Source organism: Hydrotalea sp. (assembly GCF_049968455.1).
GTDB lineage: Bacteria > Bacteroidota > Bacteroidia > Chitinophagales > Chitinophagaceae > Hydrotalea.
Window position 1 is genome coordinate 1 of the sequence record NZ_JBMFQT010000002.1, and the last position, 230,686, is coordinate 230,686.

Annotated in this window: 194 protein-coding genes, 6 tRNA genes, 1 other RNA gene, 3 pseudogenes and 2 riboswitches (1 of these 206 cut by a window edge); of the genes and pseudogenes, 92 read left to right on the top strand and 112 right to left on the bottom strand. The window is 34.1% G+C overall.

From position 1 onward, the window contains the following. On the bottom strand, positions 1 to 1,721 hold a 1,721-nt coding region (locus tag ACP5P5_RS01520; RefSeq protein ID WP_428284355.1), incomplete at its 3' end, for a TonB-dependent receptor plug domain-containing protein. 274 nt (positions 1,722 to 1,995) lie between these two features. Continuing rightward, positions 1,996 to 2,742 (bottom strand): DeoR/GlpR family DNA-binding transcription regulator, encoded by a 747-nt coding sequence (locus ACP5P5_RS01525; RefSeq protein ID WP_428284356.1) that lies wholly within the window; start codon positions 2,740 to 2,742, stop codon positions 1,996 to 1,998. An 84-nt stretch (positions 2,743 to 2,826) separates the two neighbouring features. Here ACP5P5_RS01525 and dnaG point away from each other — a divergent pair, with 84 nt between their 5' ends. Further along, a complete protein-coding gene (dnaG, locus tag ACP5P5_RS01530) occupies positions 2,827 to 4,746 on the top strand; it encodes a DNA primase (RefSeq protein ID WP_428284357.1) in 1,920 nt (639 codons plus the stop codon). A gap of 17 nt (positions 4,747 to 4,763) precedes the next feature. Here dnaG and ACP5P5_RS01535 read toward each other — a convergent pair whose 3' ends face one another. The 7 genes from ACP5P5_RS01535 to rpsO form a co-directional block, all read right to left on the bottom strand. Next, positions 4,764 to 5,285: a class IV adenylate cyclase gene (locus ACP5P5_RS01535; RefSeq protein ID WP_428284358.1), complete on the bottom strand. Its 522-nt coding sequence runs from the start codon at positions 5,283 to 5,285 to the stop codon at positions 4,764 to 4,766. A 5-nt stretch (positions 5,286 to 5,290) separates the two neighbouring features. Next, entirely contained in the window at positions 5,291 to 5,995 is a 705-nt protein-coding gene (locus ACP5P5_RS01540) for a YdeI/OmpD-associated family protein (protein ID WP_428284359.1), read from the bottom strand. A 135-nt stretch (positions 5,996 to 6,130) separates the two neighbouring features. Beyond that, the gene (locus ACP5P5_RS01545; RefSeq protein ID WP_428284360.1) at positions 6,131 to 6,943 is read right to left on the bottom strand and encodes a M48 family metallopeptidase; all 813 of its coding nucleotides are present in this window, start codon (positions 6,941 to 6,943) and stop codon (positions 6,131 to 6,133) included. A gap of 142 nt (positions 6,944 to 7,085) precedes the next feature. Then, the gene (plsY, locus tag ACP5P5_RS01550; RefSeq protein WP_428284361.1) at positions 7,086 to 7,733 is read right to left on the bottom strand and encodes a glycerol-3-phosphate 1-O-acyltransferase PlsY; all 648 of its coding nucleotides are present in this window, start codon (positions 7,731 to 7,733) and stop codon (positions 7,086 to 7,088) included. Between the two features lie 142 nt (positions 7,734 to 7,875). Next, the gene (gene prmA / locus ACP5P5_RS01555; protein WP_428284362.1) at positions 7,876 to 8,694 is read right to left on the bottom strand and encodes a 50S ribosomal protein L11 methyltransferase; all 819 of its coding nucleotides are present in this window, start codon (positions 8,692 to 8,694) and stop codon (positions 7,876 to 7,878) included. 84 nt (positions 8,695 to 8,778) lie between these two features. Beyond that, the gene (pnp, locus tag ACP5P5_RS01560) at positions 8,779 to 10,929 is read right to left on the bottom strand and encodes a polyribonucleotide nucleotidyltransferase (RefSeq protein WP_428284363.1); all 2,151 of its coding nucleotides are present in this window, start codon (positions 10,927 to 10,929) and stop codon (positions 8,779 to 8,781) included. A 167-nt stretch (positions 10,930 to 11,096) separates the two neighbouring features. Next, entirely contained in the window at positions 11,097 to 11,366 is a 270-nt protein-coding gene (gene rpsO, locus ACP5P5_RS01565) for a 30S ribosomal protein S15 (RefSeq protein ID WP_428284364.1), read from the bottom strand. Between the two features lie 244 nt (positions 11,367 to 11,610). Between rpsO and ACP5P5_RS01570 the strand changes: the two genes are divergently transcribed. Together ACP5P5_RS01570 and ACP5P5_RS01575 are read left to right on the top strand one after the other, a co-directional pair. Continuing rightward, on the top strand, positions 11,611 to 12,657 hold the full coding sequence (locus ACP5P5_RS01570; protein ID WP_428284365.1) for a glycosyltransferase: 1,047 nt from the start codon (positions 11,611 to 11,613) through the stop codon (positions 12,655 to 12,657). Then, positions 12,633 to 13,772: a mannosyltransferase gene (locus ACP5P5_RS01575; protein ID WP_428284366.1), complete on the top strand. Its 1,140-nt coding sequence runs from the start codon at positions 12,633 to 12,635 to the stop codon at positions 13,770 to 13,772. Before ACP5P5_RS01570 ends, ACP5P5_RS01575 begins: the two co-directional genes overlap by 25 nt. On the opposite strand, the gene ACP5P5_RS01580 is transcribed toward ACP5P5_RS01575, so the two are convergent. From ACP5P5_RS01580 to ACP5P5_RS01605, 6 genes are all read right to left on the bottom strand, one after another. Next, positions 13,769 to 14,506 carry a tyrosine-protein phosphatase gene (locus ACP5P5_RS01580; protein ID WP_428284367.1) on the bottom strand — a complete coding sequence of 246 codons (738 nt, stop codon included), beginning with the start codon at positions 14,504 to 14,506 and terminating at the stop codon, positions 13,769 to 13,771. The two genes, ACP5P5_RS01575 and ACP5P5_RS01580, sit on opposite strands and share 4 nt — an antisense overlap. A 36-nt stretch (positions 14,507 to 14,542) precedes the next feature. Beyond that, positions 14,543 to 15,007 carry an acyltransferase gene (locus tag ACP5P5_RS01585; RefSeq protein WP_428284368.1) on the bottom strand — a complete coding sequence of 155 codons (465 nt, stop codon included), beginning with the start codon at positions 15,005 to 15,007 and terminating at the stop codon, positions 14,543 to 14,545. Positions 15,008 to 15,105: 98 nt separating this feature from the next. Further along, positions 15,106 to 16,143: a Gfo/Idh/MocA family protein gene (locus tag ACP5P5_RS01590; protein WP_428284369.1), complete on the bottom strand. Its 1,038-nt coding sequence runs from the start codon at positions 16,141 to 16,143 to the stop codon at positions 15,106 to 15,108. Beyond that, positions 16,143 to 16,640, bottom strand: coding sequence for a KdsC family phosphatase (locus tag ACP5P5_RS01595; RefSeq protein ID WP_428284370.1), 498 nt, complete (start codon positions 16,638 to 16,640; stop codon positions 16,143 to 16,145). Before ACP5P5_RS01595 ends, ACP5P5_RS01590 begins: the two co-directional genes overlap by 1 nt. A gap of 21 nt (positions 16,641 to 16,661) precedes the next feature. Continuing rightward, positions 16,662 to 17,168, bottom strand: coding sequence for a UpxY family transcription antiterminator (locus ACP5P5_RS01600; protein ID WP_428284371.1), 507 nt, complete (start codon positions 17,166 to 17,168; stop codon positions 16,662 to 16,664). A 124-nt stretch (positions 17,169 to 17,292) separates the two neighbouring features. Further along, positions 17,293 to 19,437, bottom strand: coding sequence for a carboxy terminal-processing peptidase (locus tag ACP5P5_RS01605; RefSeq protein WP_428284372.1), 2,145 nt, complete (start codon positions 19,435 to 19,437; stop codon positions 17,293 to 17,295). A gap of 167 nt (positions 19,438 to 19,604) precedes the next feature. On the opposite strand from ACP5P5_RS01605, the gene ACP5P5_RS01610 reads away from it, so the two are divergent. From ACP5P5_RS01610 to ACP5P5_RS01640, 7 genes are all read left to right on the top strand, one after another. Beyond that, a tRNA-His gene (locus tag ACP5P5_RS01610) sits at positions 19,605 to 19,678 on the top strand. Between the two features lie 52 nt (positions 19,679 to 19,730). Beyond that, complete coding sequence (locus ACP5P5_RS01615) at positions 19,731 to 20,333, top strand: DUF445 domain-containing protein (RefSeq protein WP_428284373.1); 603 nt, start codon at positions 19,731 to 19,733, stop codon at positions 20,331 to 20,333. 134 nt (positions 20,334 to 20,467) lie between these two features. Continuing rightward, entirely contained in the window at positions 20,468 to 23,149 is a 2,682-nt protein-coding gene (locus ACP5P5_RS01620; RefSeq protein WP_428284374.1) for a TonB-dependent receptor domain-containing protein, read from the top strand. Positions 23,150 to 23,369: 220 nt separating this feature from the next. After that, complete coding sequence (locus tag ACP5P5_RS01625) at positions 23,370 to 23,750, top strand: hypothetical protein (RefSeq protein WP_428284375.1); 381 nt, start codon at positions 23,370 to 23,372, stop codon at positions 23,748 to 23,750. A gap of 69 nt (positions 23,751 to 23,819) precedes the next feature. Then, complete coding sequence (locus ACP5P5_RS01630; RefSeq protein WP_428284376.1) at positions 23,820 to 24,656, top strand: sulfite exporter TauE/SafE family protein; 837 nt, start codon at positions 23,820 to 23,822, stop codon at positions 24,654 to 24,656. A 3-nt stretch (positions 24,657 to 24,659) separates the two neighbouring features. Next, a complete protein-coding gene (locus ACP5P5_RS01635) occupies positions 24,660 to 25,046 on the top strand; it encodes a DUF1634 domain-containing protein (protein ID WP_428284377.1) in 387 nt (128 codons plus the stop codon). A gap of 64 nt (positions 25,047 to 25,110) precedes the next feature. Continuing rightward, entirely contained in the window at positions 25,111 to 25,269 is a 159-nt protein-coding gene (locus tag ACP5P5_RS01640) for a hypothetical protein (RefSeq protein ID WP_170120357.1), read from the top strand. A gap of 50 nt (positions 25,270 to 25,319) precedes the next feature. Here ACP5P5_RS01640 and ACP5P5_RS01645 read toward each other — a convergent pair whose 3' ends face one another. Next, positions 25,320 to 26,066 (bottom strand): NlpC/P60 family protein, encoded by a 747-nt coding sequence (locus ACP5P5_RS01645; protein WP_428284378.1) that lies wholly within the window; start codon positions 26,064 to 26,066, stop codon positions 25,320 to 25,322. A gap of 97 nt (positions 26,067 to 26,163) precedes the next feature. On the opposite strand from ACP5P5_RS01645, the gene ACP5P5_RS01650 reads away from it, so the two are divergent. Both ACP5P5_RS01650 and ACP5P5_RS01655 read left to right on the top strand, forming a co-directional pair. Continuing rightward, a complete protein-coding gene (locus ACP5P5_RS01650; RefSeq protein ID WP_428284379.1) occupies positions 26,164 to 26,718 on the top strand; it encodes an RNA polymerase sigma factor in 555 nt (184 codons plus the stop codon). A gap of 21 nt (positions 26,719 to 26,739) precedes the next feature. After that, a complete protein-coding gene (locus ACP5P5_RS01655) occupies positions 26,740 to 27,093 on the top strand; it encodes a hypothetical protein (protein WP_428284380.1) in 354 nt (117 codons plus the stop codon). A gap of 12 nt (positions 27,094 to 27,105) precedes the next feature. On the opposite strand, the gene ssrA is transcribed toward ACP5P5_RS01655, so the two are convergent. The 4 genes from ssrA to ACP5P5_RS01675 form a co-directional block, all read right to left on the bottom strand. Further along, positions 27,106 to 27,479, bottom strand: a transfer-messenger RNA (tmRNA) gene (ssrA, locus tag ACP5P5_RS01660). A gap of 63 nt (positions 27,480 to 27,542) precedes the next feature. Then, positions 27,543 to 28,904, bottom strand: coding sequence for an RIP metalloprotease RseP (rseP, locus tag ACP5P5_RS01665; RefSeq protein ID WP_428284381.1), 1,362 nt, complete (start codon positions 28,902 to 28,904; stop codon positions 27,543 to 27,545). Positions 28,905 to 28,975: 71 nt separating this feature from the next. Next, the gene (locus ACP5P5_RS01670; RefSeq protein WP_428284382.1) at positions 28,976 to 30,136 is read right to left on the bottom strand and encodes a 1-deoxy-D-xylulose-5-phosphate reductoisomerase; all 1,161 of its coding nucleotides are present in this window, start codon (positions 30,134 to 30,136) and stop codon (positions 28,976 to 28,978) included. Positions 30,137 to 30,251: 115 nt separating this feature from the next. Next, on the bottom strand, positions 30,252 to 31,745 hold the full coding sequence (locus tag ACP5P5_RS01675; protein ID WP_428284383.1) for a GH3 auxin-responsive promoter family protein: 1,494 nt from the start codon (positions 31,743 to 31,745) through the stop codon (positions 30,252 to 30,254). Between the two features lie 193 nt (positions 31,746 to 31,938). Between ACP5P5_RS01675 and rplU the strand changes: the two genes are divergently transcribed. The 4 genes from rplU to ACP5P5_RS01695 all read left to right on the top strand — a co-directional run bounded on the left by rplU (position 31,939) and on the right by ACP5P5_RS01695 (position 34,626). Continuing rightward, positions 31,939 to 32,244, top strand: a complete 306-nt coding sequence (gene rplU, locus ACP5P5_RS01680) for a 50S ribosomal protein L21 (protein WP_428284384.1) — start codon at positions 31,939 to 31,941, stop codon at positions 32,242 to 32,244. A 62-nt stretch (positions 32,245 to 32,306) separates the two neighbouring features. Beyond that, complete coding sequence (rpmA, locus tag ACP5P5_RS01685) at positions 32,307 to 32,573, top strand: 50S ribosomal protein L27 (RefSeq protein ID WP_111293464.1); 267 nt, start codon at positions 32,307 to 32,309, stop codon at positions 32,571 to 32,573. Between the two features lie 68 nt (positions 32,574 to 32,641). Next, positions 32,642 to 32,848, top strand: a complete 207-nt coding sequence (locus ACP5P5_RS01690; RefSeq protein ID WP_428284385.1) for a hypothetical protein — start codon at positions 32,642 to 32,644, stop codon at positions 32,846 to 32,848. A 95-nt stretch (positions 32,849 to 32,943) separates the two neighbouring features. Beyond that, on the top strand, positions 32,944 to 34,626 hold the full coding sequence (locus ACP5P5_RS01695; RefSeq protein ID WP_428284386.1) for a helix-hairpin-helix domain-containing protein: 1,683 nt from the start codon (positions 32,944 to 32,946) through the stop codon (positions 34,624 to 34,626). On the opposite strand, the gene ACP5P5_RS01700 is transcribed toward ACP5P5_RS01695, so the two are convergent. Together ACP5P5_RS01700 and mazG are read right to left on the bottom strand one after the other, a co-directional pair. Beyond that, positions 34,623 to 38,381, bottom strand: coding sequence for a sensor histidine kinase (locus ACP5P5_RS01700; protein ID WP_428284567.1), 3,759 nt, complete (start codon positions 38,379 to 38,381; stop codon positions 34,623 to 34,625). The genes ACP5P5_RS01695 and ACP5P5_RS01700 overlap by 4 nt on opposite strands. Further along, the gene (gene mazG / locus ACP5P5_RS01705; RefSeq protein ID WP_428284387.1) at positions 38,381 to 39,160 is read right to left on the bottom strand and encodes a nucleoside triphosphate pyrophosphohydrolase; all 780 of its coding nucleotides are present in this window, start codon (positions 39,158 to 39,160) and stop codon (positions 38,381 to 38,383) included. Before mazG ends, ACP5P5_RS01700 begins: the two co-directional genes overlap by 1 nt. A gap of 144 nt (positions 39,161 to 39,304) precedes the next feature. Between mazG and ACP5P5_RS01710 the strand changes: the two genes are divergently transcribed. Next, positions 39,305 to 40,135, top strand: a complete 831-nt coding sequence (locus ACP5P5_RS01710) for a hypothetical protein (RefSeq protein WP_428284388.1) — start codon at positions 39,305 to 39,307, stop codon at positions 40,133 to 40,135. Positions 40,136 to 40,190: 55 nt separating this feature from the next. Here the strand turns inward: ACP5P5_RS01710 and ACP5P5_RS01715 are convergent. The 5 genes from ACP5P5_RS01715 to ACP5P5_RS01735 all read right to left on the bottom strand — a co-directional run bounded on the left by ACP5P5_RS01715 (position 40,191) and on the right by ACP5P5_RS01735 (position 43,493). Beyond that, a tRNA-Leu gene (locus ACP5P5_RS01715) sits at positions 40,191 to 40,276 on the bottom strand. A gap of 45 nt (positions 40,277 to 40,321) precedes the next feature. Next, positions 40,322 to 40,394, bottom strand: a tRNA-Gly gene (locus tag ACP5P5_RS01720). Between the two features lie 82 nt (positions 40,395 to 40,476). Further along, entirely contained in the window at positions 40,477 to 40,680 is a 204-nt protein-coding gene (locus ACP5P5_RS01725) for a hypothetical protein (RefSeq protein WP_111293469.1), read from the bottom strand. Positions 40,681 to 40,722: 42 nt separating this feature from the next. Continuing rightward, entirely contained in the window at positions 40,723 to 41,760 is a 1,038-nt protein-coding gene (locus ACP5P5_RS01730; protein ID WP_428284389.1) for a glycosyltransferase family 2 protein, read from the bottom strand. A 104-nt stretch (positions 41,761 to 41,864) separates the two neighbouring features. Continuing rightward, positions 41,865 to 43,493: an ABC-F family ATP-binding cassette domain-containing protein gene (locus tag ACP5P5_RS01735; RefSeq protein ID WP_428284390.1), complete on the bottom strand. Its 1,629-nt coding sequence runs from the start codon at positions 43,491 to 43,493 to the stop codon at positions 41,865 to 41,867. Between the two features lie 131 nt (positions 43,494 to 43,624). Between ACP5P5_RS01735 and ACP5P5_RS01740 the strand changes: the two genes are divergently transcribed. Further along, on the top strand, positions 43,625 to 44,770 hold the full coding sequence (locus ACP5P5_RS01740) for a sensor histidine kinase (protein WP_428284391.1): 1,146 nt from the start codon (positions 43,625 to 43,627) through the stop codon (positions 44,768 to 44,770). 35 nt (positions 44,771 to 44,805) lie between these two features. Here ACP5P5_RS01740 and ACP5P5_RS01745 read toward each other — a convergent pair whose 3' ends face one another. The 3 genes from ACP5P5_RS01745 to glgB form a co-directional block, all read right to left on the bottom strand. Then, on the bottom strand, positions 44,806 to 45,387 hold the full coding sequence (locus ACP5P5_RS01745; RefSeq protein WP_428284392.1) for a phosphatase PAP2 family protein: 582 nt from the start codon (positions 45,385 to 45,387) through the stop codon (positions 44,806 to 44,808). A 6-nt stretch (positions 45,388 to 45,393) separates the two neighbouring features. Next, complete coding sequence (locus ACP5P5_RS01750) at positions 45,394 to 45,960, bottom strand: phosphatase PAP2 family protein (protein ID WP_428284393.1); 567 nt, start codon at positions 45,958 to 45,960, stop codon at positions 45,394 to 45,396. A gap of 98 nt (positions 45,961 to 46,058) precedes the next feature. Next, positions 46,059 to 48,083: a 1,4-alpha-glucan branching protein GlgB gene (gene glgB / locus ACP5P5_RS01755; protein ID WP_428284394.1), complete on the bottom strand. Its 2,025-nt coding sequence runs from the start codon at positions 48,081 to 48,083 to the stop codon at positions 46,059 to 46,061. A 109-nt stretch (positions 48,084 to 48,192) separates the two neighbouring features. Between glgB and ACP5P5_RS01760 the strand changes: the two genes are divergently transcribed. Both ACP5P5_RS01760 and ACP5P5_RS01765 read left to right on the top strand, forming a co-directional pair. Further along, positions 48,193 to 50,961, top strand: coding sequence for an outer membrane beta-barrel family protein (locus tag ACP5P5_RS01760; RefSeq protein ID WP_428284395.1), 2,769 nt, complete (start codon positions 48,193 to 48,195; stop codon positions 50,959 to 50,961). A 43-nt stretch (positions 50,962 to 51,004) separates the two neighbouring features. After that, on the top strand, positions 51,005 to 51,745 hold the full coding sequence (locus tag ACP5P5_RS01765; RefSeq protein WP_428284396.1) for a GLPGLI family protein: 741 nt from the start codon (positions 51,005 to 51,007) through the stop codon (positions 51,743 to 51,745). 55 nt (positions 51,746 to 51,800) lie between these two features. On the opposite strand, the gene ACP5P5_RS01770 is transcribed toward ACP5P5_RS01765, so the two are convergent. From ACP5P5_RS01770 to ACP5P5_RS01785, 4 genes are all read right to left on the bottom strand, one after another. Continuing rightward, positions 51,801 to 53,672, bottom strand: coding sequence for a glycoside hydrolase family 13 protein (locus tag ACP5P5_RS01770; RefSeq protein WP_428284397.1), 1,872 nt, complete (start codon positions 53,670 to 53,672; stop codon positions 51,801 to 51,803). A 3-nt stretch (positions 53,673 to 53,675) separates the two neighbouring features. Then, complete coding sequence (locus ACP5P5_RS01775; RefSeq protein WP_428284398.1) at positions 53,676 to 55,028, bottom strand: SLC45 family MFS transporter; 1,353 nt, start codon at positions 55,026 to 55,028, stop codon at positions 53,676 to 53,678. A 95-nt stretch (positions 55,029 to 55,123) separates the two neighbouring features. Beyond that, positions 55,124 to 56,407, bottom strand: a complete 1,284-nt coding sequence (locus ACP5P5_RS01780) for a glucose-1-phosphate adenylyltransferase (protein ID WP_428284399.1) — start codon at positions 56,405 to 56,407, stop codon at positions 55,124 to 55,126. A gap of 41 nt (positions 56,408 to 56,448) precedes the next feature. Beyond that, positions 56,449 to 57,864 (bottom strand): glycogen synthase, encoded by a 1,416-nt coding sequence (locus tag ACP5P5_RS01785; protein ID WP_428284400.1) that lies wholly within the window; start codon positions 57,862 to 57,864, stop codon positions 56,449 to 56,451. A 141-nt stretch (positions 57,865 to 58,005) separates the two neighbouring features. Here ACP5P5_RS01785 and ACP5P5_RS01790 point away from each other — a divergent pair, with 141 nt between their 5' ends. Together ACP5P5_RS01790 and ACP5P5_RS01795 are read left to right on the top strand one after the other, a co-directional pair. Continuing rightward, positions 58,006 to 59,640: an MFS transporter gene (locus ACP5P5_RS01790; protein ID WP_428284401.1), complete on the top strand. Its 1,635-nt coding sequence runs from the start codon at positions 58,006 to 58,008 to the stop codon at positions 59,638 to 59,640. A 30-nt stretch (positions 59,641 to 59,670) separates the two neighbouring features. After that, entirely contained in the window at positions 59,671 to 60,645 is a 975-nt protein-coding gene (locus ACP5P5_RS01795) for an ROK family protein (protein ID WP_428284402.1), read from the top strand. Between the two features lie 74 nt (positions 60,646 to 60,719). Here the strand turns inward: ACP5P5_RS01795 and ACP5P5_RS01800 are convergent, their stop codons facing one another. Genes ACP5P5_RS01800 through ACP5P5_RS01810 form a run of 3 tightly spaced genes read right to left on the bottom strand, consistent with a single transcriptional unit; the run spans position 60,720 to position 62,550 of the window. Continuing rightward, positions 60,720 to 61,334 (bottom strand): hypothetical protein, encoded by a 615-nt coding sequence (locus ACP5P5_RS01800; protein ID WP_428284403.1) that lies wholly within the window; start codon positions 61,332 to 61,334, stop codon positions 60,720 to 60,722. 21 nt (positions 61,335 to 61,355) lie between these two features. Next, positions 61,356 to 62,198, bottom strand: coding sequence for an arsenite methyltransferase (locus tag ACP5P5_RS01805; RefSeq protein WP_428284404.1), 843 nt, complete (start codon positions 62,196 to 62,198; stop codon positions 61,356 to 61,358). 19 nt (positions 62,199 to 62,217) lie between these two features. Then, positions 62,218 to 62,550 (bottom strand): ArsR/SmtB family transcription factor, encoded by a 333-nt coding sequence (locus ACP5P5_RS01810; protein WP_428284405.1) that lies wholly within the window; start codon positions 62,548 to 62,550, stop codon positions 62,218 to 62,220. Positions 62,551 to 62,689: 139 nt separating this feature from the next. After that, a riboswitch (Fluoride riboswitch) is annotated at positions 62,690 to 62,756 on the top strand. Positions 62,757 to 62,796: 40 nt separating this feature from the next. On the opposite strand from ACP5P5_RS01810, the gene ACP5P5_RS01815 reads away from it, so the two are divergent. The 14 genes and pseudogenes from ACP5P5_RS01815 (at position 62,797) to ACP5P5_RS01880 (ending at position 74,743) form a co-directional block, all read left to right on the top strand. Next, on the top strand, positions 62,797 to 64,182 hold the full coding sequence (locus tag ACP5P5_RS01815) for a voltage-gated chloride channel family protein (protein WP_428284406.1): 1,386 nt from the start codon (positions 62,797 to 62,799) through the stop codon (positions 64,180 to 64,182). 80 nt (positions 64,183 to 64,262) lie between these two features. After that, positions 64,263 to 64,511, top strand: coding sequence for a DUF190 domain-containing protein (locus ACP5P5_RS01820; RefSeq protein ID WP_428284407.1), 249 nt, complete (start codon positions 64,263 to 64,265; stop codon positions 64,509 to 64,511). Positions 64,512 to 64,531: 20 nt separating this feature from the next. Further along, positions 64,532 to 64,900: a fluoride efflux transporter CrcB gene (gene crcB / locus ACP5P5_RS01825; protein WP_428284408.1), complete on the top strand. Its 369-nt coding sequence runs from the start codon at positions 64,532 to 64,534 to the stop codon at positions 64,898 to 64,900. Between the two features lie 25 nt (positions 64,901 to 64,925). Continuing rightward, positions 64,926 to 65,366, top strand: a complete 441-nt coding sequence (locus ACP5P5_RS01830; RefSeq protein WP_428284409.1) for a universal stress protein — start codon at positions 64,926 to 64,928, stop codon at positions 65,364 to 65,366. Between the two features lie 22 nt (positions 65,367 to 65,388). Continuing rightward, positions 65,389 to 65,456: riboswitch (Fluoride riboswitch) on the top strand. An 82-nt stretch (positions 65,457 to 65,538) separates the two neighbouring features. Continuing rightward, the gene (locus ACP5P5_RS01835) at positions 65,539 to 66,720 is read left to right on the top strand and encodes an MFS transporter (RefSeq protein WP_428284410.1); all 1,182 of its coding nucleotides are present in this window, start codon (positions 65,539 to 65,541) and stop codon (positions 66,718 to 66,720) included. A 6-nt stretch (positions 66,721 to 66,726) separates the two neighbouring features. Continuing rightward, the gene (locus tag ACP5P5_RS01840) at positions 66,727 to 67,152 is read left to right on the top strand and encodes a hypothetical protein (RefSeq protein ID WP_428284411.1); all 426 of its coding nucleotides are present in this window, start codon (positions 66,727 to 66,729) and stop codon (positions 67,150 to 67,152) included. 27 nt (positions 67,153 to 67,179) lie between these two features. Then, positions 67,180 to 68,490 carry a phosphopyruvate hydratase gene (gene eno, locus ACP5P5_RS01845; RefSeq protein WP_428284412.1) on the top strand — a complete coding sequence of 437 codons (1,311 nt, stop codon included), beginning with the start codon at positions 67,180 to 67,182 and terminating at the stop codon, positions 68,488 to 68,490. A 14-nt stretch (positions 68,491 to 68,504) separates the two neighbouring features. Then, positions 68,505 to 69,065: an inorganic diphosphatase gene (locus ACP5P5_RS01850; protein ID WP_428284413.1), complete on the top strand. Its 561-nt coding sequence runs from the start codon at positions 68,505 to 68,507 to the stop codon at positions 69,063 to 69,065. Between the two features lie 96 nt (positions 69,066 to 69,161). After that, positions 69,162 to 69,935: a metallophosphoesterase family protein gene (locus tag ACP5P5_RS01855; RefSeq protein ID WP_428284414.1), complete on the top strand. Its 774-nt coding sequence runs from the start codon at positions 69,162 to 69,164 to the stop codon at positions 69,933 to 69,935. Positions 69,936 to 69,960: 25 nt separating this feature from the next. Then, complete coding sequence (locus ACP5P5_RS01860) at positions 69,961 to 70,731, top strand: metallophosphoesterase family protein (RefSeq protein ID WP_428284415.1); 771 nt, start codon at positions 69,961 to 69,963, stop codon at positions 70,729 to 70,731. Positions 70,732 to 70,733: 2 nt separating this feature from the next. Continuing rightward, a complete protein-coding gene (locus ACP5P5_RS01865) occupies positions 70,734 to 72,422 on the top strand; it encodes a dynamin family protein (RefSeq protein WP_428284416.1) in 1,689 nt (562 codons plus the stop codon). A gap of 13 nt (positions 72,423 to 72,435) precedes the next feature. Continuing rightward, the gene (locus ACP5P5_RS01870; RefSeq protein WP_428284417.1) at positions 72,436 to 73,740 is read left to right on the top strand and encodes a MutS-related protein; all 1,305 of its coding nucleotides are present in this window, start codon (positions 72,436 to 72,438) and stop codon (positions 73,738 to 73,740) included. Between the two features lie 138 nt (positions 73,741 to 73,878). Next, a pseudogene (locus ACP5P5_RS01875) lies at positions 73,879 to 74,238 on the top strand (NUDIX hydrolase); the annotation flags it as partial. 40 nt (positions 74,239 to 74,278) lie between these two features. After that, positions 74,279 to 74,743, top strand: coding sequence for an HIT family protein (locus tag ACP5P5_RS01880; protein ID WP_428284418.1), 465 nt, complete (start codon positions 74,279 to 74,281; stop codon positions 74,741 to 74,743). Positions 74,744 to 74,844: 101 nt separating this feature from the next. Here the strand turns inward: ACP5P5_RS01880 and ACP5P5_RS01885 are convergent, their stop codons facing one another. Beyond that, on the bottom strand, positions 74,845 to 77,034 hold the full coding sequence (locus ACP5P5_RS01885) for a PQQ-binding-like beta-propeller repeat protein (RefSeq protein WP_428284419.1): 2,190 nt from the start codon (positions 77,032 to 77,034) through the stop codon (positions 74,845 to 74,847). 229 nt (positions 77,035 to 77,263) lie between these two features. After that, a tRNA-Pro gene (locus ACP5P5_RS01890) sits at positions 77,264 to 77,337 on the bottom strand. Between the two features lie 91 nt (positions 77,338 to 77,428). Here ACP5P5_RS01890 and ACP5P5_RS01895 point away from each other — a divergent pair. From ACP5P5_RS01895 to ACP5P5_RS01935, 9 genes are all read left to right on the top strand, one after another. Beyond that, positions 77,429 to 78,697 (top strand): dihydroorotase, encoded by a 1,269-nt coding sequence (locus tag ACP5P5_RS01895; RefSeq protein WP_428284420.1) that lies wholly within the window; start codon positions 77,429 to 77,431, stop codon positions 78,695 to 78,697. Then, positions 78,687 to 79,211, top strand: coding sequence for a DUF4199 domain-containing protein (locus ACP5P5_RS01900; protein ID WP_428284421.1), 525 nt, complete (start codon positions 78,687 to 78,689; stop codon positions 79,209 to 79,211). Before ACP5P5_RS01895 ends, ACP5P5_RS01900 begins: the two co-directional genes overlap by 11 nt. Positions 79,212 to 79,217: 6 nt before the next feature. Beyond that, positions 79,218 to 80,159 (top strand): glycosyltransferase, encoded by a 942-nt coding sequence (locus ACP5P5_RS01905; RefSeq protein WP_428284422.1) that lies wholly within the window; start codon positions 79,218 to 79,220, stop codon positions 80,157 to 80,159. Continuing rightward, complete coding sequence (locus ACP5P5_RS01910) at positions 80,159 to 81,292, top strand: glycosyltransferase (RefSeq protein WP_428284423.1); 1,134 nt, start codon at positions 80,159 to 80,161, stop codon at positions 81,290 to 81,292. Before ACP5P5_RS01905 ends, ACP5P5_RS01910 begins: the two co-directional genes overlap by 1 nt. Positions 81,293 to 81,311: 19 nt before the next feature. After that, positions 81,312 to 82,337, top strand: a complete 1,026-nt coding sequence (locus ACP5P5_RS01915; protein WP_428284424.1) for a dehydrogenase — start codon at positions 81,312 to 81,314, stop codon at positions 82,335 to 82,337. A gap of 12 nt (positions 82,338 to 82,349) precedes the next feature. Beyond that, a complete protein-coding gene (gmhA, locus tag ACP5P5_RS01920) occupies positions 82,350 to 82,925 on the top strand; it encodes a D-sedoheptulose 7-phosphate isomerase (protein ID WP_428284425.1) in 576 nt (191 codons plus the stop codon). A gap of 39 nt (positions 82,926 to 82,964) precedes the next feature. Then, positions 82,965 to 83,654 carry a nucleotidyltransferase family protein gene (locus ACP5P5_RS01925; protein WP_428284426.1) on the top strand — a complete coding sequence of 230 codons (690 nt, stop codon included), beginning with the start codon at positions 82,965 to 82,967 and terminating at the stop codon, positions 83,652 to 83,654. Positions 83,655 to 83,671: 17 nt separating this feature from the next. Continuing rightward, entirely contained in the window at positions 83,672 to 84,229 is a 558-nt protein-coding gene (locus ACP5P5_RS01930; RefSeq protein WP_428284427.1) for a D-glycero-alpha-D-manno-heptose-1,7-bisphosphate 7-phosphatase, read from the top strand. 72 nt (positions 84,230 to 84,301) lie between these two features. After that, a complete protein-coding gene (locus tag ACP5P5_RS01935) occupies positions 84,302 to 85,291 on the top strand; it encodes a hypothetical protein (RefSeq protein WP_428284428.1) in 990 nt (329 codons plus the stop codon). Positions 85,292 to 85,559: 268 nt separating this feature from the next. On the opposite strand, the gene ACP5P5_RS01940 is transcribed toward ACP5P5_RS01935, so the two are convergent. Both ACP5P5_RS01940 and ACP5P5_RS01945 read right to left on the bottom strand, forming a co-directional pair. Next, on the bottom strand, positions 85,560 to 85,682 hold the full coding sequence (locus ACP5P5_RS01940; RefSeq protein ID WP_428284429.1) for a hypothetical protein: 123 nt from the start codon (positions 85,680 to 85,682) through the stop codon (positions 85,560 to 85,562). 184 nt (positions 85,683 to 85,866) lie between these two features. Next, positions 85,867 to 85,940: transfer RNA gene (locus tag ACP5P5_RS01945), tRNA-Asp, on the bottom strand. Between the two features lie 190 nt (positions 85,941 to 86,130). Between ACP5P5_RS01945 and ACP5P5_RS01950 the strand changes: the two genes are divergently transcribed. The 3 genes from ACP5P5_RS01950 to cmk all read left to right on the top strand — a co-directional run bounded on the left by ACP5P5_RS01950 (position 86,131) and on the right by cmk (position 88,807). Continuing rightward, positions 86,131 to 87,126 carry an acetyl-CoA carboxylase carboxyltransferase subunit alpha gene (locus ACP5P5_RS01950; protein ID WP_428284430.1) on the top strand — a complete coding sequence of 332 codons (996 nt, stop codon included), beginning with the start codon at positions 86,131 to 86,133 and terminating at the stop codon, positions 87,124 to 87,126. A gap of 78 nt (positions 87,127 to 87,204) precedes the next feature. Then, positions 87,205 to 88,098 (top strand): 4-hydroxy-tetrahydrodipicolinate synthase, encoded by an 894-nt coding sequence (gene dapA / locus ACP5P5_RS01955; RefSeq protein ID WP_428284431.1) that lies wholly within the window; start codon positions 87,205 to 87,207, stop codon positions 88,096 to 88,098. A gap of 22 nt (positions 88,099 to 88,120) precedes the next feature. Further along, positions 88,121 to 88,807 carry a (d)CMP kinase gene (gene cmk / locus ACP5P5_RS01960; protein WP_428284432.1) on the top strand — a complete coding sequence of 229 codons (687 nt, stop codon included), beginning with the start codon at positions 88,121 to 88,123 and terminating at the stop codon, positions 88,805 to 88,807. A 46-nt stretch (positions 88,808 to 88,853) separates the two neighbouring features. Here cmk and ACP5P5_RS01965 read toward each other — a convergent pair whose 3' ends face one another. The 3 genes from ACP5P5_RS01965 to ACP5P5_RS01975 are packed head-to-tail and all read right to left on the bottom strand — an operon-like array spanning position 88,854 to position 93,395. Further along, positions 88,854 to 90,527, bottom strand: coding sequence for a sodium/sugar symporter (locus tag ACP5P5_RS01965; protein WP_428284433.1), 1,674 nt, complete (start codon positions 90,525 to 90,527; stop codon positions 88,854 to 88,856). 26 nt (positions 90,528 to 90,553) lie between these two features. Beyond that, entirely contained in the window at positions 90,554 to 91,882 is a 1,329-nt protein-coding gene (gene xylA, locus ACP5P5_RS01970; RefSeq protein WP_428284434.1) for a xylose isomerase, read from the bottom strand. Between the two features lie 19 nt (positions 91,883 to 91,901). Further along, positions 91,902 to 93,395, bottom strand: a complete 1,494-nt coding sequence (locus tag ACP5P5_RS01975; protein ID WP_428284435.1) for a xylulokinase — start codon at positions 93,393 to 93,395, stop codon at positions 91,902 to 91,904. Between the two features lie 170 nt (positions 93,396 to 93,565). Between ACP5P5_RS01975 and ACP5P5_RS01980 the strand changes: the two genes are divergently transcribed. Next, the gene (locus ACP5P5_RS01980; RefSeq protein ID WP_428284436.1) at positions 93,566 to 94,417 is read left to right on the top strand and encodes an AraC family transcriptional regulator; all 852 of its coding nucleotides are present in this window, start codon (positions 93,566 to 93,568) and stop codon (positions 94,415 to 94,417) included. On the opposite strand, the gene ACP5P5_RS01985 is transcribed toward ACP5P5_RS01980, so the two are convergent. From ACP5P5_RS01985 to ACP5P5_RS02000, 4 genes are all read right to left on the bottom strand, one after another. Further along, entirely contained in the window at positions 94,414 to 95,274 is an 861-nt protein-coding gene (locus ACP5P5_RS01985) for a universal stress protein (RefSeq protein ID WP_428284437.1), read from the bottom strand. The genes ACP5P5_RS01980 and ACP5P5_RS01985 overlap by 4 nt on opposite strands. A gap of 147 nt (positions 95,275 to 95,421) precedes the next feature. Continuing rightward, on the bottom strand, positions 95,422 to 96,315 hold the full coding sequence (locus tag ACP5P5_RS01990) for an OmpA family protein (RefSeq protein WP_428284438.1): 894 nt from the start codon (positions 96,313 to 96,315) through the stop codon (positions 95,422 to 95,424). Positions 96,316 to 96,451: 136 nt separating this feature from the next. Continuing rightward, the gene (locus ACP5P5_RS01995) at positions 96,452 to 97,843 is read right to left on the bottom strand and encodes a sensor histidine kinase (RefSeq protein ID WP_428284439.1); all 1,392 of its coding nucleotides are present in this window, start codon (positions 97,841 to 97,843) and stop codon (positions 96,452 to 96,454) included. 46 nt (positions 97,844 to 97,889) lie between these two features. Then, positions 97,890 to 98,612 (bottom strand): response regulator transcription factor, encoded by a 723-nt coding sequence (locus ACP5P5_RS02000; protein WP_428284440.1) that lies wholly within the window; start codon positions 98,610 to 98,612, stop codon positions 97,890 to 97,892. Positions 98,613 to 98,792: 180 nt separating this feature from the next. On the opposite strand from ACP5P5_RS02000, the gene ACP5P5_RS02005 reads away from it, so the two are divergent. After that, positions 98,793 to 100,136 (top strand): chloride channel protein, encoded by a 1,344-nt coding sequence (locus ACP5P5_RS02005; protein WP_428284441.1) that lies wholly within the window; start codon positions 98,793 to 98,795, stop codon positions 100,134 to 100,136. 139 nt (positions 100,137 to 100,275) lie between these two features. Here ACP5P5_RS02005 and ACP5P5_RS02010 read toward each other — a convergent pair whose 3' ends face one another. The 12 genes from ACP5P5_RS02010 to ACP5P5_RS02065 all read right to left on the bottom strand — a co-directional run bounded on the left by ACP5P5_RS02010 (position 100,276) and on the right by ACP5P5_RS02065 (position 118,991). Next, entirely contained in the window at positions 100,276 to 101,691 is a 1,416-nt protein-coding gene (locus ACP5P5_RS02010) for a RagB/SusD family nutrient uptake outer membrane protein (protein ID WP_428284442.1), read from the bottom strand. A gap of 52 nt (positions 101,692 to 101,743) precedes the next feature. Next, entirely contained in the window at positions 101,744 to 104,779 is a 3,036-nt protein-coding gene (locus ACP5P5_RS02015) for a SusC/RagA family TonB-linked outer membrane protein (protein ID WP_428284443.1), read from the bottom strand. 292 nt (positions 104,780 to 105,071) lie between these two features. Further along, positions 105,072 to 105,932 (bottom strand): alpha/beta hydrolase, encoded by an 861-nt coding sequence (locus ACP5P5_RS02020; protein ID WP_428284444.1) that lies wholly within the window; start codon positions 105,930 to 105,932, stop codon positions 105,072 to 105,074. 11 nt (positions 105,933 to 105,943) lie between these two features. After that, on the bottom strand, positions 105,944 to 107,281 hold the full coding sequence (locus tag ACP5P5_RS02025) for an MFS transporter (protein WP_428284445.1): 1,338 nt from the start codon (positions 107,279 to 107,281) through the stop codon (positions 105,944 to 105,946). 5 nt (positions 107,282 to 107,286) lie between these two features. Next, a complete protein-coding gene (locus tag ACP5P5_RS02030) occupies positions 107,287 to 107,946 on the bottom strand; it encodes a bifunctional 4-hydroxy-2-oxoglutarate aldolase/2-dehydro-3-deoxy-phosphogluconate aldolase (RefSeq protein WP_428284446.1) in 660 nt (219 codons plus the stop codon). After that, a complete protein-coding gene (locus tag ACP5P5_RS02035) occupies positions 107,939 to 108,958 on the bottom strand; it encodes a sugar kinase (RefSeq protein WP_428284447.1) in 1,020 nt (339 codons plus the stop codon). Before ACP5P5_RS02035 ends, ACP5P5_RS02030 begins: the two co-directional genes overlap by 8 nt. A gap of 122 nt (positions 108,959 to 109,080) precedes the next feature. Continuing rightward, a complete protein-coding gene (uxaC, locus tag ACP5P5_RS02040) occupies positions 109,081 to 110,481 on the bottom strand; it encodes a glucuronate isomerase (RefSeq protein WP_428284448.1) in 1,401 nt (466 codons plus the stop codon). A gap of 33 nt (positions 110,482 to 110,514) precedes the next feature. Beyond that, complete coding sequence (locus ACP5P5_RS02045) at positions 110,515 to 112,155, bottom strand: UxaA family hydrolase (protein WP_428284449.1); 1,641 nt, start codon at positions 112,153 to 112,155, stop codon at positions 110,515 to 110,517. Positions 112,156 to 112,167: 12 nt separating this feature from the next. Beyond that, a complete protein-coding gene (locus ACP5P5_RS02050; protein ID WP_428284450.1) occupies positions 112,168 to 113,709 on the bottom strand; it encodes a tagaturonate reductase in 1,542 nt (513 codons plus the stop codon). 5 nt (positions 113,710 to 113,714) lie between these two features. Further along, complete coding sequence (locus tag ACP5P5_RS02055) at positions 113,715 to 114,752, bottom strand: pectinesterase family protein (protein ID WP_428284451.1); 1,038 nt, start codon at positions 114,750 to 114,752, stop codon at positions 113,715 to 113,717. After that, positions 114,739 to 116,574 (bottom strand): glycoside hydrolase family 88/105 protein, encoded by a 1,836-nt coding sequence (locus ACP5P5_RS02060; protein ID WP_428284452.1) that lies wholly within the window; start codon positions 116,572 to 116,574, stop codon positions 114,739 to 114,741. Before ACP5P5_RS02060 ends, ACP5P5_RS02055 begins: the two co-directional genes overlap by 14 nt. Positions 116,575 to 116,645: 71 nt before the next feature. Next, the gene (locus tag ACP5P5_RS02065; protein WP_428284453.1) at positions 116,646 to 118,991 is read right to left on the bottom strand and encodes a glycosyl hydrolase family 28 protein; all 2,346 of its coding nucleotides are present in this window, start codon (positions 118,989 to 118,991) and stop codon (positions 116,646 to 116,648) included. Between the two features lie 376 nt (positions 118,992 to 119,367). On the opposite strand from ACP5P5_RS02065, the gene ACP5P5_RS02070 reads away from it, so the two are divergent. Then, a complete protein-coding gene (locus ACP5P5_RS02070) occupies positions 119,368 to 120,423 on the top strand; it encodes a LacI family DNA-binding transcriptional regulator (RefSeq protein ID WP_428284454.1) in 1,056 nt (351 codons plus the stop codon). Between the two features lie 11 nt (positions 120,424 to 120,434). Here ACP5P5_RS02070 and ACP5P5_RS02075 read toward each other — a convergent pair whose 3' ends face one another. The 4 genes from ACP5P5_RS02075 to ACP5P5_RS02090 form a co-directional block, all read right to left on the bottom strand. Continuing rightward, entirely contained in the window at positions 120,435 to 121,397 is a 963-nt protein-coding gene (locus tag ACP5P5_RS02075; RefSeq protein ID WP_428284455.1) for a pectinesterase family protein, read from the bottom strand. An 83-nt stretch (positions 121,398 to 121,480) separates the two neighbouring features. Beyond that, positions 121,481 to 123,247: a RagB/SusD family nutrient uptake outer membrane protein gene (locus ACP5P5_RS02080; protein ID WP_428284456.1), complete on the bottom strand. Its 1,767-nt coding sequence runs from the start codon at positions 123,245 to 123,247 to the stop codon at positions 121,481 to 121,483. A 78-nt stretch (positions 123,248 to 123,325) separates the two neighbouring features. Beyond that, positions 123,326 to 125,437 carry a SusC/RagA family TonB-linked outer membrane protein gene (locus ACP5P5_RS02085; protein WP_428284457.1) on the bottom strand — a complete coding sequence of 704 codons (2,112 nt, stop codon included), beginning with the start codon at positions 125,435 to 125,437 and terminating at the stop codon, positions 123,326 to 123,328. Next, positions 125,413 to 126,534 (bottom strand): TonB-dependent receptor plug domain-containing protein, encoded by a 1,122-nt coding sequence (locus tag ACP5P5_RS02090; protein ID WP_428284458.1) that lies wholly within the window; start codon positions 126,532 to 126,534, stop codon positions 125,413 to 125,415. The genes ACP5P5_RS02085 and ACP5P5_RS02090 overlap by 25 nt, the downstream gene beginning before the upstream one ends. A 249-nt stretch (positions 126,535 to 126,783) precedes the next feature. On the opposite strand from ACP5P5_RS02090, the gene ACP5P5_RS02095 reads away from it, so the two are divergent. Further along, the gene (locus ACP5P5_RS02095; protein WP_428284459.1) at positions 126,784 to 127,218 is read left to right on the top strand and encodes an acyl-CoA thioesterase; all 435 of its coding nucleotides are present in this window, start codon (positions 126,784 to 126,786) and stop codon (positions 127,216 to 127,218) included. 2 nt (positions 127,219 to 127,220) lie between these two features. Here ACP5P5_RS02095 and uxuA read toward each other — a convergent pair whose 3' ends face one another. After that, the gene (gene uxuA / locus ACP5P5_RS02100; protein ID WP_428284460.1) at positions 127,221 to 128,393 is read right to left on the bottom strand and encodes a mannonate dehydratase; all 1,173 of its coding nucleotides are present in this window, start codon (positions 128,391 to 128,393) and stop codon (positions 127,221 to 127,223) included. Between the two features lie 275 nt (positions 128,394 to 128,668). Beyond that, positions 128,669 to 128,911 (bottom strand): annotated as a pseudogene (locus ACP5P5_RS02105) (fibronectin type III-like domain-contianing protein); the annotation flags it as partial. A gap of 51 nt (positions 128,912 to 128,962) precedes the next feature. Between ACP5P5_RS02105 and ACP5P5_RS02110 the strand changes: the two are divergent. From ACP5P5_RS02110 to ACP5P5_RS02135, 6 genes and pseudogenes are all read left to right on the top strand, one after another. Then, positions 128,963 to 129,559: pseudogene (locus ACP5P5_RS02110) on the top strand (glycoside hydrolase family 43 protein); the annotation flags it as partial. A 56-nt stretch (positions 129,560 to 129,615) separates the two neighbouring features. Then, positions 129,616 to 131,265, top strand: a complete 1,650-nt coding sequence (locus ACP5P5_RS02115; protein WP_428284461.1) for an acyl-CoA carboxylase subunit beta — start codon at positions 129,616 to 129,618, stop codon at positions 131,263 to 131,265. A gap of 19 nt (positions 131,266 to 131,284) precedes the next feature. Then, on the top strand, positions 131,285 to 132,076 hold the full coding sequence (locus ACP5P5_RS02120; protein ID WP_428284462.1) for a PhzF family phenazine biosynthesis protein: 792 nt from the start codon (positions 131,285 to 131,287) through the stop codon (positions 132,074 to 132,076). Positions 132,077 to 132,142: 66 nt separating this feature from the next. Continuing rightward, positions 132,143 to 132,628 (top strand): ribonuclease HI, encoded by a 486-nt coding sequence (gene rnhA, locus ACP5P5_RS02125; RefSeq protein WP_428284463.1) that lies wholly within the window; start codon positions 132,143 to 132,145, stop codon positions 132,626 to 132,628. 75 nt (positions 132,629 to 132,703) lie between these two features. Beyond that, positions 132,704 to 133,264, top strand: a complete 561-nt coding sequence (locus ACP5P5_RS02130; RefSeq protein ID WP_428284464.1) for a UbiX family flavin prenyltransferase — start codon at positions 132,704 to 132,706, stop codon at positions 133,262 to 133,264. A 14-nt stretch (positions 133,265 to 133,278) separates the two neighbouring features. Next, entirely contained in the window at positions 133,279 to 134,307 is a 1,029-nt protein-coding gene (locus ACP5P5_RS02135; RefSeq protein WP_428284465.1) for a glycoside hydrolase family 53 protein, read from the top strand. Between the two features lie 51 nt (positions 134,308 to 134,358). On the opposite strand, the gene ACP5P5_RS02140 is transcribed toward ACP5P5_RS02135, so the two are convergent. Continuing rightward, a complete protein-coding gene (locus tag ACP5P5_RS02140; RefSeq protein ID WP_428284466.1) occupies positions 134,359 to 136,896 on the bottom strand; it encodes an ATP-dependent Clp protease ATP-binding subunit in 2,538 nt (845 codons plus the stop codon). A gap of 86 nt (positions 136,897 to 136,982) precedes the next feature. Here ACP5P5_RS02140 and ACP5P5_RS02145 point away from each other — a divergent pair, with 86 nt between their 5' ends. Beyond that, positions 136,983 to 137,387 (top strand): STAS domain-containing protein, encoded by a 405-nt coding sequence (locus ACP5P5_RS02145; RefSeq protein WP_428284467.1) that lies wholly within the window; start codon positions 136,983 to 136,985, stop codon positions 137,385 to 137,387. Between the two features lie 79 nt (positions 137,388 to 137,466). Next, positions 137,467 to 138,372 (top strand): ribonuclease Z, encoded by a 906-nt coding sequence (locus ACP5P5_RS02150; RefSeq protein ID WP_428284468.1) that lies wholly within the window; start codon positions 137,467 to 137,469, stop codon positions 138,370 to 138,372. On the opposite strand, the gene ACP5P5_RS02155 is transcribed toward ACP5P5_RS02150, so the two are convergent. The 6 genes from ACP5P5_RS02155 to ACP5P5_RS02180 all read right to left on the bottom strand — a co-directional run bounded on the left by ACP5P5_RS02155 (position 138,369) and on the right by ACP5P5_RS02180 (position 145,376). Then, positions 138,369 to 139,520, bottom strand: coding sequence for an alpha/beta hydrolase (locus ACP5P5_RS02155; protein WP_428284469.1), 1,152 nt, complete (start codon positions 139,518 to 139,520; stop codon positions 138,369 to 138,371). The two genes, ACP5P5_RS02150 and ACP5P5_RS02155, sit on opposite strands and share 4 nt — an antisense overlap. 76 nt (positions 139,521 to 139,596) lie before the next feature. Further along, positions 139,597 to 140,226: a LolA family protein gene (locus tag ACP5P5_RS02160; protein ID WP_428284470.1), complete on the bottom strand. Its 630-nt coding sequence runs from the start codon at positions 140,224 to 140,226 to the stop codon at positions 139,597 to 139,599. Between the two features lie 165 nt (positions 140,227 to 140,391). Next, positions 140,392 to 143,085 carry a DNA translocase FtsK 4TM domain-containing protein gene (locus ACP5P5_RS02165; protein ID WP_428284471.1) on the bottom strand — a complete coding sequence of 898 codons (2,694 nt, stop codon included), beginning with the start codon at positions 143,083 to 143,085 and terminating at the stop codon, positions 140,392 to 140,394. A 110-nt stretch (positions 143,086 to 143,195) separates the two neighbouring features. Then, positions 143,196 to 143,588, bottom strand: coding sequence for a DUF423 domain-containing protein (locus ACP5P5_RS02170; protein ID WP_428284472.1), 393 nt, complete (start codon positions 143,586 to 143,588; stop codon positions 143,196 to 143,198). Positions 143,589 to 143,591: 3 nt separating this feature from the next. Continuing rightward, complete coding sequence (locus tag ACP5P5_RS02175; protein ID WP_428284473.1) at positions 143,592 to 144,173, bottom strand: shikimate kinase; 582 nt, start codon at positions 144,171 to 144,173, stop codon at positions 143,592 to 143,594. Between the two features lie 18 nt (positions 144,174 to 144,191). Continuing rightward, entirely contained in the window at positions 144,192 to 145,376 is a 1,185-nt protein-coding gene (locus ACP5P5_RS02180) for an acyl-CoA dehydrogenase family protein (protein ID WP_428284474.1), read from the bottom strand. 236 nt (positions 145,377 to 145,612) lie between these two features. On the opposite strand from ACP5P5_RS02180, the gene ACP5P5_RS02185 reads away from it, so the two are divergent. Next, positions 145,613 to 146,791, top strand: coding sequence for a cation:dicarboxylate symporter family transporter (locus ACP5P5_RS02185; RefSeq protein ID WP_428284475.1), 1,179 nt, complete (start codon positions 145,613 to 145,615; stop codon positions 146,789 to 146,791). Between the two features lies 1 nt (position 146,792). Here ACP5P5_RS02185 and ACP5P5_RS02190 read toward each other — a convergent pair whose 3' ends face one another. Then, positions 146,793 to 147,575 (bottom strand): S1/P1 nuclease, encoded by a 783-nt coding sequence (locus tag ACP5P5_RS02190; RefSeq protein WP_428284476.1) that lies wholly within the window; start codon positions 147,573 to 147,575, stop codon positions 146,793 to 146,795. A 219-nt stretch (positions 147,576 to 147,794) separates the two neighbouring features. On the opposite strand from ACP5P5_RS02190, the gene ACP5P5_RS02195 reads away from it, so the two are divergent. Next, positions 147,795 to 148,517, top strand: coding sequence for a response regulator (locus ACP5P5_RS02195; protein ID WP_428284477.1), 723 nt, complete (start codon positions 147,795 to 147,797; stop codon positions 148,515 to 148,517). A 141-nt stretch (positions 148,518 to 148,658) separates the two neighbouring features. Here the strand turns inward: ACP5P5_RS02195 and ACP5P5_RS02200 are convergent, their stop codons facing one another. Further along, positions 148,659 to 151,148 (bottom strand): DPP IV N-terminal domain-containing protein, encoded by a 2,490-nt coding sequence (locus ACP5P5_RS02200; protein WP_428284478.1) that lies wholly within the window; start codon positions 151,146 to 151,148, stop codon positions 148,659 to 148,661. A gap of 119 nt (positions 151,149 to 151,267) precedes the next feature. On the opposite strand from ACP5P5_RS02200, the gene kynU reads away from it, so the two are divergent. Both kynU and ACP5P5_RS02210 read left to right on the top strand, forming a co-directional pair. Then, positions 151,268 to 152,530 (top strand): kynureninase, encoded by a 1,263-nt coding sequence (gene kynU, locus ACP5P5_RS02205; RefSeq protein WP_428284479.1) that lies wholly within the window; start codon positions 151,268 to 151,270, stop codon positions 152,528 to 152,530. 3 nt (positions 152,531 to 152,533) lie between these two features. Further along, positions 152,534 to 153,145 carry an SGNH/GDSL hydrolase family protein gene (locus tag ACP5P5_RS02210; protein ID WP_428284480.1) on the top strand — a complete coding sequence of 204 codons (612 nt, stop codon included), beginning with the start codon at positions 152,534 to 152,536 and terminating at the stop codon, positions 153,143 to 153,145. On the opposite strand, the gene pyrF is transcribed toward ACP5P5_RS02210, so the two are convergent. Continuing rightward, positions 153,134 to 153,976, bottom strand: coding sequence for an orotidine-5'-phosphate decarboxylase (gene pyrF, locus ACP5P5_RS02215; RefSeq protein WP_428284481.1), 843 nt, complete (start codon positions 153,974 to 153,976; stop codon positions 153,134 to 153,136). The two genes, ACP5P5_RS02210 and pyrF, sit on opposite strands and share 12 nt — an antisense overlap. 28 nt (positions 153,977 to 154,004) lie before the next feature. After that, positions 154,005 to 155,369, bottom strand: coding sequence for an alpha-amylase family glycosyl hydrolase (locus ACP5P5_RS02220; RefSeq protein WP_428284482.1), 1,365 nt, complete (start codon positions 155,367 to 155,369; stop codon positions 154,005 to 154,007). 174 nt (positions 155,370 to 155,543) lie between these two features. Between ACP5P5_RS02220 and ACP5P5_RS02225 the strand changes: the two genes are divergently transcribed. Then, on the top strand, positions 155,544 to 156,632 hold the full coding sequence (locus ACP5P5_RS02225; RefSeq protein ID WP_428284483.1) for a tryptophan 2,3-dioxygenase family protein: 1,089 nt from the start codon (positions 155,544 to 155,546) through the stop codon (positions 156,630 to 156,632). Between the two features lie 7 nt (positions 156,633 to 156,639). On the opposite strand, the gene ACP5P5_RS02230 is transcribed toward ACP5P5_RS02225, so the two are convergent. Then, a complete protein-coding gene (locus ACP5P5_RS02230) occupies positions 156,640 to 159,216 on the bottom strand; it encodes a WD40/YVTN/BNR-like repeat-containing protein (protein WP_428284484.1) in 2,577 nt (858 codons plus the stop codon). Positions 159,217 to 159,403: 187 nt separating this feature from the next. Here ACP5P5_RS02230 and ACP5P5_RS02235 point away from each other — a divergent pair, with 187 nt between their 5' ends. After that, entirely contained in the window at positions 159,404 to 159,997 is a 594-nt protein-coding gene (locus ACP5P5_RS02235) for a hypothetical protein (protein ID WP_428284485.1), read from the top strand. Positions 159,998 to 160,081: 84 nt separating this feature from the next. Here the strand turns inward: ACP5P5_RS02235 and ACP5P5_RS02240 are convergent, their stop codons facing one another. From ACP5P5_RS02240 to ACP5P5_RS02275, 8 genes are all read right to left on the bottom strand, one after another. Next, the gene (locus ACP5P5_RS02240; RefSeq protein ID WP_428284486.1) at positions 160,082 to 162,151 is read right to left on the bottom strand and encodes an insulinase family protein; all 2,070 of its coding nucleotides are present in this window, start codon (positions 162,149 to 162,151) and stop codon (positions 160,082 to 160,084) included. Positions 162,152 to 162,198: 47 nt separating this feature from the next. Next, complete coding sequence (locus tag ACP5P5_RS02245) at positions 162,199 to 163,536, bottom strand: M16 family metallopeptidase (RefSeq protein ID WP_428284487.1); 1,338 nt, start codon at positions 163,534 to 163,536, stop codon at positions 162,199 to 162,201. A gap of 128 nt (positions 163,537 to 163,664) precedes the next feature. Continuing rightward, the gene (gene miaA / locus ACP5P5_RS02250) at positions 163,665 to 164,573 is read right to left on the bottom strand and encodes a tRNA (adenosine(37)-N6)-dimethylallyltransferase MiaA (RefSeq protein ID WP_428284488.1); all 909 of its coding nucleotides are present in this window, start codon (positions 164,571 to 164,573) and stop codon (positions 163,665 to 163,667) included. Positions 164,574 to 164,608: 35 nt separating this feature from the next. After that, the gene (locus ACP5P5_RS02255; protein WP_428284489.1) at positions 164,609 to 165,175 is read right to left on the bottom strand and encodes an IS1096 element passenger TnpR family protein; all 567 of its coding nucleotides are present in this window, start codon (positions 165,173 to 165,175) and stop codon (positions 164,609 to 164,611) included. Between the two features lie 99 nt (positions 165,176 to 165,274). Next, positions 165,275 to 166,705, bottom strand: coding sequence for a CCA tRNA nucleotidyltransferase (locus tag ACP5P5_RS02260; RefSeq protein ID WP_428284490.1), 1,431 nt, complete (start codon positions 166,703 to 166,705; stop codon positions 165,275 to 165,277). An 86-nt stretch (positions 166,706 to 166,791) separates the two neighbouring features. Beyond that, on the bottom strand, positions 166,792 to 167,796 hold the full coding sequence (locus tag ACP5P5_RS02265; RefSeq protein WP_428284491.1) for a glycosyltransferase family 9 protein: 1,005 nt from the start codon (positions 167,794 to 167,796) through the stop codon (positions 166,792 to 166,794). Between the two features lie 30 nt (positions 167,797 to 167,826). Next, positions 167,827 to 168,042: a hypothetical protein gene (locus tag ACP5P5_RS02270; protein WP_428284492.1), complete on the bottom strand. Its 216-nt coding sequence runs from the start codon at positions 168,040 to 168,042 to the stop codon at positions 167,827 to 167,829. Between the two features lie 152 nt (positions 168,043 to 168,194). Further along, positions 168,195 to 168,773 (bottom strand): Sua5/YciO/YrdC/YwlC family protein, encoded by a 579-nt coding sequence (locus ACP5P5_RS02275; protein ID WP_428284493.1) that lies wholly within the window; start codon positions 168,771 to 168,773, stop codon positions 168,195 to 168,197. A 107-nt stretch (positions 168,774 to 168,880) separates the two neighbouring features. On the opposite strand from ACP5P5_RS02275, the gene ACP5P5_RS02280 reads away from it, so the two are divergent. From ACP5P5_RS02280 to trxA, 5 genes are all read left to right on the top strand, one after another. Beyond that, on the top strand, positions 168,881 to 169,693 hold the full coding sequence (locus ACP5P5_RS02280; protein WP_428284494.1) for a 2,3,4,5-tetrahydropyridine-2,6-dicarboxylate N-succinyltransferase: 813 nt from the start codon (positions 168,881 to 168,883) through the stop codon (positions 169,691 to 169,693). A gap of 26 nt (positions 169,694 to 169,719) precedes the next feature. Then, on the top strand, positions 169,720 to 170,634 hold the full coding sequence (locus tag ACP5P5_RS02285) for a DMT family transporter (RefSeq protein ID WP_428284495.1): 915 nt from the start codon (positions 169,720 to 169,722) through the stop codon (positions 170,632 to 170,634). Positions 170,635 to 171,303: 669 nt separating this feature from the next. Then, entirely contained in the window at positions 171,304 to 171,747 is a 444-nt protein-coding gene (locus ACP5P5_RS02290) for an Hsp20/alpha crystallin family protein (RefSeq protein WP_428284496.1), read from the top strand. A gap of 173 nt (positions 171,748 to 171,920) precedes the next feature. After that, the gene (locus ACP5P5_RS02295; protein ID WP_428284497.1) at positions 171,921 to 172,862 is read left to right on the top strand and encodes a DnaJ C-terminal domain-containing protein; all 942 of its coding nucleotides are present in this window, start codon (positions 171,921 to 171,923) and stop codon (positions 172,860 to 172,862) included. 39 nt (positions 172,863 to 172,901) lie between these two features. Further along, on the top strand, positions 172,902 to 173,204 hold the full coding sequence (gene trxA / locus ACP5P5_RS02300) for a thioredoxin (protein WP_428284498.1): 303 nt from the start codon (positions 172,902 to 172,904) through the stop codon (positions 173,202 to 173,204). A 21-nt stretch (positions 173,205 to 173,225) separates the two neighbouring features. On the opposite strand, the gene ACP5P5_RS02305 is transcribed toward trxA, so the two are convergent. Then, positions 173,226 to 174,332 (bottom strand): fatty acid desaturase family protein, encoded by a 1,107-nt coding sequence (locus ACP5P5_RS02305; protein ID WP_428284499.1) that lies wholly within the window; start codon positions 174,330 to 174,332, stop codon positions 173,226 to 173,228. A gap of 169 nt (positions 174,333 to 174,501) precedes the next feature. Between ACP5P5_RS02305 and ACP5P5_RS02310 the strand changes: the two genes are divergently transcribed. Beyond that, on the top strand, positions 174,502 to 175,113 hold the full coding sequence (locus tag ACP5P5_RS02310) for a methyltransferase domain-containing protein (protein ID WP_428284500.1): 612 nt from the start codon (positions 174,502 to 174,504) through the stop codon (positions 175,111 to 175,113). Positions 175,114 to 175,243: 130 nt separating this feature from the next. Further along, positions 175,244 to 175,525 (top strand): hypothetical protein, encoded by a 282-nt coding sequence (locus tag ACP5P5_RS02315; protein ID WP_428284501.1) that lies wholly within the window; start codon positions 175,244 to 175,246, stop codon positions 175,523 to 175,525. A gap of 35 nt (positions 175,526 to 175,560) precedes the next feature. Here ACP5P5_RS02315 and ACP5P5_RS02320 read toward each other — a convergent pair whose 3' ends face one another. From ACP5P5_RS02320 to ACP5P5_RS02335, 4 genes are all read right to left on the bottom strand, one after another. Further along, positions 175,561 to 177,042, bottom strand: a complete 1,482-nt coding sequence (locus ACP5P5_RS02320; RefSeq protein WP_428284502.1) for a cryptochrome/photolyase family protein — start codon at positions 177,040 to 177,042, stop codon at positions 175,561 to 175,563. 3 nt (positions 177,043 to 177,045) lie between these two features. Beyond that, on the bottom strand, positions 177,046 to 177,201 hold the full coding sequence (locus ACP5P5_RS02325) for a DUF2256 domain-containing protein (RefSeq protein WP_428284503.1): 156 nt from the start codon (positions 177,199 to 177,201) through the stop codon (positions 177,046 to 177,048). 118 nt (positions 177,202 to 177,319) lie between these two features. Further along, positions 177,320 to 177,403, bottom strand: a tRNA-Leu gene (locus ACP5P5_RS02330). Between the two features lie 32 nt (positions 177,404 to 177,435). Then, positions 177,436 to 178,404 (bottom strand): acyl transferase, encoded by a 969-nt coding sequence (locus ACP5P5_RS02335; protein WP_428284504.1) that lies wholly within the window; start codon positions 178,402 to 178,404, stop codon positions 177,436 to 177,438. A gap of 20 nt (positions 178,405 to 178,424) precedes the next feature. Between ACP5P5_RS02335 and ACP5P5_RS02340 the strand changes: the two genes are divergently transcribed. The 6 genes from ACP5P5_RS02340 (at position 178,425) to ACP5P5_RS02365 (ending at position 183,977) form a co-directional block, all read left to right on the top strand. Further along, positions 178,425 to 178,913 (top strand): hypothetical protein, encoded by a 489-nt coding sequence (locus tag ACP5P5_RS02340; protein WP_428284505.1) that lies wholly within the window; start codon positions 178,425 to 178,427, stop codon positions 178,911 to 178,913. Continuing rightward, positions 178,913 to 179,833 (top strand): hypothetical protein, encoded by a 921-nt coding sequence (locus tag ACP5P5_RS02345; RefSeq protein WP_428284506.1) that lies wholly within the window; start codon positions 178,913 to 178,915, stop codon positions 179,831 to 179,833. The genes ACP5P5_RS02340 and ACP5P5_RS02345 overlap by 1 nt, the downstream gene beginning before the upstream one ends. Positions 179,834 to 179,845: 12 nt before the next feature. After that, the gene (locus ACP5P5_RS02350) at positions 179,846 to 180,967 is read left to right on the top strand and encodes a M42 family metallopeptidase (protein WP_428284507.1); all 1,122 of its coding nucleotides are present in this window, start codon (positions 179,846 to 179,848) and stop codon (positions 180,965 to 180,967) included. A gap of 60 nt (positions 180,968 to 181,027) precedes the next feature. Continuing rightward, on the top strand, positions 181,028 to 181,858 hold the full coding sequence (locus tag ACP5P5_RS02355; RefSeq protein ID WP_428284508.1) for a type 1 glutamine amidotransferase: 831 nt from the start codon (positions 181,028 to 181,030) through the stop codon (positions 181,856 to 181,858). A gap of 104 nt (positions 181,859 to 181,962) precedes the next feature. Continuing rightward, on the top strand, positions 181,963 to 183,162 hold the full coding sequence (locus tag ACP5P5_RS02360; RefSeq protein ID WP_428284509.1) for a hypothetical protein: 1,200 nt from the start codon (positions 181,963 to 181,965) through the stop codon (positions 183,160 to 183,162). A gap of 26 nt (positions 183,163 to 183,188) precedes the next feature. Continuing rightward, positions 183,189 to 183,977, top strand: a complete 789-nt coding sequence (locus ACP5P5_RS02365) for a hypothetical protein (RefSeq protein WP_428284510.1) — start codon at positions 183,189 to 183,191, stop codon at positions 183,975 to 183,977. 49 nt (positions 183,978 to 184,026) lie between these two features. On the opposite strand, the gene ACP5P5_RS02370 is transcribed toward ACP5P5_RS02365, so the two are convergent. The 12 genes from ACP5P5_RS02370 to ACP5P5_RS02425 form a co-directional block, all read right to left on the bottom strand. Further along, on the bottom strand, positions 184,027 to 185,166 hold the full coding sequence (locus ACP5P5_RS02370) for an efflux RND transporter periplasmic adaptor subunit (RefSeq protein WP_428284511.1): 1,140 nt from the start codon (positions 185,164 to 185,166) through the stop codon (positions 184,027 to 184,029). Between the two features lie 10 nt (positions 185,167 to 185,176). Next, positions 185,177 to 189,547, bottom strand: a complete 4,371-nt coding sequence (locus ACP5P5_RS02375) for a CusA/CzcA family heavy metal efflux RND transporter (RefSeq protein ID WP_428284512.1) — start codon at positions 189,545 to 189,547, stop codon at positions 185,177 to 185,179. 118 nt (positions 189,548 to 189,665) lie between these two features. Continuing rightward, complete coding sequence (locus ACP5P5_RS02380) at positions 189,666 to 190,055, bottom strand: hypothetical protein (RefSeq protein ID WP_428284513.1); 390 nt, start codon at positions 190,053 to 190,055, stop codon at positions 189,666 to 189,668. Between the two features lie 111 nt (positions 190,056 to 190,166). Continuing rightward, the gene (locus ACP5P5_RS02385; protein ID WP_428284514.1) at positions 190,167 to 190,805 is read right to left on the bottom strand and encodes an HXXEE domain-containing protein; all 639 of its coding nucleotides are present in this window, start codon (positions 190,803 to 190,805) and stop codon (positions 190,167 to 190,169) included. Between the two features lie 257 nt (positions 190,806 to 191,062). Continuing rightward, positions 191,063 to 193,117, bottom strand: a complete 2,055-nt coding sequence (locus tag ACP5P5_RS02390) for a putative porin (protein WP_428284515.1) — start codon at positions 193,115 to 193,117, stop codon at positions 191,063 to 191,065. A 68-nt stretch (positions 193,118 to 193,185) separates the two neighbouring features. After that, a complete protein-coding gene (locus ACP5P5_RS02395) occupies positions 193,186 to 194,013 on the bottom strand; it encodes a purine-nucleoside phosphorylase (RefSeq protein WP_428284516.1) in 828 nt (275 codons plus the stop codon). 17 nt (positions 194,014 to 194,030) lie between these two features. Further along, positions 194,031 to 194,501 carry a nucleoside deaminase gene (locus ACP5P5_RS02400; protein ID WP_428284517.1) on the bottom strand — a complete coding sequence of 157 codons (471 nt, stop codon included), beginning with the start codon at positions 194,499 to 194,501 and terminating at the stop codon, positions 194,031 to 194,033. Positions 194,502 to 194,630: 129 nt separating this feature from the next. Next, positions 194,631 to 197,813, bottom strand: coding sequence for an efflux RND transporter permease subunit (locus tag ACP5P5_RS02405; protein WP_428284518.1), 3,183 nt, complete (start codon positions 197,811 to 197,813; stop codon positions 194,631 to 194,633). A 21-nt stretch (positions 197,814 to 197,834) separates the two neighbouring features. Continuing rightward, positions 197,835 to 198,953, bottom strand: a complete 1,119-nt coding sequence (locus ACP5P5_RS02410) for an efflux RND transporter periplasmic adaptor subunit (RefSeq protein ID WP_428284519.1) — start codon at positions 198,951 to 198,953, stop codon at positions 197,835 to 197,837. An 18-nt stretch (positions 198,954 to 198,971) separates the two neighbouring features. After that, complete coding sequence (locus ACP5P5_RS02415; RefSeq protein ID WP_428284520.1) at positions 198,972 to 200,300, bottom strand: TolC family protein; 1,329 nt, start codon at positions 200,298 to 200,300, stop codon at positions 198,972 to 198,974. A gap of 220 nt (positions 200,301 to 200,520) precedes the next feature. Next, positions 200,521 to 200,724, bottom strand: coding sequence for a cold-shock protein (locus ACP5P5_RS02420; protein WP_111296003.1), 204 nt, complete (start codon positions 200,722 to 200,724; stop codon positions 200,521 to 200,523). A 168-nt stretch (positions 200,725 to 200,892) separates the two neighbouring features. Beyond that, positions 200,893 to 201,759 (bottom strand): DUF4382 domain-containing protein, encoded by an 867-nt coding sequence (locus tag ACP5P5_RS02425; protein ID WP_428284521.1) that lies wholly within the window; start codon positions 201,757 to 201,759, stop codon positions 200,893 to 200,895. Between the two features lie 288 nt (positions 201,760 to 202,047). Between ACP5P5_RS02425 and ACP5P5_RS02430 the strand changes: the two genes are divergently transcribed. Continuing rightward, positions 202,048 to 202,848 carry an NIPSNAP family protein gene (locus ACP5P5_RS02430; RefSeq protein WP_428284522.1) on the top strand — a complete coding sequence of 267 codons (801 nt, stop codon included), beginning with the start codon at positions 202,048 to 202,050 and terminating at the stop codon, positions 202,846 to 202,848. Positions 202,849 to 202,907: 59 nt separating this feature from the next. Here the strand turns inward: ACP5P5_RS02430 and ACP5P5_RS02435 are convergent, their stop codons facing one another. Further along, entirely contained in the window at positions 202,908 to 204,890 is a 1,983-nt protein-coding gene (locus tag ACP5P5_RS02435) for a S9 family peptidase (RefSeq protein WP_428284523.1), read from the bottom strand. Between the two features lie 189 nt (positions 204,891 to 205,079). Between ACP5P5_RS02435 and ACP5P5_RS02440 the strand changes: the two genes are divergently transcribed. Beyond that, on the top strand, positions 205,080 to 206,954 hold the full coding sequence (locus ACP5P5_RS02440) for a M1 family metallopeptidase (RefSeq protein WP_428284524.1): 1,875 nt from the start codon (positions 205,080 to 205,082) through the stop codon (positions 206,952 to 206,954). A gap of 66 nt (positions 206,955 to 207,020) precedes the next feature. On the opposite strand, the gene ACP5P5_RS02445 is transcribed toward ACP5P5_RS02440, so the two are convergent. Together ACP5P5_RS02445 and clpB are read right to left on the bottom strand one after the other, a co-directional pair. Continuing rightward, positions 207,021 to 207,608: a DsbA family protein gene (locus tag ACP5P5_RS02445; protein WP_428284525.1), complete on the bottom strand. Its 588-nt coding sequence runs from the start codon at positions 207,606 to 207,608 to the stop codon at positions 207,021 to 207,023. Positions 207,609 to 207,723: 115 nt separating this feature from the next. Next, a complete protein-coding gene (gene clpB, locus ACP5P5_RS02450) occupies positions 207,724 to 210,321 on the bottom strand; it encodes an ATP-dependent chaperone ClpB (RefSeq protein WP_428284526.1) in 2,598 nt (865 codons plus the stop codon). Positions 210,322 to 210,449: 128 nt separating this feature from the next. Here clpB and ACP5P5_RS02455 point away from each other — a divergent pair, with 128 nt between their 5' ends. Continuing rightward, complete coding sequence (locus ACP5P5_RS02455; RefSeq protein ID WP_428284527.1) at positions 210,450 to 211,505, top strand: serine hydrolase domain-containing protein; 1,056 nt, start codon at positions 210,450 to 210,452, stop codon at positions 211,503 to 211,505. A gap of 3 nt (positions 211,506 to 211,508) precedes the next feature. On the opposite strand, the gene ACP5P5_RS02460 is transcribed toward ACP5P5_RS02455, so the two are convergent. Both ACP5P5_RS02460 and ACP5P5_RS02465 read right to left on the bottom strand, forming a co-directional pair. Beyond that, entirely contained in the window at positions 211,509 to 213,425 is a 1,917-nt protein-coding gene (locus tag ACP5P5_RS02460) for a DUF3857 domain-containing protein (protein ID WP_428284528.1), read from the bottom strand. A gap of 27 nt (positions 213,426 to 213,452) precedes the next feature. After that, positions 213,453 to 215,492: a transglutaminase domain-containing protein gene (locus ACP5P5_RS02465; RefSeq protein ID WP_428284529.1), complete on the bottom strand. Its 2,040-nt coding sequence runs from the start codon at positions 215,490 to 215,492 to the stop codon at positions 213,453 to 213,455. 90 nt (positions 215,493 to 215,582) lie between these two features. Between ACP5P5_RS02465 and queG the strand changes: the two genes are divergently transcribed. The 3 genes from queG to ACP5P5_RS02480 are packed head-to-tail and all read left to right on the top strand — an operon-like array spanning position 215,583 to position 219,042. Continuing rightward, entirely contained in the window at positions 215,583 to 216,530 is a 948-nt protein-coding gene (queG, locus tag ACP5P5_RS02470) for a tRNA epoxyqueuosine(34) reductase QueG (protein ID WP_428284530.1), read from the top strand. 54 nt (positions 216,531 to 216,584) lie between these two features. Continuing rightward, positions 216,585 to 217,856 (top strand): adenosylmethionine--8-amino-7-oxononanoate transaminase, encoded by a 1,272-nt coding sequence (bioA, locus tag ACP5P5_RS02475; RefSeq protein ID WP_428284531.1) that lies wholly within the window; start codon positions 216,585 to 216,587, stop codon positions 217,854 to 217,856. Then, the gene (locus ACP5P5_RS02480; protein WP_428284532.1) at positions 217,849 to 219,042 is read left to right on the top strand and encodes an anhydro-N-acetylmuramic acid kinase; all 1,194 of its coding nucleotides are present in this window, start codon (positions 217,849 to 217,851) and stop codon (positions 219,040 to 219,042) included. The genes bioA and ACP5P5_RS02480 overlap by 8 nt, the downstream gene beginning before the upstream one ends. On the opposite strand, the gene ACP5P5_RS02485 is transcribed toward ACP5P5_RS02480, so the two are convergent. Continuing rightward, positions 219,039 to 219,533 (bottom strand): SRPBCC family protein, encoded by a 495-nt coding sequence (locus tag ACP5P5_RS02485; RefSeq protein ID WP_428284533.1) that lies wholly within the window; start codon positions 219,531 to 219,533, stop codon positions 219,039 to 219,041. The genes ACP5P5_RS02480 and ACP5P5_RS02485 overlap by 4 nt on opposite strands. Before the next feature lie 6 nt (positions 219,534 to 219,539). Continuing rightward, complete coding sequence (locus ACP5P5_RS02490; RefSeq protein WP_428284534.1) at positions 219,540 to 220,646, bottom strand: ABC transporter permease; 1,107 nt, start codon at positions 220,644 to 220,646, stop codon at positions 219,540 to 219,542. A gap of 176 nt (positions 220,647 to 220,822) precedes the next feature. Here ACP5P5_RS02490 and ACP5P5_RS02495 point away from each other — a divergent pair, with 176 nt between their 5' ends. The 5 genes from ACP5P5_RS02495 to ACP5P5_RS02515 all read left to right on the top strand — a co-directional run bounded on the left by ACP5P5_RS02495 (position 220,823) and on the right by ACP5P5_RS02515 (position 224,876). Then, the gene (locus ACP5P5_RS02495) at positions 220,823 to 221,299 is read left to right on the top strand and encodes a DUF937 domain-containing protein (RefSeq protein ID WP_428284535.1); all 477 of its coding nucleotides are present in this window, start codon (positions 220,823 to 220,825) and stop codon (positions 221,297 to 221,299) included. Positions 221,300 to 221,341: 42 nt separating this feature from the next. Further along, the gene (locus tag ACP5P5_RS02500; protein ID WP_428284536.1) at positions 221,342 to 222,223 is read left to right on the top strand and encodes a creatininase family protein; all 882 of its coding nucleotides are present in this window, start codon (positions 221,342 to 221,344) and stop codon (positions 222,221 to 222,223) included. 188 nt (positions 222,224 to 222,411) lie between these two features. Continuing rightward, positions 222,412 to 222,915 carry a 2-amino-4-hydroxy-6-hydroxymethyldihydropteridine diphosphokinase gene (gene folK, locus ACP5P5_RS02505; protein WP_428284537.1) on the top strand — a complete coding sequence of 168 codons (504 nt, stop codon included), beginning with the start codon at positions 222,412 to 222,414 and terminating at the stop codon, positions 222,913 to 222,915. 27 nt (positions 222,916 to 222,942) lie between these two features. Further along, positions 222,943 to 223,575 (top strand): deoxynucleoside kinase, encoded by a 633-nt coding sequence (locus ACP5P5_RS02510; RefSeq protein ID WP_428284538.1) that lies wholly within the window; start codon positions 222,943 to 222,945, stop codon positions 223,573 to 223,575. A 56-nt stretch (positions 223,576 to 223,631) separates the two neighbouring features. After that, positions 223,632 to 224,876: an MFS transporter gene (locus ACP5P5_RS02515; RefSeq protein ID WP_428284539.1), complete on the top strand. Its 1,245-nt coding sequence runs from the start codon at positions 223,632 to 223,634 to the stop codon at positions 224,874 to 224,876. Between the two features lie 28 nt (positions 224,877 to 224,904). On the opposite strand, the gene ACP5P5_RS02520 is transcribed toward ACP5P5_RS02515, so the two are convergent. After that, positions 224,905 to 225,381, bottom strand: a complete 477-nt coding sequence (locus ACP5P5_RS02520; RefSeq protein ID WP_428284540.1) for a YkgJ family cysteine cluster protein — start codon at positions 225,379 to 225,381, stop codon at positions 224,905 to 224,907. Between the two features lie 132 nt (positions 225,382 to 225,513). Between ACP5P5_RS02520 and ACP5P5_RS02525 the strand changes: the two genes are divergently transcribed. Next, a complete protein-coding gene (locus ACP5P5_RS02525) occupies positions 225,514 to 226,485 on the top strand; it encodes a sterol desaturase family protein (RefSeq protein WP_428284541.1) in 972 nt (323 codons plus the stop codon). Between the two features lie 172 nt (positions 226,486 to 226,657). Next, the gene (gene gcvP, locus ACP5P5_RS02530) at positions 226,658 to 229,534 is read left to right on the top strand and encodes an aminomethyl-transferring glycine dehydrogenase (RefSeq protein ID WP_428284542.1); all 2,877 of its coding nucleotides are present in this window, start codon (positions 226,658 to 226,660) and stop codon (positions 229,532 to 229,534) included. Positions 229,535 to 229,667: 133 nt separating this feature from the next. On the opposite strand, the gene ACP5P5_RS02535 is transcribed toward gcvP, so the two are convergent. Then, positions 229,668 to 230,686, bottom strand: partial view of a hypothetical protein gene (locus tag ACP5P5_RS02535; RefSeq protein ID WP_428284543.1) — the 3' portion only. Its footprint extends 1,243 nt past the window's final position; only the last 1,019 of its 2,262 coding nucleotides appear in the window; its start codon lies off the right edge, out of view — the gene reads right to left on this strand; the stop codon is at positions 229,668 to 229,670.

Below are 230,686 nucleotides of genomic sequence, written 5' to 3' on the forward strand. Positions count from 1 at the left end.
CGTAATAGCCTAATGCGAGTACCGGGAGATGTATTACTACTATCAGTACTTGTTGAATCAATTAACCTACTTCCGGTAATAGCAAATGCAGATGTTTCATAATCTTGCCACATCGTACCTACCATTCCTCGAAATGAAAAATCTTTAATTGTTTTATTGGCTGTAGCGGTAATAGTATGATTGTAACCTTTGTAAGTTAAATAATAATTATCCAATGAACCTCCGGTAGCTTGCGTTAACAAACTTGATTCAGGATGATAAAAGGTATATCCATTTGTTTTATAAGTATCATATCCAAATCGCCCTGCAATATTTAACCATGAAAAAGGATGAATATTAACTCCTAAAGTACTCACTAAGCGATCAGTTTTATCTTGACTATGATTCTTTGCTACACTAAAAAATGGATTGTCAACCAATTCAGAATTATAGGTATTAGCATATAATAAACGTTTATTCCCCGTTTTATCTAAATAGTTAGCCGCATTATCGGTTGTAGGCCAGGCATATAAATCCAGTAAAAAGCCTCCTGCTCCCCGAATAGGTTTATCGTTGATAGTATTGATGTAACTAATGGTCGGATTAAAATCAATATATTTATTAATTTTTGTATAATTAGAAAGGCGTAAATTAATACGTTTGAATGTATTGTTTGGAATAACACCATCTTGGTCGAAATAAGCACTGGAAAAACGAAAGCCTACATCTTTCTTACCAAAATCAACACTTAAATTATGTGCCTGCGCAAAACCTGTTTTAAAAAAATTATGAATATTATCATAGGTTTTGGTATCGGAAGGTAAAGACGGGCCAAAATAGGTGAAAGAATTGAATAGAGGCAACCCGTTTGCACCAGGACTATACTTGTTGTTTAAATTAGGAAAACGATTTACCCTTTGTATTCTAAAACTATTATCATATGCAACTGCAAAACGACCATTCATATTGGGACGTTTAGTAGTAATTACTATAGCTCCAGAACTAGCCTGACTTCCGTATAATGCTGTAGCTTCAGGTCCTTTCAATACTGTAACTGATTGAATATCGCTGGGGTTTAAATCTGCAATGCGATTTGTATAATCATTATTTCTGTTTGGCCTATCAGAAGCCAAACCTATTCCGGAACCTCCATTTGAGGTTTCATTGAAAGTTGAATTATCCACTATAACTCCATCAACAATAAATAAGGGTTGATTGCTTAAAGAAGCTGAATTAAAGCCCCTTAAAACAATGCTGGAAGATGCACCTGCCTGTCCGTTGGTAGGTGTTATAGTTAAACCTGCTACCCTACCCTGTAAGCTATTAACAAAATTTTCGCGTTGCGTTTCTGCAATTTCTTTTCCCGAAATAGTTTGCACTGAATATCCTAATTCCCTGGGTTTCCGTTTAATATCCATTGCTACCACCACTTCATCCAAATCGGCAGCAGCACTTTTCAAACTTAAATTGATGCGCTCTCCCGTAACCTTAATTGATTGCGGAGCAAAGCCAACATGGCTAATTTCCAATGTTTGCCCTTTAACAGCTTTAATTACAAACACGCCCTCCTCATTGGTTTGTGTAGCAATATTTGTTCCGGCCACTTTTACAGAAACACCCTGAATTGGGGTTTTCTTTTCGGCATCTAAAATTTTCCCGGAAATGGTTTGTGTTTGCGCATACAAATATTGTATACCCAATACAAACATAAGTAGCAGAATTAAGCCTTTGCATTTTCTCATAAGCAAATTTTTAAGCAATTTTATTGGTTTTGAAGCCTAAATTAAGTTGTGGATTATTAGTTATTTTTAAATAAAAATGCAAAATACTGCAATCTAAATTTTCATAACATAAGAAAGCCGCAACATAATTGCCAATTTAATCGGCAACACATAATTACAAACAAATTTTTAATAAAAAAATAAAAATCGGCAAAAAATGACATTTGCGATAAAAAACCGCAAAAAAAAGCAAATTGAACCGTTTTAATAGTAGATTAAATACACTAAGAAGTGCTTATAAGATTTGCAATCCGGCTTCTTTATACCGAAATAAACGAGGGTCCGACGGATCTAATTCAGTTATTAAAGTATCTATTGCATTCAAATGACAAACTTGAAGACGTTGTGTAGTATTTACTTTTTCTGATATGGCTAAGGAAACTGTTCGCAATGCATTATTAATCATAGCACGCTTAACTTCAATTACTTCCCATTCTAAGTCTGTAATTCCTTTTTCTACATCAATACTATTAGTTCCTAAAAAACAAATATCTGCGGTAATTTGACTTAATCTACTAACAACCTCTGCCCCAATGGCAATTTGTGCATTTTTGGATAACAAATTTCCTAAAAAAATTACTTGACTATTGGGATGATTCAGAAGTTCTAATGCAACAGGTAAGCTAACTGTAATAAATGTTACATTTAATTCTTTGGGTAAAATCTTTACCATCTCTACAATTGTTGTGCCGCCTGAAAGCAAAACAAACATGCCATCTCTTAAAAGTGATATAGCTTTCTGTGCTATAATTCTTTTTTCAGTTTGTTGATAAACAATGTTGTTTTGTAATGTAAAATGAAATGCTTTGGATAAAGCCCCACCATGTACTTTGGTTAACTTTCCCTCTTCATCCAGTTCCTGCAAATCTCTGCGAATTGTATCTTCGCTAACATTCATTTGCACACTAAGGTCAGAGGATAAAACTTTATTGTGTATGTTAATTTGCTGTAAAATATAAGCCTGGCGTTCCTTCTTCAACATATAATATTAGTTTTTTTAAAGCTACTAAACTACAAATAATTTTAAAACTATCTTAAATTACAGATATTCGTACATTCAAAACAAATGATTTCTCCACAAACCATAGAGCAAATTAAAAACAGAATTGATATTCTGGATGTTATTGGCGATTACGTAAAACTAAAAAAGCGGGGTGCCAATTATTTAGGTCTTTGTCCATTTCATAATGAAAAAACACCTTCATTTACCGTATCTCCGGTTAAAGAATTATACAAGTGCTTTGGTTGTGGTAAAAGTGGCAACACCATAACTTTTTTAATGGAACATAATAAACTAAGTTATGTTGAAGCATTAAAATGGTTGGCAGAAAGATATCAAATTCCAATTGAAGAAACAGCAATAAGTCCTGAACAAACCCAACAACAACAAACTGCGGATAGCCTTTATATTATTAATTCAAATGCACAAAAATTTTTTAGTAACGCATTAGTGAATTCCGATGAGGGAAAAAAAATTGCATTAACTTATTTATATGAGCGTGGTTTTTCTGATACCACAATACAACAATTTCAATTAGGATATAATCCTTCTGCTACAAACACATTATCATATCATTTATTACAACAACAATTCAATCCCGATTTACTAATAAAAACGGGTTTAGTAAAAAAGAATGGTGATGAATGGGTTGATAATTATAGAAACCGTATCATTTTCCCAATACATAATAATACCGGAAAAATTATTGGGTTTGGTGCAAGAATTATTGGTAAAAATGATAAAGCACCTAAGTATATTAATACCCCGGAAAATGAAATTTATGTAAAAAGTAAAGTGCTTTATGGTATTTATTTTGCCAAGCAGGCAATTGATAAAGCTGATGAATGTTTATTAGTTGAAGGTTATACAGATGTTATTAGTTTACACCAAGCAGGTATTGAGAACGTTGTTGCCAGTGGTGGAACTTCACTTACAGTAGAGCAATTAAGAAACATTAAAAAATACACAGATAATTTAACAATTATATACGATGGCGATACCGCAGGAATAAAAGCTGCTTTACGAGGTTTAGATATGGCTTTGGAAGAAGGCCTAAATGTAAAACTGGTTTTAATTCCCAATAACGAGGATCCTGATAGCTATGTACGTGCATTAGGCACTCATGCATTCAAAGCCTTTATTGCAGAAAACAAGAAAGATTTTATCATTTTTCAATTAGAGCTTCTTTTAAAAGAAGCAGGAAATGATGTTACAAAAAAGAATGTAGTTGTTAACCAAATTGCAGAAACGCTTAGTAAAATTAATAAGGCTGAAGATTTTTCAAAACAGCAACAATATGTAAAACAAAGTGCAGCTATATTAAATGTTGATGAGGCGGGATTGTATAATTTGATAAATACCTACAAAAGAAATGAATTAGCTAAAGCAGAAAAGAAAAATAATTCCGGCAATACAATTGCAACTGAAAAAAATAATATACCTACTGAAACAGACTTTAATAGTTTAGTACAGCAAGATGAACCTCATGAAAGAAATTTATTAAGAGCACTTCTAGAACATGGTTTAAAAAAATGGGAAGGTGATACCACTATGGCCGACTTTATTTTCCATGAAATTGAAAACTTTGAAATTGAAAACAATTTAATTCTTCAAATTTTCAATGAATACAAATCACTTTATACACAGGCTCAACATCCCACCGAAAAAACATTTTTGTATCATGAAAATAGCAGTATACGCCAATTAGTAATTGCTGCAACAGTATCTCCCCATGAACTTAGTCAAAAATGGGATGAGAAAATTGAAGGCTTAAATATAACTAATCGAGATGTAGCTCATCAAGACGTAATGTTAAGCGTAAATTATTTTAAACTAAGAAAGATTAAAAAAATGTTTCATCAAAATCAGAAAGATATGGAAAACGCTAGTTTAGCTGACCAATTGCGTTTAATTGAAGTACACAAACACCTTAAACAAATTGAAAAAGAGCTGACACAACAAATTGGTACTGTTATTTTAAAGTAACTGCTACAAGAAAAGGGTTAAACCCTCTCCAAAAGCATGTCACTATAGCTAACATGAATTAAATCATCCCTATTTATTTTCAAAGCATTCATGTAATAATTGCATTGTTCATTAAGTTCGGCTTCCGTTTTAGTGGGATGCATTAAATTACTAGCTTCAATTTCAACAAAGAACCCTAAACCTTCAACCTCATCAATGTGAAACTTAACATTATCAATAAAATATATTTTACGTTTCTTTTCCACCACAACTTTTTTGCCAACCGCTCTGCTTAACATATTTAATAAAACACCCGATTCATTAACCGGATACAATTGAAAATAAGAAGGTTTAGGTTCAGCATTATTGGACCGCTCATAGTAAATTAAATTATTTTCAATATTGCCCTGACGTAATTTTAAACGCCCATTTGCTACATTGAAATAAGTGTCCTTCTGATAATCAATACCTTTAAAATAAGCATTATTATTTAACAAAAATGCTTCCACTTCTTTTGGGTGAAAGCATTTTGCTTTTATTTCTACATTAATAAATGACATATATATTATTTCTCTTGTGGATTCATTTTACCTGCCATTAATTTTTCGATGACTACTTCCAGGCGGCGTTGTTTTGTATCTTGCCTTTTTGCACTTTCTATCCAATTCACATATTCTTTTTGATGCGTTGAAGGCAGGGCAGCAAAAATTTCTTTCGCTTTCTTATGCTTAGTGAAAATTTTTTCTAATTCAGCCGGTGGCACAACTAAATTTTTATCAAAATCAATTCTTTTTTTGGTTTCCTTTCTTCCCTCAGCAACAGAAGGTGCATTATTAATTACAGTAACAGTTTCCACTATCACATTTTCAGGTGTAACATTATTGTTGTTACGTTTGAAACGCATGGCGCACCAAACATGATCGATATCAATTTGATCGATAGTTTCGTAACCTTTTTCTGTTAAACAATTCCAACTGCAATCCCTATTTAAATCGCTCACAATTTTGCTTGTTTGCTTTGGAAAAGCAATCCATAATTTACTTTCGGCATGTAATGCACTCAAAACCTCTTTTAATATTGAGGTTAATTGACATACATTAATGGAGAAAATCAATGCAAAATCAACTTTTTTTGACTTTAGTAACGGAGTTACATTTTTGGCATAAGATAATTTCACAAATTGCTTTTCAATAGATGAGGGCAAACCTTGAATGAGAATTGTCCTTTCGTTGTTGATAGCTAATTTTTCAAATAAACTCAGATTAGACATGCCTAAAACAAATTTCAGGTGATGTAATTGGGAGATGAATAGATTTGCAAAGATAATGAAATTTATTGGTTTGAGTTTATTTTTTCAAACTTCAATCTAATTTCTTTCATTTAATACCTCTACCTCAACTATTTTTTAATTGCTGGCGGGTTTATAATAAGTTAATGCCTCAGGCATTAATGTTTCCAATTTTTTTATTCTATCTGCATCTGCTGGGTGATCACTCAAAAAAACAGGAGGTTTAGTACCGCCTAAAGCTTCCATGCGTTTCCAAAATGGAATTGCTTCTCTCGGATCATAGCCTGCCATGGCAGCAAAAATCAATCCATAGTGGTCGGCTTCATATTCCTGCTTTCTTGAATTGGGTAATAAAACCCCAACCTGTGCTGTTGGTGCATATACCTGATTAAACAAATTAACAGCCTGATCATTATTAGATAATGCTACATTGCCTGCTAATTCAATGCCTTGTGCTAATAATTGTTGGCTCATGCGCTCTCGACCATGACCGGCAACAGCATGTGTTATTTCATGCCCCAAAACAATAGCTAATGCAGTTTCATTTTGTGTTATAGGTAATATTCCTGTATATACAACTACTTTACCTCCAGGCATACACCAAGCATTTATTTCTTTGCTTTCAACCAAATTAAATTCCCAATGATAATCTTTTAATGCATTAGGTTCACCATGTTCAGTGTAATATTTTTGAATGGCATTAGCAATACGTTTACCAACCCTCTGAACCATTTCGGCATCCTTATTTGTTAAAGGAACAACCTTATTAGAAGTTAAAAATGATTTATACTGTGTAACAGCCATTGATTGAACTTCACTTTCAGGTACTAAACTTAACTGACTCCTTCCGGTAATTGTATTTCGACTACAACCCAAAACAAGTAATAAAGAAAAAAACACAAATAGTCCTTTACCCATTTTAGCAAACATATATTTAAATGGTTTTAAAATTTTTCAATGAATTCAAATATGCAACAACTAAAACAATGCCGAAAATTCAACACTTATTAAGCTTTAAATTAAACGTAAAGAATGAAAATAACGGAGAAAAAAATCAATTCATTAAGAAATATTATCCATTTCTTTTCTTGCGCTTATCGCGATGCTTTAAAATGGGCACTTTACTTTCCGTGCCTTTAATAATGCGTGTAATATTTTTTTGATGCGTCAGCACTATCATCAAGGCTACTATTACAGCAAAAATGCGATATAAAGTTTCTTTCTCATTAAAAATAAAAAGAATAAATACCATAAAAGCAATTCCTGCCAAAATAGAACTTAATGAAACAAAACGGGTTAAGTATAACACCAATAAAAATACACCAACACAACTAACCGCAACAATGGGTTGAATAGCTAGTGCCATACCAAACAAAGTGGCAACCCCTTTTCCTCCTTTAAAATTAGCCCAAATAGGGAATATATGCCCTACAACTGAAGCCAAACCCAACCCAATCATTAGGTTAGTACGATGTAATTCATTATTTAAATATTCCGGAAAAAAAATGTATAATGAGGTAGCCACTACCCCTTTCAGCATATCAATAATCATTACAAAAGTTCCCCATTTGCTACCCAACACACGATAAGTATTAGTGGCACCAGCATTACCACTGCCATAATCACGTATATCAATACCAAAAAAACGTTTGCTAACCCAAACAGAAGTAGGAATTGAACCAATTAAATAAGCTGCTATGATAAGAATAATCTCTTTCATGTAATCTCGTATTCAAGTTTTGTAAGTAAACCTCGTAATTGCATGTGTACAATAGTTTACAAACAATGAAATTGGGATATCAAATATAATTTACCTTTTTTAAATTTTACAATTATCTGAAAACGAAAAAAAATTGAAAAAATTATGCACACCATTGCATGGCTACCCATCCATCCTTTTCAATTAGTCTTTGTAATGTGTACTTTGTTGTTTGTTTCAAAACATTTTCAATTTCAGAAACATCTGTAACCAAAAGACCACTTAATAAAAGTAAGCCATTTGCAGAAATACTATTGACAAAATATTGCAAATTCTCCAAAATAATGTTTCTATTAACATTAGCAAGTATAATGTTAAACTGCTCATTTATATTAGCCGTTGAGGATTGCAGAAGGGTACAATTTTTAACATGATTGATTTCGAAATTTTCGGCTGAATTTGCTATGCTCCACTCATCACAATCAACTGCTAAAATTTTAGTTGCACCCAACTTTTCAGCCATAATAGCCAATATTCCTGTACCGGTACCAAAATCGAAGACGCTTTTTTGTTGAAAGTCAATAGATGCCATTAACTGCAACATAAGGTATGTAGTGGCATGATGTCCTGTACCAAAACTCATTTTTGGAGTAATTACAATTTCATATTGTGTAGTTGTGATAGGTGTGTGAAAATTAGCCCTAATAGCTACAAAATCATCAACTATAACGGGTGAAAAATTAGCTTCCCATTTTGCATTCCAATTTTGTTGGGAAACAGAGTGAACTTCATGAGGAACAGTAAGCTCATTAAGTAGAACGCCTACATATTCCGCATTATAATTTTCTTGTGATATATATGCCATTAAAAAGCCTCCACTTTCTTCGAAGCCATCAAAACCCATTGAAGCCAATTGAGCGATTAATAACTCAGTCAGTTCTTCATTTCCTGAAACTTTTATTTTTAGTTGTACATAGTTCATTACTCAATATTGGGTATTCGTTAAAAAAGCTGCTTACCAATGTATTAGTAAACAGCTTTATAATTTCATTTTAAAACCAAGTGTTTATTTGTTGGAATTATCATCCCCTTTTCCTGGTTCAGGTTTAGGCATTAATACTTTTCGACTTAATTTAAATTTACCGGTTTTATTATCAATACCAATTAACTTAACCTTTAATTTGTCTCCTTCTTTCAAAACACCATCTAAATTTTCCAATCGTTTCCAACTAATTTCACTAATGTGCAATAAGCCTTCTTTTTTGGGTAAGAACTCTACAAATGCACCAAATTCTTTCACCCCTTTTACAACAGCATCATATACCTCTCCTACTTCGGGCACCATTACAATACTTTTTATTTTAGCCACAGCTTTATCTAACCCTTCTTTATTTACAGAGAAGATACTTACCTCACCAGTATTTCCTACTTCTTCAATATTGATGGTGGTGTTGGTTTCTCGTTGTAATTCCTGAATTACTTTTCCACCTGGGCCAATAATGGCACCAATAAATTCCTTGTCAACAATTATTTTTTCCATTCGTGGTGTATGCGGTTTAACTTCCGGACGTGCTGCAGGAATAGTTGCATACATTACTTCCAAAATTTGTAAACGGGCAACTTTGGCCTGATGTAATGCTTCACGCATTACTTCCATACTTAACCCATCTATTTTAATATCCATTTGTACCCCACAAATACCATCGCGAGTACCGGTTACTTTAAAGTCCATATCACCTAAATGATCTTCATCACCCAAAATATCGGTTAAAATGGCATATTTTTTATCAGAATTCCTTGTTATTAAGCCCATTGCAATGCCACTAACATGTTTAGGTATTGGCACGCCTGCATCCATCAAAGCCAATGAGCCTGCACAAACAGTTGCCATGGAAGATGAACCGTTTGATTCTAAAATATCACTAACTACCCTAACAGTATAGGGATATTCATTACCGGGCATCATTTGTTTTAAAGAACGCATTGCTAAGTTTCCATGCCCCACTTCACGACGACCAGGCCCACGCATTGGTTTTACCTCACCAGTTGAAAAAGGTGGGAAATTATAATGTAAAATAAATTTTGAGTAATCTGATTTAGCCGCACTTTCTATGAGCAATTGATCTAAAGGAGTACCTAAAGTAACAGTTGTAAGTGATTGTGTTTCACCACGAGTAAACAATGAAGAACCATGCGGGGAAGGTAAAATGTCTACTTCCATTGACAAAGGCCTTATTTGTGGTAAAGTTCTGCCATCTAAACGCTTTCCCTCATCTAAAATCATGTTCCGAACTAATTCCCATTGTAAATCATCGAAATATTTTTTGGCCAATGATTTTGTTGTGTCGTCAACTTCTTCGCCAAAACTTTCTATTAATGCTTTTTTTAATTCAGCAAAAGCGTCCGTTCTTTGTTCTTTACTACTTGCACTGCGAGCTATTTCATTAATTCTATCGGTACAAAATGCAGCTACCTTTTGTTGAACATTTTCATCAGAAGGAGGCTTAGGATAATCTCTTTTGCCTGTAACGCCCTTTTTATCGCGTAAAATTTGTTGAGCATTAATTTGTACGCGAATAGCATTATGTGCTAACTCTAACACCTTCACTAAATCTTCTTCTTGGCACTCTTTAGCTTCCCCTTCAACCATCATCAAATTCTTTTCAGTGGCTGCAACAATAAAATCCATATCAGCCTGCTCACATTCTGTACGCGTAGGATTGATGATGTATTGTCCGTTCACCCTGCCTACTCTTACCTCAGAAATTATTTCTTTAATTGGAATATCGGAAACTGCTAATGCAGCAGATGCTGCTAAACATGCCAAAGCATCGGGCATGACTTCGGGGTCTGAAGAAATAAGAGTGATTAATACTTGTACATCGCAAAAATAATCTTCAGGGAATAATGGGCGTAAAGCACGGTCAACCAAACGAGAAATCAATACTTCATAATCACTCAATCGTCCCTCTCTTTTAAAGAATGAACCTGGAATACGGCCTGCAGAACCAAATTTTTCTTGATAATCAACACTTAATGGAAAAAATGATTGGCCTTCTTTTGGCTCTTTATTAGCTACTACTGTAGCTAATAAAATACAGTTACCTTGACGAACAGTAACAGCACCATCAGCCTGGCGAGCCAATTTTCCTGTTTCTATAACTACCTCAGCACCACTGGGTAAATTAAAACTTACTTGAATAGGTTGTGACAACATAATACATTGAATAATTTGTATTGAAATTTAGTCGGCCAGTTTAGTTAATGGCATGCAAATAAATGGCAATATATGAATGAAAATGCAGTGCGTGGCACTGCTTCTAAAAAAAGCTATTCCTAACCGAAAATAAACAGTCAGGAATAGCTTTCAATAACATGATTTTTTTATTTTCTAAGCCCTAATTTTTCAATTAATGCTCTATACCCAGTTAAATTAGTTTTTTGCAAATAAGCCAGTAAGCGTTTTCTTTTACCAACTAATTGCATTAAACCGCGCTGGGTAGAATAATCTTTTTTGTTTGCTTGCAAATGAGCGCTAATTTGAGCAATACGCTCGGTTAATAATGCTATTTGACCCTCAATTGAACCGGTATTTGTAGCTTTACCGCCGAACTGGGTTATAACAGCAGCTTTTTTTTCTTTTGTAAGTGGCATCTCAGTTTCTTTTTTACTTCTTTGTTGTTTTTATAATATGGCGGCGAAGGTAATAATAATTTTCTAATTTTTACGAAAGCTTTATCTAAATTATGTTTTTAAAGGTATTTTTTTAAATAAAAGCTACCCATTTTTCAGGTTCAGATAACTTTTCAAAATTATATTTGTCACTCACCAGACATATCCCATTAAATTGACAAAAATTTACTTTACTGTCACTAATTCACTTGTCTACGATCAACGTATGCATCGTATATGTAGCAGTTTGGCACAAAATGGATACTTAATTCATTTAGTTGGGAGAAAAATACCACACCACCCTTTACCCGAAAATACTCCTTACAAAACCCATTTAATCAAGTGCTATTTCAATAAAAAAGTATTTTTTTATGCAGAATACAACATTAGATTATTCCTTTTTTTGTTACCTATAAAAATGGATGCTATTTGTGCAATAGATGTAGATACCATCTTACCCTGTTTATGGTATTCAAAATTAAAGGGTGTGAAAAGGGTTTATGATGCACATGAGTATTTTTCTGAGCAAAAGGAAATTGTTACCAGAAAAAACATTCATAGAATTTGGCAAAGCATTGAGCGGTATTGCATACCCCAATACCAACATGGCTATACGGTTAATGAATTTATAGCAGCAGCGTTTTTTAAAAATTTTGGCGTAAATTATCAGGTTATTAAAAACCTGCCTATTCGGGCGGAATTCCTTCCGGTTAATACACTTAATGACACAAAAATAATTTTATACCAGGGTGCTGTAAATCATGGGCGATGTTTTGAAACCCTAATACCAGCCATGCAACAAGTAGAGGCCGAATTATGGATAGTTGGTACAGGCAATTTTTTACATGAAGTAAAATCATTGATAGAAATAAATAACCTGTCACACAAAATAAAGTTATTGGGGCCTACTTTGCCTGAACAACTGAAAAACATAACACCTACTGCCTATTTTGGCTTAACCTTGTTTGAAGCAACCGGCTTTAACCAAATAAATTCATTGGCCAACCGTTTTTTTGATTACATAATGGCCGGTATACCGCAAATTTGTGTCAATTTCCCAGCTTATGCTGCCGTTCAAGAAAAATACAAAGTGGCATATCTCATTAACAGCACTGATGAAAACTCATTAGCAAAAGCAATGAACAAATTGTTAAATGATACTGTTTTGTATAAGCAACTGCAGCAAAACTGTTATGCTGCCCGTGAAATATTAAACTGGCAAAATGAATCGTTTAAATTATTAAGTTTTTGGAGAAACATTTGCATATCATAGATTTTACCATTCCCTACCCTGTGCAATATGGCGGTTTAATTGACCTATTTTATAAATTACCTGCTTTGCAAAAAGAGGGTGTACAGATACATTTACATTGCTTTGTCTATAATAATCAGGAGCAACCTATACTTGAAAAATATTGTGCCTCAGTTCACTATTATCCACGTTTAACCGGCCATAAAGCATTTTGTTTCCATTTGCCTTATATAGTTAGCAGCCGAATGAATGAAGCACTTGCGCAGAACCTATTAAAAGATGATTTCCCCATTTTAATGGAAGGTATTCATACAACCTTTTTATTAAATGATGCGCGTTTTGCAAAGCGTAAAAAATATTTACGATTACACAATGTAGAACACATATACTATAAAGAATTAGCCAATACTACCCATTCTTTCTTTGATAAAATTTATTATTTAAGGGAAAGTTTCTTACTCAAAAAATATGAATCAAGTATAAACAAAAGCGCAAATGCCTTTTGGGCAGTTACCCAAAAAGATGTAGCATATTTTAAAGAAAAACTGTATTATAATAACATTGATTATTTACCCGTTTATTTGCCAGATTCATGGCGTATTACACAACTTTCACCCATTGGAAGTTATTGTTTATTCCAAGCAGATTTAAGTGTTGCCATTAATGAAGAAGCAGTATTCTGGTTGATTGAGCATGTGTTTAGTAAAAACGATATTCCTTTCGTAGTGGCGGGGAAAAACCCATCGCTGCGCCTTCAAAAGAAAGTTCATAAGTATAGCAATTGTTGTTTGGTTGAAAATCCTTCTGAAAAAGAAATGCAGGACATGATTGCCAAAGCACACATTTTGGTTGTTTATGGAAAAAGTGAAGCAGGAATTAAGCTGAAACTATTGAATGCTTTATTTAACGGAAGACATTGCATAGTAAACCCTGAATGTATTGCCGGAACAGGCCTAGAATCCCTTTGTCATATTGCTAAAACCCCTCAGGATTACTTAGATTTAACTGCACATTTATTCAACACCCCTTTTAAAGAAGATTTTACAAGAATGCGCAAGGAATTACTTGATAAAATTTTTGACAACAGATTGAATGCCCAAAAACAAGTAAAATGGATTTGGGGAAACGAAATTTAAAGTAAATTATTTTTAAAATGTGGGTATTGAGCTAATAGTCTATAATTATTGGTAGTACACAAATATTGTAAGGCCTCTAAATGCTGCGCATGATGCATATCCGTACCCAATAAATCAATTAACTGAGCTTCTAAAAGTTTTTCTGCAGCTTGTTTTACATGTTTCCCATAATAACCTGTTAATGATAGTGCATTCAATTGCAACCAACAACCTTTTTCTTTCCACAAAACATATTTTTCGGGTTGTTTGTGATAATAATTATACCGTTCAGGATGTGCTAAAATGGGTTGGTACCCATCTAAAATTAGTTGAAATACACATTCTTCTAAGTAGGGAGAAGTAGCCAAATAACTCATTTCTATTAAAATATATTTGTGGTTACTAAAGGTTAGTAACGATTTTTTTTGCTGAACCATTTCAACAAAAAATTCATCAGCCATGTATTCTGCACCTGCTTCTAATTCTAAATTTAAATTCTTTTCTTTAATAGCCTGTTCTAAAAGTTTAAATGCAGGAAGTATAGTAGAAGGGTTATTTGGATATATATTTCCTAAAACATGTGGTGTACAAATTACTTTTTTATAACCTAATCCTTCTAATCCTTGCAACAAATAAATTGAATCATTCATTGTTTGGGCACCATCATCCAATCCTGGTATAATATGATTATGTAAATCAGTTCCAATGAATTCAAAATTGCCTAATACTTTTTTTTTGGAGAAAATTGATAACATGTACTTAAAGGATTGCTGTAAAAAAAGTATTTAAAGTTAAGGTATTGGCATTAAAAGTTTGGCCGGATTTCCAACATAAACACCTGGCACTTCAATATTTTTCGTAACCACGGCACCGGCACCAATTACGGCACCATCACAAATGTTAACCGGTAAAATAGTGGCATTGCTCCCAATATTTACATAATTGCCAATAATAGTTTTTTTCCACAAACTTCTATTACCACCGGCGGGTTTACCATTTGTAAACACATCATTTACAAACATTACACCATGCCCAATAAAACAATGATGACCAATGGTAACCATTTCGCAAATAAAACTGTGCGATTGAATTTTAGTATCGTGTTCTATTACGGCGTTTTGTTGTATTTCCACAAATGGGCCAACAAAGCAATCATCACCAATAAAGCAATTATACAAATTGCAGGGTTCAATTACCCGAACATTTTTTCCAAAATGCACATTATGAATACCTACTTTTTTAAATTCATTTAACATGGCTATTAAGTGGTTTTACACTTTATAAAATTAATTCTTATCATACATGAATGATGAACTTAACAACATTAACTCTTAGCAATTATAAAAGTAGGTACTTAGGCTAAGTTCTTGCCTACCTGTATGGCTTTATGTATTTTTTCAATAAAATCTACTGTATTCAATGCCTCCTCATTTGTAATGAAAGGGGAGTTTTGGTGCAGCAACAATTGCAAGAAGTTTTCATACACTTTATCATGGTTGCGCATTGAACCTTGATATCCATTATATTGGTTGGCTGAATGAATTGTTTTAGGAACAGGTAAATCACCTTCACTTAAATTTTGATAAGTTATTTCATTTAAATAAGTACCGCCTATTTTAATAATGCCTTTTTCAGCATTAATTAAAATAGAACCTTCTGCATTTTTACCATAGGCATTTGTGCTGTAGTGTATACCTGCCAAGGTACCATTGGCAAATTGAATATTTACAATTCCTGTATCGGCAAATTCGGTAATGGATTGATGGGCCATATTAGCAGCAAATGCTTGAACAGTAGTAGGTTTACTTTGTACAAACCAAAGCAACACATCAATAAAATGACTAAACTGTGTAAACAAAACACCTCCATCTAATTTCAAAGTACCTCGCCAATTACTTCCTTTATAATAATTAACATTGCGGTGCCATAAACAATTCAATTGAATGGAATAAATTTTACCTAAGACTTGGTTATTGATTAATTGTTTTACAGCTAAAACAGGTGGATTAAAACGATTTTGTTTTACCACCATCAATACTTTATTATTGAATTTGGCTGCCTCAATCATTTGTCTACAATCTGCCACTGTTAATGCCATTGGTTTTTCAACAAGTACATGCATACCGGCATTTAAAGCTTGCCTTGCGTGTTGCGCATGTAACCCATTGGGCGTACAAATCACTAACACTTGGGGCAAATCTTTATTTTCAAGCAGCTGTGTAACAGATGTAAATGATTGACATTGATACTTGTCTGCAAACTCATTCGCTTTTGCAGCATCAATATCACAAACTGCTTTAAGTAATCCAACCTGTTGAATTAAATTGGCATGTATATGGCCTATATTACCACAGCCCAACAATGCAAAAGTAATAGGCGGTTGAGTATTCATTATTTATTATCTTCAATTAACCCTTGTTTAAAAAGCATTTCAATAAATTCTCTCACTGCTCCTTCACCACCTTTTTTTTCCAAATGAATAATGCCTTTAATATTTTTAACTTGCTCAACTGCATTAGCGGGGCATGCTGAAATGCCTACTTCTTTCAATAATTCAATACAATTAATATCATCACCAATATAGGCTGCTTCTTTCAGGCTAATGCCCTCTTTTAAACAAATTTCTTTAGCCGCCTCCAATTTGTTTTCAAAGCCACGCCCCTGATATACATAATCAATTTTCAGTTTTGCAGCTCTTCTTTCAACTATTTTAGTGTACTCCGTTGTAATAATACCTGTTTTTACACCAGCTTTGGTGAGTAAATTAAACCCCATTCCATCATGGGTATTAAATTTTTTAAATTCATCACCACTTTCGGTATAATACATTCCGGCATCAGTCATTACGCCATCAACGTCTGACAGAAATAACTTAATTTTTTTAAACATATTATTTTGAATAAATGTAAATTAAATGGGTAACAATTGTTCAATAGGGAATTCTACCACCATTACCTGACCAAGTGTTTGTAATTGAACATATACTTTTTTTTTACGCAAACGAACTATTTCACCTTCATTATCCATAAAAACGCCTGCCTTAATTTTTACCCTATTTTTTTCTCTCAATATTTTAGCATCTGTAACTTGTATAGTAGCGTCGGGCATTAAAAGAAAACTTTTAATAGTTTTAATTTCTTCCTCTTGAATTTCTGCAGGTTTACCTAAATATTTTACAAAATTTATTACACCATTTGTTTCGAGTACCGAAATTCTATCAGATTCATTGATGTGAACAAACACATATGATCTAAAAATTGGAATGTCAATAATTTTTTTTCTATCTGTCCATTGCCTTTCTACTTTTTGTGTTGGACACCAACTTTCAATTCCTTTTTGAATTAATAAATTATCTGTTTTTTTTTCACTTCGAGATTTAGTATAAATAGCATACCATTTTTTTTCATTCCCCAACATAGTATAATGAATTCAATTGCAAATGTAAGATTAAGCAATTCTTACAAAACAAGTACATTTATTTATGGCAGTAATACAAAAAGAAGACCATTGCGGGTCTTCTTTTTGTAAGGTTTATAGAAGTTTAGTGGCGCTTCCAGGCTGTTTGGGTTTTACCTGCCTCTATCATATCGTTCACCACTTTTGCCGACTGATAAATATACATATCCTTGGTTCTATCTTTTAACCAGTCCTGATAACGCTTTCCTTTTGCAGTATCTGGATTGTTGTAATATGTATCTCTATCTTGTGGCAATACTTGCAAATCCATAGGTGATTTTAATTTTAGTAAATTATTATCCTGCTCAGCTGTTGCAACAATTTGCTTTTGATCTTTTTTAAATATTTGGTAATTTAATTGAACAGGCGCATCGGTTTTTTGAGCCAACCATTTGGTATTAGTATTAATTAGTGTAAATATTGTATCGGCTTGGATAGCTGCATTTTCTTTTTGAATTAATGCATTTCTATCATAATTGTCTTGCCAGGTTTGGTAAGTAGCCTTTGCTATTTCATCCCAAGGTAAGGCAGAGGGATTATCCTTTTCACGCATCTTCATATAATCGTACAAATCTGGGATAACAACATCAGGAGTTACGCCTTTTAACTGAGTGGAACCACCATTAATTCTATAAAATTTCTGGAAGGTTAATTTTACTGCACCATATTCCGTTCTACCTGAATAATTATCTAATGGTTTACCTAGTGGTACATTTTTTTGGACAGTGCCTTTTCCATAAGAGCGACTTCCAATAATGATGCCGCGCTTATAATCTTGAATAGCTGCTGCAAAAATTTCACTTGCTGATGCGCTACCTTCGTTAATCATCACAGCTAATGGACCATCATAAAGAATTGAGTTATCACGATCGGTTAATACGGTTGAATTACCATCTTTATCACGCACCTGCACAACAGGTCCTTGTCCAATAAACAAACCAACCATCTGCACTACTTCATATAATGAACCACCTCCATTGAAGCGAAGGTCTAAAATAATGCCATCTACTTTTTGTTCTTTTAATTTCTTCACTTCCTTTGCAACATCATCTGAGCTGCGTGATCCATTAGCGCGCTCAAAATCAGCATAAAACTCAGGCAAATAGATGTAACCAATTTTTTTACCGTTTTGATTTAATACAAGGCTACGAGCAAATGATTCATCTAAAACCACTTCGCTTCTAATTAATGATATTACTTTAATACTTCCGTCAGGATGTTTAACAGTTAATCTAACTTCTGTTCCTTTATCGCCTCTAATTAATTTAACAGCATCTGTAACGTCATAGCCAGTAATATCAACAGGTTCGGCATTACCTTGTCCTACTTTTAAAATAATATCATTTGCCATTAATTGGCCGCTTTTCCATGCAGCACCACCGTTTTGAATGCTCACAATTTTTATATTTCCATCAGACTCGGTTAGTTGTGCACCTATTCCATAAAAACGATTACTCATCATTTCATCGAATTCACGTTTTTCAATGGGCGGAAAGTAATCAGTATGGGGATCCATTAAATTACAAATGGTATTTAAGAATAAGTTGAAACGTTCATCATCTGTAAACTTTACTTTTATTCTTTCAAAAATTTTATTTTCAGTACGCAGTACACTTTGTCTGGCTTCCTCTTCTAGTTGTTTATCGGTTTTATGTTTGATGGAGTCAACAGTGGCTTTTTCGCGTTGATTTTGCAAATCATAATAACGCGTTAATGTAATGTATTTTAGTTTTTTATACCAACGATCTTTTTTGTCGGCTTCATTTTTAGGGAAATCAAGCTGATCAACATTTGTTACAATAGAATCATTAGAAGTGAAGGTGAAGGGTTTAGAAAGTATTGACTTATACAAGTCAACTGTTTCTGCCACACGCATATTATAAATGGTTGAAACCGCAGGAACAAATGAAATTGGCATGGTACCATGAATTTCATCATCTATTGTAGTAGCATATTTTTTTAATGACTCAATATCTTTTTGTAGAAAAATGCTTTTATCATCATCTGCCCAGATATCGGTTAAATATTTATTAAATACTTTAACAGAAAAAGAATCATTAATTTTTTGTGGGCTGTAATGTTCATTTTCCAACAATTGGCCAATGCCAACTAATAGTCGCTGCTTTTGAGTAATGGTTAAATCATTCTTAGCTTTAAATGTAGTAAATGCAACAAATGAAACACCAAATAAAATTAGTAATGCTACAACAATTCCTTTAGGAGTCTTCATAAAGTTTAAAAAATTTTTCATATTAATCTCCAAAAATACATGAATTACAACTGTGATAAAAGTAACGTTTCCCTATTAACAAAGGTTTTGTAATCGAAAAGTTTTAATTATTTAAAAATTTGCTTTGAAAAATGCTGAATTATCTTATTTTTGCTGCCCATTAAACGGAGAGCGTAGCTCAGTTGGTTAGAGCGACAGTTTGTGGCACTGTAGGTCGTGGGTTCGAGACCCATCGTTCTCCCTCAAAGCCCTCCTATACAAATTAGGTGGGCTTTATTTTTGAAAACCTTATTATGCATCCTATGCATTGGTATTACCTGCTTCCAGTTATTTCCGGCCTAATTGGCTGGATATTAAATACTATTTTGTTAAGATTACTTTTTAAACCCTATCAACCTAAAAAATTTATTTTCTTTTCATTTCAAGGTATTTTACCTAAAAAAAAACAAGAATTGGCCAATCAATTAGCTGAACGTATTGCTGAGCAATTTCCCTTGAATGACATCAAAGCAAAAATATCGTCGCCTGAAATTGTTAGTGTTATGTTACCTGCAGCAGAAACAGCAATTGATGATTTTTTAAGAAAGAAGTTGGTTGAAAAAATGCCCATGTTATCAATGTTTATCAGCGACAGGCTCATCAATGAATTAAAAAATATTTTTATTGATGAAATTAAAACGCTCTTTCCAATATTAATAAATGAATATGCAGATAAAATTTTAAATAAGTACGAATTGAAAAGTACTGTTCAAAGCTATCTAAATAATTTGTCTGCTGAACAAATTGAAATATATATTAAAAAAAATACTCCAATTTTAAAAGTATTTAATTGGTGGGGATTTATTAGCGGGTTTTTAATTGGCGTTCTACAATTATGTTTGTTTTTAATAAGTTAATCGGTACATTTCCCGTTTTCATCGGTAATCTTATTGAACTTTATCCATTTACAATTGTCAATTTACCGTTTATCTATTGATCGAACATTTTATATAAAAAAGATTAGAATTTTGTAATGAAATATACAGCAATTATGAGGAAAATCATTTTAACCCTTGTTTTATTAGTTTCAACGGTAGTTATCGCATTTAGTCAGTTCCCCGGAGGTGGACGAATGGGTGGTCAAAATATGAATATGGGCCATTTTTATGGAAAACTGATTGATGCAAAAACTAATAAGCCAGTTTCTGATGCCACTGTGCAGTTAATTGGCAATAAGTTTGATACTGCAACCAAAAAAACGAAAGAGGTAATATTGGCCACTGTTTTAGCAAAGCCTAATGGTGATTTTAGTTTAGAAAACCTTCCGGTATTCGGCAATTTTAAATTAATTGCTACCGCTATTGGATATAAAAACTTAAATCAAACCGTTTCATTTAATATAAAATTCCCTTCCGGAGGAGCTGCTCAAGACCCAAACTTTATGCAACAAATGTTAAATATGATTGATAAAGACTTGGGAAATCTTAAAATGGATGCAGAGGCCAACGATTTAGGAAATGTAACTGTTTCTGCTCCTATCAAACAACAGTTTGAAATGGGTATAGACCGGAAAATTTTTAACGTTGATAAAAACTTGGAGAGCACGGGCCAAACAGCTACAGAAGTAATGAAAAATATTCCTTCAGTAAATGTGGATATTGATGGAAATGTTACTTTGCGTAATGCAACGCCTACCATTTTTATAGATGATAGACCTACCACTTTAACATTAGATCAAATTCCTGCTGATATTATTGATAGAATTGAAATTATTACTAACCCCTCTGCAAAGTATGACGCATCAGGAGGTAATGCCGGAATCATCAACATTATTTTAAAGAAAAATAAAAAAGTTGGTTATAATGGAGGTGTTAGAGCCGGAGTAGATTCATATGGAAAATTAAATGGTGGTGGAGATTTTAATGTTAGACAAGGCAAAATAAATGCATTTATCAATTTTAACTATAATCAACGAAAATTTAAATCTGACGGTACAACAGATCAAAATAACTTTTTTAATCCTCCTAGCAACGTTAACTCCTCTCAAAATGCTGTAAATAATGGTGAGTTTAAATTCATACGTGGTGGCTTTGATTTTCTTGCTGACAATAGAAACACATTTACCCTTGCAGGAAACTATGTTAAAGGTCAGTTTAATTCAACCACAAACTTAAATTTAGACTCTACCATCAATTCAATTTACACTGCAAACAATCAAGGCTTAAGTACCGCTTATCGGGAGTTTCAAAATACAGGCGCTCAATTTAGCTACAAACACAATTTTGCTAAAAATGGGGAGAACATTACTGCTGATGTTAATTATAATGCTAGCACAAATAACAGTAACTCTAATAACAACATTTACACTTATTTCCCTAATACTACTGCACAAAAACAACTTCCTTTGCTACAGCAAACCATTACCGATGGTTCTCAAAAATATTATACATTCCAATCTGATTACGAAAACCCAATATCTGATAGTAAAAAGTTTGAAGCAGGTGTAAGAGCAGCTATTCGTGATTTTGGGAATAACAGTATCCAATCTAAATATAATAATAATACAGGTAATTACGAAGTACTTCCCGGCATTAGTAACAATTATAAATTCAATGACCAGGTATATGCCGCATATATAAATTATAAAGGCAAAGTAAAAAAACTAGGTTACCAAATTGGTTTGCGAGCTGAAAGTTCTAATTATACAGGAACTTTATTGAATGCACAAGGCATTGATTCTGCTACTTTTTCGGTAAAATATCCCATCAGTTTATTTCCAAGTGCATTCTTAACTTATAAATTAACCGATAAGCAAGACTTACAAGTAAACTATTCTAGAAGAGTAAACCGTCCTAACTTCTTTCAATTAATACCTTTCCCTAACTATACCAACTACCCAGTTTCCGTTAGTGTAGGTAACCCGGGCCTAAATCCTGAGTTTACTAATTCTATGGAATTATCCTACAACAATGCTTACAAGCCTAAAGCTAATTTTTTAGCAACCTTGTATTTTAAATACTCCACAAACTTAATTACACAATATATCTATAGAGGGAAAGACCAGTTAAATCCCGGATCAAGTGATAGTATTTATTATTCAACTTACATTAATGCAAATAATGCGGTTTCATATGGTTTGGAATTAACTAATAATATGCCTGTTACAAAATGGTGGGACTTATTACTGAACTTAAATTTGTTTAATTCAAAAATTAATGCAGGAAATATAAATGCCAACAATGGAAATGGAGAGATTTCTATTGCTACCAACTCTATTTTGAGCTACTTTGCAAAAATGAATAACAACTTTAAATTAGGAAAAGGCATTTCATTGCAAATAAGTGGCAACTACCAATCTAAAACAGTTTTACCACAAAATAATAGTGGTGGTGGCGGACCATTTAACCAAGTGCAAACAACAGCACAAGGTTATTTATTACCGCGTTGGAGTATTGATGCAGCAATAAGAAAAGATTGGACATGGAAAAAAGGACAAAGTGGATCACTAACATTAGGTATGAACGATATATTTAGAACAAATTATCAGGAATCATATTCAGAACAAATTGGTTTGTTCAACCAAGACAATCGTCGTATAAGCAATCCACAACTTTTACGTTTAACCTTTAGTTATCGATTTGGTAAATTTGATGCCAGCTTATTCAAACGCAAAAATTTAAAATCTCAAGGACCCGATTCAGGAGGAATGGATATGATGGGCGGTGGAAATTAAATAATGAATTTTTACAATTAAACAAAAAGTGGTAGAACTAAGCTACCACTTTTTTTATACCCATTTTAAAATACTCTTAAAATTTTATCCTATTTAACAGGCATTTTCAATACAATTTTCAGAAATGTATAAATAAATATATGTACATAGGGCTCGTTACATCTATATTCTACAAATTAAGTATGGTATCGAAGACTTAACTTTGCATCAACAATTTAATATGAAATATTTATTATCTATAATTTTATTCACTTCATTAATGGCTTGTAGTTCAAAACAGGAGTACGCACAAGCTGAAAATGCATTGGATGCCGGAAGACTATTTATTGAAGCTACATTGCAAGGTGATTTTAAAAAAGCAAATTTTTATTTAATGCAGGATAGCACTAACATCAGGCAGTTAAAAAATTTGGAAGAAGCCTACAAAAATTATTCTGATGCCATAAAAAAAGAATATAACAGCTCATCCATCAATATTAATAGCATAAATGATTTGTCGCCAAAAGAAACTGAAATAAACTATGCAAATTCATATGACAAAGTTGCTCATAGCATTAAAGTGGTTAAAATAGATGGAAAATGGTTAGTTCAATTCAATTAGAAGTGAGCTATCAAATAAATATTTTTTTTACATTAGAAAGTAATTTAAACTCAAAATAATACACAACTGATGTCAATTATTATATTTACTATTCTTATTTTTTTTGGTTCATTATTAGCAGGATTCTTAGGATCATTAACAGGTCTTGGCGGTGGGTTTGTTATTATTCCAATGCTCACATTATTATTTGGAGTGGATATACGATATGCCATTGGCGCTTCTTTGGTAGCTGTAATTGCCACTTCATCAGGAGCTGCAGCAGCTTATGTAAAAGAAGGAATTACAAATATTAGATTGGGTATGTTTCTTGAAATTGCAACTACTACAGGAGCTGTATTAGGTGCATACATTGCAGCCTATACCCCCGTTAATACTATAGCCATAATATTTGGAGGTATTTTAATATTTTCAGCTTATTTGTCACTAAAAAAGAAGAGTGAAACCATTTTACAAACTACTAAAAGTAAATTATCATTCACTTTTAAACTAAATGGCACCTACCCTACACCAGAAAGAGAAATTGGATATAAAGTTACCAATGTTATTGGTGGTTTTTTTACAATGGTAGGTGCAGGTTTGCTTTCAGGATTATTAGGTGTTGGTTCCGGTGCTTTAAAAGTATTAGCAATGGATAATATTATGCGTATACCATTTAAAGTATCTACTACAACCAGCAACTTTATGATTGGAGTTACAGCTGCAGCAAGTGCCGGCATATATTTATACAGAGGTTATATTGATCCGGGAATTTGTTTACCCGTTACTTTGGGCGTTTTAGGAGGGGCTCTAGTAGGATCAAAATTTTTAACTAATGCCAAAACAAGCAGGTTAAGGCAAATTTTTGCTTTTGTAATTATTGCAATAGCATTAGAAATGTTATATAATGGTTTCAATAAAAAATTCTAACCCATGAAAAAAATATTGCAGGATGATGACTTAGAATATGCAATGGGAAACCTATTGCGATTAGGTGTTGTGATTTCATCAATTATTGTATTTATTGGAGGCATTATATTTTTATATAAACATGGTGGACAGGTGCCCGAATACCATATTTTCAAGGGTAATGAAAGCATGTTCAACTCTTTACCCAAAATTTTTAGTAGTTTAAAAAAATTAAAAGGACAAGCTATTATTCAACTGGGCATTATTGTACTCATATTAACACCCATTGCACGAATTATTTTTTCATTTATTGGTTTTTTGTTTGAAAAAGACTTGTTATATATGCTATTAACTTTAATTGTTTTGGCTATAATAACATTTAGCTTACTGGCAGGAACAAAAATTGTATAAAATAGTGAAATAATTTGTTAGAAAAGCAATATACAACCCTTAATTTTGCTGAAAATTATTCGAAATGGAAAATAAAGCTTCAACCGGAAAATATTGGATTTTATTCTTTCTTTCTTTAATCCTTATAATCTTCATGCTCATTGCACCCGATGTTCGACCTTATTTTTGGTTAGCATTACCATTGGTTTGCACCTTCTTTGTGAAAGCTTTAGATGTTATTTAAACATTAACACGTTTATTGTTTTCAATCATTATATATTTTAAAAATTGTGCCTATTTAAACGATTTAATTAATCGTAACTTATGTGTGCGCTTATTAGTAAGGGATGAAATGATGCCCATGCTATCAATTTTATCAATTTTTACGTAGCTTGATGCATGAATGATAGAATGACTATTGAGTAAAATACCTACATGGGTAATCTTACCATTTTCATCATCAAAAAATGCCAGGTCGCCACAACTTGCTTCTTCCAAAAAACCAATATTATTGCCCAATTCCGCTTGTTGGTAAGCATCTCTTGGCAAATATTTACCCATCATTTTGAATACCTGTTGCGAAAAGCCACTACAATCAATACCAAATATTGATTTACCACCCCATAAATATGGTGCCCCTATATATTTTGCTGTTAGTGTCACAATATTTTCTTCAGCAAATTGTAAGTTACCATTACTTTCTTCACTGTCACATTCAGCAATGTAATTGTTTATATGCAATGGCTTATTAAACCAAGGTGTACCAATACTTGCCAAAATATTATTTTGATTAATTGCAACATTATTAATGGCTTTTAAATGCCATCCGACATTGGATTCTAAAGAATCAACTATCGATAATTGACCAACTTGACACCAACCTTCATAACCATCGTATGTACATTTTATTCTAACAAAATCGCCTTGTTCCTCTAAAAAAGTAGCGGATTCTAAAAACAATAATTGGGTTACTATTTCACTTTTATGTGAAGGTTCTTTTCTAATGGGTGCAACACTTACAATACAAACGCATAAATGCATAAGCATAAATTTTGAGCAATTTATGGATTAAATGCTATGCAGCATCTAAATTAAAATTGCTTATTTTAATACTGTGAAATTGAACAGATATCAAAATATGAATGATGAAACCCTATTGGCTTATTATTATGCCGATGGAAATTCTGAATGGATTGGCGTTTTACTTGAAAGATATACCCTATTGCTATTGGGTACTTGTATGAAATATTTAAAAAACCAAGAGGCTGCTAAAGATGCAGTACAACAAATATTTTTAAAGGTCATATCGGAATTACCAAAATATAAAGTGCAATATTTTAAGAGTTGGATTTATATGATTGCTAAAAACTATTGCTTAATGCAATTACGCGATAAAAAAATAACCTATTCTATTGATAATGATAATGCAGCAACAGGATTAGTATTTGAAAACAATACTGAGGAATTGAAAGAAAAGGAGGAATTAATGAACAACATTGAATTGGCCATTAATGATTTGAATATTGAACAAAAAAAATGCATTGAAATGTTTTATTTGGAGAAAAAAAGCTACCGGTTAATTGCTCAAATAACCGGATATAGCATTTTGCAAGTAAAAAGTTATATCCAAAATGGAAAACGAAATTTAAAATTATTGATAGAAAAAAGAAATAACAGTGAATTAAACCACTAAATTTAAATTGAAGCAGATAGCATGTTAATGAATAAACATACAAAATTTTTAATTTCTGAAGAAACCATCCTCCATTATTTGGAAGGCTCATTATCGGAAGAGGCAATGCATGCTTTTGAAGAAGAAATGGAAACTTCTTCATTTTTAAAAGATGCAGTAGAAGGATTAGAAAATTTTTCAGATAAGCAAGCCTTACGTGCAGCAGTTAAACAATTACATCAACAATTACGTCAACGTACTCAAAAGAAACGTAAACAACGGTTGATGCTATTCCAACAACACCAACTTCAAAACATCATTATTGCCATTGCCATTTTATTATTGATAATAGTGGGCATATTTGTTATACACTATGCCCGGCAAAAAGGACTTTAGTTAAAAAAATAATTGTGGACCTGAGGAGAGTCGAACTCCTGTCCAAACATATTTACCATAAGTCTTCTACATGCTTATTTCATTATTAATTGTCGGCACTCAACAGGAAATGAACAAACCAATTGAGTACTTAGCTGTATTCGTCTTTTGCAGTAGTCACAGCCTTCCACTACAGCATCCTGTGCTTTTTTTGAGTCGGCGGCGGCACCTGGTAACAGGAAAACCTGTGCGGCGGCCCGAATGACTGACTAATTACTAATTAGGCAGCCATGGCATACTGTGTATTGCCATTTATAGTTTGAGTATTCAGATTTAAGTGCTAATTACCCAACGCACTGCATGCTTATACTTACCGTAACCTATGCTGTCTAAACCAGTACAGGCCCAAAGTATATTTATCAAAGAACTGAATAACCTGCAAAATTAATCTTAATACACTAAAAAATGAATTAATGTCGGAAAATGCGAAGGAAATCTAATCCTAACGCATAAGCCATTAAACTTAATAACAAAACCATGCCAACCATTTGCGCATACTCCATAAACTTATCACTCGGTTTACGACCTGTAACCATTTCTACCAGTGTAAATAAGGCGTGTCCACCATCTAAAGCAGGAATTGGCAAAACATTCATAAATGCCAAAATGATAGAAAAAATGGCAGTTAAAGTCCAAAATGACTGCCAATCCCATACACCCGGAAATATGCCGCCAATAGAAATAACACTACCTAATGAATCGTTTACTTTAACTTCTTTTGAAGTGAATAATAGTTTTAAATTACTGATATAATTAACCAAAGTACTATAACATTTTTTAACACCTTCGGGAATGGCTTGTAAAAAGGAATAATGAATTTGTACAGTTCCCAAAACCTGATCTGGTGACTGAAAGCCAATTCCGCTTTTCATTTTAGCATTGTTAATAACAGAAGCTGTAATGGTATCGTGTTTATTCCGTAAAAAAGTATATTGTACAGAATCTTTATCCTTTAAATTTTTTAGTACTTGGTAAGCATCATTATTATATGCCACCGGTATATGCTGTATAGCAATTAGTTGATCACCTTTTTTAAGTGGAACAGTTGAAGTAATTTGGGTTCCGGGTAAAACAGTATCAACTAACAAAGGTGTACGAACATAGGTAAAACCACCTAGTTTATTTTTATTGAGTTGTTCAATAAAACCGGGAGGAATGCTTAAGAGTGTGTCTTTCCCATTACGTTCTATAGTAATATTTTTGGCTTGGTTTAAAATAATCATCGAACCTACTGTTCCAACTTTTTCAACCGGTATACCTGCAACGGCTACAATTTTATCACCATCCTCCATTCCGATTCGCTTTCCTAAACTGTCAACATATACTCCATATTTTAAATTTTGTGCAGGTATGTATTTTTCGCCCCAGGTATACATGATACCAATAAAAATTACGATGGCTAATAATATGTTAACAGTTACGCCGCCCAACATGATAATAAGACGTTGCCAAGCCGGCTTAGCCCGAAATTCATATGGTTCAGGAGGCTTCTTCATTTGTTCCTTATCCATACTTTCATCAATCATACCGGCTATTTTTACGTAGCCGCCAAAGGGAATCCAACCCACTCCATATTCCGTTTCACCAATTTTCTTCTTCCATAAACTAAACCATGGATTGAAAAAAAGATAGAATTTTTCAACACGACATTTAAACCATCTTGCTGGTAAAAAATGCCCCAATTCATGTAAAATGACTAATATAGAAAATGACAGAATAAACTGTCCAGCCTTAATACCCACTACTCCCCAATCGATTGCTAAAACACTCATTCAAAAAATTATTTAGTTGATTTTGTAATTGGTTAAGAAACTAAAAAAATTCAGGGTTTTACTTTTATCAATTATAATTGAATTAAAGATGCCGCGAAATTACGTGCTTCGGCATCACTTTCAAAGTATTCATTTAAAGTAGGTTGTTCAATAAATGTTATTTTATTCATGGTTTGTTCAATCATTTCGGTAATGTCTAAAAAACCAATTCTATTGCGTAAAAATGCATAAACAGCAATTTCATTGGCAGCATTCATTACACAAGGTAAATTTCCACCTTTATATAAAGCCTCGGTAGCTAATGCTAAATTTCTAAAAGTACGCATATCGGGTTCTTCAAATTGAAGAGTAGAAGCCTTTTTAAAATCGAAACGCGGAAACTGATTGGGTATTCGTTGCGGGAAACCAAGTGCATATTGAATAGGTAATTTCATATCTGGTAGCCCCATCTGTGCTTTTATGCTTCCATCTTCAAACTGAACCATACTATGTATAATGCTTTGCGGATGTACTACCACCTGAATTTGAGAAGCATGCAGATTAAATAACCATTTTGCCTCAATCATTTCCAACCCTTTATTCATTAAAGTGGCAGAGTCAATACTAATTTTTGCACCCATTGACCAATTAGGGTGCTGCAATGCATGTTCTTTTTTTACGTTTACCAGAAAATTAGGTTTTTTACCAAGAAATGGCCCTCCACTGGCGGTTAGTATTATTTTTTCAATATGATTATTCGTTTCTCCAATTAAACACTGAAAAATGGCAGAGTGTTCACTATCAACAGGTATAATTGGAACTTTATGTTTTAATGCTTCTTGCATAATTATATCACCTGCTACAACTAAGGTTTCTTTATTAGCTAATGCAATGGCTTTGTTGTATTGTATAGCCGTTAATGTTGGTTTTAAACCAGCATAACCAACTATTGCAGCAAGCATCATATCATAACAGTTCATGGCAGCCACTTCTTCCAAAGCTTTTTCGCCGGCAAATACCTTAACGTGTGTATGAGCTAAAGCCTCCTTAACGGTGGCATATTTGCGTTCATCGGCAATAACTACACAATTGGGATTAAATTGAAGGGCTTGTTGCACTAATAATACATCATTGGTTTGTGCAGTTAATATTTCCACCGAAAATTTATCAGTATTGGCTGCAATTACCTCCAATGCCTGTTTACCAATAGAACCTGTTGAGCCAAATAAGGCAATTCGTTTTTGTTTTATCATGGGAATGATGAATTATATCTACCGCTAAAAGTTACAAAATAAGCTTTTTACTAAAATATAGCCATATTTCAGGTATGAAAAATTGAAATATAACAAAAATAAATTCGAATAAATTTTATTTAGTATATTTTTCTAATGCATCAGCAATTACCCTGTCATTGCTTAAGCGGGGCACTTTATTTTGTGAACCTAATTTTCCAATTGAACGCATGTAATCAATAAAAGCATTTTTTTGTAATGACCTTATACTTAAAGTTTGTAAAATATTTCCACTAATTAAATCATTATAATATACATTTTTTTCGCGTAAATAATTATCCACTTTTAAAGCAAATTCAGTAAGATTAGTCGGTTCATTTTCGAATTCAATATACCATTCGTGAAAACTTTTGCCTTTACCTTGAGCAATATTAGGGGCAACCGTAAATTCAGTTATTTTAATTTGATCTTCGGTGGCAGCCTTCATTAATGCATATTCAACTTCCTCGCCAATTACATGTTCTCCAAATGCTGAAATAAAATGTTTAATACGTCCGGTAACTAAAATCTTATAAGGGTTGGTGCTGATAAACTTAACTGTATCGCCAATATTGTATGCCCATAAACCTGAATTGCTACTAATAATAAGCGCATAGTTCTCTCCCACTTTTACATCGGCAAGTGTTAACCTTGTAGGTTTTTCATTAAAAATTTCATTAGCCGGTACAAATTCAAAAAATATTCCACTATTCGTATTCAACAATAGTCCCGGCTCATGAGGGTTGTCCTGAAATGCAAAAAAACCTTCACTGGCAGGAAATAGTTCTAAACAATCAATCTCTTTCCCAATACTTTTATAAATTTTTTGTTTATAAGGTTCAAAATTCACGCCTCCTTGCACCATTAAACTAAAATTGGGAAATATTTCGGCTATAGGCTTACCTGTTTTCTCTATTAATCTATCAAAATACATTTGCATCCATGGTGGAATACCACTAATCAGGGTCATGTTTTCATGAATGGTTTCTTCCACAATTTTATCGAGTTTGGTTTCCCAATCTTCAATGCAATTTGTTTCAAAACTGGGCATTTGGTTAGTTCGTAAATATTTGGGTACATGATGGTTTACTATACCACTAAGCCTTCCGGTAGGAATACCCCCCACCCGCTCTAACTCCGGTGAACCACTTAAAAAAATCATTTTTCCTTGAGCAAAGGCAAAATTGCCCGACTCTGCCATATAATAAAGTAAGGCGTTCCTTGCTGTGTTAATATGATTGGGAATAGAATCTTTCGTGATAGGTATGTATTTAATACCGGAAGTAGTTCCACTTGTTTTGGCAAAGTATATGGGTTTCCCTTTCCATAAAACATGCTGTTTACCTTGCTTTATTAGTTCAATGTAGGGTTTAAATTGTTCATAGTCGCGTATGGGCACATTTTGAATAAAGTCGGCATGCGTTTTAATATTTTGCATTTGGTGGTCGTTGCCAAACCGGGTAGTTTTACCCACTTTTATTAAGTTTTTAAAAATTGTTTCCTGATCGGAAACAGCAGTTTGCATACTTTTACGAATGGTTTTATGAATATGAAAAGCAAAAGGACGAGCTAATAATGATTTTAAATTCATCGTACAAAAATTAATTGCTTCAAATGAGGGTAAACAACTTATATAAGCAACAAAAATAGCACTATACACCGCCTTTAAACCACTTTATACACCTAATTTTATAAAAAAAGGAAATAAAAGAGCAAATATTTTGAAAAATTTTGCAATTTTTAGCAATGATGTATTACCTTTGCCGTCCTAATTTTGGATAGTTATGTTAGCAGTTGTAAAAATCGCAGGTCAACAATTTAAAGTACAAGCAGGAGATAGTTTGTATGTTCCCCGCTTAGCCGCTAAAACCGGTGACAAAGTAGAATTTAAAGATGTGTTATTGGTTGATAATGCAGGCACACTTTCTGTTGGTAATGCAGTAAATGCAGTAGTAAAAGCAGAAATTGTGAATGAATTAGTGCAAGGGGATAAAGTAATTGCTTTTAAAATGAAAAGAAGAAAAGGTTTTCGTAAAAAGCATGGACACCGTACACACTATACACAAATTAAAATTGAAAGTATTGCTTAATTGATTTAAAACAATTCAGCACTAATTCTGATTTTGTTTTATTTTAAAAATTTCAAAAAACTATGGCACACAAAAAAGGTGAAGGAAGTGTAAAAAATGGTCGCGACTCGAACAGTAAACGTTTGGGTGTAAAAATATTTGGCGGACAACCCGCTATTGCAGGCAATATAATTGTACGTCAACGCGGTACTAGTTACCATCCTGGTAAAAATGTTGGCTTAGGAAAAGACTTTACAATTTTTGCTTTAACTGATGGTGTTGTTGAATTTAAAAAATCAAAAAACAACAAAACCATTATTTCAGTTTTGCCAATTGAAGCTACTGCATAAAAAAAAATTTTGCAGTATCAGAATAGTTGCTAATTTTAGGTTATTAACTAACCATTAAATTTCAACTTATGGCAAAAGCTGTAAAAAAAGCTGCTCCTAAAAAAGCTGCTGTAAAAAAAGCTGCTCCTAAAAAAGCTGCTGCAAAAAAAGCTGCTCCTAAAAAAGCCGCTGCAAAAAAAGCTGCTCCTAAAAAAGCCGCTGCAAAAAAAGCTGCTCCTAAAAAAGCCGCTGTAAAAAAAGCTGCTCCTAAAAAAGCTGCTGCAAAAAAGAAGTAACCTTCGAAAAGAAGTAACAACTATGAAAGTCCCGATAATTCGGGACTTTTTTTATAATAGTACACAAAACTTCCTCTAATTATAAATGCAATTATATGCTAGATAATTATGCTATTGCCGATAATTTTTCTTTGCTGTCTAAACTAATAGAAATACATGGTGAAAATAGTTTTAAAGCAAAGTCATATGCTACAGCATCCTATATAATTGAAAAATTACCAGAACAACTTTCTGCATTACCTGAAGAAAAAATTTCATTAATAAAAGGAATTGGCGATGCAATTGCATTAAAGATTAAAGAACAATTGGCAACAGGAAATCTTAAAATTTTAAATGATTACTTGCAAAAAACTCCAGCAGGGGTTGTTGAAATGTTACATATTAAAGGTTTAGGGCCTAAGAAAATAAATAGTATTTGGAAACAATTAGAAATTGAAAGCATAGGTGAATTATTATATGCTTGTAATGAAAACCGATTAACTTTATTAAAAGGCTTTGGAGCGAAAACACAAGAAAGCATTAAAGAAAATATTGACTACTACTTAAACAACCAAGGACATTACTTATATCAACAAGCAGAAGCTTATATTCAAGCTTTTCATTTAAAACTTACAACAACTTTTCAACAATACCAATTTGAAATAACGGGTGCATTTATCAGACAATTAGAAACTGTTGATGCAGCAGAATGGATAACCAATACTCCATCTTCAATACTAAAAACATTTTTCACTGCTAATAACTACAAAGTAGAAATTGAAAATGACGAACAACTTACTGTAAGAGGTAGCGAAAACATACAACTCATTTTTTATTTTGCAACAAATGAAAACTGGGGTTCAAAAGCATTTATACACAATAGCAGTTCAACTTTTATAAATGCTTTTAAAGCGGAATTTAAATGGATTGAAAATAAGGTTTTTGAAGATGAATCTACTATTTTCCAGACTGCCGGTATTCCATTCATTCCTGCATGCAGAAGAGAATCTAACAATATTATATCTCTTTACCTTCAAAATAAAGATTTACCGAGTATTAGAGAAAATGATATAAAGGGTATTATACATTGCCATAGTAATTGGAGTGACGGCGTGCATACATTAGAACAAATGGCTAAAGCTGCTATTGAAAAAGGACTGGAATACATGGTAATTAGCGATCACTCCAAATCAGCTTTTTATGCCAATGGTTTAACCGAAGAAAGGGTATTAGCACAACATGAAGCCATTGACGCATTAAATAAAAAGTTGGCCCCTTTCAAAATTTTTAAGAGTATTGAAAGCGATATTTTAAATGATGGTGCACTCGATTATTCCAATGAAATTTTACAAAGGTTTGATATAGTTATCGCCTCTATACATTCCAATTTAAAAATGTCGGAAGAAAAGGCAATGACGCGCTTACTAAATGCCATTCAAAATCCGTTAACAAGCATCCTAGGACATTTAACAGGTAGATTATTATTAAGTAGAAAAGGGTATCCAGTTGATCATTCTTTAATTATAGAAGCTTGTGCTAAAAACAATGTTGTGATAGAATTAAATGCGCATCCAAGAAGATTAGACATTGACTGGCGTTACATTGATCAGGCTTTGCAAAATAATGTATTGATTTCGATTGACCCTGATGCACATGCCATTGATGGTTTTGATGATTGTAAATACGGAATTTTGGTTGCACAAAAAACATTATTAACCCCACAACAAAACTTAAGTAGTTTTTCATTGCAACAATTTGAAGCATTTGTTGCACAGCAGCATAAAAAAAGAAATATTTAATTGTTTTTTGCTCCAAAAGGTAGTTGTACATAAAATGTAGTGCCTATCCCCTGCTTTGTAACAAACCATATTTTGCCATTTGCTTTTTCAACTATACCGCGGCAAATGGCCAAACCCAATCCGGTGCCTGAAGATTTGGTTGTAAAATTGGGTGAAAAGATTTTTTCGATAAACTCATCGGGAATACCGGATCCGTTATCGGTAACAGAAATTAAAATATTATTGGCAACATTTGCTTGGTGAAGATGTACGGTTGGATGTTCAATACCTTCCACAGCCTCAAATGCATTTTTAATTAAATTGGTAAACAAACGCTGCATTTGGGTTTTATCAGCATAAACACCATAGTAACCCAATTCTTTTTTTAATGTTATGTTTACAGAAGTGTCGGCACTATGTAACTGCACCAAGCTTTTCAAAACATCAGAAATATCAAAGTATTCCAATTGTACATTACCAATATTGGCAAACTGCGAAAAATCGCCCGCTATTTTTGAAAGTTGGTCAATTTGTTCAATTAGTGTTTGGGTCACTCGGTTGGTTAAACTTGTTAGCTGTGTTGCATCATATTGTTTATCACTAATTGCCTTTTGCAAATATTGAATACTTAGTTTCATTGGTGTAAGCGGGTTTTTAATTTCATGCGCCACCTGTCTTGCCATTTCACGCCAAGCACCTTCCCTTTCACTTTTTGCTAAAGCATTTGCACTTTCATCTAATTGCCGTACCATTTTATTGTACTCCTGAATTAAGCTTCCTATTTCATCATTTCTGTTCCAAGTTAATTCTTCATTTTTCTTTCCCAACGAAATAGCTTTCATTTTGTTGGCAATTAAAGTAAATGACTCAGTTATTTTGTTGGTTACTATGAATGCAATAGCACCGGCCACCAAAAAAATAAATGCATTTAAATTAATTAAGGTAGCAAGGAACCCGGAAATTTCTTGCTTTAATTCAGCTTGAGAATTCAGATAAGGAATATTAAGGTAAGCATAAGTGTTTCCTAATTCATCAACAATAGGCGTATAAACACTCAAAAACTTTAACTTACCTATTGTTTCGTCTTGTTCAAAGCGAGGTTTTTTAAGATGATGCAATTCAAAATAAGCAAATGGATTCATTTTATTATTTAACAAATGCTTATTGTAAATATAGGGTTGTGTTGAAGCTTTTAAGTTTCCGGCTGCATCATAATAATTAATGTCAACATTATGCGTTTCAGCAATTTCAATAATCTTCTTTTCACGAACACCTCCGGTTGTAAAATCGTTTACATTAATAGCATCGTCAAATACCATTTCGGCATTGATTTTATTCTGAATTTCGTTCGCAATTTGTTGAACGGATTTAAAGAGTTTATCTTCTTTATTTTTATTAAATCGATTAATGAAAAAAGAAATAGTTGCTACACCAATTACAATAAATGAGAATAAACTAATGGCAATAATAATGAGGTTAATTTGAGAACGAATATCTAATACAAATGAACGCTTTATCTCTTTCCACCTAAACCTTTTCAATAGCAGAAATTGTACAGTATGCAATATAAATATTAATAGCAAGAAAGAACAAAACAAATAAGCAAATAAAGTAAGCGATTCTAAAATCCATTCATTTTTGTGTACAATTAAAACTTGCCTTCCATTTTCGGCATTATACCATAATTCGTTATAACCATTTTTATTACTTACTTTAAACTGCGCGAGGTTGATGAGTTTGGTATTTACCTGAGTTGGGAAATTATAATCATTAAAGCTACTGACCATTTTACCGTTGTTATAAACAGCATAAGCATAATTTCCATTAAGCTCATTTGAAAAATTATCTACTTGTGCAAATAATTCCGGGTATAAAGCTTCGCTTACATTTTTTTTAGGTACAACAATTACAAAAAAGTATCCAAGAACATTATTTTCAGGTGAAACAATATCTTTCTCAAATAAATACCCTAACCTATTACCATTGGTAGTATAAGTGTACAAACCATCAATTGAAGTAGGTTTTGCTCGTCGTAATACAATGGTTCGTATGGTGGCATAATTGGTAGTATCATCATTAAATAGTGGATGATACAAACTATCAAATGTGTAAATATGCGTTTCGTATTTATTTAAGTAACCGGAAAAGTTGCTACTTATAATGCTGTCTTTCAAATATTTGTTGGTAAAATCAGAATCTAAACGATCAAAATTTTGTAGCAAAAACTTGTCATCAAAATTCGTAATGGCAATATTTAATAAACTTTCACCGGAAGGGTCTGCTTGCGAAGCTAATTTTTCAGCTATTCGTTTTCTTTGTTCTAACTCAACTAACTTATTTTGATACATTACCATTGCAGCAACGGATGCTGCAAAAAACATAACCCAAAATATGAAAAAAGTAGTATTGTATAAAGGCTTTGTGAGATCTTGTTTACGATAGAATAAAATAATTAAAAATAAAATTAGCCAGCCTAAAACAATCATATTGGTAATTGTACTGGCAACTCCAATATTAAAACTGTTATAAATTAATCCTTCAATAGCTATAATAAATAGTTGTATGTTCAGTGGTAGTTTTTGTTGATAAACATTGCCTAATAATAATTGTGCTAAGGCAAAAAATGAAAGTGTTAGCAAACAAAGTATAACAAAACTTATTACAGTATAAATATTTAAGCTGAAAAAATTAGATACATCAAATGATATTTTTGAGTCTAATACCAAACTTTTAATAATCCCGGCAAAGAAAAAACAAATGGCACCTAAAATCAGCAACTGAATGTATGCAACAATTTTAAGTACTGATGGCTTAAAATGCAATTCAATATGTGTATGTAAATTATTCTTATAATAATTGATGAACCAAAATAAAATAATGACATTTATTAACAAGTCGCCCAATGAAGGATGCAAGCTATTGGATGCGTAAATAGCCGGATCAAACAAGGTTAATTGAGAAAAATTAAAAGGGAATGGAAAGAAATAACTTATTAATCGTAAAACGATAACCGAACAAAAAAGCAATATAAACCCTTGCAAGGGTTTTTTGAATGCTGCCACTTCAACTGCTAATGCATTCAAAAAAAACAAAAGAAAAATGATACTTAATGTTCTTAGAATAACAGACAATGTATTATAAGGCGAAAGCGTTTTACCAGGTTGAACTTCCAAATAACATAAAACTTTACCATTTACCCCATAAATAGGATAAGCATTGACTTCGTTAGTTATTTCATATAGTTTGCCCAGCCCTTCAAAACCATTAAAGTCAGGTTGTAGATATTTGTTTTGTATGAAGTAGGCCTGATAAATTGGTATTAACCCTACTACTAATATTGTTTTCCCATTTAGTAATACATTTTTTTTTATTAATTCAAAATAACCGTTTTGGTAGTTGAGAAAAAGGTTATTGGCTGTATGATATAAATCAGCATCATCAACATAATATTGATTGGTATTCCAATAAGTAAGAATAGGATGCCTTAAATCATTGTAGGTATATATAAAGAAACCAAAATTTTTGCTAAGGGGCTTGTATTCTGATGGTAACAATATACTATCACTTAATAAGCTTCCCAATAATGTTTTATCGTTTGCTAATATTGAGAAGTCTTTTTCACGCTCGGATAAATATTGTTGAATTTTCTCTTGTGTTTTTACCGGAGAGGTGTAATAAGTAAAATAGTTTGAAAGAATATAAGAAAAGGTAAACAACCATGCAGCTATAATCATTAAATAGCCATGACGATACGCTGCATGTTTTAGAATTCTCATCAAGATGGTTCGTTTTTAATTTGCTTTTTAGCAATATTCCATAATTCATCCATTTCGGCAAGGGTTAAATTGGCTAACTGCAAATTTCTTCCAGCAGCCATATTTTCCATTAATTGAAACCTTTGAATAAATTTCTTATTGGTTCTTTCTAAAGCCGACTCTGCATCAATGTTCAAAAATCGTGCAAGATTTACCCAACTAAACAATACATCCCCAAATTCTTCTTCCACTTCATTAATGCTATTGAGTTGTATGGCTTGTTTTAATTCATTTGTTTCCTCCCCAATTTTTTCCCATACTTTTTCAATTTCATCCCATTCAAAACCAACCTGTTTTACTTTTTCTTGTATTCGTGTTGCTTTTGCTAATGCAGGCATTGTTTTAGGTATTCCTGATAATACGCTGGTTTTACCTTCTTTCAATTTTATTTGCTCCCAATTTTTCTTTACTTCTTCATCGTCTTTTATAGTAAGATTCCCATATACATGCGGATGCCGAATAATTAACTTTTCGCAAATACCTTTAATTACATCGTTTATTGTAAATGCATTGTTTTCAGCAGCTATTTTCGAATAAAAAACAATATGCAAAAGTAAGTCGCCTAATTCCTCTTTAATATCCTTCCAATTTTGGGCATCTAAAGCATCACTTAATTCATAGGTTTCTTCAATTGTCATTGGTTTTAAGGAAGCAAGGGTTTGCTTTTTATCCCAGGGACACTTTTCCCTTAACTCTTCCATAATGGTAACTAGCTTTTGAAAATCCACATCTTCAGGCATAAAATCATTAGGTTAATGAAGTTATTAATTATAACATGAAAATTAATACTACTAAAAGTACACAACAATTGGCTTTAAAGTATGCTTATTCCTCATTTTTTTGCATTTGATTAATATAGAATTACATTTGAAATAAAAACATTCATGCGCTATATCAGTATTCTTTTTTTATTATTAATTGGCTCGCTTGTGCATGCACAGTATTATTATAATGATATAATAGCAGCTAAACAGAGTGCTCAAAATTACTCAATCATAAAGGCCCAAAAAATAAAAACTATTGAAGTATTTAGCTATGATGACCTTGATGAGCAAGTAAAATCATTTTCACTACAACAAGTATTTTCAAATAATTGGAATAAAATGGAATTGAGTACGCAAAATGCAACGGGAGAAAAATCAACATTAACTACCTATTATAAAAACAATTTGGTTAGTAATACAGTTGAACGTAGTAAACACATAGAAACAATAACCAACTATACTTACGACGCACAAAATAGACTCTTGAGCATTGAATCAACTAGCAAAGACAGTGCATATAAATATCAAAATACAGAAAAACATATTTGGCTTTATGGTAGTAATGGTACACCTACAGAAATGATAAAAATTAGAAACGGCAAAGACTCAACATTGGTAAGATTCACCTTTGATGAGCAAGGTAATGTGGCAGAAGAGAAATGGTTGAGAATGGGCAGATTAATTGAAACTTATTACTATTATTATGATAACAACCATTTAATTACTGACATTGTAAGGTATAATAGAAATGCCAAAAAACTTTTGCCTGATTATATGTTTGAATACAATGCGCAACAACAAATGAGTAGTATGACACAAGTATCTGCAAATAGCAATGGCTATTTGATTTGGCATTATACATACAATGCTGCTGGATTAAAAACAGAAGAAATTTGTAAAGACAAACAAAACCAACTTGTGGCCAATTTCAAATACGTTTATCAGCAGTAATTGGCAGTGTATAAAATAAAAAAAGTCGGGATAAATTTATCACCGACTTTTTTTGTGCCCCAGGCGGGACTTGAACCCGCACGGCCGTTGCTGACCACAGGATTTTAAGTCCTGCGTGTCTACCAATTCCACCACCAGGGCTTCCAAAAAAAATTCCATCCAAAATAATGATGGAAATTTTTTTTGAGCGGAAGACCGGGCTCGAACCGGCCACCCCAACCTTGGCAAGGTTGTGCTCTACCAAATGAGCTACTTCCGCTTTTGTTATGTTTAAGAACTAGTTTATTGGGAGTGCAAATTTAGGTAACTAATTTTCTCAGCAAAATTTTTTTGAAAAAAAATTATTTATATTCAGGAGTGTATTTTGTACTACCTTGAATTTCTACATCTGGCTTGCCTTTATAACGCTTTTGGTATAATTTATAACAACCTCCTAAAAAGAAAGCTACAATACAAAATACCTGTAAATAAAATATAAATCTAGAAGTGCTTACCCAATTGCGGGAAACATCTTTTTTTGCTTGTTGATTCATTTCGTTTGACATACTATTTTAAATTGCTTTGCAAAAATAAGGTACCTGCATTAATTATGCGTGCTTATTTTCAACAATTTCTGAAAAGGTTTTTTTCCGTTTAAAAAAATATTGCCATACAATACTTCCATTATACACACCTTTTAATTGTTTAAGGGGCTTTTTATTTTCTGAAACAAACTGAACTTGTTGCCAATGCAACAACACATAAATATGGGCTTTTAATACAGCAGTAAAAAAAGAAAAGTTACCGGTTAAGAATCCTTTCCAAGCCGATATAGCATCAAGCAAAAAACGAATAAATAGTATTTTAATTTTATCTGATTTTGGCAAATGCATGGCCAACATCAATAAATTATTGCGAAAATTTAAATATAATTTTTTACTTCCTTTTTGCAATGTACCTGCACCAACATGGTAAACAACACTTTGTGGACAAACATAAACAGAATAACCTGCTAATTGCATGCGCCAACATAATTCAATTTCTTCTTGGTGTGCAAAAAAAGAGGCTGTGAACCCATTTAAATTTTTGAATACAGCACTCTTTACAAACAAAGCTGCACCACTTGCCCAAAAAACAGGTTCAACATCATCATATTGCCCTTTATCTTGTTCCATTGTATCAAATACCCTACCTTTTGCAAAAGGATAACCTAATATATCAATCCATCCGCCACATGCACCTGCATATTCAAATTCTGATGGGACATGGAAGGATAATAGCTTGGGCTGACAAGCGGCTATTTTATTATTACTTTCCATTAAATGTATAATGGGTTCAATCCAATTTTCAGTTACAGATACATCAGAATTTAGCAAAACAAAATAATCAGCATCAACTTGTTTTAAAGCCCAATTATAGCCACCTGCAAAGCCTTCATTTTTAGTGTTTTGAATAATTGTAACTTCCGAGAAACGATTTTGCAACATCAGTACCGACTCATCAGTTGAGGCATTATCGGCAATAATTATTTTTTTATTGCTATAAGTTGATGCCAATACACTTGGCAAAAATTGTTGCAAATAATGAGCACCATTATAGTTTAATATAACAATTGCTACAAGTGGCTGCTGTTGCAAATGATTCATTGGATGGAAATAGTATAATTAAAATGCTACCGACAATTAACAAATTTAGGTAGATTGACATTACAAGTTTAAGTATTTCCTTACTTAAAACACATCACACCATATTATGCCTTATAAAGCTGTTCGCGTAATTCATGTATACGTGCATCTTCCATATAATCATCAAAAGTTGTTAACCGATCAATAACTCCATTGGGTGTTAATTCAATTACTCTGTTAGCTACCGTTTGCATAAATGTATGGTCGTGAGAGGTAATAAGCACAACACCGGGGAAATTTTGACAACTTTCATTAAAGCTTTGAATACTCTCCAAATCAAGGTGGTTGGTGGGTTGATCGAGAATAATTACATTAGGATTTTGCAACATCATTCTACTAATCATACAGCGTACTTTTTCACCACCACTTAAAACATTTGTTTTCTTTAATATTTCATCGCCACTGAACAACATTTTCCCTAAAAATCCTCTTAAAAATGGTTCATCAGCCTCTGTTACATGTGAAGGAACAAATTGGCGCAGCCAATCAATTAATGATAATCCCTCTTCAAAAAAGGCAGTATTATCAATTGGCAAATAAGCTTTAGTAATGGTTGTTCCCCATTCATATTTACCAGAATCGGCTTGAATATTTCCATTAATAATTTCGAATAAACGAGTAACAGCCATTGGGTTACGACTGAGAAAGGCAATCTTATCACCTTTATTAACAGTAAAGTGCACTTTGGAAAAAAGTTTAGTGCCATCAACTGTTGCGGATAAATTTTCAACATGTAAAATTTGGTTACCTACTTCGCGTAAAGGTTGAAAAATAATACCCGGATATTTTCTATTAGAAGGTTCAATTTCTTCTATAGTTAATTTTTCTAAGGCCTTTTTTCGGGCTGTTGCTTGTTTGCTTTTGCTGGCATTGGCAGAAAAGCGTGCAATAAAGTCAAGTAAAGCAGCACGTTTTTCTTCAATTTTTTTATTCTTGTCACTCATTTGGCGCAACATTAATTGCGATGATTCATACCAGAAAGTATAATTACCTGTAAAAATTTTGATTTTTGAGCGATCGACATCTGCAACATGTGTACAAACTGAATCTAAAAAGTGACGATCGTGACTTACAACTAATACTATGTTTTCGTAATCTGCCAAAAAGTTTTCTAACCATCCAATCGTTTCAATATCTAATCCGTTTGTAGGCTCGTCTAACAAAAGAATATCTGGATTACCAAACAGCGCTTGCGCCAGTAATACTCTTACCTTAAAGGTTCCCGCTATATCTTTCATTAAACTTTGGTGCATACTTTCATTTACACCCAAACTACTTAACAAGCTACCCGCGTTACTTTCAGCTTCATATCCGCCCATCTCTCCAAATTCTGCTTCTAATTCTCCTGCCTTAATTCCATCTTCTTCCGTAAAATCTTCTTTTGCATAAAGGGCATCCCGTTCATGCATTATTTCCCATAAATGCTTGTATCCGATTAATACAGTTTCAATTACGGTATAATCATCAAAAGCAAATTGATCTTGACTTAATACAGCCATCCTTTCACCCGGAGTAATTTCAATTGTGCCTTTATTGGGCTCAATTTCTCCACTTAAAATCTTTAAAAATGTTGATTTACCGGCACCATTGGCACCAATTACGCCATAACAATTGCCTTTTACAAAATTTACATTCACCTCATCAAACAAAACACGCTTGCCATAAGCTAGGGTTAAGTTTCTAACACTAATCATGCTTTTATAGTTTTTTAGGCTGCAAAACTAAGGGTAAAGCAGCTAATTCGCTAATGTAGCTGTTTTAAATAGCATAGACCATCTAACTTTGACACAGTATTGTATTATTAAATTTTGCCTATTTTTATTTCATGCTTCAATATTGGCTAAACTGGAAAACGCTTATTACCCTAATTGCAATGCTTATTATTAGTGGCACTATTTTTTATTCAAACTATTTGGCCAATAAAATTAAACTTGATGAAAAAATAAAGATTGAACAATGGGCTGAAGCTGTAAAAAGCAATGCCAGCAACCAACTTACCGATAACAATTTGAGTGGACGTATTTTAAGCGAGAACAGCCAGGATATACCTATAATAGTCGTTACAGAAAAAGGAGTTTTATTAGACAGTAGAAATGTAGATTCTACTAGACTATCAGATCCTTCCTATTTAAAAAGAAAAATTGATTATTTTAAATCATTACACACTCCCATTGAATGGAAAAACCCATTAGATACTACACAAAAAAACATTGTGTATTATGGTGAATCGCGTTTATTGAACGAAGTACGATATTACCCAATAGTTCAACTCATTATTGTAGGATTATTTTTGTTTTTCTTAATTATTGCCCAACACACTGCTTTTAAAAACAATCAAAATCAGCTTTGGGTTGGCATGGCAAAAGAAACAGCACATCAATTAGGTACCCCTGTAAGTAGTTTACAGGGCTGGATTGAAATGCTGAGAACCATACCGAGTAATGAAAAAATAGTTAATGAAATTGAAAAAGATAGTAACCGACTATTATTAATAACCGATAGGTTTAGTAAAATTGGAAGCATCCCTACTTTAGAAGTTACGAATTTATGTGCACAAATTGAACAAATGATTGATTACATCAAAAAACGCTCGGGCGGTAATGTTGCTTTTGAATTGAATTGTACAGAACAAAACTTGGAACCAAAACTTTCACCCGCCTTGTTCGATTGGGCTATTGAAAACCTGCTTAAAAATGCACTTGATGCTATGGAAGGAAAAGGAAAAATAACTTTACAAATTAAAAAAATATCGAAACTAATTTATATTGATATTATCGATACCGGAAAGGGTATTGCCAGAAAAAATTTTGATACCGTTTTTAAACCTGGTTTTACAACAAAAAAACGTGGTTGGGGCTTGGGGCTAACCCTAACAAAACGCATTATAGAACAATATCATAAAGGAAAAATTTTTATTTTAAACAGCCATATAGGAAAAGGAACAACTTTTAGAATTATTTTACCAGGTTAATGTTTCAAGATGAATAATTTGTTCAATTAAATTTCCTATTCTTGTTTCGAATAGTATTTTTTTATAATAAACAAATACAATTTCGCGATGATAAAACCATTGAGAATCGCAATACAAATAATGGGTACAATTACATCGGAAGGATAATGTACACCAAGATAAACCCTGCTATAAGCTACTAATGCTGCCCAAAAAAATAGCAATACAGTAATTTTTGGCAATTGTTTACGCACCGCAAAAAAGAAATAGAAAGCCAATGAAAAAGTATTAGCTGCATGCGATGAAACAAAGCCATACATACCTCCCCTATAATTATTTACATAATGCAACAAATTTTCCAGTCCTGGTTCATGGCTTGGGCGAAAGCGATGAAAAATAGGTTTAAAAACTGATGAGGCCATTTGATCACTGATTGTTAATAACAATGCTACTAACAATACAAAGGGCAAAGCTTTCCACTTCAATTTAAAGCCAAGTATAATAACCAACAAAATATAAAAAGGCACCCACGAATATAGCCCACTACACCAGTACATAAACACATCAAAAAACGTGTTATGGTGGCCATTTATAAATATTAATATTTTTTTATCTAATTCTTCTAAAAATTCTAACATGTTTTTTTAATTAAACTGTTGCTTATACCGCGGCACAGCATTTTTTAAAATGAATGGCGATATTGTTCCAATAACAAAACCACCCAAAACATCTGTAGGATAATGCACGCCCAATGCCATACGTGAGTAACCCACAAGTAGGGCCCAAATTAAAACAGGTAGTCTATATTTCCACTCTTTAAAAACAATAACTACAGCAAAAAATAATACAAATGCATCGGTGGAATGACCTGATGGGAAGGAAGGGCTACCACCAGCAGTTAATTTATCAATAAAAGGATAAACTTTGAAAGGTCGCGTTCTATTTATACCATATTTAAGTATGGTAGATACTATTTCGGCCAAAAGAATGGAAAACAAAATATACCAGCCCCTAAATTGTATGAATTTATTTTTTTTTGAATACCCAACAATCAACATAATAACCGGTACACCAATTGCAAAAAAGTAAGCTGTATTTGTAATGAATTGAATGAAAGGATCTAACACTTCAATGCGGTGATGATTTAACCAATTTAAAATGGCAACATCTGTATTGGCAAGTGCAGAAATAGTAACATGAATGAAGTACATAACCTGCAAAATACTTACAATAAATTGAATGTAGGCTAAATAAATGATTAAAAAACTTAGTTTTTTCTGTTTTTAAAGCATTATTACAAATTAAAGGCTTATTTTAAAACAATTGCAGATAATGCCGGCAAGTTTACATGAATACGATACCAATCTTCATCAATATAAACTTTTTCGCATTTAATATTTTCATTTTTTACTGTGCCGCTACCAAAAAATTGTGCATCATCACTATTAAAAATTTCAACCCAACAATCCTTCCCAAACACGTGAATTTCCCAATTTTGGCGAACCACAGGTGTTAAATTCATTATTACCAATAAATCATCAGCTTTATTTTTTCCTTTTCTTTTATAAACCATTACACATTCTGCACGATGGTTAAGATCAACCCATTCAAATCCTTCAGTAGAAAATTGCAATTCATATAAAGCAGATTCAGTAGTATACAGTTTATTTAAGGCTTTCACACACTCCTTCATGCCAGCATGCGGCGGATATTGTAATAAATCCCATTGTAATTCGCTTTTATAATTCCATTCGTTGGTGGCAGCAAATTCATTGCCCATAAAAAGCAATTTAGCACCGGGATGCGTAAACATATAAGTATAAAGGGTACGAAGGTTAGCAAACTTTTGCCATTCATCGCCGGGCATTTTGTATATCATGGGGCTTTTACCATGCACTACTTCATCATGACTTAATGGTAACATGAAATTTTCATTATAGAAATACATCATACTAAATGTAAACTTATCCTGAAAGACCGAGCGGAAAATTGGATCTACTTTAAAATAGTCTAATGTATCATGCATCCAACCCATCATCCATTTCATACCAAATCCAAGCCCATCTTCAAAAGTAGGTTTACTAATTTTAGGCCAATCGGTGGCTTCTTCTGCTATGGTTTGAATATCAGGAAAATCGCGATATAAAGTTTCATTCAAATCTTTTATGAAAGCAATGGCTTCTAAATTACCATTCCCCCCAAATTCATTGGGCTCCCACTGGCCTTCATTACGGCTGTAATCTAAACGAAGGATAGAGCTTACAGCATCTACCCTTAAACCATCCGCATGAAAAGCATCGCACCAAAAACAGGCATTACTAATTAAAAAACTTTTTACTTCACCTCTTTTATAGTTGAAAATATAAGAATTCCAATCGGGGTGATACCCTTTACGCATATCGGCATATTCGTAAGTATGTGTTCCATCGAACATGAATAACCCATGTGCATCGTATGGAAAGTGTGAGGGTACCCAGTCTAAAAAAACGCCAATTCCTGCCTGATGCAATGCATCAACCAAATAAGCAAAACCTTGCGGATTACCAAAACGTGAAGTGGCGGCATAATAGCCCGTACCTTGATATCCCCAACTTCCATCGAATGGATGCTCCATAACAGGCATAAATTCAACATGCGTAAAACCCATTTCTTTTACATAAGGCACCAAACGCTCAGTAATTTGTTCATAGGTATTATAAGTTTCTTCATTGTATTTATCAGGACGCATCCAACTGGCTAAATGCACTTCATATACTGAAATAGGTGCTGCCAAGCTATTTTTAGCATGTCTGTTCTGCATCCATTGTGTATCATTCCATTCATACTGCGTTTGCCAGGTAATAGAAGCGGTATAAGGTCTTTTTTCCCAAAAATGAGCAAATGGGTCTCCTTTGTCTAATTCTATACCTTGATAACCAACAATATGGTATTTATAAGCTTCACCCTGTAGAACTCCGGGAATAAAACCCTCCCAAATTCCCGATCGGTCTAATCGAACTTTTAAAGGATGTGCAGCTTTATTCCACTTATTAAAATAGCCAATAACACTTACTGCACTGGCATTAGGTGCCCAAACGGCGAAGTAGGTGCCATGCTTGCCCAAAACTTCCAACTGCTTATTTCCGAATAAATGATATAAACGATAATGTGTTCCTTGCTGAAAATTGTTGATATCTTCTTCAGTAAAAAGCGAATAATTCCACACACTTTGTTGAGTATCAACAAAATGCACCGTTTCGTAAGCAGGCATATCTCCTGCCTTTAATGCAGCTATTCCAACCAACCTTTTTGAATTAAAATTGTTGTCACTATTTTTTTTTGTAGAATTAAACATATTACTTATTTTGTCGAATATTAAAAATAACTAACCTTTACTAATTGTTTTTACAAGCTACAATTTATGCTTTTAAAATGAAATGACCTTTGAATTTAGAACTGCATTTATGAGAAAAATTTTACCAATATTCCTACTCTTTTTCTTTCCGGCTTCTACTTTTGCACAAGATGTTTTATTGAAAGGTACAGTTATTGACACAACAGCCCGAGTAAAATTATCCAATGCAGTAGTGGCTGTATTACGTTCCAAAGATTCTGTTTTATTGAATTTTACACGCACTAATAATGATGGCAGTTTTTCTATTACTATCCCTCAAAATAGGAAGACAATTATTATGGTATCCTATCCTAATTATGCAGATTTTCTTGACACAATACCTTTACAATTACAGTATAATAACACCTTAATTAACATTGGGAATATTTATTTAGAAACCAAAGCACATATATTACAAGAAGTAATTGTACAGCAACGCGTAGCTGCCATTAAAGTAAAAGGAGACACAACTGAATTTAAGGCAGATAGTTTTCATGCCGGCCCCAATGCTTCGGTGCAAGATTTATTAAAAAAATTGCCCGGTATACAAGTTAATGCACGTGGAGAAATTACTGCGCAAGGAGAAAAAGTGAGAAAGGTTTTGGTAGATGGAGAAGAATTTTTTAGTGATGATCCTGCCGTTGTAACACAGAATTTGCGTGCAGATTATGTTGATAAAGTGCAAGTATATGACAAAAAAAGTGATCAGGCAGTTTTCTCAGGAATTGATGATGGTGAAAAAACCAAAACCATTAATTTAACTTTAAAAGAAGATAAAAAGAAAGGCTACTTTGGGAAATTAGAGGCAGGCAGCGATGCCAATCAGTACCACTATGAAAAAGCAATGGTAAATTCATTTCAGAAGAAAAGGAAATTTGCCGCTTATGTTACCAACGACAATACCAAATATGAATCACTGAACTGGACTGAAAAAACCAATTACGGGAATGACTTAAACCGAACCACTGATGTACAAGATGATGGTAGCATTTGGATTTCACAAACTTCAGACGATTTTAGCAACGGTAGTGGCTTGCCTATATCTACTACAGGTGGACTAACTTATAGCAATAAATGGAATGCTGATAAACAAAATATTAATGGTACATATCAATTCAATCATTTAAATATTGTTGGTCAAACCAGCTCCATTACTCAATATATTTTACCTGACACCACCTTTATTAATAAGGTACAGCAAAATGCCACAAACATGCGCCAACGACATAGGGTAAATGGGACCTATGAATGGCAGATTGATTCTTCCAGCTCATTAAAAGTTACCATTACAGGCTCACAAATAAAGAGGGATGATAATAATCTTTACACTGGTCAATCCATTAGCCAAGAAAATCAAATTATTAATGAAACGGATAGAACAACTACTTCCAATGGAACAGAAAACAATTTGTTAACCAATATTTTTTGGCGTAAAAAATTTAAAAAATCAGGAAGAACCATTTCGTTTAATAGCAATATCAATTTTTCAGGACGTAATAGTACGGGGTACTTAATTGCTCAAAATAGTTTTTTTGATAAATTAGGTTTTTTAACAGCTGCTCAAAATATTAATCAGTATAAAACCAATAACGAAAATGTTGCTGGTATTGATGGAAAAGTGGTTTATACCGAACCATTGTGGAAAAAAACTTTTTTAGAACTAAATTATCGGTTCGGCTTTTCGGGTAATGACGCACAACGAAATACGTTTGCTAAAGACAGTAGTAATGGTAAGTATGATATTGGGGTTGATTCACTTACCAATCATTTTAAATACAACATCAACAGCCAATCAGGTGGTGCTACTTTTCGATACAATGGCAAAAAAGTTAATTTCTCATTTGGAAGTAGCATTGGTATTACCTCATTTCAATTACATGATCAAATACAACAAACCAATCGGTCAGTACAGTTCACTAATTTATTACCAACCGCAGCTATTAATTTTACACCAAAAGCACAACGAAAAATTAGTTTAACTTATACAGGTTCAACTCAAAATCCTACCCTATCTGAAATACAGCCACTAATAGATAATACCGACCCATTAAACATAAACATTGGCAACCCCTATTTAAAACAGGCATATAATCATCGCTTTCAGTTATCTGTTTCAGATTTCAAAGTACTTAAAAGCAGAAATCTTTATATCAGTGGTAATTTTAATCTTACTAATAATGCTATAAGTTCATCTAGCAATGTTGATAGTTTAGGAAGACGTGTAAATCAAGCCATTAATGTTAATGGAAATTATAATGGCAATATTTTTATGTTTTACAGTTTTGAAGTAGTACCCACTTGGATTGCAGGTTTCAGTAGTACCCCAGGATTTTACCGTTACATTAATTATATAAATGGAGAAAGAAATGTCACTAACAATCGAAATATAAACTTTGGTATTTATTTTGGCCGTTGGAGTGACAAAAAAGTGAATTTTTATGTGAATGCAGATATCACCAGAAATTATTCCAATTCTTCCATTAACCCTAACAATACTACAAAATACTGGAGCTTTACACCTTACATAAACTTTACGGCTAAATTACCTGCCAAATTATATTTTGAAGCCAACAGCAACATAAGTATTTATGAAAAAACAAGCGTTTTTACTGGCAATGCAGATATATATTTAGTTAATGCTTCATTGAAAAAAACATTCACAAAAAGTGATAAATGGGAACTGAAATTCTCAGTGAACGACTTATTGAACCAAAATAGAGGTATTAACAGAAATATTAGCAGTAATTTCATTTCACAAACCATACAACAAACTATTCAGCGCTATTTCCTTTTAAGCATAACTTATAATTTCAGTAAAAACGGGAAACCGTCAGAATAAAACTCAACTGTAAACTGATACATAAAACAAACTAATGTACCATATGAAAGGTGTACTTCTTTTTTTATTCTCGTGTCTGCTATTTTTTTTCGCGAAAACACAAAATACATTCATTTATTCAGGAAAAGTTTATTTTGAAAAAAGGGTAAACCAATACCAGTTATTAGATATAGATAATGATGACAGCTGGTCAGAGTTAATGAAAAAAACAATGCCCAAAATTACTGTTGATGAATTTGTACTGTCATTTAACAAAGGATTTAGTTTGTATGAAATGCCAAAAGAAAATGAAAACAATAAATATATTTTTGGCATGAAGCCTTCCACACAAAATATTATCTGGAAAAATTTAGAACACAATAAAATTGAAGAGCAGAAAGAAGTATTTGAACAACAATATTTGTTAAAAGATTCACTTAGAAAATTAGAATGGCGCATTACCGGAGAAACCCGCGAAATTGCAGGATTTGATTGTAAAAAAGCGGTAACTAAAATTTGTGATTCAGTTTATGTGGTAGCTTTTTATACTGATCAAATTCCGGTAAGTAGCGGACCAGAGAGTTTTAGTGGTTTACCGGGACTGATTTTAGGTTTAGCCGTACCTAGATTATATACTACTTGGTTTGCCACTAAACTTGAATTATTACCACCCAATACTAATATTTCAATGCCCAAACTTAAAGGTAAAGTAACCAATTGGGAAGCTTTACAAAAAGATTTATTGAATGGCATGAAAGATTGGGGAAAGCCCGGACCAAAATATGTTTGGAATGCATTGCTATAAAATTGCCCGCACCAACTATTTGATGCGGGCAAAATTTTCAAACTATTGCTTTACTTTATTTCTTTAATTCAACAATCATTAAAGTTTTGGCAGGTACTGAAAAATCTTGGCCTACTTCAGTATCATTCATAACGTTTAACCCTTTATGAAAACCTGCAGTTCGTTCAGCAAAATTACTCCAACTAATTTGGTGCTCTTTTTCATTCGTATTCATAACACACATAATAGTTTGGCTATCGGTGTACCTGAAATAAACATAAACACCATCTTTAGGCACATACTGCATCAATTTCCCGTGTGTTAAAGCAGGGGAATTCTTTCGGAAATTAGCCAACTTTTTAGTGTAAGCCTGAACGGCCAATTCATCTTTACTAAGTCCTTCACCTGTAAATGCATTCTTTTTATCGCCTGCCCAACCACCGGGGAAATCTAACCTGACCCATCCGTCTGGATTAGAAAAACCTTTCATCAGTACTTCAGTGCCGTAATACATTTGAGGTATTCCCCTACTGGTTAACAACCATGCTATACCCATCTTTTGCTTATCTACATCTTCTTTTACTTCTGAAAAAAATCTTGATAAATCATGGTTATCTAAGAAAATAACATTACGCATCGGATTAGTGTACAGAAAATCTTTTGCCAGTGTGCTATACAATCTATTTACACCTTCAGTCCAACCAAATGGTTGGTTTACTGCAGGTAAAATGCCATCAAACAATAATTGAAAGTCAGTTGCACCTTGTAAATTACTTTTAAAAGGAATATTAATTTTATTGTCAACAAAATAAGCCTGGCTGGAAACGCCATGCACCCAAGTTTCCCCGAACATCGTAATTTTAGGATATTCCTTTTCTAGTGCAGTATTACAACGATTCATAAAATCTAAATCATTATAAATGTAGGTATCGATGCGCCATCCATCAATTCCAAATTTTTCTACACTCCAAATTGCATGTTGAATTAAAAAGTTAGCAACATAAGGATTGTTTTGGTTTAAATCGGGCATTTTTTGTGTAAACCATCCATCACTTGTAATTTTTTTATCAATGGCGGAAGCATATGGATCGTACAAAGGTTGGTCTTTATAAGAAGTTTGTGTAAATGTAGGCCAGCGATGAAACCAATCGTGTGTTGGAGGATCAAGGAAGAAAATATTTTTACTGCCTACATGATTATAAACAGCATCTTGAATTAGCTTCATTCCACGTTTGTGCAATTCATTACTTAGTTCCAAATACATGGATTCTCCACCTAAGCGAGGTTCAATTTTATAATGATTAGTAAAGGAATAGCCATGTTCCGTTCTGTTAGGTTCATCATTTTCAATTACAGGAGTTAGCCATAAAGTGGTTATCCCTAATTTTTGTAAATAATCAAGGTGGTTAATAATACCTTTAAAATCTCCCCCATGTCGCAAATAAATAGAATCGCGGTTAAGCGATTGATCAAGCATTCCAGGTACACGGTCATTTGATGGGTCACCATTACTAAAGCGATCGGGCATAATTAAATAAATAAAATCGCCAGAATTTACTCCTTGTGCAAATTGGGTACCGTTACCTTGTCTTCTTTCGTATAAAGGCCACTGGATTGTTTGTTTGGAATTTCCCGCCCAAAAAACAATAGGAACCACACCCGGTTTAGCAGAAGCTGTAATATCAATATCAACAGCTACATAGGTTTTATTATCTAGAGCATGAACTTTCAAAAGTTTTACACCCGGATAATCAATTTGAATTTGGTTACGATTGATTGAGTCCGGAACTCCGCTTTTTATTAGTAGTTGAATTTGATGATGCTGCATACCTACCCACCAGTTAATTGGATAAACTGCTGGTTTTTGTGCAAATAAAATAACAGGTGCAATAAGCATACAACAAAATGCAATCAAACATTTCTGCACTTGTACATAATTTTTTTTCATACTTTAATCTTTAGAAGATTTTATAACCAGTTTTGCAAAAATTCCGGCCAAGAACATAGAAGCCCCGGCAAGTCCAATAACATGAATGGGTTTTTCACCTAATGCAGTTAGTGCAACTCCACCTAACAATCCTGCAGCAATTTGGGGAACGGTTATTGTAATATTAAATATTCCCATATAAACGCCGGTTTGCTTAGCAGGTAACGAAGCAGAAAGAATGGCATAAGGCAATGCTAATATTGCAGCCCAAGCAATACCAATTCCTATCATGGGTACAAAAAGCCAATACTTATCATAAATAAACATCATAGAAATAAGGCTAATACCTCCGGCAAAAAGCGAAAACATATAAGTATTTTTCCTACCTAGTTTATTCGCCAAAGGTGTAAGAACTAATGAATACAACGCTGCGAAAATGCTATAAGCAGCAAAAATTACCCCAGTCCAATTACCTGCCTCATTATATTCTTTTGATTCTGGGTTACTGGTGTTCCAAATATGTTGCGCTAAACCTTGCGTTGTATATACCCACATTAAAAAAAGTGCAAACCATGAGAAGAATTGTGTTACAGCTAGTTGTAACATAGTAGCAGGAGTGTTTTTTAGAAGACTTAAAAAACTTTGTTTTTCTTTACCTGTATCTTCATCTAAATTATTATACACCGCATATTCTGCTGGAGGATATTCTTTTGTTCTAATAGAAGTCCAAATAACACTTAATAATAATGCAGCTCCTCCAAAATAAAAAGACCAGATTACTGTAGGTGCCACTCTTTGACCCTCACCGGGTTCATTAGCAACCCCTAAACTGGTGAGTACAAAGGGCAATAGCGAGCCAATTACCGCACCAGCATTAATTAAAAAACTTTGTATAGCATAACCTTGATTACGTTGGCTTTCATCTACCATATCGCTTACCAATGCACGAAATGGTTGCATAGTAACATTAAATGAGGTATCCATTAAAAGCAACATGGTAGCTCCAAAAAACAATGGCGGTAATAACTCTGCAAAATGTTCTGAATTGGGCATGAAAAACATAGCCAACGCAGAAACAATGGCTCCTCCCAATATAAATGGAATTCTTCTACCTAATCGAGTCCAGGTTTTATCGCTTGACAGACCTACAATGGGTTGTACAAAAAAGCCTGCCAATGGTGCAGCTAACCAAAATAAACTTAAATGATGCGGATCGGCACCTATAGCAGATAGTATACGGCTGGTATTAGCATTTTGTAACGAATAACCAATTTGAACTCCAAGGAATCCAAAACTAATATTCCATATTTGCCAAAACCGAAGTTTGGGCTTATGCATTCTTGGTGATGAATGAGCAGGGGGCGGGATGTTGGCCATGGCAATCGTTGAGTTTAATATGTACGTTTTACACAAATATAATTAAAGCAAAAAAACATCTGCACACTTTGGCAGATGTTACAACAATTTTGAGGTTAAATCACAAATCCATCAGGTAAAATAGCCCCTTTTTTTACAACTACAATTCCATCTTTAATAGTGTACAAAGGTTGATCTGTATTGTCTAAATGGGCTCCTCCATTAATTCTAACATCATTACCTATTCTACAATTTTTATCAATAATGGCATTCTTTATGTAACATCTTTCTCCAATGCCAATTTTAGGTATTCCTTTGCTCACATTTTCAGCCATCACTTCTAATGTTTCATAAAAATCATTACCCATAATGTAAGCATTAACAATGGTTGAACCATGGCCTATGCGGGCTCTAACCCCAACTACACAACGTTCTAAACGACTGGCTAGAATAATAGAACCATCTGCTATAATGGTTTTTTCTAAAGTAGTTCCGCTAATTTTTGCCGGTGGTAGCATTCTTGCCCGGGTATAAATAATTCTACTATTATCGAATAAATTAAACTGTGGAATTTCCTCGGTAAGAGCCAAATTTGCATCAAAAAAAGAATATATATTTCCAATATCTGTCCAATAACCTTCGTATTGATAACTAAACACATTGTATTTACCAATTGATTGAGGCATAATTTCTTTACCAAAGTCAGTAGCATCAGGATAAACCTCTTTCAATAATTTATATAAAACCTGTTTATTAAAAATATAAATACCCATTGAAGCTAAAAATACCCTACCCTGTTGTTGCATTTCTGCACCGGTATCACTAATCCAATCGTTTAAAACATCAGATTTTGGTTTTTCTATAAATGAAGTAATATTATGATTTTCATCTGTTTTTAAAATCCCGAATTCGGATGCTTCCCGAGCAGGAACAGGAATTGTAGCAATGGTAATATCTGCATTATTGGCTTTATGCATTGCTACCATATGTTCAAAATCCATTTGATACAATTGGTCGCCACTAAGAATTAAAATGTATTCAAAATCTAAATTTTCAATATGCCGCAACGATTGTCTTACAGCATCTGCTGTACCTTGAAACCAACCCGGATTATCAGGTGTTTGTTCTGCAGCTAAAATATCAACAAACCCAGTACTAAAAGCACTAAAATGATAGGTGTTTTTAATGTGTTTATTTAATGATGCTGAATTAAACTGCGTTAAAACAAACATTCTATTAATGTTAGAATTTATACAGTTACTAATTGGAATATCAACTAAACGATATTTACCAGCTATAGGAACTGCCGGTTTAGAACGTGAAGCTGTTAAGGGATATAACCTTGTACCGGCACCACCACCTAGTATAACCGCAACAACTGATTGACTAATAGTTAACATAACTGATATATTTGAGGTGAATTTATATAAAAATATTTTTACTATAAAACCGATTGATAAACTGCTGTGTATTCATCTACCGTTTTATCCCAACCATGATTAATCTGCATCATGTGTTTACGCATGGCCAACAAATGATTATCATCTTTAAACACCTCAACTGCCCTGCTAACAGAATAATAAATATCATGAATGCTGGCATGATTAAACCGAATGCCGAAACCATTTGGGTCGCCCATGTCAGTAACAGTATCTTGCAAACCACCTGTGCTTCGTACCATTGGCACTGTTCCGTAACGCATGGCATACATTTGATTCAACCCACAGGGTTCTACTCTACTAGGCATTAACAAAAAGTCACCACCGGCATACATTTCGTGTGAAAGTGCTTCATTGTAACCAATTACTGCTTTATAATAACCCGGATATAAATTATTCATAGTGCTTAACTGCCATTCCACAGCAGTATCGCCTGACCCAACTATTAAAAATGCAACTGCATCTTTCATTCCATGCAGAATAACCTTAATTGTTTCAGGTAAAATATCAGCCGCTTTTTCACCAACTAAACGACCAATAAATACAATTAAAGGCACCTCTTCATTCAATCCGAATTGTTTACATAATGATTGCTTGTTCAATGCTTTACCCTCAGTAACATCATCAATACCAAAGTGCTTCTTCAAATAAATGTCGGTTTCCGGATTCCACACATCGTTATCAATACCATTCAATATTCCAATGCATTTCCCTTTTTCATACTCAAATAAAGCTTCTAAACCGTTGCTATTGTATTTTAATTCATTTAAATAACTCCAACTAACAGTTGTTACTTTCCAAGCACATTTTATAGCACTTGCTAAAGGATTGATGGTATTATTCCAATCTAATTCACCCGTTTTCCAATTGTCATAAGCGGGCAGCCAATAACTTTTATCCCAGCCAATCCATCCCTGATATTGAGCATTATGGATAGTTATAATAGTAGGAACAGATTGTAATTTTCTGTAATCAAAACAATTTTTAATCATAAAAGGAATGAGACCGGAGTGATGATCGTGACAGTGAATAATGTCTGGCCTATGCTCCCAGGCACTTAACCAATTTAATACAGCAATTTGAAAAGCTAGATAACGATAACTATCATCATCATATCCATAAATTTTATCGCGGTCTAACAATCCATTGATATCAACTAAATATAAATCAAATCCCAATTTCTGGGAAGCTTCTTTTATTATGGTAAAGTTGTAATATTGGCCTCCAATATGCAAATAACCTTTAAAGTCAACATCCCATTTGTTTTCGTATAAAAACTTTGTCCTATGCATTGGCATTACTACTTTGGCAATATGGCCGGCTTTATTTTGGTATTTTGGTAATGCCCCTACTACATCGCCTAACCCGCCGGCTTTGGCCATTGGGTAACATTCAGCACTTACATGTAATATTTCCATAGCTATTTCAAATTATTGAATTGAAGTTAAGAATGAAACTAATACTAACGATTATTTTCAATTAATTTTTTAAGGATTACAAAATGTGTCTTACTTTACAGGCATTATTGCAACCATATTTAAAAAAATATTAAATTTATTATGAGCCAACCGAACGAAGCAATCAAACTAACTAAAGATGCAAAAATTAAAACAAACGGTAGTGCCCTTGCATCGCTTGCGCTAGTATTTTTTTTCTGGGGATTTATTGCTGCATCAAACAGTATTTTCATTCCGTTTTGTAAAAGCCATTTTCATTTGTCGCAATTCGAATCACAATTAATTGGTTCGTCTTTTTATGGTGCTTATTTTATCGGGTCATTATTATTGTACCTCATTTCTAGCATGGTGGGATACGATATATTGAATAAAATAGGCTACAAGAAAGGAATTATATTAGGACTCCTAATTTCTGTAGTTGGCGCATTGGGTATTATTCCATCGGCTAATGCTAATTCATTTCCCGCAATTTTAGTTTCATTTTTTATTGTTGCATTGGGCTTTTCACTTCAACAAACAGCAGCTCAACCTTTCGCTATTGCACTTGGCGATCCAGCCACAGGCTCACATCGCTTAAATTTAACAGGAGGTGTTAATTCATTCGGTACTACTTTGGGGCCTATTATTGTAAGCTTCTTCTTATTTGGTTCAGTAAATGCTGCCAATGATAAAGTTACTGTAACAAATATTAATAATCTTTACTTAATAGTTGCCGGTGTATTTTTAGCGGTAGCAATATTTTTTGCATTATCGAAAAAATTACCCGATGGTAAAAATGATGCCAAATTCGAAACTTCATCAAAAGCCTCTAAATCGCTTATAATCCTTACGGCATTAATTATTGCTATTATTATTGTTGGACAACTCACCAACATCCAAAAAGTACCTCTATTGATTGCTACTTTAATTGTGGTATTTTTTACTTTATTTTATTCAAATAACAGAGCTATACAAAATAATGATGGATGGGGTGCCATGAAATACCCACAATTGGTGTACGGCATGATTGGCATTTTTGTGTATGTTGGAACAGAAGTAACCATCGACAATAATTTTGGCGCCTTACTTAAAACCCCTGGCTATCTTACACAAATGGGTTTAGATGAAGATAAAATATCAAAATTTGTTTCATTGTATTGGGGTAGTTTAATGATAGGTCGATGGACCGGAGCGATAGGTGTATTCAACCTTTCAAATATGGGCAAAAAAATTGCAACAATTGTTGTTCCATTTATTGCTTTTGGTGTAGTGTTGTTTGTGAATCATTTGTATGGAAATGATATTATGGAATTATTGCCCTACACAATCTGCATTATAATTGCAATAGCAGCCTTTTTTTATGGACAGGAAAAACCCGCCAAAACCTTATTAACCTTAGCTGTATTAGGTACAATCTCTATGTTAATTGCTGTTTCTGTAACCGGTATCATATCAGTATATGCAATTATATTTGGTGGCTTATGTTGTTCTATTATGTGGCCTTGTATTTTTTCATTAGGTGTAGCCGGCTTGGGTAAATACACAAGTCAGGGATCCGCTTTTTTAATTATGATGATTTTGGGAGGTGCAGTTATTCCGCCATTTCAAGGTGCATTAGGTGATGCTTTTGGTATGCATCCATCATATATTGTAGCTGCATGCTGTTTTGCTGTGTTAGCCTTCTTAGCCATAAAGTTAAAATCTGTATTAAAAGCCCAAGGATTAGACTTTGATTCGCAAGTAGCTTCAGGACATTAATTAGTAATTTTTTTAAATGAATATTTAATTATGGCAACCACAACTTCAACACTCGATTCATTAGCTGTTGGTATTGATATTGGAGGAACCGGTACTAAGTTTGGCATTGTTGACCGATTGGGAAATGTTTTATTTTCATCGGAAATAGGCACTAAAAAACATACCAACATTGAAACATTTATTGATGAATTAAAAGAACATTTATTTCCATTAATAGATAAAATAGGTGGTATTGGACGTATTAAAGGCATTGGCGTTGGTGCCCCCAATGGCAATTACTATACAGGCACTGTTGAATATGCCCCAAATTTGCCTTGGAAAGGCATTTTACCTTTATCCAAATTAATACAGGATGAATTTAAGTTACCTGTCGTTTTAACCAACGATGCCAATGCTGCTGCGTTAGGCGAAATGATGTATGGTGCTGCACAAGGAATGAAAGACTTTATTATGATTACATTGGGTACCGGCGTTGGAAGTGGTATTGTTGCTAATGGTAAACTAATTTATGGACACGATGGATTTGCCGGTGAATTAGGCCATACAACCATTATTCCCGAAGGAAGACTTCACCCAGGTACAGGAAAAAAAGGTTCATTAGAAAGTTATGCATCCGCAACTGGTGTAACTACTACCGCAATTGAATTATTGCAAAAAAGTGAACGACCCAGCTTATTAAGAGAAGTTCCTAAAGACAAAATAGATTCCAAAAAAGTTTACGAAGCCGCCATTGAAGGTGATGCTTTGGCTCAAGAAATATTTGAGTTTACAGGAAAAATTTTAGGAATGGCCTTAGCCAATTTCATTATGTTTTCGAGTCCTGAAGCGATTATATTATTTGGAGGATTAACCAAAGCAGGGGATTTAATTTTAAGCCCTACCAAAAAATACATGGAAGAAAACCTTATTCAAGTTTTTCAAAATAAAGTAAAAATTTTAGTCAGCCATTTAAATGAATCGGATGCGGCTATTTTAGGCGCTTCAGCATTGGTATGGGATATGTAAAACTTCCCGACAAATCAATAAAATGGGCTATCGACAATAAATATTTTATTACGATAGCCCATTTGCGTAAAATGCTATTGGTGTACTTTTGAAAAAACATATAAAGTTTCCAAAGCAATTTGCTTGCATCTATCTGCATATGCTTTGTCTTGTTCAGGAGTACCATCATACAATTTTGGATCCTCATAAGTAGTAGCTATTCTTGCAGATGCACCGGGGATAAAAGGACAATTGGCTTCTGCCTCACCACAAGTCATAATAGCTAAAAAGTTATTTGTTGGATTAACTTCATGATTATAAATCTTTGAAAAACAGGATGTACATTCATTTTCACCAAAACAAACTGAATATACCTGATTTTGAGAAGCGCCATTAGATTGTATTTGAAAACCCACATTTTCTAAAGCTCTTATAGCATTTACATTGAATGCTGTTGCTTCAGTACCGCCGGAAAAAGCATGTACCTGCTGAATTCCATAATAATTTGCGGCTGTTAGAGCCCAAACTTGACCAAAATGGCTTCGCCTGGAATTATGGGTACAAATGTATACCAACTGTATGGGCAACTGACTTTTTTGGCAATCAATAATGTAATGGGCAATAGTATCTAGAATTGATTTACGGTTACTACTAATGCAATCAAATTCTTTTACTAAATCATCGCAATAACTTTTAATAGATGGAAACATATAATTAATTGTTGATTAATATTAACAACATCCCGGTGCACAACAAGCAGCTTCTTGTTTGGGTTTTTGAGCAAATACGGTGATACTATAAATACCGGAATTACCATTTTTAAAATCCGCTACTTGTTGGGGCGTTAAATAATTCAATAAAATATCATCGGGAATATAAATGGGCTTCTCTTTTTGTATTAAAATATTTTCAAATCCGTTAGCGTTAATTAATTCTAAATATACTTGCTTTTGAATGGCGCCTGCCACGCATCCGGCGTACATTTCGGCATCTTTCCGTAAGGCTTCAGGAAGTATTCCTATTAACACAACATCAGAAATACTAAAATGGCCACCTGGTTTTAAAACTCTGTAAATTTCTTTAAATACAGCATCTTTATTGGGAACTAAATTCAATACACAATTACTAACTACAACATCAGACGTATTTGATGTTACAGGCATTTTTTCAATATCCCCTAATCTAAATTCTACATTATTCAATCCTAATTTTTCGGCATTAGCTCTTGCTTTTTCAATCATAGCAGGCGTAAAATCAATACCAATTACCTTCCCTGTTGCTCCGGTTTCTGCCCTTGCAACAAAACAGTCATTACCTGCACCACTGCCTAAATCAATTACAGTATTTCCTGGCTTAATTTGAGCAAATTGAGTTGGCAAACCACATCCTAAACCCAAGTCAGCATCTGCATTATACCCCTCTAGTGCGGAATAATCATCACTCATTATATTATACACTTCAGTAGAACACCCTCCCGCTCCACAGCATGATGATGCATTTGTAACCTTGTCCTGTAAAGCAATTTCACCATATTTTTGCTTTACCAATTCTTTCAATTCTTGTTCTGATTTCATATATATATAATTTTTAAATTTAAGAACATTTTTTTTCAGCACATTCAGGTGCGTCAAAAAACTTATCGAATAATTGTTTGTACTTGTTCCAATTCTTTTCATCAATACAATAACAAACGTTTACCCCTTCAATACTACCTTTAATAATTCCTGCATTTTTTAGCTCTTTTAAATGTTGAGAAGTGGTAGATTGAGCTAATCCAGTTTGCTCAACTAAATAACCGCATACACACGACTCACTTTTTAGTAAAGCCTGCAGAATCGCAATTCTTGCAGGATGGCTTAATGCTTTTGCAATAGCCGCAAGTTGATTTTGCTCTTTCGTAAATAATTCTTTTTTTGCAATACCCATAACCCTCATTTAATCGCAATATTACGATTATTTAATTAAATTTTACCTTTCTTTCTAAAATTATAATTTAATTAGAAATGATAAAAAAATTAAGATCTATTTTTTTATCTAATTTCAGCAATGTACCTTTGCAATTCGAATAAAAAAAGGTGATGGTGTCCACCGTATAAACTGCCCAAGAAAGGGATGATGGCGCCTACAAATTAAATTAAAGGCATTAATTCGATAGCTAGATAATTTGTAGGAATGAAACGTATAAAAAATTCTTTTGAACACGTATTTATTGTATCGCATTTAATTAAATGGACACTTTTTGTTATTCCTGTTTCAATTTCTGTAGGCACATTAGTTGCATGGTTTTTATGGTTACTAGATAGAGCCATTCATTTCCGCTTTTCACATCCTTGGCTATTATGGCTTTTGCCCATTGCCGGAATTGGAATACATTTCTTATATAAATATTCGGGAAAAAATGCTGAAGCAGGGAATAATTTAATTATGGATGAAATTCATGAGCCAGGTGGTGGTGTTCCTGCACGCATGGCACCATTAGTAATTATTGCAACCATTATTACACATTTGTTTGGAGGTTCAGCCGGACGGGAAGGGACTGCTGTTCAGGTAGGTGGAAGTTTAGCCAATTTTTTTGCACGCCAGTTTAAACTTACACGTGAAGATTTAAGGATGTTATTAACAACAGGAGTAGCGGCTGGTTTTGGTGCTGTATTTGGTACGCCCATTACAGGTGCAATTTTTGCTTTAGAGGTATTAGCCTTAGGAAGAATTAAGCATGATGCGCTCCTACCCTGCTTCATAGCCAGTTTTTTGGCCGATATAACTTGTGGCGCTTGGGGCATACACCATACTCAATATCATATTTTATTTGAATCGGTTGAAAAAACATATTTTAATTATGTACACTTCGACTTAATTCTGTTATTCAAGGTAATTATAGCAGGTATTTTATTTGGTTTAGCAGGCTTTGCTTTTGCAGAATCAGCCCACACCATTAAGAATTATAGCAATAAATGGATTAAGCAAAAATGGTTGATACCTATTCTAGGCGGCTTAATTATTATTGCATTGACTTATGTAATAGGAACACAAGATTATTTGAGCTTAGGTGTTACCAATCCCAATAAAAATGGTATTAGTATTATTAGTAGCTTTCATGCAGGTGGGGCTACTTATTTTAGTTGGTTTTGGAAATTATTATTTACAGCAATTACTTTAGGAATGGGATTTAAAGGCGGTGAAGTAACACCTTTATTTTTTATTGGTGCAGCATTAGGAAATACTTTAGGAGTAATTATGGGAGCACCTGTTGATTTAATGGCAGGCTTAGGTTTTATTGCTGTTTTTGCCGGTGCAACCAATACACCAATAGCTTGTACTTTTATGGGTGCAGAATTGTTTGGGGGTGCAAATATTATTTATTATGCCATTGCAAGTTTCACTGCATATTACTTTAGTGGGCACTCAGGTATTTATCATGCACAGCGTGTGGCTGTTTCAAAAGTCAATCATTTACAGCATCATACCGATCGTACATTACATGATGTTAGAAATAAACGTATTAAAAAAAGAAAACAATGGTTAAAAAAATCAAGAGCCACTCTCTTGGAAAGTTAGAGATTTACATTGCACCGGCACACAAAGTAAGGCATGGCGACAGAACTTTGTTTAGGAAGTTATTCCCAAAATCAACTTACATGCACATTGTTGCAGAAGCAAGAAAAGACGGTATAATTAACGCTTCAGCGCATAGCACACATACCAGCTTTACCAACGATGGCAACGTAGTAACATTTAGCCCGGAAGGAGATAATTCAAAATTGGCGATGTGTGTAGAATTAATTGATAAAAAAGAAAAGCTTGAAAATTTTTTCTTGAAGCATAAAGATTTATTACAATCAAAAATTGTAATTTACAAAGAAGTTGAATTTTGGGATCTTGATTAATCCATTTCAATTTCATTAACATGAAAAACTTGCTGATTATAGCACTTGGTGGAGCAGTAGGTAGTATATTAAGGTATTTGGGGCAGGTATTTATAAGTAAATTGGCCACATTTACTTACCCTATGGGTACATTTCTTGTGAACCTAGTTGGATGTTTTATTATAGGTTTGTTATATGGACTGTCCAATAAATACAGTTGGTTAACAATTGAATGGCGCCTATTACTTATCACCGGTTTTTGTGGTGGCTTTACCACATTTTCAAGTTTTTCATACGAAAGTTTAAGCCTTATAAAAGAGGGTAATGTTTTATATTTCCTTCTTTACACTTTATTAAGCTTATCATTAGGATTACTTGCAACTTTTGGTGGAACTAGTTTAATTCGATAATTTTAAAGTGTTGAATTTTTTAAATATGCAATATAAAAGAATTTTGATTGCAGTTGACGATAGTGCCTATGCCATGAAAGCTGCACGAGCCGGATTTGGAATTGCACTACCGCTAAAAGCTGCAGTAGGTATTGTATATGTAATTAATAAAAATAAGGAAGTAGTTAGTGCCGATTTGGGTATTACCTTAGAAGAAAGCAAAACACTACTTTTGAAAGAAGCTGACAAAACAATTCAACAATATATTGACCTTTACAACAACAATCTTGAAGTATTTAGATTCACTCCTGAAGGTATACCTGAAAAAGAAATTTTAAACATAGCCACTGAATGGGAGGCCGATTTAATTGTAATGGGCACGCATTCAAGAAGTGGATTAGATAGAATATTAACCGGTTCAATAGCAGAATATGTTATTCGCCATGCACATACTCCGGTTTTAGTTACCCCACCCAGAATGACATAGTTTTTTAAACAATGTCAACTTTTATTTTTGAGGTGATGGCGTTTCACCTAAACTGCCAAATCATAATTGGATAATGACGCCTACCTAATAAATTAGGCTTTCATTATTTTGAATGTAAGCTTATGTATTTATTGTTTAAATTTTATATTGAACTGTTGCATAATCCTACTAAATGAAATTAAAAAAGGCCACCATATTCGTAATTTTATTAGGATGTACTAGTTTGTTTTCTGACATGACATATGAAGCTGCCCGAAGCATTAATGGGCCTTTTTTAGAGACCTTGGGCACATCAGCCACTACTGTAGGTTGGGTAGCAGGTTTAGGTGAACTGTTAGGATATGGATTAAGAATTATTTCAGGTTATTGGAGTGATAAAACAAAAAATTATTGGTTTATCACCATTATTGGATACATCATTAATCTTATTTCAGTACCGCTATTAGCATTAGCCGGGTTTTGGCAATTAGCCATAGCATTAATGATTCTAGAAAGAATTGGAAAAGCCATTCGCACCCCTGCAAGGGATGCTATGTTATCATTTGGGGCAAATCAAATGGGGCAAGGTTGGGGCTTTGGACTTCATGAAGCTTTAGATCAAACCGGGGCAACTATAGGGCCATTACTGGTTAGTGCTGCTTTATTACTGAGAAACAATAGTTATCATACTGCTTATTTTATCTTATTTCTGCCTGCCGTTATTGCCTTAAGCCTGCTCATTTTTGCAAAAAGCATTTATCCGCATCCGGAAAATCTGGAAATAAAAACAAAAGCACTGGTTACTAAAGGTTACCCTCATTTATTTTGGTTATATATTATTGCTATTGCGTTTATGGCAATGGGCTATGCAGATTTTCCATTAATAGCCTATCATTTTAAAAGTACACATTTAATGCAAGATGATGTAATACCACTTTTATACTCATTAGCTATGGCTTGCGATGGAATTGCGGCTTTATTATTGGGTAAATTTTTTGATAAAATTGGTATCAAAATTTTAATTGTTGCATTAATAATTGCACTTTGCTTTGCACCAATGGTATTTTTAGGAAATATACAATGGGCTATTGCCGGAATGGTAGTTTGGGGAATTGGTATGGGTGCACAGGAATCTATTGTAAAAGCTATTGTTGCACATTTCATTCAGCCTGAGAAAAGGGGCACTGCATTTGGGTTATTTAATGCAGTATTTGGGTTATTTTGGTTTGTAGGCAGTGCAATAATGGGCTATTTATATGATGTAAACATTACCGTACTAGTTATTTTTTCTATAGCCGCACAAGCTATTTCAGTTATTGGCCTTTTGAGTATTGCAGAGAAAATACAAAAACAATTTTTAAACATAAACAGGTAATCAATTATGTTTACGATTCCAGAAAATCAGCAACATGTATTTAATGCAGTTGCCTATATGATAGAAAAAAAACTACTCGACATTCAAATACAACTCATTGCGCACAAAAATGCGCTAACATTGGTAGCTATTCAATATGAACCATTTGAAAATGAAGCGCTTCTTTTACAAGTTGAAGAAAAATTAAATGAATTGTATAGTTTACTGGCAGAATTTTGTAAAACCTACCAAGTGCCTATTCAATCCATCAACTTTCAAAAAGAACTGAATGTTAAAGCCAATTTTTTATGGGAAGATATTACTGGTGCCCGAGCTGCATCAATGAAAGGTTATGGTATTAGTGACGAAAATTTAATGAATGATTACCAAAAAAAAATTAATGGATTTACAACCAGTATTAACGATATGATACGAACTTTGAACAACAATTAAACCTAATTATTCAACAAAAAGGCAAGTATGAAAATCTCTAAAATTTACGCAAGGGAAGTTCTCGATTCAAGAGGAAACCCAACCGTTGAAGCAGAAGTAAGCATTGAAGCTCCTGTAAAAGGAAGCAAAAAAATAGTACGTAACATAAAAGGCCGTTCTATTGTCCCTTCCGGAGCTAGTACAGGTGAATTAGAAGCAGTAGAACTACGCGACAATGACCCCAAACGCTATGGAGGAAAGGGGGTTACGTTAGCAGTAAATAATGTAAATAAAATTATTGCTAAACAGTTTACCGGAAAAAAATTTAATTCTCAACAAGAAATTGATCATGCCCTCATTCACTTAGATGGCACTCCCAATAAATCAAAATTAGGTGCTAATGCAATATTAGCAGTTTCTATGGCTTATGCACGAGCTATGGCTGCTGCTTTGGAAATGCCATTGTATCGTTATTTAAATAAATCAGGAAAATTCACTATGCCTGTACCTTGCATGAATGTAATTAATGGAGGAAAACATGCAGATAATAATGTTGATTTTCAGGAATTCATGATTGCTCCCCACAATGCACCTTCTTTTAAAGAAAGTATTAGAATGGGTGAAGAAACTTTTCATGCATTAAAATCAATTCTAAATAAAAAAGGGTATTCAACCGGCGTGGGTGACGAAGGTGGCTTTGCGCCTAATTTAAAATCAAATGAAGAAGCAGTAGAGGTAATTTTAGAAGCAATACACAAAGCCGGATATACACCCGGCAAAGACATTTCATTATGCCTTGACCCTGCCAGCAGTGAAATGTGGGAAGATGATCATTATGTATTATTCAAATCTACCAAAGAAAAAATTTCCTCTGAAGGTTTATTAAAAATATGGGATAACTGGATTCAGCAATATCCTATTATATTATTAGAAGATGGTATGGCCGAAAACGATTGGGAAGGCTGGAAACTATTAACCCATCAATTAAAAAATAAGGTTGAATTAACCGGAGACGATATTTTCTGTACCAACCCTGCCATTTTGCAGAAAGGTATTGATGCAGGCATCGCCAATTCTGTTTTAATTAAATTAAACCAAATTGGTACTGTTACTGAAACAATTGATACCATTGAAATGGCCTACAAAAACAATTACAACTGCTTTATTTCACACCGCAGTGGCGAAACTGAAGATACTACCATTGCTGATTTAACTGTTGCCACGAATGCCGGTCATTTAAAAACCGGTAGCGGTTGTCGCGGCGAAAGGATTGCCAAATTCAATCAATTATTAAGAATTGAAGATGAATTAGGAAAATCAGCCAAATTTGCAGGCCTTAAATCATTCAAAAATCAATAATTAAATCTATATATATGAGCGATAAGATTATTCAGCAAGTACAACATCCTTGGCACATTTCAATTGGTGAAGAGATGCCCAATGTAGTAAGCACCATTATTGAAATTCCCAAAGGAAGCAGAATGAAGTATGAATTAGATAAGCCTTCCGGTTTATTGCGTTTAGACAGGGTGCTATATTCAGCCATGTACTACCCAATGAACTATGGCTTAGTTCCTCAAACCTATTTTGATGATGGCGATCCTCTTGATATTTTGGTAATGTGCTCATTCGACATACAACCTTTGTGTGTATTAGATGCACGCATTGTTGGTATAATGCATATGGAAGATGAAAATGGTATAGATGATAAAATTATATCTGTTGCACACCACGATCCGGCTTATCAACATATTCAAGACATTACCGACATACCTGAACACCATATGGCAGAATTGAAAAACTTTTTTGAAGGATATAAAGCTTTAGAAAAGAAAAAAGTAATTGTGGGTAACATGTATGGTAAGGAAGATGCAAGAAAATGCGTGGAAAGAAGCCACAAAATGTACAAAGAAAAATTTGGAATTAACGAATAACCCATACCAATTGGTGTTATTTACTGAATCAGTTACTCATTCATTAACAATATTGTAACTGATTCATTTTTTTTCTATTTTTTGAAAAATGAAACTATGAAAATTGCTGTATTTAGTGATGTGCATGCCAATTTACCTGCTTTAAAATCAGTGTACGCGCATATTGAAAAACAGCAACCAGATGCAATTTATTGCTTGGGCGATTGGGTGAATCAAAACATTTGGAATAATGAAGTGGTTGATTTTATGCAAGAACACAAAATACCCAGTGTACTGGGCAACCATGACGAAGGTATCGGCAATAACTTATCTAAATATCCATTTTCATATGGTAGTCGCGAAGAAATTGATTGGGGTATGGATGCCATTCAATTTACTTTACAACAATTAACAGAAGACAGAAAGGTCATATTACGTGCATTGCCATTAAATATCAAATTAAAAATTACTACCGGTAATAACGAGCGCATCCTACTATTTGCACATGGCACTCCTAAAACTAATGCCGAAAGAATTTATCGTTTTTACAAACAAACCGAATTGTCGAAAATGCTAGATGATGAAGCTGCAGATGTTTTATTCATTGGTAATACACATGCATCTTTTCATAAACAAATTGAGCGGGTAATTAATGGCGAAAAAACGTATCAACACATCATTAATCCGGGCTCGGTTGGCAGCCCTAAAGATGGCAGCTGGCATGCTTGTTACGCCATGATTGAAATTGATGCCAGCAAAGACATTAAATACGAACCCGATGCTTTACAAGTATATTTTTACCGATTAGATTATGATATTGACACGGTAATTAAAGGCATCAAAAACAGTTCATTACACATTTATTATGCAGTTCGGTTGTTAAAATATTAATTGTTTAAAACATAAAATGTAGGTTATGAAAATTGCAATGATTAGCGATATTCACGCAAACTTACCTGCTTTAAAAACAGTGTTGAGAAATATTGAAAAACACCATCCCGATATTATTTATTGCTTGGGCGATTTAGTGAATTTTGCAGGTTGGGATAATGAAGTGGTAGAGTTAATTAGAAAACGAAATATACCATGCCTTCAAGGTAACCATGATGATGGTATTGGTAACAGTAAAGACTTCTTCCCCTACTCTTTCTCAAACAAAGCACAACAAGATTATGGTATTGAATCCATTAAACTGGTAAATAGAACCATTACGCCTGAAAATAGAACCTATTTACAGAATTTACCTTTTGCCTTTACCATTGAAATTAAAGGTATTTATAACACTATTCGTTTAGTGTTGGTGCATGGGAGTACTACTTCCAATTTAGAATATGTACAGGAAAGTGTGAATGATGCCTATTTATTAGAAATGATGGATAGTATGAATGCCGATATTTTGTGTATGGGTCATACACACAAACCTTGGCACCGTGCCATTTTTTGTGAAGCTGAAAATAAAAAAATATATCGTCATGCCATTAACGTTGGTTCCATAGGAAAACCTAAACAGGGGAATAATAAAACTTGTTATACCCTTGTAACAATCCCAAATCAAACTTCCTTAACTGAACCCAATGCCATTCAGGTTCAATTCGAATTTTTAAATTACCCCGTAAAAACAGTTATTAAAAAAATTGCCGAAATTGGTTTATCAGATGCATATAACAATTTCCTTTTAAACGGTTAAACATGCCATATAACAATGCCAACATATCATTGTTACTGAATACAGCACAAAGGCTGGAACAGGACAACCTGATAGACGACATTATGCAACTACAACAAAAAATGCATAATGAGGAACTGAACATAGTAATAACAGGCATTTTTAAAAGGGGAAAATCAAGTTTAATTAATGCACTGATACAAGAAAACATAATGCCTACAGGTGTTGTACCTGTTACCGCTATTATTACCATTCTAAAATATGCAGCAACCCCTTCATTGGAAATATTTTTTAAGAATAAAGAAAAAGCAACAAAACCCATTAGCAGTTTAAATGAGTTTGTTAGCGAAGAAGAAAATCCGGAAAACATAAAAAATGTTGCGCATGTCATAGTGTATCACCCTGCGCCGATACTAAAAACCATAACCATTATTGATACACCCGGCGTAGGGTCATCCTTTGAACATAATACCGATACAACACTTCAATTTTTAAACAAAATTGATGTTGCCATATTTGTGCTTAGCGCCGATATGCCTATTTCAAAAACGGATATTGAGTTCTTGCAACAACTATATGCACAAATTAAAAACATTGTATTTGTTGAAAATAAAAAAGATTTATTATCTACAACAGACTTACAAAAAATGCTGGATCACAATAAAAAAACAATTTCAGTCCAGCTGCAAATGCCAATAGAAAGCATCACCATTATTCCCATTTCAGCCAATCAGCAACTACAGGGAAACATGGCAGAATCGGGTTTTGAATTATTATTACAATTATTAAACAGCAATATTTCAAAAAATAAATCAAGCATTTTAGAACAAAGCATTGGCAGACAATTAAACCTAATTCAACAAAGCTTGGTTTCCATTATTCAGTTAAGAATTAATCACCTTCAATTACCTGTACAACAATTATCGGAACGCATTCAACAATTTGAAAACACACAGCATGTATTGTTAAATGAAATTGAAGGTTTCCATGCTATTCTGCAACACCACATAAAGAAATTAGACGAAACAGTACATGAACAATGCAATGCTAAAGCCAAATATTTTGACGCGACCATTCAATCTCTTATTCAACATTATAGAAATAATAAAACTTATGCCCTACTGGATGTTAAAGTACAACAGGCACTCATAAACAATTTAAACAAACTCATCAAATCCGGATATGAAGAATTGAAAATGACATTAGAAGAAAGCAGCAAACTGCAATTCAAATCAATTTTAGAGCAATACGTATTCAATTCAAAAAATATTCTACACAACATAGCTATTCACTTTTCAGATTTTTTAAATACCGGTATTGAAAGCATTGTGGAAAAATTCGACTGGCAGGCTTACACTGCTTTTTATATTACCTTAAATGGATTGGATAAAGAGACCGTTATCAATAACAACAACCTAATCTTTCATTTCAGTAAAAAAAGCAAAGAACAACAAATTATTAAAAGCATTCAGGAGCAGTACCACGACATTATAATACAAAACACCGCAGCCATTATTTATGAAGTACAGTATAAAATACAGGAATCGTTTAGAAAATTTAATGCTGACTTTAAATTAAAAGTTCAACAACTGTTGCAGACGCTTGATAAAGAAATGAAAGCAACACAAGCACAAACTAAAAACTTAAACTTTAACGTTCAGGATACAATTGCCCACTTAGAAGCAATGAAATTGCAATTGAGTAATTCTTGAAATTTGAAAAAACATGGATGCACAAACGCTCATAGATTTAGAAATATTGGAATCGGCAGATGGGCATAGCCTTTTCCAACAAATAAACTACACTATTTCACAGGGCGGTGAAGACATTCTAAAAAAGAAATTAACGCAACCTTTTCTTACTGCTAACCAAATAAAAACCGAACAACAACGCATACAAAAATGCATGCCCGTTGTAGAAGCATGGCGCTCGTTAATACATGAAAGAGATATTGTTGCTGCAGAATTATATTTACAATCGAACATTCAAATTGTAGAGTTAGAAAACAATTTTTTAGACCAATTAACTGCGAAATTTTTTCGATGGCAACATCCGGACTATTTTCATTATTTAAACAGTAACATACTTTCGTTATTTGATTTGCTAAAGCGATTACAACAACTATTACAACAACATCATTTTTTACTTGAGCAAGATACCAATGCCATAGCGCAATCTATACAAGACTTGAATGATAAAATTTTATTGCCAAACCTTCATGCTTTGGAAAACAAGAAAGCATTTAATACCCTTTATGTTGACAGCCTATTAAGAAAACCATCCTACACTACCATTAAAAATATTTTAGAATGGATTTATGAAACCGATGCCATTATGGCAATGGCTTATGCATGTGTACAACACCATTTACATTTTCCTGAAATAGTGAACGAGCCTGTTTTATCAATAAAAGGACTAAGACACATAATGCTCAAAAATGCAGTTGTAAATGATGTTACATTAACCAAACAACACATTATGTTTGTTACAGGCCCTAACATGGCTGGCAAAACAACGTATTTAAAGGCTAATGCACAAGCAGTTTTGCTAGCTCATATAGGTATGGGCATACCGGCAGAAAGTGCACAAATTGGCGTTTTACAAAACATTTTCACATTCATTGGCATTACAGATAGCATTAGTAAAGGCGAAAGTTATTTTCAAGCTGAAATTAATCGCATAAAATTATTGGCCGAATGCTTACAAGAAAACAAGGCGGTGCTCTGTGTTATTGATGAACCATTTAAAGGAACGAACATTAAAGATGCACTTGATTGCACTTTGCTTTTTACTGAACTGGCTTTAAAATGGCATCAATCATTTTTTATTATTGCCACTCATTTAACCGAAATATATGAGAAGCTTGCCGATAACCAAGGCATTTTGTTTAACTATTTTGAAACACATCAGGATAATGATACACTAAAATTTGATTATGTATGCAAACCCGGAATTTCAGAGCAACGATTGGGGTTGAATATATTTAAACAAACCGGGTTGCCCCATTTAATGCAACCCAAAAATGAATGAATAAATGTTATAAAAACAATTGCCGTTTTTTTTGAAATGCCCTACCTTTAAAAGATGGATTTGCTTACCAATTAAACTTTATTTATGATACAAACTGTTTATGCAGCCGGAGGAATTGTTTGAGGTGAAGATGATGAATTACTAATGATACAACGCTATGGTAAATGGGATTTACCCAAAGGACATTTACAACCCAATGAAACTTATGAACAATGTGCTTTGCGCGAAGTAAAAGAAGAAACAGGTTTAAAAACATTGGAAATAATTAGAAGTGCCGGTGTAACGCATTATGAATATTTCGACAATGTATTGCATCAAGAAGCCATTAAAGAAATTCATTGGTTTGAAATGAAGACAAGCACACATTTAGATGTTATGCCTGAATTAAAAGAACAAATTGAATGGATTCGTTGGATTTCAAAAAATGAAATTGAAAAATACCTGTACAATTCGTATGATAATGTACGGACTATTTTAGAAAAATTCATCAACAAATAATTTAATTGTTAATACACTTAAATGATATTTTTTATAGAATATGTTGAGTTGTCCCTTTTGCGCAAAAACGAAAAATGATTATTACTTAGAATCGGAAAATTTTGCTGTTTTATATAATATTTCACCTATTTTACCGGGCCATTCTTTAGTAATTCCCAAGCTACACAAAGAAAGTTTATTTGAACTAACCAATGAAGAGTTAGCGGAATTTATGTTATTGGGAAAAAACACAGCTCTATTATTATGTAAAGTGTTTCAAACAGATGCATTTAACTGGGCTATTCAAGAACGCGAAGTAGCAGGGCAATCCGTAGCCCATTTACACATGCATGTAGTGCCTCGTAAACTGGGTGATATGGTAAATCCCGGCGACTGGTACCAACGTTTAGAAAAAATTGAATCGGGTGATATAGATACTTATACACGATATCGTTTATCGGATGAAATATTGAACATGCTTACTCAAAAAATGAAACAAAAAGCAGTTGAATTGGGATTTCAATAATGCAGTTAAAGTTAAGTGTACTACTTTGTTGCCATTGTTGATGCAGTACAAGTGTGCGACGCAACTATAGTTGCAAAAAGAACAAAAGCTGACTACAAAAATTATTTTTTATCAGGTAAAGCAAATGCCACATAACTATCACCGGATGTTTTATTTAATTTACCACCACCGCAAGCTATAACAACATATTGCTTACTGTTTACAACATACACGGCAGGCGTAGCAAATCCGCATGCAGGCAAATCAGCTTCCCACAATAAAACACCGGTGCGTTTATTAAAGGCGCGAATTTTAGCATCGCTGGTAGCAGCAATAAAAAGCAAGCCACCCTCCGTTACCACAGGACCACCATAATTTTCTGTACCGGTATGTATGCCCTTTGCTTTCCATTCGGGATAATCGCCCAACGTATCTTTCCATAATATTTTTCCACTATTTAATTGAATAGCAGTTAGTGTACCCCAAGGTGGTGCTACAGCAGGATACCCCTCTTTGGTTAAAAATTTATTATATCCGGTTGAGGTGTAAGGAATACTATCCCATTTGGTTAGCTGTTGTTTAGGCTTTATAAACTTATTTGCTTGCAGCAATTTTAAATTCAACATATAAGAAGCCAAAGCCTTTTTTTCTTCAGCAGTTAATTGTGTAAAAGCAGGCATCATTCTTCTTCCCGAAGTAACTAACTTTTCAAAGGATACCTCATTATACTTTTGATTGGCTTGTTGTAAAGATGGATAATTACTGCTGCCTTGTAAATTTGTTCCGTGACAACTCATACAATGTGTTTTATATAAACGTATCCCTGCCTGTAACATATTTTCAGCAGTAGTTGCAGCATGGTTAACAGGTAGCATGGTTAATACCCAAGGAACTTCATTGGCATTAACGTATAAAATACCTGTTGTAGGATCAACAGCAGGACCACCCCATTCTGCACCACCATCAAATCCGGGAAAAATAATGGTTCCTTGAGTAGAGGGCGGTGAAAAAAGATGATGATGCGCATAACGGGATAGCCTTGTTGCAATATCATTATAGGATGAATCGGGCACTAAATTGTTAAGATTATTAGAAGTTAATTGCTGCCCGGCAAATGTAATTGGCAAAGTAGGTATAGGCTGTGTTGGTGAAAGCACCTCGCCCTTTAATTCAGTATTAACGGGAACCGGTTGCTCTTGAATGGGAAATACAGGTGCACCATTTAACCGATTGAACAAGAAAACAAAGCCCGTTTTAGTGGTTTGAGCCACGGCATCAATTTTTTTACCATTGATATTAAGTGTAAGCAAAGCAGGTGCCGTTGGCAAATCTCTGTCCCACACATCGTGATGTATGGTTTGATAATGCCAAATAACTTTTCCATTATTGGCATTTAATGCTATGAGGCTATTGGCAAACAAATTATTGCCCAAACGTAACCCACCAAAAAAATCGTAAACAGCTGAACCGGTGGGCACATAAACAATACCTCGTTTTTCGTCCATACTAAATCCGGCCCATGCGTTTGCTCCGCCAACGTGTAAATAAGCAGTGGAATCATGCCAGGTATTAAAACCGGGTTCACCGGGATGAGGAATAGTATGAAAAACCCATTGTAATTGGCCGGTATGTACATCGTAAGCACGTACATCACCGGAAGCTGCCGGCATTTCTTCGGCAACTCGTGTACCTATTATAATTAAGTTTTTATAAATAATACCCGGTGTAGTGGACGCTACATATAAATTTTGAGAACGGGGACCTAAATCATTATGTAAATCAATACTACCATTAGTACCAAATGATGTAATAAGTTGGCCATTTGTTGCATTAACACAATACAATTGTGAACTGGCGGAATAAAAAATCCGTTTATCATTATTTCCATCGGAATAGTAAGTTACACCCCTACATACATTCATGGAAAAGTAACCTTTCACTTTACCTAGGGTATCCAATAAAGGATTAAATACCCATTTTTGCCGGCCATTTGCGGCATTCAATGCAAATAATTTTAGTTGCGGCGAAACACCATATAGAATACTATCAACAATAATTGGATTTACTTGTATTTGAGTAGATGCACCTGCATCACCGCAATGATATATCCAGGCAGGTTGCAGTGAGGCAACATTTGAAGTATCAATTTGAGCAAGCGCTACATAATGGTTGTTTTCTTTATTGCCACCATATACCTGCCAGGTAGTATAATTAGATGAATGCGAAGTACACGCAATAAAATGGTAGCAGCAAAACCCAATAACCAGTAAGCGTAAACAAGAAGCGGTTATAGATGAACCCAGCACAAGCATAAAAAGCGTTTAGAGGAGAAATTTTGTTTAGGAATTCACTGTAATTTATCATTTTTTTTGAAGTGCCATATTGTTAATCAATATTAGGAATGGATTTGCAGCTATTTTATTTTTCGCTGCTCATAACTGATTGGGAATTTAGATTTCGATAATATCTACAATTATAGCTTTTGCTACACTTTAAAAAGAAAAAGCAATCTTATTCAAGATTGCTTTTTGAGTAATAATGTCGGGTGGACTGGATTCGAACCAGCGACCCCTTGCACCCCATGCAAGTGCGCTACCGGGCTGCGCCACCACCCGAACCTATAAGGGTTTATTTCCCTAAGGGGCGGCAAATATAAGAACAAAAGAATTTTTCAGGCTATATTGCACAAAATTTTATTAGCAAGTCATGAAAATTCTTTTGAAACAAGTGACAATAGCAGATGTCAATAGTGAATTCAATGGTACCACTCAGGATATTTTAATTGAAAACGGTCAAATAACTACTATTCAGCCTCAATTAAACATTGATGCAGATCAAATTATTCATGTAACAAATGCATATGTATCACAAGGGTGGGTTGATCCTTTTGTACATTTTTGTGACCCGGGTTTTGAGTACAAGGAAACTATTGCATCGGGTGCAAAGGCAGCAGCGTCAGGTGGGTTTACTCGCGTTGCTACATTACCCAATACAAAACCCATTATTCAAAATAAAGCGCAAATAGAATACATTACTAATACATCTAACCAATATGCTACAATTGTACATGCATTGGGTGCCATTAGTAAAAATATTGAAGGAAAAGAGCTGGCAGAAATGTATGAAATGCATCATGCCGGCGCATTGGCATTTACCGATGGATTAATGCCCTTGCAATCATCTGCCTTAATGGTAAAAGCCCTTCAATACATGAAAGCTTTCAATGGTATAATTATCCAAATTCCGGAAGATACCACCATCACCCCGCATGGATTGATGAATGAAGGTGTAGTATCAACCCAAATGGGTTTGCCCGGTAAACCGGCCGTATCAGAAACTTTAATGATAGCAAGAGATATTCATTTAGTTGAATATACCGGTTCTGCCATACATTTTACCGGCATTACTACTGCAGCTTCCGTACAACTAATTAAAGAAGCCAAACAAAAAGGATTAAAAGTAAGTTGCTCCGTAACGCCACAACATCTTTGGTTTTGTGATGAAGACTTGAAAAACTACGATACGAATTTAAAATTAACCCCTCCGTTACGTACTAAATCGGATATGCTTGCCCTACGGGAAGGATTACTAAATGGCGTAATTGATGGGATTACTACACACCATACCCCTGTTGAAGTTGATAAAAAGGTTTGCGAATTTGAATATGCACAACCGGGTATGATTGGCTTGCAAACTGCTTATAGCATTATTAACAGTATTTTTAAAGATACACCTGAACATATTAAAACCAACTGGTTAGGCAACAACATACGAAACATTTTTAATTTACCCAATGCGGCCATTATGCCCGGAAATACGGCTGAACTGACGTTATATAACAATGCTGAAACATTCAGTTTTTCGTTACAAAACAATAAAAGTAAATCTGCCAACACTCCATTTCTAAATAAACCATTAACAGGCAAGATTTACGGCATTATTAATAAAGACAAAGTTTTCTTGAATGAATCATAGCACTATGGAAGTTAGTTATACATCACATATTCGAAAAGGCTTAATTATTGCAGCAATCATAATAGCAATTAACCTAATTGGACATATTAGTAAACAAATATTATTGCCTTGGTATGGCTTTGTTATTTTAACCGTATTCATTGTTGCTTCTTTTATTAGCACATGGATATTTAACGCACAAACAAAAGGGTATGAACCTTTTTCTACCACATTAAGTCATGGGTTTAAAACTGTAGCAGTTGCCACCGTTATATTTTTTGTGTACAATTTTTTGGCAATGCATTATTTTTTCCCCGGTTATGTTACCAATCAAATTGAAGCGTTAAAGCAAGAGGCATTGCAACATGGTGAAAAAATGGAAAGTTTTACAACCAATATTGATAAAGCCAAACAAATTTATATTAACACACAATTAGCAGGAATTTTAATTTTATATTTATTAGCCGGTGGCGCAGGAGCCTTATTGGCTGCTGTTTCAGCCCCCAAAAAATTTAAACCAACTACTTCTGAATAAATAACAATGGATATATCAATAGTAATACCCTTATTAAATGAAGCGGAATCACTGCCCGAACTTTGCCAATGGATTGAAAGGGTGGTAAATGCCAATCATTTTACATATGAAATTATTTTAATTGATGATGGCAGTACTGATAACAGTTGGGAAATTATTGAACAGCTTGCAGCCAATAATTCCAACATTAAAGGCATTAAATTTCAACGGAATTATGGCAAAAGTGCTGCATTGAATGAAGGTTTTAAAGCTGCCAAAGGCAATGTAATTATTACAATGGATGCAGATTTGCAAGATTCGCCCGATGAGATACCTTCCTTAAACAAAATGATTATGGAGGAAGGTTTTGATTTGGTAAGCGGTTGGAAGAAAAAAAGGTATGACAACAAACTCACTAAAAATATTCCTTCAAAAATTTTTAATGCTGCTGCACGCTGGAGCAGTGGTATTCCCTTACACGATTTTAATTGTGGGTTAAAAGCCTACAGAAAAAAAGTGATAAAAAGTATTGAAGTATATGGTGAAATGCACCGATATATTCCGGTAATTGCTAAATGGGCGGGGTTTAGAAAAATTACCGAAAAAGTTGTGGCACATCAACCCCGAAAATATGGTGTTTCAAAATTTGGTTGGGAACGTTTTATTAATGGCTTTTTAGATTTAGCTACCATAAGTTTTGTAAGTCGCTTTGGGAAAAAGCCTATGCATTTTTTTGGATTATGGGGTACCCTATTTTTCTTCATTGGTTTAGTGAGTAGCATTTACTTAGTAATAGCCAAGATTATAGAAACAGATTTTTCTTTAACCAATCGCCCAATCTTTTACATTGCTCTAACTTCCATGATTATTGGAATGCAACTATTTTTAGCCGGATTTATTGGTGAATTAATTGCTCGTAATGCTTCGGAAAGAAATGTTTATCTAATAGAGGAAAAAATACATTTGTAATGAGTATGCCTGCATCTGTGGTTATTATTGGCCCGGCACATCCTTTACGCGGCGGACTGGCCTCATTTAACGAACGACTTGCACGTGAATTTCAAAGTGAAGGTTATATTACTACCCTTTATACATTTTCATTGCAATACCCTTCATTTTTGTTTCCGGGCACCACACAATATTCTACCGAGCCCCAACCTAGCGATTTAAATATAAAAGTATGCATTAATTCTGTTAATCCATTCAACTGGTTAAAAGTTGGTTTGCAACTTAAGAAACTAAAACCTGATTTATTGGTGGTACGCTACTGGTTACCCTTTATGGGACCTTGCCTTGGAACTATTCTACGCGTTGTTCATTCAAATAAACATACCAAAATTGTTTGTATTGCCGATAATGTTATTCCCCACGAAAAACGACCGGGCGATAAACTATTTACGCGTTATTTCACAAAATCGGTTGATGGTTTTGTAACCATGAGCGACAAAGTGTTACAAGATTTGAAATTATTTACAAAAAAACCTGCCACTAAAATTGTCCATCCCCTTTATGACAATTTTGGCGAAGTAATTCCAAAAAGTGAGGCAAGAAGTCACTTACATCTTCCAAGCAATGAGAAAATAATTTTGTTTTTCGGTTTTATAAGAGCTTATAAAGGATTAGACATGCTTTTGCAAGCCATGCATGAATCAATCATTCAGCAGGCAGGCATTAAACTATTGATTGCAGGTGAATTTTATGAAGACAGAACCAAATATGACAATATTATTCAAGAATTATCATTACAATCGCAACTTTATTTAAAAACCGATTTTATTCCCGATAGTGAAGTAAAATATTACCTCAGTGCTGCCGATTTTGTAATACAGCCCTATAAAAATGCCACACAAAGTGGTGTAACACCATTAGCCTATCACTTTGAGAAACCGATGTTAGTGACCAATGTGGGCGGTTTGCCCGATTTGGTTCCTCATTTAAAAGTGGGAATTATTACAGAACCCAATGCAAAAGCCATTGCAGAAGGTATTTGTGAATTGTATAAATTGGGTGAAGATTTCTTTTTACCGCATCTTCGTGAAGAGAAAAAGAAATATAGCTGGCAAAATTTAACTAAAGCAATTACACAAATTGCTGAAATATAAATATTATTTTTTATTATTTATGATTTACAGAAGCAAAACACCATTACGTTTAGGCCTTGCCGGTGGCGGAACCGATGTTAGTCCTTATAGCGACGAATTTGGTGGTGCCATATTAAATGCTACTATTTCCTTATATGCTTATGCATCTATTGAACCCATTCAGGAAAACGGTATTATCATTGAAGCCATTGACAGAAAAGAAGAACAACGTTTTGAATGGACAAACGAACTTCCCATTAACGGGCAATTAGATTTAGCAAAAGGTGTTTATAATCGCATACAAAAAGATTATGGATTACCACTCACCGGCTTTAAACTATCAACCTTTGTAGATGTTCCTGCCGGAAGTGGTTTAGGCACCTCTTCTACTTTAGTAGTAGCCATTATTGGTGCATTTGCTGAAATGCTGAAATTGCCACTGGGCGATTATGATATAGCTCATTATGCTTATGATATTGAAAGAAACGATTTAAAATTAGCCGGTGGTAAGCAAGATCAATATGCTGCAACATTTGGGGGGGTAAACTTCATGGAATTTTATGCAGAAGATAAAGTAATTGTAAACCCATTGCGCATTAAACAGGAATATTTAAACGAGCTGGAACATAACCTGGTATTGTATTATACACAAACCAGTAGAGAATCGGCCGATATTATAAAAGAACAGCAAAAAAATGTTCATGCCAAAAATGAAAAAAGCATTGAAGCCATGCACCAATTAAAAGAACAATCTAAAATGATGAAAGAAGCCTTACTGAAAGGGCGCTTACATGAAATAGGTGAAATTCTTGATTTTGGTTTTCAGGAAAAACGTAAAATGGCGCACAACATTTCCAATTCATTTATTGATGACATTTACGAATCGGCTAAATTAGCCGGCGCAACCGGCGGAAAAATTAGTGGTGCCGGCGGTGGTGGATTTATGACATTTTACTGCCCAAATAATACCCGTTTTAAAGTTATTGATGTATTAAATAATTTTGGGGGAGTAGTTAAATCGTATCAATTTACTCATCATGGACTAACTACCTGGTCAGTTCAATAAAATAAACGTATTATGCAAAACAGATTTTTAGCAATTATTAATGCCTCCATTCAGGTTAAACAACAAATTTTACAAAACGAACAATTATTACAACAGTTACAAAATGCAGTTGAAGTAATTACCGATGCATTTAAAAAAGGAAACAAAGTGCTGTTTTGCGGAAATGGTGGAAGCGCAGCAGATGCACAACATTTGGCAGCAGAATTTTCAGGGCGATTTTATAAAAACAGAAAGGCATTACCGTCAGAAGCGTTACATTGTAACACATCTTATTTAACTGCTGTTGCAAATGACTATAGCTATGATGTTATTTATGCCCGTATTATTGAGGGAACAGGAGTAAAAGGCGATGTGTTGGTGGGATTAAGTACTTCGGGAAATTCACCCAACATTTTAAAGGCTTTTGAAGCAGCACACCAAAACGGAATGATTACGATTGGATTTACGGGTAGTAGCGGTGGTAAAATGAAAGATTGCAGCGATATTCTTTTAAATGTACCTTCAACTGATACACCACGCATTCAAGAAAGTCATATTATGTTGGGACATATTATTTGCGAGTTAGTTGAAGAAAATGTATTCGGATAAAAATTATTGTTCTTCAACCATTAAATACCAACAACTGTAATGACCGAAGCCATTATTCTTGCAGGCGGTTTAGGTACAAGGCTACAACAAACTGTACCCCATTTACCCAAATGCATGGCACCAATCAATGGTAAGCCATTCCTTTCATTTGTAATTCACCATTTGCAAAACCAGGGAATAGAAAAATTTATATTTTCATTAGGTTATAAGCATGAATACATTACACAATTTATTCATGAAAATTTATCGGAAAATAGTTTTGAAATTGTTATAGAAAATGAGCCTTTAGGTACCGGCGGTGCCATTCAATTCGCTTGTACCAAAGCAAGCACTGATAATGTGCTAATTACCAACGGTGATACCTTGTACAAAATAAATTACCGTGCATTTCATGAATTTCATTTACAAACCCATGCAACTTGCAGTATTTGCTTAAAACCCATGCAAAACTTTAGCAGATATGGCGCAGTAAACATTAATCCGCAAAATGAAGTAATTGCTTTTCATGAAAAAAACTTTACACCCCAAGGATACATAAACGGCGGGGTGTATATGTTGCATATACCCAAATTCTTGCAATTGAGTTTCCTTGAAAAATTTTCATTTGAAAAAGAATTTCTTGAAAAGCATACCAATAACCATGAATTGTTTGGCTTTGTGCAAGATGCCTACTTTATAGATATTGGCATTCCGGAGGATTATGCCAAAGCACAAATAGAATTGAAGTAAATAATAAAAAATTGTACATGAGTAATTTACCTGTAATTGACAAAAGCTGGACTTTATTTTTAGACAGAGACGGCGTAATTAATGTTGAAAAAAAAGAGGAATATATTTTGAATTGGAATGAATTTGAATTTTTACCGGGTGTGTTGGAAGCATTACACATGCTGAATGCTGCATTTGGGAAAATTGTAATTGTAACCAATCAAAAATGCATTGGCAAAGGATTATTAACAGTTACAGGATTAAATACCATTCATAATAACATGCTGAAAATTATTGAGGAAAATGGTGGTAGCATTAACAAAATTTACTTTTGCCCCGATTTAGCCGATGATTCACCCAACCGAAAACCGCAGCCCGGCATGGCCTTTCAAGCAAAAAATGATTTTCCGGATATCAACTTTTCTAAAAGCATTATGATTGGTAATAAATTAAGCGATATGGCTTTTGGAAAAAATGCCGGCATGTATTCTATTTTTGTAGCCACTACCAACCCCGAAACACCATTCCCCCACCCTTTAATTGATGCACGTTTCAACGATTTAATTGATACGGCCAAGGCATTAACAAAAGCCTAAATTTCTCATCATTCCATTAAGCAATCGGGGTATCCTTTTTGCTGTTTCGTATCTTAGTGCAATATTTTCAATATGCGATTACTTTTCAGTACACTTTTATGTTTTTGCTCGTTCTACGCTTTTACACAGCCTATTCCTGCCAGCAGTGTTCAAGCAATTCAAAAAATAGAGCCAATACTTCAAAAAGATGCACATGATATTGTATTTGCTAATGATTGGATAGAACGTTTCCAAGCTGATAGTGCCTTTATTCGCAATTTTGTAAAGGCTTTAAAAACCCCTTACTCATTTTATTACCCTTTCGATTCCGTTCAAAATATTTCAAAATTATATGCCCCTGACAGTAGCTTTAGAATTTTCTCTTGGCAGGTAATGAAAGATTTTACTTATTACAGACAACGAGGGGCCATACAAATGCGAACCTCAGATGGCAGTTTAAAGCTTTACCCTCTTTTTGATGCATCGGAATTTACCAAAGCGCCTACCGATTCAATTCGTACCCCCAATAATTGGATTGGCGCTATTTATTATAAAATTATTTTAACCACTTATAAAAATAAAAAATATTACACTTTGTTGGGGTTAGATGAAAACAATGCCAGAAGCGAAAAAAAATGGATAGAAGTTTTAACTTTCAATGATGAGGATTATCCTGAATTTGGGGGTAATTATTTTAAATATCCTGCCGATGGTATAAAACCTCCACAACCCGCTTATCGTTTTTGTATTGAGTATAAAAAAGATGCCGGTGTACGCATGAATTATGATCCAAGATACCAAGCCATTATTTTTAGCCGGGTTGTCAGTGAATCACCTTCCGAAAAAAATCCTTACAATCTTATTCCCTATGGCGACTATGAAGGTTTTAGATGGGTTAACGGCTATTGGGTATATGTAAACAACCCATTTCAAAATGTAATTTTCGATAAAACCCAAACCGATTTACCCGCCCCTATTTTAGATGATAAGGGAAACAGAAAGGAAAAAGTGTTGGAAGAAATTTCAAAAAAGAACATGGAAAAAGCCCAACAGAAAAAAGATTCAACCAACCATCAAAAGTAGCAGTTAGTTAGTAAAATGATGAGAGGGTTCTCGTCTTTCTTATTTTCTTTTTTTTTACACTACAAAAATTTTCTTTTACGCATATTCCCATTTCGGCAAAATGTTCTTTGCAAATAGATGAAGTTTGATTTTAAATCCAAATATCCAATAACAAGTTTATAGGTTGATGAATTAACCACTGTAAATATTTTCTGTTACAGCGTTTTAATTTCGTTTCTTGTTGCAAGGCTAATTGCTTGCTTGTAAAAGTTTGTACAAAAATTAATTTTCAGGGTCTCTTGGTACTTGTAAATGTACTTTTTCCATTATCGTGTTGAATGAAACGCTTTTCATAGTGTTCAGTAAAACCTTTATACCAATCCCCACCTTGCAGGCTTTCTATGATGTACACATAATATATAAATCACATAAGTATTTCACATTCTAATTTTGTGCAATTTGGGCAAAATCTCGTACTTGCTACATGACCGGACGGGACTCGAACCAGTATCGCCTTAGGCTAGATGACAGCGCGCCATTCAACAGTATAACAATTATTGTAAAAAAAAAGCCAAGCATTTTTGCCTGGCTTTTTGCGGACCGGACGGGACTCGAACCCGCGACCTCCGCCGTGACAGGGCGGCATTCTAACCAACTGAACTACCGATCCAAAATCTTTATGTCAAAAATTAGTATCTATTTTGATAACGAGATTTTTTTTCAACTCATCCAACCCATTTTCCCGTTACCAATCTCGTTTTCGGGACGGCAAAGATAAGGGGAATGATATTTTCAAAACAAATCTTTTCTAAAAAAAATTACAAACCCTAATTTTACCGTCTCAATCATACTTTTAAATTATGCCACAATACCCAAACAGACAATTCCTCGACTTCGAACAACCTATTAAAACATTGTACGAAGAAATTGAAAAATTAAAACAAACTGCTGAAAAAAGTAAAATAGATATGAGTGATAGCATTCAAAAATTAGAGAATGCTATTATCGAAAAACGCAGAGAAATTACCGCCTCACTAACACCTTGGCAAAGAGTGCAATTAAGTCGTCATCCCGACAGGCCCTATACCAATAAATACATTGAAAAAATATTTACCAATTATGTTGAATTACATGGCGATAGAAATTTTCGTGATGACAAAGCAATGGTCGGTGGTTTTGCTCAATTAAACGGCGAAACAATAATGATAATTGGCCATCAAAAAGGTATTAATACAAAGATGCGTCAAGAGCGCAACTTTGGAATGGCAAATCCCGAAGGATATAGAAAAGCTTTACGCTTAATGAAACTGGCAGAAAAATTTAATAAACCCGTCATTACTTTCATAGATACCCCAGGTGCATATCCCGGCTTAGAAGCCGAAGAACGCGGACAAGGCGAAGCCATTGCCAGAAATATTTATGAAATGACACGCTTGCAAGTACCGGTAATCTGTGTCATTATTGGTGAAGGAGCCAGTGGTGGCGCATTAGGCATAGGAGTAGGTGATAGAATTTTAATGATGGAAAACACTTGGTACACTGTAATCTCTCCCGAAAGTTGCAGCTCAATTTTATGGCGCAGTTGGGATAAAAAAGAAGTAGCTGCAGAACAATTACGCCTTACAGCCACCGACATGAAAGGCTTTGGGTTGGTAGATGAAATTGTACCCGAACCAATTGGCGGTGCACATTGGGATTATAATGAAGCAGCAACATTACTCAAAACTTCCATTACCAATGCATTAGCACAAATAAAAAATATGGACCCTGAAGTTCGTGTTCAACAACGCATTGAAAAATTCAACAAAATGGGATTTTGGGATGAATTACCTGTTGAGTCAACGCAAGAACAATAATCATCGTCCCTTGCGTCGCACACTTGTACTGAAGCAACGCATAGCAACAGATTTTAATAACCATATTAGGCAGAAACAATGAATAATTTAACAGGTATTTTAAAAGGAACAGGTGTTGCCATTATAACACCTTTCACAAAAACAAATGCAGTTGACTATGCTGCTTTAGAACGTGTAATTGAACACCTGATTAAAGGCAGTGTTGAATATATTGTTACTTTAGGTACAACGGGCGAAACACCTACTTTAACAAAAAATGAAAAATTAGAAATTATTCATTTTACTTACGAAAAAGTAAATAACCGCGTACCGGTTGTTGTGGGTATTGGCGGCAATAATACACAAGCAGTAATTGATGATGTAAAATCATATCCGCTTGACAAAGCTACCGCAATACTAAGTACTGCTCCTTACTATAACAAACCCTCGCAACAAGGCTTGTATGAACATTATAAGGCCATTGCGGAGGCTGCACCGAAGCCTGTACTTTTATACAACGTACCCGGACGTACCGGCAGAAATTTATCCTCTGCCACTACACTTAGATTAGCACACGAAGTACCCAACATTGCAGGCATTAAAGAAGCCAGCGGCGACTTTCAACAATGTATGGAAATATTACGCGATAAACCCGCCAACTTTTTAGTAGTAAGCGGTGATGATGCAATTAGTTTACCACTCATTGCATTAGGTATGGATGGTGTAATTAGTGTAGCTGCAAATGCATTTCCGAAAGAGTTTTCAACCATGATACGTTTTTGCTTAGGCGGAAGCTATCAATTGGCCCGCCCCATTCAATACCAATTGCTACAAGCTTTTGATTTAATGTTTGCAGAAAATAATCCTGCAGGTGTAAAATCTTTTATGCATCAACTAACATTAATTGAAAATAAATTACGTTTACCTGTTGTTCCGGTTAGTGCAGAACTTGAACAAAAAATAAAAAACTGGTTAAAGTTGTATCAGCAATAGTTGCATTTGTTCATAAAACGCAATGGAAAAAATAATCATAGCAATTGATGGCTACTCATCGTGCGGTAAAAGTACGTTAGCAAAAGCTCTTGCAAAAAAGTTACATTATTTGTTTCTTGATAGTGGGGCAATGTATCGTGCTATCGCCTATTATTTTATTGAACATAAAGTAAATACGAATAAATTAACAGAAGTTGAAAAAGCACTAAAGAATATACAATTATCATTCGAGTTCAACAAAGAAACAGCCGACAATCACATTCTACTTAATGGCATAAATGTAGATAAAGAAATAAGAAGTATGGCTGTTAATGCAAAAGTGAGTGAAGTAGCAGCCATTGCCGAAGTAAGAAGGTTCGCAGTTGCACAACAGCAACAAATAGGCCTTAACAAAGGTATTGTAATGGATGGAAGAGATATTGGCACTACGGTATTTCCAAATGCAGAACTAAAAATTTTTGTTACTGCCGACACTACTGTTAGAGTTGAAAGAAGATTTAAAGAATTGTATGCTTCAAACCAAAATATTACAATAGAAGATGTAAAAGCCAATTTAGAAATGCGCGATTATATTGATACCAATCGTACAGAAAGCCCACTACGTAAAGCAGAAGATGCAAAGTTGTTAGACAATACAAACTTAAATAGAGAAGAACAGTTGAATATTGCTTATCAATGGGCAATGGAAATAATAAATGCCTTCAATTAGTATTTAATTTTTGAAGGCATTTAAAGAGATTATTATTTAAAAAAAATTACCAAAACACGGTATATAACGCAGCTAAAATACCACACACAATTAGTGTACCCACCAAAAATGCAGGATTTAATTTAAACATTGACTTTTCAACTTCTAAACCTTTCGGAATTACGCCTCTTCTGTTCTCAATAATACTAATGACTACCATACCAACAATACAGATAATAAATATAAATCCCATCCTATCTAAAAATGGAATTTCATAAATGCCAGATTCATTCGGAATAGAAAAACCAAAGGGCGCTAAAAAGGATAAGTTCATGACAAAGGGTAAAAATTTAAAAATAATAGATAGTAAAAAACCCCCAATAGTAGCGAATAAAGCTGCGCTCGATGTTGTTTTTTTCCAAAAGAAACCTAGAATAAACATGGCAAAAATACCCGGTGAAACAAATCCGGTGTACTCTTGTATATATTGAAATCCTCCTTTCTTGTCAATGCCCATCAATGGTGCAATTATAATAGCCAATATCATTGCAACAATAACCACTATTTTTCCAACAAATACGGTTTTATGCTCATTAGCATCCGGATTAATTTTCTTTTTATAAATATCCAAGGTAAAAATGGTAGAAATACTATTTGCTTTTCCAGCTAATGATGCTACAACTGCAGCAGTAAGTGCAGCAAATGCAAGCCCTTTTAAACCGGCGGGTAGCAGATTCATTAATACAGGATAGGCTTTGTCGGTATTAATTTCACCGTTTTGTAACATAGCTTGTTGAAAGTCGCCTTTTTGATAAAGTACAAAAGCGGCAATACCAGGCAACACAACAATTACCGGCATTACTAATTTTAAAAAAGCAGCAAATAATAACCCACCTCGGGCAGTTTTTAAATCAGCCCCCAATGCACGTTGTGTAATGTATTGGTTACAACCCCAATAATTCAAGTTCACAATCCACATACCGCCAATTAAAACAGTTAATCCCGGCAAATCAATGTAATTAGGATTATCGCGTTTTAATATCATATGGAAATGGTCATTAGCATTGGTCATCATTAAATGAAAGCCGTTTAATATACCATTTGTTCCAAACTTATTGGCTACTAAATTCAATGCTAAGTAAGTAGTAACTAATCCACCTAGTATTAAGAAAAACACTTGAATTACATCGGTAAAGCCAATTACCTTCATACCACCTAAGGTGATAAAAATGGCAAAAACTGCTAACAAATACATACATAAAGTAGTATTGATACCTGATATGCTGTTAATAGCAAGAGCACCTAAATACAAAATGGAAGTTAGATTTACAACAACATACAATAATAACCAAAACACAGCCATAATCATTGCTACCGTCCCGTTGTAGCGTTGATTTAAGAACTGCGGCATAGTATAAATTTTGTTGCGCAAATACACAGGAATAAAAAATATGGCAACAATTAATAGGGTTAAGGCTGCCATCCACTCATAGGTAGAAATGGCAAGGCCCATTTTAAAACCATTCCCGCTCATCCCAATAAATTGCTCAGCAGAAATATTGGATGCAATTAAAGATGCCCCAATAGCCCACCAGGTTAATGAGCCTTCAGCCAAAAAATAGTCGTGCGAAGCAGAAATGGTTGCTTTCTTTTTCCGCCTGTAAACCCAATATCCATATAGCGAAACAATAATGAAATAACAGAAAAAAACGAGGTAATCGTATAAATGAAGGCCTTGCATATTTGAATTTTGATGATCAATAAATATTAAATATAACGGTTAATGATATTCTCAAAATATTCCTGTTTACCACTCACAATATTAGGTTCACCATGATTTGCTGCATAATTACGCAAATCCTCTAACGTTAATTTACCTGCTTCAAATAGCTTACCTTCACCACTATCATAGCTGGCGTACCTTTGTGTTCGTAGCTTTTTATATTCAGACTGATTTAAAATTTTATCGGCTACTACCAAAGCTCTGGCAAAAGTGTCCATACCGCCAATATGGGCATAAAACAAATCAAGGTTATCGGTAGAGTTCCTTCTTCGCTTAGCGTCAAAATTAATTCCCCCACCCTGAAACCCACCGGCTTCCATAATCACCAACATAGCTTCCGTAATTTCATTAATATTATTGGGGAACTGATCGGTATCCCAACCATTTTGATAATCGCCTCTATTCGCATCCATACTGCCTAAAACACCTGCATCTGCAGCAACTTGTAATTCATGTTGAAAGGTGTGACCGGCCAATGTAGCATGATTTACTTCAATATTCAATTTAAAATCATTCAACAAATCGTATTGTCTTAAAAATCCAATAACAGTTTCACTATCATAATCATATTGGTGTTTGGTAGGTTCACATGGTTTAGGTTCAACAAAGAAATTACCTTTAAAACCATTTCTTCTGGCATAATCTTTAGCTGTATGTAAAAAGCGGGCTAAATGCTCTTTTTCGCGTTTCATATCAGTATTTAATAAGCTCATGTAACCTTCTCTTCCACCCCAAAAAACATAATTAGCACCATTTAAAGCTATTGTTGCATCAATAGCCGCTTTTACTTGTGCGGCTGCATGGGTTAAAACCAAAAAGTCGGGGTTAGTGGCAGCACCGTTCATAAATTTTCTATGACTGAATAAATTGGCAGTACCCCATAATAATTTCACGCCACTATCTTTTTGTTTTTGTTGTGCATATTCCACAATCGTGAATAAACGCTTTTCATTTTCAGCAATGTCATTGGTAAAATCAACTACATCAACATCATGAAAACAATAGAAAGGGATATTCATTTTTGTGATAAACTCAAATGCAGCATCCATTTTTTCTTTAGCCCTTGCTATAGGATCTGTATGTGTATTCCATGCATACAAATGAGTTGGCTCACCAAATGGGTCGGCACCATTACCAACAAATGAATGCCAATAAGCACATGCAAATCGCATCCAATCTTTCATTGGTTTACCTGCAACAACCTGTTCTGCATTATACCATCTAAATGCAAGGGGGTTGTCTGTTTCATGGCCTTCATATTTAATTGCACTTACTTCTTTAAAAAACTGTTTGTTTCCGGTTACAATGTTCATGGCGTTTCTTTTTAAATTATTAAAGATGATTATTCAATTTGTCGTTTAATAATACCTCCCACTTTTCATATAGTGTGGCATAATGTTCCATTTTATATTTATCGGGTTCAATTATCTGAATGGGTTGCTGATATTTCATGGCATCTTTTATAGAAGAAAATACCCCTAAACCAATTGCTGCACCTAATGCCGCGCCGGCGCTACCATCATTGTTATATAAATGCAAAGGCACGCCCGTATTCTGAACAAAAATATCGGCAAACAATTGGCTTAAAAACATATTTGCTTTTCCTGCCCTAATTACTGAAGGCGAAAGTTGAATGGATTGCATAATATTTAAACCATATTTAAATGCAAAAGCAATTCCTTCTTGAGCAGCGCGATAAAAATGTGCTTCTCTATGTTTGTTTAAATCAATATTGGCAATTTGTGCAAACAATGTTTTATTCATTAAAATTCTTTCCGCACCATTACCAAAAGGCAGCATAAATAGCCCTTCAGAGCCGGCAGGTACCTGTTCAGCCAGTTCATTCATGTTTTCATAACTATGCATTGAACCGGTTATTTTTTTAAGCCAGCTGTTTAATATACCAGTTCCATTAATGCACAACAACACACCTATGCGTTGTAATTGATGTTGATAATTTACATGTGCAAAACTGTTAATGCGTGATTGTTGGTCGTAAATCAATTGTTCACTAACTCCATATATTACCCCTGATGTACCGGCGGTAGCAGCAAATTCACCCGGTTCAGAAACATTTAATGATAGGGCATTATTAGGCTGATCGCCTGCTTTATAGGTTACCGGAATGCCGGGCTTTAAGCCTAAATTTTCTGCAATACCTGTTAACAGTTCTCCATGTATAGAAAAAACAGGATGGATGTTTGGAAAGAATTGTTTACTAAAATTGAAATATTGCAGTAATTCATTACTAATTTGCTTTTCTTTAAAATCCCAAAATATGCCTTCTGACAAAGCAGATTCAGTTGTTGTGGTATTGCCGGTAAATTTCAATGCAATAAAATCGCCAGGTAACAATACCTGATGAATTTGATTGAAAATATGGGGTTCATTATCTTTTACCCAGGCTAATTTGGCAGCAGTAAAATTGCCGGGTGAGTTTAATAAATGCGATAAGCAAAATTCATTACCCAACGCATTCAATGCAGCATCACCATAAGGCACTGCCCTACTATCACACCAAATAATACTACTACGTAATGGTTGATATTGATTATCTATTAAAACCAACCCATGCATTTGGTAAGCAATACCAATAGCTTGAATGTGTTTGGGATTATAAAGCCGAGTAGCGTTTGCTTTTATTATAGCTTGTTGTACATCGCTCCACCACTGCTCCGGATTTTGTTCTGCCCATCCGGGTTGTAAACTTATGATATTGCGTTCAGATTCAGGATACTGAACTGTTACAATTGTTTTTGCAGTAGACAGTTCTACTACAGATACCTTAACCGATGAAGTACCCAGGTCAATCCCTAAAACATACATACTTTATCTATTTTCAAATGGCCTACAATAAATGCAATTAGAATTCATCAAAAATAGTTGTTAGTACAGAATGCAAACAACTGCTATTTTTAAAAAGAAATATGCTATCTTATCATTTATTTGTAGTTTTAGAAAATTTTTCTGATAAAATAGAGGTTATTTTATAAACTATGCAACCACTAATTCAAAAAATTCATATTGAACAAGATAGTTCCTTTGCCTGCAGAACTTACAGAACACCGAATTTTGAAACGAATTGGCACATGCATGAAGAATATGAATTAATTTTAATTACAGAAGGCACTGGAACAGCTTTGATTGGAGATTATGTAGGCAATTATAATACCGGAGATATTTTTTTCTTATCAGGTAACTTACCACATTGGTTTAGAAAAGCGCATCATAAAATGATTGGAAGTGCTATAGTAGTTCATTTTACCAAACAGTTTTGGGGAGAAACATTTTTAGCTTTGCCGGAAATAAAAAGTATTCATCAATTACTTACCAGTACAAACAATGGCATACAATTACAAAAAAATTTACGTACAAAAATTGCCAAGGATTTAATTATGCTGGAAAAGCTAAGTGGCTTTAATAGTATTACACAATTATTACAAAGCTTACATTCCATTAGCACTTCAAAAGAAATTTCAGTAATTACGGCAAATTTTTCTTTAACATCTTCAAGCAAAGAAAATTCTGTTATTGAAAAGGTATTTGAATATTCCTTAAAAAACTATTTAAAGCATATAACTTTAGAAGAAATTGCAGCCCTTGCCGAAATGAGTATACCAACGTTTTGTAGATTTTTTAAAAAGAATATCAAAAAAAGTTATTTTGATTTTTTGCAGGAATTAAGAATTGGTCATGCATGTAAATTACTCCAAGCAAGCAATGATAACATCATAGATATTTGTTACAATAGTGGCTATAATAGCTGGGCACATTTTAGTAAGCAATTTAAAAAAGTGAAGCAGGTTACCCCTTCGCAATACAGAAAACAATTTAAACCTATTTCTTAAATGTTCGATTGCATCATTAACACCTGTAATGGAGAAACAGGACTTAAGAAATTGTTCAATGAACGTTTTATAAAACTATTTTGGTTTTTGTTTTTTTCGGGGTTAATTAAAATCATATCGGCATTAATTTGTTGTGCATACTGAACTAAAATATCTGGAGCGCTAGCGCCTGATAGCATTTTATAATGTGGATTAAACCCTTCATCTTTCAACCGCTTATATGTAAGATAAAAAACATCTGCAATAACTTTCGATTGTTCTTCATTATCGTTTAAAATAGTTATTATATAAATTTGAGCATTGTATTGCCGAGCAAAGGCAGTGGCTAATTCAATTTTCTTATCAGGCAAAAAAGAATAAACAGGTATAAGAATTGATTTTATATTTTGCTGCACAAAGCCGCCATTTACGCTTAAAATAGGGCAGTTAGCATTTTGAACAATGTAATTATGGTTAATACCGGCTGAATAATACAAATTTTTTAAGCTTTGTCGAATAGATAAAACCAAATCAATTTGGTTCTCATGTATGTAATGTACTAAGGCTGTATTAATGGACCCATCTATAAGAACGCTTGTATAAACGGCTACTTCCGGAATTGTTTTAAAAACTACTGTTTGTAATTCATTTAAAACAATGTCTGCCTCTATTTTTTTTTGTAACATTCGTTTATTCTTAAGCTGCTTATTACTGTCTTGTTTAAACCCTAAAATACTTTTCCAGTTTAAATAAGGAATAACGAATACAAAATGCAGCTCTAAAGCAGGATTATCTGCAAATGCTGCTATTTTTTTTATTACAGTTTCTGAATTAATATTATAATTTATTAATACAAGTATTTTTTTAAAAGGTAGCATTTATACATTTTGGGATAAACAAACTTACATAACAAAAATTAGCAAGCTATTAAGAAGAAATTAGAAGTTTATTAAACAAAAAAGCCACGCTTAGAAAAGTGCGGCTTTAATTAACCCTGCTTGAGTATATGAGAAAACCTTAAATAGTTATTGATTATTCTTTTCCAATAATTTAAAGAATTGATCAAGCTGTGGAAGAATAATAATTCTTGTTCTTCTATTAGCAGCTCTACCCTCTTTTGTATCATTAGGAGCAACCGGCGCATATTCACTACGACCTGCAGCTGTAATTCTCCTTGGATCTATTTGATAATTATTTTGCAAAATCCTAGTAACAGCAGTTGCACGTTTAACGCTCAAATCCCAGTTGTCCAATAAAACTCCATTACGATAAGGCTTTGAGTCTGTGTTACCTTCAACCATAAATTCAATATTAGGATGTGCATTTAAAACTTTTGCTACTTTTCCTAATACATACTTGGCTCTATTAGTAACTGTGTAACTACCACTATTGAAAAGTAACTTATCAGAAATATCTATATATACGACATCCTTTTCAACCTTGATATTAATGTCTGTATCATTTACATCACTAAGGGCACTCTTCAAATTCATTACCAAAGCCATATTCAAGGAATCTTTTCTGGCTAATGAACTTTGTAAATTAGCAATGTAACTATCTTTTGCATTTAAATTAGACAATGACTGTTTAATGCTTTCGGCTTGAGCACCAGAAACTACAGATAAATCCTTTAATTGGTCTAGCACTTGTGTGTTATTCTTCTTTAGAAAATCTATCTGCTTATTTAAGTCATCAATTTTAGCTAATAAATCAGCTTTTTGTTTTGCTAAATCTGTCTTTTGATCACTAGAATTTTTTAAGTTACCCTGACAATCTCTTAATTCGTTTTGCTTAGCAACATAAGCTGAATCAAGCTGAGCATATTTAGCTTCAGCAGTTCTTAATTTTTTGGGGCTTACACATCCTACTCCTATCAATAATAAGGAAGTTGCTGATAATATTGTTAAAGAAAGTTTCATTGAAAAAAAAAATTTTATGTTCATGAATTGTTTAAATATTTCTTTAAATAAAAGAGAATAATATTTAAAAACCAATGCAAGTTATGTGCTATTAATTAGCCGGCTATTAATACTAGATTAGAAAAGAATTAAAACTTTATATTAGGTGGAATGAGCGACCAATTGGGAGTACAATAGTAAACTGAGAGCCCTGACCTACTGTGCTGTTGATGGTAATATTTCCTTTATGCATTTTAATGATTCGTAAAGCAAGGGGAAGGCCTAAGCCAAACCCATGTTTACTTTCAGCTTCTTCCCCCCGATAGAAGGGTTGGAAAATTAAATCCAGATCTTTTTGTGAAATTCCAGGGCCATTATCTTTCACAATTATGTACAGCTCATTATCAGAAAATGAAAGTGAAACATTCGCCGTATGATTAGAAGAATACTTACAAGCATTCGTTACTATATTTTTGATAGCACTGAACAGTAAATCAGTATTACCAAAAACCAATAATTTATCCTCATTTTCCGGAAAAGTTTCAAAATGCAATTGCACATAATAATCTGTATTCGTTTTTCGCAGTTCAACAGGCAATCGCATAAGTAATTCATCAATACGAACCAATGAAAGCTCAATTCCATCACTTGTACCACTGGCTTTTGCAATTTCTAATAAACTTCTGGTTAATTGATTTAAATTTTTTACATCATCATATACAGAGGAAATGACAGATTTGTATTCATCAACCGTTCGCTCATTTTGTATTGTAATTTCTAGTTGACTGGATATAGCCGTTAATGGTGTAGACAATTCATGAGAGGCATTTGCAATAAACCTTCTTTGTATTTCAAATGATTCTTGCAAGCGATTCATTAAATCGTTAAAGGTGAAAGACAATTGGTATAATTCATCTTTGGGCTCTTTTAATTCAATTCTTCGGGATAAGTTTTGTGAAGAAATTTCTTTCACTTCTTTGGTAATTTTTTGTATAGGATGCACAATTCTTTCTGAAAAAAATAGTCCAGATAAAAAAGTAATTAATACACCAATAATGAAGCTAAAGAATAAAATTAATTTAAGCTCATCCAATTTTTGAAATCCGTCTTTATCAAATGCAGCACCCACAACAATATAACTAGTATCACCATCAGCATAATTCACTGCCACAACATCTCTTCCTTCATAATTAAAAAAATAGGTGCCTTTTTCTTTTGCTTTTAAAAGAATGTTAGCATTGATTGGAACCGGAGTAACATTGTCATCAGCGTAGCTATATATAATGTTGCCTGCTTTATTAAAGATTTGAAAACTTTTTTGATCTAAAGAAATTTGTGTTATCTCATCAATTCTTCTAAGTAAGTTTGGATTAATGCCTGATACCTTAAACAATAAACTAACAGTAGTAACCGCTCGGTTTTTGATACGTTCCCTAAAAGAAAAAGCCCTATTTAAATTTGAGAAATAAAATATTGAAGCACACAGTAACAGTAATATGAACGATACAACAAGGGTAAATAAAACTGCAATGCGATATTTAATCTTCATAAGGGGTAATTAAAATTATTGTAATACAGCATATAGTAATACTATATTAACGGTTATACTCCTCTTTTAAAACGTATCCCATTCCTACTTGCGTATGAATTAATTTAACCGGAAATTGTTTGTCAATTTTATTTCTTAAATAATTAACATATACATCAATAACATTGGTTTGTGTATCGAAATCAATATCCCACACTTTTTCAGCTATGTCAGCACGGGAAAGTACTCTGTTTCTATTTCTCATGAAATATTCCAACAATTGAAATTCTTTAGCAGTTAAAATAATTTTTTGGTCACCTCGTTTTACTTCTTTACTATCTAAGTTCATTTCCAAATCAGCCACACGTAATATATTTCCCATTGGGATTTGTTGATTAAGGGTACGTTTCAACAAAGCTCGGATTCTAACCAACAGCTCTTTAAACTCAAATGGTTTTATAACGTAATCATCTGCACCTGCATCAAACCCTTCTATTTTATCATCGGTAGTACTGAGAGCAGTTAGCATGATAACGGGTATATGTTGATTGTGTGTCCGAACAAACTTACATAATTCATATCCATTCATACCCGGCAAATTCACATCTAGTATAATCAAATCGTACTCATGTTGTTGAAAAAGTCGTTTTGCAATAGTCCCATCAAAAACTGCTTCAACATAATACCCATTTTCCGATAAGCCTTTTTTTAAAGCTTGCGCAATTTTTGATTCATCTTCAACCAATAATATTTTTTTTTCATCCATAATCATCATTCTTTTGATTTTCAAAAATTTTATTTGAATTAGAAGTAATTAAAAAGCAAAAATGGGTTTATAAATAGGTAAAAAAGCATTTCTAATTGTTTATTAATTTATTCACTGTGAATAAATTCTGACCTTTGCACAGATTTTTGTATAAAATTATGCGAAATTTAAGTTTAAACCGTATTTTGAATATTAAGCGTAACCATGAATCATATTAACAAAATTAAAATTGCAGGAAAAAGACTTTACGACAATTTTCATAATGATAGAATCAGAAGAAATATTTTAGGCGCCATTCCTTATTGGGTTGCTTCCTTATTAGTAGGTTTAATTGCGGTATATTATGGCAAAGCTTTTTCATGGGCAGAAAGTTTAGGCATGAGTATTTATTTGAAAAATAAATACCTCCTTTTTATTATTCCACCCATTTCTTTTATAATTGCATGGTGGCTTGTTAAACAATTTGCTCCATTTGCTAAAGGTAGTGGTAATGCGCAAGTAATGGCTGCAATTGAAATTGCCAAACCAAATAATGAAGAAAAATTAACCAAATTATTGGGCATTAGAATTATTATTTTCAAAATTTTATCAAGTTTAGTATTCATTTTTGGAGGTGGAGTATTAGGAAGGGAAGGGCCAATAATACATATTAGCAGTTCGATATTTAGAAAAGTAAATGAATGGTTACCGGATTGGTGGCCGAAGATTTCAAAAAGATACATGATTATGACCGGAGCTGCTGCCGGTTTATCTGCTGCATTCAATACCCCATTAGGAGGTATTGTTTTTGCTATGGAAGAATTAACAAAATCGCATATTAGCAATTTTAGAACCTCCATTTTTTCTTCACTCATTATTGCAGGCTTAACCACACAAGCATTAGCAGGTCCATTTTTATATTTAGGATATCCCAACGTTGCACATTTATCCAATTTCATTTTTATTCCTGTAATGATAGTAGGAATAGTTGCCGGTATTTTAGGTGCAACAACGGGCTACTATGTTTTAAAAATTATAAAGTGGAAAGATGGTTTTAAAAAAACATACCAATCTATCTTATATATTGTAGTGGGCGCATTAATATTAGCCACAATTGCGTATTATATAGATATGCGGGTATTAAATTCAGGAAAGGATTTAATGACAAATATTTTATTTGAGAATAACAAACATTTGCCATGGTATTTACCCATATTAAGAACTGCAGGCATTATTATTTGCAACCCAATGGGTGGTGCTGCAGGAATTATGGTAAACTCTTTGAGTGCAGGATCAACAGTTGGAGCAGTTATTGCAGGATGGCTACATGCATCGGCAACTGATACTAATGTACTTATTTTAGCAGGTATGGTGGCTTTTTTAACTGGATTAAGCAGAACTCCATTTACATGTGCAATTTTAGTTTTAGAAATGACCGATAGACATACTCTAATTTTTCATTTACTTGTTGCGGCTATGATTGCAAATATGGTTGCGTTAATTATTGATAAACATTCGTTTTATGATAGAGTAAAAGAACGCTTGTTACATGAGTTGAATAAAGAATAGTTTCGTAAATAAACTTTTATAATTAACATTATAAGACAGGTTTTATCTAAGTTTTTATCGTTTTAATAGGAATTTCAAAAAAATAGGCTGACACTTCATTAAGTGCCAGCCTATTTAAATTAAAAGCTTCAACTTAAAACTAATATCCAGGGTTTTGAACAATATTCGGATTGGCAGTTAATTCTTGTTGAGGAATTGGTGCAACCCTTCTATTATCAGGATAAGGTATACTTAAATTAATATTATTAGGCCCTGCAGGAATAGATCCTGGGTTAGCAACACGATTAATAGGTAATTGTAATCTATTCATATCATACAATCTATCCCCTTCAAAAGCTAACTCCTTACGTCTTTCAGTAACAATTGCTTGAAGAAGTAAAGGACCAGTTACAGCATAAGGAACAGCAAGTGGATCACGTTGTGCTAGCAAAGCATTTAAATAATATAATGCATCTGTTTGGTTAGTTGGCAATGAAGCCTCCGCAGCAATTAAGTAAACTTCTGCCAATCTTATAACTTTTAAATTATCCCTATCTGTATTTTGCGCATTAGGAAACTTGGTTACGATGTATGCAGGAGAGCCACTTTTAGTAGTGCCGGGAACCAACAAGCCCCTTCTAACATCTGTAGGAGAATACAAATTATACAATTGGCTAGAACAATAAATATCATTATAACCATTATAATAAATACCACCTAAATCATCAAAGCCATTATTATTAATGGCATCACAATCAACTTCAAACATAGTTTCAACAGCATCAGTACGAGCAGCAGGATTTTGCCAAAAAGCTGCATAATTATTTGGGGTAACTAAAGTAAACGTACTATTATTAATTACATCTACAGCTGCACTTTTAGCATCGGCATAATCGCCCATGTATAAATAAGCTCTTGCCAGTAAACCTTCAGCAGCATATTTGCTAATTCTAACTGAGGTACTGTAAGCAGGAGCATTGGCAACTGCCATCTTTAAATCACTAATAATTTGACTGTATACTTCACTTACTTTATTTCTTGCCGGAAATAGGTTAGGATTGAAATGCAATATTATAGGAACGCCTAAAGAAGTTGAATCTACAGTATAGGGTTGCGCATAAATATTAACTAATTTAAAGTATAAAAGTCCTCTTATAGCGTAAGCTTGTGCCTTGATAGCTGCTACATTTGGTCCGGTAACATTAGCATCAATAATATTGTTAACACGCAAAATGTCGATATAAGCTTGATTCCACATTTCACCAACAACAGCATCACTAGAAACAACACTATAATTGTATTGTGACAAATAGCGACCAGAATTTTTTGTTTCGACATAAGTATTATCTGCCTGTAAATCACCAATTACAGGAAAATCTCTACCGTAAAGAGATACAGCACGTAACCCAGCATAGGCACCATTCAAGGCATCTTGTAATCCTGATTCTGTATTTAAAGCTTGAGTAGCAGGTACTGAATCATTTGGATTTTCCACAATAAAGTTTTTGCTACACCCCATTAGAATTAATGCAGATGAACAAAACGTAAGGGCATATTGTTTTAGAAAACTTTTCATTGTAAAATATTTTTATTATAATAATTATAAATATTTAATTTAAATTCAGGTATTACAAACCAATTTTGATACCACCAGCAATTGTTTTAGGAATAAAAACTTCTAAGTTGCCTATTCCATTAATACCGGCTTCAGGATCAAAAGCTAAGTTTTTGTCAACCCCAAATGTGAATAAATTTGTTCCTCTAACATATATGGTAACATTCTTTAAATATGCTCTTTTTACTAAAGATCCAGGCAGTGTATAATTTAACTGAATATTTCTTAAGCGAACATAATCACCTTTGTAGATGTATCTCGTAGATGTACGATAACCATTCTTATTGCCACCATAAATAATTTTGGGAACATTTGTAATATCACCTGGATTTTTCCATGCATTTAATTGTGTATTCAACTGATTGAACCCACCATAATATGCCCCATCACTATTTAAATAAGCACCCCATTGGTCAAACAAATAGTTACCATAGTTATAAAATAATTGTGCGTCTAAAGAAAAGTTTTTGTATACGAACGTATTGTTCAATGAACCATAATATTTGGGTGCTGCAGAATAGCCTGTTAAGGCTAACTGGGTTGCAGAATAATTATTTGTTTTTGTTTTTTTAGTAGCATCTGTATACCAATTTGGGTCTCCATTGCTTGGATCAACACCAGCCCATTGACGCAAGTAAAATTCTTGTAAATCATGACCCACAGTATAATAGAATGGAGAAGAACTAATAGACTTATTTTGAAATAATGATTCTACCCTATTTTTGTTATGTGCGAAATTGAAAGATACAGTCCATGAGAAATTTTTAGTAACAACCGGTTTTCCACCTAAAGTAATTTCAATACCCTCATTTTTTACGCTACCAACATTACTTAATTGACCACCTGGGAAGCCGGAAGTCGGTGACAAGGTAGTATTAGCCAATAAATCGGAAGTAACTCTATTATAATAATCAATAGTTCCAAATAATCTATCTTTAAAAATGCTAAAATCAACACCCACATCAAAGGGTTTATTTTTTTCCCATGTTAAGTTGGGATTCCCGATATTTGAAGGTGCACTACCCGGTATACCTGTATAGTTATAACCATACCCATAAGTTGCAAGCGCTTGATAGTTTCCAAAGCCCAATGAATTACCATTAGAACCATAAGATGCTCTTAGTTTCAATAAATTAATCCATGTTATGTTCTTAATGAAATCTTCTTCATTAATATTCCATGTAGCACCTACAGAAAAAAAGTTTCCATACCGATTATTTACTCCAAATACAGAAGAACCATCTCTTCTAAAACTTCCACTAAGAACATATTTGTTTTTAAAATTTATATCTGCATTAGAAAAAATTGAGTTTGTAGCATTACCACTCGGCAAAGCATATGCAGATGTGGGTGTAGCAGCCGAAGCTAGATAAGTTAATGCTAATGTACTAGGAAATCCTTGAGCGCCGGATTGCAACGTATAATATTTATATTGCTGCGCTTCATAACCTAATTTCAAATCAAAGTAAATATCGTTTGCTTTGTTCAAATTTTGCTTAAAGTCTGCAAAGTTACTCCAAGTCCAATCAAATACTCTTGTAAAAGCAGAAAAAGCATCCCCACCATGAGCGTATCCATCACCATAAAAAGGGTTACGATATTGATCTTCCTGAATGTTGAAATATTCACCTGAGTAACGGCTAGTGAATTTCAAGTTCTTTAAAATTTGGAATTCACCTGATACATAGCCCCTAAAAGTAGTTTGTTTGGCAGTATTTTTATTATAAGCTGCTTGTACTAATGGGTTGTATATACCTCCATTTAAAGGAAATTCTCCTTGTGGATCATTGTATTTCAAAGAACCATCAGCGTTACGAGGTGAATACCATGGCAATAAGAAGAAAGATTCTAATACTGGATTAGAAAATGAACCTCCGTTAGTTGGGGTTGATTGTTCACTGGTACTTCCATTTAAACCTGTGGCAAATGTTATTTTATCACTGACATGATGCGTAATAGATAAACTCCCATTATACCTTTTAAAATAGGTATTTAGAGTAGTACCATCTTGATTAAAATAACCACCACTTGCATAAAATTGTGTTTTATCATTGCCTCCACTTAAACTAAGATTGTATTGTTGTTGAGACGCATGTGGCTGATTTACAACATTATACCAGTTTGTATTTACAGTAGAATCAACACCAAATCCATTTACTGGATCAAATATAATAGCATTAGCATCTGTGTTATTTGCGGCATAACCAGCATTAATTAAAGCTTGCTGATAAACTGTAACGGACTGGGCAGTAGTTAATGGTTTAACTTTAGGATCGTAAGCTCTGCTATTGTCACCAATTTCTGTACTAAAATTTATACGTGTTTGGCCTGCTTTCCCCTTTTTTGTAGTAACTAATATTACTCCATTTGCTGCACGTGAACCATAAATTGAGGTTGCAGCTGCATCTTTTAAAACTGTTATACTTTCTATATCATCAGGATTTAAAGAACTTAATACGTTGGCTGTTGTAGTATTAACAGTAAAATCTCCAGTTGAGGCAATTACTCCATCAATAACCCAAAGTGGGGACGCACTGGCATTAATAGAACCAATTCCGCGTATACGTATATCAGTTGCTGAACCGGGAGCACCAGATGAAGACGTTGATTGCAAACCGGCAACTGCACCTTGCATTGCTTTATCAACAGACGTGAAAGGTTTATCTGCTACTTCTGAGCCACTAATAGTTGCAACTGAACCTGTCACATTTGTTTTTTTAGTTGTACCATATGCTACAACCACAACTTCTGATAAATCAGATGAGCCTCTTTGCATTTTTACCATCATATTATTTGTGATGGGAAGTTGCAATGGAGCAAAATTGACTGCAGTAAATGATAGTGATTTTGCAGATTCCGGCACCTGAATGGTGAAACTTCCATCTTCACCAGAACTAGTACCTAACTGTGTACCCTTGACTAAAACAGATACACCAGAAAGTGGAGTGCCATTTTCATCAACAATTTTTCCCTTTACTGTTCGGGGTTGTGCTAACAGTGAACCGGCTGTCACTAGTAAGCATAAAAACAAGGTTAGAAATTTTCTCATGTGTTTAATATTTGGTTTTTAGAATGAGCACATTAAAAAAGGGGAGGTTATTTGTAATCATCCCTAAAATTTTTCTATTCAATTTTTAATTTAAGAAATGAGTACACTTAGTGAAAAAAAGCTGCACCATTCCTCATTAAAAAGTTAAATAATTTTTATTTAACAATGAGTGGTGAAGTTATTACTCCATGTGCATTTGAAAGTCTTAAACAAAATTATAATATACTTAAACAATGCTTAAAATAAAATTAAAAGAAGACATATTTAAACTTGCAAAAGCTCACTTTTATAATTAAAGAAAGTGACATTCTTTTAACCATGCTACTACCTGTTGTGGCCATTGACTTAACCATGGATCATTTTCTGCCATTCCAAAACCATGTTTACCATGATCATAAATAAATAATGCTGCAGGAATATGATTGGCCAATAATTGTTCATAATACATTATGCTGTTTTGTACGGGCACCGTTTTATCATCTCCGGCTTGAATAATAATTGCAGGTGGAGTATTAGGAGAAATATTTTTTTCTACTGAAAGTTGTTTAATTAAATCTGCACTTGAATCTTCTCCCAAAAGCATTTTTTTGCTACCTGCATGTGCATAAGGATTTTCCATTGTAATGACAGGATAAACCAAGATAGAAAATGAAGGAGTAAAAGTTTTAGGGTTTAAGGGATTCAATGTACTTATAGTTGCAGCTAAATGCCCACCCGCAGAAAAACCCATTATACCTATTCTGTTTTTTTGTATATGAAAAGAATCAGCATGATCATAAATATAATTAAGTGCTTTATTGGCGTCATTATATTGTGCCGGATAGCCATGCCCATGCAGCATTTCATCATTAACACGATAATGTAATACAAACACGTCAATACCATTTGAATTGAAAAATTTTGCAGGCTTAACACCTTCCTTCTCCCATGCTAAATACTTGTAACCGCCACCAGGACAAATTAAAATTGCAGTTCTAGGATTGTTGGAAAGTTGATTGGTTGCCAGGTAGTATTCCATATAGGGCTTAACTGTATCAAAACCATTTTTAATTATATTACTATCACTATCGGCATACAAATAAATACGTTGTTGAGCATTTACCATACTAGGTATTGAATAAATAATGAGTATAAAAAAAACAACTAAACGCATAACGAAATAAATTATAAATCAGCAATGGGAGAAAATTTGGGCACTAGTACTTTCATAATTAGCCATGCAATAATGTATGCAAAAGCACACACTAAAAATAAAATTAAATACGCAGTTTGAGGATTATTTTTAAAAGCATCCGTTAACCATCCGGCCATTAACTGCATTAATACCCCTCCTATTCCACCCGCAAGACCTCCTATACCTGTTACCGAACCAACTGCTTTCTTAGGAAACAAATCCGATACCGTTGTAAAAATATTCGCCGACCATGCCTGATGCGCAGCTGCAGCAATACAAATAACAATTAAAGCATAAATGTAAGCAGTATTGCCAAAAATTGATACATTGCCAAAATACTGAGTAGTTACTAGTATAATCGGTAACAGTGCTATAATAAACATTGCTTTCATTCTTGCTTGATAAGTTTCCATTCCTTTATTAATAAAGTACATTGGAAATCCTCCGCCGGCAACACTTCCAATAATGGCTATACCATAAACAGTAAATAAAGGCAACATTATTGCTTCACCTTGCATATTAAATTGTTTTTTCATATAGTCAGGTAGCCAAAACAATAAAAACCACCATACACCATCAGTTAAGAACTTACCTATAAAAAATGACCATGTTTGACGGTAGGCTAATAATTTAATCCAAGGTATTTTATTTTTATCAGACTTTACTTCAACATTACTTACATCATCACTGTGTATATGTTCGAATTCTGCCTTCGATAATTTTTTATGTTTAATAGGTGTTTGATAGATAGCAAACCAAAAAATCAACCATATGAGTCCAATAGCCCCAGTTAATAGAAAAGCCATTTGCCAACCCTCTAGTGAATTATTAAACCAAGTATGAGCAGCTAACCATGGTACTAATAAAGCTGCAACCATTGCACCAACATTAGCACCACTATTAAAAATACCTGTTGCCAATGCCCTTTCTTTTTTAGGAAACCATTCTGCCACAGTTTTTATAGATGCAGGAAAATTTCCCGCTTCACCTATACCAAATAAACTTCTTACAATAACATGCTGATACACTGCGCCTCCACAAAAAGCATTAACCATTCCCATAAGCGACCAAAAACTGAGCGATATAGCCAACCCTAATTTAGTACCAATTTTATCTATTATAGCCCCGGCGAATATGGTAATTGTAGCATAAAAACCGGTGAACCAAGAAGTAATTAAAGCAAAGTCAGAATTAGACCATCCATACTTATCAGACAAAATAGGTTTTAAATATCCAATTACTTGTCTGTCCATATAGTTAATAGTGGTAGAAAAAAATAACAATGCAACAATCGTCCAGCGATAGTTACCTAACTTATTTCGATTCATTAATATTAGTTATGATTTGAAAAAAATTGAACCAAACGGGCAACTTTTTCAGTTAATTCATGCATATTCCCATTATTAATTACAGAAGAAGTAATTAATTTACTTCCTAACCCTACACCAACGGCACCGGACTTACGCCATTCCATGATGTTTTCTGTATTAGCTTCCACACCGCCGGTAATTAAAAAATCAATTTTAGGAAATAAAGGCTTAATGGCTTGTACATAATGGGGCTGCAATACATTACCCGGAAAAAGTTTAAGTAACGACCATCCCGCAGAATATGCTGTGTGTATTTCTGTAGGCGTCATACAACCGGGAATCCATAAAATTTTATGCATGTAAGCAATATCTGATATATCAGCATCAAAAACAGGGCTTATCAAAACATCTGCACTTGCTTCAATAAACAATTGTGCATCGGTAGTATTGGTTATGGTACCCACACACAATAACAAATCCGGCATTGTTTTATTGCGCTCTTCAACTAAGATTTTAAAATTCGCTAGCGCTTTTTCACCCCTATTTGTAAACTCTATGGCACGAATACCACCTGCATACAAAGCCTTGCTTATTGCAATACATGTAATAGCATCATGATGATAAAACAGAGGTAGAATAATTGCATTTTTAATAATATGGGTTGTATTTTCTTGGCTAAGCATATTGTTGCATTATTTTTATAATATCGGGAATGGTTTGTTGTGTTACATCACCAAATTCATGTAATTTACCAAATGCAGCAGCAGCCGCAAAATTTATAATTTGCTGCGTTTGCATATTTTGCTCAATACCATATACCAACGCAGCCATAAAACAGTCGCCACTACCTACTTTATCTTTTACATTATTCGATTGCATTTCAGGTGAAACCCAAAATTGCCCTTCATGAAATAAACTTGCATAATATTGAAGGGAACCGTCAGGCATATCGAAACGAAAAGTATTAGCAACGGTATGGCATTTAGGAAATTGATTGATAATATAGGAAACTGTTGATTCCGCATGATGCAAATATTCATCCTTTGCCATTTTATCTTCATTAGGAAGATGCAATGGCGCACCTAATAATAAATTAGCCGACCAAATATTGCCCATAATTACGTGGCAATATTTTGCTAAAGAAGGCAATATTGTATCCGGTTTTCGGTTGGGGCTCCAGAGTGAAGCACGATAATTTAAATCGAGTGAAATGGTTATATTTTTTTTTGAAGCAGCCTCTAACATTTCTTCACAAACTTGTACAAGGGTATCATTCAACCCAGGTACAATTGCTGAAAAATGCAACCATTTAACATTGGCTAAAACATTCCCCCAATTGATTGTGCCGGGTTGCAATTCTGCAAATGCTGAGGCTTTTCTATCAAAATAAACCTGTTTATTTTTTACATCTGTTCCTTGCTGCAAAAAATACAACCCTATTCTATTTCCACCACGTTGAATTGCAGCAGTATCTATTTGTGCATGCTTTAATTGATTAATTATATCATCTGCAATAAAATTATTTGGCAAGGCTGTGCAGTAAGATACCGGCAACTTCCAATTAGCTAAAGCATGCGCTACATTTAATTCTGCACCACCTAAATACACTTGCAATTGATGTTGCGATAACCAATTGCTTGCTGCAGGTGGTGAGATTCTTAGTAACAACTCACCAAAACATAAAATTTTTTTCATTGTATTTTACTTAGTATCTATAATGCCAATAACCACTGTAAAAAATTAATCACCAATCATTCCAGATTTATGCTTTATAAAAAATGTTTAATGATTATAATATTTATTTCATTATAAAAAATCTACCAATTAAAATAGTTTTTAGCATTGTAAAAACAAATATCCAGTATTACCTTCCCTATCCAAGGTATATCATTTGGCAATTCGCCGTTTTCAATTTCTTCTCCAAATAAGTTACATAAAATTCTTCTGAAATATTCATGCCGTGGATAGGATAGAAAACTTCGTGAGTCAGTAAGCATCCCAACAAACCTACTTAACAAACCCATGTTAGAAAGCGCATTCATTTGTTTTACCATTCCATCTTTCTGATCTAAAAACCACCAAGCTGCACCAAATTGAATCTTTCCGGCAACAGAACCATCATTAAAATTTCCAATCATAGTGGCCATTAATTCATTATCGGCCGGATTCAAATTGTATAATATTGTTTTAGCCAATCGATCATCATTATCTAATTTTCCCAAAAATTTTGATAAGCTTTTTCCATACTTGAAATCACCAATTGAATCCCATCCTGTATCCGGTCCTAAAGTTTTTAACATTCTAGTATTATTATTACGCAAAGCGCCTAAATGATATTGCTGTACCCATCCTTTTTCCCAATCCCATTCAGCGAAATGCACCAACATAGCAGACTTGAATTTTCTTTGCTCTACCTCATTTAAATGTTTACCGGCATGTACTTTATTAAAAATACTATCAATTTCAGAACCGGTAAAATCTTCTGCATAAATTTCTTCTAACCCATGATCACTTACACTACAACCCATGGATGCAAAAAAATCGTGACGATTTTGCAACGCATACAAAAAATCATCGAATGACGAAATAGAAATATTTGTGATAGATTCCAGTTTTTTTACATACGCATTAAATTTTTCCGGATCAGCAACATTCATGGCATTATCAGGCCTAAAAGCAGGTAAAATAGGTATTTCAAAGGAATCGGCTTTTAATTTTTGATGATATTCTAATGTGTCAACAGGATCATCTGTAGTGCAAACAGTGTAAACATTCATTTTGCGCAATAAATTTTTTACAGAGTAATCCGGTTGATTTAACAACGCATTACAATGTTCATAAATTTTTTCCGCAGAATGTTCATTTAAAATATCGTTTATACCAAAATATCTTTTCAATTCTAAATGAGTCCAATGGTACAATGGATTCCTTAAAGTATAAGGAACTGTAGCAGCCCATTGCAAAAATTTTTCTTTATCGGAAGCATTACCGGTACAGTACATTTCACTTACTCCATTGGTACGCATTGCACGCCATTTATAATGATCTCCATATAACCATACTTGTGTAATAGTTGAAAACCGAGCATCATTAGCTATTTGCTGCGGTGATAAATGACAATGGTAATCAATAATTGGCATTTTTTCAGCATAATCATAGTATAGCTGAACAGCAGTTTTATTATGTAATAAAAAATTTTCGTCTAAAAATGTTTTCATATTTAAAATTTTACATAATAGTTTTTAAAAAAATTATAAACTCACCCCACGTTTCCACGGAATAAAATCATCTTGGTTCAGTTGAACAGCTTTAGGAATTACTTCACCACTTGCGGCTTTAATACAATATTCCAAAATCTGATTACCCATTTCTTCTATGGATAATACACCATCAATAACGGGACCGGTATTTATATCAATAATATCAGCCATTTTTTCTGCTAATAGGTTATTACTGGAAACTTTTATTACAGGACAAACAGGATTTCCGGTAGGCGTTCCTAAACCGGTTGTGAATAAAATTAAGGTTGCACCACTAGCAGCCTTGCCAGTTGTAGCTTCAACATCATTACCCGGCGTACAAACTAAATTCAAACCGGGCTTTACAGCTTCTTCAGTATAATCAAGTACATCCACAATTGGAGATGTACCACCTTTTTTTGCTGCCCCCGCACTTTTCATTGCATCAGTAATTAAACCATCTTTTATGTTGCCGGGAGAAGGGTTCATATGAAAACCCGAGCCGGATTGAATTGCGGCATTGCTATAAGCATGCATTAATTGTGTAAATTTATTGGCAATTGATTCATTATCCATTCTATCAATCAGTTCTTGCTCAACACCACACAATTCAGGAAATTCAGCCAATAAAACTTTACCACCTAAAGCTACTAACAAATCGGCGCAATAACCTACAGATGGATTGGCAGAAATACCACTAAAACCGTCACTGCCTCCACATTTAACACCTAATGTTAATTTAGATAACGGTGCAGGCTTTCTATCAATTTCATTAATCTGCATTAATCCTTTAAAAGTTTGCCGAATTGCTTCGGAAACTAAAGTTGTTTCATTACCAATTTGTTGTTGTTCAAAAACCAATAAAGGTTTATTGAATGTTGTATGATAACTTTTAATTTCATTGAGCAATTCAGCTAATTGCAAATTTTGACACCCTAAACTTATAACGGTAACACCCCCTACATTGGGATGATTAGCATAAGCAGCTAATAATTTTCCTAAAACTGCTGCATCCTGCCGAATACCACCGCAACCACCTTGATGGTTCAAAAATTTAATTCCATCCACATTTTTAAATAATCGGCGTTGAGATGGTTTTGCAATATTTTCAAATGAAACTGAATCAATTGGAATTTGCTTTTCATAAGCATCAACCAATTGCTGTGCAAAATTTTTATATTGATCTGTAACAGCATATCCCAAAGCACTATGTAAAGCCTCTTTAATTACGTCAAGATTTCTGTTTTGACAGAATACGGTTGGTATAAATAACCAATAGTTAGCAGTTCCCACACTACCATCTGCTCTATAATAACCATTAAAAGTTCTGTTTAAAAAAGCAGATACATCAGGTTTATGCCATATATATTTTTTTGATCGGTAAGCATATGGCTCGGCTGCATGTTTTAAGTTTGCAGTAGTTACTAATGATCCTGCCAAAGCGTTAGTTTGAGCCTTACCTACTAAAACACCATACATAATTACCGCATCACCGGGTTGCATGTTGTTAACGTAAAACTTATGTTTAGCTGTTATATCTTCTATTACAGTATATTCTTCATTAGCATATTCTAATTTTTCACCTTTTTTTAAATCACGCAAAGCAACAACAACATTATCATTTGGATGAATTTTAATAATAGCATTCTGCATAAATCATTTCATTTAATTAATTGAAGAAACCATTTGTTGATGCATCAATTCTTCCATAACTGTTAGCACATTATTTTGCTGCATATTGGTTAGGTATAATTCAATTTGAGTTTCTAAATTAGGCAAGAGAGCAGATTTTATATTTAAATAATTTTCGTTCGATAAAATAGTATCAATTATTGTTGAAAAATCAGCATTGCTTTTCCATAATTGATGTATTTGCAAGGCATAATCATCTTGTAATATATAAGTATTCTGTCCCTGCTGTTGAACCGGCTGTCCTTGTTCATTCACATTTGATTGCATGAAATATAAATATCCTGTAATTCCCAAGGCCATAAATTGCGGTACCGATTTAAATTGTTGCAGATATGCTTCAATTAGGGGAACATTGCGCATTTTCATTTTGGAAGTATATTGCATGGTAATATTTATCCATTGATGAGCAATGGCTGGATTTCTAAATCGATCCAATACTTGTAATGCAAATTGTTTAGCTTTTTGTTGCGTTAGTTTTTCACTTAATATAACCGGGGCAATTTCATAAAGCATTAAGTTGGTAACATAGGAAGCAAAAATGCGGTTGTCCATCGCCTCTTTAACAGTATTAAATCTTGCCAAAAATGCTAACCCACATGAAAAAGTATGCGTGCCATTTAATAAACGAAGTTTTAGTTCACGATATATGCTTATATCGTCTTCTATAATAACGCCAGCATCAGCCTTTGCAAAAGATAAAATATTTTTGGTAGAATGACGAGAAGTTTCAATGGCCCATAAACGATAAGCTTCGCTCATAATCATCAACTCATCTTCATATCCTAACTCGTGATTAAGGAATTTGGCATCATGCTGTGATAATTTTCCGGGAACAATTCTATCTACCAATGAATCACAAAAATCATTGGCTTCATTCAACCATTTCAAAAAGTCGTTGTTTAAATGATTGCGCTTTGCTAATTCAATAATAATTTCTTTTAACTTCTTTCCATTATTCACAATTAATTCAGTTGGAATAATGACCATTCCACTGCTGTCAGTGCCATTAAAAATGGTAAACCTATGATACAAAAATGCCAATAATTTTCCAGGAAAAGAAACAGGTGGTTCGGCAAAAATATCATCATCTTCCATTAATGAAATACCTACTTCTGTTGTATTGGATATTACTATTTGCATATTAGGGTTTGCAGCACAAGATAGAATGTCATTCCATTCATTGTGTACATTCAATACTCTACTAATAGCAGCATTCACCCAATATTCTTGTACTTTGACATTATTTTCAATTCCACGTACAACTAAAGTATATAATCCATCCTGTTCATTAAATGCATCAGTTGAACCGGCATTTGTGGATTTAACCACAACAATTCTACCATTAAAAAGTCCCTGTTTATTGGCTTTATCAATAAAATAATCGGGAAGTCCTCTTAATAAAACACCTGTTCCAAATTGAATAACCTTTTCCGGCAAAGAAAAAATTTCTTCACTAGGTATTGACAACTCCCTTGTTTTTTTAATAGCTGCTAAATTGCTTTTACATAATTTCATACCTGTTAATTTAAATAAGGATTCCATTTATTGCCAAATACCCAATTAGCATTAATAGCATCAGGTAACGGTGATCCCTTTGCAGTTTCTAAATTATTTTTAAACCAACTGTAATCACCACCGGCTTTATGGCAGTTATAATAGTAAACTCTATATCCCCAACGAATAATATTGTTAGTAGGAACTAAATAAATAGGCTTATTAGCCATATTTTTAGCAAAAGAACAATTAATTAAATAAAATTGAGCATCCTTGTGAAAACGGCCCAACATAAATCCATCATAACCTTGAAAAAAACAATTTTTTAAAACTGTTTTAGCGTCTTCATTTCCAGAACCATCGTGCCAAATACATGCAGGCCCGGTTGTAGCAACAAACGTGCAATTTTCAGCATAAGCCCAACCCCTTGGACAATAGAAGTCAACTCCCCCCATCATTAAGCAATCTTTAAAAAAGAACATTCCATCATTCACATTCCAAGGGCTAACAGTATCTCCACCATAAGCTTTTAAAATGCAATTCAATACTTTTAAACACGTTGTTGCAAATGTTCTTAATGCCATTTGGTGACCATCTTTCCTAATTGTTTTTGAAAAATTATTCAAACTATCATTTTCACAAGGAACCACCTTAGTATTATTCTCAAATCCGTAAGTATTTTGAATAGTTACATTTTCAATAGTAATATCATTTCCACTGATATTTACAGTTGCAACACCCCAATCATCAGTATTTTTACAACGCCAAATATCTCGTGCTATAGCTTGTGTAATAATCGTAGTAGTTTTATCCTCACCCAAAAAATGAATATTGTTTTTAGTTATATAAATTTTTTCTTTATAAGTTCCTGAATCTATTAAAATAACGTGCTTATGATGATTACTACTATCAATTGCATTGATAGCAAGTTGAATATTTTTAAAACAATGGGGTTTGGTTTTACTTACATGCAAAGTATCAACCGCTTCAGCAAACAACAAGTTGTTATGAGTGCCGCAAAGGATGATTAATAAAATGAAATATTTTATGCTAACTTTTCCCATTTTTTACTTGTTGAATTAACCATTGAATCCAATCTTCAGCGGCCACATAATTATTAAATTGTATAGGCAATTTCCTTCCATCAATAAACTCGTTGTACAACCATGGATCACCGGTAACAAACACTGTACCCCTTCCATACTTTGTTAAAGCCATTACCACTACTCCATTCTTTTTTAGAATAGCCTTTGCAGGATATTTTATAGAAATAGAACAAATACCCTTTTGATATATTAATTCAGCATTCGGTAATACCTCATTATTTTTAGATACGTTTATTACGCCTTCTATAAATTGATTAGCAGAAAAGTGCTGATAACTATCTTCATTCACTTGAATACCAAATTGGCTGAGCAACAAATTCATGTGCTTAAATTCTGAATTCCCTTTATCATTATGCAAAACACATAAAACACCACCCTTATATACCCAATCTCTTAGAAAATTAGCTGTAGAGATATTCATAAAATTAGGATTAGGATTCTCACTAGAATCATCCGCATCTACAATTAAGTAAATGCCATTGAGTGGCAAATTATTTTTGGATGGCATTTCAGCCAATTGTTTTGTAGTAACCCCATATTTTTGAAAAAGAAATTGCAAAGTTGAAAATCCACCATTATTCATTTCATTCCATTTATAATGAAAAGGCACTAGAGTTCCGGTTATATCAACTTTTTTTTCAGCATTAAAATAATCATCTAACACAACAGTGACACCTTTACCCTTGTTAGAATGTTTGTACAAATCCATTTCAATATCCATTAAAATAAAAGCGCTAATTCCTTTGCTATCATTAGTAACTACAGGTTCACTGCAATAATATTGATAACTTCCATCGCGATAAGGGTTGCCACCTAATCCACTCACCTTAACTGTATTAGTTAAAAAAAAGGAATCATTTTTTTCAATAACAAAATGGCGTGTTATACCTTTATACGCTTTATTAATTACAGTTTTATATTTTTCATCAATCCACTTAAAACGCAATGCCTTTAAAATGGTATATGTAAACATGCAACTTGCTGATGATTCTAAATAATTACCATTATGGTTTCCATAATTCAAAACGTTCCACCATGTACCGGTTTTAACATCTTGTACAGCGGCAACAGCTTTTACAAAATCATTTAATAAAACTTTTAATGAGTCATAATAAACATTAGTCGTTGGAAAATTTTCTAAAACATCAACTAATGCCATTCCATACCAACCCATTGTCCTTCCCCAAAAATTGGGGGAAGTTCCGGTAATTGGATTACTCCATTTTTCTTTACAATCAGCATCCCATGCATGGTATAGAAGGCCATTAACTTTATTACGCGCTTTATAAGTAATCAATAAAAATTGTCTAGCTATATCATTAAAATTTTCTGTTTGGTGAAAAGCAAAGGCATAATGTGTATAAAATGGATGAGCCATATACATTCCATCTAACCACATTTGTTGTGGATAGCGAGCTTTATGCCAAAAGCCGCCTTCTAAAGTTCGAGGCTGATTTTTAAGCTGTTGATACAAACATTGAACAGCATTGAAATAATTTTGATTTCCAGTAATTTGATAAAGCGATAAAAAAATATTCCCACCTAATAGATTGTCGAGATTAAAATCATTGATTTGATAGGTCTTTATTGTATGCCCACTATCTAGTAAAAAGTTATTCGCAACGTTTTGCACAAATTGAAAATATTTTCTTTCACCAGTATATTGCCATAAAGCCATTATAGCTTTTAACTGTATGGCATTTTCATAGGTCCATTTATCATTTAATGCTTTCTGGTTGGCAGTTGTGCAAACAACATTATTAGCAAACTTTTCAGACAAAATAATATTCCTGCAAAAAACTTTTTGCAAAAAAAATAAGGTAAACAGAAATATTATTTTCGCTTTCATAACTATTCAGTAACAGTTACAACATTTGGCTCTGTACCAAAACCTGTTTTAATTAATTGTAAAGCATTTTGTTTTGGTATATTTTTAAATTGAATGTTTTTTGTGCGAGGTCCCTGCAACTCAACCATCAATTCAGTTGACTTATTGAAATTAAAATGATTGAACATAATATTTTCAGCATTCAATATATAAACCAATGGTCTGGATAGCTTTGCAGTAAGTGTACAATTATTTATTTGAATGTGTTTGGCTTCTTCAATATCGATACCTGACTGTGTTTGCATTTGTAAATTATTGAAAACCACATTTTGAACAGGCATTTCAGGAATACCTCTTATAAATATTGCTTTTGAAGCGCCATTACATACAATGTTGTTGATATAAAAATTTTTAAAGACGGGGGTAGCTTCTGTAATAGGTAAAACTTCAACTTTTGGGGGTGTTCTTTCTTCGCCATATAAAGGTACCGGATCTTGGGCTGCATAATACATATCAAACAATACAGCTTCACCAATAATATCTTTCAAATTAATATTGGCAGTATAAATATTTTCAACTACACCGCCCCTTCCCCTAACTGTTTTAAAACGCAAACCAATATCGGTACCCATAAAACTGCAATTGCGTACATACAAGTTTTTAGCACCACCGCTCATTTCACTACCAATTACAAAACCACCATGTGCATGATATACCAAACAATTTTGTATTAATGCATTTTGCGTTGGCATATTCCTTTTCCTACCCGATGTATCGCGGCCGCTTTTAATGCAAATTCCGTCATCACCTACATCAAATGTACTGTTCTCCAAAAACACGTTACTACAACTTTCAATGTCAATTCCATCACCGTTTTGTGCATACCAAGGGTTTTTAGCATACACATTACGAACAGTTAATTGATTACACATGAAAGGATGCAGACACCAGGCAGGTGAATTTTGAAAAGTAACCCCTTCCAATAAAACATTAGTACAAGCAGTAAACACCAACAAATTAGGCCGTAAAAAAGTCTTAATGGAATCAAAGTCTGAAAGTTGCATACCTTCTTTCAAAACACCCGCATTTTTTATTTGCGCACCTCGATAAGTTTCAATGGTTGGATACCAAGTTTTTTTATCGTTACTTAAAATACCACCACTATTAATTAATTTTTGCCATTGTGTTGTGGTGAGTTTATCTTTTTTTACCATCCGCCAAGCGTCTCCATTACCATCAATAATCCCGCTTCCGGTTATGGCAATATTTACCGCATTATTTGCAGAAATGGGCGATTGATTTCGAGCTGCCGGTTGCCCTTCCCAGTTACTTTCAATTAATTTGTAAGCACTATAATCAGCAGTAAATTGTAAAATAGCACCTCGATTTATAAATAAGTTTACATTGCTTTTTAATTCAATAGGACCTGTCATCCAGAAACCATTGGGCACTTCAACAACTCCACCGCCATTTTTATTACAGGCATTAATGGCATTTTGAATAAATTCAGTATTTAGCGTTTTTCCATCATTAACGGCACCAAACTGACGTATATTGAATGTATCTTTTGCAAAATGAGGCTCATAAACAATAGGTAATTCATATTCAAACTTGTTATCGAAACCGGATTTTAAAAGTGCATCTCTTAAAGGCAATTTCAATTCGTTAATGGCGCAACATACAAGCGAAGCCATATACTTGGCACCAAATGAAGAAAAATGCGTATCATCAGTTCTTCCATTAAAACAAGCATTATAATGGCGAGGGGGAATCCACAAATAAAGATTCTTTGAAGTCTCGGGGCCAAATTGACGTAACAAATTTTTACTTAAAGTAAATAAATCAATATAGGCTACATCCAAAGAATCAGCAACTACTTCTACAACCTCCGGATAATCGCCATGCATTTTCTCGTCCACTAAACCATTCTGCAAAAATTTACGTCGAGCTACAGGACTTAATAAAACGGGAATTCCTTTTTTCTTTTTAACATCATTTACAAACCGGATTAAATTGTCCTTGTATGCTCCCTGAGCATCGGAATATCTTTTAGGATCTTCTTTTTTTTCATCATTATGTCCAAATTGAATAAAAACATAATCACCCGGTTTAATTTGCTGCACAACGGCATCCCATTTCCCTTCATCAATATAGCTTTTTGTACTACGCCCGTTTACAGCTTTGTTTTCAACAACTACCGAATGATTAAAAAATTGCGGCAAATACATACCCCATCCCTTTTCAGGATTATCTTCTAATGGTTTATTAGCCATAGTGGAGTCGCCTACCAAAAAAATAGTGATTTTATCATCTTGCATTTTAAAAGCGACCAAAATGCATATAAGAAAAAAGGCAAGCAGTTTTTTCATTTCATTCTATTTATTGCGCAACAAAAAAACAGTTAATAATTTATAAGGTAATTCTTAGTTTTTAAATGAAGAAAATGTTGTTGAGTCATCTTCTAAAAAAAAATATTTTTTACCTATAAAAATCATAAGCGATGCTACAATTATATTCACGAATAATAAAGGTTTTGAAGAATTATTTTTACGCAATCGTTCCCGATATCGATAACAAAAAACTGAAGAAATTAGGCGAACATCCCATACAAAAATTTGCACACCGATTGCATTTCAAAAAGTCGTAAAAAAAGAGTTTCTTTATAGTCGTTAAATTCGAAACAGACCGATTATAATAAGATTAAATTGTGTATTGTAATCCTTAAACCTGTTTGTAATAGCCAATATGAAATTTGAAGCAGTTACCATAAAAGACATTGCTAAAGCGTTGGGCTTATCAACCTCCACAGTTAGCCGTGCACTACGCGATAGTTATGAAATTAGTGAGGAAACCAAACAACTTGTATTAAATTATGCTAAGGAAATTAATTACCGTCCTAATCCCATTGCATTAAGTTTAAAAGAAAAACGCAGTCGTTCAATAGGCATAATTGTTTCAGAAATTGCCAATAGCTTCTTTTCTCAAGCCATTAATGGAATTGAATCGGTTGCGCATTTACATGGCTATAATGTTATTATAACTCAGAGCAAAGAAAGTTATGAAAGAGAAATTGCCAATATTCAATATTTATCAAGTAGATCAGTAGATGGATGTATCATTTCCGTTTCAGCAGAAACCAAAGATTATACCCATATTACAGAATTATACGAAAGAAATTTGCCTATTGTTTGTTTTGACAGAGTAATTGAAGCTTTAAACACATTTAAAGTAACGGTAAATAGTTTTGATGGTGCATACAATGCTACCACCCATTTAATAAAAAATGGCTTTAAAAAAATAGCTATGTTAAGTGGATCACCTGTATTATCCATTAGTAAAGATAGGTTATCCGGATATCGTCAAGCATTAATAGATAATGATATTGAATTGAACGAAAATTATGTTGCCTATTGCCAACACGGGGGATTAATTTATGAAGAAGTTGAAAAAGCTTTGAATTATTTATTGAAACTAAAACCTAAACCCGATGCAATTTTTGCCGGAGCAGATAAACTTACTACTAACTGCATGCGCTATTGCAAAGCAAGCAATATTGAAATTCCAAAACAACTGGCTTTAATTGGTTTTAGCAATTTAGACTTTACTGATTTACTTTGTCCGCCCTTATCGGTAGTTCGCCAACCGGCTTTCGAAATGGGACGTATATCAGCAGAGCTGCTCATAAAAATGATTGAAAGCAAACGACCTATTACTGATTTTGAGTCGAAAATATTACCGGCGGAAATTTATGCAAGAGCTTCCACAGAACCCATAAACACACAGAAAAAAAAGCAAAAATAATTTCATAGCATTTAATGATTAATCGGTTGTGGCACCCAACTACCAAAAATGTCTTTCAATGTATAATTTTCTGCATCGGAAGCAGATAATTGTTTTACCCAAGTATAACGATTGAGTGGATTGGCACCGGGACCATAATTATTAAATTCTGCGAATCTTGCTGTTTTTTCATTTGCAGGATTTTTCCAGTTATTCCAACCTTGCGGAATAACATGTTTATCCATGTAACAATGAATATATGTTACACTAGCATAAGGCTGCCAAGGTCGCCCCAATGAAACATTATGTAAACTGCTATCTGCTAACAATGTGCAGTTTCTAAAAACAAATCCATAAGGAATTTCACGAGGTGTAGATGCAGCAGTAACGTGCGAATTTTTCTTACTATAAATTGTACAACTATCAAACACGGCAGTTGCAGGTCCAAAAATAAAATCGGTAGTTCCTTCAATGTAACAATTATGATAATATTGTCTACTACTAGGTCCGCTACAAAATAATACATCTTGAAAACCGGTTATAGCGCAGTTGTAAAATGTAGCTTTGTCGCCATAAACATAAAGGGCTACAGCTTGACCGGCATAAAATCCTGCATTATTTTCGAAATGAATATTTTGTGCAGTAAAATTTGAAGCATAAATAAAAAAGCTGGCCGATGTCCAGGTATTAATAGTATCACCATTAGGTAAATGCAAGCCACTATGATTGTTATAGGAAACAACTACATCATTTTTGTTTTCGCCTACAAGCGATACAAATTGTTTTCCCGAATCTAATATCAGCCGCTCTTTATATATGCCCTTCTTTACAAAAACGATAAACGGCTTTGTATTATTACAAGGTATTGCATTCAATGCTTGCTGAATTGTGGTATAGTTCCCACTGCCATCTTGTGCAACAACAATCTTATTGATTTGTGCTGATAGATGTACGCTTATGAAAAGCGTAAAAAACAAAATTAAATTTATTTTCATAAAATTTTTTTTTAAATTTTAAAGGCTACTGAGAACAGCAGCCTTTAAAAGGTATAATCCAACTAACGAAACCACAACATATTTTAATAACCCGGATTTTGGGTTAAATTATAATTTGCATCACGAGCCGGCTGGGGAATTGGTAATAATTCTGTTTTATTGGGAGTGAACCCGGTTGCAAACCTTGCCAATGCTGTTGTTGAAATAGCACTACTTACCCAAGTAATTTTTGTTGTATTGGCAGGAGTAGTAGAGGGGGCAGGTTTATACAAAGAGTTTGCCCAAATAGTATAATCATCACCGTTCGCCGTTTTATAATAATACATTGATTTAGGAAGATTAGCATAAATACCTGATGAATTTGACATGGCAGTTAATGCATTTTTGGTATTGGTAAGAACTGTGTTAATTAGATTCCAACGAATTAAATCGAACTTACGAACACCTTCGCCACCCAACTCTAAAGAACGTTCTTTTACAATAGCATTAAAAAAGTCAGATTTGCTTAAGCCGGCTGGCAAATCAACTGCTGCATTGGGTGAATTAATGGGTTGACCATATCCCCTTCTACGCACCATATTGATTGCATTGTAAGCAGCAGCAGTAGGGCCATTTAATTCATTTTCAGTTTCAGCAAACATTAGCAAAACATCGGAATATCGCAATATTTGCCATTTTAAACCCAAGTATTGAGTTTTATCGGTTGGTGAGATGGTAGGATTACTAATCCAGTCACGGCGATATTTGCCATCATTAATAGCAGTAATGGTTTGTCCTGTTTTAGTTATACCATCAGCGTTAACAATATAAGGAGCACAGGTAACATCGCGACGTAAATCAGTAGAATCAAATAAGTAAAAATAAGTAGGAAGAATATTAATAGATTTATTGCCATTTCCATTAACAGTGGGTCCATCATAATACCCTAATTTACTATCGGCAGTACCGTTGGCACCTACTGCAGAAGCCTGAAACATTAATTCGCCATCAGGGTCACTTACAGCTCGAGCACAAACATAGTTTTTAAATAAATTTTTGAAACTTGGATTTAAGTTATGTTGACCTGAGGTAATAATATCATTGCATTCATCATGTGCTATTTGGTAGTACTTTAAATAATCAGCACTTCTTTCCATTACACCTGAAGTGTTGCGTAATGAGTACCCACCCCTAAATAATGCAATTCTCGCTCTTAAGCCTTTAACTGTGCCTTTCGTAATTCTTTCATCAATGGGGTCACCAATTGATGCTAAATCGTTTCTCCAAGGAACTAAATCTTCAGCAGTTTTTAAATCAGAAATAATTCTATCATACAGAGAATCTCTATTTACACGAGTAGGGAAAGGATTTGCACCGGCAATTTGTGAAGCAGGTTGAAAATCAGCAGGTAAATCGCCCCAATTACGAATAGCTTCAAAATAAAATTGTGCTCTTAAAGTTAATGCTTCGCCCAACATTCTTTGCAATTCCTTTTTCTCTTGATCTGTTCCATTGTTGTACTGAGACATTGTAGGAATATTGTATATACAAATATTGGCAAATTCAATACCGCGGAATAATTGTTGAAAAGGATTATTTAATTGAGCATTTCCCGGAGTTGCTTGATAACGGGCAATATCCCGACGGTCGTTATCAGGATTTCCGGTAGGACCTTGTGTTTCATCATTATCAACTGTGTAATACAAACTTAAACGAATACCATAACCCTGATCGCCTGAAAGCTGTGCGTATACACCTGCTAAAGCCTGATAAGCATGGGGCACATCACTAAACACCACATTGGTTCCATAGGAAGTAATGGGCATTTGATTTAAGAACTTTTTACATGAACCCAAGAATATGGTTGTCATAATCAATGAGACCAATACAACCCGGTTATAGAATGATTTTATTTGCATAATTGAAGCAATTTTAATTTTTACAAATCATTAAAAAATTACGTTTACACCAAAAATGTAGGTTTTGTTTTTTGGAAAAGCGGAATAGTCTAAACCAGGTGTAGTTAAATTCTGACTAACACTCACTTCCGGGTCATAACCAGAATATCTGGTTAATATAGCTACATTATTCAATGTGGTATAAAATCTTAATCTATTAATTTTAAGCTTACGCAGTGCTTTGGGGGCTAAAGTATAACCTAAGGTTATATTGTTTATTCTTAAAAATGATCCATCTTCAATAGCCCAAGAATGTAAGTAGAATGCACCACTACTAGTTAAGGGACTCCAAATTTTAGCATTGCTATTTAAAGCAGCTAGTTGTGTAGGATCTTTAACGGTATTACCATTGGCATCAATATTCGTAAACCGATTATCCATAATGGCTAACAAGTTAGAATTAGGAATATATCCGTTTGAAAATTCAATTTTATTGGCATTATAAACACTGTTACCATAAACGAAATTGATAAAGATGCTCATATCGAAATTTTTGTAACTAAACTGCTGATTAAGACCTCCGAAAAATTTTGGCTGAGATGTTCCTAAAATTTTTCTATCATGATCTAAATCAACAACACCATCACCATTTAAATCTTTTAATTTTAAACTACCCGGCTGCGGATTTCCAATGATGCTGGCATCATTTACCACACCTTGCTTTAAAGTGTAGGTTTGTGTAGTAGCATTATAATCAAAGTCGCTTACTTTATAAAAACCATCAGTAACAAATCCATACATGGCCCCTACAGGTGCAGCCACTTGAATGATGTAATCAGATGGTTGACCAGAAACACCCCATCCTGCACTTTGCAAGAAAGAAGTTTGTCCTTTTGCTAAAGCAACTACTCTATTTTGATTGAATGAAAGATTGAAGTTGGCATTCCATGTGAAATTCTTTTTTTGCATTATCATACTGCTAATCTGAAATTCAACACCTTTATTGGTAGTTTTTCCAACATTCTGCAATTGTGTTGCATAACCATATGTAGAGGCAACGGGCACATTCAATAAAAGATTTTTTGTGGAGTTAGAATAGTAATCAACTGTAAACTGTAATCTGTCATTAAACAACGACAAGTCTAACCCTAAATTTCTGTTTATAGTGGTTTCCCATTTTAAATAAGGATTTACTAAGCTGGCAGAAGTGTACCCATAAACAGTTTGATTGTTTATACCGTAATAGCTCACATTATTATTAAATGCATCTAAATATAAGTAATCAGCAATACGATTATTACCCACGGCACCATAGCCAACCCTCAGTTTCATATCGCTAATAAACTTCACTGTTTTCATGAATTTTTCTTTTTTAACACGCCATGCTGCCGATGCTGCCGGGAAATAGCCCCAACGCATATCTGGTGCAAATTTGGAAGAGGCATCTGCCCTCATGTTAACCGAGAATAAATATTTTTGTTGGTAAGCGTAATTCATACGCCCAAAAAACGACAATGAGGTATAGTTAGTGATAATTTGTTTAGGATAACCTGTAAAGCTTGTTCCTAAACTTAAATCTGTGAAAGCTTTATTAATCGGAGTAAATGTAGGAATACTTTTGAATAAATTATATTCTGATTCTGTACGAACTTGATAAGTTTCTTGTCCCAACAAAAAATCAATATCATGTTTACCTTTAATGTTTTTTAATGAATAGGTGAATACGTTTGAATTGTTGATAGAGGTACGGTTAATAGTATCTAATTCAACAACAGGTTTTGCACCACCTTGAATAATAGATAATGGGCTAATTGAATCGCTATATTGGCGATTAATGTAATGGTTATAATCATAACCAAACGTAGTACGGAAGGTTAAATTTTTAGTTATTTGGTAACTAGCATAGCCAGAAAAATTAAACCCATCTGTTGTTTTCTTTCTATATTCTGCATTAGAAAGTGCAATAGGGTTTACTAAGAACAAGCCATTACCAGTGCTATTGTCCACTAAACTAAGATCAATTACATCTGGAGTACTAATGTTAGGAGAAAGGAAAGGGCGATATTTAACAGTGTTACGCAAGCGGTTATATGTTGATCCATTTGGAGAAGAAGTTCCTGCACCATAAACATTTTGATTTAAATAACGCAAGGTACCACCCACTTTAATTTTTTACCAATACGTTGATCAACTCGAAGATTAATAATATTACGGTAGTATTTAGAATTTAATACAGTTGTAATATCGCTATTGTTAGTATAGCTTAAATTGAATGTAGTTTTACTATTGCCACCATTCACACTTACGTTATTGGTTTGCAACATCCCATTTCTACCCAATACTAATTTTTGCCAATCAACAGGAGGAATTGATTTATATACAGAAAGTGTATCCCAAGTAGTTCCATATGTTTTGGCAAAAGTGGCACTATCTGTTGTATTATTACGGGAACGCTCATAATTCCAACGAATAAATTCCCAAGGGCTCATTACGGGTAATTCTTTGGCTAATTTTTCCAAGCCAACAAAACCATTATATGTCATACGCAGTTTCCCCTGTCTGCCTCCCTTAGTGGTGATAATAACTACACCATTAGCACCTCTAGCTCCATAAATAGCAGTTGCGGCTGCATCTTTTAGTACATCAATGCTTTGAATATCTTGTGGCGCCAAAGTTGACAATGCATTCTCAACCTGTACACCATCAACAATATATAAAGGTGAATTATCCTGCGTAATAGAACCGCCTCCACGAACCCGAATAGTAATATTTGCATCAGGTGAACCCTCGGAACTGGTAATTTGAACCCCTGCCAATCTTCCGGCCAAAGCCTCGGCAGCAGAATTAATAGGAATATCTTTTAAATCTTTTGCACCTACTGAGGAAACGGAGGCTAATAAATCTTTTCGTTTTACTGACTGGTAACCAATTACTACAACTTCATTACCCACATCATTCGTGCGGCTAAGTTTTACATTTACCATACCATTGCTTTTAGGTTCAATGGTTTGTGAAGTATATCCTACATAACTAATTACTAAACTGTACTTATTTTCATTATTCGGAACAGCTAATGTAAAGTCACCATTTTTATCCGTTTGAACTCCTTTTTTTGAGCCGGCAATCATTACTGAAGCACCGACTAAAGGTTCATTGTTTTCTCCAGAAACATGGCCTTTAATAATTTTACCTGATGTTTGTGCCGAAACACTAAAACATAGGGTTAATAGCATACAAACTAGTGCAGCAAGTTTTTTCATAAAGCAATTTGTTTTTCCTTGTAACAAATAAATAAGCATTATTAATATGCTTACTCAGCAATCGTATAGCAGATTTGGCACTTCAATGCTAAACAGATATTTCGTATTAGCATAGTATTAACAATACTTTTTTTACGCAAACGTTCCCGATAACGATGTAGTTCGTAGCATAAATTCATTAAATTTAATATTCATTCAATTTTATTGAAATTGCATTCATTGTGTTAATTTTAATATAAACCAAAAACCATGGAAAGCTTTTATACTAATGTTACTATTCGATGGAGCGATTTAGATCCGAATTTTCACGTAAGGCATAGTGTGTATTATGATTGGGGTGCTTACGCAAGAATGAATTTTCTTACTTATGCAGGCATTAGTCTTTCTTTATTAATGCAACATCGTATTGGAGTTATCTTATTAAGAGAAGAAGCTATTTTCAAAAAAGAAATTCATTATAATGATATTGTAAAAATCTCCATTAAAATGCGCAGTATAACCGCTAGTGGCGATAGATGGAGCCTACAGCATGAATTACAAAACAGCAATGGAATCATACATGCAATTATAAATATAGATGGTGCATGGATGAATACTGAAATACGAAAATTAGTAGCCCCTCCTTCATCGTTTCAAGAAATGTTTCTAACCATTCCTAAAACCAATGATTTTAAAATAGTATAAGTTTACATTTTAGAAATTGCTAATTCTAATCCTCGCAATTCTGCTAAGCCCCTTAATCGGCCAATAGCTGAATAACCTGGATAAGTTTTTTTATGCAAGTCATCTAACATTTGGTGGCCATGATCAGGGCGCATAGGAATACATACTTTCCTGTGTTGCATGATTTGCCAAATTGTTTTTACAACCTCATACATATTTATATCGCCTTCTAAATGATTGGCTTCATAAAAATTACCATCGGCATCACGCTTTGTGCTGCGTAAATGCAAAAAATGAACATGATTGGCAAATCGTTTTAACATGGCTACCAAATCGTTACCGGGACGTACACCTAAAGATCCTGTACAAAAACATAATCCATTTACCGGCGAAGGTGCTGCTTGAATAATGGCAGCTAAATCTTCTTCGGTACTTACAATACGAGGTAATCCCAACAATGTGTAAGGCGGATCATCTGGATGAATGGCCATTTTTAAGCCAAGCGATTCTGCCACTGGTACCACTTGTTGTAAAAAATAAAATAAATTTTGTTGTAATTGTTCTGCATCAATTGCTCTATACTCGTTTAATGCCTGTAAAATTTCATCAGGCGTAAAACTAACTTCACTTCCCGGCAACCCCAATAATGTATTGTTATATAGAATTTCTCTCTCTTCCTCTGTCATGGATTGATAATATTCCCATGATTTTGCCTTTTCCTCTGCACTGTATTCAACATTAGCAGCAGGCCGTTTTAACATATATAAATCAAAAGCCATAAATGCTTTTCTGTTAAAATACAAGGCTTTGCTACCATCTGGCATTGGATAATTAACATTGGTACGCATCCAATCTAAAATGGGCATGAAATTATAGGTAATTACTTCCAAACCACAAACAGCCAAATTTTTTAAACAGGTTTTATAGTTTTCAATGTATTGATGAAAGTTTCCTTTTTGTTTTTTTATGTCTTCATGAACGGGTAAACTTTCCACAACTTTCCAATGCAAGCCAACAGCTTCTATCATTTTCTTTCGTTCAGTAATAGCATCTACACTCCACACATCACCAACCGATATTTGGTGCAATGCAGTTACCACACCACTACATCCGGCTTGTTTTATATCCATCAAACTAACCAGATCATTGGGACCAAACCAGCGCATGGTTTGCTGCATTAAATATTTTTCATTCATGGTACATATAATTTCATGTTATAAAATTTGCCGGTGAAGAATCACCGGCAATAACTAAACAACTAAATAAGCAAATTAAAAAAAATAGCGCTATAATTTAAACATTGGAATAATAAACCGTTAAATATCTTAATGTATGAGAGTGAAATGTCAAACATCTTATTTTATATTTATAATTTTTTTGTGAAAGATTTTTAACCCATGTCGTAATTATATAGTCAAGTACTATTTGTATAAATAATCATAGGGCAATGCAGTTAGTTTATATGTTAGAATTAGTTTAACACAACAGTAATCATTGTGGGTTTCGATGCACCTAGTTCAATATGCCTTTTATCAGGTAATGATCTCCCAAAATAAATATTGATTTTCCCTTTACGTAAATAAGTTTCACCTTTATCATTCACCAATTGGAACATATCGGGCGTAATTGTAAAATAAACAGTTGAAGCACCTTGAGCAGGTATTGCCACTTTTTTAAATGCTTTCAAAGCATATATAGGCGCATTCGCCGGTGCATTTTCATACTGAACTTACAATTACACTGCCTCTAAAGGCAATATTTACGAACACCCAAACATCAATGGTTTCAAATTTCAAATAAAGGCATTAGCATGCAACTGCAACCCATTACCTGCAGTGAACCCGTTAATCCTTCTTTTTTAGGTTGGCGGCAAACACATTTGTATGGATATGCGTCAACGCAATTAAATTTTACCCCAACAAACTCTAATGAAAAAGCGGGTTTAATTGTTTTTCAAAATGAACATGCTTTTTATTATCTCTGTCAATCTGTAAATAAAAATAAAGAACCCGTTATTCAACTATATCGAGGCGATACAAGTAGCCTTAATAATAATATGCAACTAATTACCGAAAGAAAAATACCATTGAATCATTCATTACAGCTTAAAATTAATGCCAATGGTGCTACCTATGATTTTTATTATTCCCTTCAACCCAATCATTGGCAATTATTACAGCAAGGAGTTGATGCTAAGCCATTAAGCACACAAGTAGCAGGCGGTTTTGTAGGTTGTGTTTATGCTTTATATGCCACTTCATTAAAACAAACAACTAGTAACCAGGCAAACTTTCGGTGGTTCAAAATTTGTAATAACGATAAAACATACATCAATAACGGCAATAATATTTGTAAAGAATAAACAAAATTGTCCATCCACCACATTTCCCTAATTTTGTTATACTAACACTTGTTCGTATGACTGATTTAGAATTTAATAAGAATGAAGACTGGATGAAGCTATTGAATAGCGCAGTTAAAAAAGAGAAAGAAAAAATAAAAAATGGTGGCGGAAAATCGGCCATTGAAAAACAACACCAAAAAAATAAACTTACCCCTCGCGAAAGAATAGCCTATTTAATTGATGAGCATACAGAATTTATAGAGTTGGGGACATTTGCAGGATATGAAATGTATGCAGAAGAAGGCGGCTGCCCGGCAGGTGGAACCGTTGGAGGAATAGGAATTATTAAAGGTCGTCAATGCGTTATCGTTGCAAATGATCAAACCGTAAAAGCAGGTGCCTGGTTTCCAATTACCGGAAAAAAAAATTTACGATTACAGGAAATTGCAATGGAAAATAAATTACCGATTATTTATTTGGTTGATAGTGCCGGTGTTTATCTTCCATTACAAGACGAAATATTTCCTGACAAAGAACATTTTGGTCGCATTTTTAGAAATAATGCAAAAATGAGCGCAATGGGCATTACACAAATAGCTGCCGTAATGGGTGCTTGTGTTGCCGGCGGTGCCTATTTACCCATAATGAGCGATGAAACATTAATGGTTGAAGGAAATGGCTCCATTTTCTTAGCCGGTTCGTATTTGGTTAAAGCAGCTATAGGTGAAGTTATTGACAATGAAACTTTGGGTGGGGCTATTACACATACCGAAATTAGTGGCATTGCCGATTACCGATTCAAAACTGAACAGGAATGTTTGAATCACATAAAAAAAATCATTCAACAATTAGGAGGTTCACCCAAAGCCGGCTTTAATAAAATTAAATCCCATGCCCCTTTTAAAAATCCGGAAGAAATTTATGGCATTATGTCGGTTGATAATGCCAAACCATATGATATGCATGAAATAATAGAACGCATTGTTGATGCGAATGAAAACGGTACCGGCAGCTCATTCGAACCCTTTAAAAACGATTATGGAAAATCCATCATCTGTGGGTATGCACGTATTGAAGGATGGAGTGTAGGTATTGTTGCCAATCAGAGGTTAATAACAAAAAACAGAAAAGGCGAATTACAAATGGGCGGTGTTATTTATAATGACAGCGCCGATAAAGCAGCGCGATTTATAATGAACTGCAATCAGAAAAAAATACCACTTGTTTTTTTACAAGATGTAACCGGATTTATGGTAGGTAGTCGAAGTGAACATAGTGGTATTATTAAAGATGGCGCTAAATTAGTTAATGCAGTTGCCAATTCAGTTGTTCCAAAAATTACCATTATTATAGGTAATAGCTTTGGAGCTGGAAATTATGCCATGTGTGGCAAAGCTTATGATCCTCGTTTTATTTATGCTTGGCCAAGCGCAAAAATCGCTGTAATGGGTGGTGAACAAGCAGCCAAAACCATGCTACAAATTCAAGTAGCCAATTTAAAAGCACAGGGCAAAACAATTTCAAGCGAAGAAGAAAACAAGTTATTAAATTCATTAAAAGAAAAATATAATGCACAAACAACTGCATATTATGCTGCTGCACGGTTATGGGTTGACGAAATCATTGATCCAGTATTAACCAGAAAATATATTGCAAATGGCATTACTGCAGCTAATGAAAATGCCGATATCCCGGAATTTAAAACAGGCGTTTTCCAGGTTTAATTTATAAATGCATAAAAACATGAAATCATATCCCATTTATCAGGTTGATGCATTCACTGACCATTTATTTGGCGGCAATCCTGCGGCAGTTTGTCCGCTTAAATCATGGCTTCCCACTGAGGTGATGCAACAATTAGCCATGGAAAACAATTTATCGGAAACTGCATTTTTTGTACAACACAATGATGAATTTGAAATCAGGTGGTTCACACCTGAGGTTGAAATTGATTTGGCAGGGCATCCAACTTTAGCAACTGCATTTGTTATTTTTAATATTTTGAAATTAGCCAAACATCGCATTCAATTTAAAAGTAAAAGTGGTTTATTAATTGTTGAGAAAAAAGACGATTGGTTAGTAATGAACTTCCCTTCAAGAATGCCCGAGCAAGTACATAACATTCCCCATCATTTATTAAAAGGATTTAACATTGCGCCACAAAGTGTATGGAAATCGAGAGATTATTTATTGGTTTACCCGAATGAATCAACAATTCAACAATTAATACCCAACTTTGTAGAACTAAACCAACTAAATACTTTAGGCATAATTGTTACTGCTGAAGGTAATGAAACCAATTTTGTGTCTAGGTTTTTTGTACCCAATTCAGTGATCGGTGAAGATCCTGTTACCGGTTCGGCACATGCTACTTTAATTCCTTTTTGGAGTAAAGTATTAAACAAGCAACAACTAACAGCCAAACAAATATCCAAAAGAGGCGGCACCTTACTTTGCGAAATGCACCATGAAAGAGTACATATTTCCGGCAAAGCAACTTTATACATGAAAGGAGAATATTATTTGGCAGAATAAAAAAATTATAGATTGATTGAGGTTAATTATTGTGTGCCACAAAACAATTATTAGTATGTTTACCGCATGCAAAAACAACAACCTTCTCTTGTTATCTTTACTGATGGCGCAGCAAGGGGTAATCCCGGACCCGGCGGATATGGTATTGTTATGTTTTGGGGGCCACATAAAAAAGAATTATCAGCCGGTTATCGTTTAACTACCAATAACCGTATGGAATTAATGGCAGTAATTGTTGCATTACAATCATTAACAAAAAAGAATTTACCGGTTACTATTTATACCGATAGCCAATATGTGGTGAATAGTGTTGAAAAAAAATGGTTAGATAATTGGATTAAAACCGACTTTAAAGGAGGCAAAAAGAATAAAGACCTTTGGTTAAAATATTACCAACTATCCAAACAACATACCGTAAAATTTAAATGGGTGAAAGGGCATGCAGAAAATGAGTGGAATAACCGCTGCGATGAACTTGCTACAACTGCTGCCGATGGCAATAATTTACTGATTGATGAAGGCTATGAAAACGGCATAAATATTATGCAATAAAAAGTTCTTACTTTTTTACATACAGGTTGTATTAACTTTTAACACTTACTTTTGTTATATAAGCAAACTAAAAGTATGCAACATAAAATTATTGTAGCCATTTCAGGGGCTAGTGGAGCCATTTATGCTAAACTGCTGTTAGATAGGCTTGTTGCATTGAAAGAACAAATAGCCAATGTTGGAATAGTTATGAGCAAAAACGCTCAATTAGTTTGGGAAACAGAAGTGGGTAATAACAACTATTCAAATTATCCCTTTCAATATTATACCAAAAACGATTTTTCCGCACCGTTTGCTTCAGGGTCTGCCCAATACAACACAATGTTTGTTGTACCTTGTAGTATGGGTACAATGGGAAGAATTGCTACAGGCATTAGTGACGATTTAGTTACAAGAGCCGCTGACGTTATACTAAAAGAAAGGCGGAAATTAATTTTAATGATTCGCGATACGCCTTACAATCTAATCCATATTAAAAATATGGAGACCATTACCTTGGCAGGCGGAATTATTTTACCTGCTACGCCTTCATTTTACCACCAACCCAAGACGATTGAAGATGTAGCAGCATCGGTAGTGGATAGGGCTTTAGATATTGCTGGCATTAATATTTCAACCTTTAGATGGGGCAGCTAAACAAGTATACAATTATGTTTAAGTTTAAAATAGTATTGCTATTGGGAATTTTATATGGTACTATTGGATGTAGCAAACCCAATTCATCCAACAATGTAACAACCGGCGACACTACCAAATTTTACAAAGGAGCTGATGTAAGCTGGGTTACAGAAATGGAAGCAGCAGGTTGGTACTATTATGACTCATTGGGCATAAAAACTGATTTATTTACGTTACTGAAACAAAAAGGTATTAATGCCATACGGTTACGCATTTGGGTAAACCCTTCAAACGGGTGGTGCAACTTAAATGATGTTATAGCAAAAGCTACACGTGCAAAACAAGCCGGCATGGATATTTTATTAGACTTTCATTATAGTGACACATGGGCTGATCCCGGCAAACAAACCAAACCGGCTGCATGGTTAAACTTAGCATTTCCGGCTTTAGTGAATACACTTAGCACCTATACTACACAAGTTTTGCAAGCATTGCAACAAAAAAATATTGTTCCAAAATGGGTACAAATTGGTAATGAGGTTGATAATGGCATGTTATGGGAAGATGGGCGTGCTTCAAGCAATATGAATCAATTTGCAACATTAATCGAAGCCGGTTATAAAGCTGTAAAAAACTTCAACCAAAACATTCAAGTAATTGTACATGTATCTAATGGATACAATAATAATTTATTTCGTTGGCTTTTTGATGGTTTAAAAAACAATGGCGCCCAGTGGGATATAATTGGCATGTCGCTTTATCCTGACAGCACCAATTGGCATTCATACAATACCCAATGCCTGTCAAATATGAACGATATGATTAATCGTTATAATTGTTCTGTAATGATATGTGAAGCCGGAATGCCTGTGAATCAACCTGCTATTTGCAAACAGTTTTTAACTGATTTAATTCAGAAAGTACGAGGCATACCCAATCATAATGGCATAGGTGTATTTTATTGGGAACCAGAGTGTTACAATAATTGGCAAGGCTACGGTTTAGGTGCGTTTAATGTTACAGGCAAACCCACAGATGCCATGAACGCATTTTTACAATAAAAAAACCTGCAGAAACAAACTGCAGGTTTATATAATTTAAAAAATATAAACTTAAGCTTTAGCACTTTGCTGCTCAGCAGCTCTTTTCAATTCAAAAACAATTTTTGTTTTGTCTTTGTCTAATGAAGCAATCAAAACATCACCGGCTTTTACATTCATGTTTAATATTTCCTCAGCCAACGGATCTTCCAAATATTTTTGAATAGCTCTGTGCAAAGGCCTAGCACCATATTGTACATCGTAACCTTTGTCGGCAATAAATTCTTTAGCTTCGTCCGTTAATTCAAGGGTGAAACCTAAATTCACCAAACGTTTCATTACACCTTTCATCAAAATATCAATAATGCTGAAAATGTTTTCTTTGGATAATGCATTGAATATTACAACATCATCAATACGATTTAAAAATTCAGGAGAGAAGGTACGTTTCAGTGCCTTTTCAATAACGGCTTTGTTATTTTCTTCTTCATTTTGAATACGTGCAGCTGTTGCAAAACCAACGCCACTACCAAAATCTTTTAATTGGCGTACCCCAATGTTGGAAGTCATAATAATCAAAGTATTTTTAAAATCAATTTTACGACCTAATCCATCAGTCAACTGACCATCATCTAATACTTGTAATAAAATATTATAAATGTCAGGATGCGCTTTTTCAATTTCATCTAACAAAATAACGCTATAGGGTTTGCGACGCACTTTTTCAGTTAATTGGCCGCCCTCTTCATAACCAACATAGCCCGGAGGAGCACCAATTAAACGACTAACGGTGAATTTTTCCATATATTCACTCATATCAATGCGTATTAATGCATCTTCTGAGTCGAACATATAACGAGCTAACGAACGGGCTAATTCAGTTTTACCTACACCGGTAGGACCTAAGAAGATGAAAGTACCAATGGGCTTTTTAGGATCTTTTAAACCTACCCTATTCCGCTGAATGGCTTTTACAACTTTAGCAATTGCTTCATCCTGACCAATTACCATGCCTTTCATATCTTCAGCCATGCGGCGAAGTTTTTCTGTTTCTGCCTGTACCATTCGTTTAACCGGTATACCTGTCATCATACTAACTACTTCGGCTATATCCTCTTCGCCAATGGGATAACGTTTGTTTTTACTTTCTTCTTCCCAAGCCAACTTAGCTTTTTCCAATTCTTCACCCAAACGTTTTTCTTTATCGCGTAATGCAGCAGCTTCTTCAAAACGCTGGCTTTTTACTACTTTGTTCTTTTCGTTTTTAACTTCCTCAATTTGTTTTTCTAAATCAACTATTTCTTGAGGAACATTAATATTTTTTAAGTGTACACGAGCACCTACTTCGTCCAAAACATCAATTGCTTTATCTGGCAATAAACGATCAGTCATGTAGCGGTCGCTTAATTTTACACAGGAGTCAATGGCTTCCTGATCGTAAATAACATTATGGAAATCTTCATATTTGCTTTTAATGTTATTCAAAATCATAATAGTATCGTCTACGCTAGGGGGTTCAACTAAAACTTTTTGGAAACGACGATCTAAGGCACCATCCTTTTCAATATATTGGCGATACTCATCTAAAGTAGAAGCACCTATGCATTGCAATTCACCACGAGCTAATGCGGGTTTAAAAATATTTGATGCATCTAATGAACCACTGGCACCTCCTGCGCCAACAATGGTATGAATTTCATCAATGAATAAAATAACATCCCGGTTCTTTTCCAATTCATTCATGATGGCTTTCATGCGTTCTTCAAATTGTCCACGATATTTTGTTCCGGCAACCAAAGCAGCTAAATCGAGCGATACGACTCTTTTATCAAACAACACCCTGCTTACCTTTCTTTGTACAATACGCAATGCCAATCCTTCTACGATGGCTGTTTTACCAACACCGGGTTCGCCAATTAAAATGGGATTATTCTTTTTTCTGCGTGAAAGAATTTGTGAAACCCTTTCAATTTCTTCTTCCCTACCAACAATAGGGTCTAAAGAATTGGTTTCGGCCAATTTGGTAATATCTCTACCAAAATTATCGAGTACCGGTGTTTTACTTTTAACATTGCCTTGTTTAGCAGTACGTTGATAGGCTTTTTGTTTTTCGTCATCAAAATCGTCTTCACCCTCATCAGAAAATTCGTTTTTGGGTGGAGGCGTAGAATTGGTACCTACCATACCTAATTCATTTTTGAAAATATCATAATCTACATCAAATTGATTTAGAATTTGTGTGGCTATATTTTCTTTATTTTTTAAAATGCTTAACAACAAATGTTCGGTTTCTACTAATGGGCTTTTTAAAGCCTTCGCTTCTAACACAGTAACACGAATTACTTTTTCGGCCTGCTTAGTTAAGGGCAAACTATTAATATTTGCAATATTTTTTCCGGTTTTATCTTTTACTGCCAACTCAATTTCTTTACGTAATTCGTAAAGGTCAACATTTAAATGCTTTAAAACCTTTATTGCAACATTTTCACCATCTCTAATTAAGCCTAATAGTAAGTGCTCTGTACCAATAAAATCATTACCCAACCGTAAAGCCTCTTCACGACTGAAAGAAATGATTTCTTTAACCTGAGCTGAAAAATTATTATCCATAATCTTTTGGATTTATACAATTATAACGAATATTTTTGATCAAAGTTGCCTTCAATTTATTCACAACATGTTTAGAAATATTGTTTATGAAAGTCAAAATTGATACCAAGGAAAAATTTACCGTTCTAACGCCAGAAGAGCCTGTTATTTATGACAATATGGCTGATGAATTAGCTGCTATGTGTCAACAATATCTTCAGGGGTCAATCAAAAATCTCATTTTAAAATTAAATAAAGTTCATGATATTGACGGCAATATAGCGCAAAAGATTATTGAATTACAACAAAGTTTTTACGATAATAGTGCTTCCTTTATTGTTAGTGAAATGAATGGTAAAATAATGGATGTTTTTGAAAAAGGAGATTTGTTGGAAATGCTGAATTATACCCCAACTGAAAGTGAAGCTTGGGATATTGTTCAAATGGAAGAGATTGAAAGAGAACTACTGGACTCAAATGATTTTGAATTTAATACCGAGGACGATAAATAAATTAAATTTGTAGTAAGTATTTTTAACACTTCATTAATAGTACAAAACAATTGTTTATTAAATTGAATAAAAATTAACTATGTTTGGAGTAACTATTTTAGGCAATAATTCGGCTTTGCCTGCTTATGACAGGCATCCAACTGCGCAAATAGTTACCATTGGCGACCAATTAATTTTAATAGATTGTGGAGAAGGAACCCAAACCCAATTGGCTAAGTATAAAATTCGAAGAAGCAAAATCAATCATATCTTAATATCCCATCTGCATGGCGACCATTATTTTGGTTTACCCGGTTTAATTACAAGTATGGGGCTGTTAGGCAGGCAGAATGATTTGCATTTATATGCCCCGGCAGCATTAGAAAATATTATACAACTTCAACTAAAAGCAGGTAGCACAGATTTGCCTTTTCAACTTCATTTTCACGCTTTAGAAGATTTTGAAAATATTTTAATAGACGAGCCGAAATTTTCTGTAAAGCTTTTTCCTGTTGAACACAGAATACCCTGTTGGGGGTTTGTCATTAAGGAAAAACGCATGCCTCGAAAAATTAATAAAGATGCTGTTATTGCTTATCACATACCGGCAGCATATTATGAAGCATTACAAAAAGGAGAAGATTATACCAACAAAGAGGGGTCAGTTATCGCCAACGAATTACTTACCAATCCCAATAAACCTGCTAAATCATACGCCTACTGCGCCGATACGCGTTACGCACCTGAAAATGCAATAGTTTGTGAGGGCGCATCCCTATTGTATCATGAAACTACTTATTTACAAAACTGCGAACACAAAGCCCAAATACGTTATCACTCTACTACTGAACAGGCTGCTAACTTTGCAGCAAAAGCAAAGGTTAACAAATTAATTATTGGACATTTTAGCAGTAAATATGAACAACTGGAAGAATTTTTAAAGGAAGCTCAACCCATTTTTCCCAATACTGATTTAGCTATTGAAGGCGTAACCTATTTGGTTTAATAAAGCTGCATTAACCAATTGTAAAAAGCCGGAAATTCTTGTCGCCAGTACTTTTCATTATGTGTACCGGGAGGATATATAGAACGACGAATAACATGAATGGGGTAAGTATTTAAAGAATTAATTACTGCATCCATATCATTTACCATACCAGTACTTTCTTTACCGCCAGCATAAAAATAAAAAACAGGTTTAAAGTTTTTTGCCGTATTGAAATGCAATTGACGTGGTGTATACAACCAAAAGGCAGGTGAGAAAATACCGGCAGCACCAAATACGTTTGGATATTTAATGGCAGCATAATAACTAATTACAGCACCCATGCTGCTTCCTGCAATATAAGTATAATCAGGCCCTTTTTTGGTTCTGTAATGATTGTCGATATAAGGCTTTAGTGTTTGTATTAAAAAATTAACATATACATCCCCCTCAGCTTTTACGGAATCAGGTGTTGCTTTTCCGGCTGGTATATTAAAAGGGCTGTATTCACTTAAACGATTTTTGCCCCCATTATCAATACCTACAACAATGCAATATTTACCTAATTTCTGCGAAAGGGTATCTAAACATTCATCTATTCCCCATTCACCTGCAAATGCAGTTTGTTCATTAAACAAATTTTGCCCATCCTGCATATATAATACAGGATAGGTTTGCGTACTTTGAAAATAATTTTTAGGTAAATAAATCCATACGCGTCGTTTAGCATGTAATTGGGGCATATTAAAAGCTGTATCAATAATTGAAACCTGAAGGCTGGCAGTATAAAGCTTAGGTTTTTCAGGATAATCATCCTTCCAACCGGCAATGGTCAATGTTGTGTCAATATCATTGGTTACTAGCAAAATTCTATCATTCATATCTCGCCCATCAGCCAAACATTCAACTTTATCAAAACTACCTCGCGTAAATTTAAAAGCATAATTCCCTGGAGCCATGTTTTTCAATACTATGCCTAACCTATTTCCACCGAATGGCTTTAACTTATATTGTTCGTCCTTTGGATTCCAATTATTAAAATTACCCGTTACATACACTGCATCATTATGTTTGGTAGCAATAGATGTTACCACCAGTTTTACGGTATATTGAGCATTACAAAAGCGTACAGAAAAAATGAAAACGAATAAAACAAATAGGTAGCGCATAATGAATAAAGGTACTGAACTGCAACAAAAATGCCACCGTAATTGGTGGCAATTATGTTAAAAATATTGCATTAGGTTAATCTAACAACTCTGCATCGGCAGGATAATTAGCACGTTTAAAAGTAAATGTTCCTTCAGGAAAGTTGGCATTGGTATTCATATTGCTGATTAACACCACAGTTTTATTATTGCTTTTATCTAAAATAACTGCTTTTGTAACCAAATGTTTTACTTTATTTATGAACAAATCAACTTTTTGAAAACTCTTTCTTTCATCTTTAGGAAACATTTCTACTTGATAATTAGTACCATTAGAAGGGATTAATTTATAAGTAAAATCGTTATCGTATGAACCGGATAATAATTTTTGTGGACTTAAGGTAGCATTACTTTCTTCTACTGATGATTTGGTAATAGTTTTATTTCCATCGTAGTTATAAACATTGGTACCATCACAAATAATTACTGTTTTACCTTGTTTCAATAAGTATTTATCGCCCTTCATTGCAAGTGTTCCAGTTTTAGTTCCATTAGGCTTACCCTTACTGGTAATAGATTCTAAAGTAAATTTGGCTGTAATACCCTTTGCGCCTTTAACTTTTTCACCTACCTCGCTTAAAACCTTTTTAGCTGCAGGATCATTTTGGGCTTGGGCCGTGAAAAAACTTACACTACAAAAAGCTGCAACAAAAAACAAATACTTCATTGTAAAAATTTAGCGTTATTAAATATAAAATTTCGAATATAATGGTTGCAATATGCTACATTTCTAAATTTCGGCCGCAAAGATAACACTTTATTAAGCTTTAGAACGCTGTATTGGTGGAATAGTTTATTGAGCTATTAAAAATATGAAGAGGGATTATGCTAATTATAGCATAGAATGTAAATACTCCTCTAATTCAGTTTCCGTTTTAAATCGTACTTCACGGGCTTTACTACCCTGATTAGGGCCAACAATACCGGCAGCTTCCAATTGGTCCATTAACCGCCCGGCTCTATTATAGCCCAATTTCATACGACGTTGAATGAGTGAAGTGCTTCCAACCTGGTTTTGCACAATTAAACGGGCAGCATCCTCAAATAAAGGGTCACGGTCTGCCACATCCATTTCTTTTGCCTCCATGTCTTTTTCATCAACATATTCTGGCAATAAGAAAGCATCAGGATAACCTCTTTGCTCTCCAATAAAATTACAAACCTTATCAACCTCAGGCGTATCCACAAAAGCACATTGCAAGCGAACAATCTCTCCATTATAATTGATTAACATATCACCCTTTCCAATCAGTTGTTCTGCACCACCTGCATCTAAAATGGTTCTACTATCAATTTTAGAAGATACTTTAAAGGCAATACGAGCCGGAAAATTTGCTTTAATAGTACCAGTAATAATATTTACAGATGGCCTTTGTGTAGCAATGATTAAGTGAATACCCACAGCTCTGGCTAATTGTGCCAACCGTGCAATAGGCATTTCTACCTCTTTACCGGCAGTCATAATTAAGTCGGCAAACTCATCCACTACCAAAACAATGAATGGCAGGAATTGATGGCCTTTTTGAGGATTTAAGCGACGTTCCGTAAACTTCTTATTATATTCTATTATGTTTCTTACCCCTGCTTCTTTCAATAAATCGTAGCGATTATCCATTTCAATACAAAGAGCATTTAATGTATTCACTACTTTTTTTGTATCTGTTATTATCGCCTCATCTTCACCGGGTAATTTTGCTAAGAAATGTTTCTCAATCACACGATACAAGCTTAGTTCTACTTTTTTAGGATCAACTAATACAAATTTTAGTTGAGATGGATGTTTTTTATACAACAAGGAAACTAATATGGCATTCAATCCAACTGATTTACCTTGTCCGGTTGCACCTGCCATTAATAAATGAGGCATGGCCGCTAAATCAACAATAAAATTTTCGTTATCAATTTTTTTACCAATCGCTATGGGCAATGAAAAATTGTTTTTTTGAAATTTTTCGCTTGACAGTAAAGTACGCATACTTACTACTGTTTTACGAATATTGGGCACTTCAATACCAATGGTTCCTTTTCCCGGAATAGGTGCAATGATACGAATACCTAAAGCAGCTAAACTCAAAGCAATATCATCTTCTAAATTTTTTATACGACTAATACGCACACCCGGTGCAGGTACAATTTCATAAAGTGTAACCGTAGGACCAACGGTAGCGGCTATGCGTTGTATGGCAATATCATAATTCTGTAAAGTTGCAATAATTTGGTTTTTATTGGCTTCTAATTCAGCCGGGTCGTGTACAATTTTTTCGCTACCGTGCAAATCCAGTAAATCCAAAGTAGGAAATTGATAATTGCTTAATTCTGCCGTTGTATCATAAGGCTCACTCAGTATTTGTTCTATTTTTTTGGGCGAAGTTACAGCCGCTTCGGTTGTTACGGGCTTAATTTCAAGCGGCATTTCAACAGCATCATCAATCATTAAAGCGGCACTACGGGATTGCTTTTCATGTTCATTATTATTGATGTTAGGAGGCACATTTTTAGTAGGCGCTGATGCATGCGCTAAAACCGGTTCAGCTTCCAGTAATTCACTTTCCTCTGCTTCATGTTCCAAAATTTCTTGTTCCAATAAATCATTTTCATTAGTATGCAGTACGGCGTCTTTTTCCATTAGTTCAAACTGAACCAAAGGATCATTGGTATCCTTCGGCTCAACGATAGGCATTATAACAGTAACATTACTGCCTTCATTTTTTAATTTATTAGAGCTGGTCCAAACTACTTCGTCCGCATTACTATTCACTTCTAATGGCACTTCATTAAGTTCAGAATTTTCTTGTTGCCATTCTCTGTTAACCGGAATTTCATCGTTTTCCAAATTTGCATCCTGTTCATTTGTTTGATCGGCAATATTAGTATTCTGTTTTTTACTACTGCGCTTAAAGTTTAGCCATTGGGGTATATTAAAAGTTGGATTAAATCTCCAAATAATATAAGAGAAAACAGCAATTAAAATAAATGCAGCTGTACCTAATTTACCTAACCAATTCAAAAACCAGGTGTTTAACATATTTCCCACTGCCCCACCCCAAGCAAATTGCATATTAGGCGTTAAGTATGTAGCAGTTAAGCTAATTAATAACAAGCCTACTAATACATAACGAATATTTCTTTTAACTGAAAAAACTTTTTTGGAAAATAAGCCATTCACGCCAAGTACAAAAAAGAAGGTACAGAACAAATAAGCAGCAATGCCAAAACCTTTGTACATGAACAAATGAGCAGTATAAGCACCTAATACTCCTAATAAGTTAGCAATGCGTACATCTTCTAAGGAAAAAATTTTTATACCAAATTGCTGAACTTTATCCTGATCATCTTGCCAAGTAAACAAATAAGATGAGAAGGCAATGAATAAGAAGAAGGCAAATAAAAGGGATACTGCACCTGCAATTTTGGTAGTTCGCTCATCTTTTACCACTTCAGATACAGTTACATCCACCTCTTTATCGGGTTGTAATTTTTCAGGATCAGGAGGTGGCGGCACATTCTTTTTTAAGCGGTTTGCCATATTAACAAATTTAAGCTAACTACCTACCAATTTAAAAGAATGGCCGGATATGTGGATTATTTATTTAACACGAAGTAGTTATTCAGATTTTCTTACCAAGCTTTGCCGAATTAACTTTTACGATTTATAGCAATAGCCATACAAACCCATCCTGCTATAAAAAACAATCCACCTAATGGGGTAATGGGGCCTATTATGGAAATTGCAGTAGGGTTATGCATTGCTTTTAAAAAAGTAATGGCATATAATGAACCTGAAAAAAACAAAATTCCGATAGCAAAAAAACGCCCCGAAGCACGCATCCATCGGCCGGGAAATGATTTATATAAAAGTCCCATAGCAATAATGGCCAGCACATGAAACATTTGATAATGAATACCGGTTTCATACACATTTAAAGTATCCGTATCAACCCACTGCTTTAATGTATGTGCGCCAAATGCACCTAAGATAACCGTTAATGCCCCTAACCAAGCTGCTGTTACTAAAAACCCTCTATGCATATTTTATACATTATTTTGTTGAAAATTATTTTTAAAAAGCTGTTCTATAGCATTTGCCAGGAATTGCATATTCAATGTTGCTTCATTCATATGAATATGCGCTAATGCATAAAACACACTTCTCTCTTCTAACTTTTTATTTAAAAAAGTTTCTAAATCATTTACGTTTTCAAAATGTGCAATAAGTGGGCGATGTTTTTTTTCATGCCACAATCGTTGAACTAACACATTAACAGGTGTGTTTAACCAAACAGTAATGCCATGTTCATTCATCCATTGCATATTTTGATGAAAGCAAGGTGTACCCCCACCCGTTGCTATAACTGTATTGCTTTGAATACCTAATTGCCTTATTGCAGCAGCTTCTTCTTTTCTAAAATAGGCTTCACCATTTTGTTCAAAAATATTGGCGATTGATTGGTGGTGTCTTTCCTCGATTAAGGCATCTAAATCTATTCCTTCAAAGTTTAAATGTTTTACTAATTGCTTACAACAATAACTTTTTCCACTACCCATCATTCCCACCAAAAAAACGGGTGGAAAATTTGTAAATTTTGGTTTACTATGTTTTGAAGGGTCATTCATTTTTTAAAGGTGCATATACTAATTAAATGCATTGAAGCCCGTAACATCCATACCGGTAATTAGCAAGTGAATATCATGCGTTCCTTCATAGGTAATTACACTTTCTAAATTCATCATATGGCGCATAACAGAATATTCTCCGGTAATACCCATACCACCCAGCATTTGCCTGGCATCACGAGAAATACGGGCAGCTATTTCGCAACTGTTTCTTTTAGCCATGCTTACCTGAGCAGGAGTGGCTTTTCCTTCATTCATTAAAACACCCAAACGCCAAACCAAAAGTTGAGCCTTGGTTATTTCTGTAATCATTTCGGCTAATTTTTTTTGTTGCAATTGAAATGCACCAATTGGTTTACCAAACTGAACACGTTCTTGGCTATAACGCAAAGCAGTATCATAGCAATCCATTGCAGCACCCAAAGCACCCCAAGCAATACCATAACGTGCTTTGGTTAAACAACTCAATGGTCCTTTTAAACCTTTAATGTTTGGTAATATATTAGTTTTAGGCACTTTTACGTCATGAAAAACCAGTTCACCGGTAGCACTTGCACGCAAACTCCATTTGCCATGTGTAGTTGGTGTTGAAAACCCTTCCATACCCCTTTCAACAATCAATCCATGTACTTCACCGGCTTCATTCTTAGCCCAAACAACAGCAACATCTGCAAATGGGGCATTGCTAATCCACATTTTGGCACCATTTAAAATAACATGATCCCCTGCATCTGTAAAATGGGTTAACATTCCGGCCGGATTACTGCCATGATTGGGTTCCGTTAAACCAAAACAACCTAACCATTCTCCTGAAGCCAGTTTGGGTAAATATTTATTGCGCTGTTCTTCATTTCCATAAGCATATATAGGAAACATTACCAACGAACCTTGCACACTTGCAGTAGAACGCACACCGCTATCACCCCGTTCTAATTCTTGCATCATAAGTCCGTAGCTAATATAGTCTAAACCACCACCGCCATATGCAGTGGGTATAGTTGGACCAAAGCAGCCTAATTGGCCTAGTTGTGCCACAATATGTTCAGGGAATGCTGCATTTTGTGCATATTCTTCAATAATGGGTGAAATTTCTTTTTTTACGTAATTCCGAACTGCATCACGAATCATTTTATGCTCTTCAGTCAATAAATCATCCAGTTGATAATAATCAGGTGATTGAAATAAATCGGTTCTGGCAGCCATAATCGTTCAGTTTTAAAATTGAATATTTGTAAGTGTTTTTTAAATGCAGTTGTTTTATAAAGGCTTCGTTCAAACAATGAAACAAAAGTAGTGTGTTGTAAACAGCCTACCATATTTTGTTTGTTTTTTGTGCGAAAATTGCATTTACCATTATTTTCATGGTCCTATTTTTCCCATTTATGCCATTATGGTTGGAACTAAGTTTATATTGATTGATAATTTATAAATTTTTGCTTTTGAAAAAAATATTCACGCACTTAACATTTTACGTTTTTGTGGCCATTATTACCGCTATTGTTTTAGGTATTGAGGCTCCACAAACAGCAGTAAAAATGAAGTTTTTAGGTACTTATTTCATAGAAATTATTAAGCTGTTCATTGTACCAATTATATTTTTTACAATAGTGTTAGGTATAGCCGGCATGGGGAATTTAAAAAAAGTGGGAAGAATTGGTTTAAAGGCGGTAATTTATTTTGAATTGGTAAGTACATTTTCACTGTTTATTGGAATTGTTGTTGGCCTAATATTTAAACCAGGGCATGTTGATACTACTACTTTACCCATATCCGTTGCAAAAAATCAATCTTCTACAGAAAACTTCAGTTGGCTGGCATTTCTTCAATCAAATACCACCATTCAAGCATTAATTGTGGCCATTATTGTGGGTATAATTGTTAATAATCATAGCAAAAGAGTTACCATTATTGACTTTTTGGGAAGAATTGCACACTATTTATTTCTTGTTTTAAAATACATTATGTACCTGGCACCTTTAGGTGCTTTTGGGGGAATGGCTTTTACGGTTGGAAAATTTGGCTTAGCTACTTTACTTCCTCTTATCAAATTGGTTGCATGTGTATATGGTGCATCAGCATTCTTTGTACTAATTGTTTTGGGAAGTATTTTAAAATATTATGGCATTAATGTGCTGCACTATCTATCTGCCATTAAAGATGAAATATTATTGGTTTTAGGCACATCCTCCTCCGAAGCAGCTTTACCTTCCATGATGTATAAGTTGGAAAAAATGGGCTGCAGTAAAGCAGTGGTTGGATTGGTTATTCCCACGGGTTATTCATTCAATTTAGATGGCACCTCTATTTATCTGTCAATGGCTGTAGTATTTATTGCGCAACTTTATCAGGTGCATTTAGGATTAGAGCACTTGGTAATGATAATTCTTATTTTAATGCTAACCTCCAAAGGTGCGGCAGGTGTAACCGGCAGTGGCTTTATTGTTTTAACAACCACCCTTTCTGCATTGCATAGTATTCCGGTAGAAGGACTTGCCTTTTTATTAGGCGTAGATAAATTTATGAGTGAAGCAAGAGCCATTACCAACCTTATTGGTAATGGCGCTGCAACTATTGTAATATCAAAAAGTGAAAAGGAATTTGTTTCTCCAATAAATTGAATTAACCAAAAATTTGATTGAGAATACCCGCCAAATGCACACCACCTTTTAATAATTGTTGGTTGGCTATGTCAATATGGTCATACACATAACGGTAACTTAAACGTGGATCGGGCGAATTGATTTCACCATATAATTTTTGAGCAATTACATAGGAATCGTAAATCCACTGACTAACAGGCTGTTGCATCCAAGCTTTACGTTGTTCAGGCGTAGTAAAATTAATAGCATTGGTATATTCTGTATAGCTAAGTTGCTCACTGCTGATTAATTTATCATCCCAAACTGAATGTAAATTAGTAGGTTGGCCAAACCAAAATACTTTAATTTTATTACCGCCGGCGTCTTCTTCACGACTTACGTGCATGGGTTGATGGACATCCCCCACAATATGAATGAGTAATCGCACATACATTTTCTTTACATCTTTAGGCAAATCTTTCTTTTTCAATTCACTTGCCAAAAAATTGATTTTTGTGTAGGCATCGGCAATAGTATCCTGGGCTAAATAAGCGTTTAATTCCTGTTGGGTTAAGTTATCGGCCACATTAATGTAATGCCAAGGAGTTAAGTAATCATAATCTTTATCTGAGCGAACAAAATCGGCCCAGGTACTGGCCAATGCAATAGTTTCATTGCCTAAAATTTCTTTAATGGCTGCAGCCGCTTTGGGGTTCAAATAACTTTCGGCAATTTGCCCAACTACTCTATGCCCTAACATACCCCACGCCATTGAACTAAAGGGAATGTAAAGTAACAGTGCACCTAAAATAAGCTTTCTCATATGTACATTTTTTTACGAAAATAAATGAACTTGTTAGAAATTGTGATGAAGAAATTAATAATGGAGAAAAGGGCAAAAATTTCAGTTAAAAATGATTTTTGGAAATTTGAAGTAAAAAAATGTAATTTGCCAATACATTTGTCCCCCAACAAATCAAAGAAATTAAAGCATGAGGTTGTAAATTGGCAAAATGCCTATTATTAACCAATATTTGAGTGCATGTATAGATTTGTTATGGTAGATGACCACTACCGAACCCATTGGCGTTTTAGAGATTTTTTTATTGAGCGTACAGACTTTGTAATGGAAAAAGCCTGTTACTCGGCTTATGAGTTTCTGGTATATATTAAAGATTTAGAACTAGAGAAAAAGCCCTTACCCGATTTATTGGTAATTGACATTAATATGCCTATTGCCGACGGTGCTTCGCTGGCTCATTACATGAAGATTTTCTATCCCAACATTAAAATTTTAATTTTAACCGTTCACGATCACGAGGAAAATTTATTTAATGCCACTTTATGCTTGGCAGATGGTTTTTTAATGAAACCTTTTTTTGAAGATTTAATCATTGATGCTTTTCAGCGTATAATGAATGGTGAAGAATTTTACTTAGATCCTCGAACAACTTTACCATATCCCACTATTATTGAAGAATCATTGGTTTATAGGGAAGAAAGAATAAGGAATGTCAATCCTTTCAATTATTCTGAACTTGAAAGAAAGTATTTGATATTTCAAGTAATGGGACTACCCAATCAAAGAATTGCCTACTTATTAGATTTATCTATTGAAGAGGTTAAAAAACTTCATGAACACATGGTAGTTAAAACCGGGGTAAGTAAGTTACCTAAAATAAGTGAAGACAGCAATCTACGCAACTTTTCTATTAGCCACAATTTAGCCAGAATGGCCGATTTCAGGGCATTTTTAACCAAATAAGTTGAACTTTTTTACTTTTAAATGAAATAAAAAAGCGGCTGAAAATCAATAATCAGCCGCTTTTTCGTGTAAAAAAATAAGTAAAGTAAAAAAGCCTGTAATTTTTTAGTAGGTGCTTTTCTTGCTTTACACAAGCAAATATTATTTGCTCATGGGTATATCATTATCCATTTCAGTTATATTGACGCTTCTTTCGGTGGTATCACCCATCAAGTATTTAGAAAAATAATCTGCCATACGCCACCAAAAATATTCTGTCATATCACCATAACCATGGCGCTGACCCGGCAACACAACCAAATCAAAGCGCTTATTGGCTTTAATCAAAGCGTTGGCTAAGCGAATGGTATTAGCAGGATGAACATTGTTATCAATATCACCTGTTGAAAGCATTAAATGCCCTTTTAAATGACTGGCAATATCAGGGTTTTTATCAATGCTATAAACAAAACTGGTATCGCCACCTTTAATAATTTCTTTTACTCCATGATGCTTTTCACTCCACCAACGGTTGTAAATACTATTATCATGGTTACCAGATGAAGATACAGCCACTTTGAAAAAATCAGGATAAACCAACATTGCTGCAGCACTCATAAATCCGCCGCCACTGTGACCATGTATGCCTACTCGATTAATGTCCATGAACGAATATTTGTTACACAATTGTTCAGCAGCAGTTTTTTTATCAGCCAATCCATAATCGCGCAAGTTTCCATAACCATAAGTATGGTACCATTTGCTGCGCGATGGATTACCACCCCTATTACCAACAGTAACAATAATAAATCCTAATTGTGCAAGCCTGTCTGTTCGATTCATATTGGTTGAAAAAGAAGTATTAACAGCTTCTGTTTGCGGTCCGGGATAAACGTATTCAATAACAGGATATTTTTTGGTTGAATCAAAATCGAAAGGTTTATAAAGCACCCCATACAAATCTGTAATGCCATCATCAGCCTTTACCGTAAATGTTTCCGGAAATTTATAACCCGTAGCCATTAATGCAGATAAGTCAGCCGTTTCCAAATTCATTAATAGCTTTCCATCAGTATTATACAAAGCAGAAACCGGAACTGTATTTACTCTGCTATAGTTATCTACAAAATAACGATTATCATCATTTATTTCAATAGCGTGATCATAGTTACCGGCATCTAATAAAGTCAATCCGGTACCGTCTAAATGAACACTATAAGCATGAAGATAATATGGGTTTTCATTTTTTTCACGTGCATTAGCAGTGAAATATAAAATGCGTTTGTCAGAGTCAATGCCTAAAATATCTTCACAATGATAAGGACCGGAGGTAATTTGATTTTTAAATTTACCATTTCCATCATACAAATAAAAATGCCCCCACCCATCACGTTCACTCCATTCAATTAGTTCTTTTCCTTCGTTTACCAAGCCCAACCTTTTCACTTCTACATAAGTATTAAAGCGTTCTTGTATTAAGGTTTGAATAGTGTCGGGACCAACCCATGCTTTACAAATATCTACTCGTTTTAAATCGCGGCTGGTACGCGTAAAATAATAGGCCTGATTAGTTCCTAACCAAATGCTGGGGCGTGTATCATCATCTCTGTTATTTTTTTTGCCGGGAGCTGCCCAAATACTAATATCCTGATCCTTAAATTCAGCAACAGGCAATTCTTTACCTTCTTGCTTTTGCATGTCGAATAAATACAAGTGATCAACCGGTGATTGTTTTTCGCCGGGCATCCAATATTTGTAAGTTTCCAGGGTTGGCCTGGGTTGTGCAATACTATTAATTACCCATAAATCTTGTACATTTCTATTATCTACTCTTGTTAATGAAAAGTAACGACTATTAGGCGACCAGTAAGCCCATACGGCTTTGCGTTTCTTTTTATTTTTTTCTTTATCAACATTCGACTCGCCCATGCCCGATAAATTTGAGCTATTGTAGTAACTAAAATTTTCAATGCCATCTTTTGTTAATGCATGTTCAACAATAGTTGAATCATCTTCATTTTGCAGAGCTTTTTCATAGTTTTGTTTATCCATCCAGTACAAATTATTATCTCTTCCAAACAATACATAAGCACTATCTGGCGAAATATTGGCCCAAGCAGGTTTGCGAACGGGACGTTTAAAATCTTTCAACTCAACCAACTCATTGGTATTAATGTTGTATTCAAAATAAAACACTTTCTTTTTGGGCGTTGTATTGGCAGCTTCATGATTTTTCTTCTTAGTAGTGTCATTCGTTACTTCATCAATAGAGCTTTTAATTTGAAATTGAATCCAATTTTCATCACGTACAAACTTTAAACTATCAATGGGCAAATGCTGCGCATCAAAAGGATCTTTTACAATTAAAGTAATAGCCGCAGCTAATTTATCATTGTCAAACAAGGCTTTTTTCTCATTCTTCAGCGGATCAACGATGTACCATTTTTTCCCATTCGTAGTTTCATACATGTACCAAAACCGATTGGATTTCTTTAGCCAATGCGGATCAACCGATGTACTAAACACCATTTTTTTTAACCGATTAGGTGAATATTTAGCAGCTTGTTCATAATTGGCTTTGGTTACCAACTGCTGTGCAAAACACACCGTTGTAGTACTTATAAATACATACAGAAAAAACAATTTTATCATAGCATTGATTTTTGGAAGCAATAAATGTAGCTAAATAACGCATACAGCAAAAACCACTTATCCATAAATAAGCAAATTTGTTTGAAAGAATTAATTTTAATTTGTAAAAACAAAACCAAATGCCGCCATTTACAACTGAGCCTGATTTTTTTGTACAGGCCGATGCTCATGATATTTTAATCAGTTTTAAAAATGAATTTTACTTTCCAACCATACAAAATCAATCGGCCATTTACTTTTGTGGAAACTCATTAGGTTTACAACCTAAAAAGGCTGAACACATTATTCATCGTGAATTAAACAGTTGGCGCAACAATGCCATTGAAGGTTTTTTTCACGGAAGTCATCCCTGGCTATATTATCAGGAATATGCCAAACCTACATTGGCTAAAGTAATGGGCTGTTTACCGCATGAAGTAACGGTAATGAATACACTTACGGTTAATCTTCATTTATTGTTACTGAGCTTTTATAAACCTACTTCAAAAAAGTTTAAAATCATAATGGAAGCCGGCGCTTTTCCGAGCGACCAATATGCTGTTGAAACGTTAGTAAAACATTTTGGACTAAATCCGGAAAATACCATCATAGAAATTGAACCTGAGCCCGGTAAAAAAACTATAACAACAGAAAACATTCTACAAACCATTCACCAACATGCTCATGAATTGGCATTGGTTTTAATGAGTGGCATTCAGTATTATACCGGACAATTATTTGATATTCCTTCCATTACTGAAGCTACACACAAATGCGGTGCCGTTACTTGTTTCGATTTAGCACATGTGGCAGGGAATGTACCCATGCAGTTACACAACTGGGACGTTGATTTTGCTGTATGGTGCAGTTACAAATACTTAAATGGCGGCCCCGGTGCAGTGGGTGGTTTATATATTCATGAAAAATATGCTACCGATACAGCTTTTCCCCGTTTAGGCGGTTGGTGGGGTAATGATGAAAAGGAACGTTTTAAAATGGAAAAAGGGTTTAAACCTAAAGCAAATGCAAGTGGCTGGAATATTAGTACCACGCAAGTAATGAATACGGCTGCATTATTGGCTTCATTAGAAATTTTTGATGCAGCAGGAATGGAAGCTATCCGAAATAAAAGCATAGCCTTAACCGGTTATTTGGAATTTCTATTACAACAACTACCCCATTTATCATTTGAAATTATTACACCGTCAAACCCTAATGAGAGAGGGGCGCAACTATCTTTATTTTTTAAAGAAAATGGGGAAGCGATTTACCATAAAATGTTAGAAAACGGAATTATTGTTGATTACAGAGAGCCTGGTGTTATTCGTGTTGCACCTGCCCCATTGTATTGCAGTTTTGCTGATGTATTTGCATTTTATGAAATTTTGAAAAATAATTTTTAATGTATGCCTCAACCTTATAACATCCTTTGTCTGGGTGATTCTTATACTATAGCAGAAGGCCTTCCGTTATATGAAAGTTTTCCTTATCAATTAGTACAACAATTGCGTACCAACAATATTAATTGTAATGCCCCTGAAATTGTAGCAAAAACCGGATGGACCAGTTTTGAGTTGATGGAACACATGACAAGCTATACTTTCAAGCCTACCTATGATTTTGTAACATTATTAATTGGCGTGAACAATCAATACCGGCATTTAAATCAAAGCGATTTTGAGAAAGATTATCATGCACTCATTCAAAAAACTTTAGCATTTGTTAACCAACAACCCATTAAAGTTATTGCCATTGCTATTCCGGACTGGGGATATACGCCGTTCGCAACAAAGCATTTTTCAGAAAACATCCAATCTATTCATACAGAAATTTCAAATTATAATAAAATTTGTAAAACAATCTGTGCCGGCTCCGGTGTTCATTTTGTTGATATTACAACTTACACTAATACTAATATGCCTACATCGCTATTAACTAATGACCAGCTTCATTATTCTGTTAAAATGTATCAAAAATGGGCAAATGCAATGGCACCAATTATATTGTCACAATCCTAGTTTTCGATTTAATATATCTGACATTTCACTGTGGTATTTTGCCGCTTCAGTAACAGCCATTTGCTGAAAATTCTCAGAAATACCCGCATAAAGAATGGCTCTACTTACATTTACTAAAATCCCAATTTGTTTATTCCATCCAAACTCTGCCACTTCCTTTAAACTGCCACCTTGTGTACCAACGCCCGGCACCAGGAAAAAGTGTTCAGGTACAATTTCACGAATATGTTGCATTTCATTGGCCTTTGTGGCGCCAACTACAAACATTAATTGATTTGGTGTTGCCCAAGATGCAATTGTTTCAATTACTAACTCATACAATTTTTTTGATGAATTACCATGATTGGTTTTTGGCACAACAGTCAACTGCTCAAAATCTTGGCTGCTTTTATTAGAGGTAAGACCTAATACGATGGTTGTTTTATGTGTATATTCTAAAAATGGCTTTATACTGTCTTCACCCATGTAAGGTGCTACTGTAACAGCATCAAAAGGCAATGTTTCAAAAAAAGCTTTTGCATATTGTGCGGCAGTATTACCGATATCGCCCCGTTTAGCATCCGCAATAGTAAAATGAGTATTGGGAATATAATGCAGTGTGGCTTCTAAAATATCCCAACCTTTTGATCCCATTGCTTCATAAAAAGCCGTATTTATTTTATAACTAACACAGTAATCTTTTGTAGCGTCAATAATTGCTTTATTAAAATGCAAAACAGCATTGGGTTGCTGTTGTAAATGCTTAGGAATTTTGTTGAGTTCTGTATCTAACCCAATACATAAAAAATTTTTTCTTTTAACAATTTGCTCGGGTAATTGATGAAGTTGCATTATTTAGTAAATACATTTTTAATATTATTTAATACACAAATACTTTGTAGCCCCAATCGGGTAAAGATAGTGATGCACCCTTTGCAAAATTAACATGCTCATTACTAAACAGTTCCGTTGCACTACCAATAATTTGAGGATGATTCAAAGTTACATTAACCGGACTATTACTCCAGTTTAATACCACTAAAACTTTATTATTACCCATAGTACGAATGAATGCAACCACTTTATTATCTACATTGGTATGAATATGCGTAAATGCGGCATTGGCGGCTAACGCACCATTTTCCGAACGCAAGTGTAATAATTTGGAATAAAATGGTGCACGTTCAAAGTTTTTAAACACCATGGTATCTTTATCAAAAAAGCGAATGGCCCGCAAAATAGGTTCTTCCTGACCACTATATATTAGAGGGACGCTACGAAAAATAGTTTGTGTATACACTGCAAATGGCGCATGAACTTTACCCGGCATTGTTGAAAAATCAGCACCATTCCAACTATTTTCATCATGATTGCTGGTAAAGAACATACGTAAAGCGTTTTTGGGGAATTGATTTTCTGTTCTATGTATAGCGCTATCAATGGCAGAAGCCGGCTTTTTCCCCTTGGCTATTTCTTTCATAATATTGAAATCGTACCAGGTATAAGTTGCATCAAATCCATCAGCATTTAATTCGGGCTTATCACCTTCTGCCAGCATAAAAATATTTTTATCCTTTCGCAAAGTAGCAATACATGTTTTCCAAAAGTCATCGGGCACATCACTGGCAACATCGCAACGATAACCATCAATACTGGTAGAATCAATCCAATATTTCATTTGAGCAATCATGCTATCTCTTAATTCCTGATTGGCATAATTTAATTTGCGAGTGTCAGCCCAATCAGCAGCCATCATTGGTTTACCTGTACTATCTTTCACATAAAAATCAGGATGTTTTGTTAACCAATAATGATCAGCGCCGGTATGGTTGGGCACCCAATCTAATATTACTTTAAATCCTTTTTCATGACAAAGAGATACTAAATGTTTCCAATCGGCCATGGTACCAAATTCCGGATTGACATCCATATATGTGCTAACTGCATAATAGCTGCCTAAGCTACCTTTCCGATCAACTTTACTAATAGGATTAATGGGCATAAACCACAAAGTTTGCACTCCCATATTTTTTAATCGATCCAAATTTGGTTCAAATGCTTTAAAAGTGCCTGCAGCAGTATATTGTCTTACATTTACCTCATAAATATTTCCCTGCATTATCCATGCCGGATGCCCATCAATTGTAGCAGTATCACCGATTGAATTAGCAGTTTGTTGTTGTTTGTTTTGTTGACAAGCGCTTAAGAAAAATACAAACAAAACAATTCCATAAACAGCTTTCATAAATGAATAATTTTTTGATTAATTAATAGCCGCACTAATCCTACATCATACTTTGTGTAAATTAAACACATTTATACCATACTCAAAAATATTTCAACTAATTTAAAATCTAAAAAAAGTGAAAAATTAAAAATGCAACTTTGTACCTACTTTCAACATCTTAAACAATGCAACATGAGTAACGGATCTATTTATTATCACAACTATTTAGAGTTAGACAAAATTTTAGAAAGTCAACACCCCATAAGCTTTGAACCGGGCAATGAACCGGCACATGATGAAATGCTATTTATTATTATTCATCAAGCCTATGAACTTTGGTTTAAACAAATTTTGTTTGAACTTAACAGCATAATAAAGATTTACGAAAAAGAAACAATTAATGACAATACGGAAGACGCAGGTATCATTTTACAAAGAATAAAACGCGTAAACAGTATTTTACAATTACTCAACCAACAGGTGCGTATTTTAAATACCATGACGCCTTTAGACTTTCTTTCATTTAGAAATTTATTGGTTCCGGCATCAGGATTTCAAAGTGTGCAATTCAGGTTAATAGAAGCTACGTTAGGTTTAAAAATGCAACAGCGTTATCGTGAAGATTATTATAAACGAACTAACGAAGGTGGCTTTATGCAAAGAGACTACCATAAAATTAATGTAACGGAAGAGGCTTCTACTTTAGATATTTTAGTAAATAAATGGTTAGAAAGAATGCCATTTCTTGAAATTGAACTATGGCAACATTTTCAATCTCGACATACTCAATATGAAAATATTACTAATCATCCATTTTGGAATGTGTACAGAAATATTTATGTAAATGGGTTGAATGATTACGAAAAAAACAAAATTGATGATTTCGATTATATTTTATTCAATATTCAATCATTGAACAGTAATCCTGAACAATTGAAACTGCTGCGCCAGCAATTTAGCCCCCAAGCATTACAAGCGGCGTTATTTATTACCCTTTATAGAAATTATCCTTTACTTCAAACATCTTATCAAATCATTGATGCATTAATTGAAACGGACCATTTACTAAGTACTTGGCGACATGAACATTTAACAATGGTACGTAGAATGATAGGCATGCGAGTTGGTACAGGCAATACCAGTGGTGCAGGATATTTAGAAGGAGCAGCACAACAACACTTTATTTATAAAGATTTGGCCGGCCTTTCTACTTTTTTAGTGGAAAGTAAAAAGTTACCGGCCTTACCTAATGAAGTGTTGCAACATCTTATTTTTAAATAAGCATTTATTACTTCAATTTCTTTTGAATTTCACTTAAAGAGGCTATGTAAATGCTTCGACCGTGAGTACCTAAAATTATTTCATTGGCAATAGGATGAATAGTAATATCATGTACCGGTATACTATATGGCAATCCTTTGTTCCAAGCCATAAAACTATTGCCATTATTATTGCTTACATATAAACCACCATCCGTACCAACATAAATTATGTTTGGCAACTTGTTATCTTCTTTTACCACATTAATTGATTCATAGGGCAAATCATTACCAATAGACTTCCAATGCTTCCCGTAATCTTCACTAACAAATAAATAGGGTTTAAAATCATCATTTCGATATCCGTTCAAACTTACATAAACCCTACCCTCTTTATATGCACTAGCTGTAACTCTGCTAACGTATAAGCCTTTGGGTAGCCCTTCATTAATAGATTGCCAAGTATAACCATCATCAAAACTTATATGCATTGAGCCATCATCTGCACCGGCATACAACATTCCAAATCTTAAGGGGCTTTCACTAATTGTAGTTAAAGTGCCAAAAGGCACATTGCCCTGAGGCGGATTAGTGGTTAAGTCGTTACTGATAGTTTCTAAATGTTCACCCCTGTGCATGGAACGCTGAAATTTATTACTACCATAGTATAAAATATCCTGATTATGCCTACTTAACAAAATAGGTGTTTGCCAGTTAAAGCGCAAAGGCTCTTCGCCCAAATCGGCATGGGGATGAATATAAATGGTGGAATCAGATTTTTCATTTTTTTCATCAGCTGCTGTTACATTTAAATTATTATCTGGTGCAGCATCTGCATCAGGTTCATCAACGGAAGCGCGTTTATGTTTATTGCTACGCATATAGTTACCAAATTGATAGCCTGAATAAACTGTTGTATTATCGCGCCAATCTACTTGCACTTGCATACCATCTCCCCCATTAATGGGTTTAAATGCATAATCGCCACTAGCCATCCATCCCGGATTCTCTTTATGATTAGAAGGCCCATACCAACTGCCATTATCTTGTAAACCTCCATATACATTATATGGTTTCGCCATATCGAAAGTAACGGAATAAAATTGCCCAACTGAGGGGGTATTGGCTTTAAACCAGTGCTCGCCATCATCATAGGTAATATTGCATCCACCATCATTGCCAATAATGATGTGGCTATCATTTTTTGGGTTTAACCATGCAACATGATGATCGGCATGTGTTAATGCATTATTTATTGGTTTGAAAGTTTTGCCGCCATCTTCACTCAATTCAACATCAAACCCGGTAATAACTAACTTATTATCATTAGCCGAACTAACAAATATTTTCCCAAAATAATAGCCATAAGTATTATACAATTTCAGTTGCTTTTCATTCATTTTTTTCCAGGTTTTACCTGCATCTTCACTTCTGTACACTTCACAACCTATAATTGGTGTATTAAATAATGCGGCATTAGCATCCATTAAATAATCCCAAATACAAGAGGGTTTCAACATGCCATTACTCACTTTTTCTTTAATATTTTCAGCTGTGTATTTTTCTGGGAAACCATTGCGTCGAATATGCAAAAAAGCATTAAACTTTTTATTATCAAGTGCTAAGAATTGCTCTTTTGTTAAGTTTTTAAAATCGTTAATGGTGTATTTACTGGTATCGGTATGTTTTTTTGCAGTATCGGGTAAATGAAAATTATTATCTACAACAGCATAAACCCAATTAGGGTGTTGATAGGCAGTTGCAATGCCTATTCTTCCAACACCTTTCCCAACCGGAAATCCGGCTCCGTTAGTAGTAACTAAATGCCAGCTATTCCCACCATCAGTACTTTTATATATCCCGCTGGAAGCTCCACTTTCTTCAAAATTGGATGCTGTTCTGGTTCTGTACCATGCAGCCGCATACAATACAGAAGCATTATTAGGTTGAATATCTAAATCAACCACTCCGGTATTATCATTCACAAATAAAGTTTGCTTCCAAGTTTTTCCACCATCAGTAGTTTTATAAACACCTCTTTCTTTGTTGGGCGAATACAAATGACCTAATACGGCTACCCAGGCTATATTTTTATTGGAAGGATGTAATACAATTTTTCCAATATGATGGCTTTCAGGTAAACCCATATATTGCCAGCTTTTACCTTTATTTAGTGATTTAAATATACCTAAGCCGGCATAGGATGAACGACTACTATTTACTTCGCCGGTACCTACCCATATGGTGCCTGAAGACCATTCAACTGCAATAGCACCAATGGTAATAACATTGGCACTATCAAATACAGGAGTAAAACTTTGTCCATTATTATGCGTATACCATAATCCACCCGTTGCATATGCTACATAAAACTCATTTGGATTAGCGGGATTAACAGCCAAGTCAACGACCCTACCGCTCATAATACTGGGCCCCACATTTCGAAAGGCTACATCATTAATAATTGACTGACGAATTAAATCCGTTTTTTTTTCAAGCCCTTTTATCCTTTCATTAGCAGGAGTTGGAGCTATTTGAGCAAAGCTGCTTACTACCAAAAATAAACAGATAGCAACAAGCGTTAATTTTTGCATATTCTTTCTCATTTGCATTAGTTAAAGTATGTTTTGGTTTGGAACTAGATTTGACAAAAAAAAGTACATTCGTACAACTAATATACAATTTATGCGCTGGTTACTCATACCATTCATCCTTCTTTTTTACAACAACACAAATGCGCAGTGCAAAACTTATAGACTATCAGATAGAGGTGACACTTTAAATTGTACTGACATGAATAATAAGAAGCAGGGTAAATGGAAAATTCATGTTGATGAATTGAGAGGTGAACCAGGTTTTGAGGAAGAAGGTGAATTTAAAGACAATTTAAAAGAAGGTAAATGGCGGAGATATACTTTAATGGGCGATTTGATTGCTGTAGAAAATTACCGTTGGGGGAATAAGGATGGCGAACAGGAGTATTTTTATAATGGTTCACTAGAACATACTGAAAGTTGGAAGGCAATTGATCCTCAAAAAAAATTAGACACCATATTTGTGCAAGATCTAAATGATGAGTACAAAGTAGATAAGAAAATAATTAAAGTAAATGCCTATGCAGTAAAAGATGGAATTTGGAAGTATTACAGACCAGGCGCCAATACATTAATAAAAACAGAAACCTACAATTATGATGCATTGGTAAAACCACAAACGGTAAAACTTAATAATAACCCAATGACAGATACCACCACTAACCCTTTATTAAAAGATAGCTTACCTACTTCAAACCCCAATACGAAAAAACCGAAGGAAATTTTACAATTTGAAAAAAAGCATAAAAACAATTCAAAATTTAAAGTACGAGATGGGTCAACCGGCAATTAAAACTGAAATGCTAATAATAAAAAATGGGTAACTTAATTGGGTTACCCATTTTGATGTTGGAGATATGAGAAATTAAATTGGTATTTAATTAAAATCTGCAGCTTTGAGTCCTTGGTTCACTTTTACCTCATCAACATTCAACTCAATTTTTAAACGTCCTTGATCTACTACCGTTTTCATTGGAATCATTAATCCATTGTAGGCTTTGTAATCATGATAATAAGTTTGTATAACCATTTTACCGGCAGGTCCGGCATCTTTCTCATTAACCGACTTTAATTTCAATCCGGAATTTACATCGTAATAATTGGTAACAATTCTGCCTCTAGGCGATTTAATTTCAACTGCATAAGCATCTTTACCATCAACAGGTTCAATATCCTTTACTGTAATTACATAACCCGGTTTACTTAAATAATATGCTTCAGGAAGCATGGATCCCTGTTCATCCAATTCTTCCTTATCATCATCTTTCAGTGGCTGATTTTGTCCTTGCGCAGTAACGGAATAGTTGCCATCTTTAATTAATTGCTTTTGCAACATCATTCCTTGAATAGATAAGGTTTGCTCAAAATAACCCGGGAATAAGAACTTTTGTACAAATTGTAATGTTTGACCCATTGCCGCTGCATTTCCTTTTATTTCTAAATCTTTAATATTAGTCAAAGCAGCATTACCCATAGCACTAGCTGCTTTTTCTATAATGCTTTTGCCACTTACATTCGCATCAGCTTTTTTTATAACCGGGGCTGCAACAGGATTTCCTTCTGCGTTATAATATTGTATCGTTCCATATTTCTCCAACCCGTTTACAATTTGCTTAGCATTACCTACAATTACCGTATACATATGTTGTGGCTGAATATACTTTTGCGCCATTTGCATAACGGTACTGGCATTTACAGCAGCTATGTTCTTCAAATAATTCTGATAATAATCAGAAGGTAAATGATAAATGGCCTCATTCAACGCAAAATTGGCCACCGTAGCAGGGTTTTCAAGGCTTCTTGCAAAAGCACCGCTTAAAGTATTTTTACTTAATTCTAATTCTTCAGGACTTACCTCAATAGTTCTGATGCGATTAAATTCTTTTAAGAATTCGCCTAAAGCACTATCTGTTTTCTCATTGCGTACGGAAGCCTCTGCATTAAAACTACCAATTAATTTATCAGGATTTACTGCACTATATGCACCATAAGTAAACCCGTGTTTTTCACGCAAATTCATGAATAATCTGGAAGAGGAACCCCCACCTAAAATATCGTTCATAATACGAACAGGAATTACATCAGGTTCACCGGGTTTTAACGGTTCAGTTTGAACGAAGTTTATAACACTTTGAACAGACACAGGACGATCAACAATAGCTATAATGGGGTTTTCAGGATTCGTTGGCGTTGGATAAGTCATTTTAGGAACATCGCCCCTTTCCCATTTTCCGAAATAGGTTTCCGCTAAGTTTTTTGCTTCATCCTTTGTAATATCACCTACAAAAACCAAGTAGCTAATATTGGGTTTCCAATAAGTGGCAAAATATTTCTTAATATCATCTGCAGTAACATTTTTAACTGTACTATCCGTTTCAATTTCGCCATAAGGGTGATCTGAGCCATATAACAACTTGCTCACTACATTACCGGCTATGGAATTAGGATCTTCCTTGCTTTGTGCTAATCCGGAAAGCTCTTGTTTTTTTATTTTTTCTAATTGATCGTTTGGAAAGGATGGATGAAAAACAACGTCAGACATTAAAGCAAACAACTTTTTGAAATTACTGCTTAGCGATGAACCACCTATGCTGGTGGAAGTTGCATAAATATTGCCACCTAAAAAATCAATGGCATCATCCAAAGCTGCTTTGTTCATGGTGGTGGTACCGCTGCGCAATAACTGCCCGGCCATGCTGGTCAATCCTGCTTTATTACCCTCAAGCAGGGGATCGCGATTAACGGTTAATGAGGCAGAAACACGAGGTAATTTTGTATTTCTAACCACAATTACCTGCAAGCCATTATTCAAAGTAAAGTTTTCAGTTTTGCCTATTTCAATTGTTTTGGCAGGACCCGGAGGTGGTGGAACAGATCGGTTAATAGTTACCTGCCCCAATAATGCCATAGGAGCAAGAAATAATATAGCAACAAATATTTTTTTCATATATCCAGTTTTTTAAATTAAATGTTTAAAAGGGAAATGTAGTAACATTACTTTTTAAGGTATTGGCTTTTGGCACCTTTAGGCACATAGTATAATACAACCCTGTTGTCTTTCACCAAATATTTTTTGGCAACAGCTAAAACATCTTCCCTGGTTACATCATCTAATTTTTTAATTTCTGTATTAATCAAATTAGCATCACCAAAATATACTTGATAATTTGCCAGCGATTCAGCAATACCTTGCATAGTGCTATTCCGAGTTACAAATTGTGTATTAATTTGATTTTTCACCTTTTGAAATTCATGCTCACTTACTAAACCGGCTTTTAAAGCATTAACAACGGAATCCATATTTTTTTCTAATACCGGCGGCTGAATACCAGCATTGGCAATACTATAAATAATGAATAAACCGGCATCTTCTAATGCATAATTAAATGCACCGGTAGCCACTGCCAATTGTTTTTGATCAACTATTATTTTATTAAGTTGAGCAGAATTACCGCCTGAAAGTATGGTACTTAATACATTAAATGCATAATAATCTTTAGTACCTTGTTTGGGTGCTCTATAAGCCTCTATTACTGCAGGCAATTGAATATTATCTTCAATTACGTCTCTAACTTCACCACCCAAAGGGGGTTCCGTTATATTAGGCCTTGGAATGGGTGCAGTACCTTTAGGAATAGGCCCGAAATAAGCTTCTATCAACTTTTTTGTTTCGGGAATATCTATATCACCGGCAATGGATAACACTGCATTATTGGGTACATAAAATGTTTTATAAAACTGTATGAACTCATCTAATTTAGCAGCATTTAAATCATCCATGCTACCAATGGGTTGATATTTATATGGATGCACTTTAAATGCACGTTTAAAAATTTCACCAATTATGCTTCCATAGGGTTGGTTATCAATACGGGTTCTTTTTTCTTCTTTAACAACTTCACGTTGTGTATTTACTCCAACCTGCTCAATTTTAGCATGCATCATTCTTTCGCTTTCTAACCACAATGCCAATTGCAATTGATTGGCAGGCAACACCTCATAATAATAAGTACGATCTTGTGTTGTGTTGGCATTATTGGTTCCGCCGGCATTGCTGATATATTTCATAAACTCGCCACGCTTAATGTTATCACTTCCTTCAAACATTAAATGCTCAAAAAAATGAGCAAAACCGGTACGGCCGGGCAATTCATTTTTAGAACCAACGTGGTATAATACGCCAACAGCTACTACCGGCGCAGTTTTATCACGATGTAAAATAACAGTTAACCCATTGGGCAGTTTGTATTCATCAAACTCAATTTTACGTTCCTGGGCACGTAATTGTGAAAAAAGCAGAAGAATTACTGCAGTTACAAAAGTTCTTTTCATTTGCAAGGAATTTGTTGTAAATAATATTAATCATCAACGAAAAAATGTATTTAATTTTCTATTCATTAATCAGGGTACAATAAATACATTTTTTTAGCAATTTATAAGAAAAAATATATCCAAAAAAATTATTTTCTATAATTTAACCATTCCAAAATTAACTTATCTGAAATTTGTTGAGGAGCGTACCACTGAATGGCATCATCTTTCTTAAACCAAGTTAATTGTCGCTTTGCATAATGGCGAGTGTTTAACTGTATTAAAGAAATAGCTTTATCTAGTGAAACAAAACCATTTAAGTAGTCAAACAGTTCTTTGTAGCCAACGGTTTGTAGCGCATTTAAATGTTGCAGGGGTTGTAGTTGTTTTACTTCTTCCAACAAACCTTCCTCCATCATTGCCAATACACGAGCATTAATTCTTTCATACAATGCTGCACGTGGCATTTCTAAGCCAATTTTCAATATACGAAAAGGTCGTTCTACCGGTATATTTGAACGATAATAAAGAATGGATTTACCGGTTGCTTTTACTACCTCTAATGCACGCATTAATCTATTCGGATTTTGTTGTTCACCTTTTTGCCAATATTCAGCATCATACTGCTGAATTTGTTGCTGCAACCAGCTTAATCCCTTTGATTCAAAATTTTGTATGATTTCTTTGCGGATACTCGGATCAATATTGGGTATTGCATCTAACCCATTGCAAAAAGCATTTACATACAAGCCACTGCCACCTACCATTACTGCAACATCATGTTGATGAAAAATTTGATTGGCAGCAGCTAATGCGTATTGCTCAAAAAGGGCTGCATTTACTTCATCGAAAATACTGTGTGAATTAATAAAATAATGGGGTACTAATGCAAGTTCTTGTTCCGTTGGTTTTGCTACACCAATATTCATTTCACGAAAACATTGCCTAGAGTCTGCGGAAATAATTTCTGTATGTAACAATTGGGCAACACGCAAAGCAAGTGCGGTTTTACCCACCGCAGTAGGGCCAACAATTACAATGATTAATGGTTTTAACAATGCCGATTATTTTAAAACTATTGGCAAAAAATATACTAAAAATCATCATCCATTTGTCCTTCAGCATCTTCAGCATCTTCTTCTGCATCGTTTTCATCATCGGCATCTTCACCAAAACCATCTGCTGCTTCAGACAAATCATACTTTTCTTCAATGTCTGCAAATTTCTCTCCCAACAGTGATTTGGTGCCGTATTGCTGAGGACCTATACCTTCAACCCTTGTAATTAAAGGATATACCAACTTTGGATTTTCTTCTTTTATAATTTGAATTAAGGCTATGAGAAACACCCAATTTTTATTAAAATCATACACATATATGAATTTTTGATTGGGATCTTTGATTTCACTGCCAATGGTAGTATCGGCCATTAATAATGGCGGCACCACATACGTTTTATCATATACCTCGAGCGATATTTCTCTTCCGCGCTGCCAGGCATCATTGCTACGATAAAAAGTTGCCTGATGCTTGTTATCAAACTCATATGCTTTTAATATGGCCAAATGTAAATCCAAAAAATGTTGTGTATGCTTTATGGCTATATCGCGATAAACAGCATCATCCTCTTCTAAGTAAACCCTAAATTTTAAAACGGCCATACCAATTGTATTTGAAGTTAATTATATAAATCAATGAATTGCTAGCTTCATGAATATTGGAAACATGGAATTAAGGTTTCAAAGAAACGAAAAAAAATTTTAAACAGGTTGTAAGTTTAAAGAGGCCGCTTTTTGTAACATAAATTGATAAGCAGCTTCATAAGTATTTGGAATTATACCGTCTAAAATCGCTTCTTTAATGGCATCTTTTATAATACCTACTTGCCTACCCGGCGATATACCAAAAATGCGCATAATATCTTCACCCGACAATGGGGGTTGCCAATTTCGAATATGGTCTTTTTCTTCAACAGCCTTCATGCGTTCTTTCACCAACTCAAAGTTTTGCATGTAACGCTTAACTTTTTGTTTGTTTTTACTGGTTATATCGGCATTGCACAATAACATTAAAGCATCAATATCATCACCTGCATCAAATAACAGCCTTCTTATGGCACTATCACTAATATTTTCTTTAGTTAATGATATGGGGCGCAAATGCAGCTCTACCATTTTTTTTACAAACTTCATTTTTTCATTCATGGGCAATTTTAGTTGAGCAAAAATTTTGGGAACCATTTTTGCACCCACTACTTCGTGACCATGAAAAGTAAAACCTTGCCCGGGTTCAAATCGTTTAGTGGCAGGCTTTCCAATATCGTGTAAAACTGCAGCCCAACGCAACCATAAATCATTGGTGGTTTGGGCAATATTATCTATTACTTGTAAAGTGTGGTAAAAATTATCTTTATGCCCTTTCCCATCAATATTTTCCGCACCATGTAAGGCCATCATTTGCGGAAATATTATGGACAATAATCCTGACTTACTTAACAAATCGAAACCTATACTTGGTATGGGTGCTAATAAAATTTTATTAAGCTCATCGGTAATACGTTCTTGTGAAACAATGGAAATGCGATGTGCATCTTGCTGAATAGCAGCAAAAGTTGCCGGTGCAATAGAAAAATTTAATTGTGTAGCAAATCGTATTGCCCGCATCATGCGCAAAGGGTCATCACTAAAAGTCTGTATTGGATCGAGTGGGGTTTGAATGATTTTATTTTTTAAATCGTTGATACCATTAAATGGATCAATTAAAGTGCCGAAATCTGCTTTATTCAAGCTAATGCCCATGGCATTAATGGTAAAATCGCGCCTTAATTGGTCATCAGCTAAACTACCTGAAGTAACTTGTGGCTTACGGCTATTTTGCGTATAACTTTCTTTTCTGGCTCCCACAAATTCTACTTCGAAATAGGAATCGTTCTGTAAAGGAATTTTTATTTGTGCTGTTCCAAAATTTTTAAAAAAAGCAACATAAGGTGTTGGATTAAATTTTTCAGCCACTGCATGCGCTAATGCAATACCATCACCTAAACATACAATATCGGCATCCTTGGTTGGTCTTCCTAAAATTTTATCCCGCACAAATCCACCAATTAAGTAAACCGGCAGGTTCAATTCTTGCGCAGCCAAGGCTATGTTGTTAATAATATTTGCTTCAGTATTTGATAAATTAATTTGCATTCGGGCAAATATATTAAATAAAAAATGATTTTAATGTTATTCCGTAGCAAAGTTATTACAATACTATGCTACAACTGATTAGTGAATTATAATTTTTGAAGAAGTGGTTGTAATAATTGTTCGGGTTGAATATGAAGTGCACAATGAAAATGCTTTTGTGGGCAAGCCTTTTTTCCGTGAAGGCCGCAAGGCCTGCAGTTTAGTTTTTCATTTACTTCAATAATATATTTTTCTGTGCTTAATGGCCCATATCCAAAATTGGGAATGGTGGAACAAAATATGGCAGCTACCGGTGCATTAACTGCAGAAGCAAAATGCATGGGTGCAGAGTCGTTTACATAATTCATTACCGCATGTTGCATTAAAGCGGCAGATTGTAAAAAACTTATTTGCCCGGCTAAATTAACAACATGTTTGTTTGCTAACTGCGGGGCTATTTGTGAACACAAATCAAAATCGGATGGGCCACCTAAAAAATACACTAACAAATCATCAGGTATTTTTTGTAAAAACTCAACCCACTTCTCCGCAGGAAATTGTTTCGTAAACCAAACTGATGCCGGGGCAACACATATATATGGTGGTTGTATTAAATGTTGAATTGAGGCTAAAACAGTTTGATTGTAATACAATTTAGGCATGGCAGGCTCGTTGCCCGTGAAATGTGCAATAAGCTGTTGATTTCTTTCTATTTCATGCAAAGTCTTATCAGTATTATTAAATTGATGCTGTATGGCAATTGTGTAAAACTTGCTTAAAATATGGGTATTAAAACCAACTGTTTCTTTAGCGCCAGATAGAACTGTAAGAAATGCCGTGGCCGCGTAACGTTGCACATTAATTACCGCATCAAATTTTTCATTCCGAATTTGAAATAATAATTTGAATAAATTACGGTACTTAGATTGCCTTTTGTTCCATATCCAAACTTTTTGAATATAGGGATGATTATCGAATAAGCTTTCATTGCCTTTACGAACAAGTATGTGCAACTTTATTTCGGGATAAGTGAGTTTAATTTTTTCTAATAGAGCAGTTGCTAGTACAACATCACCAATAAATGCAGTTTGAATAAGCAACATTTTTTTCATAGCTGCAAAAATAGCAGCAATTGGGAAGTATTACTCAAATTCTAGTTCATTACTGAAAAATTCCCAATCGAATAAAACATATTTCTCTTGGAATAAACATAAAGGTTTGGGTGCATGAAGTTGGCCATCATTTTGCATCTCTGTTAAGTCTGACGAAACAGTATGCTTTTCTAACCCTAATTGTAAAATTAATTCAATGAAGGGCTGAATTTTTTCGGAAGGAACATCCACTATAACTCGCGCCATAACCCAAACATATTTCTTACAAAATAAGCCAAAAAATTGAATTTACCTACCCTTTTTCAATGAAAAACATTAAAATTTAATGCTTGTTATTCGTATTTAATTGACTATCATAAAACACATGCAGCAAAATGGTACTTAATAGTGACTTAGGCTTACAATACTCTATAAGTTCCATCAACTAACCATGCTATTCGTTTTGCATTTTTAAATTCTTGAGTTTTGGGATATGGGTTCAACAAAGCATAGACAATTTCATCTTGTATGAATTGAGGTATTTTAAATGATTCAGATGCGTCATTATTTTGCGAAACCTGCAGGAAACATGCAAGAATAGGTTTTCTAAATCTTTTAATTAATTGTTTGCACAAAATATCGTTGCAAATTCGAATAGGTACGCCCTCAATATCTTCTAAGTTTAAGCATGCATCTGCTAAACAAATTACATTATTAAAAATAATGGTGATGGGATTGTGTTGTTCATCTAAATAATCAAATAAGGCCAAATCAATAGCAGCAACATATTGTAAAACTTGTTGTTTGCTCTCCATTAACACTTCATAATTAAAGCAAACATCATGCTTTTTTAATACATTAATTAAACCGCAAACAGCATTTTCATTTGTTGCATCACAAGCAATTTGCCAACCAATTTCAGTAGGTAAAACAACATATATTCCTTGTTGTAATGCTGCTAATGCGGTACTCATTTCAGTTTCATACCTCTCCTCCATTGTTCAAAAATAATTGAAAATAATTTTGCTAAAGCACACACAATAAATAAATGTTTAATAAATAACAATGAACAATACTTTAGTTATGTTTGCGAAAATTTTTTTTAATGGAATTACAAAAATTAATTGATGAGGCCTGGAATAATAGGTCTTTGCTAAAAAATACAACTTATACCGAAGCAGTAAAAACAGTAATTGATGCTGTAGACAAAGGAACCTTGAGAACAGCTTCGCCCACACCGGAAGGCTGGCAGGTAAACGAATGGGTTAAACAAGCCATTTTAATGTATTTCGCAATACAACCCATGGAAACACATAGTTTACCTCCGTTTGAATTTTATGATAAAATGCTGTTGAAAAAAAATTATGCAGCATTAGGCGTTAGGGCTGTACCACATGCAGTTGCCCGTTATGGTGCTTATTTGGCCAAAAATGTGGTTTTAATGCCCAGTTATGTGAATATTGGGGCGTATGTCGATGAAGGAACCATGGTTGATACTTGGGCTACTGTTGGAAGTTGTGCCCAAATTGGTAAAAATGTGCACTTAAGTGGTGGTGTTGGCATTGGTGGGGTTTTGGAACCCTTGCAAGCCAGCCCGGTAATTATTGAAGACGGTTGCTTTTTAGGTAGCAGAAGTATTGTAGTGGAAGGTGTTAGAGTAGAAAAAGAAGCGGTGCTTGGTGCAAATGTAGTCTTAACACAATCTACCAAAATAATTGATGTTAGCGGCAACGAACCTATTGAATACAAAGGTTATGTTCCGGCCCGTAGTGTGGTAATTCCGGGTACTTACCCCAAACAATTCCCAGCAGGTACATACCAAGTTAGTTGTGCATTAATTATTGGAAAAAGAAAATCCAGCACCGATTTAAAAACCAGTTTAAATGATGCCTTACGCGATTTTAATATAGCAGTTTAATTATTCTAAGGCCGGCAGAAAAAAGCATGCTAAAAAATATAAATCTAAAAGCATCAGGAGGATGGCTCATTGCAATTACTGGTGCATTGCTATTTTCTACAAAAGCCATTTTTGTAAAATTAGCCTTTCAGCATACACATGTTACCGCTCTGCATTTATTAGTATTAAGAATGCTATTTTCAATGCCGTTTTATGTTTTTGCCGGCCTTTACTCCCATCAAAAAGCAACCCATAAAATTACCCAAAAACAATGGTTACTAATTGCCAGTATGGGTATTTTAGGATACTATTTTAGCAGCCTTTTCGATTTTATTGGCTTACAATATATTTCTGCAGGCCTAGAAAGATTAATTCTTTTTTTGTACCCTACTTTTACTGTATTAATTAACACTTTCATCTTAAAAACGCGCCTAAAACGCATTCAACTTATAGCCCTCATTCTAACCTACTTGGGTATTGGTATTGCATTTTTAGGCGAAGTACAAATAGATACAACGAGCAATTATTTTTACTACGGTTCATTTATGGTTTTTTTGTGTGCCATTACTTACTCTATTTATTTGTCGGGTTCAGGAAAGTTAGTCCCTATAATTGGTCCAACTCCTTACACAGCTTATGTTATGCTTTTTGCAACGGCTGGTGTTTTTATACATTTTTTGCTTACTGCCCATACAACAACATATGCATTTTTTGAACCTAATTTATTGCTATATGGCATTGCATTAGCAATTGTAGCTACCGTTTTACCCTCTTTTTTGTTAAATATTGGCATGAAAAAAGTGGGAAGTAACAATATTGCCATAATTACCAGTATTGGGCCGGTATCAACCATTTTACAAGCGCATTTTTTTTTGAATGAACCCATTTTATTATTACAAATTATAGGCACTTTATTGGTAATTATTGGTGTTTTATTAACAAGCCTGAAAAATTCAATATAAATAACCTACCAAAGGAAAGAAAATACGCTTTTCATATTGAGTACATAACTTTTATAAGCCTCATCCTTTTCTCTCCAATATCTTTATTTTTTATAAATTTTTTATAAATTTTCATTCGTAAAAAAAGGAATAAAATCATTCTTAACATCAACAGCCACCAAGTAACACTTAAACCTAACACACCAATGGCATATAATAAAAGAGAGGCGAATATGGAATGACAAATATTGACAAGGACCTGATAAAATTAAATGGGATGCAACATACGGTTTAAGCATTAACCGAAACTTCAATTTCCGCATGCTGAATACCAACCAGAATAGTAAAATATCTGAAAGAAAAAGAAAAAGAATAACAATTCCTTGAGTATGACAACTAAATACCGGCATTATTACCAACACAAGGGTTTTAGGTAAAATATTGAATGCCAACTAGACAGAAAGAAGTAACTGCATGTTTTTTAAGCATAAATGAAAGTATGTACGATTTAATTGAATAACTATACTGCCAGAAAATCATTTTCACTCATCACCTAAATGTCATTTTTTCTTAATTTATGTAGTTGAACTGTCAAAAAGTTTTTAAAAGCAGCCATTGCACAACATTTGATAAAATAAAGAACGATAATAAATATAAAAATTGATTGTTAACAACTAAAAACATACAACTATGACACTCGTAAAACACAATGCTATGACTCCTGTATTTAACAGGTTTTTAGATGACTTTTTTAGTAGTGATTGGGCCGATTGGGGGCTTAAAAACTTTTCTAGCGAAGGTAGTACCTTACCTAAAGTAAACATTAAAGAAGACGACAACGGCTACACTGTGGAAATGGCAGCACCCGGTATGAAAAAGGAAGATTTTCAAATTAATTTAGACAAGCAAATTTTAACCATTAGTGCTGAAGCCAAAGTAGAAAAAGAAGAGAAAAAAGAAACTTATAGCCGAAAAGAATTTAATTATCAAAGTTTCCAACGCAGTTTTAGTTTACCCGATACTGCCGACGATGAAAAAATTTCAGCTAAGTACACAGATGGTATTTTGCACATTTATATTCCCAAAAAAGAAGAGGCAAAACCCAAACCGGCTAAAACAATTGCTATTGCTTAACTTCTATGCTTTTATTCTGTAAAAAACTTGTTAGATGGGTTGTGCTATACTTTTAAAAGCACAACCCATTTTATTTCATTGTTAAAGCAGAGTTTAAATAAAACAACTGAGCAATATCAGTTCAGCCACATCAAAATACTATGCTAACTTTATCAAACAAATTTTAAATGGTTATGGAATATAAAGATTACTATAGCTTATTGGGTGTAAGTAAAACAGCATCGGCTGATGAAATAAAAAAAGCATACAGAAAATTGGCTGTAAAGTATCATCCTGATAAAAATCCGAATAATAAAGAAGCCGAAGAAAAATTTAAACAAATTAATGAGGCATATGAAGTGCTAGGCGATCCTGAAAAAAGAAAAAAATATGATACATTAGGAGCCAATTGGAAACAATACGAACAATCCGGTTTTTCAGGAAATCCATTTGGTACTCAAAATGCCGGTGGTGGAAAACAGCATTTTCATTTTGAAGGTGATCCATCTGATTTTTTTTCCGAAGGCGGAGGCAGTGGTTTTTCCGATTTTTTTGAAGCATTTTTTGGAGGAATGGGTGGTGGAAGAAAATCTAAATCACGCAATCCATTTAGCAACTCACCATACGAATCACAACCTTCTGACTTAACAGGAGATGTTACTATTACTTTACAAGAGGCATATACCGGAACTGAAAGAATTATTAGTACCGGAACTGAAAAAATTAAACTGAACATAAAACCCGGCGCTTATGAAGGCTTACAATTAAAAGCCAAAGGAAAAGGAATGAAAAACAGCAGCGGTAAAGCAGGCGATTTGTATATAAATGTACATGTGCAGCCAAATGCAGTATATACAAGAAAAAACAACGATTTATATATGAATTTACCTGTTGATGTATTTACTTTACTGTTAGGCGGCAAGCAAGAAATAATAACATTAGGTGGCAAAATAAACATTACATTACCTGAATGCAGCGCTAATGGTAAAACTATGCGTTTGAAAGGAAAAGGTATGCCTGTATATAATCAACCCAATACGTTTGGCGATTTGTATGTCACATTACAAGCGCAAATACCTACAAGCCTTTCTGCAAAACAAAAAAGCTTATTAAAAGAAGCAAAAGATGCTGCATAAATTAATTAAAAAGAAATTCTAAATTTAAAACCATTTTATATGACTGGAAATTTTAATGAAATTATCTCAGACAATAAACCTGTTTTGGTTGATTTTTTTGCTGAATGGTGTGGACCATGCAAAATGATGGCGCCTACCTTGCAAGATGTTGCACGAACAGTTGGCAACGGAGCAAGGGTTATAAAAATTGATGTAGATAAAAATCCTAATTTAGCTATGAAATATCAAATACAAGGGGTACCGACTTTAATTTTATTTAAAGAGGGAAAAATTTTATGGCGCCAAAGTGGTGTTGTACCCAAAAGCATTATCATGCAACAAATACAACCACACGTAAAATAATAACTGAATGTAATTAGTTTATTACATAGTTTCTTCAAAAATATTTTCGTGAAAGGCATTATTCTTCAATAAGTCATAATGATGTAATAAAGCCTTTTTCAGTTTTATTTTTCGATAAGGTAATTTATGTTGTTTTGCAAATACTTCAATTTCTTTTGAAATGGCAGGATAATATACATGGTGCACATTCGGAAACAAATGGTGTGCAATATGATAATTAAATGAACCCATAAAAAACCGAATAAACCAATTATCTTCTTCAACATCATTTGTACAAGAAAGTTGATGAAAAAACCAACTTGAAGGCATTTTTCCGTTATGATCAGGTAATGGAAATGAATTATCTAAATTGGCATGTGGCGGTAATAATACAATTAATGAAATTATACTGGCAGTAAACATCATAATAAGAAATGCACTAATTACAGTTGCCCAACTAAGCCCAATAATAAACTTAGGAATAAGTATTATATAAGCAATAAATATAAACTTAAATAAAATTAATTTTAAATATTCAATCGAAGGAATTGAGGTTACTTTCCAAACTAATTTTTTCCTGTTAAAGTAGTCTTTAAAATCGCGAATCAACAACCAATTCAACAAGTATAAAGGATATAAAACAGGAAGATATATGTGCTGGTATTTATGCCACAATTTAAATTCACCATGTGGGAATACCCTTGCAATAGGGCTTTGCTCAAAATCACTATCCCATCCCATCACATTTGGGTAATTATGATGTAAACGTACATGGCGAACTCTGAAAATATAGCTGTTAGCCCCCATCAAATCAAAAATATATACATATATCTTATTTAATTTTTTAGACTGAAAAATTGTGCCATGAACAGCTTCATGAATTAATGTTAAATAATTTACTACCAACAGAAAACCCATAAATGCATACAAAAACAGAATAGCAACCTTATAGCTTGAAAAAACCATAGCTAATGCCCAAGCTCCAAAATATAATATTGGAAATAAAATTGCTTTGAAATAAATCAAAAATGTAGAGTGCAATTGCAGTGAAGAGATAGCGTTATTTACCTTTGTTCTTAATTGTAAAAATAGTTCTTCATCTTGCAATTTCCTATAAATTGGCTTTGCAGGCTTTGTAAACATTTCCATGCTAATAAAATTTTGAGTTTTTCAATGCAGCTGGGAAATGGTGAAAACTCAAAATAAACTATTAATAGGATGTGCAAATTTAATTATTAATTGCTAAAAAATTAAACTACTTGTTTAATATTTTTTTCATCTTTAACTTGTTATTCAATTACATCGGTAATAAGAAGTAATGCTAAAAAAAATATACATAAAAAATGCCAAGGCCAAATTGTTTGAAACAGATACAATTTTCAACTCCTTGTACCCTATCGATATTCAAGCATTGGCAAAAAGGCATTGGACCCCCATTGATGTTGCTAAAACTGCTGCTGATTTTTTAGCCATAGAACCTAATACTAAAATTTTAGATATTGGCAGTGGTGTAGGCAAATTTTGTTTAACAGCTGCATTTTTTCATCCTAAAAATTTATTTTTCGGTATAGAACAAAGAAAAAAATTAGTAGATATTGCTAAACAAACGCAGTTAAAATTAGGCCTAGAAAATGTGTGTTTTATAGAAGGGAATGTTATGGAAATTAATTTTAGTGAATATCATCATTTTTATTTTTATAATTCATTTTTTGAAAATATTGCCGGAACTGAAAAAATTGACGACGAAGTAAGCTACTCACTTCAAAAATTCAATTCCTACAATATATTTCTATACAAACAACTCCAAAAGAAACCGGTAGGAACAAGATTAGTTACATTTCACAGTCTTGAAAATGAAGTGCCTTCAAATTTTATGTTAGTGGAAGCCAAAATGGATAATTTATTAAAATTTTGGATAAAAACCATTTAATTAAAAGTTTTTACTAAAAATGTAAAAATAATAACCATTTTAAAACGATTCTGAAAAAATATCAAATTTAAATTACTTTTCTAAGCCAGTAAAAATAATATCTTTAACTTGTCTAATAGAAATAATTTTTATGTTAGCACCTATTCATCCAACCGAACAAGAATTGATTAGTAATATTTTGTTGGCTCAAAACCAAGAAGAGGTAAAACAAAAAGTAGATTTTTTTATGGAATTACTAAATGAATTAGGTACGGGTGAAAATGAAATTAAGAGAATTTTAAACAACATTCAAGCACAATTAGATAGTTGCAACCCTTTTAATTTCGATGCACAACAATGGAGTAATATAAAAATGGCTGATATTTACTGTTATGAAATTTATCAAGCCATGTTTGGTGTTCAATACTTATAATAAAGTTTCCTACTAATTCCTAGCCTTCTATCGTTTTATAAACTAATTTGTTTATTTAAAAACGTTTCAGCTATATCTAAATAGGTTTGTTTTTTTGTTGTAGGCCATTTATTAAAATTTTGCACCAACATATTCATGCGAACATTAGTACTGAAATAATCAGCATGCTTGTGAATAAAACGCCAAAATAGTGCATCCCAAATTTGTTGCCAATTACCTTTTTTGTAATTACTCATTTTTAAAATGTAATTGCTCCCACTTATATAGGGTTTTGTTGCCATTATTCCGCCATCGGCAAACTGACTCATTCCATACACATTAGGTACCATAACCCAATCATACGCATCTATAAATAATTCCATAAACCATTTATATACCGCATTTGGATGAAATTCACACAAAAACATAAAATTGCCTAAAATCATTAATCGTTCTATATGATGGCAATATCCGGTTTCCAACACTTTCAGAATACTTAAATCAATGGGTTCAATTCCGGTTGTGCCGGTATAAAATGTTAAAGGAATATCATTTTGATGCTGCCAAAAATTAGCATTACGCATATTTGTTCCTTGCAATTCATATACCGCCCTAATGAATTCTCTCCATCCAATAATTTGGCGAACAAAGCCTTCTTGCGAATTCATGGGAATATTGTGACCTTGTACAAAATGTAATAGTTCATCTAATAAATGTTGGGGAGTAAGCAACCCATTATTCAACATGGGAGATAGAACACTATGATATAAAAAATTTGAACGAACATCTATGGCATCTTCATAAGTACCAAAATGGAAAAATCGTTCACTTATAAATTGATGCAACCATTGTTTGCTTTCACCATGTGTTACTGCGTAAAACCCATGGGTTGGCATTGAACCCTTGTTATTTAGAAAGCGTTGTTGAACATAAGCAATGGCCTCTTTCACATATTCATTGATTGGAAATAATTGGGTTTGAGGTGGAATTTGATTAGTCGGAAAACGTAGTCTGTTTTCTGCATCAAACGACCATTTTCCGCCAACAGGAGATAAATTATCGTCAACCAAAATTTTCCATTTTTTTCTTTGAAACCGATAAAAATCAGTTTGGAATATTTTAGTTAGTTTTTCAAAATACTGCTGCAAACTTTGCACCTCATTTAAAAACAATGCCGATGGTAGTTGTTTCAAATGTATTTGACATTTTAATGCAGTTTGTCTTATTCTTTTTTGTAACCAATTATCAGTGGTATCAATGTAAGTGATGGAATGAAATCCCTCTTCCTTCAAATAAGGTAATAATAATCGTATATCAGAAAGAGGGTTATGAGCATCAATATAAACAACTTTTTTTTGCTTTTTTTGTAAGTAAGCCTCATAGTATTTCATGGAAGCACGATGAAAAATAAGCTTTTGCCGATGAAAATTGAATTCACGAAAAAATAAATATTCTTCTACTAAATAAATAACTTCAGCTTCGTTCATCAAAACGCTTTCCTCAAATAACTGATGTGGAAAAACAATAGCTACAGACATTCATTATTTTTTTTGCTTTCTACATTTTTCACTGCAATATTTCACTTCTGACCAAACAGAAGCCCATTTTTTTCTCCAAGTAAATGGCCTTTGACAAACAATACAAATTTTTTGAGGTAAATACTGTTTATTGGCTTTAAATGTACTTTTTTGAGACATGGCTTTTTACTTGCAAGCATTAATAACAAAGTTGCAGTTCAGTTGTTGAAAAAAATTAAAATTTAGAAGCAAAGACAATAAAAAAGGTAGTTAATAAATTAACTACCTGATGAATGAGTGCCCAGGACTGGATTCGAACCAGCACATCCTTTCGGACGCTGCGACCTGAACACAGTGCGTCTACCAATTTCGCCACCTGGGCATAGTGGTTCAGGGCAGCAAATATACTTTCATTTAAGTAACCAACAAACTGCATCCTCTTATGTCACTATTATCTAAACGGCCTAGCACCTCAAAACTTCCATCATCATATACTTTCCCAACATCTTCGGTAGCAATAAAACTGCAACTATACAAATTAGCTAAATCAATAATATTCAAGATTCCTTCACCCGTAGCTTTTATTTGTAATGGATCATCTTCATCACGAACCATCACTTTCATCCATGGAGGGCAGTAAAAACGACCATTACCCTTTGAATAAGCTTGTGATAATAATTCTGTCATGCCATATTCCGCATGTATAGCGGGTAAATTAAATGCTGACATGAGTGTTTGGTGTAAAGCTTCTCGGGTAATTTCTTTACGCCTTCCCTTCATACCGCCCGTTTCTATAATAACCGTATGTTTCAACGGTTGAGGATATTGTTCAGCAAAGTCGAGCAAGGCAAAAGTTACACCAATTAACAAAACCGGTTGTTTAACAGCCTCTAATGCTTTTAAAGTTGATGCTAATTGCGCATAATTATATAAATAAAACCCACTTTGTGAATGATTGGAAAGTTTAATTAAGGAATCTACCATTGTAACCAACGACGAATTGGGCCTTTCTAAATAAGCAGGTAATAAGCCAATAATACACCAATTTTTGGGAGAACCATAAAATTGCTCAAAAGCTTTTAAAAAGCTTTTTTCATATATGACAACACTTTTAACCAAATGCCTGCTATTAATGGTTCCGGTAGTACCACTACTTTCAAAAACGGCTTCGGGATAAAAGTTTGTGGAAGTAATTGCTTTGGTTTTGAAAAAAGAAATAGGCAAAAAAGGAATTTTTTCTGTAGAGGCAGCATTTTTATTCCCAGTCAAATCAACCCATTGAGCGTAAACATTGTTATTATCATATTGAAATTGAAATATTTCATTTGCTAATGCAGGAAACGAAGATGCTGAAACTGAAAAAATCTTGTTAAGAAGTTCCATGAAAGGTAAAATATGTTGAAATGAATGAATTATATTTGAAAATGAATATGCGTAATATGAATACAAAAATATTGATGATTTTTTGTTTGACTGCCGTATTAATGAGTTGCTCGAAAAATAAATACACCACAAAACCACAAATTTTTTTAAAAAGCGTAAGTAGTACGGTTGTAGCAAAGGGACAACCATTAACTTTTAATATAGAATTTACTGATAAAGAAGGGGATGTACAAGATAGTATGTGGATTCAAAAAGTATCTAAAGTTTGTCCCAGTAGCCCATTAGCTAATTGGTCACAAAATTTTCAGGTTCCTAACTTCCCTGCCACTAAAGATTTGAAAGGGAATTTTGAAATCAATTTTATTAATAATGTACTTAGTTCCGGTTACTATTATATTACGGGATGCGGCAATGCACCTGACACATGTTATTTTCGTTTTGTGCTAACCGATTTAGCGGGCCATTCGAGCGATACGCTTGTTTCGCCTAATATTGTACTTTTACCCTAATGCAATTAAAACCTTACAGTAGTTTTATTCGTGCCCTTTTTTTTGGCAATTACTTTTATGGTATTTGCGCAGTAGCTTTATCAGTAGAATCGGCTTTTCAATTACAAGTAGCATTAAATCCTCCAGCCTATTACATACTCATTTTTGCTGCTACCGTTGTTTATTATACAAAAGCTTACTTAACTGAAAATTTATCAGACGCCAATAACAAGCGAGCTGCATGGTATGTTAAAAATTATCGCTGGGTTTATATCTCACAAATAATACTTTTTATAATAGCGCTACTTTGTTTCATATTATTATTAAACAAAACATGGCAAAATATTTTTCATATTTCATTGATTGAATGGTTATTATGGTTTTCGGTACCTATTGTAGCAGGTTTATACTACGGTATTGGATTGGCCAATTTTAAAAATTTTAATTTGCGAAATACCGGCTGGCTAAAGCCTTTTGTAATAGGGTTTGTTTGGGCAGGCACTATTACCATTTATCCCATTCTTTTTCAATCACTCATTAAGCCTTTACATTTTCAACTAACAACTTTTGAAGTGCTATTCTTTATTAAGAATTTCATGTACATCACACTTCTTTGCATTATGTTCGATATTAAAGATTATGCCACAGACTATAATCACCAATTAAAAACCTTTGTAGTTCGGGTTGGCTTGCGTAAAACTATTTTTTATATTCTCATTCCATTATGTATCATAGGCTTTGGCACCTTTTTATTTTATACCATTTCACATGATTTTAATTCAGCAAGAATTATACTCAATGCCATCCCATTTATTTTAATTTTAATAGTTGCCTATTCAATGCACCGCAGAAAAAATATTATGTATTATTTAATCATCATAGATGGATTAATGTTGGTTAAAGCATGCTTTGGAATTATTAGTACCTTAGTAACATTTTAAAACTTAACTACTATGTCAAAAAAAGAAAAGGGGAAAAAAGAAAAAGAAAAAAATCTGTTATCAGATGCGTCACTGAATTTTTTAAAAAATTACATTAATACACCATCTCCTGTTGGATTTGAAAGTAATGGGCAAAAAATTTGGCTCGATTATATTAAAAATTATACTGACACAACTTTTACAGATCCTTATGGTACTGCAGTGGGCATAATTAATCCAAATGAAGCTTTTAAAGTTGTGATAGAAGCACATGCCGATGAAATAAGTTGGTTTGTAAACTACATTACCGACCAGGGTTTAATTTACTTAAAAAGAAATGGAGGTGTTGACCATCAAATTGCACCATCTATGCGTGTATTTATTCATGGTAAAAAAGGCCCGGTAAAAGCTGTATTTGGATGGCCCGCTATTCATACCCGGATTAGCGGCAGTGATCAAAAAGAAAACCAACCCAAAGTTGAAAATCTTTTTTTGGATTGTGGTGCAAGAAGTAAAAAAGAAGTTGAGGATTTAGGCGTTCATGTTGGAGCAGTTGTTACATATATGGATGGTTTTGATGAAATAGCAAATGATTATTATATTGGAAGAGCATTTGATAATAGAATTGGAGGGTTCATGATTGCTGAAGTAGCGCGTTTAATGAAAGAAAATAAAATTAAACTCCCATTCGGATTATATATAGTAAATGCCGTTCAAGAAGAAATAGGATTACGAGGCGCAGAAATGATTGCTAGAAGAATTAAACCCAATGTTGCCATTATTACTGATGTTACGCATGATACACAAACACCTATGATTAACAAAAACATTGAAGGTGATGTTGCTTGTGGTAAAGGACCCTCCCCAACCTATGGTCCGGCAGTACATACAAAACTATTGCATTTGGTTGAAGAAGTGGCTGCAGCCAATGACATACCGCTACAAATGCGTGCAGTTAGTAGAAGTACCGGAACAGATACTGATAGTTTTGCTTATGCTAATGATGGTTGCCCAAGTGTATTAATATCCATTCCCCTTCGTTATATGCACACAACAGTAGAAATGATACATAAAAAAGATATTGAATACACTATTCAGTTAATATATAAAACATTATTACAATTAACGCCTAAAACTAATTTAAGTTATTTTTAATTAAGTACTCTCAATTTCATTCATTCGGCAAACTGCTTTAAAATTCAGTAATTTTGCCGGATGAATGAAGTTTTAGATGAAAAACGCATTGCCATACTAGATTTATACAATGGTGAACCCAATGAAGGCATGCGTTGTATTAAAGATTTAGTGGCAGCTTGGGGTATTAAGCATAATACCAAAATACATATGCAGGTATTTAATGTTCGCCAAAATAACGCCATTCCTAATTTAAATTTCGATGCATATATTTCAAGTGGCGGGCCCGGCTCTCCTTTAGAAAGTGAAGGAAGCGACTGGGATAATTCCTATATACATTGGCTACGTTCTGTTGAACAATTTAATAACCATACACAAGAAAGCAATAAAAAGAAACATATACTTTTTATTTGCCACAGTTTTCAAATAGCTTGCCGCCATTATGGGGTTGGAACAGTATGTGAAAGAAAATCAACTTCCTTTGGCGTATTTCCGGTACATATGCTACCTGAAGGTAAACAGGAGCCAATATTCAAAGGATTACACGACCCATTTTATGCCGTTGACAGTCGGGACTATCAGGTAATACAACCTAATCATGAACAAATAAAAAAAATTGGGGGAGCTTTCTTAGCCATTGAGAAAGAAAGACCACATGTTCCTTATGAAAGAGCCTTAATGGCTATTCGCTTTAATGATTATTTTATTGGAACGCAATTCCATCCCGAAGCTGATGCTGTGGGTATGCAAATGTATTTGCAACGTGCCGACAAAAAGAAAGCTGTAATTGATGAACATGGTGAGGCCAAGTGGGAAAGTATGGTGGCACAACTACAAGATCCTGATAAAATTATGTACACCTATAACCACATCATACCTAATTTCCTAAGCTTTGCATTAAAAAGCCATTAATAAAACTTTTATTGAATAGGTATTGGCAATTTACTAATAGATAGAATGAATATACAAGTTATTGAACGCTTGGATAACTTTGTATAATCAAACAATCAATAGCAATGATTCAATCTATTCGCGAAGCATATAATAAAGCTTTTAATGAAGCATATTATTCTAAATTCTTAAACCAATTAAACAGTAAACATCCGGGTGCTATTGATTTTAGAGTAGCAGAAACTCCCATTTTTATTCCTGCTGCTTTTACAAAAAAAATGTTGGATACCTGCGATTATATTATTGATAAAATAACTGATCCCAACTTTAAGCAATTAACAAATAATGCTATTCCCAAACAGTTGCATGTACCAAATGAAACAAATTATAGCCCATTTATAGCATTCGATTTTGGAATTTGCGTCAATGATGAAGGTGAAATTGAACCGCAACTTATTGAAATGCAGGGGTTTCCTTCTTTGTTTGCTTTTCAACTATGGTATGATGAGGTGTTTCACTCTATGTACGATTTGCCCAAAAATTTATCGCCATTTTTAAATGGATATGATAAAGAAAAATACTTAGTATTACTGCGTAATATTATAGTTGGTAACACTCCTGTTGAAAATGTAATACTTTTAGAACTATTTCCGCATGAACAAAAAACAAGAATAGATTTTTATTGCACAACTGATTATATACAAATTGCTACTGTATGTCTTACAGAATTAATAAATGAAAATGGCCACCTATTTTATATTAGAAATGGTAAGAAAACACCAGTACTCAAAATTTATAATAGAATTATTTTTGACGAATTACTACAGCAACCCTATACCGTTATAGAAAAGGCCAATCAAATATTTTTCAACAAGGTTCATGCAGAATGGATACCCCATCCCAACTGGTTTTATAGAATTAGTAAATACACACTGCCTTTTTTGGAACACCCAAACATTCCTGAAACAAAATTTTTAAGCAGTATGAATAGCTTACCTACTGATTTAAATAATTATGTAGTGAAGCCCATTTTTTCATTTGCGGGGCAAGGCGTATTAATTGATGTTACAAAGGAAAATATAGCTGCAATTCCAGATCAGGAGAATTGGATTATTCAGCGAAAAGTTAATTATGCTGCCGCAATAGAAACGCCCAATTTACCTGCAAAAGCGGAAATAAGACTATTCTACTTTTGGGATGAAGGTTGGAACAAACCAAAAGCAGTGATGAATTTAGCACGATTAAGTAAAGGTAAAATGATTGGTACACGTTATAATAAAAACCTTGATTGGGTGGGTGGAACCATGGCATATTTTGAACAATAACATTTTTATGTTATAAAATTAAAGAGATGAAAAAGAAATATTTGCTCCTATTGTTTTGCATTGGTTTAATAAGGGTTGGATTAGCACAAGATAATTATGAAATTCAAGTATATGGTTCGCAAACACAGCCTAAAAATTCAACCATGTTTGAATTACATAGCAACTTTACGTTTGAAGGCGAGCGTGCTGTTGTAGATGGTGTTCGCCCCTCCTACCATGCGGAACATGAAACATTAGAAATAACAAATGGCATTACCGATAATTTTGAATTAGGCTTTTATTTATTTACCAATTACACTGCAGGGTATGGTTACCAAATAATAGGTTCACATATTCGTCCTAGGATTATGGCACCACTCAGTTGGCATTTACCGGTTGGATTAAGCTTATCCACTGAATTTGGATACCAAAGTAAATATTATTCACCTGACACGTGGACCATTGAAATTAGACCCATTATAGATAAACAATGGAATAACTTGTATGTATCCTTTAATCCAACAATGGGTGTTGCATTAAAAGGAATTGACCAACACCAGGCCCCAGACTTTGAACCCAATTTGAAAGTAGCATATCAATTTTTTAAAAATACAGACTTAGGTTTTGAATACTATGGATCAGTTGGTCCCATTAATAACTTTGAGCAATTGCCACAAGAGAACCATGCCGTTTTCTTAGCTTATGATTTAGAAAACAATCCAAACTGGGAAGTAAATATTGGTCCCGGATGGGGTTTAACCCAAGCTACTGATCGCTTTATTTTTAAAGTTCTGATTGGCAGAAAAATTAAATGGGGAGAAAAAAGGCATTCCTAAAGTTTATACTCTGCTGTAGAAAATAAAAACATTGGAATGCCTGCATTTACTAATCTTCCATTTTGTTTTTTAATTTCCCCATTAATGCATAAGCATTACCACCTGCCAACTGAACATTTAACCAATTTATGTTATTATTAGGCATAAGTTCAACATAACCATTTTCACTAATACCTGTTTTAATGGGAACTAAGACATAAGTTTGTTTTTGTTGTTGAACAAATACATACTCGGCTCCATTGTATCGCACTACTGCACTTTCAGGAACAACAACAGCATTATGACTTGTAACATTAAATACCCCGGTTAAAAACATTCCCGGTAATAATTGATGGTTAGATTGCTCGAAATGACAATGCAGTAAACCTGTTCTGTTTTCATTAATGTTTTTAGTCACCAATATTACCTCTACATCATATTTTTTAGAAGTATCACTACTTAAAAAAACTTTACCGGATACACCTTTCTGGAACAAATCAATATCATGTTCAAAAACTGTCATGGCAGCATGAATGTCATTAGGATTCACTAATTCAAATATCACATCTGAAGGATTGACGTATCTTCCAATATTGATATTCACCTTCGTAACATAACCATTAATCGGCGATAAGATGGGTACTGTTTTAGAAATATTTTGACTACTCAATTGTTCTGGATTAATATTAATCATTTTCAATTTTTCAGCAATACCTTTTAAAGTAGCCAACTGAACATTATATTCTGAAGATGTTTGCTGATAAGCCTTTTTACTAGTTGCATCCTGATCACTCAGTTCTTTTTGACGTTGTAAATCAGTTTCTAAGTAAGCAAGCTTAGCTTTTGCTACTAAAAAATCCTGCTGTAACTGAACATAGCTTTGATCTTCCATTAAGGCAATAACTTCTCCTTTATGTACACTTGTACCCGGTAACAAATGTGTACTTTTTAAATAACCGCCCAAAGGCATACTAACAGAAACCATACTTTGAGGTGGCACATCTACCACACCATTAATAGTAACAGTTTTATGCATTACTTTCTGAACCGGCTGCACTATTTGAATACCTGCATTGCGAAACTGAGTATCATTTAATACCACTACAGTATCTGCAAAAGTTTGATCAGATTTTTGTTCAGGGTTTGTGCCAGCATTTTTACAAGCAACAAAAAAAACAATAGAAAATAAAATATAATTAAATTTATCCATAAAATAAATTTTAATAAATTAAATAATGAATTTCAGACACAGCCATTTGTGTGTTATATAATGCACTTAAATAGTCATTTTTTAATGCGATGGCTTGAGCTAACAATGTACTCCACTCTATGTAGTTTATAGCACCCGTTTTATATTGTAAAGACGCTGTATTCAATAAAACCTCTGATTGCTTCAACCCACGATTTTGGTAATACTCAACTGCTGCTAAATGCTTTTTATAGAGTTGAAAATACTTTTTAAGGGTAGTTTCTAATTGACTTTGAACTGATGTAGTTACAGCTTTTGCCGTTGCTTCATTCATCATTGCTGCTTCAATTCGGGCATGCTGAGCTTTAGCAAAAAGAGGAATACCGACACCGATTGAATAAGAAGAAAAACGAGATGAAGCATTATAATAATTCTCAACCCTATCCTTAGTAAGCTGCCATCCAACAATGGATTGATTGTTGTATCCAACCATCAGGTCAGGCAGCAATTTGGCTTTTTCAACTTTAATTTGCATATTCGCCTGCTTTTGCTGCATTAATGCAACCTGAATGGCAGGATGATTCAAAACTTTAGTACTATCAATTAAAATTTTTTCAGGCATTAAAGTATCAGCCGGTTCAATAAGCAAAGGTTGTTGAATAAACAACTGCAATTGAAGTTGAGTAGAGAGTAAATCGGACTTAATTTGTGTCAAACTAAGTGTAATCTGATCTGCTGTATTTTCTAACGCAGTTTTTTCCAACAAATTACTTTCTCCCTTTTCATACCTAAGTGTAGCAATGTTTTTATAATAACTGTAAATACTATCTAATTTTTGTAACAAATACTTTTGCTCAGTTTGAAATTGCAAGGTGATATATAATTGTTCAACCATTTTTTTAATATCAACCACTTGCAAATTGGTTTGTGCTTGAGCAATGGAAGTATTGGTAGCCAGCAACTTTTTCATAGTGGCATAATAACCAGGCAATGAAAAATTTTGCATGATCATAAAGCGTGTATCAAAAAACATACTGTTATAGTTTCCCATTTCTGCATTGAATTGCGTTTTGGGTAACTCAGTTGCTGTGCGCTCCATAATTTTTTGGTATTGCTGATTCAGCGTTGCCACCTTTAATGATGGAGCATTCTTTACTGCAATTGCCAAAACCTCCTTCAAAGTAGCTTTTTGGTTTATTGGCTGTGCATATAAGGTTGTGATACTACTCATCGCAACGATAATAAGTATAGACAACAATTTATTGGTGTTTTTTTTCTTCATGTTTACTTTTTTTGTTTCGAATAGTAAATACAACGAGGGCAATACCAATAAGGTTAATAATGTTGCTGTAATTAAACCACCAATTACAACTGTAGCCAAAGGCCTTTGCACTTCTGCACCTGCACCTGTACTTATAGCCATTGGTAAAAATCCTAATGAAGCAACCGATGCAGTCATTAAAACCGGACGGAGTCGCACTTGCGTTGCCTGAATAATGATTTGGATTGTTGATTTCATACCACTTAATTTCAAGCGATTCATTTCACCTATTAGTACAATACCGTTTAATACAGCTACTCCAAATAATGCAATAAACCCTACACCGGCAGAAATACTAAAGGGCATACCCCGCAAATACAATGCAAACACACCACCAATAGCAGATAATGGGATGGCAGAAAATATTAGTAAAGCATATTTTATATTTTGAAAGGCAAAATATAACATTAATAAAATTAACAATAGGGCTACTGGCACGGCGATACTTAACCGTTTGGTTGCACGTTTCAGGTTTTCATATTGACCACCATATGTAACATAGTAACCGGGTGGTAATTTTAATTGATTACCTACCTTATTTTGTAATTCATTCACAATACTTTCAACATCACGCCCTCTAACATTAAAACCTACTGTAATTCTTCGATGTGCATCCTCTCTTTGAATCTGGTATGGCCCGTCTTTTATTTCAATATTAGCCAAATTACTTAAAGGAATTTGCTGACCACCTGCAACACCAATTTGTAAGTTATTAATATTTTGAATGCTTTCTCGTTGTTGTTGATTTAAACGTATAACCAAGTCATACCTTTTATCACCTTCAAATACTAAACCGGCAATGGCGCCGGCATAAGCAGCCTGTACGGCTGTATTAATGTCATTAATATTTGCCCCATATTTTGCAATAGCATCTCTATTATATTGAATAACTACCTGAGGTACTCCTGTAACAGTTTCTACATACAAATCACGGGCACCTTTTACAGACTGAATAATATTTCCAAGTGTAGCTGCAAAATGGGCCAGAGAATCTAAATCATCGCCGAAAATTTTGCAAACCACATCTTGCCTTGCTCCTGTCATTAACTCGTTGAACCGCATTTGCACAGGGAATTGAAAGCCCGTTGCAACGCCGGGCACCTGTTCTAACGCTTTACTCATTTTTTCTGCTAGCTCATCAAAAGAGTGAGCACTGGTCCATTTTGATTTATCTTTTAAAATCACCATCATGTCAGCAGCTTCAACAGGCATAGGGTCGGTCGGAATTTCACCAGAACCAATTTTAGTTACTACTTTCTCAACCTCCGGAAATTGATGTAACAAAACGCCTGCAGTTTTTTCGGTAGTGGCAATAGTGTTAGTTAATGAAGAACCTGTTAATAGGCGGGTATCAACGGCAAAATCACCTTCTTCTAATTTAGGAATGAATTCCCCACCTAAAGTGCTTAATAACCATATGCAGACCATAAAAATAATAAAACTAACTGCTACAATTGTTTTCGGGATTTTCAATACTTTGATTAATACCGGTTTGTACCACTTTTGTAAACGGTTCATCATTCTATCAGAAAAATTGGGTTTATGGTTTACCTTCCTACTTAATACTAATGATGACATCATTGGTACATAGGTTAATGAAAGAATAAATGCTCCCAGAATGGCAAACGAAACTGTTTCGGCCATTGGTTTAAACATTTTACCTTCTATACCTTGTAAACTTAAAATAGGCAAGTAAACAATAAGAATAATAATTTGACCAAATGCTGCTGAGTTCATCATTTTACCTGCTGCAGTTTCTACTTCAGCATTCATTTGATGTTTAGTAAGTTTAACAACACTTGAGTACTTATGTGTATGTACTATTTTGTGCATCACTGCTTCCACAATAATTACAGCACCATCAACAAGCAGTCCAAAATCCAGTGCGCCCAAGCTCATTAAATTGCCACTTACCCCAAAAAAATTCATCATTACAACTGCAAACAGCATGCTTAATGGAATAACAGAAGCTACAACAAGGCCAGAACGTATGTTTCCTAAAAAAACAATTAAAACAAATAATACGATTATTGCACCTTCTATTAAATTTTTTTGTACCGTTCCAATTGCATTATTGACCATTTTAGTTCTATCTAAAAAAGGATCAATAACTATTCCTTCGGGCAACGATTTTTCAATTTCTTTAATACGATTTTTAATATTCCCAATTACCTTATTGCTATTAGCTCCTTTTAGCATCATAACCACTGCACCGGCTACTTCCCTTTTATCGTTATAAACTGTTGCACCATATCGTATGGCTGTACCATATCTAACATCGGCTACATCACTTATTAATATAGGAATACCATTATCGGTTTGCTTTACAACAATATTTCTAATATCGTTAAGCGACTGAACTAAACCCTCGGTACGAATAAACAAAACATTTGGCCCTTTTTCAATATAGGCGCCACCTGTGTTTTGGTTATTCGAATTCATTGCTTTAAAAACATCTGCAATGGTTAATTGAAAACTTTTCAGTTTGTCGGTGTTAATAGCTACCTCATACTGTTTTAGTTTTCCTCCAAAACTACTTACGTCGGCAACGCCTTCTGTTCCCAGTAATTGTCGCCTTACAATCCAATCTTGAATGTCACGTAAATCAGCTAAGGAATATTTACCCTCATAACCTGCCTTAGGCCTAACAACATATTGAAATACTTCACCTAAACCTGTTGTTACAGGGCCGAGCTCCGGCGTAGCAATTCCAGGTGGAATAATGGATTGCACCTTAATAAGCCGTTCACTAATTTGTTGGCGAGCCCAATACAAATCAGTATTATCATCGAATACAATTGTTACTAAACTTAAACCAAACCTTGAGAAACTACGTTGTTCAATAATACCCGGAACATTTCTTGTAGCTTGCTCAATTGGCACTGTAATGAGTCTTTCTACGTCTGGAGCGCCTAAACTTGGAGCTGTGGTAATAATTAATACCTGATTATTAGTAATATCGGGAACAGCATCAATTGGTAATTTAGTAAGTGAATATGTACCATATCCAACCCATGCCAGTAATAATATTCCAATAATCAGTTTATTACGAACTGAAAATTGAATAATTGCATTTAGCATAACTAATACATTAAAAACATACGCACATAAGGTATGCGGCAGAATGAAATAATATAAGATAATTAATTAACGCAAAATTTTATTGTATAAAAATGCATTAATAAAAAAGCAGTATGAATTATGCTTGACGGGGAGGCTGAAAGATATCTTGCAGTAACGTAAAAGAGTATGCGTGTTGAGTTTCTATTCGAAAGGTCTTCTGTGAATAAGGTATTACTAGCACCTGAACAGATATGGGCTTAGAAGGCATACTAACAAAACCGAACATAAAAGCATTTGCAGATTGTTGAGTTTTAAATGGCAATTGTTGGTCTTGCTGCCAATCATCATCAATAATCAACTTTTTATTGTAATGTAATTTTAAAAAGGATATAAATGAAATTTCCGGATTTTCACTTCGGTGTTGTAGATAATGCTCCATTAATAACGGCAACTTGAGTAACTGATAGGCTTCAGTTGACCCAAACAAAAAAATACAAAATAATGCTATGGTTGCCACTCTTTTCATGACCACATATATAAATGCAATTTACGTATTTTATGCGAATTATGCATAAAAAAGTTGTTCCCTGCTGGCTATAATTAACCACACAAGGAACAAATAATTCATATAAAACTTTTATTGATGGGTAGATTTAGAGGAATAATTTTCGTTCTTTTTAAATTTTAATTGTACATTTTTATCTTTCATCCAATCAATTAACTTAACAAAGTTTACAAATATAAAAATAAGACCCAATGGAATTCCAATAACGTAATCCCAAACTCCGGCAGCATGTTCTGCAATTAATGACCAAAAAAAGAATATTGATACCGGCAATAAAAAAACAATACTAGTAAACATGCCTGGGTTATATTTTGTATTAGCTTTTATATTATAATAAAAAGCATGCATAATAAAATTCCCAAATAAGAATAACATTACTGCAATACCCAACCAAATTGCAGATACAGAAAAAAAGCCTGCAATAATAAAAGTCGTCCACTGCACTAATACATCCATGATAAACGCACCATTCGGATTTAAAGGATAGCTATCGGGTAATTTACTTTTATACAATACTTTATTAATCATTTGAGGGAAATAACCGGGCCAGTGATATTCTTCAAACTGATGCAATAATAGTGAGGCAAAACCAACCCAAATGGCTAATGTAACATTCGAAATTTTGTTGATTTCCATGAAAATGCCTTTCATCACCACTACAGATAGAACTGCCCCCACATCAAACCACTTTTTTCTTAAAAATTCTAACATAACAAAAAATTTAGGGGTAAAAAAAATACTTAACTGTTTATATGTTTTCAATAACCATACCAGCTTGATCTTCTACATATTTATCATCGTTTGAAAGCCTTAACCACAATTACTTACATAGAATAATTAAAATAAAATTAAAATGTACGAATGGGAAAAAATTTCAAAATTATATTTCTGGAAAATTGTTGAAATCCGAATATAACATACAAAAAATTATAGTAATATCAAAAAATGAAGAAGGAAGGTGCTTTATATCAATTCACAAAATTCCACCAAACACCAAATCGAAACCATAGTGGGCGTTCAGGATACAAAGGAGTAATAAAGTTATATTTGTCGAAAGTAAAGCCTTTGGTGGGATTAATGGTGTTTAAATTTTCAAGTTGAAGAAAGCCTTTGAATCCTTTTATTCGAAAATTAAAAAAAAGATTTACATCGGGTCTATTACTGGTTGTATAGGCCGTTTGATAAAAAAACTGACCAAGGAAAGGTGAGTAATTATCCGCCTCGAAATTGGTGTAATACCGTACCTCAATACCGGTAGATAAAAATAAATTGGTATAAAAATTACCTTCAAATGCCAGTCTGTTTCTGGTTAGTATAAAAGGTACATGTATAGGTGCATTTCCGGTAACTTGTTGAATATGTAATTCAGAATACCAATTCCAATATTTTGATAACTTAAATTTCTTTTCAGCACTTAAGTGTATAAAATTAAATAACTTTTTGTACTGAGAAGCCACAAAAAAACTATCGAAATAGGTGTAATTCGTCATTAAATAATAATCACCATTCAAGGTTAATGACAATTTAGGATTATAGTATGTAGCGGATAAATGAGTGGTGTTTTCTTTAGCAAAATTTTGTTTATCGCTAACCGGAAAAGATGTATTAGGATTGAAAATAAAAGAAGGTGTTCGATTTGTATTTTGAAAACCGAGTGTTAAGAAACCTAAACGCTTACTTAACTGCCTTTGTAAGCTTATAAAAGCATGATAGTCACCACTATTATACCCATTTAAAAATAGTTTACCTGAAGCCTCAACATCCCACTTTTGGTTGCGTGTACGATTTCGATACTCGCCCATTAAATATATGTTATGGTAATTTTGTGTACGACTATTTAAGGTATCGGTAAATGTACCTTTTAACAATTGAATTCCGGCACCTGCTTTAAAAAATTGGCTTTGGTTGTTCTTATCAGGAAAAGTTATGATGGCAAATTCATTCGTTAGGTTTGTCCAGGCATCTTTAAAACTAATTGTATCGAGAATGGTATTAAAATTAAAATACTTTTGATATTGCGAGTCAATTACATTGTTATCGTAATAATTGTAATTGTAAGTATTTAGCATAAGGTTTTGCTGCAATCGTAATCGAGCATAAAATAATTTATAAGTAACGGAATCAGTAACCAATGAATCTTTTTTGCCAAAATCATATTGTTGTCTAAATAAAAAAGTACTTTGCTTATAAACATTACCCGTATTAACCGTTGTACTAAACGGGTTAGGATTGGCTACTCCTGCAACACCGAGACGTGTTTCTAATTCATATGGATTGTTTAAAGCCAGGCTATCTATTCTAGTTGGATCCTTCAAGCCACCATTTTCTGAAGAAGCATTTTTGTTGGAAATAAAAATAAAATAATTTTCATAGCGCTTATTGGGCGATTGATAGTGAGTTGTAAAACGCAAATTATTATTGCTTGCATTTTGATTTTTATAAGTTCCAGGAGCATTTGTAAACCGATATTCGAATGAAAAATTGAAATTACTTTTTCGGTTTTGGGTATGCATGAAATCGAGTAGTTGCTCTGCTTTATTCCCTATTAAGTATGCAATTTCTGTATAAGGACGTGTAGTTTGAAATATTTTTGTATTTTCTAATGTAAAATTATAAATATCAAATTGATGAAAGCCTGCATCCCATCCCGATTGCATAATAGGGGTAAATAATAATGAATGTGAAGCGGTTCCAAAATTGCCTAAGGTATAATAATTGTATGGCTGAGGAAAACGGCGGGTGAAATCGTTTAAGGAAGAATCAATTTTACGAATTTTAGTAGAATCGAAATGTCGGTAAAAAATTGTGATTGAATCGGCGTATCTATCACGATGCTGAAGCGAATCTTGCTTTTGTTGATTTGGGATGGGTCTCCCATTTCTATCATAGGAAACATTACCTGATGAAGCACCTGCCCCACTAAACCTACCCGATTGGCCATATTGTTGCTGTGCAGCAGCCTGTTTTACAAGGCTAATGAAACATAAGCTTAAGATAATGCAAACTGCTGCCAATCGGTTCATGCTAATAAAATGAAGTGCAAATTAACGCTAAAGCTTTAAATGAACAGTTGAATTAGACGGCAGAACCTCTAAATTTGTTGTATTAGTTCAATGAATAATGTACTTAATTTAGGTTCAGCCGCCTTTGCTGCTTCTAATACCTCTTCGTGTGTAATTACATTTTCCTCATGTCTAATGCCCAAATCTGTAACAACACTAACAGCAAAAACCTTCATACCTGCATGAACTGCAGCAATTGTTTCTTGTACTGTACTCATTCCCACAACATCACTACCCACTGTTTTAATTAATTGATATTCCGCCCTTGTTTCAAATGTTGGACCGGTAACTGCTGTGTAAACCCCTTCATGTAACTCAATATTATTTTCTCTGGCAATATGAATGGCTTTTTCAATTAGTTTTTTGCAATAAGGTTCACTCATATCGGGAAAACGAGTGCCTAAATTTTCCTCATTAGGCCCAATTAAAGGATTTGCGGTAAAAAAACTAATATGATCTTTTAATACCATTAAATCACCCACTTTATAATCGGGGTTTACTGCTCCAGCGGCATTGGACAACAACAATGTTTCTATGCCCAACATACGCATTACTCTTACAGGAAATACAACTTGCTGAGCAGTATATCCTTCATAATAATGAAACCTACCCGACATTACTAAAACAGGCTTATTTTTCAATTTACCCATTATTAATTTGCCTCCATGACCTTTTACCGTACTAGTGGGGAAATTAGGTATTTGTGTATATGGTATTTCTTTTTCAACTTCTACTAAATTAGCCAAATTGCCCAAACCACTGCCCAATACAATGCCCACTTTAGCAGTTATCTGAACTTGAGATTGTATATATTGAACAGTTTCGTTTAATTGCTCCATCAATCTTTGATTACTCATATTTATACTTTTAAAAATTAATATAATGTTTTATTGTTTTTTTCCTGCCAGGCTTTGAACATATGCAAAGCTTCGTCGCGACCAACACATTCCATTATTAATTTACGCATTTGGATGGGTTGAGCAATTTCATCATAAATGAAAGAATCATCAAAACCAATGGCAGCAGCATCTTCGCGAGTATTAGCATAATAAACTTTTTTAGGCCTAGCCCAATAAATGGCGCCCATACACATGGGGCAAGGCTCACATGTGGTATAAATTTCACAATCAGTCAATTGAAAACTGTTCAATTTAGAACAAGCTTCGCGAATAGCGGTAACTTCTGCATGGGCCGTTGGGTCATTCAATAATAGCACTTTATTATACCCTCTGGCAATAATTTCGCCGTTTTTAACTATAACGCAACCAAAGGGACCGCCATGATTGGCATTCATCCCTTCTAAACCCGCTTTTATGGCTTCGCGCATCAATTCTAATTCATTCATGGTGCAATTGTTTAGAATTTGCAAGGATATTACTTATTTTTTAATGACGGAAAAAAAGTGGAAAAAACAACAGCAGCTTTTCCCCAAAGGATAAAGCTGCTGCTACAAATGTTGCTTTTGTTTAATGTATTAGATATTTTCTTTAGGCAAATTATTCATTTCGTCTAAGTGCTTTTGCAATAAAGCTGCCTTAGCTTTTTTTCCATAGGCAATTTTGGCAATTAGAACAAACAATACCGGAACGATGAAAATGGCTAACAAAGTTGCAGCTAACATTCCACCCAATACTGTAAATCCTATGGTAGAACGAGCAATAGCTCCCGCTCCGGTTGCAAAAGCAAGGGGAAGTACCCCTAATATAAATGCCAATGAAGTCATTAAAATTGGCCGTAATCTTAGCTTTACAGCTTCAAGCGTTGCCGGTACAATATCCATACCATTATCAACCCTTTCCTTTGCAAATTCAACAATTAATATGGCGTTTTTAGCTGCTAAACCTATTAAGGTAACCAGTCCAATTTGAGCATAAACATTATTATCTAACCGAGGAATAAATGTTAAAGCCAAAATGGCTCCAAATGCCCCAATAGGAACTGCTAAAAGCACAGAAAATGGAATACTCCAACTTTCATATAACGCTGCGAGAAACAAGAATACAAATAAAACTGATAAACTAAAAATATAAATAGTACTATTACCTGCATTAATTTCCTCACGACTAAGCCCGGAAAACTCATATCCATAACCGGCAGGTAATACCTCAGTAGCTACTTCACGCAATGCTTGAATGGCTTGACCACTACTATAACCTTCTTTAGGGGTGCCGTTAATTTCAGCTGTACGGAATAAATTGTAATGCGAAATTAATGGTGCACTTTCAGTTAATTGATAAGTAATGAGTGTGCTTAGTGGCAGTAATGTTCCAGCTTGATTTTTCACGTAATACTGTTGCAAATCTTTAATATCTCCTCTATACAATGAGTCAGCTTGTGCAACTACGTGAAAGTTACGACCATAAATCGTAAAATCATTTACATAACGACTACCTAAAAACGTTTGCAATGTATTATAAACATCAGCAATAGATACGCCTAGCTTTTTACATTTTTCTCTATCAACATCTACTTTATACCCGGGGGTACGAGCAGTAAAAAAGCTAAAAGCACGAGCAATTTCCGGTCGTTTATTGGCTGCCATTACAAAGTTTTGTACAACCCTTTCAAAGGTTTTAATATCGTCGGTACTTTCACGCTGTTCCAGTTCAAAAGTAAAACCGGCAGTTTGTCCTAAACCGGGTATGGCAGGTGGCTGTATTACCACTACGTTAGCTTCTTTAATAACGGCAAAGCGTTGCTGTAATGTAGCAATGATGTTTTTTATTTGTTGTGCTTTATCTGTACGTTGATCCCAAGGTTTTAACTGACAAAAAATTGTACCACTGTTTGATTTTGTGGCAAAGGTTACCACATTTAACCCACCTAATGCTGCGAAATGACCTACTCCCGGTACTTCTTTCAAAATACCCATCATGCGATGTAACACATCTAAGCTTCTGGTTGTAGAACTGGCTTCAGGTAGTTCAAAGGTTATATAAATTCGCCCTTCATCTTCCGTAGGAATAAAACCTGTGGGTTTATTCTTGAATAACAAAGCAGTACCAACATAAATACATATCAAAATTACAATTGCATACGGAGCTGCTTTTATTACTTTTCTTACACCAATGGTATACTTTGCTGTTGTTCTTCTAAACCACTCATTAAAACGATAAAAGAATTGATTAATTCCGTGCGATTGTTTGTTTAATGCCATTGGCTTTAACATTAATGAACAAAGTGCAGGTGTTAATGATAAAGCAACGAAGGCAGAAATTAATACAGAAATAGCAATGGTAATGGCAAATTGTTGATATAACCTACCTACTATGCCGGGAATGAATCCTACAGGAATAAATACAGCAGCTAATATTAATGCAATAGCTACAACTGGACCAGAAATATCCTTCATAGCGTGTTCCGTTGCAGCTTTAGGTGAAAGGCCGTGGTCAATATAGTGCTGTACAGCTTCTACTACCACAATTGCATCATCTACCACAATACCAATAGCTAACACAAACCCGAACATGGTTAGGGTGTTAATTGTAAACCCGAGTGGTACAAAAAAAGCAAAGGTACCGATAATAGATACAGGAATGGCTAATACTGGAATTAACGTGGCTCGCCAACTTTGAAGAAACAAAAACACCACCAACGTAACCAAAATTAATGCTTCAATCAATGTTTTTACTACTTCATCAATTGACACTTTAACTACTGATACAGATTCAAATGGAACAGTATAATCAATATCTTTCGGAAATGACTTCTTTAACTGATTCATTGCATTATAAACACCTTGTGCTGTTTCTAATGCGTTACTACCGGGTGCCTGATAAACCAATAAATAAGAAGCTCTTTTTCCATCAACAAATGAATTGCTCGCATAGCTAAATTTTCCTAATTGAATACGAGCAACATCTTTCAAATATACTAATGATCCATCTGAAGGCTTGCTGCGAACAATAATGTGTGCAAACTGGTCTTCTGTTGTTAAACGGCTATTGGTAAACACATTATACTCAAAAGCCTGATCATTACTTTGTGGTGGTGCCCCAACTGAACCAGCAGCAATTTGCAAGTTTTGATCTTGCAAAGCATTTAAAACATCGGTGGTTGTTAAACCCAATTGCGCCATTTTATCTGGCTGCAACCAAATACGCATACTAAAATCATCAGCACGGGTAAAAATATCACCTACACCTTTAACCCTTAGTAAAGCATCGCGTACAAAAATGTTGGTATAGTTATCAACGAATGTAACATTGTGTGAGCCATTAGGCGAATACATGGCCACTAACATTAATATACTTGGGTTACGTTTGCGCGTTGTTAAACCCAATCGCTTTACATCGTCGGGTAATTGCGGTGTAGCAATACCTACTCTATTTTGTACATCTAATGCACCAATATCTATATTGGCACCTACATTGTACACCACATTGATGGTAGTTCTACCATCGCTGGTACTATTACTTTGTAAATAAGCCATACCGGGTGTACCATTTACTTGCGTTTCAATGGGTGTAGTAACCGTTTGCTCTACAGTTTGTGCATCAGCGCCATTAAATGTTCCTGTAATTTGAACTGTGGCAGGCGTAATATCCGGATACTGACTAATGGGCAAATTCATAATAGCCAGTACACCTAACAAAACAATAACTACTGAAATAACTATAGCTGTAACCGGGCGTTTTATAAAAGTACTTGCAATCATAATAAAGTTCTAAAAATTTAATTAATGTGCTTTAGCCGGTGAAAGTTGAATTTTTCCTCCATCTTTCAATTTTTGTACACCATCAGTAACTATAACATCACCATCATTTAAACCCGACTTCACCACAATTTTATCGTTAATAGGCTGCCCAAGCATTACCTTTTGTTCAGATACCGTATTATTATTTTTTACAACAAAAACAAAATATTCACCCATTTGCTCAACCACAGCTTTATATGGAATAAGTATGAACTGCTCTTTCGCATTATTATTTTTTACTCGAAGGTTACAACTCATGCCAGGTTTCAAAAGCTTATTATTATTGGGGAAAATATAACGAATGCGAATAGTACTGGTTTGTGGGTCAACAGCACGATCAATAAAACTAATTTGGCCGGGATAAGGGTAAATGGTTTTATCATTAAAAGTTAGAGTAAATATTGAATCAACAGCCGGTGCAGGATTATTTTTTAAATTGGTAAATTTTGGAATTAAACTTTGGTCTACTGCAATATCAACCGCCATGGGATTATCGGATGATAATGTATTAAGCAAGGTTTGATTAGCAGAAATTAATGCCCCCATTTTAACTTGTGAAATACCAATGGTTCCATCAAATGGTGCATAAAGCACAGAAAATTTTAAATCCGTTGCAGCTCTAGCCACAGCAGCTTTCGCCGCTGCCACTTGCATTTTAGCTGCTTGTAAGTCGGTAATAGCATGGTCGACCACCTGACGAGCTATGGCATCTTTTTTTAATAAATCTGTATACCGATCGGCATCCTGTTGCGCCTTTTCTAAGTTTGCTTGAGCCACATTCATATTGGCAACAGCCTGATTATAGGCAGCTTGATAAGTTTCATGGTCAATATCATATAATTTTTGGCCTTTTGAAACATGTTGACCATCATTAAAAAATATTCCCTTTATGTATCCGGTAACTTGTGCACGTAATTCTATTTCGTTTAAAGCTGTAACGGTTGCAGGATAATTGTCGAAGTAAACCGCAGTACCTTTTTGTACCTGGTAGGTATTTACAGCAACAGGTGGAGGCGCTTGTTGTTTGGGTTGATTTGAGCAAGCAGCCAAAAGTAAGGAGCCTAATATAGACATGAAAATAAAATGGAAGGATTTATTCATATAATGAAATTTATAATTTTAATATTTGATTATTCCTAATGCTTTTTCAACATCTATTTTGCTTTCCAGTAATTGATAAAGCGCATCATAGTAATTAAGTTGGGCAGTACGTAAATCACTTTCTGCAACAATTACATCCAAATAGGTTTTTATACCTGAGTTGTATTGTAACTGTATTGTTTCATAAACATCATTTGCTAATGCCAAATTTTCTTTTAGCGCATTATAATTAGCCAAATTACCTTTATAAACAGCTAAAGCATTGGCATATTCTGTATTCACCCGATTCTTTAAAGCAACCACATCCCATCCCAATCTATCAATCTGTAATTCAGCCTGTTTAATTTGATTCACTCTTTTATTTCCCTGAAATAAAGGCACTGAAAATTGTAACCCGATATTTGAGTTGCCTAAGTTTTGAGCATATAACTTTCCAAAATCGTTATTCAAATAATTGAAATTATAAGTACCGTAAGCTGAAATTGTAGGAATGAAACCCCATTTATAATATTTTAAATTGGCTTGCTGCAATTTTTGTTGAGTAACTAATTGCTGATACTCAATTCTATTTTCAAAAAATACATTTACTGAAGTATCAATAAATGCATCTTTTTCCATGGTAGTTGTATCATAACTTAAATGCAAATTGGCTGAGTCGGGGTAACCCATTAATTCCTTTAAATAAACAAACTTTGACTTTACCAAATCATTTACTTGTTTTCTTTGAGCAATGGTATTATTTAAGGAAATGGTTGCACGTTTATAATCCGTTTTATCAACAATTCCAGCTTCGTATTGATGGTAAGAATCCTGCACATTTTTTTGCAAACGGGCTATTGCTAGGTCTAGAACCTCAACTTGCTTTTCTGTTAGTAATACATCATAAAAAGCTTTACTAACGTTAACTGTAACATCAATTTTATTACTGGTTGTGTTTTGTTTTACTTGGGTTCGAACTTGATGCGCAGTTTGACTGGCTAATAAAGCATCGCGATTAAAAATATTTTGATTTAAGGTTAAGCCTAAATTAGAGGCATTGGTAGTTCCGTTTCTTACATAATTACCACCAAAATAAAAGGCGGGCAACTGAAAATTATGTTGAAGATAATAACTGGCCGATAATTGAGGATACCAATCGGCTAACTTCGTTTGTATGGTTTTTTCAACAATTTGTTCATCTAAAATAGATTGTTGAAGTAATGGTTGATGCTGCAAGGCATATTGCACACAGGTTTGAAGCGTAGCCTGAGCTAAAGTATCAGTATTAGAAGTCTTAAAAGAATGCTGAGCATAACCAAATTTTACAGCGAAGAAACCCAATACAAATAAAAAAAATAATCTATTCATATATCTCTTTAATTGCGAATTGACAACTGACTTACTCTAAAGAAAGGCAATTGATAATTTTACTTTATAAAAAATTTAATGGAGAATTGGTGAAAGGAATGCAAAGTTAAAAGTTTAAACACCAAAAAAAGAAATAATTATTTGAACGGTTAGTTGATGATTATCAAAAAAAAACCGGCACCATTTGGTTGCCGGTTAAATAAGGCTTTAACAGATATTTTTAAACTATTCTTTTAACGTTAACTGCGTTTAAACCTTTGCGACCTTCTTGTACATCGAATTCAACTTTATCGTTGGCTTCAATTTGGTCAATTAAACCATTTGCATGTACGAAAGTTTCTTTGTTTGAATCATCATGCTTGATAAATCCAAAACCTTTTTCTTCATTAAAGAACTTTACAGTTCCTGTGATTTTTGTACTCATTGTAAAAATTAAAAAAAATAAATAATGAGTGCAAGGTAGTCTTTAAATGGCTACCATCCTAATTAAATATTTTTTAAAACCCAACTTTGGTTTAACTTTTACATATAAAAACCTGAAAGCACCCAAGTTGAAACTCAGGTGCCTGCTATTTATTAAAAGAAACTAAAATTATTGATGCAGTTGAATAACCCCCACATTTACATTATTGTGACCGCTAATGTTTATATTATTAATGGTAGTATCCTTAAAACCGTTTGATGTATTGACAAACATACTATAACTTCCACTTTTCAAACCCCTTACTTTAAACTCACCTTTTTTGTTAGGTAATGCGTAGGCTGTATCCGTTCCACTGTAAATACTAATTACCGGATATGCATTTTGCGGCAATACTGTTCCAGAAATACTACCAGTGGTTGGAACTGTAAAGAAGTGGAATACGGGACGCAAGTAAAACTGATTATTCCATTGAATAACTGAACGTGCTACATCAAAATCTAACCAAAGTTGAAATGAGTTAGGTTGATATTCATCCCATTCACCCCCTCGAAGTTGAATTAAAACGTAATTTTTAGAATCAGGTAACAAATTAAGTGGATAGGTAACACTATCTTTTACTAAAGAATTTTTTGTGCCTAAGTTTATTCTAATCAATCTTACTGTACCCGCTTTAATGTTAGCAGAGGCCAGCAAAGTGTCTACGCCATTACTTAATGATAAGATATCATAAATACCGGGTTGTACATTTAAGTTCTCCCAAATAAAGCTTCCCTCGGGATGTCTGTGCTCATCATCATCACCTACATTATTCCAATTAGTAGTATCGTTGCTACGAGTATTGGTAGAGGTATCTACTAATACCATTACTGAATCAATGTCTAAATAAACATGATCGAAAAAACCTGGCCCATCAGTCATGTACAAACTAACTTGCTGAGTACCCGGCGGCACCTGCATAGAAGTACTTTTTGAACAAGCGACCCAAATAAATAAAGCTGATATAATCAGCACTGTAATTGCGATTTTGTTTTTCATTTCTGTAAAATTTTAAAGTAAAAATCAATACATGGATATAGTTTGATTTTAAAGTTTCAAAAACTGAGCCATTATTACAAAAAAGATATGATTATCAATCAATTGTTGCCTTTCTGGAATTAAAATGTCATTAAAACATTTTATGGAAATAATGCAATTAAAAATTGACAATACTCAAAAAATAGTTTTTATAAATACTCATTCAATAGGAATTTCGAGAATTTCTTGCTGATTGTGTATTGAAAATGTAGCTTGCAGGAGAATAAAAATATTAAATATTAAATAAATATGAAAAATCCTCTCTTAAAATTCGCTTTTGTTGCAGCTTTTTTTGTCAGTTGTTTTTTTAACAATCCTTTGCAAGCACAGGGAAAAAAACCTGTAAAAGATTATTATTTAATTAAAGTATATCATTGCAATGCCAACGAGCAAGTAAATTCTGTACTAGATTACTTAGAAAAAGCTTATTTGCCGGCCGCACATAAAATGGGTTTTAAACCAATTGGCGTTTTTACACGCTTTGATAATGATACTGCTACTGATAAAAGAGTTTATGTGTTTGTTCCATCACAAAATGTAGCATCCTTATTATTACTAGATGACGCCATTGTGAAAGATGCTAACGTTCAAGCAAATGGAAAAAATTATTTACAAGCTACCTATAACCACCCACCTTACCAACGTATTGAAACAATTGTTTTAACTGCATTTAAAGATCATCCCTTTTTTGCATTGCCCAAACTTACAGGCCCACTTACTGAACGCATATATGAACTAAGAAGTTATGAAGGATCTAACGAAACTTTTTATCACCAAAAAGTAAAAATGTTTAATGAAGGCGGTGAGATAAACATTTTTAAAAGACTGAATTTTAATGCAGTTTTTTATGCGGAAGTATTAAGCGGCTGCCATATGCCCGACTTAATGTATATGACCACCTTTAATAATATAGCCGATAGAGATGCGCATTGGAAACTATTTGGTAATGATCCGGAATGGAAGAAATTATCGGGCATGCCGGAATATGATCATACTGTTTCTACTGCTAATATATATTTATTACATCCGGCTGCATTTTCTGACTTTTAATTTTTATTTATAAAAAACAAAAAGGGCAGTTTTAAATCGCTGCCCTTTTTTAATTCCAGTTATTTCAAGTATTGGTGAAACCAATTTAAATACCTCTCTAATCTATCTACCTGGTAAGAGGGCTTAACAATACCATGGTGTTGTCCCGGATAAATGACCAACTCGGTAGGTACACCAATTGACTTTAATGCTTGATACATTTGTTCTGCTCCAATTGTAGGCACGTTAAAATCTTTTTCACTGGCCATGAATAAAGTAGGAGTTGTAATTTTATTTACATGAAAGAATGGATAAGATAATGCCATCCACTTTTCAGGATGCTCCCAAGGTTTGCCTAATTCGGTTTCATATTGTGTAATATATTGGTCGAAACCATACATACTTAACTGCAGTGAACTACCTGCACCACTGGCTGCAGCCTTAAACCGATTGTCGGTAGCAATGGTATAATTGGTAGATATTCCACCATAACTCCAACCACCAATGCCCATTTTATTTCCATCAATTGTACCGGCTTTTATTAAATAATCAGCAGCCCCAATAATATCCATCACTTCTTTATTTCCCCAATCGGCATAAATAGCTTTTATATACGCCAATCCACTCCCGTTACTTCCTCTATAATTTACGCCAACCACTGCAAAATTGCCTGCTGCTAATACTTGACGAGTAAAATCAAAAGCATAATCATCTTGTGCCACCGGGCCACCATGTATATAAAAAATTGCAGGTAATTTATTATTGTTACTACCGGAAGGTGTAAATAAGATACATGGAACTTTGGTACCATCTTTACTGGTTGAAGTAAATCCTTCAACTTTAGCCAATTTAACATACTGCATCCAATCATCATTCATATGCGATACCTGATGAAAAGTATTTCCTTCAATAACTGCTACTTCATAGGGATGATAGGGATCGCTCCATAATGCCACCATTTGAGTATGATTATTACTCATATTCAATCTTTCCAAACAAAAAGTACCTTCAACCAATGGCTGCAATTTTTTTGTAGCCACTTCAACTTGTGCCAAATATTTTTTCCTGTCATCAGTAACCAAACAATAAATATATTTTCCATCGGCTGCCCATTGGTGATTCGATACCGGCCTATCTACTGCAGTAGTTAACAAAACAGGTGCACCACCTTTAGCAGGAACCATGGCTAAAATATTTTGACCATACATAGTAAAAGGCAAATTACTGCTGGATTGCAAATAAGCAATGTAATTTCCATCGGGGCTCCACATAGGCCTTACATCGCTTCCTGCCCAAGTAGTTAGTTGCAGAGGTTGTGCATTTTTTTCTGCATTCATTACCCATATGTCCGTATTGTCATTTTTGTCAGGATCAGTAGTATGGTTACTTACAAATGCAATTTGTTTACCATCGGGGCTCCATGCAGGCATGGTTTCATCAAAATTACCTGAGGTTAGTGTATCTAATTTTTCGGTAGCCACATCTAATACATACAAATGTGTATGTCTGTTATCTAAATACCCTGATTGATCATCTTTAAAATGATAGCGATTAATAACGTATGGCTTTCTGGTTTTTGTAGCTGCAGTATCTGAATAATCAGGATCCTGCATGCTAATTAAAATTTTTTTCCCATCAGGACTCCAAACGTACTCATCCAAATCTCCTTTCAAGTGGCTTATTTGCTTGGCTTCACCTCCACGTCTATCCAATAACCAAATTTGCGATTGCGTGTTCCCCATTCTTGAAGAAATGAATGATAGATATTTTCCATCAGGGCTCCATCTTGGAATTGTTTCCGCATCGGGAGAATTTGTCAATTGCACAGTTTGATGGCCATCCCAACTAACCATCCAAAGATCTGTATTACGTTTGTCTTTTGCACTATCAGCCTTGCTAACGGTGTAGGCTATCCATTTCCCTTCCGGCGATACTTGAGGATCACCCACATTAATCAGTTTATAAATATCATTGGGCAACAAATTCCTATTCATAGGCCCTTGCGCCAACAAAAAATAATTTGCACCCAACATGAGTGCTACAGATAACATCAATTTTTTCATGTAACTATTTTTTAACTGTTAATGGTTGAAAATAACTCCCATTTTGCAAATGTGTATTGGCTTCTTAAATGCAGGGAATAAATTTTGAGTAAATATATTGCAAATCAATTGTAAGCATTTACCATTCATACAAATTAATGAATATCCGTTTAGCTAAATGAAATAACTTCATCAATTAAATGTAAAACCATGCAACGCATTATTTTCAGCCTTTTAATTTTTATAACATTGGGCACACAACTGATAGCACAACAATTGTATATGCCCAGAAACATTAAAAAAGCTTACGAACAAAAAACACGCTCTTTTAATGGCATGCCGGGAACCCGCTATTGGCAAAACTCAGGTAATTACTCAATCAACCTGCAATTACAGCCCCCCTCCAGAACAGTAAATGGCCAAGAAGAAATTACTTATTTTAATAATAGCCCTGACACTTTACCCTACCTTATCATTAAATTAATTTTGAATATCCATAAACCCGGTGTTGTAAGGTTTGGTGATGTGAGCAACGACTATTTAACCTCCGGTGTTCACATTGACGAAGTAACTCTAAACGGGAACAAAATAGATTGGAAAGAACCTAAATATCACAGCACTTGGCAAGCTTTACATTTAAAAGAAAAACTCCTTCCTAAAGATTCCGTTCAAATACATTTTAAATGGCATTTCAATGCCTCAATTGAAAGTGGTCGTGAAGGCATGATTGATTCTACTACTTATTATCTAGCTTATTTTTATCCGCGAATAGCAGTTTATGACGACTATAATGGATGGGATACCGAGGATTTTACCGATCAACAAGAGTTTTATAACGATTTCAATAATTATACACTTTCAGTTACCACACCCAAAAATTTTGTTGTTTGGGGCACCGGTAATTTGTTAAACGAAAAAGATGTATTGTTACCCACTATATGTAACCGCTTACAACAAGCACAGGCAACTGACTCAACCATACACATAGCAACATTAAGTGAAATGCTTAACGGCAAAGTAACACAACCTACAACCAATACTTGGAAGTTTAGTGCCGAACATATAACTGATATGGCTTTGTGTATAAGTGACCATTTTGTTTGGGATGCTGCCAGTGTTGAAGTTGCTACTAACAGAAAAAGAGTGAGTGTGCAAGCTGCTTATAATGATACTGCTAAAGATTTTCATGAAATGGTTCAATTTGCACACCATGCCATTGGTTGGCTTTCCAAATATTGGCCCGGTGTTGCTTACCCATTCCCCAAAATGACAGTTTGCCAAGGATATGCCGATATGGAATATCCTATGATGGTGAATGACGGCACCAACAAAAACCTAACGTTTTCACGTTTTGTTGCAGAACACGAAATTGCCCATACTTATTTTCCTTTTTATATGGGCATAAACGAAAATCGTTTTGCTTTTATGGATGAAGGTTGGGCTACTACTTTTGAATACTTGATTGGTCAATCAGATTTAGGCGAAGAAAAAGCAGCCAACTTTTATAAAATTTTTAGAATAAAAGATTGGATTGAAGACCCCGCTGCTGAAGAAGACTTACCTATTATTACACCTGCAAATGTTTTAAGAAATGCTGCATACGGTAACAATGCTTATGGCAAAGCTTCATTAGGTTATTTGGCAGTAAAAGACATGTTGGGTGATTCATTTTTTAAGCACTGTTTACACACTTATATGAATCGTTGGCATGGCAAACACCCCATTCCTTGGGATTTCTTTTATTCATTTAATGACGCTGCTAAACAAAATTTGAATTGGTTTTGGCAAAACTGGTATTTCAGCAATGGATACATTGATTTGTCCATACAATCAGTTAAAAAAACAACAAAAGGATATGTGGTTGTTATTAACAATATTGGTGGATTTGATGCGCCATTTGATTTGAAAATTACCTATACAGATGGAACCACTGCCAAACAACACCATACAGCTATGATTTGGAAGAACAACGAAAAACAGGCCTCTATTGACTTAACCACCCCTAAACACATTGAATCATTGGCGATAGATAGTAGCATATTTATGGATGCGAATACAAAGGATAATGAGTGGCATGTAAAATAAACTCCATAAGAAAGCCTGTGATATTTGCTTCACAGGCTTTCTTTTTAAAATTTATTCAACTAATTATTAAGCACGCTTTTTTGCAACTTTTTTTACATTTTTTGCAGATGAACCATGTTCAACCAAAATAGCATCAATAGCTTTTGAGAATGCTGCTAGGGTTATAGCATCAGTAAACTTAACATCGTTTAAGAAAAAAGTAGGCACTTCTTTAACGCCCTTTTGTTGACCAAAACTAATGTCGCCACGTACTTGCCAGCCAAAAGTAGAATTCATTAAATCATCTAAAAATACTTTGCTGGTAACTCCTGCATCACGAGCATATGATTTTAGGGTAATAGTGCCCAAATTATGTCTATGTTCAAACAATAAATTGTGCATTTCCCAAAATTTACCTTCCTGACCTGCAGCTATAGCAGCTTCACCTGCTTTTAAAGCACGTTGATGAATATTTGTTAATGGGAAGTGACGAAAGTTTAATTTAACCTCGTTCGGATATTTTGCTAAAACTTGTTTCACAACCTCATTTGCGGCAGCACAAGCATCGCTTTCATAATCACCAAAAAACATTAAAGTTACCGGCGCATCGGCTTTACCTACGAATATATCTTTGGGCTCAATAATCACCAGAGCTTCTTTGGGTTTCATTGCCATTTGTTATGCATTTTATCAATCAGAAAAAGTAAAAATTCACCTATTTTTTTGAATTTTGGGCGCAAAGTAGCATAATTAACGCAAAAACAATCAAATAGTTTTTTTATTATTATAACTACTCATTTCTAAACACCACTAACCCATCAAACACATCGATTAATACTGGCTTAGATTTGTCAACATCACCCGAAAGTATTTTCTTACTTAACTGGTTCACAATTGATTTTTGAATTAGGCGTTTCAAGGGCCTTGCACCAAACTGAGGGTCAAAACCATTTTCAGCCAAATAATCAATTAAATAATCACTAAATTTAATTTGTATACCATTGGTAGCAACTAATTCCTGTAAATTTTTTAACTGTATGTTTACAATTCCTTTTATGTCTTCTTTCATTAAAGGTTGGAACATAATTACCTCATCCACCCTATTCAGGAATTCTGGACGAATGGTTTGTTTTAGCAAATTCAAGACTTCTTGTTTGGTTTTTTCAACCACTTCCTCTTTATTCTTGTCAGTTACATTTTCAAAAGCATCTTGTATTATTTGACTACCCATGTTGCTGGTCATGATAATGATGGTATTTTTAAAATTAACGGTACGGCCTTTATTATCGGTTAACCGTCCATCATCTAATACCTGCAATAACACGTTAAATACATCAGGGTGTGCTTTTTCAATTTCATCTAACAAAACCACGGAATAGGGTTTGCGTCTAACAGCTTCAGTTAACTGTCCACCTTCATCATAACCCACATAACCCGGAGGAGCACCCACTAAGCGAGAAACAGTATGTTTTTCCTGGTATTCACTCATATCAATGCGGGTCATCATATTTTCGTCATCAAACAAATAATCGGCTAAGGCTTTGGCCAATTCTGTTTTACCTACTCCGGTTGTTCCCAAGAAAATGAATGATCCAATGGGCTTTTTAGGGTCTTGCAATCCGGCCCTACTTCTGCGTATAGCATCGGCAACAGCAGAAATAGCCTCCTCTTGTCCTACTACACGCTTATGCAATTCATCTTCTAAATTCAAAAGTTTCTCTTTTTCACTTTGTAGCATTTTGGTTAAGGGAATACCTGTTGCTTTGGCAACTGATTCAGCAATATCTTCTGCATCAACCTCTTCTTTCAACAACCTTTTTTCAGGAGAAACTTCATTTAATTCATTTGTAAGCTTTACTATTTCAGCTTCTTTTTCTTTTACTTTACCATAACGAATTTCAGCTACCTTACCATAATCACCTTCACGTTCAGCACGCTCAGCATCTAACTTCAATTGCTCTATTGATGCTTTTGCATTTTGAATTTTTTCAACAATTTCTTTTTCTTGTTTCCATTTCGCTTTTAGTGTATCACGTTCAACAGAAAGTACTGAAATTTCCTGGTTTAATTCTTTTAATTTCTCTTCATCATCTTCCCGCTTAATGGCTTCGCGTTCAATTTCTAACTGACGAATATTTCTTTCTAATTTGTCCAACTCTTCCGGCATAGAATTCATTTCAAGCCTTAGTTTGGCAGCACTTTCGTCAATTAAGTCAATAGCTTTATCGGGTAAAAAACGATCGGTTATATAGCGATGTGATAATTCAACTGCAGCAATAATGGCTTCATCCTTAATCCGAACATGGTGATGGGTTTCATACCTATCTTTAATACCGCGTAAAATAGAAACGGCATCTTCTACACTTGGCTCATCTACCATTACTTTTTGGAAACGACGTTCCAAAGCTTTATCTTTTTCAAAATATTTTTGATATTCATTTAAAGTAGTTGCACCAATGGCCCTTAATTCACCACGAGCTAAAGCAGGTTTTAAAATATTAGCGGCATCCATGGCTCCTTCACCGCCACCTGCACCAATTAAGGTATGAATTTCATCGATAAACAAAATAATTTCACCATCACTTTCTGCAACTTCTTTTACAACACCTTTCAAACGTTCCTCAAATTCACCTTTATATTTAGCACCTGCAATTAATTGGCCCATATCAAGTGCATAAATGGTTTTGCTTTTTAAATTTTCAGGCACATCACCATTCACAATACGCATTGCCAAACCCTCAGCTATAGCTGTTTTACCTACTCCTGGTTCACCTACTAAAATGGGATTATTTTTTGAACGGCGGGATAGAATGTGCAAGGTTCTTCTAATTTCTTCATCGCGTCCAATAACAGGATCTAATTTACCGTTGCGTGCCAATTCATTTAAATTCTTGGCATATTTCTGTAATGTATTAAACTGTTGTGATTGTGTTTGCGAGTTAACGGTAGCTCCTTTTCGCAATTCTTTTATGGCAGCAATAAAACCCTTTTCGGTTAAACCTGCATCTTTTAAAATTTTAGCAGTATCATCATTTACTTGTAAAATACCCAGTAAAAGATGTTCAACACTTACAAATTCGTCACCAAATTGCTTTAAAGAAGCATTGGCTTTTAATAAAGCATTGTTCATTTCTCTCCCTAATGCCTGTGCCGGTTCTGCACCTTGCGCTTTGGGCAGGCGATTGATACTTTCTTTTACTTTACTTAAAACAAAAGCAACATTTACGTTATTCTTTTTTAATAAATAAGCAATGGCACTATCTTCATCGCTCAATAAAGCCTGCAGCAAGTGGTTGGTTTCAATATTGGGATTTCCTGCATTGTATGCCATTTGCTGAGCAGCTTGAATAGTTTCTTGTGCTTTAATGGTGTAATTATTCAAATTCATATTTAATCAATATTTTAAACGTTAAATTAGCTTTTATTTTTATTTTTGAAAAGTTAAAACACGCACCAAAATCACAATTTTGGATAACGTTTGCAGTATATTCACAAATCATAATCCAAGTAATATTTATGGAAATTTTGTCGCTTAAATACACTAAAACCTGTTGTAAAGTCAGTTTATTTTGGGGAATGCTGCTATTCTTTCAGGTTGCAATAGGGCAAGCAGGGTTTGAACCCTTAGAACAGTTTTTGAATAATACAAAAAAAGAATTAGGGAAGAATTATGTGTGCATGGTTTTACACGATGGCAAATTGGCATTTAAAAAAGAGGCAGGCGATTTAAAAATCAATACCCAAATACCTATTATGGGAAGTAGCAAATGGCTTACTGCAGCATTGGTTATGACATTTGTAGATCAGGGAAAACTTAATTTAGATGATAAGGTTAGTAGCTATTTACCCATTTTCGCAACCTATGGAAAAGCTTATATTACCATTAGGCAATGTTTAAGCCATTTAACAGGCATTCAAGCGCCTATTGGAATAGGCAATCTGTTACAGAAATCTAAATTTAATACGTTGGAAGAAGAGGTTAATGCCTTTGCATCGAAAAGGGAGATTCAAGACAATCCGGGGGTGGCATTCCGTTATTCAAACGTTGGTTTAAACATTGCCGCTCGGGTTTTAGAAGTGATTAGCAAAAAACAATTTGACCAGTTAATGGCTGAAAGAATTTTTAGGCCGTTGAATATGCGCAACTCATCTTTTTATAGTAACAAAGCTGTAAACCCATCAGACGGGGCCGTTGCAACAGCAGCCGATTACATGAATTTTTTAAACATGCTATTAAATAAGGGTATGTTTAATAACAGAAGAATTTTAAGTGAGAAAGCCATTGAAGAAATGGAAAAACCGGAAATGAACCTAAATATGGTACAATATGCACCCCCGATAGGCACAGGATACGTTTATGCTTTAGGTGCTTGGATCATTAATTCCAATGAACAAGGTATGGCAACTGCGCTTGCTGCCCCCGGTTCCAATGGCTGTTACCCTTGGATTGATATATGCCACCATTATGCTGCACTAATATTTGAAACCGGCAAAAATGGGGAACAGAAAAAAGACTGGTACATTCAACTGAAAAACAATGTGGACGATATTATTCCGGGCAACTGTAAATAACCATTAATTGGCATTTTTTACCAAAACTAATTGATTAACGTCAGCATTACTCATAGTATTATAATAGTTAACCAAATCGCCATAGGTATGTGCAGGTAATTCTTGTTTAATAGATACTTGTTTGCGAATTACTTGTATGGTGTGATGATTAAAAGAAAAAGCAATATTATAATTGCCAAACTGCGTGTTTAATTGAATGGGTTGGGGCAATGATTCTACTTCATATTCTGAAGGAACTGTGATATAAACTGTATCGCTTTGTACAAAATTTTTATTAATTACAACATTGTTCTTTCTATTTTCATCGGATAAAAGTTTTTGTTGCCAACGATCAAAAATATTGGGTTTAATAAATAAACGTTTCCCGGTTACCGAAGCGTAACCTTTTATTTGAATGTCAAAACTTTCATTCACAACAGGTATTACTTTTTTTTCTTCTTTTAACTGAATATGGCTTACTGTATAGGTTGGCAACGAAAAAACTCGATTATAGTATTCTTGTATTTTTTCCGGCGTATAAAAGTTGAGTAATTCATGAAAAGGGTCAGATGTTTGAGCTTCATAACGGGCATGTACTTGCGCAACCAAATCACCTTTTTCGTTTAAAGTAGCTTGCACCATTCTACTTTCTTGGTTTTGATTGATGGAATATATGGGGGTATGCACTATTACGCCACCGGTATCGGTTATCATTAAAGCGTCTCTATCATCGGTAAGATCAGAAACATAGCCGGCCGGCATTGTTGCATCGGTGCATTCTAACCAAAGTGTATCGGCGCCGTTAACATTGGGCACACAAACAGTTGCATGATTAAAATAAGCATTGGGAAAATCGGTCAGAAATGGAAAATGATTTTCCGTTGCATGAATTAAAACATAATAAGCTTTAATGCCCGCTTCATTTAGCAAGGCTACCATATAATTTGATAACGCTTTACAATCGCCGTATTTATTATTAGCAACATAAGCACAATCATAAGGCTGCCATCCGCCTATTCCTAATGTAATGTTTATATATCTGGTATTCTTTTGCATAAATTGATATAAAGCGATAATTTTTTGTTGGCGGGTAGGTAAACTATCCGCAATTTGATGTACTTGCTGCTGAATAACTTCCGGCAACTGATTTCTATTGCTATTTAATTCATTAATGAATTTGCCAAAATTGTTCCAACTATCCATACTGCCTTTATAATTTTGCAAGTGAAAACGAGTGGCACCAATGAATACATATGGATTTCTTTTAAAACGGCTGGGCTGAAGCGTTTCATAAGGCAAGCACTTGTAGCCCAACAACTGCCAAGTATAGGTTTTTGTGTTACTGTTATCGCTTGAATCAAACCGAATGAGTGAGGCATGTAAAATTTTATATCGGATAGATTCACTATTTGGATAAGCTACCTGAAACCGGCTTTGCATAATGCTGCAATTACTGCCCAATATAGGTTTCCAATAAGGCAATTGAAAGGTATTGGTTTGGGTTATTTCATCGGTATAAACTACTGTATAGGGATAAGTACGATAATAAAAATTGAATGATTTAATTCGTGTATCGTTGGTAAGACTCATGTAATCATTATAAGGCTCATCAGCCATTTCCTTCTTTTTTACACTCCGTAATTTTTTCCCGGTAGCATCATATAACACTCCAGTTGCTTCATTCAAAACATTCATTGGATCATAGCTGTTAGAATAGTATGCATAATCATTACCATTTTCATTCAAAACAGTAATAGCATATTCATGGCGAATTATTACCTTATTTAAATTTTGAATGGTCACTACGGTATTATCAAATCTTACAACGGCATCAGCATTTTCCTTAAGTGAGTCTGGAATATCATTACAATTTAATGATTGCGCCTTTAATGTATTGTAAGTAGTAAAAATCAATAATATCCACAAGTATTTTAGTTTCATAGTATTACTTATGTATTCTGACAAACATTAAGGTTTAGGAAAAGTCTTATTTTTCTTTAGTACAATTTGTTCACTTTCTTTTTGTACAATGAAAGCATAAAAATCGCGAAGCGTAGAATAATCTTCAGGACTAAAATTTGCTTTATTCATTAACAAACGGCACCGCATTTGTATATGATTATTTTTGTTTACGATAATATATTCAAAACTACCATCATTACCATTTAATTGAACACGAGCCGACTTTGGTAATTCATCAACTACATAACCTTCAGGCACTTCCATTTCAAAAATATAAGTTTGGTTAGGGCAATAAGGCATCTCAATGGGATAAATTCTTTGTTGTGCGGTAAATGGATTTTCCACAATTCTATCCGAAAGCATAGGATTCAAATAAATAATATCTTTATCACCATCTAGATTTAATGCGGCTGTATATTGTAATTTCAATGGTTCGTCAAGTTCTTTTAAATTATCAGCATGTACATCTGTTAACTGAACCGGAATATTGTATTGCTTTTGCAGTTGTTGCATATAAGCATCTAATGAAGTACTCATGATAACTCCTCGAGCATTTTGAGACTCTATGTTGCCAAAAGTTTTATTCACTGACAAACTCAATGTATGGTTGGTAAAATCAGGTTTTACCATAACCATATCCATTCCATATTCTTTTAATGAATCAGCATCAAACCGAAGTAAAATGGGATCTTTATCGTTTATTTCACGGGCAAAACCATTATAACAATATTCAGGCAATTGATTAAATCCAACGTATTTTCTGGATGCATCTAAATAATAATTTACATCATCTACAACCACTCTTGTAATAACGTAGTTGAATTTGTGCATAACAGGATAATCCCTTAAGACTTTCTCATGATAACGAGTACTTAAAATAACAGGATAGGCTTCCAGTCCGGCCTGCTTTAGCATTGCAGTTAATACCATATTAATATCTGCAACATTCCCATTTCGGGTTTGTACCACTTTTTTTAAAGGTTGCGACAATAGCCTTGAAGTGTGATTAATGCAACTATAGTTGTTTCGAACAAAGGTAAATATACCTTGTACTTTTTCTAAATTATTGGTAGCATTAGCTGTTGCTGTTTGAATATCGTCTTTTAACCAGGTATTGTCATACTTCAACTCTAATCCAAAATCAGGGTTGTTCAATAATTGTTCAGATTCTTTATTCCAACTCTGTGCAACTTTTTCTACATCTTCTTCCGGCATACGAATCTCCGATAATTGAAATTCAATACCACTAACATAATTATCTGCACTAGTTATGTAAGGTTGGTTATGAAATGCAGGCACGTTTTTCATAGCCCAAATATGTTTAGCAGCTTGCGTACTAACTGCTATTGTATTACCTGCTACCGAACCACCATTTCGTTTATCATGTATATAGTATTGCTGTCTAAAATCAATAGCAGTATCAAGAACATAATCTTGTATTCCTTTTTTTACAATGGCATAATTAAAAAAGTATGGCACATTTACTTCATATGAACTATATAAAACCGGATACGATTTCTGAAAATCCCAATCAGGCATAAAATAATAACTGGGCAAATTTAATTTAATTTGAAATTCAGCAATGGAACCTTCCTTTACATTGGGAAATGTGAATTTGTAAATGGTTTCATCATGGTTCACTTCTGTATACAAAGCCGATTTATCTAATTTAGTTTCTACTACCCGTCCATTTTCCATGTTAAATGTAGAAGCCTCCAATGAAATTAATTTCATTTGATAATCTTTGGATATATAAACGGGAATAGTAACTATTGCAGCGCCAAATCCATTTTTATTCATAAAACGAATACGGGTATGCTGTTCATACACAACAGAAAAGAATCCATCATTATTGCCCACGTAACTTGATTTTCCATTATTAAATAAATAAACAGCACTGGCAGAAGAATCTACATCATATACAGTGGGCTCAAAATCGCTTGGCTTAATCTGTCCAAACTTTAAATTTTCCTTTGATTGTTGTGCATGTAGAACACTTGCAGAACAAAAAACAGTTAATAACAACAATTTACTGACCCATTTCATAGAATAAGTGTTAAGGGGTGTATCTTTATTTTTGCTATATCAATAATACATAAAAAAATTTATTCATTAACATTTTATTAATAAAAAATTTTGAGCACATTTTCTCAAAAAAATACTAAAATTGTTAAACAAACTGCGAAACAGTTAGGGTTTGATTATTGTGGTATTGCCAAAGCCGAATTTTTAGCCGATGATGCCAAAAAACTAGAAAATTGGCTTCAAAAAGGCATGCATGGAAAAATGCACTACATGGAAAACTATTTCGATTTAAGAACTGACCCTAGAAAGCTTTTTCCAGGGGCAAAATCAGTAATTACACTTTTAAAAAATTACTTCCCGACACAACAGCAAAACAATGCTGCACCTAAAATTGCTCGTTATGCTTATGGACAAGATTACCATGAGGTAATTAAACAACAATTAAATACATTTTTGAATCATTTAACTTCCTACATTGGCAATATCGCGGGGCGAGGTTTTGTAGATTCTGCACCGGTTTTAGAGCGTGCATGGGCACAAAAAAGTGGATTGGGTTGGATTGGAAAAAATGGGAACTTAATTCATCCGAAAGCAGGTTCCTTTTATTTTATTGCTACGCTTATTACGGATTTGATCTTGGAATATGATAATCCATTAGCAAAAGATTACTGTGGTACCTGTACAAAGTGTATAGATGCTTGTCCGACACAAGCTATTTTACCTAACAAAACCATTAATGGTAGCCAATGTATAGCCTATTTTACCATTGAGTTGAAAGATGTGCTTATACCAGAGGAACAAAAAGGGAAATTTAAGAATTGGATGTTTGGTTGTGATATTTGTCAGGAAGTATGCCCTTGGAACCGATTTAGTAACCCCACCAACGAACCCGCCTTTACGCCTATTCCCGAAATATTAGAACTAAGTACAAAAGAATGGTTACAATTGAATGAAGAAGCTTTTAAAAAAATATTTAAGCACTCCCCTTTAAAAAGAAGTAAATACAGTGGAATACAACGTAACTTGAAATTTATTTTAAGCGATGAATCAATCAATTAAACCTCGCATTACTAAATGAAAAGCATATTGAAATGCACATCCTAATTTTGCTTTATGAATTTAATTGAACGCGATGCGAAAGTAATATGGCATCCTTTTACGCCACAAAAAAATAGAAGTAACCCAATTCCCATTACACATGGCAAGGGAACTTTATTGTTCGATGCCGATGGAAAAAGTTATATTGATGCTATTAGTAGTTGGTGGGTAAATATACATGGACATGCACACCCCTATATTGCCGAAAAGCTTTATCAACAAGCCCTTACACTGGAGCAAGTAATTTTTGCGGGATTTACACATGAACCCGCTGTAAAACTGGCAGAAAGATTATTAAAAATTTTACCGGGTAATTTTAGCAGAATATTTTACAGCGATAATGGCAGTACTTCTACTGAAGTAGCTTTGAAAATGGCCATTCAATATTGGTGGAATGAACAACAATATCGTCGAAAAAAAATTATTGCTTTTAAAAATGCGTATCATGGCGATACTTTTGGAGCCATGAGTGTTAGCGATAGAAGTGTATTTACGTTAGCCTTTCATGATTTATTATTCGAGGTAATTTTTATTGATACGCCAACTAATGAAAATATCAACAATTCCCTATCTATTATAGAGCAACATGCTAATGAAGTAGCAGCATTTATTTATGAACCTTTGGTACAAGGCGCAGGTGGATTAAAAATGTATGATGCCCATTTATTGGAACAATTAATTACAACAGCTAAAAACAACGAAATTATTTGCATTGCTGATGAAGTAATGACCGGCTTTTACAGAACGGGAAAAACTTTTGCATCAGAATATGTATCATTACAGCCCGATATTATTTGTTTAAGCAAAGCATTAACAGGTGGAACGATGGCATTAGGTGTTACAGCTTGTACAGATAAAATTTATAATGCTTATGTGCAAGATGACGCACTTAAAACCTTTTTTCATGGACACTCATTCACTGCCAATCCGTTGGCGTGTACAGCTGCTTTGGCAAGTTTAGATTTGTTACAACAAACCAATACCGCTGCTAAAGTTGAATGGTTGGTGCTTCAAATTAAAAAATTTTCTCAACAATTATTTCAATTAAAAGCACCCATAAAGAACATTAGAGTATTAGGAACAATTTTGGCGTTTGAAATTACGAGCGGCAAAGATGAGTACTTAAATAACATAAGCCAATTCATTACCCAATCGGCCTTACAGCAAGGTGTTTATTTAAGACCATTAGGCAATACTGTATATGTTATGCCACCATATTGTATTACTGAAGCAGAATTGAATAAGGTGTTTGAGGTTATTATTAACATTGTATTACAGCATGAATAAAAATATACAACTACTATATCATATTGCACAAAAACCGGTAAAATATATACTGGGACTAATGAGCGGTACATCATTGGATGGATTAGATATGGCTTTATGCAGTTGTGAAGGCAGTGGCAATAACACTAAAATAAAAGTAATTCAGTTTAAAACTGTTCCTTATAATCAAACCTTTAAAAATGAAGTAAAATCTATTTTCAGCAACCGTCATGCCGACCTGCAAAAAGTATGCATTTTAAATGAATGGGTAGCGGAAGAACATGCAAAAATAATTTTATCAACTTTATTAGAATGGAATGTTGCTGTAAAAGATGTTGATATTATAGCCAGCCATGGGCAAACAATTTATCATGCCCCTAAAAGATTACATCAATTACCCGGTTTTAACAATGCCACTTTACAAATTGGCGATGGTGATCATTTGGCTGTCAAAACAGGCATTATTACCATTAGTGATTTTAGACAAAAACATATTGCTGCCGGTGGCGAAGGCGCTCCATTAGCTTCTTATGGCGATTATTTTTTATTTGCTAGTGCGCATGAAAATCGCATTATGTTAAACATTGGCGGCATTGCCAATTTCACATTTTTACCTGCTAATGGAAATATTGAACAAATATTTTGTAGCGATACAGGACCCGGCAATACTTTAATGGATGCTTATGTTCAACATTATTTTCCGGGGCAATATTATGATGAAAATGCAGCCATCGCCTTAAATGGAAAAGTGATAAAAGCTTTGCTTCATTCATTAAAAGCACATTCTTTTTTTAAAAGTAGTTTTCCTAAAACAATTGGACCTGAATTATTCAATTTAGCATATCTGGAACAAGCATTGAAAAATGCGGATATTCACCAATATAACCATGAAGATGTAATGGCAACACTTAATTTATTTACGGCTGAAACCATTGCTGAAGCCATTTTTGCCACCACACAATCAAAACAGGAATATACCATTTACTGCAGCGGCGGCGGTATGCACAATCCCCTACTCATGCACCATTTAAAGCAATTATTGCCAAACTTTCAATTTAAAACTACCAACGATTTAAATATAAACCCCGACGCAAAAGAAGCCGTTTTATTTGCATTGCTAGCCAATGAATGTATAAGCGGCAATGGTATCGCGTTAGGAAAAGGGCAGCCTGCTATTACCATGGGCAAAATTAGCTTTCCGAATTAATGCTGTTTTTCAACCAATGTTTGTAATGCAGTGAGATTTTGTTCAAGCATGGTACCAATAATTTTGTCACTTACCATAGCGCCAAACCTTTGCCAGGGATACCACTTTAAAAATTGCTCATATTGCCATTGCACTACTGTAGATGTATTGTTTTGCGCAGGTATTAACTGTAATGTTGAAATAAGCGGTTTGCCTTTTGAATTTTGCCAAATGGAAACTACAGAATCGGCTGTAACTTTTTGAATAGTAACCCAACGATTACCTATTTGTGCTTCATTTGCATTTTTAATATGCACATTTTGCTCGTGCATACCTGCAACCCATTTGCTCCAACCGTTAATGGTTTGTACATACGGCCTAATACTTTCAGCCGGCGCTTGAATAGTAATTGCCCGGGAAACAATGATATGAGATGGAAAAATAAAAGCTAAACCCTGTACCAAAATGGCCAGAATGATAATACTAAAAAAAGCTTGTTTCAATAATTTCATAAACCACTATTCCCACTTAAAGGTTTTTATAGCCACATAATAAATAAGCACACCCCAAATAGCTAATATTCCTATTTCTTTCCATACACTTATTAAAGATGCACCTTCAAATGAAATAGCCCGCATGGCATTATTAAATTGTGTTAAGGGTAATGCGTTGCAAAATGGTTGCATCCAGGCGGGAAAATTATCGATTGAAAAAAAAGTACCTGCCAATAAAAACTGTGGTAATGTAAAAATATTAGCAAAGGGAGGAATTGTACTTTCATTTTTTGCAACACCACTTACAATAAATCCAAAACCCATGAAAACGATTAATGCCAGAAAGCTCAAAATCATAATATTAATAAAAGTAACAATTCCATGTACCAATGTAAAATGGAAGAAAATTTTTCCAACTACAATAATTACAACTGCAGTAATAAGTTGAAAAATAATACGTCCTAATGCCTCTCCTAGAACAATGTACGAGCGTTTAATAGGTGTAGCAAAAAAACGCTTCAACACCAATTGTTGCCGTAAGTTAAAAAATAAAAATGCCACGCCAAAAACACCTGCACTTAACAATGAAAAGCCCAACTGACCGGGTAAAATAAAGTCAATGGTTCGATAAACTCTGCCCGGAATTTTTTGTACATCATTACTGATATTAGCAATACTGGGCATATTTGGATACATTTTTGTATTAATCCCGGTTATTACCGATTGAATAATTTGCTTTAACACCCCAAGATTTTGAGGATTAACTGACTCTGAACTCTTTAATTCAATAGTATATGGAATTGCCGGATTGTTAGACCGCACAATTTTTATAATCGCAGTAATTCGGCCTTTTTCTAAATCTTCTTTTAACTGCTCATCCGATTTATCTTTAAACTTTAAGTTACTGATACTTTTTAAAGCAGGATAAATAACATTGGTTGTATCCGAATTTTTATCCATTACTACATTCAAAGAAAGTCCACCGCTATTACCCAAAAAACCAAAAACCAATATAAATACCAAAGGAAATCCGATACTAAAAGCAATAGAAGAAGGACTGCGCAATGTAGCCCTTAGGCTAGCTTTGGTAATTGCCAGCATAGCGGTTATTTGATTATACTTTTTTCCCATATTACTTTAAATGTGCAGCAAAGCTATCTGTTTATTGCTCTTGTACAAAACAAAAGCCGGCAATTTACTTTCTTCAATTAAAAATAGATTAAAGCCCAATCCCGATTTTTAAAAAACACTGTTTTAAATGTCGCAGTTATTTTGTATTTTACTGAACACACTAAAATTAATTTTATATGTTTGAAGAAATAATGCAACTGGTTAAACAACATGCGCAAGATGCAGTTGTCAACAATCCAGCCGTTCCAAATGAAAATAATGAAGCTGTTATGCAAGAAGCAGGAAGTTCTATCGTAAACGAATTAAAGAACTTATTCAATAGTGGAGGAATAAGCAGTTTATCCCAAGGAGATAATTCAGGCACACAAAACACAGCTATTCAAAACATTTCAAACAACTTTATCAACAATATTACTGAAAAACTAGGCATAGCGCCAGAAACCGCCTCTGGTATTGCAGCCACAGTTGTGCCCAATGTAATGTCAAGTATACAAAATATGGGTAATCAACAAGGCGGTATTCAAAACTGGTTAAGTAATATTACAACAGGCGGTAACCTTGGAAATATTGTGAATAATATTGGCGGAAAATTAGGTTTAGATAAAGACGGAGATGGTGATGTGGATTTTGATGATTTGAAAAAAATGTTCTAGCAAAAACATTTACGCCATTTTATCACTACTAAAAATTGCCTCATGAAATACGTGAAACTTTTCACAATATCAAATATTATTTTTTTATTATTCATTTTTACAACCAATCACCTAATAGCACAATCATTACCAACGCGTTGGGATGAATTAACTGCTAGCGATTGGAATAATGCGCTTAAGCAATCAAATTATACCTGCATCTTACCCATTGGAATTTTAGAAAAACATGGCCCACATGTACCTATTGGCTCCGATTTAATTAGGGTTCGTGAATATGCAGCACGTGCCACAAAAAAAGAATATGCCGTTGTTTTCCCTGATTATTTCTATGGGCAAATTAATGAAGCAAAGCATCAGCCCGGAGTATTTGCTTTGAAAGAAAATGTTGTTTGGAATTTGTTGGAAGCTACTTGCGATGAAATTGCAAGAAATGGGTTTAAAAAAATTATTATTATTAATGGTCATGGTGGAAACCCGGAACTCATTCGCTATTTCATTCAAACACGATTAGAACAACCTCATAATTATGCCGTTTACTTTTTTGAACCTCATACTGATAGTGCTTATTTACAACAAATTAAAAAACTACACCGTTCACCAATAAATGACGATATGCATGCTGGTGAAAATGAAACCTCAGAATTATTGTATTTAAGGCCTGAATTGGTTAAAATGGATAGTGCCAAAAATGAATCAGGAATGAATCAACATCGTTTGAACATTCCAAATGTTTATACAGCCATATGGTGGTATGCCGATTTCCCCAATCATTATGCGGGCGAAGGCGACAAAGCAACCAAAGAATTGGGCGAATTAGAAGTGAACCATGTAGTGAATCAACTATCAGATGCGATTAAAGCTGTAAAAGCAGATAAGGCTACGCTTTTATTACAGCAAGAATTTTATAACCGAGTTAGGCATTAATGTTTTAAGTAGATTAGAAATTGATGCAGCTTACAACGTAAACACAATTTCACTATTCAAGAAAATACAATTGGAATAGCATTCATTTAAATGTTGGGAAGAAGCCTCTATACAGCTGAAATTTCTTAGCAAAATCATTACAATTGTTGTAGTATTGCCCCTTGCTTTTGTAATTAAAAAAAATGTTCATGGGGCAAAGTACTAAAACGGCTTACATTTTATTAGGCAGTAATTTAGGTAACCGATTCAATTATATTCAGCAAGCTATAAATGAAATTGAACAAACATGCGGTAATATAATTTTAAGCTCATCGGTTTATGAAACCGAAGCTTGGGGGGTATCTGCTAACCCACCCTACTTAAATCAGGTAATAGCTATTCAAACTTTATTTAAGCCTGAAGCACTAATGCAAACTTTATTAAATATTGAAGAAAAACTGGGCAGAGTTAGAACACAACGTTATGCAGATAGAACCATAGATATAGACATTTTATTGATAGATAATTTAGTATTAACAACACCCATTTTAATTGTACCTCATCCGGCAATGGCAGAACGCAAATTTGTTTTAGTGCCTTTGCAGGAAATAGCGCCTCAATTAACACACCCGGTTACTCAAATTTCTATTACGCAAATGCTACAACAGTGCAATGATAAACTTAAGGTAGAAAAATTTTTAAATCATCCATAAATTTATTGATCCATATTTAACTGCTGAATGAAATACCATTACATTACCATTGAAGGAAATATTGGCGCAGGCAAAACAACCTTAGCACATTTACTTGCCAAACATTACAATGCCAGAATAATCTTAGAAGCATTTGCCGATAATCCCTTTTTGGAAAAATTTTATGCCGATCCTGAAAAGTTTGCTTTCCCTTTAGAATTGTTTTTTATGGCTGAACGTTTCAAGCAACTAAAAAACATGTTGCACACTAACGATTTATTCAGCAGTATAACTATTAGTGATTACTTATTTTCTAAATGCTTGTTGTTTGCAAAAGTGAATTTACCAGATGAGGAATTTAGACTTTACCAAAAGTTGTTTGACATTATGCAGCAACAAATTGCTTTCCCCGACATCCTTATATACTTACATGCACCCGTACAAAAGTTGCAACAAAACATTAAGAAAAGGCAACGTAGTTATGAACAAAATATTCCTGATAGTTATTTATTTAACTTACAGGAAACTTATACACAATACATAAAGCAACACAACATTAAAACATTGTTTTTTGATGTATCCAATGCTGATTTTTTAGGAAATCCAATACATCTTAAAGTAATTACAGATGCATTAGAAAGAGATTATGAAACCGGGCAGCATTTTTTTTCATTACCCTAACTTTTGCATGCAATTGTCATTTACTTTCGTAATTCGTAAAATTAATCTAAACCTGAATGGAAGATAATACCCGACACGATGCATTTGCATCGATGCGGATTCCCGAATTTAGAAACTTAATGATTGGCCGCTTTGCATTCATTATGGGCTTGCGCATGATGGCAACATTGCTTGGTTGGTGGATTTATGAATTAACCAATGCCCCTTTCGCCATCGGTTTAATTGGTTTATCTGAAGTGGTACCAGCCATATCGCTTGCATTGTATGCTGGGCACGTTATTGATATTAGTGAAAAACGCAAATTGCTTTTAACTTGCATAAGTTTATATTTAGTTGCTGCCATTTTGCTTACATTACTATCAACACATTTTACAGCAACACATCTACACAATCGTGTAATAGCAGCCATTATCTATGTCATTGTATTTGGAACCGGTATAATTCGTTCTTTTACCGGGCCAACCTTTAGTTCGTTATTGGGTCATATTGTACCGAAAAAAATTATTGCTAATGCCACTACTTGGAGCCAGGGTACGTGGCTTTCAGCATCAGTTACAGGCCATGCTACTGCAGGATTTTTAATTGCCGGATTTGGTAATACAGGCACCCTAATTGCGGTAATTATTTTAGTTAGCATTGCACTTTCAGTTTTGTTTTTATTAAAAGCTAAACCTCCTTTAAATGAACGAGGAGAAAAGCGAACTTGGGAAAGTGTGAAAGAAGGCTTACATTTTGTTTACAGAACAAAAGAATTATTAAGTGCTATTACTCTTGACTTATTTGCGGTTTTTTTTGGTGGGGCTGTGGCTATGATTCCTGTATATGCTAGAGATATTTTAAAAGTAGGACCTGAAGGATTTGGTTTTTTGAATGGCGCTTCCGACCTGGGTTCAATTTGTATTGTAATTTGGTTAACGCTATTCCCTTTACGTAAACAGCAAGGCCGTAAGTTATTAATAGCTGTGGGTTTATTTGGTGCTTGCATTATTGTATTTGCACTATCAAAAGTTTTCTGGCTATCCTTCATAGCACTATTAATTTCAGGAATAGTAGATGGCGTTAGTGTAGTAGTTAGAGGTACCATTATGCAATTAAAAACACCCGATAATATGCGAGGTCGCGTACTTAGCGTTAGCTCTATGTTTGTAAATTCCAGTAATGAATTGGGGCAATTTGAAAGTGGTATGGCTGCTAAATTAATGGGGGTTGTTCCTTCAGTTGTATTTGGTGGATGTATGACTTTACTGGTAGTTATTGTTACGTGGGTTAAAGTACCGGTATTAAGAAAAATGGAGTACTAAATTTTTAACGCTACCATCAATACAACATTTAGTTATTGCTTAGCTTTTCCAACACGTAAAATACGGCCGGGCAAAATTCTGCATTTTTTAAAGTAATATTCATTCTTTTCAATAGCACATCCTCATTGGTATAAGGAAAGCGTGCACAATCCGACGGGCGAACATCATATATTGAGCAAGCATTCCCTTCACCCAAAAATGTGCAAGGTGTTTGTTTTACAACATAATCGCCCTCTTCATCTAATCGCAAATAGGTATCAATAAATACACTTTCTTTTAGCTTTAAATGCTTACTAATACGTTTAATATCGGGCGTTTTAAATCGGGGCGAATAATTTTTACAACAAGCAGCACAATTCAAACAATCTATTTGTGCAAAAGCCTCTTCATGCAAAGCAGGTAATTGTTTTAAAACCTTATTACGTTGCACACGCTGTAGCCAGTTCTTGTACTTTTTTTTGTTTGCGACACTTTGTTGTTGCCAATTTTCAGGTATTACCCTCATTGAATAAAATTACAATGTACAAAGATAACCAAACATTCCCTTCACCTATTTCAACAATTTATTAAGGTTATTTTGTTAATTGTTTATGAGCGAATGTGTTAACTTGCCACATTATTCAAATATGTATTTAGCATGGATAGTATAAGAGAACAATGGCTGATATTAATTTCTACCCCTATTTATTTAGTTATAATCAGCATTGAATTAATGCTTTCGCACTTACAACACAAAAAAGTTTATACATTTAAAGACACGTTTACTAACATTTATTTAATGTTAGTAAACGGTGGTATCGATTTGGTTTTTAGGCTGTTTTACGTGGGTGTTTGGCAATATTGTTTTTTACACGCATGGCATACATGGTCTAACTATGGCTGGGTATATTGGGTTTTATTATTATTAGGGGAAGACTTCTTGTATTACTGGTTACACCGATTCGACCATGAAATTCGCTTTTTTTGGGCTACGCATGTAACCCATCATAGTTCACCGGTTATGAATTTTACGGTAGGCTTCCGTTCTTCTGTGTTTGAACCATTATACCGCTTTATTTACTTTATACCATTAGCTTGGTTTGGTTTTAAACCGGTTGATATTTTATTTATGTACTCAGCCACCCAAATTTGGGGCATTTTTGTACATACTGAAAGTATAGGAAAATTGGGATGGTTAGAATATATTTTTGTTACACCCTCGCATCACAGGGTACACCATGGTTCAAACCCAAAATATTTAGATAAAAACATGGGTATGTTTTTAATCATTTGGGATAAGTTATTCAATACTTTTCAAGAAGAAATTCCGGCAGAACAATATCAACCCATACACTACGGCTTAACCAAGAATTTGGAAAAGCCCAATGCATTCACCATTATTTTTCATGAATGGATTGCCATAGGGAAAGATTCATTGCAAAGAGGGTTAACTTTTAAAGAAAGATTGGGATATATTTTTGGCCCTCCCGGTTGGAGTCATGATGGCAGTAGACAAACCAGTAAGGATTTGCAGGCAATAGAAAATTTAGAACAAAGTTTTGAAACCGGCATTCTTAATCCCGATGAAATAACACCCGGCTTACAGGTGCAAACAGTAAATGTTCAATGAGAAAACTTTGATATAATCCCTGATGGATGGTTCTTATCCATTAATTTTACTTGCTTTCATTGCTATTTCTATAGGTTTCTACATGGTTTCCACAGTTTAAACAATAGCATGTAAATGAAGTTAATTCCGCTTAACTTTGCGCATCTTTTAACGTGGTCAACCTACATATATTATGAATTTATTTCAAATGCAAAATGAAGAATTCAGGAATCGTCATATAGGGCCTACAACTGCCGATACTGAACAAATGCTAAACACCATTGGTGTTGATACTATAGATACCTTAATACACAAAACCATTCCGGCAAGTATACGCTTAAAAAAACCACTAAACTTACCTAATTCTATAAGTGAACAGGGTTTTTTAAATGAGATAAAAGGTATTGCCGCACTGAACAAAGTTTTTAAAACTTACATAGGTCAGGGATATTTTAATACTATTACACCTTCCGTTATTTTACGAAATGTATTTGAAAATCCGGGTTGGTACACACAGTACACCCCCTATCAAGCCGAGATATCGCAGGGAAGGTTAGAAAGTTTATTAAACTTTCAAACCATGGTAACCGATTTAACCGGCTTAGAAATAGCCAATGCATCGTTGTTAGACGAAGCTACTGCTGCTGCGGAAGCTATGATTATGCTTTTTCATCATGCTAATAAAACTGAAAACACAACCAAACATCAATTCTTTGTTGATGAGCATATTTGGGGGCAAACCAAAGATGTGTTAATGACACGTGCCAACCCTTTAGGTATAAATTTAGTATTTGGACAATACCAGAACATATTATTAGATGATACTTTTTTTGGAGCTTTAGTTCAATATCCAGCTGCTAATGGTACAATACCCGACTATAGAGGCTTTATTGCCAATGTACATGCAGTAGGAGCTTATGCTGTAATGGCCACCGATTTAATGGCACTAACCTTACTTACATCACCTGGTGAAATAGGCGCCGATGTAGCCATTGGTTCTGCTCAACGTTTTGGTGTACCCATGGGTTATGGTGGACCTCATGCCGCATTTTTTGCTACAAAAGATGAATTTAAACGCAACATGCCTGGTCGGTTAATTGGCGTAAGTATTGATGCACAAGGCAATAAAGCGTTAAGAATGGCTTTACAAACTCGTGAACAACATATTAAACGCGAAAAGGCCACCAGTAATATTTGTACTGCACAAGCACTTTTGGCCAATATGGCTGCAATGTATGCCGTTTATCATGGACCAAATGGTTTAAAAAACATTGCTAAACGCATTCATATTCTTACAGTTGCGTTACAAAATGCATTAAAAGCATTAAACTATACCATAGTGCACAACCATTTTTTTGATACCATTTTTATAAATACCGAAGCACGAAATATAAAAAATATAGCCGAAGAACAAGGCATTAACTTCTATTACCCTGATAACAATACAATAGGTATTACTATTGATGAGACAACAACCCAGGATGATATTCTCAATATTGTTATGGTATTTGCCACAGCTCAGGAAAAAGATGCTGCGGCTGCAACTTTTGATGTAATATTTGCGGAAGAAAATCATATACCTGAATTTGCACATCGCCACTCAAATTATTTAACGCATCCTGTTTTCAACACACATCATAGTGAAACACAAATGATGCGTTATATTAAGCAATTAGAACAAAAAGATTTGGCATTAAATACCAGCATGATTTCTTTAGGCAGTTGTACCATGAAATTAAATGCTGCTACAGAAATGATTCCGGTAAGTTGGCCTGAATTCAGCCAACTCCATCCATTTGTTCCGACCAATCAGGCAAAAGGATACCAACTGATTATTAAAGAACTAGAACAATATTTGTGTAGTATTACCGGTTTTGATGCTTGTAGCCTTCAACCCAACAGTGGTGCACAAGGTGAATATGCAGGGCTACTTACAATTAAAAGATTTCATGAGGCACATAATAACCACCACAGAAATATAGTACTAATCCCTATTTCTGCACATGGTACTAACCCGGCAAGTGCTGTAATGGCAGGGATGAAAGTGGTCGTCATTAAAGGAACTGCGGAAGGCCATATTGATGTTGCCGACTTGAAGGAGAAAGCTGAATTACACAAAAATGACTTGGCCGGATTAATGGTTACCTACCCTTCTACCCATGGTGTTTTTGAAGAAAGTATTAAAGAAATTTGTGCTATTATTCATGAAAATGGCGGGCTGGTATATATGGATGGCGCTAACATGAATGCGCAAGTAGGATTAACCTCACCTGCTGAAATTGGTGCTGATGTGTGTCATTTAAACTTACATAAAACCTTTGCTATACCACATGGTGGTGGAGGTCCGGGTGTTGGTCCAATTTGTGTAACTAAACAATTGGCACCATTCATACCTGGTCATATTTTGAATAATCATCACTTAGGCACTGGTGCAGTAAGTGCAGCGCCTGTAGGTTCAGCATCCATACTATTAATTAGCTATGCTTACATAAAATTATTGGGCAAGGAAGGCGTTAAAATGGCTACCGAATATGCTATTTTGAATGCCAATTACATGAAAGCCCGGTTAGAACCTTATTACAAAATTTTATATACCGGCACTAATGGTTATGCGGCACATGAATTTATAGTTGACTTGCGCCCCTTTAAACAAAGTGCAGGTATTGAGGCCGAAGATGTGGCTAAACGCTTAATGGACTATGGCTTTCATGCTCCTACTATGAGCTTTCCTGTGCCTGGTACCATTATGATTGAACCTACAGAAAGTGAGGACAAAGCCGAATTAGATCGTTTTTGTGATGCTTTAATAGCCATTTTTGAAGAAATTAAAGCTATTGAAAATGGAGTTTCCGATAAAAATGATAACCCTTTGAAAAATGCACCGCATACACAATTAATGATAGCAGCCGATGAGTGGAATCACAGTTATAGCCGTCAACAGGCCGCATTCCCATTATACTATGTAACACAAAACAAGTTTTGGCCTTCTGTAGCACGCATTAACAATACATATGGCGACAGAAACTTAATTTGTACTTGTGAACCCATAGAAAGCTACATGGAAAAATAGTTTGTTGCAACAGAAAGAAGCATATTCAAAAATGAAGAATAAAGTAATATGCTTTCTTTTGAGAATGAAAGAAAAGGCTGTCTTTCACAAGGCAGCCTTTTTCAATTTTACTTTTCTTTACTCCATAAAAAAATTAATGTCCCCATCTATTATTTCCTCTACCATTATTTCCACCGCCACCGCCACGAGATGGTGCAGGGGCTGAACGTTGGACAGGAGCAGGCCTATTCATTTGAAAATTTTGAAACCGCATTTGACCACGTTGCTGCATTGCTTGCTGACGTTCTAAATTATGAATAACTTCTGGATGATTATTATTAACGGGAGTCCATTGACGTTGAGGAGTTCTTTGTTCCCATCTTCCTTGTTCATTTCTGTATACATTACCTTGCCTATCACTTAGAATATTATTTTCTCTTACCACATTATTTGGCATATTGGGTTGTACATGCTCTCCTCTAACATTTCTATTGTTCTCAAAATTGTTATTACGAATATTATTGTTGTTATAATTATAACGATCGTTACGAATATTTACATTTCTATTATTGTATACAAACCTGTTATTTGTTATTACATCATGTCGATAGTTATAAATGTTGTTCGTAACAAAGCGATTATTATTAATCACAACGGACCTTCTAGCATAAAAACCGGCATTTCTTCCATAAAATCCATAATTTCTAGGCGACCAGCAATAGGGAGGATGATAAATCCTGGGACCCCACCAACCTCCAGCCCATCCATTCCAAATAGTTGTACCAAACCCAACATTAAACCATCCAAAACTATAATTAAATCCAACCCCCCATCCGTACCAAGGATTATACATCATGTTGAAACCCCATGTAAATGGTCTTGGATAATAATAGTTTCCCCACCACGGCCTGTAATAATAACCTGTTCCATAAACTACTGTAGGCCCATAAACAAAAGTGTTTAAATATCCTGGCGTATAACCCATATAAACCCAATCGGGAGTGACATCATATATATATACATATTTCAAGTTATAAACCGGATAGCTAGGCGGAATAATATCAATTTCAGCAGGGCGTTCAGTTGCTACACTCCAAGGGCCGTTAGGTGTTGATGATACAAACCAAACGCCACTTTCTACTGTGTAATATAAATTACCATAGCGAACAACAG

Excerpts from the sequence above, each read along its gene's own strand:
- ACP5P5_RS02170 (WP_428284472.1), bottom strand. The coding sequence starts at position 143,588 with ATGCATAGAGGGTTTTTAGTAACAGCAGCTTGGTTAGGGGCATTAACG.
- ACP5P5_RS01910 (WP_428284423.1), top strand. The coding sequence starts at position 80,159 with ATGAGTATGCCTGCATCTGTGGTTATTATTGGCCCGGCACATCCTTTA.
- ACP5P5_RS01735 (WP_428284390.1), bottom strand. The coding sequence starts at position 43,493 with ATGATTAGTGTTAGAAACTTAACCCTAGCTTATGGCAAGCGTGTTTTG.
- uxaC (WP_428284448.1), bottom strand. The coding sequence starts at position 110,481 with ATGAAAACATTTTTAGACGAAAATTTTTTATTACATAATAAAACTGCT.
- ACP5P5_RS02400 (WP_428284517.1), bottom strand. The coding sequence starts at position 194,501 with ATGAATGAATTAGAATTGATGCGCGAAGCCATAAAAGCGGGTTTAGAA.
- ACP5P5_RS01885 (WP_428284419.1), bottom strand. The coding sequence starts at position 77,034 with ATGCTTGTGCTGGGTTCATCTATAACCGCTTCTTGTTTACGCTTACTG.
- ACP5P5_RS02220 (WP_428284482.1), bottom strand. The coding sequence starts at position 155,369 with ATGAAAGCTGTTTATGGAATTGTTTTGTTTGTATTTTTCTTAAGCGCT.
- ACP5P5_RS02515 (WP_428284539.1), top strand. The coding sequence starts at position 223,632 with ATGGAAGATAATACCCGACACGATGCATTTGCATCGATGCGGATTCCC.
- ACP5P5_RS02010 (WP_428284442.1), bottom strand. The coding sequence starts at position 101,691 with ATGAAAAGTTTTCTAAAACAATATGCCCTTACGTTTTGTTCATCTGCA.
- ACP5P5_RS01990 (WP_428284438.1), bottom strand. The coding sequence starts at position 96,315 with ATGAAACTTTCTTTAACAATATTATCAGCAACTTCCTTATTATTGATA.
- ACP5P5_RS02440 (WP_428284524.1), top strand. The coding sequence starts at position 205,080 with ATGCAACGCATTATTTTCAGCCTTTTAATTTTTATAACATTGGGCACA.
- ACP5P5_RS01765 (WP_428284396.1), top strand. The coding sequence starts at position 51,005 with ATGAAAGGTGTACTTCTTTTTTTATTCTCGTGTCTGCTATTTTTTTTC.
- ACP5P5_RS02375 (WP_428284512.1), bottom strand. The coding sequence starts at position 189,547 with ATGCTAAATGCAATTATTCAATTTTCAGTTCGTAATAAACTGATTATT.
- ACP5P5_RS01770 (WP_428284397.1), bottom strand. The coding sequence starts at position 53,672 with ATGAAAAAAAATTATGTACAAGTGCAGAAATGTTTGATTGCATTTTGT.
- ACP5P5_RS02345 (WP_428284506.1), top strand. The coding sequence starts at position 178,913 with ATGCAATTAAAACCTTACAGTAGTTTTATTCGTGCCCTTTTTTTTGGC.
- ACP5P5_RS01835 (WP_428284410.1), top strand. The coding sequence starts at position 65,539 with ATGAAATTAAAAAAGGCCACCATATTCGTAATTTTATTAGGATGTACT.
- ACP5P5_RS02490 (WP_428284534.1), bottom strand. The coding sequence starts at position 220,646 with ATGGGAAAAAAGTATAATCAAATAACCGCTATGCTGGCAATTACCAAA.
- ACP5P5_RS01630 (WP_428284376.1), top strand. The coding sequence starts at position 23,820 with ATGTCAATTATTATATTTACTATTCTTATTTTTTTTGGTTCATTATTA.
- pnp (WP_428284363.1), bottom strand. The coding sequence starts at position 10,929 with ATGTTGTCACAACCTATTCAAGTAAGTTTTAATTTACCCAGTGGTGCT.
- ACP5P5_RS02195 (WP_428284477.1), top strand. The coding sequence starts at position 147,795 with ATGTATAGATTTGTTATGGTAGATGACCACTACCGAACCCATTGGCGT.
- ACP5P5_RS02260 (WP_428284490.1), bottom strand. The coding sequence starts at position 166,705 with ATGCAAATTAATTTATCAAATACTGAAGCAAATATTATTAACAACATA.
- ACP5P5_RS01750 (WP_428284393.1), bottom strand. The coding sequence starts at position 45,960 with ATGTACTTCATTCATGTTACTATTTCTGCACTTGCCAATACAGATGTT.
- ACP5P5_RS02500 (WP_428284536.1), top strand. The coding sequence starts at position 221,342 with ATGAAATACGTGAAACTTTTCACAATATCAAATATTATTTTTTTATTA.
- ACP5P5_RS02145 (WP_428284467.1), top strand. The coding sequence starts at position 136,983 with ATGAAAGTCAAAATTGATACCAAGGAAAAATTTACCGTTCTAACGCCA.
- ACP5P5_RS02435 (WP_428284523.1), bottom strand. The coding sequence starts at position 204,890 with ATGAAAAAATTGATGTTATCTGTAGCACTCATGTTGGGTGCAAATTAT.
- ACP5P5_RS02310 (WP_428284500.1), top strand. The coding sequence starts at position 174,502 with ATGCTAAAAAAAATATACATAAAAAATGCCAAGGCCAAATTGTTTGAA.
- ACP5P5_RS01805 (WP_428284404.1), bottom strand. The coding sequence starts at position 62,198 with ATGAAATCAGAACAAGAATTGAAAGAATTGGTAAAGCAAAAATATGGT.
- plsY (WP_428284361.1), bottom strand. The coding sequence starts at position 7,733 with ATGAAAGAGATTATTCTTATCATAGCAGCTTATTTAATTGGTTCAATT.
- ACP5P5_RS02075 (WP_428284455.1), bottom strand. The coding sequence starts at position 121,397 with ATGAAAATAAATTTAATTTTGTTTTTTACGCTTTTCATAAGCGTACAT.
- ACP5P5_RS02465 (WP_428284529.1), bottom strand. The coding sequence starts at position 215,492 with ATGAAATGGGTCAGTAAATTGTTGTTATTAACTGTTTTTTGTTCTGCA.
- ACP5P5_RS02080 (WP_428284456.1), bottom strand. The coding sequence starts at position 123,247 with ATGACAACCATATTCTTGGGTTCATGTAAAAAGTTCTTAAATCAAATG.
- ACP5P5_RS02055 (WP_428284451.1), bottom strand. The coding sequence starts at position 114,752 with ATGGGAAAAGTTAGCATAAAATATTTCATTTTATTAATCATCCTTTGC.
- eno (WP_428284412.1), top strand. The coding sequence starts at position 67,180 with ATGAAAATCTCTAAAATTTACGCAAGGGAAGTTCTCGATTCAAGAGGA.
- ACP5P5_RS02200 (WP_428284478.1), bottom strand. The coding sequence starts at position 151,148 with ATGATAAAATTGTTTTTTCTGTATGTATTTATAAGTACTACAACGGTG.
- ACP5P5_RS01645 (WP_428284378.1), bottom strand. The coding sequence starts at position 26,066 with ATGCATTTATGCGTTTGTATTGTAAGTGTTGCACCCATTAGAAAAGAA.
- ACP5P5_RS02320 (WP_428284502.1), bottom strand. The coding sequence starts at position 177,042 with ATGTCTGTAGCTATTGTTTTTCCACATCAGTTATTTGAGGAAAGCGTT.
- ACP5P5_RS02135 (WP_428284465.1), top strand. The coding sequence starts at position 133,279 with ATGTTTAAGTTTAAAATAGTATTGCTATTGGGAATTTTATATGGTACT.
- ACP5P5_RS01525 (WP_428284356.1), bottom strand. The coding sequence starts at position 2,742 with ATGTTGAAGAAGGAACGCCAGGCTTATATTTTACAGCAAATTAACATA.
- kynU (WP_428284479.1), top strand. The coding sequence starts at position 151,268 with ATGCCGCCATTTACAACTGAGCCTGATTTTTTTGTACAGGCCGATGCT.
- ACP5P5_RS02165 (WP_428284471.1), bottom strand. The coding sequence starts at position 143,085 with ATGGCAAACCGCTTAAAAAAGAATGTGCCGCCACCTCCTGATCCTGAA.
- ACP5P5_RS01785 (WP_428284400.1), bottom strand. The coding sequence starts at position 57,864 with ATGGAAATATTACATGTAAGTGCTGAATGTTACCCAATGGCCAAAGCC.
- ACP5P5_RS02445 (WP_428284525.1), bottom strand. The coding sequence starts at position 207,608 with ATGGCAATGAAACCCAAAGAAGCTCTGGTGATTATTGAGCCCAAAGAT.
- ACP5P5_RS01700 (WP_428284567.1), bottom strand. The coding sequence starts at position 38,381 with ATGAGAATTCTAAAACATGCAGCGTATCGTCATGGCTATTTAATGATT.
- ACP5P5_RS01950 (WP_428284430.1), top strand. The coding sequence starts at position 86,131 with ATGCCACAATACCCAAACAGACAATTCCTCGACTTCGAACAACCTATT.
- ACP5P5_RS01860 (WP_428284415.1), top strand. The coding sequence starts at position 69,961 with ATGAAAATTGCAATGATTAGCGATATTCACGCAAACTTACCTGCTTTA.
- ACP5P5_RS02525 (WP_428284541.1), top strand. The coding sequence starts at position 225,514 with ATGGATAGTATAAGAGAACAATGGCTGATATTAATTTCTACCCCTATT.
- ACP5P5_RS02290 (WP_428284496.1), top strand. The coding sequence starts at position 171,304 with ATGACACTCGTAAAACACAATGCTATGACTCCTGTATTTAACAGGTTT.
- rpsO (WP_428284364.1), bottom strand. The coding sequence starts at position 11,366 with ATGCCACTTACAAAAGAAAAAAAAGCTGCTGTTATAACCCAGTTCGGC.
- ACP5P5_RS02390 (WP_428284515.1), bottom strand. The coding sequence starts at position 193,117 with ATGAACCGATTGGCAGCAGTTTGCATTATCTTAAGCTTATGTTTCATT.
- ACP5P5_RS02485 (WP_428284533.1), bottom strand. The coding sequence starts at position 219,533 with ATGAAATTATTGAAACAAGCTTTTTTTAGTATTATCATTCTGGCCATT.
- ACP5P5_RS01595 (WP_428284370.1), bottom strand. The coding sequence starts at position 16,640 with ATGTTTAAAAAAATTAAGTTATTTCTGTCAGACGTTGATGGCGTAATG.
- ACP5P5_RS02175 (WP_428284473.1), bottom strand. The coding sequence starts at position 144,173 with ATGAATGACCCTTCAAAACATAGTAAACCAAAATTTACAAATTTTCCA.
- mazG (WP_428284387.1), bottom strand. The coding sequence starts at position 39,160 with ATGCCTGAAGATGTGGATTTTCAAAAGCTAGTTACCATTATGGAAGAG.
- ACP5P5_RS01775 (WP_428284398.1), bottom strand. The coding sequence starts at position 55,028 with ATGGCCAACATCCCGCCCCCTGCTCATTCATCACCAAGAATGCATAAG.
- folK (WP_428284537.1), top strand. The coding sequence starts at position 222,412 with ATGGGGCAAAGTACTAAAACGGCTTACATTTTATTAGGCAGTAATTTA.
- ACP5P5_RS01995 (WP_428284439.1), bottom strand. The coding sequence starts at position 97,843 with ATGAAGATTAAATATCGCATTGCAGTTTTATTTACCCTTGTTGTATCG.
- ACP5P5_RS01850 (WP_428284413.1), top strand. The coding sequence starts at position 68,505 with ATGAGCGATAAGATTATTCAGCAAGTACAACATCCTTGGCACATTTCA.
- ACP5P5_RS02455 (WP_428284527.1), top strand. The coding sequence starts at position 210,450 with ATGGAAATTTTGTCGCTTAAATACACTAAAACCTGTTGTAAAGTCAGT.
- ACP5P5_RS02395 (WP_428284516.1), bottom strand. The coding sequence starts at position 194,013 with ATGAGTAATCAAAGATTGATGGAGCAATTAAACGAAACTGTTCAATAT.
- ACP5P5_RS01675 (WP_428284383.1), bottom strand. The coding sequence starts at position 31,745 with ATGAATTTAAAATCATTATTAGCTCGTCCTTTTGCTTTTCATATTCAT.
- prmA (WP_428284362.1), bottom strand. The coding sequence starts at position 8,694 with ATGAACTATGTACAACTAAAAATAAAAGTTTCAGGAAATGAAGAACTG.
- ACP5P5_RS02155 (WP_428284469.1), bottom strand. The coding sequence starts at position 139,520 with ATGCGCTACCTATTTGTTTTATTCGTTTTCATTTTTTCTGTACGCTTT.
- ACP5P5_RS01855 (WP_428284414.1), top strand. The coding sequence starts at position 69,162 with ATGAAAATTGCTGTATTTAGTGATGTGCATGCCAATTTACCTGCTTTA.
- ACP5P5_RS02280 (WP_428284494.1), top strand. The coding sequence starts at position 168,881 with ATGGAATTACAAAAATTAATTGATGAGGCCTGGAATAATAGGTCTTTG.
- glgB (WP_428284394.1), bottom strand. The coding sequence starts at position 48,083 with ATGTTTAATTCTACAAAAAAAAATAGTGACAACAATTTTAATTCAAAA.
- ACP5P5_RS02315 (WP_428284501.1), top strand. The coding sequence starts at position 175,244 with ATGTTAGCACCTATTCATCCAACCGAACAAGAATTGATTAGTAATATT.
- ACP5P5_RS02045 (WP_428284449.1), bottom strand. The coding sequence starts at position 112,155 with ATGCAGAATGCTATTATTAAAATTCATCCAAATGATAATGTTGTTGTT.
- ACP5P5_RS01580 (WP_428284367.1), bottom strand. The coding sequence starts at position 14,506 with ATGTTATCAATTTTCTCCAAAAAAAAAGTATTAGGCAATTTTGAATTC.
- ACP5P5_RS02065 (WP_428284453.1), bottom strand. The coding sequence starts at position 118,991 with ATGAAAAAACTGCTTGCCTTTTTTCTTATATGCATTTTGGTCGCTTTT.
- ACP5P5_RS01935 (WP_428284428.1), top strand. The coding sequence starts at position 84,302 with ATGCGATTACTTTTCAGTACACTTTTATGTTTTTGCTCGTTCTACGCT.
- ACP5P5_RS01570 (WP_428284365.1), top strand. The coding sequence starts at position 11,611 with ATGCATCGTATATGTAGCAGTTTGGCACAAAATGGATACTTAATTCAT.
- ACP5P5_RS01695 (WP_428284386.1), top strand. The coding sequence starts at position 32,944 with ATGCTAGATAATTATGCTATTGCCGATAATTTTTCTTTGCTGTCTAAA.
- ACP5P5_RS01725 (WP_111293469.1), bottom strand. The coding sequence starts at position 40,680 with ATGTCAAACGAAATGAATCAACAAGCAAAAAAAGATGTTTCCCGCAAT.
- rnhA (WP_428284463.1), top strand. The coding sequence starts at position 132,143 with ATGCAAAAACAACAACCTTCTCTTGTTATCTTTACTGATGGCGCAGCA.
- ACP5P5_RS01790 (WP_428284401.1), top strand. The coding sequence starts at position 58,006 with ATGAGCCAACCGAACGAAGCAATCAAACTAACTAAAGATGCAAAAATT.
- ACP5P5_RS02120 (WP_428284462.1), top strand. The coding sequence starts at position 131,285 with ATGAAATCATATCCCATTTATCAGGTTGATGCATTCACTGACCATTTA.
- ACP5P5_RS02150 (WP_428284468.1), top strand. The coding sequence starts at position 137,467 with ATGTTTGGAGTAACTATTTTAGGCAATAATTCGGCTTTGCCTGCTTAT.
- ACP5P5_RS01625 (WP_428284375.1), top strand. The coding sequence starts at position 23,370 with ATGAAATATTTATTATCTATAATTTTATTCACTTCATTAATGGCTTGT.
- ACP5P5_RS02235 (WP_428284485.1), top strand. The coding sequence starts at position 159,404 with ATGAATAATAAGAAGCAGGGTAAATGGAAAATTCATGTTGATGAATTG.
- ACP5P5_RS02095 (WP_428284459.1), top strand. The coding sequence starts at position 126,784 with ATGGAAAGCTTTTATACTAATGTTACTATTCGATGGAGCGATTTAGAT.
- ACP5P5_RS01965 (WP_428284433.1), bottom strand. The coding sequence starts at position 90,527 with ATGCAAGGCCTTCATTTATACGATTACCTCGTTTTTTTCTGTTATTTC.
- ACP5P5_RS02410 (WP_428284519.1), bottom strand. The coding sequence starts at position 198,953 with ATGAATAAATCCTTCCATTTTATTTTCATGTCTATATTAGGCTCCTTA.
- uxuA (WP_428284460.1), bottom strand. The coding sequence starts at position 128,393 with ATGAATGAAAAATATTTAATGCAGCAAACCATGCGCTGGTTTGGTCCC.
- ACP5P5_RS01740 (WP_428284391.1), top strand. The coding sequence starts at position 43,625 with ATGCTTCAATATTGGCTAAACTGGAAAACGCTTATTACCCTAATTGCA.
- ACP5P5_RS02325 (WP_428284503.1), bottom strand. The coding sequence starts at position 177,201 with ATGTCTCAAAAAAGTACATTTAAAGCCAATAAACAGTATTTACCTCAA.
- ACP5P5_RS01985 (WP_428284437.1), bottom strand. The coding sequence starts at position 95,274 with ATGCTACCTTTTAAAAAAATACTTGTATTAATAAATTATAATATTAAT.
- ACP5P5_RS01870 (WP_428284417.1), top strand. The coding sequence starts at position 72,436 with ATGGATGCACAAACGCTCATAGATTTAGAAATATTGGAATCGGCAGAT.
- ACP5P5_RS01930 (WP_428284427.1), top strand. The coding sequence starts at position 83,672 with ATGAGTAATTTACCTGTAATTGACAAAAGCTGGACTTTATTTTTAGAC.
- dnaG (WP_428284357.1), top strand. The coding sequence starts at position 2,827 with ATGATTTCTCCACAAACCATAGAGCAAATTAAAAACAGAATTGATATT.
- rseP (WP_428284381.1), bottom strand. The coding sequence starts at position 28,904 with ATGAGTGTTTTAGCAATCGATTGGGGAGTAGTGGGTATTAAGGCTGGA.
- ACP5P5_RS01650 (WP_428284379.1), top strand. The coding sequence starts at position 26,164 with ATGAATGATGAAACCCTATTGGCTTATTATTATGCCGATGGAAATTCT.
- ACP5P5_RS02385 (WP_428284514.1), bottom strand. The coding sequence starts at position 190,805 with ATGTTAGAATTTTTAAGAAAAAAGTGGTTTGATGTGGGGGCAGTTCTA.
- trxA (WP_428284498.1), top strand. The coding sequence starts at position 172,902 with ATGACTGGAAATTTTAATGAAATTATCTCAGACAATAAACCTGTTTTG.
- ACP5P5_RS01895 (WP_428284420.1), top strand. The coding sequence starts at position 77,429 with ATGAAAATTCTTTTGAAACAAGTGACAATAGCAGATGTCAATAGTGAA.
- ACP5P5_RS02335 (WP_428284504.1), bottom strand. The coding sequence starts at position 178,404 with ATGGAACTTCTTAACAAGATTTTTTCAGTTTCAGCATCTTCGTTTCCT.
- gmhA (WP_428284425.1), top strand. The coding sequence starts at position 82,350 with ATGCAAAACAGATTTTTAGCAATTATTAATGCCTCCATTCAGGTTAAA.
- ACP5P5_RS01780 (WP_428284399.1), bottom strand. The coding sequence starts at position 56,407 with ATGTTAACTATTAGTCAATCAGTTGTTGCGGTTATACTAGGTGGTGGT.
- ACP5P5_RS02190 (WP_428284476.1), bottom strand. The coding sequence starts at position 147,575 with ATGAGAAAGCTTATTTTAGGTGCACTGTTACTTTACATTCCCTTTAGT.
- ACP5P5_RS02240 (WP_428284486.1), bottom strand. The coding sequence starts at position 162,151 with ATGAAAAAAATATTTGTTGCTATATTATTTCTTGCTCCTATGGCATTA.
- ACP5P5_RS01540 (WP_428284359.1), bottom strand. The coding sequence starts at position 5,995 with ATGTCTAATCTGAGTTTATTTGAAAAATTAGCTATCAACAACGAAAGG.
- rpmA (WP_111293464.1), top strand. The coding sequence starts at position 32,307 with ATGGCACACAAAAAAGGTGAAGGAAGTGTAAAAAATGGTCGCGACTCG.
- ACP5P5_RS01800 (WP_428284403.1), bottom strand. The coding sequence starts at position 61,334 with ATGTTTCCATCTATTAAAAGTTATTGCGATGATTTAGTAAAAGAATTT.
- ACP5P5_RS02265 (WP_428284491.1), bottom strand. The coding sequence starts at position 167,796 with ATGAAAAAAATGTTGCTTATTCAAACTGCATTTATTGGTGATGTTGTA.
- ACP5P5_RS01915 (WP_428284424.1), top strand. The coding sequence starts at position 81,312 with ATGATTTACAGAAGCAAAACACCATTACGTTTAGGCCTTGCCGGTGGC.
- ACP5P5_RS01590 (WP_428284369.1), bottom strand. The coding sequence starts at position 16,143 with ATGAATACTCAACCGCCTATTACTTTTGCATTGTTGGGCTGTGGTAAT.
- ACP5P5_RS01810 (WP_428284405.1), bottom strand. The coding sequence starts at position 62,550 with ATGGGTATTGCAAAAAAAGAATTATTTACGAAAGAGCAAAATCAACTT.
- ACP5P5_RS01925 (WP_428284426.1), top strand. The coding sequence starts at position 82,965 with ATGACCGAAGCCATTATTCTTGCAGGCGGTTTAGGTACAAGGCTACAA.
- ACP5P5_RS02020 (WP_428284444.1), bottom strand. The coding sequence starts at position 105,932 with ATGCGTTTAGTTGTTTTTTTTATACTCATTATTTATTCAATACCTAGT.
- ACP5P5_RS02510 (WP_428284538.1), top strand. The coding sequence starts at position 222,943 with ATGAAATACCATTACATTACCATTGAAGGAAATATTGGCGCAGGCAAA.
- ACP5P5_RS02050 (WP_428284450.1), bottom strand. The coding sequence starts at position 113,709 with ATGAAATTATGTAAAAGCAATTTAGCAGCTATTAAAAAAACAAGGGAG.
- ACP5P5_RS02275 (WP_428284493.1), bottom strand. The coding sequence starts at position 168,773 with ATGGAGGAGAGGTATGAAACTGAAATGAGTACCGCATTAGCAGCATTA.
- ACP5P5_RS01710 (WP_428284388.1), top strand. The coding sequence starts at position 39,305 with ATGCGCTATATCAGTATTCTTTTTTTATTATTAATTGGCTCGCTTGTG.
- ACP5P5_RS02430 (WP_428284522.1), top strand. The coding sequence starts at position 202,048 with ATGAAAAATCCTCTCTTAAAATTCGCTTTTGTTGCAGCTTTTTTTGTC.
- ACP5P5_RS01900 (WP_428284421.1), top strand. The coding sequence starts at position 78,687 with ATGAATCATAGCACTATGGAAGTTAGTTATACATCACATATTCGAAAA.
- ACP5P5_RS01605 (WP_428284372.1), bottom strand. The coding sequence starts at position 19,437 with ATGAAGACTCCTAAAGGAATTGTTGTAGCATTACTAATTTTATTTGGT.
- ACP5P5_RS01635 (WP_428284377.1), top strand. The coding sequence starts at position 24,660 with ATGAAAAAAATATTGCAGGATGATGACTTAGAATATGCAATGGGAAAC.
- ACP5P5_RS02030 (WP_428284446.1), bottom strand. The coding sequence starts at position 107,946 with ATGCTTAGCCAAGAAAATACAACCCATATTATTAAAAATGCAATTATT.
- ACP5P5_RS01535 (WP_428284358.1), bottom strand. The coding sequence starts at position 5,285 with ATGTCATTTATTAATGTAGAAATAAAAGCAAAATGCTTTCACCCAAAA.
- ACP5P5_RS01795 (WP_428284402.1), top strand. The coding sequence starts at position 59,671 with ATGGCAACCACAACTTCAACACTCGATTCATTAGCTGTTGGTATTGAT.
- ACP5P5_RS01760 (WP_428284395.1), top strand. The coding sequence starts at position 48,193 with ATGAGAAAAATTTTACCAATATTCCTACTCTTTTTCTTTCCGGCTTCT.
- ACP5P5_RS01670 (WP_428284382.1), bottom strand. The coding sequence starts at position 30,136 with ATGATAAAACAAAAACGAATTGCCTTATTTGGCTCAACAGGTTCTATT.
- ACP5P5_RS01865 (WP_428284416.1), top strand. The coding sequence starts at position 70,734 with ATGCCATATAACAATGCCAACATATCATTGTTACTGAATACAGCACAA.
- ACP5P5_RS02460 (WP_428284528.1), bottom strand. The coding sequence starts at position 213,425 with ATGAAACTAAAATACTTGTGGATATTATTGATTTTTACTACTTACAAT.
- pyrF (WP_428284481.1), bottom strand. The coding sequence starts at position 153,976 with ATGCAACTTCATCAATTACCCGAGCAAATTGTTAAAAGAAAAAATTTT.
- ACP5P5_RS02140 (WP_428284466.1), bottom strand. The coding sequence starts at position 136,896 with ATGGATAATAATTTTTCAGCTCAGGTTAAAGAAATCATTTCTTTCAGT.
- ACP5P5_RS01905 (WP_428284422.1), top strand. The coding sequence starts at position 79,218 with ATGGATATATCAATAGTAATACCCTTATTAAATGAAGCGGAATCACTG.
- ACP5P5_RS02495 (WP_428284535.1), top strand. The coding sequence starts at position 220,823 with ATGTTTGAAGAAATAATGCAACTGGTTAAACAACATGCGCAAGATGCA.
- ACP5P5_RS02380 (WP_428284513.1), bottom strand. The coding sequence starts at position 190,055 with ATGAAAAGAGTGGCAACCATAGCATTATTTTGTATTTTTTTGTTTGGG.
- ACP5P5_RS02270 (WP_428284492.1), bottom strand. The coding sequence starts at position 168,042 with ATGGCGCGAGTTATAGTGGATGTTCCTTCCGAAAAAATTCAGCCCTTC.
- ACP5P5_RS02130 (WP_428284464.1), top strand. The coding sequence starts at position 132,704 with ATGCAACATAAAATTATTGTAGCCATTTCAGGGGCTAGTGGAGCCATT.
- crcB (WP_428284408.1), top strand. The coding sequence starts at position 64,532 with ATGAAAAACTTGCTGATTATAGCACTTGGTGGAGCAGTAGGTAGTATA.
- ACP5P5_RS01830 (WP_428284409.1), top strand. The coding sequence starts at position 64,926 with ATGCAATATAAAAGAATTTTGATTGCAGTTGACGATAGTGCCTATGCC.
- ACP5P5_RS02015 (WP_428284443.1), bottom strand. The coding sequence starts at position 104,779 with ATGAGAAAATTTCTAACCTTGTTTTTATGCTTACTAGTGACAGCCGGT.
- ACP5P5_RS01815 (WP_428284406.1), top strand. The coding sequence starts at position 62,797 with ATGAAACGTATAAAAAATTCTTTTGAACACGTATTTATTGTATCGCAT.
- ACP5P5_RS02225 (WP_428284483.1), top strand. The coding sequence starts at position 155,544 with ATGAGTAACGGATCTATTTATTATCACAACTATTTAGAGTTAGACAAA.
- ACP5P5_RS02090 (WP_428284458.1), bottom strand. The coding sequence starts at position 126,534 with ATGAAAAAACTTGCTGCACTAGTTTGTATGCTATTAACCCTATGTTTT.
- ACP5P5_RS01545 (WP_428284360.1), bottom strand. The coding sequence starts at position 6,943 with ATGTTTGCTAAAATGGGTAAAGGACTATTTGTGTTTTTTTCTTTATTA.
- ACP5P5_RS02005 (WP_428284441.1), top strand. The coding sequence starts at position 98,793 with ATGAATCATATTAACAAAATTAAAATTGCAGGAAAAAGACTTTACGAC.
- ACP5P5_RS02480 (WP_428284532.1), top strand. The coding sequence starts at position 217,849 with ATGAATAAAAATATACAACTACTATATCATATTGCACAAAAACCGGTA.
- ACP5P5_RS01690 (WP_428284385.1), top strand. The coding sequence starts at position 32,642 with ATGGCAAAAGCTGTAAAAAAAGCTGCTCCTAAAAAAGCTGCTGTAAAA.
- ACP5P5_RS01820 (WP_428284407.1), top strand. The coding sequence starts at position 64,263 with ATGCACATTGTTGCAGAAGCAAGAAAAGACGGTATAATTAACGCTTCA.
- ACP5P5_RS02365 (WP_428284510.1), top strand. The coding sequence starts at position 183,189 with ATGAAAAAGAAATATTTGCTCCTATTGTTTTGCATTGGTTTAATAAGG.
- xylA (WP_428284434.1), bottom strand. The coding sequence starts at position 91,882 with ATGAACATTGTAACCGGAAACAAACAGTTTTTTAAAGAAGTAAGTGCA.
- ACP5P5_RS01615 (WP_428284373.1), top strand. The coding sequence starts at position 19,731 with ATGCATCCTATGCATTGGTATTACCTGCTTCCAGTTATTTCCGGCCTA.
- ACP5P5_RS01730 (WP_428284389.1), bottom strand. The coding sequence starts at position 41,760 with ATGAATCATTTGCAACAGCAGCCACTTGTAGCAATTGTTATATTAAAC.
- ACP5P5_RS02285 (WP_428284495.1), top strand. The coding sequence starts at position 169,720 with ATGCTAAAAAATATAAATCTAAAAGCATCAGGAGGATGGCTCATTGCA.
- ACP5P5_RS02415 (WP_428284520.1), bottom strand. The coding sequence starts at position 200,300 with ATGAATAGATTATTTTTTTTATTTGTATTGGGTTTCTTCGCTGTAAAA.
- cmk (WP_428284432.1), top strand. The coding sequence starts at position 88,121 with ATGGAAAAAATAATCATAGCAATTGATGGCTACTCATCGTGCGGTAAA.
- ACP5P5_RS02420 (WP_111296003.1), bottom strand. The coding sequence starts at position 200,724 with ATGAGTACAAAAATCACAGGAACTGTAAAGTTCTTTAATGAAGAAAAA.
- ACP5P5_RS02350 (WP_428284507.1), top strand. The coding sequence starts at position 179,846 with ATGTCAAAAAAAGAAAAGGGGAAAAAAGAAAAAGAAAAAAATCTGTTA.
- ACP5P5_RS01980 (WP_428284436.1), top strand. The coding sequence starts at position 93,566 with ATGCAACCACTAATTCAAAAAATTCATATTGAACAAGATAGTTCCTTT.
- ACP5P5_RS01585 (WP_428284368.1), bottom strand. The coding sequence starts at position 15,007 with ATGTTAAATGAATTTAAAAAAGTAGGTATTCATAATGTGCATTTTGGA.
- ACP5P5_RS02115 (WP_428284461.1), top strand. The coding sequence starts at position 129,616 with ATGACTGATTTAGAATTTAATAAGAATGAAGACTGGATGAAGCTATTG.
- ACP5P5_RS02355 (WP_428284508.1), top strand. The coding sequence starts at position 181,028 with ATGAATGAAGTTTTAGATGAAAAACGCATTGCCATACTAGATTTATAC.
- ACP5P5_RS02370 (WP_428284511.1), bottom strand. The coding sequence starts at position 185,166 with ATGGATAAATTTAATTATATTTTATTTTCTATTGTTTTTTTTGTTGCT.
- ACP5P5_RS02025 (WP_428284445.1), bottom strand. The coding sequence starts at position 107,281 with ATGAATCGAAATAAGTTAGGTAACTATCGCTGGACGATTGTTGCATTG.
- ACP5P5_RS02160 (WP_428284470.1), bottom strand. The coding sequence starts at position 140,226 with ATGAAGTATTTGTTTTTTGTTGCAGCTTTTTGTAGTGTAAGTTTTTTC.
- ACP5P5_RS01600 (WP_428284371.1), bottom strand. The coding sequence starts at position 17,168 with ATGTTGGGGAATGAAAAAAAATGGTATGCTATTTATACTAAATCTCGA.
- ACP5P5_RS02210 (WP_428284480.1), top strand. The coding sequence starts at position 152,534 with ATGCCTCAACCTTATAACATCCTTTGTCTGGGTGATTCTTATACTATA.
- gcvP (WP_428284542.1), top strand. The coding sequence starts at position 226,658 with ATGAATTTATTTCAAATGCAAAATGAAGAATTCAGGAATCGTCATATA.
- ACP5P5_RS02230 (WP_428284484.1), bottom strand. The coding sequence starts at position 159,216 with ATGAGAAAGAATATGCAAAAATTAACGCTTGTTGCTATCTGTTTATTT.
- ACP5P5_RS01655 (WP_428284380.1), top strand. The coding sequence starts at position 26,740 with ATGTTAATGAATAAACATACAAAATTTTTAATTTCTGAAGAAACCATC.
- ACP5P5_RS02035 (WP_428284447.1), bottom strand. The coding sequence starts at position 108,958 with ATGAAAAAAATTTTATGTTTTGGTGAGTTGTTACTAAGAATCTCACCA.
- ACP5P5_RS01880 (WP_428284418.1), top strand. The coding sequence starts at position 74,279 with ATGTTGAGTTGTCCCTTTTGCGCAAAAACGAAAAATGATTATTACTTA.
- ACP5P5_RS02360 (WP_428284509.1), top strand. The coding sequence starts at position 181,963 with ATGATTCAATCTATTCGCGAAGCATATAATAAAGCTTTTAATGAAGCA.
- ACP5P5_RS02305 (WP_428284499.1), bottom strand. The coding sequence starts at position 174,332 with ATGGAAATGTTTACAAAGCCTGCAAAGCCAATTTATAGGAAATTGCAA.
- ACP5P5_RS02070 (WP_428284454.1), top strand. The coding sequence starts at position 119,368 with ATGAAATTTGAAGCAGTTACCATAAAAGACATTGCTAAAGCGTTGGGC.
- ACP5P5_RS02295 (WP_428284497.1), top strand. The coding sequence starts at position 171,921 with ATGGAATATAAAGATTACTATAGCTTATTGGGTGTAAGTAAAACAGCA.
- ACP5P5_RS01975 (WP_428284435.1), bottom strand. The coding sequence starts at position 93,395 with ATGTATGTTTTAGGGATTGACCTGGGTACTTCATCGGTTAAGGTATCT.
- ACP5P5_RS01640 (WP_170120357.1), top strand. The coding sequence starts at position 25,111 with ATGGAAAATAAAGCTTCAACCGGAAAATATTGGATTTTATTCTTTCTT.
- ACP5P5_RS01840 (WP_428284411.1), top strand. The coding sequence starts at position 66,727 with ATGTTTACGATTCCAGAAAATCAGCAACATGTATTTAATGCAGTTGCC.
- dapA (WP_428284431.1), top strand. The coding sequence starts at position 87,205 with ATGAATAATTTAACAGGTATTTTAAAAGGAACAGGTGTTGCCATTATA.
- clpB (WP_428284526.1), bottom strand. The coding sequence starts at position 210,321 with ATGAATTTGAATAATTACACCATTAAAGCACAAGAAACTATTCAAGCT.
- ACP5P5_RS01620 (WP_428284374.1), top strand. The coding sequence starts at position 20,468 with ATGAGGAAAATCATTTTAACCCTTGTTTTATTAGTTTCAACGGTAGTT.
- ACP5P5_RS02425 (WP_428284521.1), bottom strand. The coding sequence starts at position 201,759 with ATGAAAAACAAAATCGCAATTACAGTGCTGATTATATCAGCTTTATTT.
- ACP5P5_RS02180 (WP_428284474.1), bottom strand. The coding sequence starts at position 145,376 with ATGGCTGCCAGAACCGATTTATTTCAATCACCTGATTATTATCAACTG.
- ACP5P5_RS01745 (WP_428284392.1), bottom strand. The coding sequence starts at position 45,387 with ATGTTAGAATTTTTAGAAGAATTAGATAAAAAAATATTAATATTTATA.
- ACP5P5_RS02255 (WP_428284489.1), bottom strand. The coding sequence starts at position 165,175 with ATGGCCGTTTTAAAATTTAGGGTTTACTTAGAAGAGGATGATGCTGTT.
- rplU (WP_428284384.1), top strand. The coding sequence starts at position 31,939 with ATGTTAGCAGTTGTAAAAATCGCAGGTCAACAATTTAAAGTACAAGCA.
- bioA (WP_428284531.1), top strand. The coding sequence starts at position 216,585 with ATGAATTTAATTGAACGCGATGCGAAAGTAATATGGCATCCTTTTACG.
- ACP5P5_RS02405 (WP_428284518.1), bottom strand. The coding sequence starts at position 197,813 with ATGATTGCAAGTACTTTTATAAAACGCCCGGTTACAGCTATAGTTATT.
- ACP5P5_RS02520 (WP_428284540.1), bottom strand. The coding sequence starts at position 225,381 with ATGAGGGTAATACCTGAAAATTGGCAACAACAAAGTGTCGCAAACAAA.
- ACP5P5_RS02245 (WP_428284487.1), bottom strand. The coding sequence starts at position 163,536 with ATGAAAAGAACTTTTGTAACTGCAGTAATTCTTCTGCTTTTTTCACAA.
- ACP5P5_RS02340 (WP_428284505.1), top strand. The coding sequence starts at position 178,425 with ATGAATGAATTATATTTGAAAATGAATATGCGTAATATGAATACAAAA.